Genomic DNA, 223,042 nt, shown 5'->3' with positions numbered 1-223,042 from the left:
AGGCGAATTCTACAGCGTTACTCGCTGCTGTCAACACCTCTTTTACACCGCTTTCGACCGAGAAGATCGAATCGTTAAAAGAGCCAAACAACACCACTCTTTCAACTCCTTCTGGGCTTCGATGACCTGAAGCAACTCGCTGTCGAAAACTGCATAACTCATTGTTTACCAAGGAGTTTTCCGTTTCGACTGCGCCGGAAGTGGGGCGAATTATAGACTTCCAGAATCTGCCGTCAACCCTTAATTACGCCTTTCTTGCAGAAGTTGACCTTTTAGCCATTAAACGGGGGATTCGGCGGGTTACAGGGGGTAGTCGCAACACTAATAGCAATGCACCTATAGAGGCGTAAACCGCCCACTCCTTAAGATCAGCACGCACGATCCACAACATATGCAGCAATCCAAGCCCGAGAACCACATAGGCAAGACGATGCAATTTCTTCCAGCGAGAACCCAAACGCCGCTGACTATAGCGATTTGAGGTCACCGCCAACGCCAATAAACAGAGAAACCCCAGCGTCCCGACAATAATGTACGGTCGCTTGCGCAACTCGACCCCCAACTGCGACCAATCAAAGCCGAGGATGAACGCCGTATACCCACTCAAATGCAAAACCACATAAGCGAAGCACCACAGCCCCAGTTGCCGTCGGACAGCAACCCACCCCGCCCAACCGGTAAGTCTCTGCAGAGGTGTCATGCTTAAAGTAATGAGTAGCAGGACAAGCGTCCCCAGCCCCAACCGGTCAACCAGCACCTTGCCCGGATCAGGCCCCAGCACATCCTCCCAGGCCTGATACAACCAAAGCAGCGGCAAGACCGCAACAGCTATAAAGACACCAATTCGCCAAAACGGAAATCGCATCAGTAGTTTTTCCGCAAATCGAGCCCTGTATATAGAGAGGCGACTTCATCCGAGTAGCCATTGAACATCTGCGTATCCCGCACATTGGGCTTGAACAATCCACTCGGCAAACGCCGCTCGCACGCCTGAGTCCAACGTGGATGGTCGACCGCAGGATTCACGTTCGCATAAAAACCATACTCATCCGAGGCAATGCTCTGCCAGGTGGTTTTCGGCTGCTCACTAACCAGACTGATCCGCACGATGGATTTGACGCTCTTGAAGCCGTACTTCCACGGGACCACCAAACGCAGAGGCGCGCCGTTCTGATTCGGCAACTCCCGCCCGTACATACCCACGGCAAGAATCGCCAACGGGTTCATCGCCTCATCCAGGCGTAGCCCTTCCACATAAGGCCACTCAATCAAGGCAAAACCGGAACGTTGCCCGGGCATGCTCTTGGGGTCTTCCAGGGTTTCGAAGCGAATGAATTTGGCTTTGGACGTTGGCTCAACTTCCTTGAGCAAGGCCGAGATGGGAAATCCGATCCATGGAATGACCATTGACCAGGCCTCTACACAGCGAAGACGATAGATGCGCTCCTCGAACTGATAAGGCTTCATGAAGTCTTCCAGTGCGTACCGTCCCGGCTTGCCCACCTCCCCGTCCACCACCACACTCCAAGGTTCGGTTTTCAACGCGCCGGCGTTGGCGGCAGGATCACCTTTATCGGTGCCGAACTCATAGAAGTTGTTGTAATGGGTCGCATCCTTGAATGGCGTGATCGCCTCATCCTTGACGCTGATCGCGCCCCACTTGGTAGAAGGAAGTTTTTCGACAAACCAGGAAGGCGCCTTGCCAGGCTCAACATCCGCATAACGCACAGCATCATCCGCAGCCGCCCAACGCGGCAGACTACTCACGGCCAAACCGGCCACGGCGGCACCGAGAACATTGCGACGAGATAGATAGAAGGATTCAGGCGTGACGTCCGACTCATTGCAGTCAGACGCCTTGGAGACTTTGATCAGCATGGTAACTCCGCAGCATTGGAGAACAGATGCACCAACAGACTGCGGAGTATGAGGGAAATTACATCACTCAGCGTTTTTGTGCCGACGAAGACGCAACAGGTACTGCACCGGACCAGAAGCCGCATAGGCAAGGAAAACCAGCAGCAGGATGCGCGGCGGATCACTGAACACTACGGCAAACACCAATACCACCGCGAGGATGGCCACGAAAGGTACGCGCCCTTTCAGATCCAGCTCCTTGAAGCTGTTGTACTTGATGTTGCTGACCATCAGCATGCCGGCGGCAGCGACCATCAGCGCAACCAGGAAGGACATCTTCGAACCCTGAATGCCGTAATCACTGAACGCCCAGACAATGCCTGCGACCACACCAGCAGCAGCCGGACTGGCCAGACCAATGAAGTAGCGCTTGTCCGCAGTGCCGACCTGGGTATTGAAACGCGCCAGACGCAACGCTGCACCGGCTACATAAATGAAGGCAACCATCCAGCCGACCTTACCCATGTCGCCCAAGGCCCAACCGAATGCCAACAATGCGGGCGCAACACCAAAGGCGACCATGTCGGACAGCGAGTCGTACTCGGCACCGAAGGCGCTCTGGGTATTGGTCATACGGGCAACGCGACCATCGAGGCCGTCGAGCACCATCGCGACAAAAATCGCGATCGCAGCAAAAGCAAAATACTTGCTCGCACCAATCGAATCACCGGCACTCAAGGCGCTCTGGGCGCTCATCGAGTTGATGATGGAATAAAACCCTGCGAACAGATTCGCAGTGGTAAACAGATTCGGCAGAAGATAGATACCACGATGCCGGACTTTACGACCTTCAGCGTCATGCCCTTCCTCGATGTGTTCATCGATGGGCAGCAGGCTTTCGGCGTCAGAAGCCTGGTTTGGCTCTTCGGGACGTTCGCTCATGGACATTACCTTGCAACGGGGTGGAAAGTTTGGACAGGTGTCTGGGACGACGGTTCGGCCGCAAACGATGCAGCTTTATACCAGAACCAGCCACCCAAACGAAAAAACGCGGCCTAGGCCGCGTTTTTCGTACAAGTGCGCGACTTAGTTTTTAGCTTTGTCGACGATCTTGTTGGCACCGATCCACGGCATCATGGAGCGCAGTTGCTCGCCGATGATTTCGATACCGTGAGCGGCGTTGTTACGACGCTTGGCGGTCATCGAAGGATAGCCGGTAGCGCCTTCGCTGATGAACATCTTGGCGTATTCGCCGTCCTGAATACGTTTCAGGGCGTTGCGCATGGCCTGACGGGATTCGGCGTTGATCACTTCCGGACCGGTCACGTACTCGCCGTATTCAGCGTTGTTGGAGATCGAGTAGTTCATGTTGGCGATACCGCCTTCGTACATGAGGTCAACGATCAGTTTCAGTTCGTGCAGGCATTCGAAGTAAGCCATTTCCGGCGCGTAGCCAGCTTCAACCAGAGTTTCGAAACCGGCTTTGACCAGTTCAACGGTACCGCCGCACAGAACAGCTTGTTCGCCGAACAGGTCGGTTTCAGTCTCGTCCTTGAAGGTGGTTTCGATGATGCCGGTACGACCGCCACCAACGCCAGCAGCGTAGGACAGTGCAACGTTTTTGGCGTTGCCGGAAGCATCCTGATAGATAGCGATCAGGTCAGGGATACCGCCGCCTTTGACGAACTCGGAACGCACGGTGTGGCCCGGCGCTTTCGGCGCGATCATGATCACGTCGAGGTCGGCGCGCGGAACAACCTGGTTGTAGTGGATCGCGAAGCCGTGGGAGAAGGCCAGGGTGGCGCCTTTCTTGATGTTCGGCTCGATTTCGTTCTTGTACAGAGCGGACTGGAACTCGTCCGGGGTCAGGATCATGACCAGGTCAGCAGCCGCAACAGCGGAAGCAACGTCGGTCACCTTCAGACCGTGAGCTTCGGCTTTGGCAACAGTGGCCGAACCTTTACGCAGACCAACAGTAACGTCAACGCCGGAGTCTTTCAGGTTGCACGCTTGAGCGTGGCCCTGGGAACCGTAACCGATGATGGCAACTTTCTTGCCCTGGATGATCGACAGGTCGCAGTCTTTTTCGTAATAAACTTTCATGAAATTCCCCTATATATCCAGGCCGTTCAGGCCATTCGCTAATTTGGTTTAGATGCTGAGTACTTTGTCGCCGCGGGCGATACCGGTTACGCCGCTACGGACGGTTTCCAGAATCGAGGCGGTGCCGATGGACTGAATGAAGCTGTCGAGCTTGTCGCTGGTACCGGTCAGTTGAACGGTATACACGCTAGCGCTGACATCGACGATCTGCCCACGGTAAATATCGGTAGTGCGTTTGATCTCGGCGCGCTGGGCGCCGGTGGCCTTGACCTTGACCAGCATCAGTTCGCGCTCGATGTGAGCACTCTCCGACAGGTCGACCAATTTGACCACTTCGATCAGCTTGTTCAGGTTCTTGGTGATCTGCTCGATGACTTCATCGTGGCCGACAGTGGTCAACGTCAGGCGCGACAGGGTCGGGTCTTCGGTCGGTGCCACGGTCAGGCTTTCGATGTTGTAGTTGCGCTGCGAGAACAGGCCGACTACACGAGACAGAGCACCCGGTTCGTTTTCCAGAAGCAAGGAAATAATGTGCCGCATGATTATGTACGCTCCGTCTTGCTCAGCCACATATCGCGCATGGAGCCGTCTTTGATCTGCATCGGATAGACGTGCTCGCTGGTGTCGACCGAAATGTCGAGCACCACCAGGCGATCCTTCATGGCGAACGCTTCCTCCATCTTCGACTTCAAATCTTTGGAGTCGGTGATACGCACGCCGACGTGACCATAGGCCTCTGCCAGCTTAACGAAGTCAGGCAGCGATTCCATGTAGGAGTGCGAGTGACGGCTTCCGTAACTCATGTCTTGCCACTGGCGAACCATACCCAAAACGCCGTTGTTCAGGATGACGATTTTGACCGGCAAGCCATATTGCAGACAGGTGGACAGTTCCTGAATGTTCATCTGGATACTGCCCTCACCCGTCACGCAGACGACGTCGGCATCCGGGAAGCTCAGCTTGATACCCATGGCCGCCGGAAAACCGAAGCCCATGGTGCCCAGGCCACCGGAGTTGATCCAGCGGTTCGGCTTATTGAACGTGTAGTACTGCGCCGCAAACATTTGGTGCTGGCCCACATCGGAGGCCACAAAGGCATCGCCCTTGGTGACTTCGCACAGGGTTTCGATCACGGTCTGCGGCTTGATGACGCTGCCGTCGCCCTTGTCGTACGGGAACAGGCCGCGGTCGCCACGCCACTCGTCAACTTGCTTCCACCAACTGGCAACGGACTCCTTGTTCGGGGTCTCGCCGATTTCCTTGAGGATCGCGACCATTTCGGTCAGGACACTCTCCACCGGACCGACGATAGGAACGTCTGCCTTGATGGTTTTGGAAATCGAAGCCGGGTCGATGTCGATGTGAATGATCTTGGCATTCGGGCAGAATTTGGCCGGGCCATTGATCACACGGTCATCGAAGCGCGCGCCGACTGCAAGGATCACGTCGGCATGGTGCATCGCCAGGTTAGCGGTGTAGCTGCCGTGCATGCCGAGCATGCCGATGAACTGACGGTCGGTGCCAGGGTAGGCACCCAGACCCATCAGGGTATTGGTCACTGGCAGGTTGAGCATCTTCGCCAGCTCGGTCAGCGGCGCGGAGCCGCCTCCGAGAATCACGCCGCCGCCTGCGTACATCACAGGACGCTTGGCCGCCAGGAGCATTTCTGCCGCCTTGCGGATTTGCCCGGAGTGACCGCGAACGGCCGGGCTGTAGGAACGCAGCTTGGCTTTTTTCGGGAAGACGTATTCGAACTTCTCGGCCGGGTTGGTCATGTCTTTCGGGATATCGACAACGACCGGACCAGGACGACCGGATTGCGCGAGGTAGAACGCTTTCTTCATGACTTCCGGGATTTCCGACGCGTGCTTGATCATGAAGCTGTGCTTCACGATCGGCCGGGAGATACCGATCATGTCGGTTTCCTGGAACGCATCGGTGCCCACCATGTTGCTAGGCACCTGGCCGGAAATGACCACCATCGGAATGGAGTCCATGTAGGCCGTGGCAATACCGGTGATGGCGTTGGTTGCGCCCGGGCCGGAGGTCACCAGTACCACACCGGCTTTACCGGTGGCACGGGCATAGCCGTCAGCCATATGGGTCGCAGCCTGTTCGTGACGAACCAGGATGTGGGTCACTTCCGGTTCTTTGAACAGGGCATCGTAGACATGAAGAAGAGCACCACCCGGGTACCCGTAGATATATTTGACGCCTTCGTCACGCAAAAAGCGGACGAGCATCTCACCGCCAGATAAAAGCTCCACGTTGTTCACCTCTAAAACGCCAGAATACCGCCCACATAAAAGAGGACGGGTCTTAATAGGTTTACTTCTCAGCAGAGCATGAGCGACGGTGGTCGCCGACTACGTCAGCACTGACTGAGCAAGTATTGGGATCGTCCCAAGTGTTGCGGGCCTTTCCCACCCAGCGCGAGGTAACGCGTTGCGGGTGTAACAGGTCGGCGCGGATGTGCGCCTCATGATCTGCTGAGCGGGCCTGCTTCTGGCAGTCCCTCTACAGCGGACTTTGGATTCTTCTGTTTCGTCCTCTCCAAGTCAAGTCGTCTATGTGCTTTATTGAACTAAGCACATGAGAAAGCAAGAAAAAACCGCTAAACAGCAACTGTGTTAGCTTCAATTGCGCAACCCAATACAAGGAAATGGCATGCGAACGTTTTTCCTGACCGCCAGCCTGCTGATTGGCATCAGCCCTTTGTGCATGGCCGCTCAAATCTACAAATGGGTCGACGCCCAAGGCGTCACCCACTTCGACGCCCAGCCGCCCCAAGGCCGGGAAGCCACCACCGTGGTCACGCCCTCCTCGCCTGCAAGCAACCCGCCCCCGTCGCCACGCAGCGGCACCATTGGTGATCAACAGGCTATCGACAATAAAGTTAAAAAACAGGTCACCGAGCAGCAAGCCCAGCTAAAGGTATTCTGCGAACAGGCGCGGACGAACCTGGCTCAGCTGCAGAACAATCCGCGAGTACGGGAGGATGTCGAAGGTGAGATGCGCCGCCTGACCGACCATCAGCGGCAGGAGCGCATTAGCGAAGCACAGAAACAGATTGCGGATAACTGCCAGTAGACACCTGAGCGGATTCAGCGAGAGGCGGTGATCAGTAGATCAAACTCTTTGAGCAGCACCTGCAACTGCCGGTCCTTGCCCTGGACATTACGGGCGGCGAAGACCATTTCGGCCATCTCCTGAATTCCCGAAGCGCTTGGCAAGGGCAGATCCTGCTCGAGGATCGCCTTCATTCGCGCAAGGAAGATCCATTGCAGCCACTGCTCGAAATCCAGCGTATCGACCGAGAATGGTTCGACACTGGAAAGCGCTTCGGCGGAGGGCGAGACCTCGTCCCACCAACCCTGAACCCGCAGCTCACGCTCGATCAATAGCAACTGTTCAGCAATCTTCGGAAAGCGTGCATCCATCACAGCGAAACCTTGGCCTTCTGACGGGCCAATGAGGCGCCAGCAGAATCACCCTGTTTCTCACGCGCCTGAGCGATCAATTCCCACAGACTGGCCTGAAGTGCCGGACGACCGTTGGCGAAGGTCAGGCCACGACGAGCAAACTGCTCGGCTTGTGGCGCATCGCCTTGAGCCATACGCACCTGAGCCAGACGATAAAGCACTTGCGGCTCACGCGGCGCAACCCGCTGGGCGCGCTCGAGGCTGGAGGAAGCACCGTTGAGATCACCGCTCGCCTGTTGCTGCTGAGCGGTAGTCAGCAAGGCCAGAACCGGACCATCCAATTGCTCATCGGCAGACAAGCCACCGGAGTTCGCCGAAGGAATCCCGCTCGGCGTCGACGGCATGCTGTAGCTGCCCTGATTGACCGGTGCCGACTGGACCGGCGCGGTATCGATCGGCCCCGGGGTAATCGGGCCTGGCGTGATCGGCGCAGTGCTGATCGGTGCCGACGTCACTGCGCCGCCACCTGGGACCATCACGACGACGCCGGTATCACCTTGTGGAATCGCCTGAGTCTGGGCTTGCGCAGGACGTTTAGTCGTCGTCTTACGGAAACCGCCATTCGCCGAAACTCGTTCACTGTTCGAAACGGCGCTACCGGAATCCACAACCGGAATCGACCCGCGTTGTACGGAGGAGCAACCGCTGAGCAAAGCCACGGCGGTAACCGCTGGAATCAACCACTTGTTCACTTGAAGCCCTCTTTGCTTAATTCATCCAGCCCTTGACCCAATCCATCACCGTTTCGCCGGAAACAGGGCTTTCGCCACCGCAAGCGGCACCGGGAGGCGGTTCGCTGCCGCGAATATACGGCATCTGCACGGCACCTGGGCAGTTGGCATCAGAGCCTTGTCCGGTTCGCGAATCGACCCAGGCCTGAACAATGTTGTCTGGCTGCGGCATGTCCAGCGGCAACGGATCGGCCTTGCGCATGAAACTGGTCCAGACCTGCAACGCACCGGTGGCGCCAGTGAACGGAGTCTTGCCGTTGTCATCGCGACCCAGCCAGACCACTGCCAGCAGGTCCTGACTGAAGCCGGCAAACCAGCTGTCCCGCGAATCGTTACTGGTACCGGTCTTGCCGGCCAGGGTCAGGGTTTTCGGCAACACGTTGTAAACCGAACTGCCGGTACCTTCACGCATGACCCGCTGCATGGCGCTCTGGATCAGGTAAATGGAGGCCGGATCAAAACGCTGCTGAATCTGGAACGGATAACGCTTGAGCGGTTCGCCTTCAGCGGTCAATACGCTACGGATCCCGCGCATTGGCGTATTGAAACCACCATTGGCGAGCGTCTGGTACATGGTCGCCACTTCGATCGGGGTCATTCCACCGGCCCCCAGCAACATCGACGGGAATGCCGGAAACTCTCGAGTTATGCCCAGGCGCCCCAAGGTCTTCAGGACATTCGGCACGCCCACCGCCAACCCGAGACGCGCGGTCGACAGGTTGTAGGAATGCGCCAGGCCCTGATACAGGAATACGGTGCCATGGGAACGGCGATCGTAGTTCTGCGGTTTCCAGACTTGACCGTCCGCGCCTTTGACCGAGAAGGAATCGTCCGACAGCCAACTGGTCAAGGTGTACTGGCTCGGTTTCTCAAGGGCTGTCAGATAAACCGCCGGCTTGATCAAAGAACCGATCGGTCGCACAGCATCCAGCGCACGGTTGAAGCCGGCAAAACTTGCCTGGCGACTGCCGATCATGGCCTGGACTTCACCGGTTTCCGGGTTGGTCACGACCATGGCCGCTTCAACCTCATCGGAACCCTTGCGCCCGGAGAGTCTCTTGAAGGTGTCGTTGACCGACGCCTCGGCTTTCATCTGCAGGATCGGGTCGAAACTGGTGAAAATCCGCAGGCCTTCTTCGGTCAAGTCTTCGTCGCGATAGTCTTCGCGCAGCTGACGCTTGACCAGATCGAGGAAGCCGGGGAACGAGCTGTCGGCCAGCTTGCCGCGAGTCGTCACACCCAGTGGCATTTTCTTCGCAGCAGCGACCTGATCGGTGGTGGCAACACCTTGTTGCTCAAGTACATCGAGCACGAGATTGCGCCGTTCAAGCGCCCGTTCAGGGTTGCGACGAGGGTTGTAATAGGACGGACCCTTGACCATGCCCACCAGCATCGCGACTTGATGCAGCTTCAGTTCAGACAACGGCTGCCCGAAGAAAAACTGGCTTGCCAAGCCGAAGCCGTGCACCGCGCGCTGCCCATCCTGACCGACGAACACTTCATTGAGGTAAGCCTCAAGAATTTCTCGTTTGTCGTAATGCAGCTCAAGCAACATCGCCATCATGGCTTCGGTGAGTTTACGGGTCAGGCTGCGTTCGCTGGTCAGGTAGAAGTTCTTGACCAATTGTTGCGTCAGCGTACTGCCGCCTTGGGTCATCTTGCCGCCAGAGGTGTTGACATAGATGGCCCGGGCAATCGACTTGGGCGACACGCCCCAGTGGCTGTAGAAATCCCGGTCTTCCACAGCGACCAGAGTTTCCAGCAAATACGGCGGGACCTGATCAATTTTGATCAAAATGCGATCTTCGAGATTTTTCGGGTAAATCCCGCCAATCAGTAGCGGTTCCAACCGCACCACAGAGAGTTTCGAACCGTTGGTCGCCGAAAGTTCGGCCACGTAGTCGCCAGAGAAACGCACCCGTACTGGTTGCGCTTGCTCCATGCCTTCATAGAACTGGAAGCCACGGGTATTCAAGTCGACGGTATTGCCGGTGACCGCCGCCGCGCCGGGTCCATTGCTCACGCTTTCACGTCGATAACCCAAGGCATCGAGTTCGGTCAGAAAATCGTCCTTGCTGAGCTTTTGTCCGACGAACAGCTCCAGCGGGCGCGCGTACACCTTGGCCGGAATGGTCCAGCGCTTGCCGGAGAACTTCTCCTGGACGATCGCGTCGAGGTAAACCGCGAACCCGGCCAGCACCACAAGGCCGACCAGACTGAGTTTAAGGGCCCAGCCCAGCCAGGGGCGCAGGCCCTTGGAAGGTGGTTTTTTGGGGGTGCGGGGGGATCGAGTACGAGTCATGGCGGCGGATTATACGCACTTTATTCATACTCAACAGGAGCCCTCCGAGGTTTGCGTCAGACGGACTTGCGGCCATAATGACGGCCGTGAATTTTCCCCAGACTCTGAAGGATCGCCTGTGAGCCAGTCCCTGATCGCTGCCCTGCAAAACCCGGCCCTCTACCCGCATCCCGTAGACGGGTTCCAGGTCATCGAAACCCATATTTCCTGGGTAATCCTCACTGGCCCCTTTGCTTATAAAGTGAAGAAGCCAGTGAATTTCGGCTTCCTCGACTTCACCAGCCTCGACGCCCGCGAGCATTTCTGCGCTGAAGAACTACGCCTGAACCAACGCCTGACCAACGATTTGTACCTCGAAGTGTTGCCAATCACCGGCAGCGCCGAAGCCCCACAACTGGGCGGCGATGGTCCGGTTGTCGATTACGCACTGAAGATGCGTCAATTCCCACAATGCGGGTTACTCAGCACCCTACAAGCCAACGGCGAATTGACCACTGCGCACATCGACGAGATGGCCGCGCAGATCGCCCAATTCCACCTCAGCGCACCGAAAGTGCCTGCCGAACACGAAGCCGGCACGCCGGACAGCGTGATGGCGCCGGTACGTCAGAACTTCGATCAGATCCGCCCGTTCCTCAGCGACAAGGCTGATCTGCTGCAACTGGATGCGCTGCAAGCCTGGGCCGAAAGCAGCTTCGAACGCCTCAAGCCGCTGTTCGCCCAGCGCAAGGCCGAAGGTTTCATCCGCGAATGCCACGGTGACATCCACCTGGGCAACGCCACCGTGATCGATGGCAAGGTCGTGATCTTCGACTGCATCGAGTTCAACGAACCGTTCCGCTTCACCGACGTTTATGCCGACACTGGCTTCCTGGCGATGGACCTGGAAGACCGTGGCCTGAAGAGCCTGGCGCGCCGCTTCATCAGCCAGTACCTGGAACTGACCGGCGATTACCAGGGTCTTGAGTTGCTGAACTTCTATAAAGCCTATCGCGCACTGGTTCGCGCCAAGGTCAGCCTGTTCAGCATGCCGGCCGAGGCCGACCCGGTGCAGCGCGCCACCACCCTGCGCCAGTACCGCAACTACGCCAACCTGGCGGAAAGCTACAGCACCATTCCTTCGCGCTTCATGGCCATCACCCACGGTGTTTCTGCCGTCGGCAAGAGCCACGTGGCCATGCGCCTGGTGGAAGCATTGGGCGCCATTCGCCTGCGTTCCGATGTAGAGCGCAAACGTCTGTTCGGCGAGCAAACCGTGCCAAACGACCCGCAGGCCGGCATCTATAGCGCCGACGCCAGCGCCGCCACTTACACCCGCCTGCATGAAGTTGCCGCGGTGATCCTGCGTGCTGGCTTCCCCGTGGTGATCGATGCAACGTACCTCAAGCGCGACCAGCGTGACGGCGCAGCGAAAATCGCCGAAGCCACCGGCGCGCCATTCCTGATCCTCGATTGCAATGCGCCGCAAGCGGTGATCGAGAGCTGGCTGGCCCTGCGTCAGGCAGACAAAAAGGACCCGTCCGACGCCAACCTGGCGGTTATCGAAGCCCAGCAAGCCACTCGCGAGGCCCTGACGCCTGAAGAGATTCTCTGCAGCAAACGCGTTCAGACCAATGAAAGCGGGACCCTCGACACCGTCGTTGCACAGATTCGCCAGCGCCTGCCGGGTCTGTAAGAAACTATTTCAGCCGTGAAGCCTTCGCCGGCTTCACGGCTGTCAAATAGTGGCACTATACTGGCGTCATAAAACCAACAGGTGATGTGACATGAGCCAGCCGAAACTTCTCGACACCCCGCTTTATGCGTTGCTGCACAAAGACGACATCACAGGTTTCAACAACGAGCGGCCAAAAGACGGACCTATCGACATGGTCGGTGGCGATTTCCGGGGCCTGGACCTGCGTGAATTGAACGCCGACGGCGTCGACTTTACCGATGCCTACTTCCGCTCCGCCGACTTGCGCGGCATCGACTTTCGCAACGCCTCCCTGGAAGGCGCGAGCCTTGCTCATGCACAGATCTCCGGCGCCTACTTCCCGCCAGAGCTGAGTGCTGACGAGATCCTTATGTCGATGAATTTCGGTACACGCCTGCGTTATCGCACCCGCTAATACCCGCATCGCCTCCCCGATATGACACGATCCCTGTGGGAGTGAGCTTGCTCGCGAAGGCGGTATGACATTCGACATTGATGTCGACTGACACTACGTCTTCGCGAGCAAGCTCGCTCCCACAGGGATTGCGTTGCCTGCCTCTACTGCACTCGCAGACATTTCCTCTCTCCAGACATCTGCCTCTTAGAAGCTTTTGCGTCGAAACCGACCAAACAATCACGCTTTTCCTACTGATGGCTACACTCCTGAGAAGCTCGCCCACGCACCGTTCGGCCGTCGCAAGGAGGCTTGATGAATGATGAACTGCAGCACCTGAAGAATCTTGGCAAGACGTCGGCGCAGTGGCTGCATGCCGTGGGCATCCACAGCGCCTCGGACTTGCGTCGCCTGGGGGCGGTGGATGCTTATCGGGCCGTGCGCACGCGCGGGTTTCGGGCGTCCAAAGTGTTGTTGTATGCCATCGAAGGTGCCCTGATGGATGTGCACTGGAATGATATTCCCGCCGAGCGCAAGGACGCCTTGAACAAACAGCTGGAAGCTATCTCGTCACGTCACAAGAACTGAACGGACGCAGCAGCCATGTACCTACTTGGGGAACAACCGGCTTACGCCGACGCGCTGATCAACCGACTGCAACATATTCCTGTCCGGCTGCTGGAAGGTTTGATGCCCTGCGGACCGAGCCTGGAATTTTCAGCCGTCGATGATCTGGCCGTCCTGTTACCCGGCGATCAACTGTTTGTGCTGGAAAATGGCCTGCTGCATGGGTGCGTTGACGAGCGGGCATTGTTCTATCTGCACGAGGGAGATCTGATCGGCTTGCGCCAGGGCACAGAGCTGCCGCGTTGCCGCTTTCGCAGCGATAGCCCCTTGGCACTGACGCCGTATCTGCGCTCCGAGGTTTTTCAGCATATCTATGCCGACCCGGAGCGGTCGGAGTTGTTCCTTCAATACATGGCCGGTCAGTCCGCCCTGCTGTCCGACGCACTCGCCCGCCTGAAACAACCTGAGTTTCGAAGCACCAATGGTTTTCAGCGCGTGGCCAGTGGCGAAGTGTTGATCCATCAGGGCGAAGACGCGAATCACGTATTCGTCATCATCGATGGCCATGCCGAAGCCTTTGTCGACGGGTATAAAGTCGGCGATATACCCAAGGACGAGATTTTTGGCGCCATGGCGGTGTTTACCGGCGAAAAGAGTAATGCCAGCGTGATCACCAGCGAACCCAGCACTGTCATGCTGATCCCCAAGGACCAGTTTCTCAGCCTGACCCAAAGCAATCCGAAGATCGCCCATAGCCTGATCGAGAGCATGGCCCGACGCATTGATCTGCTGAACAAGCAGATCATTCAGCTGAGCTCGCTCAACCGCACAGGCTGAAATCCAATGATTACGGGCGTTTCCAGCGAGCGGAAAGTGCATTTCAAATAATTGAGAAATCAGCGGTTGACTTGGTAATGAGAATCGCTATGATTATCACAACTGGTCGCGAGACTGGTCGATATTTGAAAAGCCCTTGGTTCGGACTCTCAGATATCTCCTCATCAGGCTAATCACGGTTATTTGACCCGGCTCTTGCCGGGTCTTTTTTTGCCTGGAGAAAAGTCGGTCGATCACTTGCCAAATTGCTTACGCATTTGCGCGCAATAATCCTGCGGTGGCGTGGCAGGCGTGTACCAGACGTAATCCGCCATGGCCGGTGTAACCTCGCTGCCCTGCTCCGCCAGCATCAGCACCACAGGCGCCTGAGGCACTCCCAGATCAAGTACATGAATCGGCACGCCGACATCCTTGCGCGCATGGTAAGCGCCGGCGAACAGCAGTGAAGGAGTGGGTGCCGCCAGCAGGCGTTCGGCCATCCGTCTGTCACGTTGCTGCTGGACCGCCAGCATTGCCGGCATCTGCGATTTCGGCAGCAGGCCACAGTGGGAGTCGCTGACTTGCTTCAGCAACTCGTCCTTCACAGAAGCTGCGTTGGAGCGCGAACCGTTCAATATCGGAGGGTTGGCGTAAACGGCGCGGACTTCAAGCATGTCCAGATTGGCAGCCAGCAGCGGGTATGGCTGGCTCAGGGCGAAACGTACGATCGGCCCGTACAGATTCCAGTCCCAGCCAGCCCGCCAGGCCAATGCACCGGGCAAATCCGCCGGTGGTGTCGAGGCGTGGCGAACGTCATCAACGCGCAGCTGTTGATCCGGCGTGAGCATTTCCAGCAGCAGACTGCCTTGAGCTCGGCGCTCACCCAGCGACTGCAATAACCACAACTGCAGTGCATGGTGATCGCGATTGTCATGTTGCTCGCCCACGATCAGCCTCGAGGGCTTTTCCAACCGTTTAACCAGTTCCTCTGCCGTGAGGGTCTGACCGCTGCGCAAGTCCCGGATCTCGCCGACAACAGGCGGCGGAGTCGAAACATGCTGACAGGCACTCAGCAACAGCAAGGCCAGCATCAAAATCCCACGCATGTTTTCACTCCATAAAAAACTCAGCGGGCGATGATCAACGGATGCCCACGCTCCGGGTGCTGCTGCACCAGCACTTCCAGCCCGAACACTGCCTTGAGTGGTTCCGGGCGCAACACCTGCTCCGGCGTATCGAGCGCCACGGGGCGCCCGCCGTCGAGCAGTAGCAGGCGATCACAATAGCGCGCAGCCAGGTTCAGATCATGCAGGATCACCAGCACCGCTGCGCCACGATTGGCGAACTCGCGTACGGCTTGCAACGTGGTGTGCTGATGAAGCGGGTCGAGCATCGACGTTGGTTCATCGAGCAACAACGTTTGCCCCGCCTCGCCCGGCCAGAGCTGCGCCAGAACCCGCGCCAGATGCACCCGCTGACGTTCGCCACCGGACAAGGCCAGATAACTGCGGCCACTCAAATGTCCGGCATCGGCAGCGTGCAATGCAGCGGCAACGATCTCGTCATCGCGGACCCGGCCGCTTTGATGCGGCAAGCGGCCCATGCCGACCACTTCTTCGACACGAAAGGCGAAGTCCAGGGTCGACACCTGCGGCAATACCGCCAAGCGCTGCGCTCGCGACGTCCCAGCCCAATCGCTCAACTCACGCTCGTCGAGCCAGACGCTGCCATGATGAGCGTGCAACTCGCCGCACAAGGCGCCGAGCAAAGTGCTTTTACCGGCTCCGTTAGGCCCCAGCACACCGAGGACTTCGCCCGGTTTGAGCTCAAGCGTGACGTCCGTCAGGACAATCTTTCGGCCGCGACGGATTTGCAGATTTTGCGTTCGCAACATCAGGCACGCCCTCTGAGCAATAAATACAGAAAGAACGGCGCACCGATGAAAGCCGTGACGATCCCGATCGGCAATTCAGCCGGCGCCAGGGCCAGTCGCGCCACCAGATCGGCAAACAACAAAAGACTGGCCCCCGCCAATACTGACGCTGGCAACAGCACACGATGATCGGGGCCCGCCAGCAATCGCACCAGATGCGGCACCACCAGACCAACAAACCCGATCATCCCCGCCGCGGCCACCGCAGCACCAACACCCAGCGCCGTGCAAAACACCAATTCGCGCTTGAGCCCTTCGACGTCGATACCCAGATGACCCGCCTCCGACTCCCCCAGCAACAACGCATTCAGGGCTTTGGCCCGGCGCGGCAGCCACAGCGCCACGCCGGCACTGATCAGCAGTAACGGCCAGAGCCGCGAATAGCTGGCGCCATTGAGGCTGCCCAGGTTCCAGAACGTCAGGGTGCGCAGCGTCGCGTCATCCGCCAGATAGGTGAACAGCCCCACGGCGGAGCCGGCCAGCGCAGTCAACGCAATACCGGCCAGCAGCATGGTCGCGACGTGGGTCTGCCCGTTGCGCCGGCCCAGTCGATACACCAATGCCGTCACGCCGAGCCCGCCGAGAAACGCGCACAGCGATAACAGATACGGCCCGAAGGATTCAGGCAGACCGCCGAACACAGATCCACCGACGATCGCAATGGCCGCGCCCAATGCCGCACCGCTTGAGACGCCGACCAGCCCCGGATCGGCCAAAGGATTACGAAACAACCCCTGCATCGCCACACCGGACAATGCCAACACCCCTCCCACGGCCAAACCCAACAAGGTTCGCGGCAAACGAATCTGCCCGAGGATCAGCTCAGCCTGCTCCAGTCCGCCGGGCGCGATCGGTACACCCACCAGCCGCAGGGCTGCACGCAAGGTGTCGAACAACGGCAAGCTTACCGGCCCAAGCGCCAACGACAGCCAGATGGCCACCACACACAGCAAGATCAGACCAATGAATAAAGCGCGGGGTTTAACCAGGACGGTCATTGACTGGCCGAACCGGGGTAGAAAGCGTCAGACAGTTTTCTCAACGCAGCGGGTAGCCGCGGCCCCAATCCCCCGACCAACAACGTCGGATCAAGCTCCATGACTCGCCCGTCCTTGGCCGCGCGGGTCGAGGACAGAATCGGGTTCTCCTTGAACAACGCCGCACGGGCCGCATCGCCGGTCAGCGCACGGTCGGCAAACACCAGCACATCGGGATCAAGACTGACCAGCGACTCGACAGAAAAGGGCTTGTAGCCAGTATGCGTGGCCAGATTGTGCCCACCGGCCTGTTGCAGTAACCAATCGGCGGCGGTGTCCTTGCCGGCGATGAGTGGTTTGTCGCCCGCGTGGCCAAGCAACAACAATACGCCCGGCGATTTTTCCTTCAACTGCGCCCGAGTGACCCGGATCCTTTGCTGATCGAGTTGCTGTTGATAAGTCTGGAACAAGTGTGAGGCCTGATCGTCAGCGCCAAGCAACTTGCCCAGACGCTGCAAATTGCCCTGCAGCGTCGACAGGTCCGGCTGGGCCGAGAACAGTTCGACCTGCACGCCTGCACTGCGAACCTGCGAAAGTACCGGTGGCGGTCCCATTTCCTCGGTGCCGACCAGTATCTGCGGGCGTAAGCTCAAAATACCCTCCGCCGACAATTGCCGCTGATACCCGATGCTTGGCAATGCCTTGAGCGATTCCGGGTGCTGGCTGGTAGTGTCGACACCCACCAGTTTCGATTCACCGCCCAGCGCGCTGATCCATTCCGATAAAGCTCCACCGGCACTGACCCAACGTTGTGGCAACTCGGCCGCTGCGGCATGGTGGCTGACGAAGAGTCCGACACAGAGCGCAGCAACGCGGGTATTCAGGCGCATAAACAGCTTCCTTTAAGGGTTTTCCCGGGCATTGAAATGACAGGCCACGTATCCTTGGCGCCTGGCATCTGTAACCGAAGGGCAAGGCGGCCATTTGATAATTGTTTGCATTTGAACGTCAAGCTTGGACATATCCAGTCACGAGCCGCAGGACTTGAGGATAGACATGAAGTTTCTTTGTGCAGGCGTTGAGCTGGCCGATGCCAGCAGTCGCGGTTTCGACATCGACGGCCAGAAGCTCTTTGCCGTACGCCGTGGCGGCCAGGTTTACGTCTACATCAATCGCTGCCCGCACCGTGGCGTGGGACTGGAATGGAAGCCTGACCAGTTTCTCGACCCCAGCAACAGCCTGATCCAGTGCGCGACCCACGGCGCACTGTTTCTGATCGAAGACGGCGAATGCGTCGCCGGCCCTTGCGCTGGTCAGTCCCTGACCACAGTCGCCTGCCGCGAAGACGAGCAAGGGATCTGGGTCAGTCTTTAGCCGTTCAGCAACACATCCAAACGCCGATCGACCACCATTTCTTCGTGGGTCATACGCACGCCATAGGCCAGCACCTCGACCCCGCATGACACCGCCTCACGCAAGGCGGCGGCGTAGGCCGAATCGATTTCTTCTGCAGGACGCACGGCGTCGATGCCGGTGAGATTGACGCAATACAACTGCACCGCACGAATTCCGTCCCGGGCCAGATGCGCCAATTCGCGCAAATGCTTGGCCCCGCGCTGGGTCACCGCATCGGGAAACGCCGCCACTGAAGAACCATCGAAGCCCAGGGTCACGCTTTTGACTTCTACGTAAGCCGGCCCGCTCGGGTAATCGAGGCGAAAATCGATGCGACTGCTCTCCTGACCGTAGGCCACTTCACGTTTCATTTCGGTAAAACCGTTCAGTTCGGTGATGACACCGGCTCGCAGTGCCTCTTCGATTAAGCCGTTGGCCCGTCCGGTGTTCGCACAAAACAAGCGTCCCTGCGAGGTTTCGCCGATTTCCCAGGTACCGGGCAACTTGCGCTTGGGGTCATTGGAACGGCTGAACCAGACCTGCCCGCCTTCGACCTGGCAATTGAGCATCGAGCCGGTGTTCGGGCAGTGAATGGTCAGCAACTCGCCGCTAACGGTTTCGATATCGGCGAGAAAACGTTTGTAACGACGAATCAAACGACCTTCTTCGAGGGGAGGATGAAAACGCATCAGCCTTGCCAGCTCTTCAAGCCGCGCGCAATCCGCTCGACCGCTTCCTGTAGGCGCGGAAGACTTTGGGTGTAGGCAAACCGCACATGGTGGCCCGCCTGATAACGACCGAAGTCCAGACCCGGAGTAATTGCCACGTGTTCGGTTTCGAGAAAATGTCGGCAGAACGCGAAGGCATCACCGCCGAACTTGCTGATATCGGCATACAAGTAGAACGCGCCTTCAGGCTCAACGGCGATACCAAAGCCCAACGCTCGCAGGGCTGGCAGCAGGAAATCCCGACGACGGCCGAATTCGGCGCGACGCTCTTCCAGAATGCTGATCGTGGCCGGTTCGAAGCAGGCCAGAGCGGCGTGCTGAGCCATGCTCGGGGCGCTGATGTAGAGATTCTGGGCGAGCTTTTCCAGCTCACCGACCGCCGCTTCCGGCGCCACCAGCCAACCGAGGCGCCAACCGGTCATCCCGAAATACTTTGAGAAGCTGTTCAGCACAAAGGCACTGTCATCGACTTCCAGCACGCTGGCCGCATCGGTGCCGTAAGTCAGTCCGTGATAGATCTCGTCTACCACCAGATGACCATGGCGTTCCTTGATCGCAGCAGACAGGCCCGCCAGCTCATCACGGGTCAGGATCGTTCCGGTCGGGTTCGCCGGCGACGCCACCAGAGCGCCGACGCTGTCGTGGTCCCAATGGCGCGCAATGAGGTCCGGCGTCAGCTGATAGCGCACGTCCGGACCGACCGGCACCAGTTGCGCTGCGCCTTCCACCAACCGCAAAAAGTGCCGGTTGCAGGGGTATCCCGGGTCCGCCAACAGCCAGTGCTTGCCCGGATCCACCAACAAGGCGCTGGCCAGCAGCAGCGCACCAGAACCGCCAGGCGTGATGAGGATTCGGTGCGGGTCGATGCTCAAACCGTAACGTTGCTGATAAAAGCCGGAAATGGCCTCACGCAACTCGGGAATGCCACGCGCGGCGGTGTAACGGGTCTTCCCCGCCGTCAGGGCGGCCTGGCCGGCCTGAATGATCGGCTCGGCGGTGGTGAAGTCTGGTTCGCCGATTTCCAGGTGGATCACGTCGTGACCAGCGGCTTGCAGTTCATTGGCCCGCGCCAGCAGCGCCATGACATGGAAAGGTTCGATCGCGCGACTGCGGGCACTGTAGGACTGAGCCATTAGCCTTCCTTCAACGGGGAAAAAAACCAATTCTACCCAAGCGCAGGAACGAGCGAGAACCTAAAGCGGTCAGACCGTTATAACTTTGGTCTCAAACGACTCAAGCGTGTGTCCCAGGTTTGACTAAAATCAATAATTGATCAGGTCTCCAGCGCCACCAGACAAGGCTTTGCAATCATTTGCAAGCACTGCGGGCCACTACCTCGACATCCGGGAGTAGCGCGGTCCGATTTGATCTGGTAAGTTCGCCCGCTTGCAGCCGCAGGGCCGGCAGGTGTCGGTGATGGAGCAATCCTGCGCAATGGATTACAAGAGTAGAGGCGGTCCATTTCATGCCCACCCAAGCAAAGCAGCAAAACCAGTCGATCAGCGGCTTCGAACCCTACAAAGAAGTAAAGGGCGAGGAATACATGGGCAAGCCCATGCGCGCTCACTTCACCAAGATCCTGAATAAGTGGAAACAGGACTTGATGCAGGAAGTCGACCGTACGGTTGATCACATGAAAGACGAAGCGGCCAACTTCCCGGACCCGGCAGACCGTGCCAGCCAGGAAGAAGAATTCAGCCTCGAGCTGCGTGCCCGCGACCGCGAGCGCAAGTTGATCAAAAAGATCGACAAGACGCTGCAGTTGATCGAAGACGAAGAATATGGCTGGTGCGAGTCCTGCGGCGTCGAAATTGGCGTCAAGCGACTGGAAGCCCGCCCTACCGCCGACATGTGCGTTGACTGCAAGACCCTGGCGGAAATCAAGGAAAAGCAAGTCGGCAAGTAATCTCGACTTGAACGAAAAACGGAGCGTGCGAACGCTCCGTTTTTGTTTCTGATGTTCGCCTCGACACGAAACCTGTGGGAGCGGGCTTGCTCGCGAATGCGATCTGACATTCAAAATTGATGGTGTTTGACCCAACGCATTCGCGAGCAAGCCCGCTCCCACAGGGTGATTGGTGCAAGCCTGGAAAGTAACGTCGCCTTTATGACCGCCCCCACCTACATCGGGCGCTTCGCCCCCACGCCCAGTGGACATCTGCATTTCGGTTCGCTGGTCGCAGCGCTGGCCTCGTACCTCGACGCGCGCTCGGTGGGTGGTCACTGGCTGATGCGCATGGAAGATCTCGATCCGCCACGGGAAGAGCCCGGCGCTCAAGCAGCGATCCTTAAAGCCCTGGAAAGCTACGGTTTCGAGTGGGATGGTGAAATGGTCCGACAGAGTGACCGGCACGATGCCTACGCCGAAGTCCTCAATCGCCTGTTCAATCATGGCCTGGCCTACGCTTGCACCTGCTCGCGCAAAACACTTGCGCCCTATCACGGGATTTATCCGGGACTGTGCCGCAACGCCGGCCACGGCACCAAAGATGCGGCGATTCGCCTGCGCGTCCCCGAGCTGGAATACCACTTCATCGACCGGGTGCAAGGCGAATACCGCCAACACCTGGGCCGGGAAGTCGGCGATTTCGTGATTCGTCGCCGCGACGGGCTCTACGCCTATCAACTGGCGGTGGTGCTGGACGACGCCTGGCAAGGCATTACCGATATCGTCCGCGGCGCCGACCTGCTCGACTCAACACCGCGCCAGCTCTACCTGCAAGAACTGCTTGGCCTGCCGCAACCGCGTTATCTGCATATCCCGCTGATTACCCAGCCCGATGGCAACAAGCTCGGCAAGTCCTATCGCTCGCCGCCGTTGACCGAAGATCAGGCAACCCCCTTGTTGCTGCGTGCATTGCGCGCACTGGGGCAGAATCCCGGTGCCGAACTGGCTTACGCCACCCCACGGGAAGTGTTGAACTGGGGCATCGCCCACTGGGATGCAGTGCTGATCCCGCGCGCACTCAACCTGCCCGAAGCACAACTACAGTGATCACACTTGCAGTGGCGCGCCCATCCGTTACCATCGCCGCACGTTTTCGGGCACGCGCATAAAAAAGAGAGGCCGGGATGTACATCTATCGCTTGGTCCTGCTCCTGGTAGTGGGGATTTATCTGTTCTCCCCGGCCATCATGGATTGGTGGATCGACGCCACTGGCGCCTGGTATCGCCCTTATCTGCTCTGGCTGATTCTGATCGTCGTGACCTTCATCCTGCAGAGCCAAAAAGATGCCGATGAGCTTTAGCCTGACCCAGATGATCCTGATCAGCGCCGCATACCTTGCGGTGCTGTTCGGCGTAGCCTGGGTCAGCGAACGGGGCATGATCCCCCGGGCGATCATTCGCCACCCGCTGACGTACACCCTGTCGCTGGGCGTTTACGCCAGTGCGTGGGCGTTTTACGGCACGGTGGGCCTGGCCTATCAATACGGCTACGGATTTTTATCCAGCTATCTGGGTGTCTCCGGCGCGTTTCTGCTGGCACCGGTGCTTTTGTATCCGATCCTGAAGATCACCCGCACGTATCAGCTGTCGTCTCTGGCCGATCTGTTCGCCTTCCGCTTCCGCAGCACCTGGGCCGGCGCACTGACCACGATTTTCATGCTGATCGGCGTGCTGCCGTTGCTGGCGTTGCAGATTCAAGCGGTGGCCGATTCCATCGGCATCCTCACCCGCGAGCCGGTGCAACATCGCGTAGCCCTGAGCTTCTGCGCACTGATTACGCTGTTCACCATCTTCTTCGGCTCCCGCCACATTGCCACCCGCGAGAAACACGAAGGCCTGGTGTTCGCGATTGCTTTCGAGTCGGTGATCAAACTGATCGCCATCGGTGGCGTTGGCCTCTATGCGCTGTATGGCGTGTTCGATGGCCCGCAACAACTGGAACTGTGGCTACTGCAAAACCAGACCGCCCTCGCCGCTTTGCACACGCCATTGCAGGAAGGCCCATGGCGCACGTTGCTGCTGGTGTTCTTCGCCTCGGCGATTGTAATGCCGCACATGTACCACATGACATTTACCGAAAACCTCAACCCGCGCTCGCTGGTCAGTGCGAGCTGGGGCTTGCCACTGTTCCTGCTGTTGATGAGCCTGGCGGTACCGCTGATTCTCTGGGCCGGACTGAAACTCGGCGCCACCACCAACCCGGAATACTTCACGCTGGGCATCGGCATCGCCGCCAATAACAAGGCCTTGGCGCTATTGGCCTATGTCGGTGGATTGTCGGCGGCCAGCGGGTTGATCATTGTCACCACCCTGGCGCTGTCCGGGATGGCGCTGAACCACTTGGTGCTACCGCTTTATCAGCCACCCGCCGAAGGCAATATCTACCGTTGGTTGAAGTGGACCCGCCGGGCGCTGATCGTCGCGATCATCATGGCCGGTTACGGTTTCTACCTGCTGCTGGGCGCGGAGCAGGATCTGGCGAATCTGGGCATTGTCGCCTTCGTCGCCACCCTGCAGTTCCTGCCGGGCGTGCTGTCGGTACTGTACTGGCCGACCGCCAACCGCCGTGGTTTCATCGCCGGTTTGCTCGCGGGGATTCTGGTGTGGCTGGTGACCATGCTGCTGCCGCTGGTCGGCAATCTGCAGGGCTTCTACATACCGCTGCTGAACATGATCTACGTGCTGGACGACACCAGTTGGCACATGGCGGCGATCGCCTCGCTGGCGGCCAACGTGCTGATGTTCACCCTGATCTCGCTGTTCACCAATGCCAGCAGCGAAGAGGCCAGCGCGGCAGAAGCCTGCGCCGTGGACAACGTACGCCGGCCGCAACGCCGCGAACTGCACGCCGCATCACCCCAGGAATTCGCCACGCAGCTTGCAAAACCCTTGGGCGCCAAGGCTGCGCAGAAAGAAGTCGAACAGGCTCTGCGTGACCTCTATCTGCCTTTCGATGAGCGGCGGCCTTACGCCTTGCGCCGATTGCGCGACCGTATCGAAGCCAACCTCTCCGGCCTGATGGGACCGAGCGTGGCTCAAGACATGGTCGAGACATTCCTGCCTTATAAGGCCGGTGGCGAAAACTACGTCACCGAAGACATCCACTTCATCGAAAGTCGCCTCGAGGATTACCACTCGCGCCTGACCGGGCTTGCCGCCGAACTCGATGCCCTGCGCCGCTATCACCGCCAGACCCTGCAGGAATTGCCGATGGGCGTCTGCTCGCTGGCCAAGGATCAGGAAATCCTCATGTGGAACAAAGCCATGGAGGAGCTGACCGGGATTGCCGCGCAGCGTGTGGTCGGTTCGCGCCTGAGCACCATTGCCGATCCATGGAAAGAGCTGTTGCAAGGCTTCATCAATCTGCCGGACGAGCATTTGCACAAACAGCACCTGGCCCTTGACGGCCAGACCCGCTGGCTGAACCTGCACAAAGCCGCGATCGATGAACCGCTCGCACCGGGTAACAGCGGCCTGGTTCTACTGGTGGAAGACCTGACCGAAACCCAGATGCTCGAAGACAAACTGGTGCACTCCGAGCGCTTGGCCAGCATCGGCCGACTCGCCGCCGGCGTGGCCCATGAAATCGGCAACCCGATCACCGGCATCGCCTGCCTGGCGCAGAACCTGCGCGAAGAGCGCGAAGAAGACAGCGAACTGAAGGAAATCAGCGGGCAGATCCTGGAGCAGACCAAACGCGTGTCGCGCATCGTTCAGTCGCTGATGAGCTTCGCCCACGCCGGCAGCCATCAGCACAGCGACGAGCCCGTCTGTCTGGCCGAAGTGGCCCAGGATGCCATCGGCTTGCTGGCCCTGAACCGACGCAATTTCGAAGTGCAGTTCTACAACCTGTGCGATCCCGATCACTGGGTCGAAGGCGACCCCCAGCGGCTTGCACAAGTACTGATCAACCTGCTCTCAAACGCCCGCGACGCCTCGCCTCCGGGCAGTGCGGTGCGGGTCAAAAGCGAAGCCGGCGAACACACGGTCGATTTGATCGTGGAGGACGAAGGCAGCGGTATTCCGAAGAACATCATGGATAGATTGTTCGAACCTTTCTTCACCACCAAGGATCCTGGCGAAGGCACCGGTCTGGGCCTTGCACTGGTCTATTCCATCGTTGAAGAGCATTATGGACAAATCACCATCGACAGCCCGGCTGATGTTCAAAGCCAACGCGGCACCCGTATCCGGGTGACCTTGCCGCGTCATGTCGAAGCGACGTCCGCTGTGAACTGAGACCGTCGAGAGTATCGAATCAATGCCGCACATTTTGATCGTCGAAGACGAAACAATTATCCGCTCCGCCTTGCGCCGCCTGCTGGAACGTAACCAGTACCAGGTCAGCGAAGCCGGTTCAGTGCAGGAAGCACAAGAACGCTTCACCATTCCCACGTTCGACCTGATCGTCAGCGACCTGCGTCTGCCTGGCGCGCCTGGCACCGAGTTGATCAAACTCGGCCAAGGCACTCCGGTGCTGATCATGACCAGCTACGCGAGCCTGCGTTCGGCGGTCGACTCGATGAAGATGGGTGCGGTGGATTACATCGCCAAGCCTTTCGATCATGACGAAATGCTTCAGGCCGTCGCGCGAATCCTGCGTGACCGTCAAGCTGTGCAAGCCAGCGGTGAACCTGCCGTCGGCAAAGCCGGCAACGGCGCCGCGAAACCGGGCGCCAGCAACAACAACGGCGAAATCGGCATTATCGGCTCCTGCCCGCCTATGCAGGATCTGTACAGCAAGATCCGCAAAGTCGCGCCAACCGACTCCAATGTCCTGATCCAGGGCGAATCCGGCACCGGTAAAGAACTGGTGGCGCGCGCCCTGCATAATTTGTCCAAACGCGCCAAGGCGCCGATGATTTCGGTGAACTGCGCGGCCATTCCGGAAAGCCTGATCGAGTCCGAACTGTTTGGCCATGAAAAAGGCGCGTTCACTGGCGCCAGCGCCGGGCGTGCCGGCCTGGTAGAAGCCGCCGACGGCGGCACCTTGTTCCTCGACGAAATCGGCGAACTGCCACTGGAAGCCCAGGCCCGCCTGCTGCGCGTGCTTCAGGAAGGTGAAATTCGTCGCGTGGGTTCGGTGCAGTCCCAGAAAGTCGATGTGCGCCTGATCGCCGCGACTCACCGGGACCTGAAGAGCCTGGCGAAAATCGGCCAGTTCCGTGAAGACTTGTATTACCGCCTTCACGTGATCGCCCTGAAACTGCCGGCCCTGCGCGAGCGCGGCGCGGACGTCAACGAAATTGCCACCGCGTTCCTGGCGCGGCAGAGCGCGCGGGTCAACCGCACCGACCTGAAGTTCGCCCCGGATGCCGAGCAGGCGATTCGTCATTACTCCTGGCCGGGTAACGTTCGGGAGCTGGAAAACGCCGTAGAACGTGCCGTCATCCTGTGCGAGAGCCCGGAGATTTCCGCTGAGCTGCTGGGGATCGACATCGAACTGAGCGATCTGGACGATGACGATTTCATCGGCCTGCCCCCACAACAGGGCAGCACCGCCGGTAACAATAGCCATGAGCCGACCGAAGACCTGTCACTGGAAGACTACTTCCAGCACTTCGTTCTCGAGCATCAGGACCACATGACCGAAACCGAGTTGGCGCGCAAACTCGGTGTCAGTCGCAAATGCCTGTGGGAACGCCGTCAGCGCCTGGGCATCCCGCGGCGCAAGACCGGGGTCGCCAGCGAAAGCTGAATGTCACCTGTCTGATGCGTGGGTAACACGTGAGTTCGTAAAGAAACTGTTACCTCAGATTTTTCACGTAACAGAAGCCGGGGCTTACGGTAACGAAGCCCCGGTTTTTTTTGGCCTCTGAAAACCTCACCAGCCGGCCTAACCCCTTGTTTTGCTGGGCCTCGAAAAAGTTGGCACGCACCCTGCTATATGTTTGGTACAAGAACAATAACAAGCAATGCACAAGACAATAAAAATAAGACGTATCGACTCACGCACAATAAAAACAAGACGGCGAGAGGCGCAGCTAACTGATTCTTTTGGAGAGGCGTTGTATTTGGGGCTTGCCCCACGACCAGGCCGAGAACAACAAAAAACTGTCACAAGACAGAGCCTGAACTGGTTGGATCGCAAGATCACTGCAACACAGCGACCAAAGCAATCCGTTTGCTCTTGGCTCCCGATTGGGAGGGCCATGAAGGAAAAACCTCATGGCGAGGGCACTCAACAAAAACAAGAAGCCCGAATCAAAAATAAAAATAGAGCACGCAACTACTTTCTTGGGGAGCTTCGGCTCCCCTTGTAGTTTCTGCCGTTTGGCCCTTGTAGCGGCACTTTGTAGCAGCTGCCGAGCAACGCGAGGCTGCGTTCGACTGCGGAGCAATCGCAATACAGGCACCCGGCTTCTTCTGACATACCGCAATCTCTGGTTTTACGACTACTGCGTAGTCGAACGCAGCCTCGCAGCTGCTACACAGAGCCAATCCGCACCATCAAGCCCCCTGCTTCAAGCGCTTGCGCAGCTTCCTACACCATCCCCCGACTAAATGCTAGAATCCCCGCCCATCATGCGGTCATTCTTCGTTTTGGCCGAACATTCCTTCAAACAGTGCATCCCATGCTGAAGAAGCTGTTCCAGTCATTCCGTTCTCCCAAGCGTCATACGCAACACATTCGCAGTACGCCTGAAGTGCTCAACAGCGGCCAACATTCGCTGCAAAAGGCCCAATTCAGTCGCTACGCGGTGAACATCGTCGAACGCCTGCAGAACGCCGGCTATCAGGCTTACCTGGTCGGCGGCTGCGTGCGTGACATGCTGCTCGGCATCACGCCAAAAGATTTCGACGTCGCCACCAGTGCCACACCTGAACAGGTGCGAGCCGAATTCCGCAACGCGCGGATCATCGGTCGTCGCTTCAAGCTGGTGCACATCCACTTTGGTCGCGAAATCATTGAAGTTGCGACCTTCCGCGCCAATCACCCGCAAAACGATGAAGAGGAAGACAGCAACCAGTCCTCGCGCAACGAGAGCGGGCGCATCCTGCGCGATAACGTCTACGGCACGCTGGAAGAAGACGCGCAACGCCGCGACTTCACCATCAACGCCTTGTATTACGATCCGGTCAGCGAGCGCATCCTCGATTACGCCAACGGCGTACATGACATCCGCAATCACCTGATCCGCCTGATCGGCGATCCGAAGCAACGCTACCAGGAAGATCCGGTACGGATGCTGCGAGCTGTGCGTTTCGCCGCCAAGCTGAATTTCGGCATCGAAAAACACAGCGCCGCGCCAATCCGTGAACTGGCGCCGATGCTGCGCGAGATTCCATCGGCCCGCCTGTTCGAAGAAGTGCTCAAGCTGTTCCTCTCCGGCCATGCCGCGGACACCTTCGAGATGCTGGTCGACCTGCATCTGTTCGATCCGTTGTTCCCGGCCAGTGCCGAGGCCCTGGAATACAACCCGACCTATACCCACACGCTGATCAGCGAAGCGTTGATCAACACCGATCTGCGGATCAAACAGAACAAACCGGTGACTCCGGCGTTCCTGTTTGCGGCCCTGCTTTGGCCTGCCCTGCCGGCCCGCGTGTTGCGCCTGCAAGAGCGTGGCATGCCGCCGATTCCAGCGATGCAGGAAGCGGCTCACGAGTTGATTGCCGAACAGTGCCAGCGCATCGCGATTCCGAAACGCTTCACCATGCCGATCCGCGAGATCTGGGACATGCAAGAGCGTCTGCCACGCCGCAGCGGCAAGCGCGCCGACCTGTTGCTGGACAACCCACGGTTCCGTGCCGGTTACGACTTCCTGCTGCTGCGCGAAAGCGCCGGCGAGCAGACCGATGGCCTGGGCGAATGGTGGACGGATTATCAGGACGCCAACGACAGCGAACGTCGCGACATGATCCGCGACCTCAGCGGCAAGGATGACGGCACCGGCGCGCCACGCAAACGTCGCCGCAGTGGTGGCGCCAAGCGCAAACGCACCGCCGGCGCACCGAGCGCCACGGGCGAGTAATCCATGGAACGCATCTACATCGGCATGGGCAGCAATCTGGCTGACCCCGCCGAACAATTGCGCAGCGCCGTCGAGGCGCTGGCGCAGTTGCCGCAGACCGAACTGATCGGGGTTTCCGGGTTTTATCAGAGCGACTCGCTGCTGCCCGGCCAACCGCGTTACACCAACGCGGTTGCCGCCCTCGACAGCACGCTCCCGCCGCTGGAGCTGCTTGATGCGCTGCAAGCCATCGAGAACGGGCAGGGCCGCGAGCGCCTTGAACGCTGGGGGCCGCGTACGCTGGATCTCGACATCGTACTGTTCGGTGATCGGCTGATCGATGAACCTCGCCTCAAGGTGCCTCACTACCATATGCAGGAACGTGCCTTCGTCCTCTATCCACTGGCCGAACTGGCGCCTGCGGATTTACGTCTGGCCGATGGTCGCAGCCTCAGCGAACTGCTCACCGCTTGCCCGTTCGTCGGCCTGGAACGCCTCCCGGCCTCCTGAGTGATCACCGCCACCAATCCTGCTGAATCGCATCAGTTACCCCGGTAACACCCCTGGCGTAACAATGCGGTAACACACGCAATTGACTTCCCGAGTTCTCCTCACGACTATAGGCGTCCCGCTGCCGCCAACACGGCGTTGAAGGGCGCAATCCAGGCCTTAAAAGCACGACAACAGACCGTGCGCCTGTATTTAACGAAGAATCACGCGCGTTACTCGCAGTAGTTTCCACAGCGCCTGAATGAGGAACTTTTCATGCCAGCCATCACCCTGACCACTCTGCAAGGTCTCAAGCAAAAAGGTGAAAAGATCACCATGCTGACCTGCTATGACGCGACCTTCGCCCACGCCTGCAATGAGGCTGGCGTCGAAGTGCTGCTGGTGGGCGACTCCCTTGGCATGGTTTTGCAAGGTCACGACAGCACCCTGCCGGTCACCACCGCTGAAATGGCTTACCACGTGGCGTCCGTCAAGCGAGGTAACACCGATGCGTTGATCCTCGCCGACCTGCCCTTCATGGCCTACGCCACCACCGAACAGGCCATGGCCAACAGCGCCCTGTTGATGCAGGCGGGTGCGCACATGGTCAAGGTTGAAGGAGCGCTGTGGCTGGCGGACTCGATCCGTCTGCTGGCCGAACGCGGTATCCCGGTGTGCGCGCACATGGGACTGACACCGCAATCGGTGAATATCCTCGGCGGTTATAAAGTGCAGGGTCGCAACGAAAACCAGGCGCGGCAGATGCGTGCCGATGCGATCGCCCTGGAACAGGCTGGTGCAGCCATGCTGTTGCTCGAGTGCGTACCGAGTGAACTGGCCGAAGAAATCACCCAGGCTGTAGGTATTCCGGTGATCGGCATTGGCGCCGGCAGCGGCACCGACGGCCAGGTACTGGTTCTGCACGATATGCTCGGCCTGTCGATCACTGGCCGGGTACCGAAGTTCGTGAAGAACTTCATGGCCGGGCAACAAAACATTCAAGCGGCGCTTGGTGCGTACGTCACTGAAGTCAAAGCGGCGACTTTCCCTGGTATCGAACACGGATTCTCTGCATGAACACCGTAAAAACCGTACGCGAATTGCGGGCCGCCGTGGCCCGTGCCCGCAGTGAAGGCAAGCGCATCGGCTTCGTGCCGACCATGGGCAACCTGCACAGCGGTCATGTGGCACTGGTGACCAAAGCCACCCAACGGGTGGATTTCGTGGTCGCGAGCATTTTCGTCAACCCGCTGCAGTTCGGCGCCGGCGAAGACCTCGACAAGTACCCGCGCACCCTCGCAGCCGATCAGGAGAAACTGCTCCAGGCCGGTTGCCACTTGCTGTTCGCGCCAACCGTTGGAGAAATGTGTCCCGACGGCATGGCCGGCCAGACCCGCGTCAGCGTTCCCCAACTCTCCGAAGGCCTCTGCGGCGCCAGCCGTCCCGGGCATTTCGAAGGTGTGGCGACGGTAGTCACCAAGCTGTTCAACATGGTCCAGCCGGACCTGGCGATCTTCGGCCAGAAAGATTTCCAGCAATTGGCGGTGATCCGCGCCCTGGTGCATGACCTGAACATGCCGATCCAGATTATCGGCGAACCGACAGTACGTGCAGCCGATGGCCTGGCGCTGTCGTCGCGCAATGGTTTCCTCAGCGAAGAACAGCGGGCCGTTGCGCCGATTGTGTATCGCAGCTTGAGCCAGATTGCCGACGCGATCAAACAGGGCGAACGGGATTTCCCGGCGTTGATGGGTGCGCAGATCAAGCAGCTTGAAGCGGCTGGTTTGCGTCCTGACTATCTGGAAATTCGCCATGCCCACACCTTGCGTCCAGCGACCCCGGAGGATCGGGATCTGGTGATTCTGGTGGCGGCGTTCCTGGGCACTACGCGGTTGATCGATAACCTGCATCTGAACCTCGACGCTACTGCCTGAACACCACAATCCCCCTGTGGGAGCGGGCTTGCTCGCGAATGCGGTGGGTCATTCAGCAAAAATGTTGACTGACCCACCGCATTCGCGAGCAAGCCCGCTCCCACATTGGGTTTTGTGGTGGCTTCCAGTCTGTATTGATGCCCCTCAAGCCTTCGGGCACAATGCCCGCCGTTCGATTTCGACCTGGGGAAACACTCATGCACGCCATCATGCTCAAAGCCAAGCTGCATCGCGCCGAAGTCACCCACGCTGTACTCGATTACGAAGGTTCTTGCGCCATCGACGGCGAATGGCTGGACCTGTCCGGCATTCGTGAGTACGAACAGATCCAGATCTACAACGTCGACAATGGTGAACGCTTCACCACCTACGCGATTCGTGGCGAAGAAGGTTCGCGCATGATCTCGGTCAACGGTGCCGCAGCGCACAAGGCCAAGGTGGGTGATCGCGTGATCATCTGCGCATACGCCCACTACAGCGAAGCCGAACTGCTCAACTTCAAGCCACGCATGCTCTACATGGCGCCGGGTAATGAACTGAGCCACACCAGCAATGCCATTCCGGTTCAGGTCGCCTGATCCGGTCTTAGCCCCTCCCCCTTCCGTTTGTCGGACCGTTCCCTGCTCGATGTATAAAAAAGTACCGGGAACGGGTCAGACAAAGTCAAGACAGATCGCAGCGCGAGGTTTACTGTATTCGCCCTGTGTCATGAAATCGTGTCGACGCAGTTGACCGGACGCCCACCCACAGCGCTCCGGGATTTTTTGTGTTCAAAAGGCCGTTCAAGTAAAAAGGAAACCCGCAGCGATGGCGTATTACCGCACCCCTCAAGACGTTACCGCTCTGCCCGCCTGGCAAGCGTTGAATGATCACCGCCAAGCCATGCAGGATTTCAGCATGCGCGAAGCCTTTAATGCCGATCCGCAGCGCTTTACCCAATTCACCCTCAGCAGCTGCGGCCTGTTTCTCGACTACTCGAAGAACCTGATCAACGCCCAAACCCGCGATCTGCTGGTGGGCCTGGCCAACGAAGTCGATCTCCAGGGTGCGATCAAGGCACTGTTCGAAGGCGAAATCGTCAACTCTTCCGAAGGTCGTCCGGCCTTGCACACCGCCCTGCGTCGTCCGGTCGGCGACAAGCTGTCGGTCAACGGCGTCAACGTGATGCCGGAAGTGCACAAGGTCCTGAACCAGATCACCGACCTCGTGGGCCGTATCCACGACGGTTTGTGGCGCGGTTACTCCGAGAAGCCGATCACTGACGTGGTGAACATCGGCATCGGGGGCTCGTTCCTCGGCCCGGAGCTGGTCTCCGAAGCGCTGCTGTCCTACGCCCAGAAGGGTGTGCGCTGCCATTACCTGGCGAACATCGACGGCAGTGAGTTCCACGAACTGACCATGAAGCTGCGTGCCGAAACCACGCTATTCATCGTTTCGTCGAAATCCTTCAACACCCTCGAAACCCTGAAAAATGCCCAGGCCGCACGCGCCTGGTACCTGGCTCAGGGTGGTTCGGAAGCCGAGCTGTATCGTCACTTCATCGCCGTATCCAGCAACAATGCAGCGGCAGTGGCATTCGGGATTCGCGAAGAAAACATCTTCCCGATGTGGGACTGGGTTGGCGGCCGTTACTCGCTGTGGTCGGCCATCGGTTTGCCGATTGCCCTCGCTATCGGCATGTCCAACTTCAAGGAACTGCTGTCCGGTGCCTACACCATGGACCAGCATTTCCAGAGCGCGCCTTTCGAACAGAACATGCCGGTGCTGCTGGCCCTGCTCGGCGTGTGGTACGGAAATTTCTGGGGCGCGCAAAGCCACGCGATCCTGCCGTACGACCACTACCTGCGTAACATCACCAAGCATTTGCAACAGCTGGACATGGAATCCAACGGCAAGAGCGTGCGCCAGGACGGCACTCCAGTGTCCACCGACACAGGCCCGGTGATCTGGGGCGGCGTCGGCTGCAACGGTCAGCATGCGTATCACCAGTTGCTGCACCAGGGCACTCAACTGATCCCGGCCGACTTCATCGTGCCGATCGTCAGCTTCAACCCGGTGTCCGACCACCACCAGTGGCTGTACGCCAACTGCCTGTCGCAAAGCCAGGCGCTGATGCTGGGCAAGACCCTTGCCGAGGCCGAAGCCGAGTTGCGCGACAAAGGCATGAGCGAAGAAGAGGTGCACAAAATCGCACCGCACAAGGTGATCCCGGGCAACCGTCCGAGCAACACCTTGGTGGTTGAGCGCATCAGCCCGCGTCGTCTCGGCGCACTGGTGGCGATGTACGAACACAAAGTCTTCGTGCAAAGCGTGATCTGGGGCATCAACGCCTTCGACCAGTGGGGCGTGGAGCTGGGTAAAGAGCTGGGCAAAGGCGTCTACAACCGCTTGGTCGGCAGCGAAGAAACCCCGGCTGACGATGCTTCAACCCAAGGCCTGATCAACTACTTCCGCGGTCGTCACCGCGGCTAACCCTGTGGGAGCGGGCTTGCTCGCGAAGACGGTTTGTCATTCAGCATTTATGTCGACTGACCGACCGCCTTCGCGAGCAAGCCCGCTCCCACATTGGTTTTGTGTCTGGCTTGAACCCTTTCGCTACTCGGCGCATCTTTATTACTTGTCGCAAAACAAGAATAAGGAACCGTCATGTTCGATATCAGCACGTTCCCCCAAGCCGATGCCGTCCGCCGGGCTGCACAATTAAGTCAAGACGACTACAAGCGCCTGTACCGCCAATCCATCGACCACCCCAGCACCTTCTGGGCCGAACAGGCCACACGCTTTCTCGACTGGAGTACGCCGTGGGATACCGTCCAGCGCTATAACCTGAAAACCGGTGAGGCGAGCTGGTTCGCCGGCGGCAAGTTAAATGTCAGTTACAACTGCATTGACCGTCACCTGGAAAAGCGCGGCGATCAAATCGCGATCATCTGGGAAGGCGACGACCCTGCCGAATCCGCGCAAATCACCTACAAAAAACTTCATCACAACGTCTGTCGCCTGGCCAACGTACTCAAAAGCCGTGGCGTGAAGAAAGGCGACCGCGTGTGCATCTACATGCCGATGATCCCCGAAGCCGCCTACGCCATGCTCGCCTGCACGCGCATTGGTGCGGTGCATTCGGTGGTGTTCGGTGGATTCTCTCCGGACTCTGTGCGTGACCGGATTCTCGATGCCGACTGCCGCACAGTGATCACCGCCGATGAAGGCGTGCGCGGCGGTAAAGTCGTGCCGCTCAAGCAGAAGGTCGACAAGGCGCTGCAAAGTTGCCCGAACGTCAGCACCGTCATCGTGGTCGAGCGCACTCAGGGCGAAGTGGACTGGGTCGAGGGCCGGGACATCTGGTATCACCAGGCACTGCGCGACGTCAGCGACGATTGCCCGCCTGAACCAATGGACGCCGAAGACCCGCTGTTTATCCTCTACACCTCCGGCAGCACCGGCAAACCCAAAGGCGTGCTGCACACCACCGGCGGCTACCTGCTGCAAGCGGCGATGACCTTCAAGTACGTGCTCGACTACCGTGACGACGAAGTCTTCTGGTGCACCGCCGATGTCGGCTGGGTCACCGGCCACAGCTACATCGTCTACGGTCCGTTGGCCAACGGCGCGACCACGCTGATCTTCGAAGGCGTGCCGAGCTACCCGAGCAGCTCACGCTTGTGGCAGGTGATCGACAAGCACCATGTGAACATTTTCTATACCGCCCCGACCGCCCTGCGCTCCCTGATGCGTGAAGGCCCCGAACCGTTGAAGGAAACTTCCCGCGCGAGCCTCAGATTACTTGGCAGTGTCGGTGAGCCCATCAACCCGGAAGCGTGGGAGTGGTACTTCAATGCTGTCGGCGAACAGCGTTGTCCGATCGTCGATACCTGGTGGCAGACCGAAACCGGCGGCATCATGCTCAGCCCGTTGGTCAGCGCTCAACGGATCAAACCCGGTTGCGCCACGCAACCGATGTTCGGCGTGCAACCGGTGTTGCTCGATGAAACGGGCAAGGAAATCAAGGGCGCCGGTAGCGGCGTGCTGGCGATCAAATCCAGCTGGCCGGCGCAGATCCGCAGCGTCTACGGCGACCCGCAACGAATGGTCGAGACCTACTTCAAGCCCTACCCCGGTTACTACTTCACCGGCGACGGTGCCCGGCGCGATGAGGATGGTGATTACTGGATCACCGGGCGCATCGACGACGTGATCAACGTCTCCGGGCACCGCATCGGCACCGCGGAAGTGGAAAGTGCGCTCGTGCTGCACGACAGCATCGCCGAAGCGGCGGTGGTCGGTTACCCCCACGACATCAAGGGCCAGGGCATCTACGCATTCGTCACCCCCATGAACGGCACCGAGCCCAATGACGAACTGAAGAAAGCATTGCTGGCCCACGTCAGCAAGGAAATCGGCAGTTTCGCCAAACCGGACCTGATCCAGTGGGCGCCGGCCTTGCCGAAAACCCGTTCGGGCAAAATCATGCGACGCATTCTGCGCAAGATCGCCTGCAACGAACTGGACAGCCTGGGCGACACCTCGACCCTGGCTGACCCGAGCGTGGTCCAGGAGTTGGTCGATAAACGCCTGAATCAGTAAGCTCATGCTTTAAACTTCCCGGCGCGGCCCGTAACGACCGCGCCTTTTTTTCGCCACTGAGCCGCCATGGAATTCATTCGAACCCGCATCGAAACCCAGATCATGAGCCTGACCGGTCTTTCTCTGGGCAAGCTCGACCTGGAAAACCCCAAGGGTGATCCCGGCCTGTTCGGCCCCGATTCGGTGAGCTGGCAAGTGCATGGCGACTTCAGCAGCATGCTGATCGGCGGCATCAGCGCCCTGATGCTGCAAGCACTGCATCCACTGGCCCTGGCCGGGGTCTGGGACCATTCGAATTTCCGCGAGGACATGCTCGGCCGACTGCGTCGCACCGGGCAGTTCATTTCCGGCACCACCTTCGGTTCGCGAAAGGACGCCGACTGGCTGATCGAGAAAGTCCGCACCATCCACCTGCAAGTGACCGGCACGGCACCGGATGGTCGGCCCTACGCCGCCAGCGATCCCGATCTGTTGACCTGGGTGCACGTGGCCGAAGTCAGCAACTTCCTCGCAGCCCATTTGCGTTACCGCAATCCGGACCTGTCCCTGGCTGATCAAGACCGTTACTACGCGGAAATCGCGCTGGTCGCCGAACGGCTCGGCGCCCGTAACGTGCCGCGTTCGCGGCAGGAAATTACCGATTACCTCGAACGAATTCGCCCACAACTGCTGTGCGACGAGCGCAGTCGCGAAGTGTTGCGACTGCTGCTGAACGCCCCCTCCCCCAGCCGATTGGCCAGACCTTTCGGCAGTTTGATGATGCAAGCCGGGATCGACCTGCTGCCGGACTGGGCCAGTGGCATGCTGGGTGTCCAACAGAGCCCGCTGCAACGCAAGCTGATCCGCGCCGGCGTCAACCGCAGCACGCCGATGCTGCGTTGGGCGGTGCGTAACGGCTCGGTGCATCGGGCCAAACGACGGATGGGGTTGCTGACCTGAGCCTTCCCTAGAAGCATCGCGGTCCCGCGCCAAGCTGTTAAACTCCCGCGCCAAATTCCCTCCTGCAAGGCGCCCAGCATGTCTTCCTTGAATCAGGCGCTGCGCGCCGCCCTCGATCGTCGTCAGGACCTGCTGGCCGAACTGCATCAGCAAGGCACCGATTGCTATCGCCTGTTCCACGGCAGCCAGGAAGGCGCCGGTGGCCTGACGATCGACCGCTACGGCCCGCAATTGCTGGTGCAAAGCTTTCACCAGTCGCTGGAACGAGATGCGCTGCTGCAGGTGCAGGACACCCTCAATCAGCACCTGGGCCTCGAAACGCTACTGGTCTACAACGATCGCTCCCGTGGCAATTCGCGCATCGACCGTGAAGACACCGTCTACCGCGCCGACGAAGCTGCCCTGCAAGACTTGATCGGTCACGAATGGGGCTTGAATTACCGGGTTCGCGGCCGCCACGCCGGCCAGGATCCGCTGCTGTTCCTCGACCTGCGCAACACGCGCGGCTGGGTCAAGCAGCACAGCAAAAACAAAAGTGTGCTGAACCTGTTCGCCTACACCTGTGGCGTCGGCTTGAGTGCTGCGGCCGGTGGCGCGAGCGAAGTCTGCAACCTCGACTTCGCCGAGGGCAACCTGGCCGTCGGCCGTGAGAACGGCCTGCTCAATCCCCACTTGCCGACCATGGACTTCATTCAGTCCGACTACTTCCCGGCCATCCGCCAATTGGCCGGTCTGCCAATCAGCCAGCGCCGCGGGCAGAAACTGCCAATCTATCAACGTCTGGAACAGCGTCAGTACGATCTGGTGCTGCTGGATCCGCCAGCCTGGGCCAAGAGCGCTTTTGGCACCGTCGACTTGCTGCGCGACTATCAGAGCCTGTTGAAGCCGGCGCTACTGACCACCGCGGACAATGGCGTGCTGATCTGCTGCAACAACCTGGCAAAAGTCAGCATGGACGACTGGCGCGAGCAAGTTTTGCGTTGTGCAGAGAAAGCCGGCCGGCCGGTGCGCGAGTGGACAGTGATGAAACCGGGCGGCGATTTTCCGTCAATGGATGAGCAGCCGCCGCTGAAAACGCTGATTCTGCAGCTCTGAGATTCGTCCGGAAAATCAGATAAATCCTATAAAGCATGGTCACTTCGGAACCGGAAACGCATGCCATACTCCAACGCACTCCGATTCAGACAGATGAAGCCGCACATGCCCAAAGGATTGATTCGCGCTATTGGCGCTCTGTTGACCGCTCTAGCCCTCTACAGCCTGCTGGGGTTTCTGATTTTGCCGGGCATCGCGTTGCGGGTTGCCAACCAACAATTGGCCAGTTACGCGACGACGCCCGCCACGATTTCGCGGATCGAACTCAACCCGTTCAGCCTTGAAGTGACCCTGTGGGGCCTGCTCATCGGCGAGCCGGGCAAGGAGCAGGTCGGCTTCGAGCGACTGTATGCCAACTTGCAAATCGACAGCCTCTGGACCAAAGCGCTGCACCTGTCCGATATCGAAATAGACAAACCCCAGACCGAAATCCTCTTCGGCAAGGACGGTAAGCTCAATCTGCTTGGCCTGTTCAAAATCCCCGCCCGTGAACCGACCCCGGCCGACCCGAACGCCAAACCGTTCCCGTTGCGCATCGAGCGGATCAAACTGGCCGGCGGTGTCGTGCACTTCCAGGATCAACGCCCCAGCGAACCCATCGAATTCCTCTACGACAAACTCGACTTCGAATTGAAAAACCTCAGTACCCTGCCTGAAGACAGTGCCGACATGACCTTGGTGGCCATCGGCCCGACAGGTGGACAGATCGACTGGACCGGCAATTTCAGCCTGATCCCGATCGCCTCCGAAGGTAAGCTGAAGATCACCAATGGCAAGATGAAATCCTTTTGGCCCTACGTGCGTGACGCGGTGCCACTGGTGCTTGAAAACGGCGTCCTCAGTCTGAGCACCGACTACAAACTCAACCTGGCCAAGGAAACCGAACTGCTGTTGAGCAACGTCGCCGTCAGCATCGCGCCGTTCGCGATCAAAGCACCAGACGGTCGACCGCTGGCGAAGCTTGGGCGGCTGGACATCAGCGAAACCACCGTAGACCTGGCCAAGCAGCAAGTGGTCGTCGGCAAGATCCGCAGCCAGAAACTGGAAACCTGGGCCGCCCTTGAAGCCGACGGCCAACTCGATTGGCAGAAACTGTTCGCCAGCCAACCGTCCAAAGCAGCCGTCAAAGCCAAGGCCGAACCGGCCAGCACCCCAGCCGCCGCCGATTCACCGAAACCCGAACCGGCGCCACCGAGCAAACCATGGCAGGTGCTGCTCAAAGACGTGCAACTGCGCGATTACCAGGTGCATCTGGCTGATCGCAAGGCGCAACCCGCCGTGGCGCTGGACGTCGGCCCGCTGAACCTGGACCTGCAGAATTTCGACAGCCTCAATGGCTCGCCTTTTAACCTCAAGCTCGATACAGGCGTGGGCAAGCAAGGCAAGCTCACGGCAGACGGTATCGTCAATCTCGCCCCGGTCAGTGCCAGGTTAAAAGTACAAACCAAGGACATCGACCTGCGCGTCGCCCAGTCCTATATCAACCCGTTCATTCGCCTGGAACTGCGCAGCGGCATGCTCGGCAGCGATCTGGCGGTCGATCTGAAAAGCACCGAGCCGCTGGCATTCAGCGTCACCGGCCGTGCTCAGGTCGATCAACTGCATACCCTCGACACCCTCAAAACCCGCGACTTCCTCAAGTGGCAGCAGTTGGTGCTTGAAGGCCTGAATTACCAGCACGGCGACAGCCTGTCGATCGACAAGGTCAACCTGTTCCAGCCTTATGCGCGCTTCATGATCAACGATGACCGCACCACCAACATCGATGACCTGTTGATCCCGCAACCGCCCGACTCAGGCGCCAAAACGACTGCAGCCAAACCTGCCGGCAAGGAAAAACCGCTGGGCATCCACATTGGTGGCATTGCCATCAACGACGGCTCGGCCAACTTCGCCGACTTCAGCCTGACCCCGAACTTCGCCACCGCCGTCCAGCAGCTCAATGGGCAAATCGGCACCATCGACAGCCGTCAGGCGAAACCGGCCAGCGTCGATATCAAAGGCAAAGTCGACCGCTATGCACCGGTCACCATCAAGGGTTCAGTCAACCCGTTCGACCCGATGGCCAGCCTCGACATCGCCACCAGTTTCAAACGTGTTGAACTGACTACGCTCACGCCCTACTCCGGCAAGTTCGCCGGTTACCGCATCCGCAAGGGCCGGCTCAATTTGGACCTGCATTACCTGATCACCAAGGGCCAGCTCAAGGCCGAAAACAAAGTGGTGGTCGAGCAGTTGCAACTGGGTGAGAAAGTCGACAGTCCGGACGCCGTGAGCCTGCCGCTGAAACTGGCCATTGCGTTGCTCAAGGACGTCGACGGCAAGATTTCCATTGAACTGCCGGTGACCGGGGACCTGAACAACCCGCAGTTCAGCATCATGCCGATTGTCTGGCAGACCTTGCGCAACCTGATCGTCAAAGCCGCTGCGGCGCCATTCAAAATGATTGGCGGACTGGTCAGTGGTGGTGGTTCGGAAGATTTGGGCACTGTGTCGTTTGCGCCGGGTTCAAGCGACCTGAGCAAGGAGGCCGAAGGTTCGCTGGTCAAACTGTCCCAGGCCCTCAAGGAACGTCCGGCCCTGCGCCTGGAAATCGAAGGCACGGCTGCCGCAAGCAGTGATGGCCCACTGATCGCCGAGCAACGTCTGGAACGGGAATACCAATACAACTACTACAAAATGCTCCAGCGCCGCGGTGACAAAGTGCCGGCGCAGGCTTCGCTGGTGCAAGTGCCGGACAACGAGAAAGGTCCGCTGCTGGAAGGGATCTACCGCACGCGCCTGAAGACGCAGCCGCCTGCCGAATGGAAGGACCTGGGCAAGGAAGAACGCACCGCGAAAATGCGTGACGGCGTGATCAAGTTCTGGAGTTCCAGCGACGTTCTCTTACGCCAGCTGGGTCAGGAACGCGCCAGCAGCATCAAGGACTATCTGGTCGACAAGGGTCAGTTGGCCGATGACCGCGTGTACTTCATCGACGCTAACCTCGGCGAAGCGCAAAGCGACGGTCGGGTGGTTACGCCGCTGCATCTGGACGCCGAGTGATGGACGCGAAATGGTTGATGTGCCTGGCTCTGGCGATGGCCGCCAGTCAGGCCTCGGCAGCCGATACCCTGCGCTGCGGCAGTCAATTGGTCAGTGTCGGGGACAGGTCCAGCGAAGTGCTGCAGAAATGCGGTGAACCGGTCAGCCGTGATCTGTTGGGCTACAAGCGCAGCGCCAACCGACGGGAAGAGTTTCAAGTCGAGGAATGGACCTACGGGCCCAACGGCGGGATGTACCAGTACCTTCGCTTTGAAGGTAATCGTTTGAAGCAGATCACCAGCAAGCGTGGTAACTGATTTCACCACAAATTACAATTCGAACACCTTCAATGTGGGAGCGGGCTTGCTCGCGAATGCGGTTGATCATTCAACATTTATGTTGGCTGACACGACGCGTTCGCGAGCAAGCCCGCTCCCACAGTTGTTTTGCGTTGCCCCAAATAGAACAAGCCCCGACACGAATGCCGGGGCCTGTAATGGCCACATCCTTATGGCCTTTCGCATGAACTCTCCAGAAGCGGCTGACGTATTGCTCGGCCCGCCTGCCGCGCCTTCTCCCAGTCCAGGCGAGAAGTCTTGCCTTACTCGGCTTTCAGGCCGTCAGCGGAAACCGCTTTGACGCCTTTGATTTTCTTGGTGATGGCCACAGCGGTGGCTTTCTGAGCGTCGGTCACCGCAACGGTGGACGACAGAGACACTACGCCTTTGTTGGTTTCGACTTTAATGTCCGTACCAGGAATGCCTTTTTCAGTCACCAGGTCGGCTTTGACTTTAGTGGTGATCCAGGTATCGGAAGTGGATTCCTTAGCCTTGGTCATTTCACCCGCCGCCAGAGTCATCGGGGCTTGGGTGGTGGTGGTCTGTGCAAATGCTGCACTGGCCATAGTCAGGGTCAGCGCGGTAGCAGTAGCGGCAGCGATAGCGAACTTCTTCATACGAGTAACTCCTGTTTTTCATAAAGTCTGCTGCATGTCTTGTCAGCAGGGTTACTGGAGATATTGCGAACGCTGTGCCAACTTTCGCTAAAGCAATAAACCGTTATAAATCAGTAGCTTATAAAAACAGAGGATTTTCGAAATCATGCAAATTGCATGACTGCGAGATTCTCTACATGCAAGTTGCGGGTTTTGTCGCAGGCCTAAGACCATGAAATGTCGGGATTTTCTTGATTATTTGAATCGGCCCCTCAAATGACGAACAAAAAAATGCCCCGCGTCGTGAATCTCGGGGCATGGGACAGATTTGGAATTGGATCAGACGCCAGGGCAACCAGTAGGCGAGTACTCTTTGAGTACTGTCGAGGCGCAAGTCCAGCCACCGGCAAGCGTGCGCGAAAGCGTGATGGTCTTGCCGAGCACCTGACCTGGTGCATTGAGGATCGCGCAGCCAATAGTGCCAACACCGGAAGAGGCGGTACCCGAGGTCGTAATCGTGCAATTGCCTGTGGTCACCTTACCGCCGATCAGAGCGAGGGTGGGGTTGGTGCCTTGATTCATAATGTCTTCGAAGGGGACCTTCAGTGCCGATATTTCAGCAAGTCCGGCGGTTACCTTAGCCCGCGCTTGATACTTCGAATACTGCGGCAACGCAACCGTCGCCAGAATCCCGATAATCGCCACCACGATCAGCAGTTCGATCAGGGTAAAACCTTTTTGAGTCTTCATAGACAAGCTCCATGCATGAGTCGAAATCTCATGATCTGAACTAGCCTCAGCACAGTCCATGCCATGCCCTTCACCCCGCGTAGGCGAGTCGTGCGAGCGACACAAAACCCTTTACCACCCCCAGAATCCGCACTATCTGACACTTTTTGTCACTTGAGAGACGCTGGTTAGGTTCCTCCGCTTGACTAGGCTATAAGTCATGAACTGTCTGCGTCCGGTATCCCAATGAATGACATCGCCCTTAGCGGTCTGGCCAAGCAATTGGTCCTGGCCGAGCTGCTCACTGACAAAAGCGCGCAACAGGCGTATCAGCAAGCCCAACGCAACAAAATCTCCCTGGTCAGTTATCTGGTGCAGAGCAAACTGGTGAAGAGCCGGCAGGTCGCCGAGATCGCGTCAGAACACTTCGGCATGACGCTGCTTGATCTCAACTGCCTGGACAAGGAAACCCAACCCAAGGGACTGGTCAGCGAGAAGCTGATTCGCCAGCACCACGCCCTGCCCCTCTGGCGACGCGGCAACAAACTGTTCGTGGGGATTTCCGACCCGACCAATCACCAGGTCATTAACGATATCCAGTTCAGCACCGGGCTCAATACCGAAGCCATTTTGGTCGAAGACGACAAACTCACTGATGCCATCGAAAAATTTTTCGACAGCCCCGGTACCGGCTTGGAAGACATGGGCGATGTCGACCTTGATGGTGTGGACATCGAGTCGATCGATGACAACAAACAGGACGCCATCGCCGGCCAGGATGCCGACGATGCACCCGTGGTGCGCTTCGTCCACAAAATGTTGCTGGATGCGATCAAGAGCGGCTCTTCCGACCTGCATTTCGAGCCCTATGAAAAAACCTACCGCGTGCGGGTGCGTACCGACGGTATTTTGCGTGAAGTCGCCAAGCCACCGATTCACCTGGCCAATCGCATCGCAGCACGGCTGAAAGTCATGGCCAGCCTCGACATCTCCGAACGGCGCCGGCCCCAGGACGGGCGGATCAAGATGCGCCTGTCCAAGAGCAAATCCATCGATTTCCGGGTCAACACCCTGCCGACCCTGTGGGGCGAGAAAGTGGTGATCCGGATCCTCGACCCGTCCAGCGCTCAAATGGGCATCGACGCCCTCGGCTATGAGCCCGATCAGAAAGACCTGTACCTGGCCGCCCTCAAGCAGCCACAAGGGATGATTCTGGTGACCGGGCCGACCGGCTCGGGCAAGACCGTGTCGCTCTACACCGGGCTGAACATTCTCAACACCGTGGACATCAACATCTCCACCGCCGAAGACCCGGTGGAGATCAACATGGAAGGCATCAACCAGGTCAACGTCAATCCCAAACAGGGAATGGACTTCGCCCAGGCGCTGCGTTCATTTCTGCGACAGGACCCGGACGTGATCATGGTCGGCGAGATCCGCGACCTCGAAACCGCCGAAATCGCTATCAAAGCCGCCCAGACCGGACACCTGGTGCTGTCGACCCTGCACACCAACAGCGCCGCCGAAACCCTGACTCGCCTGCACAACATGGGCATCCCGGGTTTCAACATTGCCACCTCGATCAGCCTGATCATTGCCCAGCGCCTGGCACGCAAGCTGTGCAGCCATTGCAAGAAGCCCATCGAGATCCCCCGGGAAGCGCTGCTCAAGGAAGGCTTCCCCGAGGAACGCATCGGCTCGTTCACGATCTATGAGCCAGTCGGTTGCGATCACTGCAACAACGGTTACAAAGGGCGAGTAGGGATTTATGAAGTGGTGAAGAATACCCCGGACCTGCAACGGCTGATCATGGCCGAAGGCAACTCACTGGAAATCGACATCCAGATGCGTAAAGACGGCTTCAACGACCTGCGGACGTCGGGCCTGCTCAAGGCCATGCAAGGCATCACCAGCCTTGAAGAAATCAACCGGGTCACCAAGGACTGAATATGGCGGTCAAAGCAGCAAAAATCAGCGTCTACGCCTGGGAAGGCACAGACCGCAAAGGCACCAGGATGACAGGCGAATTGAGCGGTCAGAATCCGGCGTTGATCAAGGCCCAATTGCGCAAGCAGGGCATCAACCCCGGCAAGGTACGCAAAAAGTCCACCTCGATTTTCAACCTGGGCAAGCGCATCAAGGCCCAGGACATTGCCCTGTTCACCCGGCAGATGGCGACCATGATGAAGGCCGGCGTACCGCTGTTGCAGTCCTTCGACATCATCGGTGAAGGCTTCGATAACCCGGCCATGCGCACACTGGTTGACGAGGTGAAACAGGAAGTCGCGGCGGGTAACAGCTTCGCCGCTTCCCTGCGCAAAAAGCCTCAGTATTTCGATGAGCTCTACTGCAACCTGGTCGATGCCGGCGAGCAGGCCGGTGCCCTCGATACCTTGTTGGAGAGAGTGGCAACCTATAAGGAAAAGAGCGAAAGCCTCAAGGCCAAAATCAAGAAAGCCATGACCTACCCACTGGCGGTGGTGTTTGTCGCGATCATTGTGACCGGGATTCTGCTGATTAAAGTGGTGCCGCAGTTCGAATCGGTATTCAAAGGGTTTGGCGCCGAATTGCCAGCCTTCACGGTGATGGTCATCGGCCTGTCGGAATTCATGCAGGACTGGTGGTGGGTGATGCTCGGCGTGCTGATCGCGACCATCTTCGGTGTGCGCCACGCGTTTAAAACGTCGCAAGCCTTTCGGGACCGAATGGACACCTGGTTGCTGAAACTGCCGCTGATTGGCACGCTGATGTACAAGTCCGCCGTGGCCCGTTACGCCCGCACGCTGTCGACTACCTTTGCGGCAGGTGTGCCACTGGTGGAAGCCCTGGATTCGGTGGCCGGCGCTACCGGCAACATCGTGTTCAAGCGCGCGGTGCTGCGCATCAAGCAGGAGGTATCCACTGGCATGCAACTGAACTTCTCCATGCGCGCCTCCGGTATCTTTCCGAATATGGCGATCCAGATGACCGCCATTGGCGAAGAGTCCGGCGCACTGGACGATATGCTCGACAAGGTCGCGAGCTTCTATGAGGACGAAGTGGACAACATGGTCGATAACCTCACCAGCCTGATGGAGCCGTTCATCATGGTGGTGCTGGGTGTTATCGTCGGTGGCCTGGTGGTTGCGATGTACCTGCCCATCTTCCAACTCGGCTCAGCGATCTGACATGCCCTTGAACGACATTCTGACCCTCCACCCGTTGACCTTCGTGATCGCAGCGATGTTGGTCGGCCTGCTGATTGGCAGCTTTCTCAACGTGGTGGTCTGGCGCCTGCCAAAAATGCTTGACCGCGAATGGCGTGAGGACGCTCGTGACGTATTGGGCTTGCCAGGTGAAACACCGCTGCCGACCTTCAACCTGATGCTGCCCCATTCCCAGTGCCCACATTGCGGCCATCGAATCCGTGCCTGGGAAAACATTCCGGTACTCAGTTATCTGTTTTTACGGGGTCGATGCTCGAACTGCACGACAGCCATCAGCAAACGCTACCCGCTGACCGAACTGGCCTGCGGCCTGCTCTCGGCGTTCATTGCCTGGCATTTCGGTTTCGGCTGGCAGGCCTGCATGGCGCTGGTCCTGAGCTGGGGGTTGCTGACAATGAGCCTGATCGACGCCGAGCACCAACTGCTGCCGGATGCGCTGGTGCTGCCGCTGATATGGCTGGGGCTGATCGTCAGCAGCTTCGGGCTCTTCGCGTCCTTGCATGAAGCATTGTGGGGCGCGGTGGCCGGCTATATGGCGTTGTGGTCGGTGTTCTGGCTGTTCAAGCTGATCACCGGCAAGGACGGCATGGGCCACGGTGATTTCAAGCTGTTAGCGATGTTCGGCGCCTGGGGCGGCTGGCAGGTCCTGCCACTGACCATCCTGTTATCGTCGATGGTGGGCGCGGTTGTCGGCGTGATTTTGCTGCGTTTGCGCCACGCGAAAACCTCCACGCCGATCCCCTTCGGACCCTTTCTGGCAATTGCCGGCTGGATTGCCTTGCTCTGGGGTGGTCAAATAACCGACTTCTATTGGCAGTTTGTCGGTTTGAAATGAATACCCCTGTGGAAAAACCCTGGATTCTCGGTCTGACCGGCGGCATCGGCAGCGGCAAAAGCGCGGCTGCCCAGCACTTCATCGACCTGGGCGTGCACGTGGTGGACGCTGATCATGCGGCGCGTTGGGTGGTGGAACCGGGGCGCCCGGCGCTGGCCAGTATCGCCGAACACTTCGGCCCCGGCGTATTGCAAGCCGACGGACAGCTGGATCGCGCGGCGTTGCGCAAACTGATCTTCGAAGTACCGGAGGAACGCCGCTGGCTCGAAGCGTTGCTGCATCCGCTGATCGCCAACGAAATCGCCGATCATCTGGCCAAGGCACAATCGCCTTACGCGATTCTGGTTTCGCCGCTGCTGATCGAGTCCGGGCAGTACGCCATGACCCAACGGGTTCTGGTGATCGATGCCCCGGAACAACTACAGATCGAGCGCACCCTGCAGCGTGACCAGACCAGCGAGCAACAGGTCCAGGCGATCCTCAAGGCCCAGTCCAGCCGACAGGACCGCGTGAGCCACGCCGACGATGTGGTGGTCAATGACCGCGACCTCGCCTGGCTGCACAGCGAGGTCGAACGCCTGCATCACTTTTACCTTACTTTGCGTGGAGGCCAGTCATGAGCCAGACCCCAACCGTCAATTGCCCAACCTGTGGCGCCCCTGTCGAATGGGTCGCCAGCAACATCAACCGGCCGTTCTGCTCGGATCGCTGCAAATTGATCGACCTCGGGGCATGGGCCTCGGAAGAACACAAGATTCCGGTCAGCCCGGATGCTGAAGACGACCTGTTCAGCGAAGACTTCGAGCCGCGTCACTGATCTTCAAGGCCGCATAAAACCGTAGTCCTGGCTGTCATCGAGGTTTTCCGCAAGAAAGCGCAACTCATCGGCCAGGTCTTCGGCGCTGCGCACCGCCTTGCTCTGTTGCACCACTGCACTGAGCAAGGCGCGCAGGCTCAACCCCGGATCAAACCCCACTTCCTGCGCCCCATCCAGACTCTGACGCAACTCCTGCCTTGCCCATTCATAGACACTCATTTCGATGCTCCTCAAGGTTTTCCAGAGCATGGATTCGTGAACGATTTTTGCCTTTGATGTGGATCAAGATTTTGGATCGTCGTCTTTCCAGGGTGCCGAAAGGTAGCGCGTGCGATTGAACGTCTCCAGCCACTCGGGGCAAAACACCACCAGCGCGCTGACCACCATGCCGTTGATGAATGCTTCCGGGAAAATCAGCAGCCACAGATAACCGACAAAATCTTCCAGCCAATACGGCATGGCAAAACGTTCGTCGAACCACAGCAACCACAGCGCCAGCAGCAGGCACAGCAACGCCGACAGCGCTGCAGCAAAGAAACCGGACACGAAGATATACACAAAGGGATTACGCGGCTGCTTTCGCTCCACCAGGATGGCGCAGCATTCGGTGACCAACACCGGCAGCAGAATCAGCAACGCCCCGTTGACCCCCATCGCCGCCAGATCTTGCCGGCCGAGCAGCACTAATCCCGCTTGCGCGACCAACCCGCCGACAATCGCCAGCGGCCAGTCGAGCAACAGGGTCACGGCGGTCATGCCGATAAAGTGGTAGGACACGCCGGTGTCGAAGTCTTGTCGCACCAGCCAGAGCATGAACAACGCGAACACCGTGCCGAACAACAGATGCTGGCGGCGACTGTCGCTGAACAGTTCGACCCACGGTGCTCGACAGACTGCCCAGATCATCACCGGCACGTAAATCAGCCAACCCACTGTGAGGCTTTGCGATGACAGCAGTTCGGCACCGATCATGGGCGAACCTTCTCCGGCGCCTGGGGCCATATAAGCGCAAGACTGAACAACAATACTGTTCTATATTTCACGCTTTTCTCCCCTAGTGACTGCCCTTAGTTTACACCGGCGATTCTGACTGCCCGTGTCGTACTTCTACACTGACCTGCTGGGGTTCGGGGGGAAAGGAAGAAGTTACACAAATTTACGAGTCAGAATAAAAAGCCGATCGCTACGGCGCGACGCTAACAAGACAGGCGTTATTTATGTCCTTTGCGGTACTGCGGCTTATCGGTTTCATCCTGGGTACTTTTCTGATCACGTTGGCCGTGAGCATGGCGATACCAATGCTCACACTAGTGATCTATGAACGCAAAGAAGATATGTCGGCGTTTCTTTGGGCGAGCCTGATCACATTGGTGTTCGGGCTTCTGTTGATTAACAAGGGGCGCCCTGATAACGCTCAATTGCGTCCCCGCGACATGTATATGCTGACGACCGCCAGTTGGGTAATCGTCTGTATGTTCGCCGCGTTACCCATGGTTCTTATCCAGAACATGAGCTACACCGACGCGTTTTTTGAAACGATGTCCGGCATCACCACCACGGGATCGACCATTCTGACGGGGCTCGACACTGCTTCTGTGGGATTGCTGATCTGGCGATCAATGCTGCACTGGCTGGGCGGAATCGGCTTCATCGGTATGGCCGTGGCCATTCTGCCGCTATTGCGAGTCGGGGGGATGCGGCTGTTTCAGACCGAATCATCCGATTGGTCGGAGAAAGTCACACCACGCTCCCACGTCGCCGCCAAATATATTCTGGGGCTGTATATCGGCCTTACTGGTCTCTCCACGCTAGCCTTATGGATGGCAGGGATGACGCCGTTCGAAGCAGTCAACCATGCGATGTCGTTGATTTCCACGGGAGGATTTTCCACCTCCGATGCTTCTCTGGCGCACTGGACGCAACCGACCATTCATTGGGTGGCGGTGGTTATCATGATTCTGGGCAGCCTGCCTTTTACGCTGTACGTGAGCCTGTTGCGCGGAAATCGACGGGCCTTGCTCAAAGATCACCAGGTACGCGGGTTCATTGGCTTTTTACTCATTACCTGGCTGCTGCTCGGTAGCTGGTTGTGCTTGCATAGCGAGTACGGCTGGTGGGAGGCGGTTCGGATCGTGGCGGTCAACGTGACCTCGGTGGTCACGACGACGGGCGTCGCGCTGGGGGATTACACGTTATGGGGCAGTTTCTCCGTGTTGCTGTTCTTTTATCTGACCTTTGTCGGCGGCTGCTCCGGCTCCACCGCCGGCGGTCTTAAAATCTTCCGTTTTCAAGTAGCTGGCGCACTGCTGATGAGCAGTCTGAAACAATTAATCCACCCTCGAGCCGTTATCCGGAAACAATACAACAATCACCCCATCGACGAAGATATCGCCCGCTCGCTTCTGACGTTCTCATTCTTTTTCACCATCACCATCGGGGCGATCGCCATGGGGTTGGCCCTCATCGGCCTGGACTGGACGACCGCATTGAGTGGCGCGGCCACTGCCGTCTGTAACGTGGGGCCAGGCCTTGGTTCGATTATTGGCCCGGCAGGTAACTTCTCGACACTCCCCGATGCCGCTAAATGGCTGCTGACCGTTGGCATGCTGCTGGGAAGGCTGGAAATCCTCACTGTTCTAGTGCTGTTCATACCGGTTTTCTGGAAATACTAGTCCCAGCGAACAATGGTGATTTATTGCCTAGACTCCTCTTGTCCACCGTGCCAACGCGTTTCAGACATGAACGGCACGAAACTAAAACAAGGGGAATATCTAAATGCTCAAATCATTGTGGAACGCAATCGTCTGCGCACTTGCGCTGGGCGCGTCGAGCCTGGCACTGGCGGCTGATCCAATCGTTATCAAGTTTTCCCATGTAGTTGCCGAACAAACGCCTAAAGGCCAAGGCGCCCTGCTGTTCAAAAAAATTGTCGAAGAACGTCTGCCGGGCAAAGTCACGGTAGAGGTTTATCCAAACTCTTCGCTGTTTGGTGATGGCAAGGAAATGGAGGCGCTGCTGTCAGGCGATGTGCAGATCATTGCGCCGTCGCTGGCCAAGTTCGAACAATACACACCCAAGTTGCAGTTATTCGATCTGCCGTTCCTGTTCGACAATATTTCAGCAGTCGACCGCTTCCAGCGAAGCCCTGAAGGTCAGGGACTTCTCAAGGCCATGGAAAGCAAGAACATCACCGGCCTTGCCTATTGGCATAACGGCATGAAGCAGCTGTCCGCCAACAAGGCGCTGCGTGAACCGGGCGATGCCCGCGGTTTGAAATTCCGCGTACAGGCCTCGGCCGTACTCGAAGAGCAATTCAAGGCGGTACGCGCCAACCCTCGCAAGATGAGCTTCGCCGAGGTGTATCAGGGCTTGCAGACTGGCGTCGTCAATGGTGCGGAAAACCCTTACTCGAACATCTACAGCCAGAAAATGCACGAAGTGCAGAAGTTCATCACTGAATCCGACCATGGCTTGCTCGACTACATGCTGATCACCAACACCAAGTTCTGGACTGGCCTGCCACCGGATATAAAAACCGAACTGGACAAGATCATCGTCGAGGTCACCACTCAGGTGAACAAAGATGCAGAGAAACTGAACCAGGATGCCAAACAGAACATCATCAACGCCAAAACCACTGAAATCATCACGCTGACCCCAGAGCAACGTGGCGAGTGGCGCGAAGCAATGAAACCGGTCTGGAAGAAGTTTGAAGGTGATATCGGTGCCGACCTGATCAGTGCCGCCGAAGCTGCCAACCAGGCTCAGTAATCTGCCGGCGGGCGCCACCCGAAAGGGCGGCCCCTGTTTCATAGTCGTCACTCGATCGGGAGATGCCACCCATGAATGCCTTACGGCGCATTTGGGATCACTTCGAAGAAGGTTTTATCGTCTTCCTGCTGGCGGCAATGACGCTGGTAACGTTCGTTTACGTAATCCTTAACAACCTCTACACCGTTTTCTACAGCCTCGCCGAGCATTGGCAAGGCGCCAGTGAACCCTTGTTCGCTATTGGCGACAGCGTCATGGGGATGGCTCAGGCCATGACGTGGAGCATATCCCTGACCAAAGCCTTGTTCGCCTGGTTGATCTTTTTTGGTTTGTCCTATGGCGTGCGCACGGCTGGGCATATCGGTGTCGATGCGTTGGTGAAGCTGGCCAGCAAACCGGTTCAGCGGATTATTGGCGTCATTGCCTGCCTCTGCAGTCTGGCCTATGCGGGCCTGCTCAGCGTCGCCAGTTTCGAATGGATTCAGACGTTGTTCATCGCCGGTATCGGCGCCGAGGATCTCGGTCGTTACGGCATCATGCAATGGCACATCGGGCTGATCGTACCCGTGGGTTTTGCCCTGGTGTTCATCCGCTTTGCCGAAATTCTGGTGCGTATTCTGCAAAACCGTCAAACCGGCCTGGGCCTGGCCGATGAGGCCGCGGAGGCGATGAAACTGACCGAACATAAGGATGACAAGAAATGACCATTTTGTTCCTCTTCCTTGCCTTGTTCGTGCTGATGCTTATCGGCGTACCGATCGCCATTTCCCTTGGCCTGGCCGGTTCGCTGACGATCATCTTTTTCAGCCCTGACTCCGTGCGTTCACTGGCCATCAAGCTGTTCGAAACATCCGAGCACTACACGTTGCTGGCCATCCCGTTCTTTCTGTTGGCCGGGGCCTTCATGACCACGGGCGGCGTGGCGCGACGCTTGATTGACTTTGCCAACGCTTGCGTTGGCCATATCCGCGGCGGCCTGGCCATTGCAGCCGTACTGGCGTGCATGCTGTTCGCCGCGCTGTCCGGCTCAAGCCCCGCAACGGTAGCCGCCGTGGGCTCCATCGCCATCGCGGGGATGGTCCGCTCCGGTTATCCACAGGCGTTCGGTGCCGGTATTGTGTGCAATGCCGGCACGCTGGGCATTCTTATTCCTCCTTCCATCGTGATGGTGGTGTATGCCGCGGCAACAGAAACATCGGTCGGCAAGCTGTTTATGGCCGGGGTGGTGCCAGGCCTCCTGCTCGGTACGGTGCTGATGGTGGCCATCTACATCGTCGCCGTCAGGAAAAACCTACCCTCCATGCCACGAGCGACCGTTCGTGAATGGTTGAGTGCGGCACGCAAGGCCATTTGGGGCCTGTTGCTCATGGTCATCATCCTCGGCGGCATCTACACCGGGATGTTCACGCCGACCGAGGCGGCGGCCGTGGCGGCGGTCTACGCGGCATTCGTTGCGCTGTTCGTCTACAAGGACATGACATTTCGTGAAACACCCAGGGTACTGCTGGAATCCGCCAAGCTGAGCATCATGCTGATGTTTATCATCGCCAATGCCATGCTCTTCGCCCATGTACTGACCACCGAGCAACTACCCCAACAAATCACCGCCTGGGTCATCGGCGCGGGCCTGACACCGGTAACATTCTTGCTCGTGGTGAACATCGTGTTGTTGGTGGCTGGCGCGTTCATGGAACCCTCGGCAATCATCCTGATCCTGGCGCCGATCATGTTCCCGATCGCCATGAAGTTGGGAATCGATCCGATTCATTTGGGGATCATCATGGTGGTGAACCTGGAGATCGGTTTGATTACGCCGCCCGTAGGTCTGAACCTGTTCGTCACCTCGGCGGTGACTGGCATGTCACTGACCGCCACCATCCGTGCAGCAATGCCATGGCTGATTCTGTTGATTCTGTTCCTGATATTGATCACCTACGTACCGTGGATTTCGCTGGTGCTGCCGAACTGGCTGGGGATGACGTAACCGGGATGAGCAGCTCCGGGCCGTCAGGCCCAATGCCGTGGATCGTTCATCACCGCCTCGTGTTCAGCGAATAGCTTGGGTAATTCGGCCTTGAGAAAATCCACCCAGGTCCGGACCTTGGCATCGAGAAAACGCCGCGACGGGTACACCGCATACACATTGCGTTCACGAGGGCGCCAGGCCGGCAGCAAGCGCAACAAGGTGCCATCGCTCAAGGGGCGCGTCGCGGTATAGAACGGAATCAGACTGATCCCCATGCCGGATTCCGACGCCTTGACCATCGACTCGGCGACGTTGCATTGAAAGGTCCTGGCCGGGCTGACGGTATACTCGCCCTCTTCGTCCCGGAACACCCATTCATCGCTGTACAACGGGTCGAGCATGCGCAGGCACTGATGATCGTTCAGCGCCATCGGTGTGTGCGGCACGCCATGCCGTTGCAGGTAGTGCGGGGAGGCGCAGGGCACGCTGTAAATCTGTCCGATCGCGTGGGCGACCAATTGCGAATCGGCCAGTTCATGGGCAATCGAAATCACCACATCGTGCCCTTCCTCCAGTGGATCGGGATTACGCTGCGACAGCGTCAGCTCGAACACCACATCGGGGTAAAGCTCGCTGTAACGGGCGATCAATGGCGTGATCAATACGCCCAGGCCATTCATGCTGTGAACCCGAAGCCGTCCACTCGGTTTGAGATGGGCGCCACGGGCCTCTGCCGTTGCCACCTCCATTTCTTCGAGTATTTGCCGACTGCGCACCAAAAAGCGTTCACCGGCCTCGGTCAGGCTCAATCGCCGCGTGGTGCGTTGCAGCAAGCGCGCTTGCACATGCTGCTCCAGATCGGCCACCAGTCGCGACACTTGCGCGGTCGACAGGTCCAGCGCATCGGCGGCGGCGGTAAAACTTGCGCAGTCCACCACACGGACGAACACCCGCAAGTTATTGAGCAGATCCATAAGCCCTCCAGGGGCGGTGACTGTTACGTTTCATGTAAGTTTGCATCAGGCGCGGGCCCCTTTATCGGTCGTGGGCAAAGACTAGAATTCAGGTATCGGAATCAACACGGAGCACGGAAAAATGAAAACCCTGATCAGCCTGTTTCTGACCGTTGTCGCCACCTCGGCCATGGCCGCCGGCAACGAACCTGCCGCTACCTCGTACAACCCGGCACAGCGGCTGGACATCTCCGAAGTGGTTTCAGTGTCGAACACCGCGACCGCCTGCGGGGTTGTGCCTGCGACCATGGAGTATGTCGATCATCAAGGCCAGACTCATCGCGTGACGTACGAGGTCATGGGTGATTGCACGAGCAACCTGTAATCACTGGCACTGCACGACTCACACGATCATTCGTTTCGCCTGCAAGGCCAGATCATGCAGGCCGGCCAGGCGCGCCATGATGCGTTCGACCACCTCGACCCTGGCAACCGCACCGCTTTGCAGTTCGCCCATCGAGTGCAGGGCCACTCCGGCCTTTTCCAGGCCCAGACGTGTAGAGCCGGACAACTGCTGAAGACCTTGGCGTGCCTGTTCAGCGGACTGTTCCAGCCCCGTAGCGATTTGCCGGATCTGCGCACTGGAGTCCGCCGCCTGACGCGAGAGATTGCGCACCTCATCGGCCACAACCGCAAACCCTCGGCCATGGCTGCCTGCCCTCGCCGCCTCAATGGCTGCGTTCAACGCCAACAGGTTGGTCTGACGGGAAATGTCCTGGATGCTGCCGACAATCGCGCCGATGCGCATCGACTGACGGCCGAGCTCGTCGAACACTTGATCCAGACGCTGCATGTAGAGGTTCAGATCTTCCAGCACACTGGCCGAAGCCTGCATGCTCAGCGCACTCGCCTTCACCCGTTCACCTGCCGTACGCGCCAGTTGATTGGCAAAGCGCATGTCTTCCTCGGTTTGCAGCACGGACTCGGTCAATTGTTCCAGGGTGACCTGCAAGCCGATTTTGTGCGATGGCTGTTCTTTTTCAAGGTTCATAGCAGCGTCCATGTGTAACTGAGGATCAGGCGGTTTTCGTCGATATCACTGCGGTAGTTGGAGCGAGCCATCGCGTTGCGCACGCGGATCCCAAGGCCTTTGAGACTGCCGCTCTGCAGCACATAGCCGAGGTCAAGATCACGCTCGCGGTCCTTGCCCTCGAACCCTTTGCCGGTATCGACATTGTTGCCGGTGATGTAGCGCACGGTACTGGTCAGCCCCGGCACACCGAGGGCGGAGAAATCGTAGTCGTAACGCGCCTGCCAGGAGCGCTCATCGGTGTAGGCGAACTCGTAGGTCGGCACCTCGTTACCCAGAGGGCTGATGTTGGCAAACACTCGCGGGAAGGCGCTGTCGCCGAACATGCCCTGATAGCCGACATAAAACGTGTGGCCTCCGCGCTTGGCCGACAGCAAGGAGAAAAACGCCTGGTTGTCGATATTGCCCAGCAGCTTTTTGCCGTCTTCGCGCGAATCGTAATAGCCAAGGTTCGCGCCCAAGGTCCAGTTGCCCAACGGCTCGCTGTGCTTGAGGCCGAGAAAACGCTGGTTGTAGATATCTTCCAGTTGCCCGAACCAGGCGCTGACCGAGCTGCGTTTATCATTGAAGGAGTAATCGGCGCCGGCAAAGTTGAAACCATCACTGCTGACCTGACGCTGCGGTACATGACCGAGCATGGCTTGCATCTTTTCGTCGCCGGCCTCGTTGCGCAGGCTGGTGGAACTCAAGTGGCCACCTTGTAAGGTCAGGCCATTGATCTCGTTTGAGCTGATGCTCGCACCCTGATAGCTGGGCGGCAGCAAACGGATATCGCTGAAGGCCAGCACCGGCAGGTTGGGTTGCAGCTCACCCACCTTCAGTTCGGTTTTGGAGACGCGCACCTTCAACGCGCCTTCCAGACGGCTGTAATCATTCGCCGCGCGCCCATCACCCTGCACCGGCAGCAAACCGGTATTGACTCGGTGCGGGCTGCTGTCGAGTTTGAGGCCGAGCAGGCCAATGACATCCACACCAAAACCGACGGGGCCTTGGGTGTAACCGGATTTGACGTTGAGGATGAAGCCCTGCGCCCACTCTTCAGCCTTCGACTGTTGGTTAGCCCCGACGATGTCGGAGAAGTCCCGGCTGAAATAGTAGTTGCGTGCTTGCAAGGTGGCCGTGGTGTCTTCAATGAAGCCACTCTCGGCCGCCATCGCACCGGCGGAGAAACTCGAGACGACCGCCATGGACAACACTGAACCGGTTGTTGGAAGAATCTGTTTCATTGTTTTATCTCTTATTTTTATTGATCGACAGGTTGAAGTGCTTCAGCCGCAGCGGATTCGCGGCGGGGAACGGGACGACGGGCGTTTAACAACACGTGGGTGACCATGCCGAAAATCAGCCCCCAAAAAGCGGCGGACAAACCCAACAACGACATGCCCGACGCGGTGGTCAGAAAGGTCACCAGCGCGGCTTCGCGATCACTCGGCACGGCCATTGCGCCAGCCAACGCCCCGGCAATCGCAGCAAACAGCGCCAGCCCGGCCAGGGCTGAGATCAGTTCTTTGGGGAACGCCGAAAACAGTGAAACCAGGGTGGCGCCGAAGATCCCCAGCACCAGGTAACACAGCCCGCCCACAACGCCGGCCACATAGCGTTTGCCGGGATCTTCATGGGCCTCGCGCCCGGTACAAATGGCCGCGGTGATGGCTGCCAGGTTCAGCCCATGGCAACCAAACGGCGCCAACAGCACCGTGCCCACCGCACTGCTGGCGATGATCGGGCCGGCCGGTGTTGCGTAACCGCTGGCGCGCAGCACCGCCATGCCGGGAACGAACTGGCCGGTTAGCGCCACCATCACCAGCGGCAAGGCGATATTCAGGGTCGCGCTCAGGCTGAACGCGGGCGTGATCCACACCGGCGTGGCCAATCCGATCACCAACGCCTCGCTGTGCAAATCACCGGCGAGAAAAGCCATCGAGCAGCCCACCAGCAGCACCATCAACACCGCATACCGCGGCATCAGCCGTTTGCAGATCAGGTACGTGACGAACATCGCCAGCACCAGCAGCGGCTTGCCCTGTAACGAGACGAATAAGCCGGTGCCGAAGCTGAACAGAATCCCCGCCAGCATCGCTGCCGCAATGGCCGCCGGCAGTTTGCTGATGATCCGGTCAAACGCTCCCGACACCCCGACCAGAAAAATAATCAGGCTGCTGACCATATAAGCACCCACCGCCTCCGGCAGGGAGATCCCCGGCAATAGCGCCACCAGCAACGCCGAGCCCGGCGCCGACCACGCGATGATCACCGGGACGCGGTAACGCAGGCTCAGACCAATGCCGAGCACGGCGCTGCCGATGGAAATCGCCCAGACCCACGACGACAGCACTTCCCGCGAGAGGTGTGCGGTCTCGGCGGCCTGAAAGATGATCACCAACGGGCCTGCGTAGGAAATCACCGTGGCGATAAATCCGGCGACTGCCGCCGACAGGGAAAAGTCCCGGGCTAACGCTCTCATGAAACGTCGCCAACAGCCCCGTCGGGCGAACCGTGGCGCAGGCCCGACAGCGCTTGTTTAGCACTGCGCCGACTGCTGATGGCGAACACGGTCATGGCAATCGCGGCCACCGCACCGGGCAAAGCAAAGGCCATGAAGTTCAGTTGCAGCGGCAGGCTGATCCCGAGTAACGCACCGCCCAGCAGCGGTCCGACGATGGCACCGTTGCGCCCGATGCCCGAGGCCCAGCCCAAACCGGTGGAGCGAATGGTCATGGAGTAGAACTGCGCGGCGCAGGCGTACAACAGGATCTGCGAGCCGATGGTGGTGGCGCCGGCGATGGCGATCAGCAAGTACAACAGCGGCATCGGGCTGTTGAATCCCAGCAAGGTGATCGACACGGCAGCCACGGCGAAGAACACCGCCAACACCCGCGGCAGGTTGAGTTTGTCTCCCAGCACACCGCCACCGACCGCGCCGAAAATGGCACCGAAGTTGAGCACCAGCAGGAACGACAGACTCGACCCCAGGCTGTAACCGGCGTTGGCCATCAGTTTCGGCAGCCAGGAACTCAAGGCGTAGACCATCAGCAAGCAGCAGAAAAACGCCAGCCACAACATCAGCGTGCGCAGCGCACGACCTTCGCGAAACAGTTGCAACACCGGGGTGCCGGTGCCCTTCACTTCGCTCATATGCAGCTGATCGCTGGTCTGTGCGACGTAAGTCGGGTCAATCCGTTCCAGGATATTGCGCGCCTCTTCATTGCGCCCCTGGCGCAGCATGAAACCCACCGACTCGGGCAGGAAGTACATGATCAACGGCAACAACAGCAACGGCAGCACCGCCACGTAAAACACCGATTGCCAGCCAAAACTCGGGATCAGCACGATACCGAGCCCCGCCGAGAGCATGCCGCCCACCGAATAGCCGCTGAACATGATCGCCACCAGCGTGCTGCGGATTTTCTTCGGCGCATACTCGTTCATCAGCGCCACAACGTTGGGCATCACACCGCCAATGCCCAGGCCAGCAATGAACCGGCAGAGGCCAAACTCGGTGGGGTTGCGGGCAAAACCATTGAGCACGGTAAAACCACTGAACAGCATCACGCAGATCGTGATGGCTTTTTTGCGGCCGATCTTGTCCGACAGCGGGCCGAAGAACAGCGCGCCGAACATCATCCCGAATAGCGCATAACTGCCCAGTGCGCCCGCTTGCAAGGGACTGAGCCCCCACTCTTTCATCAGTATCGGCAGCACCACGCCGTAGATCACCAAATCGTAACCGTCGAAAATGACGATCAGGGCACACCAGAACAGCACCATCCAGTGGAAGCGGTTGAATCGTGCGTTGTCGATAACCTCATGTACGTTGATCTTGCGCATGGCATCTATCTCTTGTTGTTGTTTTTAGAGCGTCGGTAAAGCGGCTTACGTCCGTACAGCCGAGGGTAGAGAGGTCGGGCACGAGGAAATATCCGCTTTGCGCAGATTGCTATCCGTTTTGTGCAATGCCCTGAACCGGGCGCTGAATGAGGATTGTGGCGGGAGGGGCGCGATGAAGATCGGGCAGACTTTGACCCTCTCCGACAAATTGTCTTTTTTGCGATCACATTTGAACGCTAAGCTTGGGCTTATGGATGACTCAGATTATTTACGCCTGCTGACCATCGCGGCCGAGCAAGCCAACGCGTTCCTGTCCAATGCCCGCAAATGGGAGCGTGAGCGTTGGGTCTGTCAGCGCCTGCTGCAAGGCCTGAACATTCCCTATCGCGCCGACGAATTCGCCCCGGCCGGGGAGCCACCGGACGTGCTGTTTCGTGACGCCAGTTTCGAAGTGTTTTTCGTGCTCGATGAAGGCCGACGCCTCAACGACGAATGGCGCGATGAGCTGCAACGCCGGCGCAGCGCGTTTTCCCTGAGTTCGCTGGTGCGCCGCGAGGCCAAGCCCCGGCGCATTCCGGCCAATGAATTCTTGCTGAGGCTGGCGCCGACCTTGCGCAAAAAAGCCCACAACTACAAAGAACGCGGGATGGACCTGGGCGAACTGGACATCATTGCCTTCGCCAGCCTCAAGCGCGAAGTGCTGGACCTCAACAGCCATTTCCCGCCGCCCACCGAATACTTGCGCCAGGGCTGGCGCTCGTTGTCGCTGGTCGGCCCGACCTTCGCCCGTGTGCTGTTCGCGCACCCGGATGCGCCGGACTTCCTGCGCAGCAACCTGGGTCGCAGCATTGTTTTCGACGTCGGGATCAGCCTGTGAGTCCATTGCAAGAGCTAATTGCCGAAGTGCCGCAAACGGGTCGTGTTCGCTGGATCGGCGTGCGGCCGCAGTCACGTTCTCAGATGATCGAACTCGATGCCGTGGAGGCGCGGCTTGAAGCCGGTTTGACCGGTGATCACGCCCGTCCCGGCGTACGCAATGCGCGGCAAGTAACGCTGATGCAATGGGAGCATCTGGCGGTGATCAATTCACTGATGGGCCGCCCGGCGGATCAACCGGTGTCAGCGCATGATTTGCGGCGCAACATCGTCGTCAGCGGCATCAATCTCTTCAGTCTCAAGGGTCGGCGCTTCAGGATTGGCCAGGCGATTTTCGAAACCACCGGCTGGTGCCAACCCTGCGCCCGCCTCGAGAACAACCTAGGCCCCGGGACGTTTCAGGCCGTTCGCGGACATGGCGGAATTACCGCACGGGTGTTACAAAGTGGAATCATTCGCCTGGACGATACGGTGAGCGTCGAGCCTGTACCGGACAGCGGCTATGCTCCGTTCAACGTTCGTTAAATCAGCCTGTAGCTTCTACACATTCAGCAACGTCTACCTGACGAGGCCTTTATGACCAGCCGCCTGAACCCCGACGACCAGAAGCATGTCGAAGAGTATCTGCAACTGTCCCAGCACCAAGTCGAGCGCCGGCCTTTCCGGCCGTGGATGCTCCTGGTGGTGGTGTTGGCAGTGACCATTGGTTTAGGCCTGTTGAGCCGACTTATCAGTTACCTGACGCTATGAGCAGCATCGCGCTCGCTCGGGTAATCGCACCGATTTCTTTTAGCCTTGCGAGATATCCCCATGACTCATCGTATTGTTATCGTTGGCGGCGGCGCCGGCGGTCTGGAGTTGGCTACCCGTCTGGGTAAGACTCTGGGCAAGCGCGGCACGGCCAGTGTGATGCTGGTCGACGCGAACCTGACCCACATCTGGAAACCGCTGTTGCACGAAGTGGCGGCAGGTTCCCTGAACTCGTCCGAAGACGAACTCAACTATGTTGCCCAGGCAAAATGGAACCACTTCGAGTTCCAGCTGGGGCGCATGAGCGGGCTTGATAGCGCACAGAAGAAAATCCAGCTGGCCGCCACCTACGACGAAGCCGGCATTGAACTGGTCCCGGCGCGCGAAGTGGGTTATGACTCGCTGGTGATCGCGGTCGGCAGCACCACCAACGATTTCGGGACTCAGGGCGCGGCGCAACACTGCCTGTTCCTCGACACCCGCAAACAGGCCGAGCGCTTTCACCAGCAATTGCTCAACCACTACCTGCGCGCCCATGCCGGGCAAACCGACAAGGTCGAGCAGATCAGCGTCGCCATCGTCGGTGCCGGTGCGACGGGCGTTGAGCTGGCCGCCGAATTGCACAATGCTGCGCATGAATTGGCCGCCTACGGTCTTGACCGGATCAAACCGGAAAACATGCACATCACGCTGATCGAAGCCGGGCCACGGGTGCTGCCAGCGTTGCCGGAACGTATCGGCGGGCCTGTGCATAAAACCCTGGAGAAACTCGGGGTCAACGTCATGACCAATGCCGCCGTCAGTGAAGTGACGGCCGACAGCCTGATTACCGCCGATGGCAAAGTCATCAACGCCAGCCTGAAAGTCTGGGCGGCCGGGATTCGTGCACCGGGTTTCCTCAAGGACATCGATGGCCTGGAGACAAACCGGATCAATCAGCTGCAAGTGCTGCCGACCCTGCAAACCACCCGCGACGAGAACATCTTCGCCTTCGGTGACTGCGCGGCCTGCCCGCAGCCGGGCACCGATCGCAATGTACCGCCACGCGCCCAGGCTGCGCATCAGCAAGCTTCGTTGCTGGCCAAATCGCTGAAACTGCGGATCGAAGGCAAACCTCTGCCTGCGTACAAATACACCGACTACGGCTCGCTGATCTCGCTGTCGCGTTTTTCGGCTGTGGGTAACTTGATGGGCAACCTCACCGGCAGCGTGATGTTGGAAGGCTGGCTGGCGCGGATGTTTTACGTGTCGCTGTATCGCATGCACCAGATGGCGCTGTATGGCGCGTTTCGTACGGCGATGCTGATGCTGGGCAGCAAGATCGGGCGCGGGACTGAGCCGCGGCTGAAGCTGCACTGATACAAAAACCTGTGGGAGCGAGCTTGCTCGCGATGGCGGCGTGTCAGGCGACATTGATGTCGACTGTACGGACGCTATCGCGAGCAAGCTCGCTCCCACATTTGTTAGCCAGTGCCTTGCAGATCTGTGTCTCACTGTATCTCCCCCCGCAGTTTCACCCCTTCGCTTACAAACTCCCCCCTTACGCGACACAGTAGCGATACACCACGCCCGCTAAATGGCCACACCCGAGCAAGGCACCCCGCCAGCTACGGTTATCGCCGCACTTACGTGGCGTCCTTTATCGAACGGTTGTGTCGTGCAACCCAGGAGTATTGAGATGTCCCGTACCACCAAAAACACTATCGGTTTGCTCGGCGCTGTTTTGGCCGGTGGCATGATGTTGTCCGGGGCTGATTTCGCCTCGCAACCTCTAACTCAGGGCTACCTGCTGGCCTCGGCCGAACAGGTCGTGAAGACTCCTGAAGGTAAATGTGGCGAAGGCAAGTGTGGTGATGCGTCGATGGCAAAAACCGACAAGGATGGCAATGGCAAGGTTTCCCGTGCGGAATTCCTGAAAGTCGCGCCAAAGTCCAATTTCGACTAGATCGACAAGATCGACACCAACCATGACGGCTTCATCGACGAACAGGAGGCTTTCGATAGCGTGAAAGCCAACTACGAAGCCAATGGCAAGAAAATGCCAAAAGGTTTGTTCGAGCACCTGAAAGACCAAGACGGCGCCTAAACGTCCGACAACCAGGCCCCCGCTTCTCCACCGAGAAGCGGGGCTTTTTATCGTCTGGCGGATTTACACCTGGAAGCGTTGCACCATGGTCTGCAAGGAGTTGGCCAGCTGTGAAAGCTCATGGCTGGACGCGCTGGTCTGATCCGCCCCGGCAGCGGAACGCACCGACAAGTCGCGGATGTTCACCAGGTTGCGGTCGACCTCACGTGCCACCTGCGCTTGTTCTTCGGCAGCGCTGGCGATTACCAGATTGCGCTCGTGGATCTGATGAACCGACGCGGTGATGGTCTGCAACGCCTCCCCTGCACGCTCGGCCAGGGCCAATGTGCTGGCTGCACGGATTGAGCTGGCCTGCATGGAGTCCAGCGCCTGAGTTGAGCCGTTGCGCATGCCCTGAACCATCTGCTCGATTTCTTGAGTCGATTGCTGCGTGCGATAGGCCAAAGCGCGAACTTCGTCGGCAACCACCGCGAAACCTCGACCGCTTTCCCCGGCGCGCGCCGCTTCAATGGCTGCGTTAAGGGCCAGCAAGTTGGTTTGCTCGGCAATCGCACGAATTACATCCAGTACCTTGCCAATATCCTGAGACTGGTTGGCCAGGGACTGCACCAGTTCGCCCGTGATCTGCACATCGCCGGCAAGAGCGCCGATGGCCGTGACTGTTTCGCTGACCCGCTCCTGGCCGGCGTGCGCGGACTCACTGGATTGGCGCGTGGCGTCGGAGGTCGACACCGCGTTGCGAGCGACCTCCTCCACGGCGGTGGTCATTTCGGTGACAGCCGTCGCGGCTTGTTCGATCTCATTGTTCTGCTGTTGCAGGTTCTGCGTGCTGTCGAGGGTGACCGCACTCAACTCGTCAGCCGCTGTCGCCAATTGCGCGGCCGAGCCGCTGATACCTTGCAAGGTTTCGCGCAGGTTGCGCTGCATGGTCGCCAACGCCTTGAGCAAGCGACTCACTTCATCGTTGCCATGGGTTTCGATGGGGCGCGTCAGGTCGCCTCGTGCCACGTTTTCCGCGGCATGCAACGCTTCGCTCAACGGTTTGACGATGCTGCGGGTCAGCAGCATGGCCAGGCCGACAGTGGCCAACGCCGCCAATGCGATGAACAGGCTGACGATCATTCGCGATGTTTCGTAATGCGCTGCAGATTTCTGGCTCTCGGCGGCGACTTGTTTGGCGAACAGATCCGCCAGGTCAGTGAGCTGCTTGCCGGAACCATCGACCACGGTTTTCATGTCGATCAGCAGCAGTTTGGTCAATTCGTCGCGGCGCCCTTGTTCGGCCAGGGAGAACGATTGAGCAATGCCGGAACGATAAGCCGCGAAGGTGGTTTTGAACTGGTCATACAAGGCCTTGCCTTCTGCGGTATTGACCAACTTGTCATAAGCCGCAATCTTTTCGCTCAACTCTTTGTCGCGGGTGTCCATTTGGCCGCGGTAGACAGGGATGTTCTTCGGGTCCTGATCCAGGGCCATGCGCAGGGAAATGGTACGGATGCGCAGCATGATTTCGCGGATCTCGTCACCGCCGCGAATGCTCGGCAGCCATTGTTTCTCCACCGCCACCTCGCTGTCGCGAATGCTCGACATCTGCCCCAGGGCGAATATGCCGAGCAAAGCGACCAGTACGGCAATCAGGGCAAACCCCAAGGCTGCCCGAGGAGCGATATTTAACTGACGAAGCACCATAACGAACGCCCTTTTCTTGTAGTGGCTTAGATAAGGGGCGTTGTTTCGGCAGTACCCCGTCGCCTCGTTATCGGCAAGTTGTACGATGACTGAAGTGTTATTTCTCGAAGACAAAAAATCGAAGACAAAAAAAATCCCCGTATCTTTCGATACGAGGATTTTTAATATGGTCGGGGTAAGGGGATTCGAACTCCTGACATCCTGCTCCCAAAGCAGGCGCGCTACCGGACTGCGCTATACCCCGGTAATAAAAAGGCGACCTTTAAAAAGTCGCCTTCTTCGATCAGGGCTTTTGGCCTCTGATCTTAAGATCCGATCCCAGTGTTAACTGGTTTCAAAAATGGTGGGTCGTGTGGGATTCGAACCTACGACCAATTGGTTAAAAGCCAACTGCTCTACCAACTGAGCTAACGACCCAAAAATGGTCGGGGTAAGGGGATTCGAACTCCTGACATCCTGCTCCCAAAGCAGGCGCGCTACCGGACTGCGCTATACCCCGGTTTGAAATTGGCTCCGTGACCAGGACTCGAACCTGGGACCCAATGATTAACAGTCATTTGCTCTACCGACTGAGCTATCACGGAACTACATATTTCAATTTACAACAGTGAAGCTTGCTTCACCTCTTCGACCCGTTCGCATCGCTGCGTTCGTGTGCCTGAGGCGCGCTATTCTACAATCTTAAGCACCTCTGTCAACCCCCTAAATTGCTTTCAAGTTAATGATTTGCAACTTATTTCAGATTCCTGCTTGGGGAGCCGGAACCCTTCAGGGCGACTTACTGCGGGGCGCACTTTACAAGCCTTTTCCTTTCAGTTCAACAGCCTGGAGAAAAAAAGGCCTCGCAATGCGAGGCCTCACAGGTTTTGCTGCCGCCGTGGATCAGACGAAGACGATTTCGTCGTTTTCCACGACACCCTTGGCGGTATCGCCCGGCATGAAACGACCGGACAAAATCAGCTGCGCCAGCGGGTTCTCGATCCAGCGCTGGATGGCTCGTTTGAGCGGCCGTGCGCCGTAAACCGGGTCGTAACCCACCGCGATCAGCTTATCCATGGCCTCAGGACTGAGATCAAGCTTCAGCTCGCGCTCGGTCAGGCGACTGCGCAGACGACCTAACTGGATCTCGGTAATCCCCGCGATCTGATCCCGAGCCAACGGCTCGAAGATCACCACTTCATCGACCCGGTTGATGAACTCCGGCCGGAAGTGTGTGGAAATCGCATCCATCACCGCCGCACGCTGCGCCTCACGATCACCGACCAATTCCTGGATCTGCACCGAGCCCAAGTTGGAGGTCATGACAATCACGGTATTTTTGAAATCCACCGTGCGACCATGACTGTCGGTCAGTCGGCCATCTTCCAGCACTTGCAGCAAAATGTTGAAGACGTCCGGGTGGGCCTTCTCGACCTCGTCCAGGAGGATCACCGAATAAGGCTTGCGACGCACCGCCTCGGTCAGGTAACCGCCCTCTTCATAGCCTACGTAGCCTGGTGGCGCGCCGATCAGACGAGCCACGGAATGTTTCTCCATGAACTCGGACATGTCGATCCGCACCATCGCCTCTTCCGTATCAAAGAGGAACTCGGCCAACGCCTTGCACAGCTCGGTTTTACCGACACCGGTCGGGCCGAGGAACATGAACGAACCGCTCGGGCGATTCGGATCGGACAAACCGGCGCGGGACCGCCGCACGGCGTTGGAAACGGCAATCACCGCTTCGTCCTGGCCGATCACACGTTGGTGCAACAGGCTTTCCATCTTCATCAGCTTGTCGCGCTCGCCCTCGAGCATTTTCGACACCGGAATGCCGGTCCACTTCGAAACGACTTCAGCGATCTCTTCTTCGGTCACCTTGCTACGCAGTAACTGGTTTTCAGTTTTGCCATGCTGGTCGACCATTTGCAGGCTGCGCTCCAGGTCCGGGATGATCCCGTACTGCAACTCGGCCATGCGGTTCAAGTCGCCTTTGCGGCGGGCAGCTTCCAGTTCCTGACGGGACTGTTCGATTTTCTGCTGGATCTGCGCAGAACCCTGAACTTCGGCTTTTTCCGCGTTCCAGATTTCCTCCAGGTCCGAGTACTCGCGTTCGAGGCGGACGATTTCTTCCTGGAGTTTTTCCAGACGTTTTATCGCGGCTTCGTCGCTTTCTTTCTTCAGCGCCTGGGATTCCACCTTCAGCTGAATCAGACGACGCTCCAGACGGTCCAGCACTTCTGGCTTGGAGTCGATCTCCATGCGGATGCGGCTAGCCGCTTCGTCGATCAGGTCGATGGCTTTGTCCGGCAGCTGACGGTCCGTGATGTAGCGATGACTGAGCTTGGCCGCGGCGATGATCGCGCCGTCGGTGATCGCCACTTTGTGGTGAACCTCGTAGCGCTCTTTCAGGCCACGCAGAATCGCGATGGTGTCTTCTTCGCTCGGCTCGTCCACCAGCACTTTCTGGAAGCGCCGTTCGAGGGCTGCGTCCTTCTCTATATATTGGCGGTACTCGTTGAGCGTGGTCGCGCCGACGCAGTGCAGTTCACCACGGGCCAACGCAGGTTTGAGCATGTTTCCCGCGTCCATCGAGCCTTCGCCTTTACCGGCGCCGACCATGGTGTGCAGTTCGTCGATGAACAGAATGATCTGCCCTTCCTGCTTCGACAGTTCGTTGAGCAGGGATTTGAGGCGCTCTTCGAACTCGCCACGGTACTTGGCACCGGCAATCAGCGACCCCATGTCCAGGGACAGCAGGCGTTTGCCTTTCAGTCCATCCGGGACTTCGCCGTTGATGATGCGCTGGGCCAGGCCTTCGGCGATGGCGGTTTTACCCACGCCAGGCTCACCGATCAGCACCGGGTTGTTCTTGGTGCGGCGTTGCAGTACCTGAATGGTCCGGCGAATTTCGTCGTCACGGCCGATCACCGGATCGAGCTTGCCTTCTTCGGCACGCTTGGTCAGGTCGACGGTGTATTTATCCAGCGCCTGGCGCGACTCTTCGTGGTTGGCGTCATTGACGGCCTCACCACCGCGCAGGTTGTTGATCGCGTTTTCCAGGGCTTTCTTGCTAACCCCCTGACCGAGCAACAATTTGCCGAGCTTGCTGTTCTCGTCCATGGCGGCGAGCAACACCAGCTCGCTGGAAATGAACTGGTCGCCTTTCTGCTGGGCCAGACGATCGGCCTGATTCAGCAGGCGCGCCAAATCCTGCGACATGTTGACGTCGCCGGTCGGGTTCTGGATTTTTGGTAGTTGGTCGAGCTCTTTGGTCAGCTCTTTACGCAGGCTGTTAACGTCGAAGCCAACCTGCATCAACAGGGGTTTGATCGAACCACCCTGCTGTTCAAGCATGGCTTGCATCAAGTGCGCCGGTTCAATGCCCGGATGATCGAGGCCGACGGCCAAGGATTGGGCGTCGGACAAGGCTAACTGCAACTTGCTGGTTAAACGGTCTATACGCATGGGTCACCTTCCTTTTGAGCAGGCCGGACCTATAAAACATCCTGAATGAAGAAACCTGCCAGATACCGTTATAGATGCGGTCGATTCTGGGAGTTTCAAGCGTCGCTCAGTTGATGCAGATCAGAGAAGTCTAGCGTTCGAGCCAAATGAGGGAGGCAAACCGACCGGTGCGTGGACTGCGGCGGTAAGAAAAGAAGCGTGGATCGGTCACGGTACAGAAACCGCCACCATAAACAGCGGTGACACCGCGAGCGGCCAGGCGCAAACGCGCCAGCTCGTAGATGTCAGCCATGAATTTTCCAGCATTGGCACTCGGCACAAAGGCTTTGGCGGCTTCGGGGAATTGCTCGACGAAGGTTTCGCGCACTTCAGGGCCGACTTCAAAGGCTTGCGGACCAATGGCCGGACCGAGCCAGACCAACACTTCTTCTGGCGGCACGGCCAGACTGTCGAGGGTTGCTTCCAGCACACCCGCCGCCAACCCGCGCCATCCGGCATGAGTCGCCGCTACGCGAGTACCGGCACGGTCACAGAATAGCGCCGGCAGGCAATCCGCGGTCATCGCCGTGCAGGCAATACCGGGCGTTGCCGTCCAGCTGGCATCGGCAGTGGCCACCAGGCTTGGGTCTGCGTGGGCCACGGCAATGCCGTGAACCTGCTTTAACCAGGCCGGTTGAATCGAGAAATGATCGGTGAGGCGACGGCGGTTTTCGACAACAGCTTCGGGGCTGTCATCGACGTGATCGCCGAGGTTGAGGCTGTCGAACGGCGCCAGACTGACGCCGCCCGCACGGGTGGTCACGCAGGCTTTCACCCCGGCAGGCGCAGGCCAGTCGGGAATCAGCCAGTCACTCATCCGATGAACGCCTCGCGGTCTTGCTTGAGCAGCGTCAGCAACCAGACGAAATCGTCCGGCAGTGGCGATTCCCAGCTCATGCGTTTACCGGTGGTCGGGTGATCCAGCTCCAGGAACCGCGCATGCAGCGCCTGACGCGGGAACGCCTTTAACGATTCGATCATGGTCACACTGGCTGCCGGCGGAATGCGGAAACGACCGCCGTAGGCAGGATCTCCGACCAACGGGAAGTTGATGTGAGCCATATGCACACGAATCTGGTGCGTACGACCGGTTTCCAGCTTCACCCGCACGTGAGTGTGAGAGCGGAAACGCTCGAGCACGCGGTAATGACTGACGGCCTGCTTGCCACCTTCCATCACGGCCATGCGCTGGCGTTGCTGACCGTGACGACCGATCGGCGCGTTGATCTTGCCGCCGGCAGTTACCACACCGATCACGATGCACTCGTAGATCCGGCTTACGCTGCGGCTCTGCAATTGCGTGACAAGCTGTGTCTGCGCCTGAATGGTCTTGGCCACCACCATCAGACCGGTGGTGTCCTTGTCCAGGCGATGCACGATACCGGCGCGGGGCACATTGATGATGTCCGGCACGTGGTGCAACAAGGCGTTGAGCAAGGTGCCATCAGCGTGACCGGCGGCAGGATGCACCACCAGACCCGCGGGTTTGTTGATCACCAGGATGTCGTCGTCTTCATAGACGATATCCAGCTCGATGTCCTGAGCGATCCATTCGCCCTGAGCTTCCTGCTCGGCAGTGAGTTCAAGAATGGCACCACCATGAACGATGTCTCGCGGGCGGATAACCGCCCCATCCACAGTCAGGCGGCCGTCTTTGATCCAGGCGGAAAGGCGCGAGCGCGAGTGCTCAGCGAATAATTGTGCGGCGACTTGATCGAGGCGTTGGCCGCCCAATTCGGACGGCACCTCTGCGCGAAGTTCAATTTTATCGGACATGCTCAGACTAGGCGTCGGCACAGCCTTTGGTTTCGGCTGCGCGCTTGTGGTTAAATACGGCGTCTTTTGCCCCGAGGCTATTCAACGGGGCGCTCATCATAACAGGACGGCCCCGCCCAAGACAGCGGCCGTCATAGGGACGCAAGCCGCCATGCAAGTGAAACACCTGCTGCTGATCGCCATCCTCGCATTGACCGCTGCTTGCTCATCGAAGGAAGTCGTAGACGAAAACCTGAGCGAGGTCGAGCTGTACCAGCAGGCTCAGCACGATCTGGACAACAATAGCTACACCGCCGCCACAGCCAAGCTGAAGGCGCTGGAGTCGCGTTATCCGTTCGGTCGCTACGCCGATCAGGCTCAACTCGAGCTCATCTACGCCAACTACAAGAACACCGAGCCTGAAGCTGCGAAGTCCGCCGCCGAGCGCTTCATTCGCCTGCACCCGCAGCACCCGAACGTGGATTACGCGTATTACCTCAAGGGCCTGACTTCTTTCGACCAGGACGTCGGCCTGTTGTCGCGCTTCCTGCCGTTGGACATGACCAAGCGTGACCCGGGTGCTGCTCGCGACTCCTACAACGAGTTCGCCCAGCTGACCAGCCGCTTCCCCAACAGCCGCTACTCGCCGGACGCCAAGCAGCGCATGATCTACCTGCGCAACCTGCTGGCGGCCTACGAGATTCACGTTGCCGACTACTACCTGACCCGTCAGGCCTATGTCGCCGCCGCGAACCGTGGTCGCTACGTGGTGGAAAACTTCCAGGAAACCCCTTCGGTCGGTGACGGCCTGGCGGTGATGACAGAGGCCTACCAGCGTCTGCACCTGGACGAACTGGCCAACACCAGCCTCGAAACCCTGAAACTCAACTACCCGAACCACCCAAGCCTGGTGGACGGTCAGTTCGTGCCTTCGGTGGCCGAAGCCGACAACCGTTCGTGGTTGAGCAAGGCCACCCTGGGCCTGATCGAATCCCGTCCACCGCTGCCGCCGGGCGAAACCCGCGCCAACCAGGACGTGCAGAAACAGTTCCAGGACGCCAAAGACGCGATTCCGAACGATCTCAAGCCTAAAGACAAAAATGGCGACGTGATCGAAGAAGAGCAACACGAGTCCGAAGCCAATAACAGCGACCGCTCGTGGTTCAGCTACATGACCTTCGGCGTGTTTGACTGACACATCGGGTTGTACAAAAAGGAGCCTTTCGAGGCTCCTTTTTTATGGGCTCGATTATTACGCTGTGCGCTGCTCATGTCCTTGGCTAAACTGGCTCATCACTCGTCAAATAGCAGCTCATCATGCTTCGTTTACTGTTCTGGATCGCCCTGATTGCCGCTGCAGTATGGTTCTGGCGCAAGTTCAAGGGCCAGGCTTCTGTGCCCAAGTCCTCTGCCGAGCTGGAAGCGGCCCCCATGGTCCGCTGCGCCCATTGCGGCGTACACCTGCCACGCGACCGCGCGCTGAGCCTTCAACAACAGTGGTATTGCAGCCAGGCTCATCTTGAGCAAGGCCCGGGCTCCAGTGATCGCTGAGACCTCCAGTCCCGGCAGCAAACAGGCCCAGCGACTGCTGCGCCTCTATCACCTTTACCGTTTGAGCATCGGCATCACCCTGGTGCTGTTGATCTCCAGCAACATGGACAACCAGCTGCTGACGTTCAGCAATGACGACCTGCTGCGCAGTGGCAGCTGGTTTTACCTGGTGCTGAATATCCTGCTGGTGGTATTCCTCGGGAACACCCGGCGCCCGGCTCAACTGTTCAGCCTGGCGCTGACCGACGTCCTGCTGCTGTGCGGTCTGTTCTACGCCGCCGGCGGTGTGGCCAGCGCCATCGGCAACTTGCTGATCGTATCGGTAGCCATCAGTAACACCTTGTTGCGAGGGCGCATCGGCCTGCTGATTGCCGCCGTTGGCGCGCTCGGCATCGTCGGGCTGAGCTTCCTCCTGAGTTTCAACCATCCCGCCACCCCCAACGATTATCTGCAAGTCGGCACGCTCGGCGCTTTGTGTTTTGCTGCGGCATTGCTGGTGCAAGGGCTGATCCGACGTCTGGAGGTCAGCGAAAACCTCGCCGAACAACGGGCCAGCGAAGTCGTCGGCCTCGAAGCGCTCAACGCACTGATCCTGCAACGCATGCGTACCGGCATCCTGGTACTCGACGACAAGCGGCGGGTTCAACTGGCCAACCACAGCGCCTTGAACCTGTTAGGCATGGAAAATCTTGCAGGCCAGCTGATCGACGACTACTTACCCAGCCTGGTCGAACGCCTGCAACTGTGGCTCAACAATCCGACGCTGCGCCCCCAGAGCCTGAAAGTCGCCAGTAGTGGTCTGGAGCTGCAACCGAGCTTCATTGCCCTCGACCAAAGCCCACACCATCAGACCCTGGTCTTTCTCGAAGACCTCGCGCAAATCGCTCAACAAGCCCAGCAATTGAAGCTCGCCGCCCTCGGTCGCCTGACCGCCGGTATCGCCCATGAAATCCGCAATCCACTGGGCGCCGTTAGTCATGCCGCGCAGCTATTGCAAGAATCAGAGGAACTGAACCGCGCGGATCGACGTCTGACACAGATTATTCAAGACCACTCTCAGCGAATGAATCGGGTAATCGAAAACGTCCTGCAACTGTCCCGCCGCCAGCAAACCGTAGCGCAACGGCTTGATCTGAAGCCGTGGCTGGAGCAATACGTCAACGAAACCCGCGAGGGGGCGACCGAGCATCAGCAGATTCATCTGCGCATCGGCTCAGGAGACTTCAAAACCCTGATGGATCCAGACCAACTGACCCAGATTCTCGACAATCTGTTGCGTAACGCCTGGCGCCATAGCGCCTTGAATCACGACGTGGCGCAGGTCTGGCTCGAGTTGTTCGTCGACCCGGACAGCCAGCTGCCGGTCCTCGAGATTCTGGACAACGGCCCCGGTGTGGCACCGGAGCATCATGTTCACCTGTTTGAACCGTTCTTCACCACCAGCACCCAAGGCACGGGACTGGGGCTTTATCTGTCCCGTGAGCTGTGCGAAAGCAACCAGGCCCGCCTAGACTTCAAACCACGCCAAGACGGCGGCTGCTTTCGCATCACCTTTGCTCACGGACGGAAACAAAGTTGAACATGAGCCCACGGCAAAAAGTCCTGATCGTCGACGACGAACCGGATATCCGCGAACTCCTGGAAATCACCCTGGGCCGGATGAAACTCGACACCTTCAGTGCCCGCAACCTCGGCGAAGCTCAGGCCCTGCTGTCGCGAGAGACGTTCGATTTGTGCCTCACCGACATGCGCTTGCCTGACGGCACCGGCCTTGAGCTGGTGCAACACATCCAGCAACGCCACCCAAACGTACCCGTGGCAATGATCACCGCTTATGGCAGCCTGGAAACGGCGATCAACGCCCTCAAGGCCGGCGCCTTCGACTTCCTGACCAAACCGGTGGACCTCACACGCCTGCGGGAACTGGTCAGCAGCGCGCTTCGTTTACCTGCGCCGGGCGGCACCGGCGTCGCCATCGATCGCCGGCTGCTGGGTGATTCACCGCCAATGCGCGCCTTGCGCAAACACATCGACAAACTGGCCCGCAGCCAGGCGCCGGTGTACATCAGCGGCGAATCCGGCAGCGGCAAGGAGTTGGTCGCGCGACTGATCCATGAACAAGGACCGCGCGCCAGCCAACCCTTTATCCCGGTCAATTGCGGGGCGATTCCGTCCGAATTGATGGAGAGCGAATTTTTCGGTCATCGCAAAGGTAGCTTCAGCGGTGCCATCGAAGACAAACCCGGACTGTTCCAGGCGGCCCATGGCGGCACCCTGTTCCTCGACGAAGTGGCTGATTTGCCGCTGGCGATGCAGGTCAAGCTGCTACGGGCGATACAGGAAAAAGCCGTTCGCGGTGTCGGGGAACAGCAGGAAACCGTGGTCGATGTGCGTATTCTTTGCGCCACCCACAAAGACCTCGACGCCGAAGTCGCTGCCGAACGTTTTCGCCAGGATTTGTATTACCGGTTGAACGTGATCGAACTACGGGTGCCGCCCTTGCGCGAACGCCGTGACGACATCGAATCCCTCGCCAGCCACGTGCTCAAACGCTTGGCCATCAACACTGGCCAACCCGCCGCAAAACTCCACCCCCAAGCCCTCGACGCGCTGAAAAGCTATCGCTTCCCCGGCAATGTACGGGAACTGGAGAACATGCTCGAACGGGCGCAAACGCTGTGCGAAAACAAACAAATTGAAGCCAGCGACCTGCGACTGGCCGAAGGCAACTGCAACCCGGAAGGCGGTGTGCCGGACCTGACGCAGATCGACAACCTGGAAGTCTACCTGGAAAACGTCGAACGCAACCTTATCCTCCAGGCACTGGAAGAAACCCGCTGGAACCGCACGGCGGCGGCTCAGCGGTTGAATCTTTCATTCAGGTCGATGCGCTACAGGCTCAAGAAACTGGGGCTCGATTGAGTCTCAGATCCGTCCAGCCGGTGTATACGGCGCCGGATCAATGATCGGCTCACGCCCCAGCATCACATCCGCAAACAACTGACACGACGCCGGCGCCAGCACCAAGCCATTACGGTAATGCCCGCAATTGAGCCAAAGTCCTTCGAACCCTGGCACCCGACCGATGTAGGGAATGCCTTCCGGCGAACCCGGTCGCAACCCGGCCCAGTGCCCTACGACCTCGGCATCCGCCAGCGCTGGAATCATCGCCACCGCCGACGCCTTCAGACTCTCCAGGGCAGATTCGGTCGGCGTCTTGTCGAAGCCTTCATGCTCCAGCGTACTGCCAATCAGAATGTGCCCGTCACGCCGAGGAATCGCATAACGCCCCTTGGCCAGAACCATGCTCGGCAGGAAATCCGCTGCGCATTTGTAGAGAATCATCTGCCCTTTCACCGGCTCGACCGGCAAGTCCAGGCCCAGGCTTTTGAGTAAATCACCGCTCCAGGCGCCCGCAGTCAGAACCACCTGATCGCCATGAATCGCTCCCGCCGAGGTCTGCACCCCGACCACAGTAGCGCCTTCACGGATAAACCCGCTGACTTCACACTGCTCATGAATCGTCACGTTCGGCAGCGCCAGCAACGCAGCCTTGAGGGACTTCACCAGCCGCGGATTACGCACATTGGCCACATCGGCCATGTAGATCGCCCGAGAAAAACCGCTCCCCAACACCGGCACCGCGTCGTGAGCCGACGAGATATCCACAGCCCGCAACGGACGGTTTTCCCGCTCGGCCCAGACCAGCGCCTCGGCCTCATCATCCAGGTCCAGCCAGTACAACCCGGTGGTATGCACCTCAGGATCGACACCGGTGGCTGCAAACAGTCGCTCACCCAGCTGTGGATAAAAATCCTGGGACCAATGCGCCAACGCGGTGACCGCCGGGCTGTAGCGCCACGGGTAGAGTGGCGAAACGATACCGCCACCCGCCCAGGAAGACTCCTGACCGACGTTCGAGCGGTCCAGCAGCACAACACTTTGCACTTCTGACGCGAGATTGAACGCTGTCAGCAGGCCAATCACGCCGCCACCGACAATCACCACTTGCTGTTGCCTGGTCATGTTCTGATCCAACCGTTAAATAGACAGAAGGCGCAAAAGGCGCCTGCAAAAGGAACTCAGCGGCCCCAGCAATCCTTGGTCGTGGCCGTCGCGTTGTCCATGCTTCTGACGCCAGTGTTGGTGATGGTGAAATCACCGCACTTGTCGGTCTCCATAGCTTTGCCAGCCTTACGAACTGCCGTCAGCAGGAAGGTCTGATCAGTCAGGGTCTGGGTAATGGTGTAAAAGTCATTGCCAGCACTCAGGCCTGCAACGCCGGTGTAGACATTGCTCTTCGAATAGAAACGCTCGAGGATCTGTGCCTGCTCGGAGAGCAGCCCGGCCACCTCCGTTCGACGGCCTTTTTTCACGTACTCGGTGAGGCTCGGGTAGCCAATGGTGATGACGATCCCGATGATCGCAATCACGATCATGATTTCGATCAGGGTAAAACCTCGGTTGGATCTGCGCATGCCTCAACTCTCACTTACTGTATTTGTCGCCACATGATGCGACGGCTGCCGCCGCTGCCGGGCTTTTCCACCAGGGAGCTGATGCCACCGCTGGAGTCGTTCACAATCTTGCGGGACGCATTGTTGACGATCGCGTTCAGTGTCGGAATACCACCGGTGAAAATCACCCCGCTGGATATCGAATCCTTGCTGTCGACCAGCCCATCGCCATTGCTGTCGAGCACTGCGTAATTGAGCATCTTACCGCTGAATGCATCCAGTTCGACCAGTTTGCCGGTACCGAAACTGGCGCAAGGATCGGTGGTGTCCACGCTGGCCGTGGTGAACACGATCCGGCCGGCCACCAGACTGGCCTGATTGATCACCCGCTCACCGGTTAGCACGTTGTTGTACACCAGCGGCAGGTACCAGCCTTTTTTCGCCGGATAGGTCACGTCGTTCTGGCTGGTGGTGATGAATTGCCCACTGCTACCGGAGAACACACCGGTCACCGTCTGAGCCTGCAAACTGGACGTTGTGATTTGCCCGGAGCCACCTTCCGCATCCCACACGGCATAGAACGCTTGAAGGTCTTTGTTGATCTTGTCGGCAGTCTCATTGAATTTACCGGTGCCGAAAAACACTTCCTTCCCTCCCAACGAATTGTCCGCCAGCAATGGTTGCGCGGTAATCGGCTGGGTGACGCCACCTGCGGTGGTAAACAGCGGTTTGCGGGAAAATGCCAGATCCCACGACTCCGGGGCCGTGGCACTCAAATCAAACTTCCACAGCCTCCCCTTCAAGTCGCCGCCATAAGCGGCCTGCACCACATTCTGCGAGTTGACCCTGAGCTTCACCGACGACAGGCCGTTGGTCGTCTCGGCGCCGTCGACCACTATCTTCTTAATCAGCGTGCCGTCGCGAATGTCGACCACGTACAACGCTGCCACACCTGAGTTGCTGCCATAACCGTTGGAGATGAATGCCGCCCATCGACCGTCGGACAAGCGTGCCACTTCCGGTCGTGCGTAGGCATAACCCAGATCATTGAAAACGTTCGCCGTATTTGCTGTGGCCGGTGCGCTGATCTCCCACAACGCCTTCGTTACGTTACCGGCCGATGCGTCGAACAGTTGCAGCGCATAGAAGGTCCGACCTCCCGCCCCTGTCCCGCCCAACGCAAGGGTTTTCCAGGCACTGTTGAGCTGGGCATCGAACACACCCACCTGGCCGTCCACCAGAAACTTGTGGCTCACCCCGTTTATGTAAGCGGGGTCGGCGATGTAGCGCAGCGACGACAACACACTGGACGGCATAAAAGCGTAACGCCGTGTGCCATTGGATGTGTTGATGACGTTTACAAAGCCGTCGTTGGCGTTCACCACGAGGCTGGGGTTCATGCTTGCCGCTTTGGTTGCCAGATACGTGCTGTAAGTGGTGTCACCTGACAGATCGGACGCGGTTTTATCCGTGGGCGATGCCAGGGCCAACGGCGAATTGATGATGTCGCCAAGCAGCACACTGCGCACTTTCAGGCCGGCCTTGTTGGTGCCCTTGCTCCACTCCACCAGATCGCTGCCGGTGATGCCGGTGGGCAAACCCTGGTTAAGGGAAGTTTGCTGGACAGGGGAAAAACTGGCGTAGGCCAGCGTCACGGCCGCATTGGTCAGTGTGTTCCAGGATTGATAGGTCGACGCCGTGGCACCGGGCACGATGGCGGTATCGGTTGTCCACAACACCGAGGCGGTGTTGACCGTTCCAGCGGAGGTAAATCCGTAGGACTTGATCGTGCCGCGCCAATCCTTAGGATCGTAACTGGTCTGAAAGTAACTCGAACCGCTGGCCAGGGTAGTCCCGCTGGTGACGCCACTGCCACCGGAGCCGGCCTTGGAGGTGATGTCGCTCAGGGCCGAAGACAGTGCGCTGTTGAGCCCGGCGCCTTCAGTCGCCTGGTAGTACTTGCCGTGCCCGTAGGTCGCGGCGTCCGCCAGCATTTGGTTTGCTGCGGTAAAACCTACGGTGTAGGTATTCATGTTCTGCCTGGGAAAATCCAGGGCGTCCCAGCTTTTGCCCGCGGCATCGGTCCCCGTGGCGCGCATGTCGATGTCGAAGGCGAACTTCGCGATGTCATCCAGATACAGGGTATCGCCATCGTCGTCACCGCCAAGCGGGTTCTCGCCATCGTTGTTGATACCGTCCCAATTGGGAAGCCTGGGACCGCCCTGGGCAATAGCTTGTGGATCGTTAGTCGGAAAGGTCCGGTCATAGGTTGGAAGGCCATCGGTAATCACCACCCCATAGTTTTTCTGGCAACGATACTGGATCGGACTGGTGTAGGTGGTGGGCTTCGAGTTGTTGTACGGCGCCATGCCACGGAAATAGCGGGTGATCTCGTAATAGGCTTCAGCCAGTGGCGTATTGGCCTCCGCGCTCAGTTCGTCGATTCCGGCGATCAATGCGTTGTAGTTGGTATCAGCCTGAGCCTGAGTCACGGTGCCGCTTAGAGCCGACAAATCACTGACCGAGCGGGCGATGTAACCGCCGTCATTCTTATGGTTTCCGACAGCCAGGTTGAACGTCGCAAGGCCTATACGCAGCGAGCGATTACTGGCCACCAATGCCTTGGAAACGTTGCGCGCCACATTCATCCGGTAATCATTAGGGATCGAGCCATCGGTGAAATCCCGGTCGGAATTGTTGGCCAGGCTTATCAGATACGACAAGTATTTCGCCGAATAGCGAGTGTCCTCACCCCCTACCGGATCGGGAAGCTTCAGACAGAGTGAATCCAGACCGAGGAAACTGTTGTTATAAAAACCGTACCATCCTTTCGAACAGGTTCCCCGAGTCAAACTCGACAAGGAAATATTGCTATCGCTCATGTCAAGTTCCCGCCCTTTCAAGCACGAACCATTCGAGAGGCAAATAGTCACCGGAGTGCCCGCGATTGTCGGGTCGAAGCCTGCCGCCCAGATAATGCTGTTCATACTCCCCGAATCGTCGATCAACAACATCACATTCGGCGCGACGGCTGCAGCGCTCAATAGCGGAGAATCCGACGGCGTGAAGGCATACGCCGGCGCTGAGAGATAAAACCCCGATATCACGCCGCAAACCAGGCGCCACAGCCGTTCAGTACTTCGCATAGATACTCTCCACCACACTGCGCGAATTGCCCGCGATGCCCACGGCGGTCACCCGGTACAGCGTTGTCGAGGTATTGCTCGGAACATTCACGGCGGTCAGGGTGGTGCCGATGTTCTGCACCCCGTAAAAACCGCTGCCGGAGGCGATCCAGGTCACCCCCGAGGTGGAATTGAAGCCGGCGCCGGTGATTGTCGACGACTCGGCCGGTGGCGCGCATTGGGTAGTACCGCTGCAGACCGGCAACGAAAAAGTATCCAGTTGCACCGCGCTTTCACCCACGCGCAACGCCGATTCAGCGCCCTGGAACGACTGATTGCGCAAGGTCACACTGGCAGCCATTTTTTCCTGCAGGGTGGCGTTTTGCATCGATGAAAGGCCGATCAGTGTCAGCAACAGAAGAAACACCAGGCTGACCAGCAGCGCCATGCCACGCTGGGCGTGAGGGGTCACGGGAGAAATACTCATCGGCCCTCCCCTCATGGCAATCGGTTGCGCAGCGCGGCAACCACGTTGAAGGTTTGATTGCCTACCCGGTTGTTCGGGTCGGTGAGGGTCAACGTCAGGCGAACACTACGGATGCGCGCCGGATCAGAGGGGTTGCTGCTGTAACTGGAGGCGGCCACATCAGTGGCGGAACTGGCGAGGCCGAAGCTCACGTTGAAGGCACTGACGTTGTTCACCAGCACCGCCTGAGCCGGCGTGCCGGTGCCGACACCCATCAGCAGTTGATTGTTGCTGAAGCTGTAGATCAAGCGCCGGATCGGAAACGCCAGCTCGCCCGACGCTGGAACACGGACGCCGGTGTAGGCCGTTGCGTTGTTCCGACAATCGGAAACCACCGTCCAGGTCGGTACCCCGCCACCGCCGCCGACATCCGCAGTGACCAAAGTCAGTTTGAGGTTGGCGTTGTCCCAACTGATCGGCATTGTCTGGCTGGCTTTGAAGTCACCCGCCGAGCTTGAGTCGGTGACCGCCCCCAGACATCCGAACATGCCGACCATGCGAATTTCCTGAATCATCTTGCTCAGCACGAACCGCGCATCTTCCTGCATCGCGGCAGCGGCGTTCTGGCTGACATAGGTGTTCTTGGCTGCGATGAAAATCTGTGCCACGCCCAGGACCACGACCAAACTCAATGCCAGGGCGATCAGTAACTCGATCAGGCCGAAACCTCTGCTGGACCGGTTCATGGCGTCGACACCGGATCGACGGTGGCGCGACTGGTCAGGACGAAACTACGGCGTGAATTGGCAGTGTTGGCGGCCCGCGAGTCATCCCAGGTGATGGTGATGGTGTACACCCGCTGATTGAGCGTAACGCTACCGGTGGCAGTGGCACCGCCAAAATTAACGATGTTGGTGGTGAAGTCGTAGAGGTCCTGATCCCGGGCGACGCTCAGGTTGCCCGAGGTCGGAGGCGCGACGGTGTAGTCGGCACCAGAGTTGGCGCGAATGCGGTCCATCATGTCGTAGGCGATAAAACTCGCCTGGCTGGTCATCCGCGCGCTGTCAGTGTACTTCAGCGCATTGAGCTGAATCGCTGCCGCCCCCAACAGCCCCACGCTCAGAATCAACAACGCAACCAAGACTTCGATCAGCGTCATGCCCTCCTGTGCACGTTTGCTCCATCCCCTCATCCGCAGCTTCCACCCAATAGAATTCGTCCGTTCAAACACACATTCAGCGTTCTGTTTTGCGCTCCCTGTACGTAGTTGATCACCACCGCCGTGGACGGTGCCGACAACCCGCCAAGGTTATTGAAATCGATGGTGGTCACTCCTGAGGTTAGCGTCAGAGTAGCCCCGCTGCTCATCGCTGGAACAACCCGCAATACATTGGCCAATTTGCCAGTACCGTCATAAACCGAGAGCTCCCCGGTCCAGACGCCTCCCTCCGTCGTCGGGCGAAGCCGGGTGGTGATGCCCCGGTCGATCGCCTCAAGTCGGGCGAAATTCAAACCACGTTGCAGATCACCGATTTCGGTGTCGGCCTTGGTGATTTGCACCGAACGGGTAAACGCCGGTACGGCCAGCGTGATCAGGATCAGAAGCACCGCGAGCGCGATCAGCAACTCGATCAGCGTGAAACCTTTTGTACGATGATCCATCGGTGCCCTCCGTTGCCGTCGGCTATACCTGCTTCTACACGCTAGAACATTCGACCGGCACGTGTTCGGTTGTTTTGCCATTACTCGCGCAGGGATCGCGCGGGCCGCAGCACTCCAGGGAGGGAGATGACATGCATCAGCGAGGTTTCAGCCTGATCGAACTGCTCATGGGACTGACAATTGTCGGGATTGTTCTGCTATTGGTCAGTCCGGCGTTTGCAGCACTGACTGAATCGAACCATCGCGAGCAGGTGGCAGAGTCGCTTATCAGCGGTATACGCAACGCCAGAACCGTTGCCATCACATGCAATCAGAGCGTCGTGATTCACGCCATCAACGGCGACTGGAGTCAGGGCTGGCGGATCATTCTGGATATCAGTGGTAAAGGGGCGGAGGACAACAGCAATCCGCTGCTGGTTGAGCGCGCGAGTGGCACTCGAGTACCGATTGTCGGCAATTGGCCGGTCAGGCGATACATACGTTTCAACAGTATTGGCGAGCCACAGATGCCCGGACGGGCCTTTCAAGCGGGGACACTTCACATTTGCGCAGCTCGCGAACCGGTCACTCAGCTCCAGGTGGTGCTGGCCGCGACCGGCCGCGTCAGCCTGCGCAGCCATAAGGCTGAGCAGGCGCTGTGCCCAGGGGGCAAAAGCGTTAAAGCAGGGAGCGGACGCGCAACTCTTTAGGCATGGAGAAGGTGATGTTCTCCTCGCGACCGGCCAGTTCATCGGCGCCGGTAGCGCCCCACGCCTGCAATTGCTGGATCACGCCACGCACCAGGACTTCCGGTGCGGAGGCGCCAGCGGTGATGCCGATTCGCTCGACACCGTCGAACCAGCTCTTTTGCAGGTCTTCGGCGCCGTCGATCAGGTAGGCAGGGGTGGCCATGCGCTCGGCCAGTTCACGCAAGCGATTGGAGTTGGAGCTGTTCGGGCTGCCGACCACCAAGACCACGTCGCATTCGTCGGCCAGTTGCTTGACCGCATCCTGACGGTTTTGCGTGGCGTAGCAGATGTCGTCCTTGCGCGGGCCACCGATCGCCGGGAAGCGCGTACGCAGGGCGTCGATGACGCGGCTGGTATCGTCCATGGACAGGGTGGTCTGGGTCACGAACGCCAGTTTTTCAGGGTTGTTCACCTGCAAGGCGGCGACGTCTTTCTCGTCTTCGACCAGATAGATCGCGCCACCATTGCTGCCATCGTACTGGCCCATGGTGCCTTCGACTTCCGGATGACCGGCGTGGCCGATGAGGATGCATTCACGGCCGTCGCGGCTGTAGCGTGCAACTTCGATGTGTACCTTGGTCACCAGGGGACAGGTAGCGTCGAACACCTTCAGGCCACGACCGGCGGCTTCGGTGCGCACGGCCTGGGAAACACCGTGGGCACTGAAGATCACGATGACGTCGTCCGGCACCTGATCCAGTTCTTCGACGAAAATCGCCCCGCGAGCACGCAGGTCTTCGACGACGAATTTGTTGTGGACCACTTCGTGGCGCACGTAGATCGGCGGCCCGAAGACTTCCAGGGCGCGGTTGACGATTTCGATCGCCCGGTCCACTCCGGCGCAGAAGCCACGGGGGTTGGCGAGTTTGATTTGCATGCTGTGCCTCGTGTCTTGCGCGCAGAAAGAATGCTGACCCCGCCCGACCAGAGTCGGGCGAAGGTTTTACAGCGCTATGACGTTGATGATCTCGACGTCAAAGGTCAATGTCTTGCCGGCCAACGGGTGGTTGAAGTCGATGGTCACTTGCTCGTCATCGAATGTCTTCACCACGCCGGGCAACTCAGTATTGGCCGCATCGTTGAAGATCACCAGCAAGCCAGGCGACAGCTCCATGTCCTTGAACTGCGAGCGCGGGATGATCTGTACGTTCTGCGGGTTGGGTTGGCCAAAGGCGTTTTCCGGCTGAATCGTCAGCGTACGCTTGTCGCCAGCCTTGAAGCCGAACAGCGCTGCTTCGAACCCTGGCAACAGGTTGCCATCACCGACCTTGAAGGTCGCCGGGGCTTTTTCGAACGTGCTGTCGACGGTGTCGCCGTTCTCCAGGCGTAGTGCAAAGTGCAAAGTGACTTCCGTGTTCTGGCGGATTCGTTGCTCAGCCAATACCTGTTCAGTCATGAACGGCTTCTCCGGTTTTTTTGCTTTTGAACATGTCCAGCGCAAGCATTACGGCACCGACAGTGATTGCACTGTCGGCAAAGTTGAACGCCGGGAAATACCAGCGGTTCTGCCAATGCACCAGAATGAAATCGATCACATGGCCCAGGGCAATGCGGTCATACAGATTGCCGAGCGCGCCACCCAGCACCAGCGCCAAAGCGACGGCCAGCCAGGTTTCGTTGCGCCCCAGACGCTTGAGCCACACTACCAGCACCGCACTGACCACGACCGCGATCAGGGCGAACAGCCAGCGCTGCCAGCCGGAGCTGTCGGCCAGGAAGCTGAACGCTGCGCCCGTGTTGTAGGCCAGGGTCCAGCTGAACAAATCGGGGATCACCACGATTTGCTGATACATCTCGAGCTTGCCTTCGAAGTAAAACTTGCTGGCCTGGTCAATGACCAGGACCAGCAAACTCAACCAGAGCCAGCTCAGCCGTCCGAAACGGCTAGCCGCATTAGGCATAGTGACGAACCTCGCCAGCGCCGCTGATATTGTCGACGCAACGACCGCAGATTTCCGGATGCTCCGGGTTCACACCGACGTCTTCACGGCAGTGCCAGCAACGGGCGCACTTGGCGTGGCTCGACTTGACCACTTGCAGTTTCAAACCGCTGACTTCGGTGACCACGGCATCGGCCGGCGCCTGAACGAACGGTGCAACGGTAGCGGTCGAGGTGATCAGTACGAAGCGCAGTTCGTTGCTCAGCTTGGCCAGGTCGGCGCTCAGCGCTTCTTCGGCGAACAGCGTCACTTCGGCTTGCAGGTTGCCACCGACGGCCTTGGCCGCGCGCTGGATTTCCATTTCCTTGTTGACCGCGACCTTCACCGCCATGATCCGCTCCCAGTAGGCGCGGTCCAGCTCGACGCCTTCCGGCAGTTCGGTCAGGCCTTCGTACCAGGTGTTGAGCATCACCGATTCGTTACGCTCGCCCGGCAAGTATTCCCACAGTTCGTCGGCGGTGAATGCCAGGATCGGCGCGATCCAGCGCACCAGCGCTTCGGAGATGTGGTACAGCGCGGTCTGCGCCGAACGGCGCGCCTTGCTGTTGGCGCCAGTGGTGTACTGACGGTCCTTGATGATGTCGAGGTAAAAACCGCCCAGTTCCTGCACGCAGAAGTTGTGGATTTTGGAGTAGACGTTCCAGAAGCGGTATTCACTGTAGTGCTCTTGCAGCTCGCGTTGCAGCAGCAGGGTGCGGTCCACGGCCCAACGGTCCAGCGCCAGCATTTCTTCGGCCGGCAGGATGTCGGTGGCCGGGTTGAAGCCGGTCAGGTTGGAGAGCAGGAAGCGTGCGGTGTTACGGATACGCCGGTAAGCGTCCGCACTGCGCTGCAGGATCTGCTCGGAAACCGCCATTTCACCCGAGTAATCGGTGGAAGCAACCCACAGACGCATGATGTCGGCGCCCAGGGTATCGTTGACCTTTTGCGGCGCGATCACGTTGCCCAGGGACTTGGACATCTTGCGACCGGACTCATCGACGGTGAAGCCGTGAGTCAGCAGCTCGCGGTATGGCGCGTGGTTGTCGATGGCGCAACCGGTCAGCAACGACGAGTGGAACCAGCCACGGTGTTGGTCCGAACCTTCCAGGTACAGGTCGGCACGTGGACCGGTTTCGTGGCCCATCGGGTGCGAACCGCGCAGAACGTGCCAGTGCGTGGTGCCCGAATCGAACCAGACATCGAGGGTGTCGCTGATCTTGTCGTATTGCGGCGCTTCGTCACCGAGCAACTCGGCGGCGTCCATCTTGAACCAGGCTTCGATGCCTTCGACTTCGACGCGCTTGGCGACTTCTTCCATCAGCTCGGCGGTGCGTGGGTGCAGCTCGCCGCTTTCCTTGTTCAGGAAGAACGGGATCGGCACGCCCCAGTTACGCTGACGGGAGATGCACCAGTCCGGACGGTTGGCGATCATCGAGTGCAGGCGCGCCTGGCCCCAGGCCGGAACGAACTTGGTCTCCTCGATGGCTTTGATCGCGCGCTTGCGCAGGGTGTCGCCGGTCACAGGTTCTTTGTCCATGCCGATGAACCACTGCGCGGTGGCGCGGTAGATCAGCGGGGTCTTGTGACGCCAGCAGTGCATGTAGCTGTGTTCGATGATGCTGGTGTGCAGCAGCGCACCCACCTCGGTCAACTTGTCGACGATAGCCGGGTTGGCTTTCCAGATGAACTGGCCGCCGAAGAACTCCAGCGACGGTACGTAAACGCCGTTGCTTTGTACGGGATTGATGATGTCGTCGTTGACCATGCCGTATTTCTTGCAGGTCACGAAGTCGTCCACGCCGTAGGCTGGCGAGGAGTGAACCACACCGGTGCCAGCGCCCAGTTCGACGTAGTCGGCCAGGTAAACCGGCGACAGACGATCGTAGAACGGGTGACGGAAGTTGATCAGTTCCAGTTCTTTACCGGTGGTGGTCGCGATGACCGAACCTTCCAGGCTGTAACGCGCCAGGCACGACTCGACCAGCTCTTCAGCCAGCACCAGCAGTTTGTCGCCGACGTCGACCAGGGCGTAGTTGAATTCCGGGTGAACGTTCAACGCCTGGTTGGCCGGGATGGTCCACGGGGTGGTGGTCCAGATCACGATCGAAGCGGGTTTGCCCAGCGACGGCAGACCGAAAGCGGCAGCCAACTTGGCTTCGTCGGCAATCGGGAACGCCACGTCGATGGTCGAGGACTTTTTGTTCTCGTACTCGACTTCTGCTTCAGCCAAAGCCGAACCGCAGTCGAAGCACCAGTTCACAGGCTTGAGGCCCTTGAACACGAAACCGCCCTTGACGATTTCGGCCAAGGCGCGGATTTCACCGGCCTCGTTTTTGAAATCCATGGTCTTGTACGGGTTGGCAAAATCGCCCAACACGCCCAGACGGATGAATTCGGACTTCTGGCCTTCGATCTGCTCGGTGGCGTAGGCACGGCACAGTTCGCGGGTCTTGTCCGCACCCAGGTTCTTGCCGTGGGTCACTTCGACTTTGTGCTCGATCGGCAGACCGTGGCAGTCCCAGCCCGGAACATAAGGCGCATCGAAACCCGACAGGGTTTTCGAGCGGATGATCATGTCCTTGAGAATCTTGTTCAGCGCATGACCGATGTGAATCGTGCCGTTGGCGTACGGAGGACCGTCGTGAAGTACGAACTTCGGACGATCCTTGCCAATTTCGCGCAACTTACCGTACAGGCCAATGCTGTCCCAGCGCTGCAGAATCTGCGGTTCGCGCTGAGGCAGGCCGGCCTTCATTGGGAAGGCGGTGTCCGGAAGGTTTAGCGTGGCTTTATAGTCGGTCATTTAAGGCTCTTCATTAGCGATTGGCGCTAGGTGCGACAGGGCACGGGCGGCGGCAACATCCGCATTGATCGCCGTCTTAAGCGCCTCCAGAGAGGCGAAACGCTGCTCTTCACGCAGCTTGTGGTGGAAAACCACCGTCAAACGCCGGTCATACAGATCGCCGGCAAAATCTAAAAGATGCACTTCGAGGTGGGCTTTGCCATCCCCTTGGACCGTTGGCCGCACGCCGATATTGGCGACGCCTGGCCAGGTCTTGCCGTCGATGTCCACGTTGACCAGGTAAACCCCGGTCAGCGGCACGCGACGACGCTTGAGTTGTATGTTGGCCGTAGGCGTACCCAATTGGCGCGCCAGCTTCTGGCCATGCAGGACCCGCCCGGCAATCCGGAACGGACGACCGAGCAGTCGCTCGGCCAGGGCAAAATCGGCAGCGGCCAGGGCATTGCGGACCTGGGTGCTGCTGACGCGAATACCGTCCAGTTCCACGGTCTGCGCCGCTTCCACGGTAAAACCCTGAAGGACGCCAGCCTGTTGCAGGAAATCGAAATCCCCTACCCGGTCACAGCCGAAACGGAAGTCGTCACCGACCTCCAGATGCTGAACCCCGAGGCCGTCCACCAGAATGGTGTCGACGAATTCGCTGGCGCTGAGCTTGCTCAGGCGCTGGTTGAAGGCCAGACACAGGACCCGGTCGACACCTTCCTCAGCCAGCAGCTGCAGTTTGTCCCGTAGCCGGGCCAGACGGGCCGGTGCCGTGTCAGGGGCGAAGAATTCTCGCGGCTGCGGCTCAAATATCACCACGCAGCTGGGCACGCCCAACTCGAGCGCACGCTCACGGAGCCTCGCCAGGATAGCCTGGTGGCCACGGTGAACACCGTCAAAGTTGCCAATAGTGGCGACACAGCCCCGATGCTGGGGGCGCAGGTTGTGGAGGCCTCGAACCAGCTGCATAACGCGCTTCTTGCTCATAAAGTGGTCGATTATAACCACACCCGGCGGCCGACGACAGGCAACACCGTAACCCAAAGTGATCGAGCCGACAAAACTGCCGGCTCGCCCGTGTTTATTGAGGTCGCGACCTCAGCTCAGCGCTTTGCGATTGAAGTCGCGCAAACGGAAGCCCATCAACAGCAACATGCCGAAATAAGCCACCACTCCGGCAACGACCAATGCGCCCAGACGCAGAAACCGCTCCAGCATATGCCCTTGATCCCAGGCTGGCATGAAATGCATTCCGACCAGTAACACAGCAGACATCACCAACACTGCAATCACTAGCTTGAAACCGAACTTCGCCCAACCCGGTTGTGGCTCATACATCTGCTGCTTGCGCAGCTGATAGAACAGCAGACCGGCGTTAATGCACGCGCCGATGCTGATGGCCAGCGCCAGACCGGCGTGGGCCAACGGGCCGATCAACACCAGGTTGAACAACTGCGTAACGATCAGGGTGAAAATCGCGATTTTTACCGGCGTGCGGATGTTTTGTTGCGCATAAAAGCCCGGCGCCAGCACTTTAATCACGATAATCCCGAGCAAACCGACCGAATAAGCGATCAGCGCCCGTTGGGTCATGGAGGCGTCAAACGCGCTGAACTGGCCGTACTGGAATAAGGAAACCGTCAGCGGCTCGGCGAGAATCCCCAGTGCCAGGGAGCACGGCAACACCAGCATGAAGCACAGGCGCAGGCCCCAATCGAGGATCCGGGAATATTCCTGGCGATCCTTGCTGGCGTAGGTCTTGGCCAGGGTCGGCAAAAGAATCGTGCCCAGCGCCACGCCCAGCACACCGGACGGTAATTCCATCAAACGGTCGGCGTAGTACATCCATGACACGGATCCGGCGACCAGGAACGAGGCGAAAATGGTATTGATGATCAGCGAAATCTGGCTCACGGACACGCCGAGAATCGCTGGAAGCATTTGCTTCATGACCCGCCAGACGCCGCTGTCACGCAGGTTCAGTCGTGGCAACACCAGTAGGCCGATCTTCTTCAGGTGCGGCAACTGATAGAGCAATTGCGCCAAGCCGCCCACCAGTACTGCCCAGCCCAACGCCATGACCGGCGGATCGAAATACGGCGTCAGAAACAACGAAAAGATGATCATGCTGACATTGAGCAGGGTCGGCACGAAGGCCGGCACCGAGAAACGGTTATAGGTATTGAGGATCGCCCCGGCCAATGAAGACAGGGAGATCAGCAATATATAAGGAAAGGTCACGCGCAACAGGCGGGCCGTCAGCTCGAATTTTTCCGGCGTATCGGTGAAACCCGGCGCAGTCACCCAGATGACCCACGGCGCGGCGATCATGCCCAAAGCGGTGACCAACGCCAGCACCAGCGTCAGCAGGCCCGAGACGTAGGCAATGAAGGTTCGCGTCGCCTCCTCGCCCTTCTGGCTTTTATATTCAGCAAGAATCGGCACAAATGCCTGGGAAAATGCCCCCTCGGCGAAGATACGCCGCAGCAAATTGGGCAGTTTGAAGGCGATAAAGAAGGCGTCAGTCGCCATCCCGGCGCCAAATGTGCGCGCAATGAGAGTGTCACGAACGAACCCCAGAATCCGGGAAAGCATCGTGATAGAGCTGACGGCGGCCAACGATTTGAGCAGATTCATTGAAAGAGTTTGTGCCTGTCGATAAACAGCAGGCGAACAAAGCGCCTACTTATGCGATACTCCGCGCCGCAGCAGCACAGAGCCAAAGCTCGCGAGTTTACAGGTCAAGCGCCGGAAATAAATATCCCGCCTCTTTATACCTACCACTTAGCGGAACGTCTCAACCGCCCTTGACAAGACATCAACTCATCGGCATGATTCGCGGCCTATTTTGTTTGCTATTTCCTAAAAAGTCTTTCGAGGAGCTCGACGGTGGCCAACACACCTTCCGCCAAAAAACGTGCAAAACAGGCTGAGAAGCGTCGCAGCCACAACGCCAGCCTGCGTTCCATGGTTCGTACCTACATCAAGAATGTAGTTAAGGCCATCGACGCAAAAGACGCTGAAAAAGCTCAAGCTGCTTACGTTCTGGCTGTGCCAGTTATCGACCGTATGGCCGATAAAGGCATCATCCACAAGAACAAGGCTGCTCGTCATAAGAGCCGCCTGAACGGTCACGTCAAGGCTCTGAACCTTGCTGTTGCCGCATAAGCGATAAGCTTGTTAAAAAACCGACCCCAGGGTCGGTTTTTTATTGCCTGCGATTTAGTAAACCCAGCGCAAAAAAAATGGGAAGGGGCAGCCCCTTCCCATACTTTTGATCTTCTTTAGCTTACTGAGCCTGCGCCCATGGCAAAATCGGAATCGCCGTCACCGCATTCTGCGGACTACCTTCGATCACACGATCGCTATAGACCAGGTACACCAGCGTATTGCGCTTCTTGTCGAGGAATCGCACTACTTGCATGGTCTTGAACACCAGCGACGTGCGCTCCTTGAACACCTCGTCACCATCCTTCAACTCGCCTTTGAAGCTGATCGGCCCGACCTGACGACAAGCGATAGACGCTTCCGCGCGATCTTCAGCCAACCCCAAACCACCCTTCACGCCACCCGTCTTGGCTCGCGAGAGGTAGCAGGTCACGCCCTCAACCTTTGGATCATCAAACGCTTCGACGACGATGCGGTCGTTCGGGCCGACAAACTTGAACACCGTCGACACCTGACCAATCTCCTCGGCCGAGGCCAACAGCGGCATCGCCAACAGCAGACCCAACAATCCTTTTGCCACGCGCATTCAGGTATTCCTTCAGACCAGGATCAGGTTATCGCGGTGAACCAGTTCCGGCTCCGCCATGTAACCCAACAGACCGACAATCGCCTCAGACGACTGACCGATGATTTTTTGTGCTTCCAGCGCGCTGTAGTTGGCCAGGCCCCGGGCGATTTCGCGACCGTCCGGCGCCACGCAAACCACCATCTCGCCACGACGGAAGCTGCCCTGGACCAGCTTGACCCCCACCGGCAGCAAACTTTTGTTGCCTTTGGACAGCGCCGTCACCGCACCGGCATCCAGCACAAGCGTGCCGCGGGTTTGCAGGTGCCCGGCCAGCCATTGCTTGCGCGCCGCCAACAGGCCGCGCTCAGGCGACAGCAAGGTGCCAATGCGCTCGCCCGCCTTGAGGCGATCCAGCACGCGCTCAATACGCCCGCCAACGATGATGGTATGCGCACCGGAACGAGCCGCTAGCCGCGCAGCACGCAATTTGGTCTGCATGCCACCACGACCCAGCGCACCACCGGTACCGCCCGCCACCGCATCCAGCGCCGGATCATCGGCGCGCGCTTCGTAAATCAGGTTGGCGTCAGGGTTATTGCGCGGATCGGCGTCGAACATGCCATCGCGATCCGTGAGAATCACCAACAGATCAGCCTCGACCAGGTTGGCCACCAGCGCCGCGAGCGTGTCGTTGTCGCCGAAACGTATTTCATCGGTAACCACGGTGTCGTTCTCGTTGATCACCGGAATTACCTTCAGCTCAACCAGCGCGCGCAAGGTGCTGCGGGCATTCAGGTAGCGCTTGCGGTCGGACAAGTCGTCGTGGGTCAGGAGAATCTGTGCGGTATGCCGGCCATGCTCGGCAAAGCTCGACTCCCAGGCCTGCACCAACCCCATCTGACCGATGGCGGCAGCGGCCTGCAACTCGTGCATCGCACTGGGTCGTACGGTCCAGCCCAAGCGGCTCATGCCGGCCGCCACGGCCCCGGAGGACACCAGCACCAGCTCGACGCCAGCCTCATGCAAAGCCACCATCTGCTCGACCCAAACACCCATTGCCGCGCGATCCAGGCCCTTGCCGTCCGCCGTCAGCAAAGCGCTGCCGATCTTCACGACCCAACGCTGCGCACCTGTCACCTTGCTCCGCATCATCTTCAACCTTAGCTTGAGGACAGCGCGACCTGGCACTGCCCGTGACGTTAATCGTGGCTATTCGTGACCAACGATCGATTTCCAGATACTAAAACGCCGCTCGATTGAGCGGCGCTTAAGTTTACTGCAACGAATCAGTCACGCACGTAAATGATTTCCGGACCGTCTTCGTCATCCACATCTTCTTCGTCCCAATCATCATCGCCGATGTCGTGGACCGACTTCACGCCGCTACGGCGCAGGGCACGCTGATCATCCAGAGCCTGCAGCTGAGCACGGGCTTCGTCTTCGATGCGCTGATCGAGTTCGGCCAACTCTTCTTTGTAAACCGGGTCGTTAGCCAGGCGATCAGCACGGTCTTCCATGTAACGCATGATGTCGTGGCAAAGACGCTCGGTGCCCAGCTTGGAGATGGCCGAGATCACGTAGACCGGACCAGTCCACTCCAGACGCTCAACGATCTCCTTGACGCGAGCGTCGTGCTCTTCTTCGAGGATCTGGTCGCACTTGTTCAGCACCAACCAACGATCACGCTCGGCCAGGGACGGGCTGAACTTGGTCAGCTCGCTGACGATCACTTCCGCAGCATCCGGGGCGCTGGCGTCATCCAGCGGCGCCATGTCCACGAGGTGCAGCAGCAGACGCGTACGCGACAAGTGCTTGAGGAAGCGAATCCCCAGGCCCGCACCATCGGAAGCACCTTCGATCAGACCCGGAATGTCCGCGACCACGAAGCTTTTCCAGCGATCGACACTGACCACACCCAGGTTCGGCACCAGCGTGGTGAACGGGTAGTCGGCGACTTTCGGCTTGGCGGCCGACACCGAGCGAATGAAGGTACTTTTGCCAGCGTTCGGCAAGCCCAGCAGGCCGACGTCAGCCAACACTTTCATTTCCAGCTTCAGATCACGCGCCTCACCCGGCTTGCCCGGAGTGGTCTGACGCGGAGCACGGTTGGTACTGGACTTGAATCGGGTGTTACCCAGACCGTGCCAGCCGCCGTGAGCAACCAACAAACGCTGACCGGCCTTGGTCAGGTCGCCAATCACTTCCTGAGTAGCAGAGTCGATGACAGTAGTACCGACCGGAACACGCAGGACCAGCTCTTCACCTTTCTTACCGGTGCAGTCAGTGCTGCCGCCGTTGGAACCACGCTCGGCATCAAAGTGCCGGGTGTAACGGTAGTCCACCAGGGTGTTGAGGTTTTCGTCGGCGATCATGTAGACCGAGCCGCCATCACCACCGTCACCACCGTTCGGACCACCATTTTCAATGAACTTCTCGCGACGGAAGCTCATGCAACCGTTGCCGCCGTCACCGGCCTTTACTCGAATCGATACTTCATCAACAAACTTCATAACAAAACGCCTCTCGTCATACGGACGAGCCGAAAAACACTAAGACATAAGACTCTTGCAAAAATGAGCGCAGCGACCTCAAGCAACGACCGAAAATCCAGCTGCTTTCGCCCATCACAAACAGCTTTGCAAGAGACTCACCCCACAAACGAAAAAGCCCCGTCGCGAGACAGGGCTTTTCCAGCAACTACGTAATTATGCCGCGACGACTGCAGTCTTCGGGACAATGCTCACGTAACGGCGGTTGAAAGCGCCTTTTACTTCAAACTTGATCACGCCGTCGATTTTAGCGAACAGAGTGTGATCTTTACCCATGCCAACACCGTAACCGGCGTGGAATTGGGTGCCGCGCTGACGCACGATGATGTTGCCCGGAATGATAACCTGGCCGCCATACATCTTCACGCCAAGGCGTTTGGCTTCTGAGTCGCGACCGTTACGGGTACTACCACCAGCTTTTTTGTGTGCCATGAGTCAATTCTCCTAGTGAGGAATTAGGCTGAAATTAAGCCTGAATACCGGTGATTTTGATCTCGGTGTACCACTGGCGGTGGCCCATACGCTTCATGTGGTGCTTACGACGACGGAACTTGATGATGCGGACTTTATCGTGACGACCTTGGGAGATCACTTCAGCCACAACGGTAGCGCCAGCAACAACTGGAGCGCCGATGTTCACGTCATCGCCATTGGCGACCAACAGAACGCGATCAAAAGTAACGGATTCGCCGGTAGCGATTTCCAGTTTTTCGATCTTCAGGTATTCACCTGGGGCGACCTTGTATTGCTTGCCACCAGTAACAATTACTGCGTACGACATGGTATTTCTCCGATAATCCTGCTCACCCAGCTCTTTATAAGAAGAGGTATTGGCTGGCATGGCTGCATTGGGCTGGAAGGCCTGTTTGCAATTGCGTAAGGCAGGTGCTGCCCAGGAAGTTCAGGGTGCGCGATTGTACGCAAGCTGCCGGGGCGACGCAAGAGGCCGTCCATCGTACCTTGACACCCGCCGACGTGGGTCCTAGCATGCCGCGCAACCCTTCTGGAGCAACTGTCGCTGATGCAACCCCAAGCTTTCTACCGCGCGGTGGCGGACGATTTTAGCGCCGTCGACGGCATCATCAAGAAGCAGCTGACTTCCCGAGTGCCGCTGGTATCGAAAATCGGCGATTACATTACCTCGGCTGGCGGTAAACGCCTGCGTCCTTTATTAGTGTTGCTGTGTGGCAAGGCCCTGGGCCGCGAAGGCGATGACCTGCGCCTGCTGGCCGCGACCATCGAGTTCCTGCACACCGCGACCCTGCTGCATGACGACGTGGTCGACATGTCCGGCATGCGCCGTGGCCGCTCCACCGCCAACGCCATGTGGGGCAACGCCCCTAGCGTGCTGGTGGGCGACTTCCTGTATTCGCGGTCCTTCGAAATGATGGTCGAACTGGGCTCCATGCCGGTGATGAAAATCCTTTCGCAAGCCACGCGCATCATCGCCGAAGGCGAAGTGTTGCAGCTGTCCAAGGTTCGTGACGCCAGCACCACCGAAGAAACCTACATGGAAGTCATCCGCGGCAAGACCGCGATGCTCTTCGAAGCGTCGACCCACAGTGCTGCAGCGCTCTGCGAAGCGACATCGGAACAGACAGAAGCCCTGCGTACGTTTGGTGATCACCTGGGTGTGGCTTTCCAACTGGTCGACGACTTGCTGGACTACAAAGGCGACGCCGAAACCCTGGGCAAGAACGTCGGTGATGATCTGGCTGAAGGCAAACCGACCCTGCCGCTGATCTACACCATGCGCGAAGGCACGCCGGAGCAGGCTGCACTGGTGCGCAAGGCAATCCAGAAAGGCGGCATCGAAGACCTGGAAAGCATCCGCGAAGCCGTGGAAGCCTCAGGTTCGCTGAATTACACCGCACAACTGGCCCGTGACTACGTCGCCCGTGCGATCAAGTGCCTCGATGCGCTGCCTGCCAGCGAATACCGCGATGCATTGGTCGAATTGAGCGAATTTGCGGTCGCCCGCACGCACTGATTTTTACAGCAAGATCAAAAGATCGCAGCCTGCGGCGGCTCCTACGGGGCTGCGATCTTTCGCTGTCACCCCTCCTCCACCTAAAAACCCTATACAATGTGCGACTTTTAGCGATCCTGAATCCAAGGAACTTTAGTGAGCACGTTGCCACCCTGCCCAAAATGCAATTCCGAATACACCTACGAAGACGGCGCCCAGTTGATCTGCCCTGAGTGCGCCCACGAGTGGTCTGCCAGCGGCGAAGCCGAAGCAGTGTCCGATGACACCGTGAAAAAGGATTCGGTCGGCAACGTCCTGCAGGACGGCGACACCATCACCGTGATCAAGGACCTCAAGGTCAAAGGCACGTCGCTGGTGGTCAAGGTCGGCACCAAGGTCAAGAACATCCGCCTGTGCGATGGTGATCACGACATCGACTGCAAGATCGACGGCATCGGCCCGATGAAGCTCAAATCCGAGTTCGTCAGAAAAGTCTGAGCCTGCTGTATTCCATCCCGCGTCCTGCGTGGGATGGTGCCTCACCCTCCCCCGCTTCGCCCAACATCCCTCGCAATAGCCAAACGCCAGCCGTTTTGACCTTACGCAGCGTTTACCCTTAAAAAAACACAAACTGCCAATAGCTCCTTGCTATTTGATGAATAAGAATTATTCTCATTGAAATCCATCAATGGAGATGAGACCCATGACTTATTTGATCGACGCCTGGCTGGACCGCCCACACCCTTACCTCAGGATCCTGCATCGGGAAACAGGGGAAGTCTGTGCGGTGCTTGAAGAGGAAGCCTTGAACGAGCTGCAGGATCAGGGTGATCTGGACGTCAACGGCTTGAGTTCCAGCGAGCCGTTGGTGCTCAAGGAACTGGTGCGCAATCTGTTTCTGTTCTGCTATGCCCGGGCATTGCGCCCGACAAGCGAACTGCACCACAAGATCGAAATATGAAAAACGCTGAAAAACCCTGTAGGCAAAGCGCCTACAGGGTTACGGTCTTACAGAACGTCGAGCAGTTCGACGTCGAATACCAGTACGCTGTGCGGCGGAATGCTGCCAACGCCTTGAGCGCCGTAAGCCAGCTCGCTCGGCACGTACAGACGCCATTTGCTGCCGGCGTTCATCAGTTGCAGGGCTTCGGTCCAGCCAGCGATCACGCCGCCAACCGGGAATTCTGCAGGCTGACCACGATCGTAGGAGCTGTCGAACACAGTACCGTCGATCAGGGTGCCGTGATAGTGAGTACGTACTTGATCTTCACGGGTTGGCTTGGCGCCTTCACCCTGAGTCAGCACTTCGAATTGCAGGCCGGAAGCCAGGGTGGTGATGCCATCACGCTTGGCGTTTTCAGCCAGGAATGCCAGGCCTTCGCCAGCAGCGGCTTCAGCTTTGGCAGCAGCTTCAGCTTGCATGATTTCGCGAATGACCTTGAAGCTCGCGGACATTTCTTCCTGACCCACACGGCTTTCCTTGCCGGCGAAAGCGTCGGTCAGGCCTGCCAGGATCGCGTCCAGGCTAACGCCCGGTGGCGGATTGTCGCGCAGTTGATCGCCCAGCTGACGGCCAATACCGTAGCTGACGCGGGTTTCGTCGGTGGACAGATTTACTTCGGACATGACACTGCTCCGCTGTGCGGACGGCCCTGGAACTTGCCGTGCATGCACAGCGCATCCCGGAGCGCCCGGAACCAAAAGGGCGAGCAGACTAGCACAGATGCCGTCGCGCTGATGAGAGTGCGTCAGCCCTACAAGGCTCAACGGAAGGCGATCGGCACCTTCAGATTTTCCCCGGCACTGGCACCGAGTCCGCACATTTCGTCATGAACCGAGGTATGCACAAGGTTGAACGGCAAGCTGGGAAAGGCATGAAGTACTTCACGCGCATGCTCGACCGAACGAAGATGAAACATCTGGCCGTGGTTATCACTCAGCGGATACGCCGCGCCATGCATCCGCGCTTCCAACAAGTAGATCCCGCCTTCCATCGAGATCAGGTTGAGCTCATCGACCTTCCCGGCGATGGCATAAGCATTCAACTCTTTCAGGTCCATAAACGCACCTCACGCAATGGCGAGCCAAGATCCTTACAGGCATAGGCCTCGGCGCATCAAAGTACAAGCCAGAAACGACACCGCCCGTCTGTTTCGCAACAGACGGGCGGTTTGGTACAGCGATAAAAGGCGATCAGTGCTTGGTCAGCTTATCCAGATAACCCATGGCAAACGCCGAAATCACGAAGGTCATGTGGATGATCACGTACCACTTCAAATGCTCGGGATCGACGTTCTTGGCGTCCATGAAAATCCGCAGCAGGTGGATGGACGAAATGGCCACGATGGAAGCGGCCACCTTCATCTTCAATGAAGAGGAATCCATGGTGCCCAGCCAGTTGAGCTTTTCCTTGTCGTCGTCGATGTCCAGTTGGGAAACGAAGTTCTCGTAACCGGAAATCATCACCATCACCAGCAAACCGCCCACCAGCGCCATATCGATCAGCGAGAGCAGCACCAGAATCAGATCCGACTCGGCCATCGAGAACACGTTAGGGATGACGTGGAAGACTTCCTGGAAGAATTTCAGCGCCAGGGCCAGTAGCCCAAGGGACAGACCGAAGTAGATCGGCGCCAGCAGCCAGCGACTGGCGTACATTGCATTTTCGATAAAGCGTTCCATTAAATCTCACACAAGGCCTGGAAATTGCCGCGAGTATATCAGCCACCCGTTACACCCAGAAACCGTCGGGAAATCCGCAACCTGCGCGTGTGTGACAAGGTTTTTCTGCTAGTGTCCAAAGTATTGACAGCTCAGCGACATCGGACAGGAAGACGGGAAATGGATGTGCGATTGCCTTTAACGAGCGCCGGCATTTGCCTGGCCTTGCTGATGAGCGCCTGCTCACCCAGCGATGAGAAGCGCCAGGTCAGCCTTGAGGAAAAGACTGCGCAGTTCGAGAAGTCTCTGGATGCGATTCAGGACCCAAAACTCAAGGAAGCCGTGGCTGAACTCGGCGGCTCACTGTTGTTGCTCGAGCGTGCGCAACTCAAGCTCGACAGCAAACCGGTGGAAACAGAATATGGCGAAGACGCCCTCGCCGTCCTCAAGCACTATCCGACGCCCCAGGCCTTGGTCGACACGTACATCAACGGTCTGTTCGTGCTGCACAAGGACTCCAGTTCCGACTACCTGACCGATCTGCAACCGGTGTTCCCTTTCAACTTCAACATTCCGGCCGCGTTTCTCTTTCCCCATGGCCTTGAATGGCAATCGGTAACCTTGAGCAACAAACGCGTCATCCCGTTTCAGCCGGAATGGTCGGAAACCGATCCGGGCATTCAGCTCAGTCCGTCGAGCTCCAACCTGACCAACCCCGATGATTTGACGGTGACCTACCCCTTCATCGATGGCCTGGACGTGGACAAAAAGAACCAGCCACAACCGGTGAGTCTGCAAGGCAAGGTGGAAGTCATCGCGCCGCGCCGGCTCTACAGCTTCGACCTGACGAAAAAGGACGTTGGCCAGACTCGCACCAATGACAACCTCAGCGTCACCCTGCTGAACCTTGCAAACAACTACGCCGAAATCGAATTCAACAACAGCGCGCCACTGGCCCCCGAGGTCAGCGAAACACCGTTGAACCCGCTGATCGTCCAGGCCAAGGACAGCACCGGGCAATTTCTCTCGCGCTCAGGCTCGATCAACGAGACCTCCGCACAAATAGCCTTTTATCAAAAGCAACTGGCAAAATTGCAACAGCAGAAAGCCTGGAGCGAGAGCTTCGAAAAACAGATCGATGAAGAGCAGCGCGCCTTTGAGAAGCAACAGAGCCGCCATTATTCCAAGGTGTACTTCAACGGGCCGATCGAAACTCTTGAGGTCAGCGTACTGGACTTTTCAACCGCCACAGTGACCCGCAAGGACCTGAACCTGCCGGTACTTCGCTTCGACCCACACACCACGCAAAAGACCATACAGCCACTGACGCTGCCGGTGGTGGTGTACGACGACCAGGCCCCGATGTGGCTCAAGGGCGCCACACTTGGCGAGGAACAACTGAAAAAGAGCGTCAGCATCAGTCAGTCGGTCGAAGACCCCAGTGCTGCGCGTATCGAGTTCGATCACCCCAAAAGCTTCAATGATGAGCTGCTTGGCACCTCCTTCAGCCCCGGTGACAGCCCGGTCAGTTTCTTTACCGAGGACGGTAACGGCAAACGCGATGAGCCGATCGAATTGCCGCCTGAGGCTTACCAGGTCGATCCCCTGCGCGGCACTATCACCTACGACTTGAACCTGTTTCCAGAAACCCCCGCTTACGCGGTGGGCTCCATGCCGCTGTTTCTCGCCACCGTCGAAAAGAAAACCATCGACGCCCACCAGTTGCCCAAAGGGCTGGTGCTCAAAGGCAATGCGCTGGTGGTTGATCTGAAGCAGTTTCCCGCCCAGGACTGGCGTTTCTTCGCCAAGGACGACAGCGGCAATTATCTGAAGGAGATTCTGGCGGTCAGCCACGATGCGAGCGCAGAAGGCCCGGCATTATTGGGCGTGCATTATTTCTACGGACAGCCTGCCCGTCTGGAAACCTATCAACGAACCGATCTCTCCACCGTGCAATATGGTTTCGAGGTCAAACTCGACAAGGCAGACACGTCCAACCTTGCTCAATAGCCTGTTCAGTGCTCGGGCCGAAACTCAAAACCTCCAGAGTTGCGGCAGCGGCCACCATTGATTTCCCGCAGCTGAGCTTGCAGGTGCAGGCACCAGATTTGCGGATCATCGGCCAGCTCATAGCCGTGCAGGGTGAGACTTTCAACAATGGTGTCGAGGATCGACTCAGCCACAAAGGGGCCATGAAACGGGCCCTGGGCTTTGATGGCAGAAGGTTGTTCGCCGGCCATTCCGGCGGCGAAGAGCAAGGTCCACATGCCCGTATCCCCCGCCAATGGGCGGATGGCACACTCGATACGGGTCACAAGGCCCAGGCATTGACGGGTGAGGCAGAGGTTGCGCGACATGGCGGCGACCCTCGGTAGATCCGGTATTCAGCCCCCACGGGAGGGCTGTCTCGATCCAGTGATTACTGTCGATATCCTTGACCTGAGAATAGAGGAAAAGTCTGACTAGCACGTCAAGTGAGACCAGAAGGCGCCGAATGGTCATTGTGTGAATATTGACGCCAGACTGATGGCACTGATCGTCCCCACGCTCTGTGGGAACGATCACCGTTTTAGGCGGGCTTTGTCTCCACCAAGGCTTCCTGCGCCAACTCTTTCTCGGCTTCCTTGAGGTCTTCTTCGCTGATCATTTCAGCGATGACCCGCAAGCGTTCCACCACCCGCGCGTTAACGCTACCTTCAGGGAACTGGCCATCGGCGTCCGGCGCACCGGCCGGCTCGCCGACCAACAGGCTCAAGGCTTCATCAGCCTGGCGCACGGCGTAGACGTGGAACTGCCCCGCGCGCACCGCCGTCAGCACTTTCTCGTCGAGCATCAGCGTGGCAACGTTGGCGTGGGGAATGATTGCTCCCTGTTCACCCGTCAGCCCGCGGGCTTCGCAGAGTCGGAAGAAGCCTTCGATCTTCTCGTTGACCCCACCCACCGCCTGCACTTCACCGAACTGGTTGATCGAACCGGTGATCGCAAAGCACTGCTTGAGCGGGGTTTTCGACAGCGCCGAAATCAGCGTGCAAGCCTCGCCCAGTGACGCACTATCACCATCGACGTAACCGTAAGATTGCTCCAGGGCGATACTGGCGGAAATCGCCAGCGGGAATTCCTGGGCGTATCGGCTGCCCAAATACCCCGTGAGGATCATCACGCCTTTGGAGTGAATCGGCTGGCCAAGATTGACCTCGCGCTCGATGTCGACGATGCCGCTACCGCCCGGATACACCGTGGCGGAAATCCGCGCCGGCACACCGAACGCCGAGTCGCCAACCTCCAGCACTGTCAGCCCATTGCATTTGCCCACCGCCGCGCCGTCCGTGTCGATCAGGATGATCCCGGCCAGCATGTCATCGAGAATCCGCGCCGAGACGCGCCCGGTACGCGTGGCCTTGGCCTTGAGCGCACGTTCAATGTGCCCGGCGTCGGTCATTTCGTCACTGGCCAGTTGGCGAATGAAATCCGCCTCGCTGACCAGTTGGAACAAATCACCGATCCGCGCCGACAAACGCCCCTGGTGCTCAGCCAGGCGAGCACTGTAAGTCGCCAGACGCGCCACCGCATCAGCGGTCAGCGGCGCCATGCCTTCTTCGGAAGTGCGGGTCTTGAGCAACTGGGCGAACTGCTCCAGGCTTTCGTCGACCATCGGGATGTCTTCGTCGAAGTCCACCAGGACGCGGAACATCTCCTGGAAGTCCGGATCGAGGTCCTGCAGCGTGTAGTAGAGCTGCCTGGCGCCAATGATGACGACTTTGACCTGCAGCGGAATGTGCTGCGGTGTCAGGGTTACGGTGGCGAAACGGCCCATCTCGCCCAGCGGCGATTCCATTTTCAATTTGCGCGATTGCAGCGCGCGTTTGAGCGCATCCCACACGAATGGCTCGCTGAGCATTTTTTCCGCTTCAAGAATCAAGAAGCCGCCGTTGGCGCGGTGCAGCGCACCCGGACGCAACTGTCGATACGTGGTGTAGAGCGCGCCCTGATCGGTGGTGTACTCGATGCGGCCGAACAGGTTTTCGTAAGTCGGGTGCGGCTCGAAGACCACTGGCGCACCGCCGCTGAACGGATGACCGACTACCAGGCTCGGCGCGTATTGCTCTTCCAGCAGCTTGCGGGCGATGGCGTCCGTCTTGCTGTCGTCCACCAGTTGCTCGACCACGGTCTTGAGCAGATATACCTGCATTGCTTGCAGGTAACCGCAAACGCCGGCGTTTTCCGCATACTTTTCCGACAGCGGCGCGAGCAAGGGTTGCAAGGCCAGGGTAATGGTTTCTTCGTTGAGCTGGCGCAGTTGATTGCTCGACTCACGCTTCCACTGCGGCAGGCTGGCGAGCTCTTCGTTCAGCCGCTCTTCCAGCCACGAAATATCGTCATGAAAACGCTCGCGATCGGCTTCCGGCAACTGGGCAAATTCGGCCTCGTCCACGGCCTTGCCTTCGCTCATCGGCGTGAAGGCGATATTGGTGCTGTCGCGGTACAGCGCAACGTCCTTCTCCAGCGCCAGGCGCTCGATCACATCCAGCGCCTTGTCGTAACGCTGGTTGAAGGCGCGGTCGATGGCGCTTTTCTTCTGCTGGTAGGACGGGTGCTCGAACACGGCAGGAAAAGTCGCCAGCAGGTTGTCGATCAAGCCGTTGATGTCATCGATAAAGGCACCGGCGGTGCCAGAGGGCAATTCCAGGGTGCGAGGTTCGCGAGGATCATCGAAATTGTTGACGTAGACCCAGTCCGCCGGGGTCTGCAGGCGTTTGCCTTCGGCTTTCAGGTAGCGTTTGACGAAAGAAAACCGGCCGGTGCCGGGCTCGCCCATGACGAATACGTTGTAACCGGGGCGTGGCATTGCCACACCGAACTGCAAGGCTTCGACCGCACGTTCCTGGCCAAGCACACCGCGGAAGGGCTCCAAATCATTGGTGGTAGAGAAGCTGAACTGTTCAGCGGAAAACGGACGGGTCAGCGCTTCGGGCGCTAGACGCAAGCTGGCAGCAACAGGATCAGGCATCGGGCTTCCTTACATCAGGCGGGGCAGATAGCGGCATTCTGGCGCTGCCCATACCTCACTTGCAAGGCGCGCCTCTAGCCAAAGCATAGACAAAGCGGCATCCCTAAGCGGGGCGGGCCTAAATCAATGTTTTCAACGAATGTTTTGCAAAAAATCACGGAACCCTCGGAACGTGCCTAAACTCCAAACTGCGCGGCTGGAACAATAACCGGCCCACTGGCGCCAGATCGGGCCAGACCCCTGTCCATTGGTATGCACATAAAGAGAACAAAGCTATGAAACGGATTCTTCTCGGTACTCTCTTCACCGCTGTATCCATCAACGCCATGGCTCAGGCGCCAGGCGGCCCGGATTGCGGTTGGGGCAACATGCTGTTCGAAGGCCAGCGTGGCACCCCGGCTCACTTCCTGGCATCCACCACAAACGGCACTTCCGGCAACGCAACCTTCGGTATGACCTCCGGTACCAACGGTTGCGCGACTAATGCGTCGCTGACCTATGGCGGCAAATCCTGGATTGCCATGAATGGCATGATGAACGAGCTGTCTGAAGACATGGCTAAAGGTCAGGGCGAAGCGCTGACCACTTACGCTGTGGTACTGGGCGTGGCACCGGAAGACCGTGCGCATTTCGCCGCCGTCACTCATGAGCACTTTCAGCAGATCTTCAGCAAGGCTGACGTGACCGCTGACGACGTGCATACCAACACCCTGGCCGTTCTGAAGAGCGATCCGCGTCTGGCCAAGTACGCCACTCAAGCTTAAGCTCGACCCGCCCGCTCCTTTCGGGGAGCGGGTTTTATTTTTTGAACCTGGCCCTTTTGGCCTGCCCCTTTGGGTCTTTGTTTCTTTCGACTTAAGTTGCCCACTATGCTCAAACGCCTTGCCTGGCTGGCGCTCTGTGTCTGCGCCCCGCTGTCTGCCACGCCCAAAATCGACAATCAACGTTTGCAGCAATTGGCCAATGAACCCTTCTGGATTTCCTTGGGCCACTACGAAACCGCCAAACTCGGTGGCTGGCGCAGCTATGTCAGCGACAAGAAATTCTTCCTCGCCGCCGACGGCAATGAACATCCTGACCGCGAGCTGGCGGCGACCGTGCAAGCGCTGTACGCCCCGGCCAGTGCTGGCGAAAAACATGCACAATGCGTCTACCCGGCCCGCACCCGCTGGCTCAAGGCACAGCTCAACCTGACCGATCTGCCGACGCTTCCCTGCACTGAATTCAAGCAATGGTTCAAGGATGTTTCGCCCCACAGTGCGGTGATGATTTTCCCGGCTGCGTATCTGAACAGTCCGTCATCGATGTTCGGCCACACGTTGCTGCGCATCGACCAGGCCAATGTGCAGAGCGATCAAACCGCCCTGCTCAGTTATGCGATCAACTTCGGCGCGTACATCGAAGGCTCGGACAACAGCATCCTGTATGCCTGGAAAGGCTTGATGGGCGGCTATCCTGGTCTGTTTGCCCTGGTGCCTTATCAGGAAAAACTTTCGGAGTACCGCAGTCTCGAGAACCGCGATCTTTGGGAATACCGCCTGAACCTGACCCAGGCAGAAACCGAGCGCATGGTCGAGCACGTCTGGGAGCTGAAGCAGATCCAGTTCGACTATTTTTTCTTCGACGAAAACTGCTCTTATCGCCTGCTGGAATTGCTGCAAGTCGCCCGCCCGAGCCTGCGATTGACCGAACAGTTCCCGCTGACCGCAATTCCTACCGACACCGTCAAAGCGGTGAAAGAAGCCGGACTGGTGGAATCCATTCAGTATCGACCGTCTCGCGAACGTGAACTGCTGAGCCGCGCCGAGCCGTTGACCAATGAAGAACAGGAGTGGGTGCTGAAAGTCAGCGCCGATCAGAAGCAGTTGCAGGAACCGGCGTTCAAGGCTCAACCCAAGGATCGTCAGGCGTTGATCATCGACGCCGCCTATCGCCTGGAGCGCTACCGCGCCAACGGCCAGGAGCGTGATCAGCAACGGGCGCAGCGCAGCTTCGAACTTCTGCGGGCGATCAACCAGAACCCGGCACCGGAACTGGGCATTCCGCAACCCGGCCTGCCTGAGGATGGCCATGAATCGCGCACCTGGCAGGCCGGTATCGGCACTCGAGGCGACAAGGCATTTGGCGAGTATGGCTTGCGCATGGCTTATCACGACCTCAACGACAACGCCGAGAGCTTCCCCCTCGGCGCGCAGATTGAAATCCTGCAAATGAAACTGCGCCAGTACGAAGGCAATCGCTGGCAGTTGCAGCAATTTGACCTGGCGACCATCCGCTCCCTGACCCCGCGCAATGAATTGCTGCAACCACTCTCGTGGCAAGTCACCGGTGGCCTGGAGCGCGTGCCGGGCAAGCATGACGACGAAACCCTGGTCAGCCACGTCAATGGCGGGGGCGGCGGGACCTGGCAACTGGGCGACGACATGCTTGGCTTTGCTTTGGGCACCGTGCGCGTTGAGCACAACAACGACTTTGCCGGCTTCATCGCGCCGGCGGCAGGTTTCAACAGCGGCGTGCTGTGGAAAAACCCGCTGGGCAACTTTAGCCTGGAGGCCAAGGGCGATTTCTTCACCAATGGCGAAGTGCGCCGTAGCGTGAGTCTGAACCAGCAGTGGGAATTGTCGCGCAACCTGGGTTTACGCCTGAGTGCCCAGGGCGAATTCAGCCACCTGGCTTCGCCCGAGAACGAAGTGATGCTTGAGGTGAAGTGGTATCACTATTGATCTTTGATCTTTCTTTCACATGCCGCTCACGAATCCACTCCTAGACTTCTCCTATAGGCCGTTGACGGCCTGGGAGTCTGAGATGTGGCGTTGCGTGGGTGTGGTGGGTTTGCTGATGTTGATCGCGGGTTGCCAGACGACCCACGAGGATCTGATCGCCAAGGGTTATCCACCGGCATTCGCCGATGGCTTCGATGACGGTTGCAGCAGTGGCCGGCAAGCGGCGGGGGCAATCACCGGAGAGTTTCGTAAAAACGTTCCGCGTTACCTCAAGGACAAGCAGTACGCCGAGGGCTGGAGCGATGGCTTCCGTCAGTGTCAGGCGATGCGCGAAAGCGAGGACCGTGAGGATTATCGCAGCCACCATTGGGACGAGCGCGAAAAGGCCTGGCAGCAGCAGAAGGATCAGGACGCCGCTCGTGCTTTGCGCTCGCAATAAGTCGCTGACAGATATCTGTCGAAACTAAAAGCCTGCGACCATGGCCCAAACCCTATAACGGGAGACAACCATGAGTCGCGCCTTCGTCAATGAAGATAACGCCGCCGCGCAAGCCGATCAGCCCGTCGAACGGCAAGTCAGTGCGCAGCCCAATTACGTCACGCCCGCCGGCCTTGCGCAGCTTCAGGCGAAAGTCGCCGAGGTGCAAAACCTGCTCAATGAACAGAGTGCCAAAGGTGAACTGGCCGACAAGCAGCGCCAGGCTGACCTTGAGCGTGACTGGCGGTATTTCAATCAACGATTGCAAAGCGCTCAGTTAGTCGTCCCGGCCTCTTCGACTGACAAAGTACAGATTGGCGCCTGGGTGACGTTTGCCGATGAACAGGGCAACGAGCAGCGTGTGCAATTGGTGGGCGAGGATCAGGCGGATGCTGCCAGTGGGTTGATCAACTGGGGTTCGCCGTTGGGTCGGGCGCTACTCGGGGCGCGGGTCGGGGATGAAGTGCTTTGGAAGCGGCCGGCGGGGGATTTGGTGATTGAGGTTTTAAGCGTAGAAGTCGGGTGATTTTGAGGCCGTCTTCGCCGCGGTTTAGCTGAATAACACCCATAAAAAAACGGAGCCCGAAGGCTCCGTTCTTTCATGCAACCAACCTGAAATCAGGCCAGTTTCTTGTGCCGTACACGATGCGGCTGAGTCGCGGCTTCGCCCAGGCGTTTGCGGCGATCGGCTTCGTACTCGGAGTAGTTGCCTTCGAAGAACACCGCTTGCGAGTCGTCTTCGTACGCCAGGATGTGAGTCGCGACGCGGTCAAGGAACCACCGATCGTGAGAGATCACAATGGCAGCGCCCGGGAAGTCCAGCAGGGCTTCTTCCAGGGAACGCAGGGTTTCAACGTCGAGGTCGTTGGACGGTTCGTCGAGCAGCAGGACGTTGCCGCCCTCTTTCAGGGTCAGGGCCAGGTGCAAGCGACCGCGCTCACCACCAGACAGGTCCTTGACGAACTTCTGCTGATCGCCGCCCTTGAAGTTGAAGCGACCGACGTAGGTGCGCGACGGGATCTCGTAGTTGCCGATGCGGATCTGGTCGGAACCCTCGGAGATCTGCTGGAACACCGTCTTGCTGCCGTCCAGGTCTTCGCGGCTCTGATCGACGCACGCCAGTTGCACGGTTTCGCCGACTTCGATGCTGCCCGAATCAGGTGTTTCCTTGCCCATCAGCATGCGGAACAGGGTCGATTTACCCGCGCCGTTACCGCCGATCACGCCAACGATGGCGCCTTTAGGCATGGAGAACGACAGGTTGTCGATCAGCACGCGATCGCCATAACCCTTGGAAACGTTCTTGAATTCGATGACCTTGTCGCCCAGGCGTGGACCGGCCGGAATGTAGATCTCGTTGGTTTCGCTACGCTTCTGGAATTCCTGCGATTGCATTTCTTCGAAGCGTTGCAGACGAGCCTTGGATTTGGACTGGCGGGCCTTGGCGCCTTTGCGCACCCACTCCAGTTCTTCCTTCATGGCTTTTTCGTGGGCCGACTGCTGCTTGGATTCGGCAGCCAGACGATCGGACTTGGCTTCGAGCCAACCCGAATAGTTGCCCTCGTACGGGATACCGGCGCCACGGTCGAGCTCGAGGATCCAGCCGGCAACGTTGTCCAGGAAGTAACGGTCGTGCGTGATCGCGACCACGGTGCCCGGGAAATCGTGCAGGAAGTGCTCCAGCCAGGCGACGGAATCGGCGTCCAGGTGGTTGGTTGGTTCGTCGAGCAGCAGCATGTCGGGGGCGGACAGCAGCAGGCGGCACAGGGCCACACGACGCTTCTCACCACCGGACAGGAATTCGACCTTGGCATCCCAGGCCGGCAGACGCAGCGCATCGGCGGCGACTTCCAGTTGGCGATCCAGGTTGTGGCCGTCACTGGCTTGCAGGATGGCTTCGAGCTTGGCTTGTTCAGCGGCCAGTTTGTCGAAGTCGGCATCTTCATCAGCGTAAGCCGCGTAGACCTCGTCCAGGCGAGCCTGGGCGTTCTTGATCACGCTGACCGCTTCCTCAACCACTTCACGCACGGTCTTGGTCGGGTCCAGGATCGGTTCTTGCGGCAGGTAGCCGATGTTCAGGTCCGGCATCGGACGGGCTTCGCCGTCGAACTCGGTGTCGACGCCCGCCATGATTTTCAACAGCGTGGATTTACCCGAACCGTTAAGGCCGAGTACGCCAATCTTGGCGCCCGGGAAGAACGACAGCGAAATGTTTTTCAGGATTTCCCGCTTCGGCGGAACAACTTTACCCAGCCGATGCATGGTGAATACGTATTGAGCCATGGAGAACCTAGGGTCAGTGAACGATGAATGATTGGGGCGCGGGCGATGCCCGGCCAGGCCGTGCGCGTCGGCCGATTGATGGGTATCAATGCGTGCGCGCTGAAAAAGCCAAATTCTAAGAGCTGGAACGCTCCCGCGTAACCGGCAAAGCTACCTTAATGACGAGAGGCAGTCCAGCCGAGCGGGACTGGCACTTTGCCACAACTCAGGGCATGCTAGCCGCCCTCCGGGCGTCCGGCTTATAGTGCACGTCGCGCCAGTCCAGCCAAACCGCAGGATTACAGTTTGTCTAATGTCTCTCCCCCTTCTTCCGTGAGCGCACTCAATCCTGCGACCGGCTCACCCCTGCGTGGCTCCTTGAAGGGCGCGCTGGCGGCGCTCGTTCTGTTGCTGCTCGCGCTGCTGTTCTGGCAGTTGCTGGATCAACTGCGCGAAACCCAGAAAAACCAGCGTCAGTACACCATCGACTACACCGCCGATCTGGCCTCGCAAGTCAGCTTGAATATGGCGCTCAACGCCCAGATTGCCCTCAACCTGCTACCGATCGTCGAACAACCGCAAAGCGCCGACGAACAGCAGGCGCTGTTTCGCAAACTGCAAAAGTCCTTGCCCGACCTGCGCAGCCTCGCGTTACTCAGCCCCTCCGGCAAAGTCCTCAACGACAGCGCCGACGACAGTGAGGATGCCGACTACCTGAGCGAACTGATCCGGCGCAGTCACGCCCAGGCCCATTATTTCAGTAATGCCAATGACGGCTCGGTGGTACATCTTCTGCTGCATCAAGCCAGCGGTAGCACCCGTGGCTACTGGGCTCTGCGCCTGAAACCGACATTCTTCTCGTCGCTGACCAAACCAAACGAAGCGGGTATCCGCCCGCTGTGGCTGGTGGAAAACCGCTTCAATCACCAAGTTATCAGTCGCGATGAGTCACTACCCTTGGCCAAGCCCGGTGAACTGACCGAGGACGATGTTGCCAACAGCGTGTTGACAGTGCCCCTGAGCAGCAGCGACTGGCAACTGCGCGGGTTGTTCGACCGGCAACGGGTGACCGAACAGCTGCTGCCGGCCTTCATCGGCAAATGCCTTCTGGGCCTGGCCTTCTCCCTGCTGCCGTGCATCGCCCTGCTGAACATGCGCCGTCGCCAGCGCCAGGTGCACGAAGGCCGCCGACGCTACCAGGATATTTTCGAAGGCACCGGCGTTGCCTTGTGTGTACTCGACGTGTCCGGGCTCAAAAGCTTCTTCGACAAGGCTCAGCTGCACAGCAGCGAACAACTGAAGGCCTGGCTCGATACACCGGAACAACGCCAGCAACTTCTGCAGGAACTGCGCATCACCGAGGTCAACCTGGTCGCCCTGCAACTGCTCAACGTCAACGCTTGCGATCAAGCCTGGAAACTGCTGATCGACGGCAACCCGCAGGACGGCACTGCCATCGGCGATCAAGTGCTCGACGCGGTGCTCAACCAGCAAAAACAGCTTGAACTGGAAATCAAACTGCAGGACGCCAATGGCCGCGACCAGCACTTGTGGCTGGTCCTGCGTCTGCCGGAAGACGTGGACGACTATAAAGCGGTGATCTTGAGCATCACCGACATCACCAGCCGCAAGCTCGTCGAACTGTCGCTGCTGGAGCGCGAAGGATTCTGGTCCGACGTGGTACGCACCGTGCCGGATCATCTGTACGTGCAGGACGTGATCAGCCAGCGAATGATTTTCAGCAACCACCACCTCGGCCAGACGCTGGGTTACAACCGTACCGAACTGCACCAGATGGGCGAGTATTTCTGGGAAATTCTGCTGCACCCCGAAGATGCCGACTTCTACCACCGCTCGCGCCAAACCCAGCGCCAGGCCGGTTACAGACAATTGATGCAATGCCAGCTGCGCTTCCGCCACCGAGACGGTAAATGGCGGCGCTTCGACATCCGCGAACAGGCGCTGGCGCGGGACAAGCACGATCAGGTCACGCGGATCATCGGCGTGGCCAAGGACATCACCGATCAGATCGAGGCCAGTGAGTCCCTGCGCGACAGCGAGCAGCGTTACCGGATGCTCGCCGAAAGCATCAGCGACGTGATTTTCTCGACCGACAGCAAGATGGCGCTCAACTACGTCAGCCCGTCGGTGCAAGCCGTGCTCGGCTACGACGCCGACTGGATTTTCCAGAATGGCTGGCAATCGACCATCGCCAACCCGCAACAGCTGACCGGCATTTACAACCTGATGGACCGGGTGAGCAAGGCGCTGAACAAGCCCGACCAACTGGCGCTGTTGCGCAGTCAGGTACAAACCCAACTGTTTTTGTTCGACTGCCTGCGGGCCGACGGGCGCAAGATCCCCATCGAACTGCGGCTGGTGCTGGTCTGGGACGAACACGGTGCATTCGAAGGCGTGCTGGGCGTCGGTCGCGACATCAGCCAGCAACGTCGGGCCGAAAAAGACCTGCGCATGGCCGCGACCGTATTTGAGCACTCGACTTCTGCGATCCTGATCACCGACCCGGCTGGCTACATCGTCCAGGCCAACGAAGCCTTCAGCCGTGTCAGCGGTTATGCGGTTGAGCAGGTACTCGACCAGTTGCCGAACATGCTGACCGTCGACGAACAGCAGGAAACGCATCTGCGTTATGTGCTCAAGCAGTTGCATCAGCACAGCACGTGGGAAGGCGAAGTCTGGCTCAAACGACGCAATGGCGAGCATTACCCGGCCTGGGTCGGGATCACGGCGGTGCTGGATGACGAAGGCGATCTGGCCAGCTACGTGTGCTTCTTCAGCGACATCAGCGAACGCAAGGCCAGTGAGCAGCGGATTCACCGCCTCGCCTACTACGACGCCCTGACCCACTTGCCCAACCGCACGCTGTTCCAGGATCGCCTGCACACGGCGCTGCAATCGGCCGAACGGCAGAAGTCCTGGGTAGTGCTGATGTTCCTCGACCTGGACCGTTTCAAACCAATCAACGACTCCCTGGGCCACGCCGCCGGCGATCGCATGCTCAAGGAAATGGCCACGCGCCTGCTCGGCTGTGTCGATGATGACGACACCGTGGCGCGCATGGGTGGCGATGAATTCACCTTGCTGCTGCAACCGCGGGCCAACCGTGAAATCGCCTTGAACCGGGCGATTCATGTGGCCGAACAGATTCTCGCCAGTCTGGTGAAACCGTTCGTGCTTGAAGGCCGCGAGTTCTTCGTCACAGCCAGTATCGGCATCGCCCTGAGCCCTCAGGACGGTAACGAACTCAGCCAGCTGATGAAAAACGCCGACACCGCGATGTATCACGCCAAGGAGCGCGGCAAGAACAACTTCCAGTTCTATCAGGCCGACATGAATGCCAGCGCCCTGGAGCGTCTGGGCCTGGAAAGCGACTTGCGTCATGCCTTGGAGCAAGACGAATTTGTGCTGTATTACCAACCGCAGTTCAGCGGTGATGGCAAACGCCTGACTGGCGCCGAAGCCTTGCTGCGCTGGCGCCATCCGCGACGCGGGCTGGTGCCGCCGGGAGACTTCATTCCGGTGCTCGAAGAGCTCGGTCTGGTGGTGGATGTCGGCGACTGGGTGATCAGCGAGGCCTGTCGTCAGCTCAAGACCTGGCATCAGGCCAAGGTCCGGGTACCCAAGGTGTCGGTGAACATTTCGGCCCGACAATTCTCCGACGGCCAACTCGGGACGCGGATCGCCACCATCCTCAAGGAAACAGGCCTGCCGCCGGCGTGCCTGGAGCTGGAATTGACCGAAAGCATCCTGATGCGCGAAGTCAGCGAAGCGATGCAGATACTCGCCGGGCTGAAAAATCTCGGCCTGAGCATCGCGGTCGACGACTTCGGCACCGGTTACTCATCGCTCAACTACCTCAAGCAGTTCCCGATCGACGTGCTAAAAATCGACCGCACCTTCGTCGATGGCCTGCCGTCGGGTGAGCAGGATGCGCAGATTGCCCGCGCGATCATCGCCATGGCCCACAGCCTCAATCTGGCGGTGATCGCCGAGGGCGTGGAAACCCACGAGCAACTCGACTTCCTGCGTGAACATGGTTGCGACGAGGTTCAGGGGTATCTATTCGGCCGTCCGATGCCGGCGAACCGGTTTGAAGCGCAGTTCAGCAATGATGCGTTGTTCATGTTCGACTGAGACTTTGTAGTGATGCAGGCGGCCTCTTCGCGAGCAAGCCCGCTCCCACAGGGGAACGCATTTCAAATGTGGGAGCGGGCTTGCTCGCGAAGAGGCCCTTCCAGGCGCCACATATCTGGTCATGAAGCCCACTTGTCTGCGACATGATGTCCTTTCATATGCCATCTAAAACCCATTGGGTTAGAATGCCCCCCTTTTCTGCCCCGATCCTTGAGGACCGCCATGTTCAGCCGTGATTTGACTATTGCCAAGTACGACGCCGATCTCTTTGCCGCCATGGAGCAAGAAGCTCAGCGCCAGGAAGAGCATATTGAGCTGATCGCTTCGGAAAACTACACCAGCCCTGCGGTGATGGAAGCTCAAGGCTCGGTACTGACCAACAAGTACGCCGAAGGCTACCCGGGCAAGCGCTACTACGGTGGTTGCGAGTTCGTCGACGTAGTCGAGCAACTGGCCATCGACCGTGCAAAAGAACTGTTCGGCGCTGATTACGCCAACGTTCAGCCGCACGCCGGTTCGCAAGCCAACAGCGCCGTTTACCTGGCTCTGCTGCAAGCGGGCGACACCATCCTGGGCATGAGCCTGGCGCACGGCGGTCACCTGACCCACGGTGCCAGCGTTTCCTCCTCCGGCAAGCTGTACAACGCCGTTCAATACGGCATCGACGGCAACGGCCTGATCGACTACGACGAAGTCGAGCGTCTGGCGGTTGAGCACAAGCCGAAAATGATCGTGGCCGGTTTCTCTGCCTACTCGCAGATCCTCGACTTCCCGCGTTTCCGCGAAATCGCTGACAAGGTTGGCGCTTACCTGTTCGTCGACATGGCCCACGTGGCCGGTCTGGTCGCCGCTGGCGTCTACCCGAACCCGGTGCCTTTCGCTGACGTCGTGACCACCACCACGCACAAGACCCTGCGCGGTCCACGTGGCGGCCTGATCCTGGCTCGCGCCAACGCCGACATCGAGAAGAAACTGAACTCCGCAGTATTCCCGGGCGCCCAGGGTGGCCCACTGGAGCACGTGATCGCCGCCAAAGCGATCTGCTTCAAGGAAGCGCTGCAGCCTGAGTTCAAGACTTACCAGCAACAAGTGGTGAAGAACGCCAAGGCCATGGCCGGCGTGTTCATCGAGCGCGGTTTCGACGTGGTCTCGGGCGGTACTGAAAACCACCTGTTCCTGCTGTCGCTGATCAAGCAGGAAATCTCCGGTAAAGACGCCGACGCCGCTCTGGGCAAAGCATTCATCACTGTGAACAAGAACTCCGTGCCAAACGATCCACGCTCCCCGTTCGTCACCTCCGGTCTGCGCTTCGGTACTCCGGCTGTGACCACTCGTGGCTTCAAGGAAGCAGAGTGCAAAGAACTGGCCGGCTGGATCTGCGACATCCTGGCGGACCTGAACAACGAAGCGGTGATCGATGCCGTTCGTGAGAAGGTCAAGGCCATCTGCAAGAAGCTGCCGGTATACGGCGCTTAATCAGCCCGCTAAACCGCAGCAATGAAAAAACCGGCCAGTGATGGCCGGTTTTTTTTCGCCCGCGATTTTGTCAAACAGCGAAAAGGCTCAAGGTCGGGGCATTGCGCTCAACTGGTAAGACCGGTCATGCCAATTACTCAAAATTTGCTTGCGATCACGCAAAAACAGCGCCTAGACTGCGCCTGCACTGGACATACCGGTAAGACCACAATAATTAAGTCCTGAATCTGATGCGCGAAGCGCACGGCAGCCAGGACACCGACCAGGATTCCTCCCATGCTCAGATGGTGCTCGCGTTCAATCTTCCTCCAAGTGGTTCTCGGACTGGTGCTCGGCATCGTCTGCGGGCTGACCCTTCCTGAATACTCCGCCCAGCTCAAACCGCTCGGCGATGGCTTCATCAAACTGATCAAGATGCTCATCGGTCTGATCGTGTTCTGCGTGGTGGTCAGCGGCATCAGCGGTGCCGGCGACCTGAAGAAAGTCGGACGCATCGGCCTGAAATCGGTGATCTATTTCGAAGTGCTGACCACCATCGCGTTGGTGATCGGCCTGGTGTTCGCCTTCAGCACCGGCATCGGCAGCGGCGCGAACATTCATCTGGAACAGCTCTCCGCTGCCGACATGGGCGACATCGCCCAGCGCGGTCAGCACATGCACACCACCACGCAGTTCCTGATGGACCTGATCCCGACCTCGGTAATCGGCGCCTTCGCGGAGAACAACATTCTGCAAGTCCTGCTGTTTTCGGTGCTGTTCGGCAGTGCGCTGAACCTGGTGGGCGAAGCAGCGTCGGGTATTTCCCGGCTGATCAATGAGCTGAGCCACGTGATCTTCCGCATCATGGGCATGATCGTGCGCCTGGCGCCGATCGGCGTGTTCGGCGCCATCGCTTTCACCACCAGCAAATATGGCCTGGACTCGCTGCAACACCTGGGCAGCCTAGTCGGCCTGTTTTACCTGACCTGTGTGGCGTTTGTGTCGCTGATTCTCGGCCTGGTGATGCGTCTGTCCGGCTTGCGGATGTGGCCATTGCTCAAGTACCTGCGCGAAGAGTTGCTAATCGTCATGGGCACCGCTTCTTCCGACGCCGTGCTTCCACAAATCATGCGCAAGCTTGAGCATCTGGGCATCGGCAGTTCGACGGTCGGGTTGGTCATTCCTACCGGTTACTCGTTCAACCTGGACGGTTTCTCGATCTACCTGACCCTCGCCATCGTGTTCATCGCCAATGCCACCGGCACGCCGCTGGCCATGACCGACCTGCTGACGATTCTGCTGGTGTCGTTGATCACCTCCAAAGGTGCCCACGGGATTCCCGGCTCGGCCCTGGTGATTCTCGCGGCGACACTGACGGCGATCCCGGCGATTCCGGTGGTCGGCCTGGTGCTGGTGTTGGCAGTGGACTGGTTCATGGGCATTGGCCGGGCGCTGACCAACCTGATCGGCAACTGCGTCGCCACCGTGGCCATCGCGCGCTGGGAAAAGGACATCGATATCCAACGGGCGAACAAAGTACTTTCTGGCCAGGTGGGTTATACCTTCCAGCCGAGAAAGCCTGTCGGCCCTGCACATCAGCAGGAATTCTGAATAATCGCCGTGCCTGCCCACGGGCAGGCACGGTCATCAATCGTTTTGGATGCTCATGGAGCGAACAGTGATCACCTCGTCGACCGTTGTGAATTCAGTAGTAGAAAAACTCCGGGCCGCTTTGGCCCGTGGTCAGTGGCGCTCCGGCGAGATGCTGCCGGGGCAGCGTGAGCTGGCCGAACAACTGGGCATCAGTCGCCCGAGCCTGCGTGAAGCCGTCATCGTGCTGGAAACCCTCGGGCTGGTGCGTTCAATGCCGGGTAAAGGCGTGGTGGTGCTGGAGGCCAATCTCAGCGACAGCCAACGCCACGACAGCGCAGTCGCCGGTGCGAGCCTGGAAGACGTGCTGCAACTGCGCTACACCCTTGAACCGTTCATTGTCGGCCTGGTGGCGCAGTCGATCAGCAGCAAGGAAGTCGGGCAACTGCGCCTGACCCTGATGGACATGCGCGAAGCATTGGAAGCCAACGACAGTGAAGCCGGCGTGAACGCCTACATCGCCTTCCACGAAGAGCTGTTCACGCTGACGTCGAACCCGATTTTCCAGAGCGTGGTGCAACAGACCAGCAACGCCCTCAAGCAAAGCGCCGACGTGCTGCGCAACTCCCCGGAACATTTGGCTGAGCGCCTTGAGGAAAACGAGGCCGTGGTGCGGGCGATCCGCAGCAAAAACAGCGCCCAGGCCAGCGCCGAAATGCGTCGGCACATCCTTCGGGAAGGCCAGCGGATGGGCATCGAATTGAATATTCCGGATGACAACCTCGTCAGTTGAGTCCGCTTCGAACTGGAGACAAGCCATGAACAGCTTCGCCTCACCGCAAACACCCACTGCCCTGCCCTTCCCGCACCGGGAGGATGATCTCTATTCGCAGATCTTCGACGCTATTCTCGAACAGCGCATTGATGCGGCCAGTCGCTTTACTGAAGAAAGCCTGGCGCAGATGTTCAACGCTCGACGCAGTGACGTTCGCGGCGTACTGACGCGACTGTCCCATCAGCAGATCATCGTACTTCGGGTCAACCATCGTCCGCGCGTCGCCGCGCTCGATAGCGAACAGACCCGGCAAACACTGCATGCACGGCGGCTGACCGAAATCACCTTGGTGCGGTTGGCCTGTCAGCGACCATGTCCGCAAGACTTGAAACACCTGCGTGCCTTGATCGACAGCGAGCGCCTGTGTGCAGAGCGTGGCCCGGCGATTCGGTTATCGGGGGATTTCCACTTGCACTTGGCTGAAATGGCGGGGAATGCCCCGTTGGCGTATTTTCTTGGCAGTTTGGTACCGCTGATATCGTTAGCGATTGCGCAGTTTGATGCGCTGGTGGAGGGTTATTGCGTGTGGCAGGTGCACCAAGGAATTCTGGAGGCTGTGGAGCGTGGGGATGCCAAGAAGGCCGAGACATTGCTAAACCAGCACCTGGATTTTCTTGAAGAGACTTTACTGAACGCAGGACCGGTTCTGAGCCAGAATCGTGCTGCAGTTTAGATCGCCTTCGCGAGCAAGCCCGCTCCCACATTTGAAATGCATTTCCCTGTGGGAGCGGCGGTGCGACGATTCGACTTGCTCGCGAAAGCGCACTCAAGTGCACTGATAATCTCTGACTTTATTCAGCCGCCACCCGTGCAAACCCCTCACGGATTTTCTCTTCCGGCAAATCATCGGCAATGAACACGATCACGCTTTCGCGCGTGTCATCGTCTGCCCATTCGGTGTCCCAATCGAATCCGTATAACTTCAACACGCCCTGAAACACCATGCGCCGCGGCTCGCCAAGGATGTTCAACACGCCTTTGTAGCGCAGCAATTGCTTGCCATGGTCTTCCAGCAGTTCGTTCATGAACTCGCTGAGCTTGTCGATATCCAACGGCTTGTCCGTGCGCAGCACCAGGCTGGAAATGCGGTCGATGGACGGCGCTTTGCTCACTGGGCGCAGGCTGACGCCACCACCCAGGTCGGCATTGAGATTGAAACCGCGCACGTCGAGCAATTCGGCCAGGTCAATCTTGCCGTGCTCGACCACACGGATCGGTGCGCGACGGTTGATCCGGGTCAGGCGCTCGCTCAGCGCGGCAAAGGTCGCATCGTCCACCAGATCGCGCTTGCTCACCAGTAACCGGTCGGCGAAACCGATCTGCGCCTGAGCGATGGTTTGAGTCAGGTGAGTGTCAGCGTGCGCCGCATCGACCAGGGTGATGATGCCGTCGAGGATGTAGCGTTCGCACAGCTCTTCATCGATGAAAAAGGTTTGGGCCACAGGTGCCGGGTCGGCCAGGCCGGTGCATTCGATCACCAGACGGTCGAAGGCGATTTCGCCGCTGTCCAGGCGCTCGAGCAGCAGGTACAAAGCCTTGGTCAGGTCGGTGTGGATGGTGCAGCAAACGCAGCCGTTGGACAGCGTCATCACTTGCACCGGTTCGTCGCCCAACAGTTGGGTGTCGATACCGGCGTCACTGAATTCGTTCTCGATCACGGCGATTTTCAGGCCGTGTTCGGCTTTGAGCAGGTGGCGCAACAGCGTTGTCTTGCCCGCGCCGAGGAAGCCGCTGAGGATCGTGACTGGGATGGGAGAGGACAAACTGGAGTCTCCTGTTTCACAAAATTAGAAAGCAACACAAAACAAATGTGGGAGCGGCGGTGCGGCGATCCGACTTGCTCGCGAAAGCGGTGTGTCATTCAACGTTAATGTCGACTGACACGACCTCTTCGCGAGCAAGCCCGCTCCCACAGGGATTGCATCAGCCAGGCTGTTGCATCAACAGCACTTCGGCCCACCCTTGCCACCGTAACGAGCCTCCTGGCGTTCCCGGAAGAACATTTCGTAGGTCATCACCGGTTTGTCCGGGTGCTTGGTTTGCATATGCTCGACGTAATTGTCGTAGTCGGGCATCCCGACCATCAGGCGCGCAGCCTGACCGAGGTACTTACCGAGGCGACTCAGGTCATTGAACATGCTGCAATCCTCGATTACGCATCCGGCAGCGCCTGGAATGGCGCTTCTTTATCCGTACGTTCTTTGCTGCCCCAGGCGGAAATACCGACCTTGAGCGCATAGAACAGGATACTGAATACCACGAACAGGAAGAGCGCCGTCAGCGTTGCGTTGGTGTAGGCGTTGAAAATCACGTGCTGCATCTGCGTGATGTCCTTGGCCGGGGCGAGGATCTGACCGTTGGCCAGGGCATCGCTGTACTTCTTGGCCAGCGACAGGAAGCCGATCGCCGGGTTGGCGTCGAACAGCTTGATGAAACCGGCGGTGGTGGTGCAGATCAGCAACCACACCGCTGGCAGCATGGTGACCCAGACGTAGCGTTGGCGTTTCATTTTGATCAGCACAACGGTACCGAGCATCAGCGCGATACCGGCGAGCATCTGGTTGGAGATACCGAACAACGGCCACAAGGTGTTGATGCCACCCAGCGGATCGATCACGCCCTGGTACAGCAACCAACCCCACATCGCCACGCAACCGGCGGTTGCGATCAGGTTGGCGGTCCAGGATTCGGTACGCTTCAGCGCTGGAACGAAGGAACCCAGCAAGTCCTGCAGCATGAAACGGCCGGCACGGGTACCGGCGTCGACGGCGGTCAGGATGAACAGCGCTTCGAACAGGATCGCGAAGTGGTACCAGAACGCCATGGTGTTTTCACCCGGCAGGACACTGTGCAGGATCTGCGCGATACCAACCGCCAGGGTCGGCGCGCCGCCCGCACGGGCCAGGACGGTGGTTTCACCGATGTCCTTGGCCACCGCTTGCAGCGCTTCCGGGGTGATTGCAAAGCCCCAGCTGCTGACGGTTTGTGCCACGGCCACTACGTCACCGCCGACGATCGCCGCCGGGCTGTTCATGGCGAAATACACGCCTGGCTCGATCACCGAAGCAGCAACCATGGCCATGATGGCCACGAAGGATTCCATCAGCATGCCGCCGTAACCGATGTAACGGGCATGGCTTTCGTTAGCCAACAGTTTCGGTGTGGTCCCGGAAGCGATCAGCGCATGGAACCCGGACACTGCACCGCAGGCAATGGTGATGAACAGGAACGGGAACAGACCGCCCTTCCACACCGGGCCAGTACCGTCGATGAACTGGGTCAGCGCCGGCATTTTCAGCTCAGGCATGGTGATCAGAATGCCGATCGCCAACGCCACGATGGTGCCGATTTTCAGGAACGTCGACAGGTAGTCACGCGGCGCCAGAATCAGCCAGACCGGTAACGAGGCGGCCACGAAACCGTAACCGACCAGCATCCACGTAATCTGCACGCCAGTGAAGCTGAACGCCTTGGCCCAGACCGGATCAGCGGCAATCTGCCCGCCGAGCCAGATCGAACCCAGCAGCAACAGCACACCGACGATGGAGATTTCGCCGATGCGGCCCGGACGGATGTAGCGCATGTAGATGCCCATGAACATCGCGATCGGGATAGTCGCCATCACCGTGAAAATACCCCACGGGCTTTCAGCCAGGGCCTTGACCACGATCAGCGCCAGCACCGCGAGGATGATGATCATGATCAGGAAGCAGCCAAACAGCGCGATGGTCCCGGGGATGCGGCCCATTTCTTCACGGACCATGTCGCCCAGGGAACGACCGTTGCGGCGGGTGGACATGAACAGAACCATGAAGTCCTGAACGGCACCGGCCAGCACCACGCCGGCAATCAGCCACAGCGTACCGGGCAGGTAACCCATCTGCGCCGCCAGGACCGGACCGACCAGCGGTCCCGCGCCAGCGATGGCGGCGAAGTGGTGGCCGAAGAGGATGTGTTTGTTGGTCGGCACGTAGTCCAGACCGTCATTGTTGAGCACAGCGGGGGTGGCCCGTCGCGGGTCGAGTTGCATCACGTTGTTAGCGATGAACAGACTGTAGTAACGATACGCAACCAGATAGATGGCGACTGCTGCGACTACGATCCAGAGGGCATTGATCGCTTCGCCGCGGCGCAGGGCCACGACACCTAACGCGCATGCTCCCAGGATTGCCAGCAGCAGCCAGGGTAAGTGGCGTAGCAGGCTATTATTATTTTTCATTTTATGATTCCAGCCAGGGTGGACAAGAAAGACAGCCATCCCGAGTTTAGCGCTAACGGCCGCAAAGGCCATCCCCCGACATGGGTTGAGCCATCACTTTGCTGGCAGCCTTTGACAATGCGGGTCTATAGTCAGCGAACATCTACGAGGATTGCGCCATGAGCGAGCACCCTGCCGATCGCCGCCGCTTCAAACGTATTGCGTTCGATGCCCGAACCGAGCTGAGTCAGGGGGAATTCATCTGGCCGGTGAAGTTGATCGACCTGTCCCTTAAGGGACTGTTGATCGAAAAGCCCGAACCGTGGCTGGGGAATCGGGAGTGGCATTTCCTGGTCGATATTCATCTCAACGAGGACGTCGAGATCAAGATGGATGTGATGTTGACCCACGATGACCATGGCCAGCTCGGTTTTGTCTGCAAACACATTAGCCTGGAATCCATCGAGCGTTTGCGGCGGTTGATCGAACTCAACCTGGGCGACCCCGAGGAACTGGAGCGCGAGCTGGGAGCGCTGATCGAAGTCTGATGACTGGCACCATTTCAATGTGGGAGCGGGCTTGCTCGCGAAGGCGGTGTGTCAGACGACATCATTACTGAATGTCAGTCCGACTTCGCGAGCAAGCCCGCTCCCACAAGGAATGCATTTCACCCTGTTGCTATTCGAACAACGCGTCCAGCGCCTGTTCCAGACGCGTTACGGCAATAATCTGCAACCCCGGCGGCGCTTCTTTAGGCGCATTGCCCTTAGGCACGATGGCGCGTTTGAAGCCGTGCTTGGCGGCTTCTTTCAAGCGTTCCTGGCCGCTCGGCACCGGGCGTACTTCGCCGGAAAGCCCGACCTCGCCGAACACCAGCAGATCGTGGGGCAGTGGCCGGTTGCGCAAACTGGACATGACCGCCGCCATCAGCGCCAGATCGGAGGCCGTTTCCAACACCTTCACCCCGCCAACCACATTGAGAAACACATCCTGATCGTGGGTCGGAATGCCGCCGTGACGGTGCAGCACCGCCAACAACATCGCCAGTCGATTCTGATCCAGACCCAGCGTTACCCGACGCGGATTGGCCAGGTGACTGTCGTCCACCAACGCCTGGACTTCCACCAGCATCGGCCGCGTCCCTTCCCACGTCGCCATGACCACACTGCCCGGCACTTCTTCCTGCGCACGGGTGAGAAAAATCGCCGAAGGGTTGGAGACTTCTTTCAGCCCCTTGTCGGTCATACCGAACACGCCCAGTTCGTTGACGGCGCCGAAACGGTTCTTCACCGCTCGCAGCAAACGCAAGCGCCCATCGGATTCGCCTTCGAAATACAGAACCGTGTCGACCATGTGCTCCAGCACTCGCGGCCCCGCCAATGCACCTTCTTTCGTCACGTGACCGACCAGAAAAATGGCCGTGCCGCTCTGCTTGGCATAGCGCACCAGCAATGCAGCGCTTTCCCTGACCTGGGACACGCCGCCCGGCGCCGATTGCAGCTGCTCGGTGAAAATCGTCTGAATCGAGTCGATCACCATCACCTTGGGTTTTTCCTGCCGGGCGGTGGCGATGATGGTTTCGATGCAGGTTTCGGTCATCACCCGCAGTTGATCCTGAGGCAAGCCGAGACGGCGGGCGCGCATGGCGACTTGCTGCTGGGATTCTTCGCCGGTGACGTACAGCGCCGGCATGACTTTGGCGAGGTTGCACAAGGTTTGCAGCAGAATGGTCGATTTGCCGATGCCCGGATCACCGCCGATCAGCACCACCGAACCATCCACCAGGCCGCCACCCAACACCCGATCGAGCTCGCTGGACGCTGTGGAAAAACGCGGGATTTCTTCGACGCTGACTTCGGCCAGGGTCCTGATCTGCGCCTGTTGACCGGTCCAGCCGGTGCGACCGCTGGGGGCTGCGGCGCCACCGCTCTCCACCATGGTTTCGGTCAGGGTGTTCCAGGCCCCGCACTCACCGCACTGCCCAGCCCACTTGGGAAAGGTTGAGCCGCACTCGGTGCAGCCGTACATGCGCTTGGCCTTGGCCATCTGAACTCCCGGCAAAAAACGCGATGATAGCTCAGCTGGTGCGGATCAGCGCGGCGAAGTTACCCAACGGACCTTAGGTAGCAACTTGTTCAGACCCTGAAATATAATCACTGTATGACTAACAATAAAAATTTGTACAACTTCCCGCCCCAACATACCCAATCAAATACTAGTCTTGCCAAATGAAACAAAATCGAAACCTGTACAAGTCTTAGCCATTTAAAACCCGAACGTACAACCCAACTATTAAGCCAACCTTATAATATGAACAACCAAGCCAATGGCAATATAGTGGCCATCTGAAATTCAGCACAGGTAGTTTGTTTGAGGCGCGAGTCTTTATACCCTGCAAACCATTAATATAAAAACTTCATGTGCCGCACATTGCCTTGCATCAACCCAGTACGACTGCCCCTACTTTCTATAGTTTTATCCAGCACCTCCCTCCACTCGGCAGAGGCGAGTGATCGACGGATAAAATGTTCAGCGGGCGCGCTGAAGGCCTTAGTCCAAAGCGGCTATCCCGAGCAGAGTGATGGCAATTTCAAACTTTCTACCGCTGAGAAGGTCATTAGCCGGCAAGCTCTGTAAGCAGGTGTTTCGAGCAGGCTGCATCATGCTGATTTACACTGCGTACACCAACCTCATCTGTAACAAGGAAATAACCTATGGGCGTGATAACTGAGTTCAAGGCCTTCGCGGTCAAAGGTAATGTGGTCGACATGGCCGTCGGTATCATCATCGGCGCCGCCTTCGGCAAGATCGTTTCATCGTTTGTCGGCGACGTGGTGATGCCACCCATTGGCCTGCTGATCGGGGGGGTGGACTTCAGTGACCTGGCCGTCACGCTCAAAGCAGCCAACGGCGATATCCCGGCGGTAGTGCTGGCGTATGGCAAATTCATCCAGAGCCTGATTGACTTCATCATCGTCGCCTTCGCGATCTTCATGGGCGTCAAAGCCATCAACCGCCTGAAACGCGAAGAGGCCGTTGCGCCAACGCTGCCGCCGGTTCCGACCAAGGAAGAAGAGCTGCTGGAAGAGATCCGCGATCTGCTCAAGGCTCAGAACAATCGGCCCTCAACAGGTCAGTAAAACAAGCAACGGCGCCCTTGAGACGCCGTTTTTTTTACCAGTAGTTTTCCACCGCCACTTGCCCGGGTCGTCGACTGAGGCTCAAGTGCATGTGGCGCTGTTTGAGCAATTTGCGCGTGTCATCGATCATCTGCGGATTGCCGCAGAGCATGACCCTTGAGTGCTCGGCCGTCAGCGCCAGGCCTGCCGCCCGCTCCAGCTCGCCATTTTCGATCAGCGCAGTGATCCGGCCGCTCAGAGCGCCATGATGCTGCTCGCGCGTGACTGTGGTGATGAACTGCAGCTTGTGCGCAAACTCCGCTAAATAGTCGCGCTGGGCCAACCCGCTGACGAGGTCCTGATAAGCCAGCTCCCGGGCTTCGCGAACACTGTAGACCAGGATGATTCGTTCGAATTTCTCCCAGATCTCGAAATCCTGCAGGATCGACAGAAACGGCGCCAAGCCGGTGCCTGTGGATAACAACCAGAGATCACGGCCGTCGACAAAGCGATCCAGCGTCAGGTAACCAAAGGCCTGACGCTCGACCAGCAGCGTATCGCCGACTCCCAGCCGACTCAGCTCACTGGTGAACTCCCCGTCTGGCACCACAATGGAAAAGAATTCGAGGAACTCGTCATAGGGCGACGACACCATGGAATAGGCCCGCCATACGGTGCTGCCGTCAGCCTTGATAACGCCCAGCCGGGCGAATTGCCCTGCACGAAAACGAAACCCCGGATCCCGGGTGGTCCGCAGGGTGAACAGACTCGGGGTCAGCGACTGGACGTCGAGCAAGGTCTGGCGAGTGAATTTTTCTGCACTGGCGGTCATGGGGTGCTCCATTCAACAGATAGCCACAGTGTCCCGCAAAGCGGAGGGCTTAAACACCGGTGATTTGTAGTGGCTTTAGTCAGGGACTCATTCGCATTAATTTCATAGTACGATTTAACATTAACCACCCAGTTAACACACAAATCCAAAGCTGATTACTGTACGCACGACATTTCGTTGTCTATACCAGTACTCCCTAAACGTTAGAACCAGATACTTGTTTAAAAATCGTAAACAAAACCAAAAATTCTCACACGAACATAGGAAACATCCTACACTCGGCTCGTGCCAGATATTGGATCCAAAAAAAACCCACCAAGTAACATCACACCGGGAGAGACACAATGGAGAGGTGGAAGGAATCACAACTCAGCCAATTATCGCGGGCAACGGAGATTGATATTGCCTACCGGATTTCACTGGGTTTCGCGAAAAATATAGGCTTTAAATTTTTCGCCTTTTCAACAACATACCCAACAAAAACTGACCACTTCAATACAGTCCAGCTCAACAACTACCCTACGGACTGGAACATTGAATATGAACAAAAAAATTTCGCCGCGATGGATCCAGTAGTAGCCCACTGCAATCACTCCAGATTGCCTGTCCTTTGGAGCGAAGAACTTTTTTCCAAGACCCCATGGTTGTGGGACGCGCTTGAGAAACAAGGATTGCAGCACGGCTGGTCGCAATCGGTCCATGATGAGGACAGTGGTGTTTGCAGCATTTTGAGCCTGGCCAGAAGCCATTGCCCGATCACTGCGTTTGAACTGTATGAAAATCTCGGCTTTTCAGTGTTCATCGGGCGCCATCTGCATGCGTTGGTCACACAAACTCTGCCGAGGAAATCGACGAAGCCACCCGTGCCGCATTTGTCTCCCCGCGAGATCGACGTATTGAAACTGGCGGCTGACGGCAAGACTGCGTATGAGAGTGCCAGAATCCTTAACCTCAGCGCACGCACGGTCAATTTTCATGTGCAGAGCGCGATTCTGAAACTGGGGGTCAATAACAAGATTTCAGCAGTCATCGCCGCCACCAAGGACGGTTTTCTAAGTAGCAGCGTGATGCGTTGAGCCGAAAAACCTGCAAGTAATCCAAAAGAAAAAAACGTACCATTTGCGGTCCTTCTTGAGTGATGACGTGTGAACCTTCACGACGCAGTACACTCGGACGGTCTCGCCCGCTACAACGCCCTTGGGCCGCGGGACACCTGTTGATGACCCGTTGATTACCCAGAGCCCCGCCTCATGCCCTTGCTCGAAACACCCTTTGCCCGACTCGACCTGATCCGCCAGCCAGAACAGCAGAACGAACCGCTGCAGGCGTTTGATGCCGCAGACGAATACCTGCTCACCCATCTGGCTGACCAACAGCCCTCGGCCGACACTCGGGTTTTGGTGCTCAACGACAGCTTTGGCGCATTGGCCGCCAGCCTTGTGGGCAAGGTTCAAGTGACCAGCAGCGGTGACTCGTTCCTGGCCTTTGAGGGACTGGAAAAAAATCTGATCCGTAACGGCCAGGCATTTGATGCGGTACCAAGCGTACCTGCCAGTGAAGCCTTTTCAGGCCCCTTTGACCGGGTACTGATCCGGGTCCCGAAAACCCTCGCCTTGCTGGAAGAACAACTGATTCGTTTGCAGGGTCAACTGGCGCCGGGGGCTCAGGTGATTGCTGCGGCGATGATCAAGCATTTGCCCCGCGCCGCAGGCGATCTGCTGGAACGCTACATCGGACCGGTGCAAGCCTCGTTGGCGGTGAAGAAAGCTCGGCTATTGATCGCGACCGCTGAAGTCAAAGCACCCGTCGTGTCCCCCTACCCGACCCGTTATCGACTCGACGCCCCTGAGATCGAACTGCTCAATCACGCCAATGTGTTCTGCCGCGAAGGGCTGGATATCGGCACGCGAGCGTTTTTGCCGCACCTGCCAAAGAACCTCGGCTCAGCGCGTGTAGCCGACTTGGGTTGTGGCAACGGGGTTTTGGCCATCGCCAGCGCCCTGCAAAACCCCGAGGCCCACTACACGCTCGTGGACGAGTCGTTCATGGCCGTGCAATCGGCAGCCGAAAACTGGCGCGCGGCGCTGGGTGACCGGGACGTGGTTGTACTTGCCGGCGATGGTTTGGCGGGTCAGGAACCTCAGTCTCTGGATGTCGTACTGTGCAACCCACCGTTTCACCAACAACAAGTCGTCGGCGACTTCCTGGCCTGGCGCATGTTCCAGCAGGCCCGAGAGGCGCTGGTGGTGGGCGGCGCGTTGTACATCGTCGGCAATCGTCATCTGGGGTATCACAGCAAGCTCGCGCGGTTGTTCCGCGGCGTCGAGCAAGTGGCGGCCACACCTAAATTCGTGATCCTTAAAGCCCGCAAATAATCCCCAAAAAAACCCTCCATCACAGGAGGGTTGTAAATCCGTGCCGCAAGGCAACGGGATGTGATCTGGTGCAAAAAATCAGTGGGTCGTCAGGCCCGCGGCATTCATGAACATGCGCATCAGGCTGGCCACGATGAACAGCGCCACAACGCTGCCGGTCCAGATCATCGCCAGCCAGCCGAGTCGCTGCCAGAGCGGCTTTTTCTCTGCTGCTTCGATTTCCTGCAAGGAATGTTTACCCGCCATCATCGCAATCTCCTCTGGAAAAATGGCGCAGGTATCAGCCCTGCGCCACTGTCGCGCGTTCTAGTGATAGCCATCTTCGTGGGTGACCTTGCCGCGGAACACGTAGTAGCTCCAGAAGGTGTAACCCAGGATGAACGGGATGATGAACAACGTGCCCACCAGCATGAAGCCCTGACTTTGCGGCGGTGCGGCGGCGTCCCAGATCGAGATCGACGGCGGCACGATGTTCGGCCACAGGCTGATACCCAAACCGCTGTAGCCGAGGAAGATCAGCACCAGCGTCAGCAGGAATGGCGTGTAGTTCGCATTGCGAGCCACCGCGCGGATCAGACCGTACATGGTCACCAGCACCAGAATCGGCACCGGCAGGAACCAGAACAGGTTCGGCAGGGTGAACCAGCGAGCGGCAATCTCGGCGTGGGCCAGCGGGGTCCAGATGCTGACGATACCGATCACTGCCAACACCACGAAAGCCAGTGGCCGAGCCAGGTCATGCATCTGCTCCTGCAACTTGCCTTCGGTCTTCATGATCAGCCAGGTGCAACCGAGCAGCGCATAAGCCACCACCAGCGCCACACCGCAGAACAGGGTGAACGGCGTCAACCAGTCCAGTGAGCCACCGGCAAATTGGCGATTGACCACCGGCAACCCATCAATGAACGCACCCAACGCAACGCCCTGGAAAAAGGTCGCGGCGACCGAGCCACCGATGAACGCCTTGTCCCAGAGATGGCGCTTGTCGTCCTTGGCTTTGAAGCGGAACTCGAAGGCCACGCCGCGGAAAATCAGCCCAATCAGCATAAAAATCAGCGGCAGGTACAACGCCGAGAGCACCACCGAATAGGCCAGCGGGAAGGCACCGAACAACGCCGCGCCGCCCAGTACCAGCCAGGTTTCGTTACCGTCCCAGACCGGCGCGACGGTATTCATCATGACGTCACGGTCGGTCTTGCCCGGAATGAACGGGAAGAGAATCCCGATCCCCAAATCGAAACCGTCCATGACCACGTACATCATGATGCCGAAGATGATGATCACGGCCCAGATCAGCGGAAGATCGATACCCATGAGTCAAATCTCCTTGGTCAGGCTGGGGCTGTGATCGCCGTCACCGTTGTCATCGGCGGCGGACAGCGGACGGGCCGGCGTGCGTTTCTGGCCGGGACCACCGTCGTTGGTTTCCTTGCCTTCGTCGATCTTCGGCCCTTTGCGCACCAGGCGCATCATGTAGCCCAGACCGGCACCGAACAGCGCGAAATAGACCACGACGAACATGATCAACGTGATGCTCATTTGCATGAAGCTGTGATTGGAGGACGCATCCGCCGTGCGCATCAGGCCATAGACGACCCACGGCTGACGGCCGATTTCAGTGGTGAACCAGCCGGCGAGGATCGCGATCAGGCCGGATGGCCCCATCCACAACGCCAGGTACAGGAACGGCCGTGAGGTATAGAGCTTGTCGCGCTTACGCAGCCACAGACTCCACAAACCGGTGAAGATCATCAGGAAGCCGAGCCCGACCATGATCCGGAACGACCAGAACACGATGGTCGAATTCGGCCGGTCTTCAGGCGGAAATTCCTTGAGCGCCGGGACCTGTTTGTCCAGCGAGTGCGTGAGGATCAGGCTGCCCAGGTACGGAATCTCTACCGCGAACTTGGTCTTCTCGGCTTTCATGTCCGGCCAGCCGAACAGGATCAGCGGGGTCGGTTCATCACCGACGTTTTCCCAGTGGCCTTCAATCGCGGCGATTTTCGCCGGCTGATGCTCAAGCGTATTCAGCCCGTGGAAGTCACCGATGACCGCCTGAATCGGCGCCACGATCAAGGCCATCCACATGGCCATCGAGAGCATGGTGCGGATCGCCGGGTTGTCCTTGCCGCGCAGCAAATGCCAGGCCGCCGAGGAACCGACGAAGAAGGCAGTCGCGACGAACGCTGCCGTCGCCATGTGCATCAGGCGGTACGGGAACGACGGGTTGAAGATTACTGCCAGCCAGTCCACCGGAATGACCTGACCATTGACGATTTCGTAGCCTTGCGGGGTCTGCATCCAGCTGTTGGAAGCGAGAATCCAGAAGGTCGATATCAGCGTGCCGATGGCGACCATGACCGTGGCGAAGAAGTGCAGATTGCGCCCGACCTTGTTCCAGCCGAACAGCATGACACCGAGGAAACCGGCTTCGAGGAAGAAAGCGGTGAGTACTTCGTACGTCAGCAGCGGCCCGGTCACGGAGCCGGCGAAGTCCGAGAAGCGGCTCCAGTTGGTGCCGAACTGATAGGCCATGACCAGCCCGGAGACCACGCCCATGCCGAAGTTGACCGCAAAGATCTTCGACCAGAAGTGGTACAGATCGCGGTACGTGTCGTTATGGGTTTTCAGCCACAGGCCTTCGAGCACCGCAAGGTAACTCGCCAGGCCAATGGTGATGGCGGGAAATAGAATGTGAAACGAAATGGTGAACGCAAACTGCATCCGGGCGAGATCAAGTGCCTCCAAACCGAACATAAGTCTTCCTCTGTCAGGTAATACCGGCTGAAGGCTTGTGGCCTACACCCACTGTCCCCACGGATATGGAGTGTGGCGAATTTGAATTCGTTCTTTTTTTACAAACATCACAACGTAGGGAGTCTGGCCAACTGGCCTCCGGATCATTTCCACGGACGGTCTTGATCTGGATCAAGCAACGTTAAAAGAGTAGTCCCATTTTTGACGATGGACGGTGTGGTCTTTTGCCGCGTGACAGGTTGCCTCACTGATGCGAGCCAGGCATATCGGTGTCTAGCTAACGAAATTTCCCAGCCCTGCAACTTTTGGTTACAGCTTGGTGATAATCTCGACTCTGCCCTCGCTCAAGACCTGCCCTCAGATGCCCAGCCAACCGCTCTTGCTGTTACGTCATCACCGCCCATTTATCGCGTTCTGGCTGGCTCGGGTGTTTACCGCCAGCGGTTTTCAGATGCTCACGGTGGCCATTGGCTGGAACCTCTACCAACTGACCGGCAATGTGCTCGACCTAGGCTTGGTCGGTCTGGTGGAATTCGCCCCGCGAGTGCTGTTCATGCTGCACACCGGGCATGTCGCGGACCGTTATGACCGGCGCAAGGTCGCGGCGATCTGTCAGTCCCTGCAAGCGTTGATCGCCCTGTCGCTGGCCATCGGTAGCGCGACCGACAATGTCACCCGGGAGATGATCTTCATCCTCGCGTTCCTGCTCGGTGCCGCCCGCTCCTTCGAAATGCCGACCACTCAGGCCTTGTTGCCGAGCATCGTGCCCAGCGCACTGTTCCCCCGCGCCGTCGCCGCCGCCCAATCGGCGCAACAATCAGCAACTATCGTTGCCCCGGCCCTCGGTGGGTTGCTTTACGCCTTCGGCAGCGTCTGGGTCTATGGCCCGACGGTGATCCTCTACATCATCGCCTGCCTGCTGATGCTCAACCTGCCTGCACGGCAGACACCGCTGAACAAGGGCAAGGCGACGCTGGATTCGTTGCTGGCGGGCATCCGCTTCATCCGTAGTCGTCCGGACATTCTCGGGGCGATTTCTCTGGATCTGTTTGCCGTCCTGCTCGGTGGCGCGACGGCGTTGCTGCCGGTGTTCGCCAAGGACATCCTGCTGATCGGCCCTTGGGGCCTGGGCCTGCTGCGTTCGGCGCCGGCAGTCGGTGCGCTGCTGATGTCGCTGTACCTGGCGAGATTTGCCGTAGAACGCAAAGTCGGACGGGTCATGTTCACTGCTGTGGGTGTATTCGGCGTCGCGACCATTGCGTTCGGCCTGTCGACCTCGTTCTGGTTTTCCCTGGCGGTGTTGGTGGTGTTGGGCGCAGCGGACATGATCAGCATGGTGATCCGCGCCTCCTTCGTGCAATTGGAAACCCCGGATGAAATGCGCGGCCGGGTCAGTGCCGTGAACGGTTTGTTCATCGGTGCTTCGAACCAGTTGGGCGAGTTTGAATCCGGCTTGACCGCCCACTGGTTCGGCACTGTGCCGGCCGTGGTCATGGGAGGTATTGGCACGTTGGTGGTGACCGGGGCGTGGATCAAGTTGTTCCCGACCCTGGCTAGCCGCGACCGCATGCATGTGCCGGTGGAAGAAGTGAAGGCCTGAAGCAGTTGCCGATCACACTTTTGCCGAGCAGGTGCAATACATAGATAGTGCATCAGGTGTAATGTATCGCCTTACACTTGTCCCATGATCAAATCCTTTCAGCACAAAGGCCTTCGTGGCTTCTATGAAACAGGTTCGACTCGAGGGATCCGCGCAGACCATGCGAAGCGTTTGTCTCGAATGCTTCAGTTCATGGACCGCGCAGCGCTACCTGGCGACCTGGACCTTCCGGGATGGCGATTACACCCACTCAAGGGAGAGTTGACCGAATATTGGTCACTGAGCGTCTCAGGGAACTGGCGAGTTATTTTTCGTTTTATCGGTTCAGACATCGAACTGGTCGATTATCTGGACTATCACTGATCAGGAGGCAGGACATGCCCATGCACAACCCGCCACACCCTGGCGAAACCCTTTTGATGGATGTATTGCCTGAACTTGGCATCAGCGTCACAGAACTGGCCCGGCACCTGCGATTTGCGCGCCCGCATCTATCACGAGTGCTGCATGGCCACGCGCCGATCAGCCCTGATTTGGCGGTACGCCTGGAGCGGGCTGGAATTGGTAAGGCCAGAATGTGGCTAGGTGTTCAGACCGACTACGATCTTTGGCAAGCGGAACAACGTGAGCAACCGATCATCGAACCCATTGCCGTCCACGCCTGATACTCGCTAAACCACCAACTCCCCCGCCACCGACGCTCGCCTGGCTTTGCCGCAGAGTTGTTCCACCAGCGTCAGAGCGAATTGCAACGCCGCCCCTGAACCTTGGGCAGTGATGCAGTTGCCATCGACCACCACCGGTTGATCGACGAAGTTGCAGCCCAACAGTTGATGGCTGGCCGATGGCAGGCAGGTCATGCGCCGCTGACGCAGTACGCCAAAGGCTTGCAGCGCCAGCGCCGGGGCCTCGGCGATGCCGGCGAACAGGCGCCCTGCCGCTGCCTGATCCTTGATCAATTGTTGCAGGGGTTGATGGGCTGCCAGATGTTGCGCCCCCACGGCACCGCCGGGCAGGACGATCAGGTCGAACGGCTGGGCCAGCACGTCTACCAGCATCGCATCGGTCGTCACTCGGGTGCCGCGCACGCAGGTGAGCATGCGCCGTCCCTCGATGCTGGCCACCACCACTTCAACCTTGGCACGGCGCAGCACATCGATCAGGGTCACTGATTGCAGGTCATCGATGCCCTCGGCGAGGGTAATCAGAGCTCTAAAGGTCATGGGCGCAGTCCACTGGATGATCTTTAAAGCGTAGTCAGCTTTCCTGCCCCTTGTTCGAGCCCGTCGTTACTTGATGTAAAGCTGCGTCGATAGCGTATTGCCAGGCGCGTTGATGGAGGTGTTGCTGAAGGTGAACGTGCCTTCCTGTTGACCCGCCAGATCGAAGACGTACAGATAGCCGACGGTTTTTTTCCCAACGGTGCACTCAGTCAGGTTGCCATTATCAAAAGCACAGATCGGGGTCCGGGTGCCATTCACCTCAAAACCATCCAACGCGACATGCGCTGCACGTCCGTAGCCCACTTCCAACACGTAGACCTTGATGTTCGGTCCGCTGTGATTGCAGCGAGTTTGCTCTTGCCCCTGCGCAATGTCTTCAAAGCCACAGCCCGGCGACTCGACCTTGAGTACCTTCAGCTGACTCAACGGCGCCGCCGATGCAGCCGAGGCGGTGTGTGCCCCCAGGAACAAGGCGATCGCCATTGCGAGTACGGCAATCAGACGTTTATTCATGCAATACATAAGTCCCCCCCCAAAATCAGCGCGCAGTATGGCGCACTTGGCTTTACCGCAAAACATCGACGACGATCGCAGCCATAAGCAGCCATAGCCCCACGCGGCTGGTATGATGCGCGGCTTTTTCCGACCCACAGAAAATTACCAGGCGCCAGCAGCGGTCTGTGCTTTGCTGTTGAGGTCGATACATTCACGGCGCCTGGCGCGCCACGGGGAGCAGACATGCTGGAAAGGCTGTTTCAACTCAAGGCACACAACACCAACGTGCGGACCGAGATTCTGGCGGGCGTCACGACCTTTTTGGCCATGGCCTACATTCTGTTCGTCAACCCGAGCATCCTCGGTGAGACCGGCATGGACAAGGGCGCGGTGTTCGTCGCCACGTGTCTGGCGGCCGCCATCGGCTCCACGGTGATGGGCCTGATCGCCAACTACCCGATCGCTCTCGCGCCGGGCATGGGCCTGAACGCCTTCTTTACCTACACCGTGGTCCTGCACATGGGCCACACCTGGCAAGTAGCGCTGGGGGCGGTGTTCATCTCGGCGGTGCTGTTCTTCCTGCTGTCGATCTTCCGCATCCGCGAATGGATCATCAACAGCATCCCGTTGCCACTGCGTTCGGCGATTGCCGCCGGTATCGGCCTGTTCCTGGCCCTGATCGCCCTGCATAACGCGGGCATCGTGGTGAGTAACCCGGCCACCATGGTCGGCCTCGGCGATTTGAAACAACCGGCCCCGATCCTCGCAACCCTCGGCTTTGCCCTGATCGTGGCGCTTGAAGCACTGAAAGTGCGCGGCGCGGTACTGATCGGCATTCTGGCAGTGACCATCGTTTCGATCGCGATGGGTTTCACCCCGTTCGGCGGCGTGATGTCGATGCCACCGTCCCTGGCCCCGACCTTCCTGCAACTGGACATCAAGGGCGCCCTGGACATCGGGCTGGTCAGCGTGATTTTCGCCTTCCTGTTCGTCGATCTGTTCGACAACTCCGGCACCCTGATCGGCGTCGCCAAGCGCGCTGGCCTGATGGGCAAGGACGGCCACATGCCGAAAATGGGGCGCGCCCTGATCGCCGACAGTACCGCGGCCATGGCCGGTTCGTTGCTGGGCACCTCGACCACCACCAGCTACATCGAATCCGCAGCCGGCGTGAGTGCCGGTGGCCGCACCGGCCTGACCGCCGTTGTCGTGGCGATTCTGTTCCTGTTGGCGCTGTTTTTTTCGCCATTGGCGGCCAGCATTCCAGCCTTTGCTACCGCGCCTGCACTGCTGTTCGTCGCGGTACTGATGACATCCGGCCTGGCCGAAATAGACTGGGACGACATCACCGTCGCCGCACCGGTCGTGGTCACTGCTCTGGCCATGCCGTTCACTTATTCCATCGCCAACGGCATCGCCTTCGGTTTCATCTCCTGGACCGCGATCAAGTTGCTGTCCGGCCGCGGCCGTGAGCTGAACCCGGCACTGGTGATCCTGTCGATTCTGTTCGTGATCAAGTTGGGTTGGTTCAACGCATGACTTTTGATTCCAAGGCTTACGCCGTTCAGCTCGAAGAGAAGGTCACGCGCCTGCGTGACCTGTTGGCCCCGTTCGGTGCGCCAGAACCTGCGGTATTCGACTCGCCGCTGAAAAACTTCCGCCTGCGCGCCGAATTCCGCTTGTGGCGCGAAGCCGGTGAGCGTCACTACGCGATGTTTTCCCAGGAAGACAAGCGCACGCCGATCCTGATCGAAGAATTCCCGATCGCCAGCCTGCGTATCAATCAGTTGATGCCGCAGCTGAAGGCAGCGTGGCAAGCCAGTGCGGCCCTGAGCCACAAGCTGTTCCAGGTGGAGTTCCTGACCACCCTGGCCGGCGATGCGATGATCACGCTGTGCTATCACCGCCCGCTGGACGAGCACTGGCACGCGGCAGCGTCGAAACTGGCAGTCGACCTGAACGTCAGCGTCATCGGCCGCTCCAAAGGCAAACGCGAAGTGATCGGTCACGATTACGTGGTCGAGCAGATGGACGTCGGTGGCCGCACCTTCAGCTATCGCCAGCCGGAAGGCGCGTTCACCCAGCCCAACGGCACCGTGAACCAGAAGATGCTCAACTGGGCTTACGACTCACTCGGTGATCGCTCCGACGATTTGCTGGAGCTGTATTGCGGAAACGGCAACTTCACCTTGCCGCTCGCGACGCGCGTGCGCAAAGTGCTGGCCACCGAAATCAGCAAGGCGTCGGTCAACGCCGCGTTGAGCAATCTCAGCGAAAACGCTGTGGATAACGTCACCCTGGTGCGCTTGTCCGCCGAGGAGCTGACCGAAGCCCTGAACGAAGTTCGTCCGTTCCGTCGTCTGCACGGTATCGATCTGAAGAGCTACGAGTTCGGTAGCGTCTTCGTCGATCCGCCTCGCGCCGGCATGGACCCGGACACCTGCGAGCTGACCCGTCGCTTCGATAACATCCTCTACATCTCATGCAACCCGGAAACCCTGGCGGCCAACATCGCCCAGTTGCACGACACACATCGCATCACCCGATGCGCAATGTTCGACCAGTTCCCGTGGACCCACCACATGGAATCCGGGGTGTTGTTGACCCGCCGGTAATTGCTGGCGCCAGATACAAATCAGCCGTCATCACGACGGCTTTTTTGTGCGTGCTTAAAGGGTGATATCTGTCTTGCGCGGACGCCCGCCCTTACGGCCATTCGCCCGCGCAGCCTCGGCTTTGGCGGCGCTGCTTTGGCGACCATTACGCGAGGCGATGACCGACGCGGCCATATCCATCAGCGGCTTGCTGGCCGAAACCATCCCGGCGATGGAAACCTGCAGATCCTTGCCCTCATGGCAAAGGGCTGTCCCGGAAAAGCCGACTTTCAGGTCTGCGAAATCCTCGACGTCGAAATCATCGAACTCCGGATAGTGCTGCACGGGCAACAGCACGCCACTGCCATCAATGAAATTGACCGCCAGGCACGGTTCCACAAAGGTCACCGAAGTCGCCCGCAGACCGCCTTTGTGGCGCACTTGGCCACGCTGGACGGCTTCATCCAGCACGGCTTCGGTTACGGGCCGATCCACCAACATTTTTGCTGTTATCGTTTTCATAGTTCGATCTCCACGCCCTCCGGAACGCCCATCAGCGCCAGTAGGGTCTTGTTCGTCTCGGGCTCATAGCAAGCCGAGCCAATCATGCAGGTCGTACTGGCGACCCTTTTTACCACCACGACTTCGCTGGTTTGCCAGTCCCATATCTGATGATCGAGGCAGACCGTGTGCAGCTTGTCCCACCAGATACACCGAGCGCGGCGCAAATGAGCGGGTTGTCCGAGCGCGTGACGCAACCCTTCCAGCACCGTCACAGGTGGCCTGCGAGAATGAGGAACCACGTCCCACAGCTCGACACTGTTGTGCCAGAAGCTGAATTTGAAGCGCGCACTCCAGGTTCCGGCATCCACATGTGCATGCGGCGGGCAGTGCTCATCGCGCAACATGATCACCATTGAAAACCCTTTGTAGCTGAATAATCTCATGCTAACCCATCCGTTAGGTTAATGAGCCCGAAGACCCGACATTCCCTGGAAAATCCGATAACTGGCGCTGAGCACTCGCTCAGTCATCCGTCATTGAGCCTAGCGTTCAAGCCTTCATAAGGGCGGCGGAATGACGGCGCAAATTGGTAAGCAATCCTTTCACCGCGTCCACAAAAATGGTGGTGAAATCGGCACGGATCAAGTAATGCACCGCTTTGACAATTTCATCTACAGTGGCGAAATTCAGTCCTTCATTTGATCCACGGTGTAATCAATCATGCAGCGACAATTCGACGATCTTCAGCTGGGCAGCATCGAACTGTTTTGTCTGGCAGCCGAAGCCGGTAGCTTTACCGCCGCCGCGCTGGTGGCTGGCGTGACGCCGGCAGCCGTGAGCCGCTCGGTGTCGCGCATGGAAGAACGCCTGGGCGTGCGGTTGTTCGCCCGCACCACCCGCAGCGTCAAACTGACCGACAGTGGTCGGCGGTATTACGAGGAATGTCGCCAGGCGCTGGCGCAACTGGTCGAGGCCCAGCGTGAGGTCATGGGTCAGCAGCAACAGCCTTCCGGCACCTTGCGCATCAGCATTCCCACTACCTATGCCCATCACCGGATTTTGCCGTTGTTGCCGGCTTTTCGGGCACGCTTTCCGGCGGTGAAGGTCGAGTCGCACATCAGCAATCGCAACATCGATTTCGTCGGTGAAGGTTATGACATGGCGATCCGCGTGCGGGCGATTCCGGATTCCGGCCTGATCGCCCGACAGTTGGAAGACGCCGCGCTGGTGATGATTGCCAGTCCTGACTACCTCAAGCACGCGGGCATTCCACAAACGCTGGATGATCTTAAACAGCACGAGTGCATCCAGTACGAATTGCCCAGCAGCGGTCGGCGAATTGCCTGGCTGTTCAACGACAATGGCGTGCACCGGGAGATTCTGGCCGAAGGCAATCTCAGTTGTTCCGACGATGTGCTGGGCGGCGTGACCCTGGCCAAACATGGCGCGGGACTGTTCCAGACCTACCGCTTCATCGTCGAAAACGAATTGGCCGATGGTTCGCTGGTGGAAGTGCTCAAGCCGTATGGCGGACGCTCGCGGCCGTTCACCCTGCTCTACCCGCAAACTCGTCATATGCCTCTGCGTTTGAGGGCGTTCATCGATTTTCTGGTGGAGCATCTGCCCTGCTGAAAAGCCGAAACCGTCCGACCGTTGCGCCGGGATTTTCATCAATCCGGCTGCCTGGACCCACACCTCGGTCGCGATCCGCGATGCGTTGGTCGCCAGCGAATTGCCGGTGATCGAAGTCCACCTGTCCAACGTTCATGCCCGCGAGCCCTTCCGCCACCACTCTTTTGTGTCGGCCATCGCACGGCGGTGATGGCCGGACTGATCGGCGCCGGCATCCAGGCTTCTCGCACCCCGGCGCTGCACGAGCATGAAGGGCTGAACGGATGTGGCGAGGGGGCAAGCCCCTCACCCCACATCAGGCCTGCAAATACCGCAAAACCGACTCGCAAATCATCTCTCGATGACGCTGCTTGATGCTTTCGTCCGGCAAGTCGACCTGAAAGATCTCACCGAAAGTATGGCGGTTCGACACGCGATAGAAGCAAAACGAGCTGATCAACAGATGCACATCCAACGGCTCGAGCCCCGCGCGGAACACGCCCTCCTCGGCACCGCGGCCCAAAATCTCGCCCAGTGAATCGAGGATGGTGTTGTTCATCGCCTTGATCGCATCGGAACGCTTCACGTATTCAGCATTGTGAATGTTCTCGATGCTGACGATACGCACAAAGTCGACGTTGCGATCATGGTGGTCGAAAGTGAATTCCACCAGCCGCCGAATCGCGTCCACCGGCGCCAGTTCGGTCAGGTGCAGACGGTTCTCGGTGCTGCGAATATCACCGTAAAGTTTCTCCAGCACCTCGACGTAGAGCTGTTCCTTACTGCCGAAGTAGTAATAGATCATGCGTTTTGAGGTGTGGATGCGCTCGGCAATCGCATCGACGCGAGCGCCGGAAAGCCCCTGCTGGACGAACTCGACAATCGCCTCTTGAAGGATGTTCTCGCGGGTCTTTTCCGGGTTGTTTTTGCGACTCTTGCGCGGCTCGACGATCGGCTCGTCGGGCGCTGCGGAGAGTTCTGAACTTATCGTCATTGCGGGCTCACGGCCATCACTGCACAGGTTGGCGATTATGGGCCGCGCCGCACAGTGAAGGAAGCCGCGCAGCAGCGGTTTGTGCCCGTGTTTACGATTTCCCTACAACTTTGCTTGACGTACGGCACCGCTTCGAGACGTGGCCATGGCCGACAGCGCGCGAGGCGAGGCGAGGCCATCGTAGTCATTGAGCGGGATATCCAGCAGCGAAACGCCCGCCTCCTTGGCCTGGCTGACGTGGGCATGTGCGCGGCCATCGGCAGGCCTGATTCCAGGCCTGCCCTGCTTCTCTCACTGCCGACTCTGCTGCCAGGCTGCTGCCAACCCGCTGCAACAAATCACCGCGATCCCGACCACCGTGGTCAGGGTCGGCGTGTGAGAAAACAGCAACCAGCCCAGCAAACCGGCAAAGACAATCTGGCAATAACCGAACGGCGCCAACAATGCAGGGGCTGCGTGGCGAAAGGCTTGCGTCAGAAACAGGTGAGCCGTCATCCCGCAGGCGCCCAGCGCCACCATCATGAATCCATGGCCCAGGCTGGGGACTTGCCAGAAGAATGGCACCAGCGCACTCATCACCAGGGTGTTGCACAGCCCAGCGAAGAAGTTGCTGGTGGTCGGGCTATCGATATTGCTGAGCTTGCGGGTGAGCAATTGATAGAAGCAGAAAAACAGCGCCGAGCAGAGCGGCAGCAACACCGCCGGGGTAAAGAGTTCTCCGCCCGGATGGACGATGATCAACACGCCGATGAATCCGCAAATCACCGCAATCCACTGGCCACGCGTGACATGCTCGCGCAGCAGTGGCACCGACAGCGCAGTCACCAGAACCGGCGCAAGAAAGTTGACCGCCGTGGCTTCGGCCAAAGGGATGTACTGCAAGCCGGTGGTGAAAAACAGACTGGTGCCCAACAGGCACAACGCCCGCAACAGCTGAAGGAACGGCCGTTTGGTTCGCAGGACACCCAGCCCGGATTGCGGCAGGAAAATCCCGGCCATCAGTAAGGTGTGAACCAGATAACGAGCCCAGACCACCATGACGATCGGGTAGAACCCTGAGAGGTATTTCGAAAAGGCGTCGTGGCTGGAAAACAGAAAGGTCGCAACGACGATCAGCAGAATCCCTTTGAAGGGTTGGTTCACGCCAGAGAGCGGAGTGCTGACGGTCATGTGGTTTTCCTTGTGCTTCGCGAGTTCAAATAATTTAGAACCCGGTTCCAGATTCTCACATAGCCACACAGTAAAAGTGGGCGAACAACGCACACGATTTACAGAGCAAGGATTTACTGCCGTTAGTTAAACATCTCAGAAGCCAGACTTGCTGCTGACAACTCTTCGGTAACTTTCAACAACAGTGGCGCCAACTCATGTAGTCGAGCCCCCGGCATCCGCGCGCTTGGGCCAGCAATACTCAATACGCCGATTACCCGCCCATCACTTGGGTGCCGCACCACTGCCGCAATCGCTGAAGTGCCCACAGCCGAACTTTCCTCGACCCAGGCATAGCCCTGCTCCCGCGCCAGCCGCAGCCGTTCCAGCAATTCAATGTTGGAACGCGGAGCGTTCGGCCCGAGGTCTTTGGGCCGTTCACCACCCTGGCGCTCTACCAGCGACAAGGCTTCAGCATCGCTCATGCACGCCAACCAGGCATGGCCTGATGCGGTATAAAACAATGGCGCGTCGCGGCCCATGTCCGGGTCGTAACGCAACCCCGAACGGGCGCCCTGGGATTTGGCAATCCAGATCTGCCGTTCACCTTCGATAATGCCTAGACGCACCAGTTCTCCGGTTTCATGGGCCAGACGATCAAGCACCGGCTGCACGATATCGGCGCCGCTGCTCGACAGATAGCGGAACCCCATTGCCACCAGTTTGGTCGACAAGTGATAGCGCAAATTCTCTGGATTCTGCCGCACGTAGCCCAGGCGAATCAGCTCGGCGAGTAAGCGGTGAGTCGCGCTTTTTGGAATGTCGAGTTGCTCTGCCAATGCCTGCATCTGCAGCCCGCGGGGGTCACTGGTGAGGCTTTCCAGCACACTGAAAACACGTTCGATCTGACTGCCGGCCATGGGAGGGTCCACACTAAATTTTCCAGATTCTAAAAGACAAACCAAGTAATGCGAAATCTGGAACCCGCAGTCCGGCAACCGTGCTCGACAAATAATTTCCGATACAGGCCGTCGCCTGCCCGATAAAAACCCGTCGCCTGAAGGAATTAGATGGGTTGTCCGTGTTCAATACGAGTCTGGAGTATTCCCGGCAACCCACCACAGGTTGCCGGGAAGGCTCCTGCGCGCAACAAAAGATGGACGACCGGACTGGCGCCGCTCCCACTCAGCAGCAACACTCATCCCCACGGACAATCAGAGGGTTCCCACATGCTATGGAAAAAAGGCCGACGCAGCGACAACGTGGTCGATGCCCGTGGTGATGATTCTGGCGGCGGCGGTGGTGGGATGCGCTTCGGTGGCGGCAAGGGCCTGAGCCTGACGGCAATTATCTTGATCGTCGGGATCGGCTGGATCACCGGCCAGGACCCGATGCAAATCCTCGGGCAACTGACCGGGCAAGTGAGCGAGCAATCGGCACCGGCCCCGACTCAAACCCGCAAGGCACCGCCGGCCACTGATGAAGGAGCCGAGTTCGTGCGCTCGATCCTCGGCGATACCGAAGACACTTGGGGTCAGATTTTCCAGCAGGCGGGTCGTCAATATAAGAACCCGACCCTGGTGCTGTTCAGCAACCGCATCAATTCGGCCTGTGGCCTGGCGACATCGGCGACCGGCCCGTTCTATTGCCCGGAGGACCAGAAGGTCTACCTGGACATGAGTTTCTTCCAGGAAATGTCCCAACGTTTTTCCGCTGCTGGCGACTTCGCTCAGGCCTACGTGATCGCTCACGAAGTCGGACACCATGTGCAGACCTTGCTCGGCGTTTCGGCGAAAATTCAGACCGCCCGCCAACAGGGCCGGCAGATGGAAGGCGACAGTGGTTTGCTGGTGCGCCAGGAACTGCAGGCCGATTGCCTGGCCGGAGTCTGGGCCAATAATGCGCAGAAACGGCTGAACTGGCTGGAACCCGGTGACATCGAAGAAGCCTTGAACGCCGCCAATGCCATCGGCGATGACCGCTTGCAACAGCAAGGTCAGGGTCGCGTGGTGCCGGATTCGTTTACTCATGGTACGTCGGCGCAAAGGGTGCGCTGGTTCAAAACCGGATTTGCGCAAGGCCAGGTCGGCCAGTGCGATACCTTTGCAGCGAAAAACCTATAAATGAATAAGTGGCTGTTAGCTCTACTGATCACCTGCGCAAGCGCCCAGGCTGCCGAGCATGCGGTCAAGGAGGTCAGCCCCGGACGCCTGCTGCTGACTGCAGGTGAAATCGCGGTGGGCATCGGCCCGGCCCCGAAAAAAATCGAACGCGTGCTGATCATCATCCATGGTCGATTGCGCAATGCCGACACCTATCGCCAGAGCGCCGAGCGCGCGGCCGAACAGGCCGGGCAAAGCGCGACCACCTTGGTGCTCGCCCCGCAATTTCTCAATGAAACCGACATCGCGGCCCATCCCGTGGCTGACAGCGTATTGCGCTGGCAGGGTAATGACTGGATGGCGGGCGGTTTATCCACCGCTCCGTTTTCCCTGAGCTCCTACGCGGCGCTCGACGAAATCATCGCCCGAATCGGCGATCGAAAACAGTTTCCGGACGTGAAGCAAATTGTCATCGCCGGTCACTCCGGTGGCGCTCAGGTGGTGCAGCGATACGCGTTGCTGGGCCACGATCAGCCCGCGCTCAAGGCGGCCGACATACAGGTGCGTTACGTCATTGCCAACCCGTCGTCTTATGCGTACTTCGATGAGCGACGGCCGGCGGCGTTCAGCCATGCCGGTTGCCCGAATTTCAATCGCTGGAAGTACGGGCTGACGGATTTACCCGCCTATGCCGAAGGGCAACCCGCCAAGCAGTTGGAGGAAAACTACGTCAAACGCGATGTCGTTTATCTACTCGGGCTGAAGGACAGCGACCCGAAGCAGCCGGCGCTGGATAAAAGCTGTGAGGCCCAAGCTCAGGGAGCCAATCGATTGGCTCGCGGGCGTAATTATTTTGCTTATCTGAAGCGGCTGCATCCTCAGGGTTTGAATCAGCAGCTAATTGAAGTGCCAGGGGTCGGACATGACGGGGATGGGATGCTGACTTCGCCTGAGGGGCAGAAGGCGTTGTTCGGTCAGTGAGTTTTTATGGTGGCTGGCAGGGCCCCTTCGCGAGCAAGTCGAATCGTCGCACCGCCGCTCCCACATTCGATCTGCGTCGGATGCAAATTTTGCATTTCATGGAGATAAAGTGTGGGAGCGGGCTTGCTCGCGAAAGCGTTCGAACAGGCAGCCAATCTCTCAAGCCGAAAGCATCTGCCGCAACACCACACAATCCGCCGCATGCCAATCCGTTAACTCAGGCCAGGGATTATCCGGCAGGTTCACCAACACCGTCCGCGTCCCTGCCGCCCGACCGCAATCCAGATCAAAGCGGTAGTCACCGACCATCACCATCTCACTGGCCGGGACATTCCAGGCATTGGCCAACTTCAGCAAACCACCGGGATGCGGTTTTGGCGGTGCTTCATCACGGCCCAGCACATCTTCCACCGCGAAGCAGTCGGCCAGGCCGATCGCTTCCAGCGTCACGTGCGCCAGTTCGCGAGCATTGCGCGTAAGAATGCCCAGGCGATAACCGCGCCCGGCCAGCTCACGCACCAACTCTACCGCGCCCGGAGCCGCTTTCGAACCGAGCGCCAGGTCCCGTTCGTGTTCCAGCAACCACGCATGTTTGGCGGCGGCTTCATCGGCCGGCAGCGCGGCGAGGTGGGTCAGGATGTCGTCTTCGGCTGGAATGGCCAACGCCACGCGGATCGCCGCGAAGTCATGCACGGCCACCGTCAGGGTGCCGTCCATGTCGAACACCCAGTGCCGCACCTCGGCCAGGCTCATGCCCAATCCTTGCGGTGGCGAATCAGGCCTTCCTGCGTGACCGAAGCCACCAATTGCCCGGCGCGGTTGAACACGCTGCCGCGGGAGAAGCCGCGCGAGTTGCCCGCCCAAGGACTGTCCATCGCATACAGCAACCAATCATCGGCCCGTAGATCCTGATGGAACCACAGCGCGTGATCGAGACTGGCAACCTGCATGTCTTTCTGCCAGACCGATTTGCCATGGGGCTGCATCGACGTGGTCAACAAACCGAAGTCCGAGGCGTACGCCAGCAAGTATTTATGCAGTGCCGGAGAATCGGCCAAGGCCCCGTCGGCGCGAAACCAGACGTATTTGATCGGATCGGACGGTTGCGGGTTGTAGGGATCTTTCTCGGTGATCGGTCGGAATTCAATCGGTTTCGGGCACAGCAGCTTTTCGCGCATGTGCTCGGGAATCAGGTGCGCCCGCTGCTGAGCAAGTTCCAGCTCTGACGGCAGGTTTTCCGGGCCGACTACGGTGGGCATCTCGGACTGATGCTGGAAGCCTTCTTCGTCGTACTGGAACGACGCACTGCAAGTGAAAATCGGATTGCCCTTCTGGATCGCCGTCACCCGGCGCGTGCTGAAACTGCCACCGTCGCGTACCCGATCAACCTGATAAACCACGGGCAGCGCGGAATCGCCGGGACGCAGGAAATAACCGTGCATCGAATGCACGTGGCGCGCCTCTTCGACCGTCTGACTGGCCGCCGACAGGGACTGACCGATCACCTGACCGCCGAACAGCTGACGAAAACCCAGGTCCTGGCTGCGGCCACGGAACAGGTTTTCTTCGATTGGTTCCAGGGTCAGCAGGTCAACCAGATCATCCAACACTTGGCTCATTCAGACTCTCCTCACACAACGCATGCCGCGCAGTCTTGGCTGCGACGGTCGATTCAATTTCTGGCCAGGGCCCATGGGAGCCATTGTAAACGTCCGTGCCGGCTTATCCATGCAAGGTTTGCAGCCATTGTTCACGGGTGATGCGGTACAGCGCATGGTGACGCAGGGGATGATCGGCCGCGAGCATCGGGTGGTCGAAATCATCGGCTGAATCATGATGCATGCCGATGGCCTGCATGACTTTCTGCGACGGCATGTTGGTTTCGGTGGTGAAGGACACGACTTCTTTCAGCGCCAACCGGTCAAACCCGCAGCGCAGAACGGTCCACGCCGCCTCACTGGCGTAGCCAAGGCCCCAGTGCTCACGGGCCAGGCGCCAGCCGATCTCGGTGGCCGGGGTAAAACGCGCGTCGAAGCCGACCTCTGCGAGCCCGGTAAAACCGATAAATGCCCCGGTGTCCTTGCGCTCCAGCGCCCAGAGACCGAAGCCATGTTCGGCAAAATGGCCGCGAATCCGTCCGATAAGCGAAGCACTTTCCAGACGACTTAAAGGCGCCGGAAAATATCGCATCACCTGTGAATCGGCGCACATCGCCGCAAACTCCGGTAAATCCTCATCGCGCCACTGCCGCAACAGCAGTCGCGCGCTCTCGAGTTCCAGTATCGGTTCCATCGTGCCCCCCCGTTCCCATGCCGCAAGTCTACATCGCTGGTAGGATCCTTCACTCATTCCTACCTACCGTCCTGTATAAATCAGCCATGCCCCTGCCCCTGATCTACCACGAAGACTACAGTCCCGAGTTCCCGGCGGATCACCGCTTCCCCATGGACAAGTTTCGCCTGCTGCGCGATCACCTGGTGGACAGCGGACTGACCCGGGACGCTGACCTGCTGCGCCCCGACCTCTGCCCACCAGAGATTCTCGCGCTCGCACATGACCCTGCGTATATCGAACGCTACATGGGCGGCGAGTTGTCCCGCGAAGACCAGCGGCGCCTCGGCCTGCCGTGGAGCGAAGCCCTGGCCCGGCGCACAGTACGTGCGGTTGGCGGCTCGCTGCTGGCGGCCGAGCAGGCGCTGGAACATGGTTTGGCCTGTCACTTGGCCGGCGGCACCCATCACGCGCATTACGACCATCCTGCCGGGTTCTGCATCTTCAATGACCTGGCGGTGATCAGTCATTTCCTGCTGGAAAGCGGCCGTGTGAACCGGGTGCTGATCTTCGACTGCGATGTGCATCAGGGCGACGGGACAGCACGGATTCTGCACAACACCCCGGAAGCGGTGACCGTTTCCCTGCACTGCGAGAAGAACTTTCCTGCACGCAAAGCCGAAAGTGACTGGGACATTCCACTGCCCAAGGGCATGGGCGATGCCGATTACCTGAAGGTGGTGGACGATGCGCTCAATTATTTGCTGCCGCTCTACCAACCTGACCTGGTGTTGTACGACGCCGGTGTCGATGTGCATAAAGATGACGCGCTCGGCTACCTGAAACTGACAGACGAAGGCGTTGCCGCTAGGGATGAAAGCGTGATGCGTCATTGCCTGGGCCGGGATATTCCGGTGGTCGGGGTGATCGGCGGCGGCTACAGCAAGGACCGCAAGGCGTTGGCGCGCCGTCATGGAATCCTCCATCACAGTGCGCAACGGGTCTGGCAGTCATCAGGTTGTCATTGAGGTGTGAGTCTTTACCCACAATGCCTGTGGAACTGCCTGTGGATAACCTGAGTGAAAGGTCCTACAGGCCATGCTGCATATAGCCTGTAAAAGGGTGGTTGTTTTTTAACCAGCCATTTGAAACGACACAGTTCCAATGTGGGAGCGGGCTTGCTCGCGAAAGCGGTATCAGTCGACATCAATGTTGCATGTTAAATCGCTTTCGCGAGCAAGCCCGCTCCCACATAGATCTGTGCTGGTAGAATGCGCGGCTTATTCCGCCATACCGCAGCGCTTCCCATGACCCAATCTTCCGTCACTCACTCCCCCCACGTCGCCATCATCGGCGGCGGCCCCGCCGGGTTGATGGCGGCCGAAGTGCTGAGCCAGGCCGGGATTAAGGTCGACCTGTACGACGGCATGCCTTCGGTGGGGCGAAAATTCCTGCTGGCCGGTGTGGGTGGCATGAACATCACCCATTCCGAAGCCTACCCGGCATTTCTCTCACGCTACGCCGAACGCGCGCCGCAGATTGCGCCACTGTTGCGCGGTTTCGGGGCCGAAGCCTTGTGCCAATGGATTCATGACTTGGGCATCGAAACCTTTGTCGGCAGCTCCGGGCGAGTCTTTCCTACAGACATGAAAGCCGCCCCCCTGTTGCGCGCCTGGCTCAAACGTCTGCGAGACAGCGGCGTCGTTATCCACACCCGTCACCGCTGGCTCGGCTGGGATGAAACCGGTGGATTACGTATCGACAGCCCCGAGGGCGAAAAAACCGTCAAATCTGACGCAACCTTGCTGGCCCTCGGCGGCGGCAGCTGGTCGCGCCTCGGCTCGGACGGCGCCTGGATGCTGCCACTGGAACAACACGGCGTAGGACTCGCGCCGCTGCAACCGAGTAATTGCGGCTTCGATGTGCAGGCCTGGAGCGAGTTGATGGTCAGCAAATTCGCCGGCGCACCGCTGAAAAACATCGCCATTGGCCTCAATGACGACGTGCCGCGGCTCGGGGAATGTGTGATCACGGCAACCGGGATTGAAGGCAGTTTGATCTACGCCTTGTCGGCGCCGATCCGCGAAGCCATCAATCAGCACGCCTCGGCGACCATTCACCTGGACCTGTTGCCGGGCAAGCCTGTGGATAAGGTTCAGGCTGCGCTGAGCAAACCACGCGGTTCACGCTCAATGTCGAAGCACCTGCACAGTCAGCTCGGCATTGATGGCGTGAAAGCGGCGTTGCTGCGCGAACTCACTCCGGCCGAAAGCTTCGCTGATCCGGCGCTGCTGGCCAAAGCGATCAAGGCGCTTCCACTGTCACTGGTGAAAACCCGCCCACTGGACGAGGCCATCAGCAGCGCCGGTGGTGTGATGTTCGAAGCGATGGATGAGCGTTTGATGCTCAAGCAACTGCCTGGCGTCTTCTGCGCGGGGGAAATGCTCGATTGGGAAGCGCCGACGGGTGGCTATCTGCTGACCACGTGTTTCGCCAGTGGGCGCGCGGCGGGGTTGGGGATGGTGGAGTGGTTGAAGCGCAAGGACTGAGGACTGAGGCGCGGCCATCGCGAGCAAGTCGGATCGCCGCACCGCCGCTCCCACATTCGACCGAGTTCTTCCAGAAAGAATGCAGTTAATGTGGGAGCGGCGGTGCGGCGATCCGACTTGCTCGCGAAGGCGGCCTAACAGACGTCGCGTGTTTTCAAGGCTTCTTCTTACGCGGCCCGGTATTAAACACCGGCACCTTGCGCACAGGCTTGATCGAAGGCTCCGGCGCCGAAGCATCCCCACTCTCAACCCATTTACCCAGATTGCGTTTACCGCCACTGGAGGTCTTCGGCTTCTTCGGTTTTTTCGGCTTCTTGACGACCTGACCGCTGGCATCGGTATCCGGCACCCGGTGCTCAGGCTCGAAGTCATGTTCCATCTGACGAGGCAATGTCTGACGGGTCAACGTCTCGATGGCCGACAGCAGATTCACTTCATCGGCGCAGACCAGCGAAATCGCCTGCCCGGATGCACCCGCGCGTCCGGTACGACCGATCCGGTGGATGTAGTCCTCAGCCACGATCGGCAGGTCGAAGTTGACCACCAATGGCAAATCTTCGATATCCAGACCACGGGCCGCAACGTCGGTGGCCACAAGAATCTGCACTTCACTGGCCTTGAAACGGTCCAGTGCACGCTGGCGGGTTGCCTGAGGTTTGTCGCCGTGGATGCCGTCGGCATTGATGCCCAGGCCCTGAAGCTTTTCCACCAGTGCGTCTACGCCGTTGCGGGTCTTGGCGAACACCAGCACCTGCTTCCACTTACCCTTGCGCAGCAAATGGATGAACAGTTCCGGCTTGCGCTTCTTGTCGACCGTCACCACCCATTGCTTGACGGTGTTGGCGGCCACGTTGCGCGGGCTGACTTCGATGCTCAGTGGATCGTTGAGCATTTGTCCGGCCAGCAAGCGGATTGCGTCGGAGAAGGTCGCGGAGAACAACAGCGTCTGACGTTGCTTAGGCAGCACGCGGTAGATATTCCCCAGTTCCTCGGAGAAACCCAGATCAAGCATGCGATCGGCTTCGTCCAGAATCAGGGTTTGCAGCTGATTGAACTTGAGGGCCTTCTGGCGATACAGGTCGAGCAAACGACCCGGCGTCGCCACCAGCACGTCAACACCCTTGCGCAGCTTCATCATTTGCGGGTTGATGCTGACGCCGCCGTACACCGCGTAAGTGCTCAACGGCAGGTTCTCGGCGTACTGACGCACGGCTTCGTGAACCTGTTCGGCCAATTCGCGGGTCGGCACCAGGATCAGTGCGCGCACCGAGTTAGACGCCACTTTCGGCCCTTCCATGGCCAGCAATTGCAGGAGCGGCAGCGCGAAGCCGGCGGTCTTGCCAGTCCCGGTCTGGGCGGCGGCCATCAGGTCACGACCGGCCAGCACCGCCGGAATGGCTTGCGCCTGAACCGGCGTCGGGGTCTGGTAGCCGAGCGTCTCTAGAGAGCGCAGCAAGGGTTCGATCAGGCCAAGGGTGGCGAAAGTCATGGGATTACCGTAGGAAAATTCAGCGCGGGTTTTTCAAAACAAGTGTGCAAAACAAGATGCAATGGCGCGCAGTTTACCCTAATTCACGCTCGATTCTGTCTGCACCACGGCAGCAGGTCGTTCCGGAGCTCGGCGCCACTGCGGCAATCCGATCAACACCACGGCGCTGATGATCACCGCCATGGCCAATGCTTCCTCGATACCGATGGTCTCGCCGACAAACACGATCCCCAGCAACACCGCCACCGCCGGGTTGACGTAGGCATAACTGGTGGCCGCCGCCGGCCGCACGTTTTTCAACAGATACATATAAGCGTTGAAAGCGATGATCGAGCCGAAGAAAGTCAGGTAGGCCAGGGCCGCCCAGCCTTCGATCGGCGGCATGGCTTCCAGATGCTCACCACTCAGCGCACTGCCGATCAGCAGCGCTACACCGCCGACCAACATTTCTACGGCACTGGCCATCGCGCCTTGGGGCAGCGGCAAGTGTTTGCTCCACACCGAACCGAATGCCCAGGAAGCTGCCGCGAATATCAGCAATGCGGCGCCCAACGGACTCGATTGCAGGTTGGAACCGAGGTTGAGCATGGCAATGCCGATCAGCCCGAGCACAATCCCGGCCCATTCGAGACGGGTATTACGCGCGCCCCAGAAATATCCGCAGAGCAAGGTAAACAGCGGCACCGTCGCCACCGCCAACGCAGCCACACCCGAGGCGACACCCATGTGCTCGGCCACGCTTACCCCGCCGTTACCGCACGCCAGCAGCAAAATCCCGATGATCCCGGCGGCTTTCCACTGCGCCCAGGTCGGTGCCGGCGCCCCGCGCCAACGCAGGAACGCGTACATCAACGTCCCGGCGATCACGAAGCGGATACCGGCGAGCAACAACGGCGGCCAGTACTCCACGCCGATGCGAATCACCAGGTAAGTCGAGCCCCAAATCACGTACAACGCGAAAAAGGCAGCGATCAACGGTAAGGGAAAACGACGTAAGCCAGGCATGGGGCAGCTCGTAGGCAAGACAAGTGAACAGCTATTCTAGAAAGGCCAGCGGCGTAAAATAAGTTACAAAACCTGTTTATAGCGCCGGTACACTTTTCAAAACACGGAGATCATCGCTATAAACCGTGTTTTCGAAAGTCAGTCATTTTTCAGGAGTCCGACGATGGACAAATACGACCGCATGCTCCTCAGCGCCCTGTTGGAAAACGGTCGTGCGTCCTACGCCGACCTGGCGCGCAAGGTCAACCTGTCCGCCCCCGCCGTGGCTGAGCGCGTGGCCAAACTGGAAGCCTGCGGGGTGATCACCGGTTACCAGGCGAAAGTCGACATGGCCAAGCTTGGCTTGCCGATCCAGTGCGTGATCGAACTGCGTTTGAACCAGCACGGTAATCAGAAGGCCTACGACGACCTGATCAAAATCCCGCAACTGACCGAGTGCCACCGGGTGACGGGCGATCCGTGCGTGATCATGCAAGCGGCCGTGGGTTCGATGCCGGAGCTGGAAGCGTTGATCAACCGGATCGCCAAATTCGGGTTCAGCAAGACGTCGATTGTGTTGTCGAGCGCGATAGAGAAGCGTGTGCCGTTGGGGCAGTTGGAGGGGAGTGAGAAGACGATCTAATGGTGCCGAAGATCCAAAGTGGGAGCGGGCTTGCTCGCGAAGGCGGTGTGTCAGTCAACATCAATGCTGAATGATAAATCGCTTTCGCGAGCAAGCCCGCTCCCACAGGGGATTTGCGGTGTGTCAGTTAAAACCCGCGATGGCGCTTCAGATGTTCATTGATCTTCGCCGCCGGCACTTTCTGCAAGCTGACGAGCAGATCATGCGACAACTCCCGCAACCCATGCTTCTGCCGCAACTCCTGGGCCAAATGCGCCGTCAGATTGGCCGCCAGCGATCCGTTAAACGCCTCTGTAACTTGCAGACAACACACCAGGCATATCCCGCAGGCGAACCCAAGATTCTTTCCGCCAATGCAGCAGCCGCAGCGTTCCGCCCGCCCACTCCATCGCCCGCATATGCGGCGCCTGAGTCGAAACGGGCCCCGCCTCCTCCCGCAACATCGGCACCACATGGTGGGTCAACCAACGTCGCAAATGGCGGTTTTCCGGGCAGTAGTGATAAACCAGCATCGCGTATACGCCGGACTCACTCAGCATCAATGTCTCTTGCGAATCTTCGCCATCAGCCAAACACAACATCCGCCGCTGATCCGCATCGAGCTTGATCGCTTGTCTGCCGTTTATGTCCACACCCATTAACCGGCCTATATCACGGGCACAGAACCAGGGTTCCGCGTGCAGTAAAAGTGCGCGCAGTTGGATGTGGTGACGGATGAATGTTTTGGGGGCGAAATAAGCTGCGCATGCAGCTGTTTGCGGTAATGAGGACTGATCTAAATCTTCAGGGGGATTGGGGGTAACTTTGATCATGGCGAATCTCCTGAGAAAGTGGGAGCTGCCAGCATCACTTGCAGATGATGGGTGGCAGCTATGCGCGGGTCTGCAAGACCGAGTAGGAGACCACCCCGGCAGACCCGAAGGTCTCCCGCACACAGCTACCATAAATCGATGGTCGCTCATTAAAGCGACGCGATTATAGGTGCGCCGGTGGTCTCATAACAAACTGTCGGCGGGCTTGCAGACCCGGTCGCTGAATTGGCAGCGACGCTGGAGAGGTTATCGATGCCACAGGTACGGGGCAAGACGGACAAATTCCTAATATTGGGTAGGAGCGATCGTCACATCAGAGTCATCGTTAAACACCCTATAAACCTGCATCGCGAGCGCGTGCCGTCGGGGGATGTGAAAGGAAAAATGGTTCTTCTGTAGGAGCTGTCAGGGTGTTCGGGGGTGCGGTGTTTTCAGAGCCCGCGATGGCGCTTCAGGTGCTCATTGATCTTCGCCGCCGGCACTTTCTGCAGGCTGACCAGCAGATCATGGGACAACTCGCGCAACCCATGCTTCTGCCGCAGTTCCTGTGCCAGGTGCGCGGTCAGATTGGCCGCCATCTCGGCATCGGCCATGGCCCGGTGAGCTTTACCGGTGTGGGGCAGGTTGGCGAACGTGGTAAGCGTGCCGAGTTTGTGGTTCGGCGCGGCGGGCATCAAACGGCGGGCGAGGAGCAGCGAACAGGCGAAGTTCTGCAAGCGTGTGCGTTTGATCCGCCCCAGCTCAAAGTCCCAGAACTTCTGGTCGAACGCGGCGTTGTGGGCCAGCAGCGGTGTGATGCCGACGAATTCGTTGACCTCATTCATCACCTGCTCCGCCGAGGGCGCGGTGCGCAGCATGGCGTTGCTGATGCCAGTGAGTTGTTCGATGAAGGCCGGGACGCGCACGCCGGCATTCATCAGGCTTTGGTAACGCTCGACGATGCGCCCCTGTTCAAGGATCACCACGGCAATTTCCGTGGCCCGGCAGCTGCTGCTCGGGGAGATCCCGGTGGTTTCAAAGTCGATGACTGCTATGCGTTCCAAACCTGTTTCAACTCCAAAAAAAATCAATTCTTGAGCAGCAACGCGCCTTCGATCGGCACGTAGCGGCTGGCGGCGCGGATCAGCGAGTTGGCCGTCAGGCCCGGCACGCCGTAAGCCACTGCTTGCACCCCGTGCTTGGTGATGATGCGCTCCAGCAGCATGTCGAAATCACCGTCACCGGAGGCCAGCACCACTTCGTCGACATGATCGGCGGCGTCCATGATGTCGAGGGTGATGCCCACGTCCCAGTCGCCCTTGGCCGAGCCATCGCTGCGCTGGATGTAGGGCTTGAGCTTTACGATGAAACCGAGGTTGCGCAGGATCTGCTGGAATTGCTGTTGTTTGCTGTCGCCACGATCAATGGCGTAGGCATAGGCCTCGACGATCTCGCCCTGTTTGCTGATATCAGCCCACAGCGCGGCATAGTTGAAATGGCAACCATAGGCCTGACGCACGGTGTAATAGAGGTTTTGGACATCGGCGAACACTGCGATTTTTTTCACCGGTCATCCTCGTTGGCGCGCCGGAGCGCGGGCAGGATCAGGCACCAGGCCCGAAAAGTTGCCCAGTATGCCAGCCTGAAGGATTGTTCCGCGAATAATCGGTCCGGAGCGCCATAGCGCTCCGGACGAATGGCGTATCAGACGAAGGAATCGTCGTCGCCGCCGAAGAACGATGAGCTGTCATCGCTGTAGTCGGCGTCGGTAAAGCCGCCCTGATCATTGGCGTTGTCAGCTACGCGCTGATCCTCGCCCCAGCCCTTGTCACCGCTCTGATCGTTGACCTGCGCCGGTTCTTCCTTGATCACTTCAACCACTTCCGGCTGCTGATTGTGATGGAACAGGCTGCTGATGCCTTGCGCCAGCATCACACCACCAGCCACCCCGGCGGCGGTTTTCAGCGCCCCCCCGAGGAAACTGCTGCCGGCCGGCTGTTGCGGGGCGTAATTCTGCTGAGGCGGTGCTGCACCGAAGTTCTGTTGTGGCGGCTGCGAGTTGAACGACGGCCGCGCCGGTTCACGCCAGCCGCCACCGCTCGATGCGGGAGGGCTTTGGGTGGGTGTCGGCTGCGGATCACGGGAGCTGCCGCCGAAGATGCTCGACAGAAAACCACCGCTGCTCGGGGCCGGTGCAGCCGTCTGAGCCTTGGCCGATTGCAGTTCGGCCTGCAACTGCTGGACTTGTTGGGCGAGCTGTTTGTTCTGTTCATCGAGGCTTTTGATGGCGGCCTCTTGCACCAGAATCGCCTGGGTCATGAAATAGCCCGCCGCGGGCTGGCGAGTCAGGTGTTCCTTGATCCGCGCCTCGGCCTGGGCGTCGCGCGGGGCTGAATCCGTTTCGGCCTGTTGCAGCCGGGAAAACAGTCCATCGATCAGGGTTTGTTCTTCGCTGTTCATGGCGACCTCGTAGATTGCCGGGAATATCGTCGCCCTTATCCACTGTGGATAAGGTGCCCATCCGTAATGGAGGCTGATACAGGATGTTTCAATGGTCTTTACCGAACGTTTACGTTTGCGCCCCAAAGCGCTTCATCGGTTAAAGTGGGCCACTGCTTTCAACCTGCGATACCGACTGATGAATTCGTTCGATGTACTGCGTGACTCACTATATTTCTTCAAGCGCAATCTGGGCCAGATCGTGCGGCTGTGCCTGCCGCTGGTGATCTTTGAGGCGCTGTTGCAACAAGTGGTCGACCACTCCACCGAGCCGGACAGCTTTCCCGGCATCAGTGTGATAGTCGGCTTGCTGGTTTATCCGTTGTACACCGCCGCGCTGATCCTGTTTCTCGATGCCCGCAGCCGCGGCGAATCACCGCGCAATCGCGACCTGCTGGCGATGTCCGCGACCCTGTGGCCACGCTTCGCGCTGCTTACCGCGCTCAATACCTTGCTGATCCTGATCGGCCTGTCGCTGTATTTCCTGCCGGGCATCTGGCTAATGGTGACCCTGGCATTTGGCGAGTACCTGCTGGTGCTGCGCGGCTTCGCACCGCTGGCGGCGATGAAGGAAAGCCTGCGCCTGACCCGCGGCAACTTCCTGCGCATTCTGGTGTGCATTCTCTGTGTGATGGGCCCGTTGTGGGTGCTCAAGGGCGCAACCCTGGCGGTCTATCCCGAACCGCAGAACCCGGTGATTTCCCTGCTGATCGACAGCGCCCACAGCTTCCTGCAACTGTTCGTCAGCGTGGTGCTGTTCCGTTTGTTCATGCTGATTGACGATGTGCCCGAGAAAGTTGACGGGCCGCTTTGACCGCTCTCCCCGTGGGCTTAAGCCCGTCTGTCGGTTATGCTCGGGCTCAACTTTTGTAACGCTATAAGCCGAGCCATGACCCGTCTACTGCGCTACACCCTGCTGGGCCTGTTGACCGTGACCGGCCTGATTGCCTTGCTGATCTACAACCTGACCTGGCGCCCCGAAGCCAAGGAAGCCCTACCGGTCAGTTGCAACGCCCAGGCACCGACGCTGGTGCCCGGTCAGGCGCTGAAGGTGATGACCTGGAACGTCCAGTACCTGGCGGGAAAACGCTACGTATTCTGGAATGACCTCGCGGCCGGCAATGACGAAAAACCCACACCCGAAGACATGGCCTTCAGCCTCGATGAAGTGGCCCGGGTGATCCGCGACGAGCAACCGGACGTCGTGCTGCTGCAGGAGCTCGATGACGGCGCCAAGGCCAGCGATTACCAAAACCAGTTCAAGCTGCTTCAGGAACGAGTCGCGGACCTGTATCCGTGCAGCACTCACGCCTTCGACTGGAAAGCTGATTTCGTGCCTGAGCCGCACATTTTCGGCAGCGTCGGCCGGCAACTGGCCACCCTCAGCCGCTACCAGATCGAACATGCCGAACGCCTGCAATTGCCGGTCGGACCGGCCAACTTCATCACCCGCCAGTTCAAACCGAAAAATGCCTTGTTGGTCACGTACCTGCCGTTGAGCGACGGCGGTCAGATAGCGGTGCTCAACACCCATCTGGACCGCGTCATCCAGCCTGACGAAACGCTGCAATCTCAGGTAACGGCGGTCACAAAAGTCCTCGACAAGCTCGAAAGCCGCGGCACGCCTTGGTTGATCGGTGGGGACTTCAACCTGTTACCGCTGGGGCAATATCGACGCCTGCCCGACGAGCAACGCACGCCCTACTCCACCGACAGCGCGCTGCATGTGCTGTGGGACAAATACCCGATGATCCCGACCAACAACGAAGCCAGCGGCATCGACCGGGCGCGGTGGTTGACCCATTACCCGAACGATCCTGGCTTGAACGGCCCGGACCGGACTGTCGACTACCTGTTCTACAGTCCGCGGATCAAACGGGTCGAGGCGACGGTGAGGCAGCACGATACCTTGCGGATATCCGATCACTTGCCGATGGTCGCCCGTTTCCTTTTACCCGCCAACTAACGATGCAAAACCTGTGGGAGCGGGCTTGCTCGCGAAAGCGGTGGGTCAGCCGACATCAATGTTGAACGATAAATCGCCTTCGCGAGCAAGCCCGCTCCCACAGAGATTGCGCATAACTGGCTTCCGTATCAATGCTCCTCCTCCAGCTCATCGTGCAATAGCCCGAAGATCTCGCGCTTCATGTCGATGAACGAGCGCTCCATGACCATGTCCAGAGTCCGTGGGCGTTCAATCGGCACGTCCAGAATCTGCTTGATCCGACCCGGCCGCGCGCCCATCACGTAGACCCGGTCGCCCAGCAGAATCGCCTCGTCGATATCGTGGGTCACGAACAACACGGTCTTCTTGCTGTTGCCCCAGACCCGCAATAACAGCTGCTGCATTTGCAGACGCGTCTGGCTGTCGAGCGCGCCGAAGGGCTCGTCCATCAGCAGGATTTGCGGGTCGTTGGCCAGCGCCCTAGCAATGGCGACGCGCTGCATCATGCCGCCGGACAGCTGCTTGGCGTAGTTGTCGGCGAACCCGGTCAGGCCGACTTCGTTGACGTAGTAGTCGACAATTTCCTTGCGCTGAGCGGCGGCCATGCCGCGACGTTTGAGGCCGAACTCAACGTTCTGCCGCACCGTCAGCCACGGGAACAGCGTATAGCTCTGGAACACCATGCCGCGATCAGCACCCGGCCCTTGAACTTGCTGACCACCGACGTAGATCTCGCCTTCCGTGGGCTCATTCAATCCGGCAGTGAGGTACAGCAAACTCGACTTGCCGCAACCCGAAGGCCCGACCAACACGGCGAATTGCTGATCCGGCACTTCGAACGACACCTGATCCAGCGCGGTGAACACTCCACCATCGGGCTTTTGATAGCGAAGACTGACCTTGTCCACTTGCAGCCGTGGCGCGGCGTGCACCGGGGCGGCCTGTGGCGTGACGAAACGAGGGTTGACGGCGCTTACTGAGCCCATGCGGCGATCCTCAGACGGAGAAAACGGAACAGTTGATCGGTGACCAGGCCCAACAGACCGATGATCGCGATTGCCAGGAAAATCACATCCACCTGAAAGCCGCGCATGGCTTTAAGGCTCAAGTAACCCAGACCGCTGGAGGCCGCGACCAGCTCGGCGACCACCAGGTAAGTCCAGGCCCAGCCCATGGTCACGCGCAAAGTGTCCAGCACACCCGGCAACGACGCCGGGGCGATCACATGCAGCACCGCATCGCGGCGGGTCGAACCCAGGGTGTAAGACGCGTTGATCAGGTCCTTGGAGATGCCTTTGGACACGTCCGCGATCATCACCAGTTGCTGGAAAAACACGCCGAAGATGATCACCGAGACCCGCTGTTCCAGACCGATGCCAATCCACAAAATGAACAGCGGCACGAACGACGTCACCGGCAGGTAGCGGATGAAATTGACCATCGGCTCAAGGAACGCCTGGACGATACGGAAGCTGCCCATCAGCAACCCCAACGGCACCGCCACCAGCGACGACACGATGAAACCGACCATCACCACTTCGAGGCTGGCCCACACATGCCGGCCGAGCGTGCCGTCGCGGCTCAGGCGCACGGCGGCCTCGACCACCGCGCCCGGTGTCGGCAGGAACATGCCCGGCACCACGCCACCGTAAGACAAACCGGCCCACAGGCCGACCAACAACACCCAGGCCAGACCGCTCGCGCTCCAAATCACCGACACCGGCAAACCGGTCTTGGGCGTGATGCAGCGGCTCAGCCATGAATTGCGCTTGAACATGCGGACCTCCTAGAGCGGGCTGACGAAGCGGTTGTCGATCAGGTCGTCATTGCTGACGTTGTAGGGTTTGCCCTGCAATTCGCTGGCGGTCTCGTTGGCCAGTTTGATCAGCGGTTCGCTGTCACCCGGTTTGCCCGGCGAGCCAAGAAGTTTTTCGCTCATGGCCTGATCGTAGAAACGCACGCCTTGCGCGGCTGCGGCCAATTCCTTCGGATCGGCGAGGTAACCGCCAACGCCTTTGGCCATGATTTTGTAGGCTTCTTGCGGATGGTCCTTGGTGTACTGGACCGCCTTGTACAGACCGGCCACCAACGCCTTGACGTCTTCCGGCTGCTTCTCGATGACCGTGCAGTTGAGCGCGACCACGTCGACAATCACTCCCGGAGTGCTGCTGCTGTCGATCAGCACCTTGCCTTGTTGCTTGCTGCGAACCATCGACAGGTGCGGTTCCCACGTCACCGCGGCAGGCACGCGACCGGCGATGAACGCGGTGGCGGCGTCGTCAGCCGTCATGTTCTGCACGGTGATATCGCTCATGGTCATGCCGTGTTTTTTCAGCAGGTACGACAGCCAGAACTGCGAGGTCGAACCTTCGTTCACCGCCACGGCTTTGCCCTTCAGCTCCTGCAAACTCTTGACGTCCTTGCCGACCAAAACACCGTCGCCACCATGGCTGTCATCCAATGCAGCTACAGCCTTGAAGCAGAATTGCGGGCGGTACTTGAGCACCTCGTCGATAGTCGACGCCGAGCCCGACAATTCGCCCGAGGCTTGCGCGGCCATGTACATCGAAGCCTCTTCGACGACTGGCAATTCGACGGTCAAACCGTTTTCCTTGAAGTAGCCCAGATCCTGAGCCAAGTAGAGCGTGCCGTAACCGACCCACGTGGTGTGGCCGATAGAGAGGGTGCCGGCCTGGGCGCTGGTGGCAACCGTCGCGGCGATGGCGGTGACCGCCAGTGGATGAGTGATGCAGTTCAGCAAGGACTTGATCATGGAGCACTCCCAAAGCTGTTGATTTAGTTTTGTCATGGGCAGTACGGCCAGCGGCCATGGAGAAGAGCTGCCACCTGAGGTCTCTGATGGACCTTTCGGCGAGCAGCGTCTGGCTGACTGGCGAAGTCGATGTTGGCCCAAGGCCGGGATTAGGAAAATTAGGAAATATGTCGAGGCGAGCGATGAAAAAACTGGGTAGCGCGCACTGCGAAAGGGCGCTGTGGGCGGGGGTGCCCGAGGTGGGTGCAAACAGTGAAAGGTGTGTTGAATGAACTATCGCATTCGCGAGCAAGCCCGCTCCCACATTTGATCAGTGTCGTGCACAAACTCTGTGACCGACATAGATCAACTGTGGGAGCGGGCTTGCTCGCGAAGAGGTCTGGAAGAGCGCTACAAGATCAGAGCCGACCGTATTCCTGCGCAGTACGATCGACCGCTTTCAAGGTTTTGCCAATCAGTTCATCAACCTCTTCCCGACTGGCAATCAACGCCGGCGCCATGATCATCCGCCCCAGTGTCGAACGAATAATCACCCCCTCTTCAAAGCCAATCGTGCGGCAACGCCAGGCAATGTCATTCTCGTTGGCAAAACGCTTGCGACTGGTTTTGTCCTCAGCCAATTGCAACGCCGCCACCATGCCGACACCCTGAATATCGCCCACCAACGGGTGATTGCCGAACACCTCGCGCAAGCACTGTTGCAGGTACGGCCCGATGTCATCCTTGACCCGCGCCACCACTCCTTCATCGCGCAACGCCGTGAGGTTGGCAATCGCCACCGCGGCTGCCACCGGGTGCCCGGAGTAAGTCAAACCGTGGGCAAACACCCCGCCCTGTTCCACCAGCACCTGAGCCATTTTCTTCGACAGAATCAGTCCACCCATTGGGATGTAACCGGAGGTCAAACCCTTGGCGATGGACAACGTGTCCGGCTCGAAACCGAAGTACTCGTGGGCGAACCATTCGCCAGTGCGACCGAAGCCGCCGATCACTTCGTCGGCGCACAACAGCACATCGTACTTGCGGCAGATTCGCTGAATTTCCGGCCAGTAACTCTCTGGTGGAAAGATCATCCCGCCGGCCCCCTGGAACGGTTCGGCGATAAACCCTGCGACCTTGTCCGCGCCGAGTTCGAGAATCTTCGCTTCCAATTGCTGCGCCGCCCGCAGGCCAAATTCGGCCGGGGTCAGATTGCCTTCGTGGGCGAAAAAATACGGTTCATCGATGTGTTCGATGTCTGGCAGCATGCCGCCCATTTCGTGCATGAACTTCATACCACCGAGCGCCGTCGCCGCCAGGGTCGAGCCGTGGTAACCGTTCCAGCGACCGATCATGATTTTCTTCTCGGGCTTGCCGAGAATCGTCCAGTAACGCCGTACGGTGCGGATCAGCACCTCGTTGGCCTCGGAGCCGGAGTTGGTGTAGATCGCGTGGCTGTAATGCCCCGGCAACAGGCTGAACAGCAGCTCCGAGAGCTCGATCACCTGCGGGTGGGTGGTGTGGAAAAACATGTTGTAGTACGGCAACTGCTCCAGCTGCCGGGTCGCGGCGGCGGCCAGGTCCTTGCGGCCATAACCGAGGTTGGTGCACCACAGCCCGGACATGCCGTCGAGGTAACGCCGACCATCGTTGTCCCACAGGTGCAGACGCTCGCCACGGACCATCACTCGGGGCCCTTCATCGTTGAGCACTTTTTGATCGACGAATGCGTGGATGTGGTGCGCAGCGTCGGCGGCCTGGTAGTCGCGGGTTTCACGTGGTGTGGTCATCGCCAGTTCTCCGTTTTGTTATTAGCGGCTGTTATGAACGCAGCTGAAACCAGGTGGTCTTCAACTGGGTGTATTTATCGAATGAATGCAGCGACAGGTCGCGGCCGAAACCGGATTGTTTGCCGCCACCGAACGGTACGGTTACGTCCAGCGCATCGACGCTGTTGACCGACACCGTGCCTGCTCGCAATTGCCGCGCCACGCGGTGGGCGCGATTGAGGTCGTCGGTCCACAGCGACGCGGCCAAACCGTAGACACTGTCGTTGGCCAGTTGCAAGGCATGGGCCTCATCATCGAACGCCGTGACCGCCAGCACCGGGCCGAACACTTCATCGCGAAACAGCGGCATGTCCGGGCTCACGCCGGTGAAGATCGTCGGCTGAATGAAGTTGTCGGAGCCATTGAAGATCGACTGCCGACCACCACACACCTTGGTCGCGCCTTGGCGCTCGGCCTGCTGGATGAACTTCATGATGCGTGCCGTCTGGCGGCTGTCGACAATCGCCCCGGCGCGACTCGACGGGTCCAGTGGATCACCCGGTTGCCAGCATTCGGCGTGCGCCTTGAGGCGCTCGACGAACTCGTCATGAATCGAACGCTCCACCAGCAACCGCGAGTTGGCCGAGCAGACTTCACCCTGATTGAAGAAGATCCCGAACGCAGCTTTCTGCGCCGCCAGATCCAGATCCTGACAATCGGCGAACACCAGATTGGCGCTCTTGCCGCCGCACTCCAGCCACACCTGTTTCAGGTTCGATTGCGCGGAGTACTGCATGAAGTATTTGCCGACTTCGGTGGAGCCGGTGAAAACCAGGCAATCGACGTCCGGGTGCAAACCGAGGGCTTTGCCGGTCTGCTCGCCGAGCCCCGGCAACACGTTCAACACGCCTGCTGGCAGGCCAGCTTCCAGCGCCAACTCGGCCAGACGCAGGGCGGAAAACGGTGACTGCTCGGCGGGTTTGAGGATCACCGAATTGCCCGCCGCCAGTGCCGGTGCGAGTTTCCAGGCGGCCATGTCCAGCGGGAAATTCCATGGCACCACGGCAGCAACCACGCCCAGCGCTTCGCGGGTGATGGTCGCCAGTACGTTCTGCGCGCTGGGGGCGATCTGGTCGTAGAGTTTATCGAGGCTTTCGGCGTACCAGCGAAACACCCCGGCGGCGCCTGGCACGTCGATGTTGTAGGCGTCCATCACCGGTTTGCCCATGTTCAGCGAGTCGAGTAGCGCCAGTTCTTCGCGGTGGGTCATGATCAGATCGGCCAGGCGCAACAGCACTTGCTTGCGTTCATTCGGCGAACGGGCCGACCAGGTGCCGGCCTCGAACACGTGCCGCGCATTGCGCACCGCGGCGTCTACGTCTTCTTCGCCGCACGCGGCCACGTTGGCCAGGCACTGGCCGTTGGCAGGGTTGATTGCGGCGAAGGTCTGCCCCGACTGCGCCGCACGGGGTTTGCCGTCGATCACGGCCTGATCGGGAAACCGCAGCGCAGCGACTTTGTTTTGCCAGAATGCAAGCTCGAACACGTTCAGATGCTCCAAGGGCTTTTCTTGTGATTGGATGGTGGCCCAGGCCTGTGTCCAGGAAAAATAGTAAAAATGTCTTCGCAGACCATGAAAAAACTGGGCAGCCAATCTCCCCGGTGACGCGGTATGTGGTTATTGTTCAGGCATAACAACACCGTCGTCAGAACGAACGCAGGCGGCGCGCAATTTGCCTGGATGTCGAGATCATCCACCCCGAGGTTTGCCGTGGCTGCCTACAACTTGCGTCAACTGAAATACTTCATCACCACGGTCGAATGCGGCAGCGTCGCCGAGGCCTCGCGCAAGCTATACATCGCGCAGCCGGCGATCTCCACAGCGATCAAAGGCCTGGAAGACAGCTTCGGCGTGCAACTGCTGATCCGTCACCACGCTCAGGGCGTGTCATTAACCCCCAGCGGCGCGCGCTTCTATCGCAAGGCCCAGGAACTGCTGCGCATGGCTAAGGAGTTCGAACAGAACGCCCTCGCTGACAACGACGTGGTGGCCGGGCAAATCGATATCGGTTGCTTTGAAACGGTCGCGCCGCTGTACCTGCCGCAGTTGATTGCCGGGTTTTCGGCGCTGTATCCGGGGGTGAAAATCCGTATCCGCGACGGCGAACAGCAAGAGCTGGTACAAGGCCTGACCTCGGGCACCTTCGACCTGGCGATCCTGTATGAACACGACCTCGACGCCACCATCCAGACCGAACCCTTGATGCCGGCGCAGCGACCTTATGCGTTGCTGCCGGCGGATCATCGCTTTGCCCAGCTCAAGCAAGTGTCGCTGCGCGATCTGTGCCTGGAGCCGATGATTCTGCTGGACGTGCAACCGAGCCGGACCTACTTCGTCAGCCTGTTCGAAGAGTTGGGACTGACGCCGAACATTGCCTTCAGCTCACCGTCGATCGAGATGGTTCGGGGAATGGTCGGGCAAGGGTTCGGTTTCTCGATCCTGGTCACCCGGCCGCACTCGGAATGCACCTATGACGGCCAGAAAGTGGTGTGCGTGGACATCGTCGAAGACATCACCGGCTCAGGGCTGGTGGCGGCGTGGCTCAAGCGCGGGCAACTGACCAAACCGGCGCAGCTGTTTGCGGATTATTGTCGGGAGCAGTTGACCGCGAAGGCCGCCTCTTGAACATCTTCAGCTTTTACGGGGTTTGATCCGCGCGGTCGCCTCGGCCACCAGCGGGTCATCCGGCCAATAATGTTTCGGGTAGCGCCCTTTCAAATCCTTCTTCACCTCGGCATACGTGCTGCGCCAGAAGTTCGCCAGGTCCTGGGTCACCTGCACTGGTCGTCGCGCCGGGGACAGCAGATGCAGTTTGACCACTTGACGACCACCGGCAATGCGCGGGGTTTCCGCCAGGCCGAACAACTCCTGCAACCGCACCGCCAGAATCGGCGGCTGCTCGCTGTAATCCAGACGAATCGACGAACCCGACGGCACGCTCAAATGATGCGGCGCCAGTTCATCGAGCCGTTGCGGCAGCGGCCACGGCAACAGGTTATGGACGATGCTCGACAGGTCCAGATTGGCGAAGTGACTGAGCCGCGAAACTTTGCCCAGATACGGCATCAGCCAATGTTCGAGGCTTTTGAGCAGGGCGGCGTCGCTGACAACCGGCCATTCACTTTCACCCTTACTGCCGAGATCCAACTGGCGCAGCAACGCCACTCGCGCTTGCCACTGACGCAGCTCTGGCGTCCATGGCAACAGTTCCAGACCTTTGCGCCGCACCAGATTCACCAACGCCTGACTGCGCGCAGTTTCGTCGAGTCCGGTCAACGGCTCGCGACTGAGGATCAACTCGCCAACCTTGCGCTGACGCTCGGCGCGCAACACACCTTCACGCTCATCCCATTCCAGTTGATCGACGCAGCGCACCTGCTCGGCCAGCACTGAATCGAACAGCGCCGGATCGAAATCCGCCGCCAGGTAAATGCGTTCTTCACGCTGGCCCTGACGACTGCCGAGATCGGCGATCACCAGCCACGGTTGCTTCATCAAACTGTCGGCTTCGGCGAACAGCGCAGCGCGACCGTTGGCCAGGCGATACTCCGCGCCACCGGCACGACGTTGCTGAGCGACCCGATCCGGATAAGCCAGTGCCAGCAAAGCACCGAGCCAGCGCGGATGATCCGGATCGTCGACCGGTTCCGACGCCTTGCCCCGCAGGTAACCGCGATACTGCCGCGCCAGTTGCCGGGCTCGTTGCACGCCACCCTGAGCGCCACGTGCGGCGCGTTCTTCGCCGGACAACAGCACCAATCGGCTGTGCAGATCCGCCCCGGCGCCACGCAAAATATCTCGCTCGCCGAGCAAGGCCGCGACATCGCAGGCCATGTTGGCCAAGCCGAGGGCCTGACCGCGCAACAGCAAATGCGCGATACGTGGGTGCGCCGGCAGTTCGGCCATGGCCTGACCGTGGCGGGTCAGCGCTTCGCCGTCCAATGCGCCCAAGCGATCAAGCAAGTCCTGAGCCTGTGCATAAGCGGCCGCGGGCGGCACGTCGAGCCACACTAATTGCCCCGGTGTCACGCCCCAGCGGCCGAGCTGCAAAGCAAGTCCGGCAAGGTCCGCCGAGAGGATTTCCGCACTGGCGTAGGCCGCCAGTTGCTCGTGCTGATCCTGCGACCACAAGCGATAACACACACCCGGTTCCAACCGCCCTGCCCGCCCCGCGCGCTGAGTGGCGCTGGCTTTGGAAATACGCTGAGTATCGAGGCGGGCCATGCCGCTACCCGGGTCGAAACGCGGCACTCGCGCCAACCCGGCATCGATCACCACGCGCACGCCGTTGATGGTCAGGCTGGTCTCGGCGATGTTGGTCGCCAGCACCACTTTGCGTTTGCCGGTGGGGGCCGGATCGATCGCGGCGCGTTGGGCGGCGAGGTCCAGTTCACCGTGCAACGGGCAGAGTAGAACCTGCGTGCTATCGCTCAGTGCATCGGCGAGTTGCTGATGCACCCTACGGATCTCCGCTTGCCCCGGCAGAAACACCAGCACGCTGCCGGTTTCATCATTCAAGGCTTCAAGAATGGTCTGCACCAGGCGCGGTTCGATGAATTCACCGGGCTGGAACGGCCGGCCCCAGCGCATCGCCACCGGGTACATGCGGCCTTCGCTGCGCAGGATCGGCGCGTCATCGAGCAACCCGGCCAGGCGTTCACCTTCCAGCGTTGCCGACATCAACAGGATTTTCAGCGGTTGATCGTCACGAAACAGCTCGCGGCCATTCAGACTCAAGGCCAGCGCCAGATCGGCGTCGAGACTGCGCTCATGGAATTCGTCGAAAATCAGCAGGCCAACACCTTCGAGCGCCGGGTCGTCCTGCAAACGCCGGGTGAGAATGCCTTCGGTGACCACTTCAATGCGGGTGTTGGGGCCGACTTTGCTGTCGAGACGAATGCGATAGCCGACGGTTTCGCCGACCTTTTCACCCAGCTCACTGGCCAGACGCTCCGCTGCCGCGCGCGCGGCCAACCGCCGCGGTTCGAGCATCAGAATGGTCTGCCCGGCCAACCAGGGCTCGTTGAGCAAGGCCAGTGGCACGCGGGTGGTTTTACCGGCGCCGGGCGGTGCTTCGAGCACGGCTTCGTGGCGTGTAGCCAAGGCTTCACGCAGGGCGGGTAAAACTTCATCAATCGGCAAAGAAATCATGCTGGCTCCCCAGGGCGTGCCCACAGTAAATTGCGAGTCGCGTTGAAGCTGTGGGCGTGCCAGGCAAGGCGCGGGACGCCGGTAAGGGTCGTTTCCTTACCAAGTCTCGCAACGCAGCATGGCGCGTCCACAGCTTCAGCCCGGAGGGCCGAACCCCGATAACATCCATCAGCCGTTACGCGTTGTCGATCTGGAAAAAACAACATCAATCCTCAACTATTCCAGTAGGGGTGAGACGCGGCCGTAATTTACTGTGGGCACGCCCTGCCGCGGCGAGTATAACGGCGAACTGCCTAGCGTTCGTCGTGGTCCTAATTCATATAGACGCCCCTTCGTTTTCCAGATGACTCAGGAGATTTCATATGCGTGTTCCCTTTCGCTTGATTGGCGGTGTATTGGTCGCGACGTTGCTGACCCAGGTGACCGCTTGCGGATCGATTTTCTACCCTGACCGTCGCGGTCAGATCGACGGCAAGATCGACCCGGCCATCGCCGCGCTCGATGCCGTGGGCCTGCTGTTCTACATCATTCCCGGCCTGATCGCGTTTGCCGTGGACTTCGCCACCGGCGCGATTTACTTCGAGCCAGGCAAGACCGCCCAGGTGGCCCCGGAAAAACTCAAGGAAGCCATCGGCGCCGACGGCAAGGTCGATAACCACAAGTTGCAGACTATTCTCGAAACCGAACTGGGCCGCAGTTTCCCACTGGATGACCCACGCCTGATCCAGCACAAGGGCAGCGCTCAGCAACTGGCCATGTTCGGCCTGCAACCTGCCGCGTAATCCGTGCACTTAAAGGAATAGCCGCACTTATGATCTCCAGCTCCGAACATGCACGCCTGCTGCGGCTGGCGACCCGTGCCTCGGTGGCGGTGGCGTGCACGCTGATCGTCGCCAAAGCCATTGCCTGGTGGTTGAGCGGTTCAGTGAGCATGCTCGCCGGGTTGACCGACTCGACCCTCGACGGCGTCACCTCGCTGCTCAACCTGCTCGCGGTGCATTACGCCTTGCGCCCGGCCGACGATGATCACCGTTACGGCCATGGCAAGGCCGAGTCGCTGGCGGGCATGGCTCAGGCGTTGTTCATTGGTGGCAGTGCGGTGCTGATTGCCTTGCAGGCGATTGATCGACTGAAACACCCGGAGCCGGTGGGGGCGCCGTGGATCAGTATCGGGGTGATTGTGTTTTCCCTGGCGCTGACCCTGGCCCTGCTGATGTTGCAACATCGGGTCGTCAAGGCGACCGGCTCCAACGCCGTGCGCGCCGACTCTCTGCATTACCGCTCGGACCTGCTGCTCAACGGCAGCATTCTGGTGGCGCTGGTGCTCGCCGGGTTCGGTTGGCATCAAGTCGACCCTTGGTTCGGCTTGGGGATTGCCGCCTACATTCTCTGGAGCGCGATTCATATCGCCCGGGAAAGTTTTACGGTGCTGATGGATGAAGAACTGCCGTCGGACGTCAGCCAGCACATGCTCGAACTGGCCTGCAGCGTACCGGGAGTCTTGGGGGCGCACGACCTGCGCACGCGGATTTCCGGCAACCAGTGGTTCGTGCAGTTGCACCTGGAATTGCCGGGGGACTTGACCCTGTCAGTCGCTCACGGCATCAGCGACCAAGCCGCCGATGCGATTCACGCGGCTTATCCGCGAGCCGAAGTGCTGGTGCACGCCGACCCGCAGGAAGTGGTACCGGCAGGCAGGGCTCAGAAAGAAACCTGATAACCGCGACTGCTCAGACAATTGCCCTGAGCCTGTCGGTAGGCTTGCACCACCGACGGGTCTGGCTGGTAGGTAGCCGTTCGCGGATCGAAGCCACTCTGCTGCACCGCGTATTGATAGCACTCGTAACCGTCCTGATTGACCTGCTCTGGCGACTGACCGTTGGCCGGATACGCCACCACGTCATAACCATTGCTGACCGGTTGCGGCTGCGGTTGCAAGGGCGGCTCGACCACGACGTAATCCTGAGTGCTTTCCTGATAGGCGTAATAAGAACCGGCCGCCAGGAACAACAGCGCACCGCCGATCCACACTTCACGCGCGTAATCGGGCAAGTAGCTGACGCGAATCCCGCGTGGCGGCTGCACCACCACGTAGCGCGGGCCTTGTGGGCGATACCAATAGCCGCCGGAGTAGAAGTAATCCTGACCGCGATATGGCACGCGGTAATCACGGTCGGGGAAGCGATCGATCACATGACCGGGGCGAAACTGCGGGCCGGCGCCCCAGCCATTGCCATGCCCATCCGGGCGACCAGACCAGCGATAGTCATCGGGACGCGGACCGTTGTTCTGCCAGTGCTGGTTGTTATCGTAGCGCCGCGGCACGTCCTGGTAGTAACCACGCTGCGGCTGCTGGGTCTGGCGCACGGTGTCGGGCCGGCCCTGAATCGGCAGGTCGTTGGCCGGTAGTTGCGGCGGCGGAGGTGGTGGTCGAACCGGACTGTTGTAGTCGTGCGGCTGACGGTTCTGCTGATTCTGGCCGTTGTGCTCGAACTGGCGACTGTTGTCGCCACGAATGATGTCGTTATTCTGCGCACGCGGCTGGTTATTGCCGCCGTGGCCCTGATTGTTTTCCTGATGGCCATCCGAGCCGCGTTGCCCGCCATCGGGGCCACGGTTTTGCGGCTCATCGGCCAGCGATTGCGCAGTGACACTGATACACAGCAAACCAACACCGGCCAAACGCCAGATGCGCGACTTCATGCTTTTCCTCACTGCGGGTTAGGGCCTGTACGTAAGACTGGGAAAGCACAGGCCGGTTCTGCAACAGGTTATCAGTCGCGCAACTTATTTATTGAGGGCAGTCGGCAAATTCCGGGCAAAAGAAAAGGGAGACCCGTCGGCCTCCCTTTGAGAACTTCGTCCGTGCTCGACGCTTTTGACGTCGGCTCACCTCACGCCGTCTTCTGGACAGTGTGTAGCTCGGGGGCCGGCTCATCCCCGGTGGGGGTGGCGACCGCAGCTGGCCTGATTGGGCGAGCCGCACTGGACTGTTTGTCCGAGCAGTGATTCTGGTGATAAGAATAGGCTCGCGGCGCCGGCAGAGGATTGCGAAGATTGCTCAAATAAACATCACTTGCGCAATTTTTAACCCTGGATAGATAATCCACCGCAATAGTTATGACAAAGGCCTGATTGATGAGCAAACTCGACCGATACGACCTGAGCATTTTGGCGGAATTGCAGCGTGACGCGCGCATCTCCAACCAGGAGCTGGCCGAACGCATCGGCCTGTCCCCCTCGCCATGCTCGCGGCGGGTCAAGCAGCTGGAAGATGACGGTTACATCTCCCGCCAGGTGGCCCTGCTGGATCGCAAGATGCTCGGTTTGAGCCTGACGGCTTACGTGTTGATCGGTATGGACCGTCATACACCAGAGCGGTTCGAGAACTTCGAAGCGGCGATTCGTACGTTGCCGCAAGTGCTGGAATGCAGCCTGGTGACCGGGATGGATGCCGACTATCAGCTCAAGGTCGTCGTACCGGATATGGACCATTATCAGAAATTGCTGCTAGGGCATCTGACCCGGATTGAAGGGGTGACGAGTGTGCGGTCGAGTTTTGTGCTTAATCAGGTGCTTAACAGTACTGAGTTGCCCTTAACCCATCTACGCAGCTGAGATCCGCTTCTGTAGGAGCGGGCCAGGCGACGAATGACTGCGACACACTGCCGCAGGTCAATGCTCCGCCAATCCGCCGTGGCGTATACTCCAGCGCCTTTTAGCCGCGCCCGCGCTGGAGATGTTCGATGGATCCTGCAGTACTCGAAGAGTGGATGATGACCGGACTGGTCAGCATTCTGATCATTTTCATGGGTTTCATCGTCTGGGATCTGGCGAAGAAGTCCAAGGCCGGACGCTTTGGCTCGTTCATCCTGTTCTTCGTACTCGGCCTGGGCGTCGCCGCGTTCGTGATCAAAAGCGTGGTCATCGGCCTGATCGAATCCGGCACGCTATAAACGCGCCGGCACTTCCTTCCACTGGCCCTGATCGAGCCCTTCGATCGACCAGTCGCCGATTCTGACCCGTACCAGACGCAACGTCGGCAAGCCGACCGCCGCGGTCATGCGCCGTACCTGACGGTTGCGCCCTTCACGAATCACCAGTTCCAGCCAACTGGTCGGCACACTTTTGCGAAAGCGTACGGGCGGATTGCGTGGCCACAGTTCAGGTTCTTCAAGCTGCCGCGCATCAGCGGGTAGCGTCATGCCATCGTTCAGCTCGACGCCATCGCGCAATCGCTGCAATTGCTCGGCACTCGGCTCGCCTTCCACCTGCACCCAATACGTCTTCGCCAGTTTGTGTTTCGGGTCGGCGATCCGAGCCTGAAGCTGGCCATCGTTGGTCAGTAGCAGCAAACCTTCACTGTCGCGGTCCAGCCGTCCTGCCGGGTAAATCCCGGGAATCTCGATGTAATCCTTGAGCGTCGCCCGCCCTTCTCCATCGCTGAATTGCGTCAGCACATCGAACGGCTTGTTGAACAGAATCAGCTTCGGCTCGGCCGGCGGCGCTTTGGCGACACGGCGCGGTGCTTGGGACGTTGGCACAGGCTTCACGCCGGGACGGCGGGAAACGGGAGGTTGAGGACGGGACATGGGAAAAGGAACATCTAGCGGTCAGGGCTGCTAATGCTAGTGCCCTGACCGCTAAATAACCATGAGAACAATCAGCGGAACGGCGGCTCGTCGAAGCTGCGCAGTTTGCGCGAGTGCAGCGAGTTGAGTTCGGTGCGCAACAGATCCACCGCCTCGATGCCGATCTTCAAGTGCTGGCTGACCGCGCGCTCATAGAAAGCGTTGGCCGAACCCGGCAGTTTGATTTCGCTGTGCAACGGTTTGTCCGAAACACAAAGCAATGTGCCGTACGGAACCCGCAAGCGATAACCTTGCGCCGCGATGGTACCGCTTTCCATGTCAACCGCCACGGCGCGAGACAGGTTGATCAGCGGACGCTCCTGAGCCCAGCGCAACTCCCAGTTACGGTCGTCGTAGGTCAGTACGGTGCCGGTGCGCAGGCGTTTTTTCAGTTCGTCGCCCTTCTCACCGGTGATATTGGCCGCCGCTTGCTGCAACGCCATTTGCACTTCGGCCAGGGCCGGAATCGGAATATTCGGCGGCACGACCCGATCGAGAATCCCGTCGCGGCGCATGTAAGCGTGCGCCAGCACGTAATCGCCAATCGTCTGCGACTGACGCAAACCGCCACAGTGGCCGATCATCAGCCAGCAATGCGGACGCAGCACTGCCAGGTGGTCGGTGATGTTCTTGGCGTTGGACGGGCCGACGCCGATGTTCACCAGGGTCACGCCGTGGCCGTCAGTGGCGATCAGGTGATAGGCCGGCATCTGATAGCGGTGCCAAACCACACCCGCGGCAATCGCCGAGGCTTCGCCGTGGTCCATGCTCTTTTCGATGATCACGTTGCCCGGCAAGACCATGCGCACGAAGCGCGGATCGCTGCGCAACTGTTCCAGGCCATGGACGATGAACTGGTCAACGTAGCGGTGGTAGTTGGTCAGCAGAATCCATGGCTGCACATGGCGCCAGTCGCTGCCGGTGTAATGCACCAGCCTGCGCAGGGAGAAATCCACCCGCGCGGCGTCGAACAAGGCCAACGGCAGCGGGTCGGTGTTTTCCCAGTCATACAAACCATCGGCGATCCCGTCGGTGGCAGCGGACAGGTCGGTACTCGGGAACACCCGCGCCAGCGTGGCAGCGGTGACGCCGGAACCGGCCAGCTCATCGCCCTGCTCGACCACGTACGGATAAGGAATGTTTTGCTGGCTGATGCCGACTTCCACCGTGACGGTGAAGTCGTGCATCAACGGCACCAGTTGTTCCAGCAGGTACTTACGGAACGCCGCTGGATGGGTGACGGTGACGCTGTAGGTCCCCGGCAATTGAACCTTGGCATAGGCGCGTGTGGTCTGTGGGACTTCGCCCTGGCAAAGGTAGGTCAGACGCAGCTCGGGATAACGAAACATCGCACGCTGTTCGGCGTCCGGTTCGACTCGATCCTTGAGGTAACGCTTGAGCGCCTGGTTCAGCGCGGTGGTTGCACGATTGTGCAAGAGCGCAAGCCGGTCAACGGCTTGCTCGGCGGTTTGAACGACAATAAAAGCTTCGGTCACGATCAGCATCCTGTGTTCTGACTTGCAGACCTGCATCTTGCCTGCAAGTCAGCACGATCAGAAGCCCTGTGGTGTCGTGCGGGCGACAATCGCTTCCACATCCAGCCCACGTGGCAACGCGCCATACACTCGGCCGGCGGAACCCAAGCGGCTCGCAATGAACGCGTCACTGACGGCGCTGTTACCGGCTTCCAGCAACAGCTTGGCCTGAAGGCCCAAGGCGATGTCTTCGGTGAGCTGGCGGGCGCGGTATTGAATATCGCTGGTGTCCTTGAAGGCCGCCCGCAATTGGCTGATGTGTGCGGCCAGACGTTTGTCGCCATGACCATCGCCCAATTCGCTGAACAATACGTCGAGCACACCCGGTTCCTTCGACAACGCTCGCAAAACGTCGAGGCATTGCACGTTGCCGGAACCTTCCCACGTCGAATTGACCGGTGCCTCACGGTACAACCGCGGCAAGATGCTGTCTTCGACATAACCGGCGCCGCCCATGCATTCGGCGGCTTCGTTGATCATTCCGGGCGCGCGTTTGCAGATCCAGTACTTGCCCACCGCCGTGACCAGCCGAGCGAATTTGGCTTCCTGCTCGTCATCCAGATGATCCAGCGCCCGGCCCATGCGCAGGCTCAAGGCCAGGGCGGCTTCGCTTTCCAGGGCCAGGTCGGCCAGTACGTTCTGCATCAAGGGTTGTTCGCTGAGCAATTTGCCGCCGACCTTGCGGTGGGCGCAGTGATGGCTGGCCTGGGTCAGGGCCTGGCGCATCAACGAACTGGAGCCGACCATGCAATCGAAGCGGGTCATGGCGACCATTTCGATGATGGTCGGAACGCCCCGCCCCTCCTCGCCGACCATCCATGCCAGCGCACCACGGAACTCCACTTCGCTGGAAGCGTTGGAGCAATTGCCGAGTTTGTTCTTCAGGCGCTGTATGTAGAACTGATTGCGCGTGTCGTCCGGGCGATGGCGCGGCAGCAGGAAACAGGTCAACCCCTTGTCAGTCTGGGCCAAGGTGAGGAAGGCATCGCACATCGGCGCCGAACAGAACCATTTGTGGCCCACCAGTTCATACGCCTGGCCCGGACCACTGGCACCGACCGGAAAAGCCTTGGTGGTGTTGGCCCGCACGTCGGTGCCGCCCTGCTTCTCGGTCATCGCCATGCCGATGGTGACCCCGGCCTTGTGGGCCATGCCGACGTTGCGCGGATCGTATTCGGTAGAGAGGATTTTCGGCAGCCATTGCTCCGCGAGATCCGCTTGCAGGCGCATCGCCGGGACGCTGGCAAAGGTCATGGTCAGCGGACAACCACTACCGGCCTCGGCCTGGCTGTGCAGGTAGGTCATGGAAGCGCGGGCGACGTGGGCGCCGGACTGCGGATGCGCCCAGGGCAATGAGGTCAAACCGTGTTCGACCGCCGTGCGCATCAGTTCGTGATAGGCCGGGTGAAATTCCACCAGGTCGATGCGATGGCCGTAACGGTCATGACTGCTGAAAACCGGCTTGTTCTGATTGGCCAGGAACCCCGCTTCCATCAGCGGCCCGCCGGCCAGTGCGCCGTAAGCGTCGATCCGCGACTCGGCCCATCCAGCCCCGAAACGCCGCGACCACTCCTGCAACGGCAGGTCGATGCGATACAGGTTGGCGCCGTCCAGCGACGGTGGCTGGTTGGTGACTTCGTGGGTTTCGGCGAACTGATGCAGGTTCATGACGGGGCTCCTTTGGTCAGCCAAGGGACTTCAGTTAAGCACCGCCCCCCGGCCGAACAAAGTGTCATATCTGCCTAACTGTCGGCGCTTTCGCCTTGCTTTGGACACAGCACCCGGCGATAGAGCGCTGCCTGCAGGTCCTCGAATTTCACCGGTTTGCTCAGGTAATCGATCAAGGCACCGGTCGGGCAGCGTTCCCGATCAATGCTCAAGACAATCACGAATACCGGTAGTTCGGCGCAGCCCGGCAACGCGCGGATCTGGCAACAGAGGGACGCGCCACCCAGAGATGGAGGCTGGCAATCGAGCAATACCGCATCGAAGGTTTCGCGCTGCAAGTGATCGATCGCGGCAGCCCCGTTGTCGGCGGTGCGCACCCGGAAGCCCAGCTTGAGCAACATGCCACGCATCACCAACTGATTGATGCTGTTATCATCAACCAGCAGGACGGTGCAGTCCTGAGGCAGTCGCAGGCGAGGAAATTCCCGGGGCATCAAGGGCACTGACCGCCGCTCCACCACGGGCAGTTCGAACTCGACATCGAGCTGGAAGCGGCTGCCACGACCAGGCTCGGAGCGGTGGGTCAGTTTTCCACCGAGCAATTCGACCAGTTGCCGACAGATCGCCAGGCCAACGCCCAGACCGCCGTACTCCCGGGTCATCGAGCCGTCGAGCTGGAAGAACCGCTGATACAGGGTCGCCTCCCCCAGATCGGTGAAGCCGATGCCGGTGTCGATCACCGCAAAGGACAACGCCAGTCGGTCGGGCGCCACGGGTTTACCCGTCACCCGCAGCGCCAGTCCGCCGATCCGAGTGAACTTGATCGCGTTATCCAGCAGGCATTCCAGGCATTGCGCCAACTTGGCGCTGTCGCCGTGCAAGCGATCCGGCAGCCCCGGCGTGACCTCGACTTTGAAGTCCAGCGACTTGCTCAACGCGTTGCCCTCGAACTGCAGGCGCAAAGCCTCGACCACGCCGCGCAAACTGAAAACGGCCGGATAGGTCTTGAGCTTGCCGGCCTGCAACTCGGTCAGGGTGAGGATGCCGTTGACCATGCGCATCATGTCTCGCGCGGAACCGGCGGCCGTTTGCTGATATTGCTCCAGCTCCGGGTCCATCTCGACCGTCTGCATCAGTTCCAGCGAACCGATCACACCGTTCATGGGCGTGCGCAGTTCGTGGGTCAGGGTGGCGAGGAATTCGTCTTTGAGCTTGTTACTGCGAGCCAGTTGCTGGTTCAGCACTTCAAGCGTTTGACCGGCATCGAACAGGGTCTGTGCCTGTTGCTCGCGCATGGCGTTAATGCGATCGGCCAGCGCCAGGGACAGCAGCGCCACTTCAATCGCCGAGCCGATCTGGCTGGAATACATGGTCAGGAACACGTTCGGCAGGTAACCCAGCACCATCAGGGTGTTGACGATGCCGCCGAGTAAAAACGCCGACCAGGCGATGATGAAATAACGCGCCACTCGCAGGCCACGCAGCCAGGCAAAAATCCCTGCGGCAAAAATCACTACGGTGAAGGTCAGTGCCAGCGCCGTCGCCAGGCGCAGGGCCAAGGCGTAACTGGTCATCAACGACAATCCGACCACCACCGCGCCAAACGCAATCAACGCCAACAGCAAGCGGTCGAGCCAACGACTGTGGGTCGCCGTCTGCAAGAAGCCGCGCGCGAACTGGCTGCCGAACAGGCCTGCGCAACCGATGAAAAACGGCGTCGCTGCGTTGGCCCACCAGGGATTGTTCGGCCAGAAATACTCCACGGCCGCGCCGTTCACTGACAGCTGATACAAACCGAACGAGGCGATATAGAAGATGTAATAGAGGTAGCTGGTATCGCGCACGCTGAGATAGATGAACAGGTTGTACACCAGCATCCCCAGCAACACGCCGTAGATCACCCCCAGCACATAGAGTCGGATCGGTTGCTCTTCCAGGTAGGCAGTGCTCGACCATAGGGTGACCGGCGCCTGGATCGACCCTTCACTCTGCAGGCGCAGGTACAGGGTTTGCGCTTGATCAGGGGTGAGGTTCAGATCGAACAGGTAGTTGTTCTGGCGGATCTCGCGACTGTCGAACGGCAAGGCATCGCCCGTCTGGCGTGCCAGTTGATAACCACCCGCCGTATCGGGCAAATAGAGATCAAGGTGATCAAGGGGCGGATAGGCCAGTTCCAGCAACCAGGTGCGTTGCACCGCGGGGTTGTTCGGGCGGTAATGCAGGTCGATTTTCAGCCAGAACACCGAACGAGAGTAACCGGCGTTGAGAGTGGCTTTGTCGTGGGGTTTGAAGTTTCCGGCCGCGGCTTGTGCACGGACATCGGCGATGGTCGCCTGACCGCTCGCGTCTTCGAACACTTGCAGGGTTCGGCCCAGGGGAAGGCTTTGAGTGAATTCGTCGAATTCGACTGCACTCGCCATGAGGGGCAAGCACAACAGCAACATCAGCAAATAGCGCATTTAAGCCCCAGCGTGGCCTGTCCGGTTATCTCAGGAAGCCCCTCATTCCTTTTGAGTAGACGTAAAACCGGTATTACCTGTTATTGGTTTGGATCCACTCTAGCATAGCCGTTGGTGGCCATTGAACACCATTGAAATTTTTCCTACAAAGGCTCTAGCACGGGCGTTCCAGCTACATGTGTTGGGCTAGAGCTGTTTCGCCGGTCAGTTTGTGACAACGCCCCACTCCGTGTAGCAGCTGCCGAAGGCTGCGTTCGGCTGCGCAGCAGTCGTGAAATCAGGCACAACGGTGTTTCAGGTAAATTGTGGATGCCGGTTTGACGACTGCTGCGCAGCCGAACGCAGCCTTCGGCAGCTGCTACATGGACCGTCATGACTCGTCGGTCGACTGGTGGTAAGCTCGCGCACCATGAATATCTACAGCTCTCGCCCCGTTGTCCTCTGTCTCTCCGGCCACGACCCAAGTGGTGGCGCCGGCTTGCAGGCAGATATCGAAGCCCTGCTCGCTCAGGGTTGTCATGCGGCCCCGGCCGTCACCGCCCTGACCGTGCAAGACACGGTCAACGTCACGGACTTCCGCGTCCTCGACCGCGAGTGGGTGTTGGCTCAGGCCAATGCCGTGCTCAACGATTCCGAAGTCGCTGCCGTCAAACTGGGCATGCTCGGTTCCCTGGAAATGGTCGACACCGTAGTCGAACTGCTCTCGGCGCACCCGCATTTGCCGGTGGTCTGCGACCCGGTGCTGCGCGCCGGTGGCGGCGGACGCCTGGGCAAGGACGAAGTCGGCTACGCCATGCGCGAACGCCTGCTGCCTCTGTCGATCATCGCCACCCCAAACCTTCCCGAAGCCCGCATCCTCGCCGAACTGCCCGAAGGCACCGCGGACGAGTGCGCTGAAAAACTCCTGCCATTCGTCAAACACCTGCTGATCACTGGCGGCCATGGCGATGAACACGAAATCCACAATCGCCTGTATAGCCGCGACGGTCACCGCGAAACCTTCACCTGCCAGCGCTTGCCCGGCAGTTATCACGGCTCCGGTTGCACGCTGGCCAGTGCCCTCGCCGGTCGTCTGGCCCTCGGTGAAAATCTCGCCAGTGCCGTGCAGACCGCGCTTAACTACACGTGGCGCACCCTGCGTGATGCGGAGCAGTTGGGCAAAGGCCAGTTCGTGCCGCGCCGCCTGCCGCTGGATTTCTGTTCGTAACTGTCCATGCGTAAAGCAAAAAGGATTGCCCGATGAAGCTACGTGGCCTGTACGCCATTACCGATAGCCAACTGCTGGCAGGTAAATTTCTTTCGTACGTGGAGGCGGCGCTGGAAGGCGGCGTCACCCTGCTGCAATACCGCGACAAGAGCAGCGACGAGGCCCGCCGCCTGCGCGAGGCCGAAGCCTTGCGCGATCTGTGTGAACGCTACAAGACCCAGTTGATCATCAACGACGATGCCGAACTCGCTGCACGCCTGAACGTCGGCGTGCACCTGGGCCAGACCGATGGCCCGCTGATGCCGGTTCGGGCACTGCTCGGTCGCCAGGCGATCATCGGCTCGACCTGCCACGCGCAACTCGAACTCGCCGAGCAAGCGGCCAAGGAAGGCGCCAGTTACGTCGCTTTCGGTCGTTTCTTCAACTCCAACACCAAACCCGGCGCACCGACTTGCAGCCTCGAATTGCTCGACCAGGCCCGCAGCAAACTGCACCTGCCGATCTGCGCGATTGGCGGCATCACCTTGGAAAACGCCGAGCCCCTGGTGGCCCACGGGGTCGATCTGCTGGCGGTGGTCCATGGCCTGTTTGGCGCCGAGAGCACGACTGAAGTGACACGCCGCGCCCGCGCATTTAACGAATTGCTTCATATTTAAAAAGCTAGTCTGACTTTGAGAACCAAATCATGTCTCGTTCCGAAACGCTGTTTGCCAATGCCCAGAAACACATTCCCGGTGGCGTGAACTCGCCTGTTCGCGCATTCAAAAGCGTTGGTGGCACGCCGTTGTTCTTCAAACACGCGGAAGGCGCCTACGTCACCGACGAAGACAACAAGCGTTATGTGGATTACGTCGGTTCCTGGGGGCCGATGATTCTCGGCCACAGCCACCCGGACGTGCTGGACGCCGTGCGCAAACAGCTTGAGCACGGATTGTCCTACGGCGCGCCGACCGAGATGGAAACCCAGATGGCGGATCTGGTCTGCTCGATCGTGCCGTCGATGGAAATGGTGCGCATGGTCAGCTCCGGCACCGAAGCAACCATGAGTGCGATCCGTCTGGCCCGTGGTTTCACCGGCCGCGACAGCATCATCAAGTTCGAAGGCTGCTACCACGGTCACTCCGACAGTCTGCTGGTCAAGGCCGGCTCCGGCGCCCTGACCCAAGGCGTGCCGAGCTCGGCCGGTGTGCCGGCGGCCTTCGCCAAACACACCCTGACCCTGCCGTTCAACGACATCGACGCCGTAGAAACCATGCTCGCCGAAGTCGGCCAGGACGTGGCGTGCATCATCGTCGAGCCAGTGGCCGGCAACATGAACTGCGTGCCACCGGCGCCGGGCTTCCTCGAAGGCCTGCGGAATCTGTGCGACAAGCACGGCGTGGTGCTGATCTTCGACGAAGTGATGACCGGTTTCCGTGTCGCCCTTGGCGGTGCACAAGCCCACTACGGCGTGACACCTGACCTGACCACCTTCGGCAAAATCATCGGTGGCGGCATGCCGGTTGGCTGCTTCGGCGGCAAGCGCGAAATCATGTCGCACATCGCGCCACTGGGCCCGGTCTATCAGGCGGGCACCTTGTCGGGTAACCCGCTGGCCATGGCTGCCGGCCTGACGACCCTGCGCCTGATCAGCCGCCCGGGTTTCCACGCAGAGTTGACTGACTACACCAGCCGCCTGCTCGATGGCCTGCAACAACGCGCCGATGCCGCGGGCATTCCGTTCGTGACTACACAGGCCGGCGGCATGTTCGGTCTGTACTTCAGCGGCGCCGACGACATCGTGACCTTCGATGACGTGATGGCCAGCGACGCCGCCCTGTTCGGGCGCTTCTTCCACCTGATGCTCGAAGGCGGCGTGTACCTGGCGCCGAGCGCCTTCGAAGCCGGCTTCACCTCGATCGCCCACGGCGAAACCGAGCTGAAACTGACGCTGGATGCCGCCGAGCGCGCATTTGCTGCATTGAAATAACGCTGTGCCGCTGACGTTGGCGGTTGCCAGCGTCAGCTTTCACCTGTATTTCCGCCCTTATTCCTACGCTTCTGCTCAAAATCCCCAGCAAAGTGGGCGATATATTCCCCGCGCAGCAGAAAAACGAGTAAAGACTTTGTAAGGTTGGCCCTGCTTATTTCATAATGCGCGCTTATTGGATCCCTCGACGGGTCCGCGCGCCCTTCAGAGGTAAGTCGATTCCCATGAACCGCACCGGCCGCGCCCTTGCATTGGGCTGCCTGTTGCTCCTTCAGCCCCTGCTCGCGCTCGCACAAGCGGGCGGCAACTCGTTGTTAATCCCAGCGATGGGTCGTTGCACCCTCAATACTCAGCCGCAAGACCTGGCACAGGCGCTCGCCGCCTGCCAGAAAGCGTCGGATGAAGGGGATGCGCAAGCGCAATACGAGTTGGGTGAGTTCTACTACGACGGCAAAAATACGCCGCGCGACCTCAAAAAAGCCCTGAGCTACTTCGAAAAGGCCTCGTTGCAAGGCCATGCTCAGGCGCAATTCAAACTCGGCTCCATGTTCTTCCACGGCGAAGGCGTACCGGCCAATAACGTTCAGGCGTATATCGTGCTGAAAATGGCTGCGGTCAATGGCGCTGAAGAAGCATTGGACACCGCCGACGAAGTCGCCGAGAAAATGCCCCGCGAAGAACTGGAAGTAGCTACCCAGGTACTGGGGCAAATCTTCCGCAAGTACCTGATGGAATTGCAGAGCGCCGATGGGCGTACGCCGTTTTCGCCACTGCCTTGAATTCTGCTTCGATCTTTCTGCCCCCTTCGCGAGCAAGCCCCACATTTGATCTGCGTCGTACACAAATCAAATGCGCGGGCTTGCTCGCGAAGGGGGCAACTCGGTCTTGAGGCTTACTTCTCAGGCATCGGCATCGGAAACGGCATGACATTGCCGACCGCGCCGCGGGCTTCGCTGATTTTTGGCGTGCCGAGGCGCTCGACCTCGTCGATCCGCACGATCGAATGCATCGGCACAAAGCTGCGCACAACGCCTTCGAACTGAGCCTTGAGCTTCTCTTCGCTCGGATCGACGACCACTTGCGTGCGCTCGCCAAAGACGAACTCTTCCACTTCCAGGAAGCCCCACAGATCACTTTGATAGATCTGCTTGGCATACATTTCGTACACCTGGCCCTGATTGAGGAAAATCACCTTGTAGATTGGAGCTTCACGTTTGGTCATGGTGGGCGAGCAACACATCGGGGATAAAAATGAGGGCGCGAACTATAGCATAGCCTCCGGACGCACAGCGGTAGGAACCTTGGGTCATGTTCCCTATAATGCGCGGTTCTTTGAATCACGTGATGACTCTGTCCATGGCCAAGAAGCTTTACATCGAAACCCACGGTTGCCAGATGAACGAGTACGACAGCTCGCGCATGGTCGATCTGCTGGGCGAACATCAGGCCCTGGAAGTCACCGCTCGCGCTGAAGATGCCGACGTGATCCTGCTCAATACCTGCTCGATCCGCGAACGCGCCCAGGACCGGGTGTATTCCCAACTCGGTCGCTGGCGCGAACTGAAACTGGCAAACCCGGACATGGTCATCGCCGTTGGCGGTTGCGTGGCCAGCCAGGAAGGCGCTGCAATTCGCGACCGCGCCCCTTACGTGGACGTGGTCTTCGGTCCGCAGACCCTGCACCGCCTGCCGGAAATGATCGACGCCGCCCGCGCTACCAAGCTGCCGCAAGTCGACGTCTCGTTTCCGGAAATCGAAAAATTCGACCACTTGCCCGAGCCGCGTATCGATGGCCCAAGCGCTTTTGTGTCGGTGATGGAAGGTTGCAGCAAGTACTGCACCTTCTGCGTGGTGCCTTACACCCGTGGTGAAGAAGTCAGCCGCCCCTTCGATGACGTGATCGCCGAGATCATCCACCTGGCCGAAAACGGCGTGCGCGAAGTGACCTTGCTGGGGCAGAACGTCAATGGCTATCGCGGGACCACGCATGACGGTCGTTTGGCTGACCTGGCCGAACTGATCCGCGTCGTCGCCGCCGTCGATGGCATCGACCGCATCCGCTACACCACCTCACACCCGCTGGAGTTCTCCGACAGCCTGATCCAGGCACACGCCGACGTGCCGGAACTGGTCAAACACCTGCACTTGCCGGTGCAATCGGGCTCGGACCGAATCCTGGCGGCGATGAAGCGCAACCACACCGCGCTGGAATACAAATCCAAACTGCGCAAGCTACGTGCTGCCGTGCCGGGGATCTGCATCAGCTCGGACTTCATCGTCGGCTTCCCGGGCGAGACCGAAAAAGACTTCCAACAGACCATGAAGCTGATCGAAGACGTCGGTTTCGACTTCTCCTACTCGTTCGTCTATAGCCAGCGTCCGGGTACTCCAGCTGCCGATCTGGCCGACGAAACGCCGGAAGAGCTGAAAAAAGAACGCCTGAACGCCCTGCAACATCGCCTGAACCAGCAAGGTTTCGAGATCAGCCGACAAATGGTCGGTTCGATCCAGCGGATCCTGGTGACCGATTATTCGAAAAAAGACCCCGGCGAACTGCAAGGCCGGACCGAGAATAACCGTATCGTCAATTTCCGCTGCGACAATCCGACCTTGATTGGTCAGTTCGCCGATGTGCACATTGATGCTGCTCAGCCGCACTCGCTACGCGGCTCGCTGATCCAATAACAACTCATTACCCTGTGGGAGCGAGCTTGCTCGCGATGGCGCCAGCTCAGACAACTTAAATGTTGAATGCCAGACCGTCATCGCGAGCAAGCTCGCTCCCAAAGGGGAAGGTGTTCAACATTGGTCTGTATAAGAGCTTTCGCACCCAGGCCACTGGCGTTATCCTTGATTGCATCTTAATTGCCCCAGGGCGGCTAAATACGACCTTGAACGCACCCATAGAACCACATCGTTTTATCCTCGAGCCTTTTGAAGCTCGCCGCTTCGCCAATCTGTGCGGGCAATTCGACGAGCATCTGCGCTTGATCGAACAGCGCCTGACCATCGAGATCCGCAATCGCGGAAACCAGTTCGAACTGATCGGCGAGCCAAAGCACACCACCTCCGCGGAAAACCTCCTGCGCCGCCTGTACCGGGAAACCAAGGGTACCGAGCTGTCGCCGGACATGGTTCACCTGTTCCTGCAGGAATCGGCCGTCGAAGAGCTGGACAACGTCTCCCCCTCCGAACCTTCCGTCGCCCTGCGCACCAAAAAAGGCATGATTCGCCCTCGCGGCTTGAATCAGTTGCGCTATGTGAAGGAAATCCTCGGTAACGACATCAATTTCGGCATCGGCCCGGCCGGTACCGGCAAGACTTATCTGGCTGTTGCCTGCGCAGTAGACGCGCTGGAACGCGAGCAGATTCGCCGCATCCTGCTGGTGCGTCCGGCGGTTGAAGCGGGCGAAAAGCTCGGCTTCCTGCCCGGTGACTTGTCGCAGAAGATCGACCCGTACCTGCGCCCGCTCTACGATGCACTCTACGAAATGCTCGGCTTCGAACACGTCGCCAAGCTGATCGAGCGTCAGGTGATCGAAGTTGCGCCGCTGGCCTACATGCGCGGTCGCACCTTGAACAACAGCTTCATCATCCTCGACGAAAGCCAGAACACGACCGTCGAGCAAATGAAGATGTTCCTGACCCGAATCGGCTTCGGCTCCACAGCAGTCATCACCGGTGACATCACCCAGGTCGACCTGCCGAAGGGCACCAAGTCCGGGCTGCACCATGTGATCGAAGTGCTCAAAGATGTGCCGGGCATCAGCTTCACCCATTTCAAGCCAAAAGACGTTGTGCGCCATCCATTGGTGCAGCGCATCGTCGAAGCCTATGAGCGCTTCGAGAATCGCGTGGCCGATGAAGCCCCGAAGGATAGCCGCCGCGATGCTTGAGCTTGATCTGCAACTGGCTACCGAAGCGCCTGCCCCAAGCGAAGCCGAGTTCCGCCAATGGTGCGAACTGGCTCTGCGCCAGCGCACAGCCGACTCCGAAATGACCATCCGTTTGGTAGATGAAGCCGAAGGTCGCGAGCTGAACCACACCTGGCGGCAAAAGGATTACGCCACTAACGTCTTGTCGTTTCCTGCCGATGTGCCCGACGAGTTTCTCGACATCCCGCTGCTGGGCGATCTGGTGATCTGCGTGGCGGTGGTCGAGCGCGAAGCAGCCGAACAAGGCAAGGCACTCAAGGCCCATTGGGCTCATCTGGTCATTCACGGCTGCTTGCATCTGTTGGGTTACGACCATATAGATGACGATGAAGCCGAAGAAATGGAAGCACTGGAACGAACGTTGCTTGCAGAGTTGGGCTATCCCGACCCGTATGCGGACGACGAAACAGACACATCCCCTATCGTTACAACAAAGGATTCAGAGTAATCGCTATGAGCGAAGATCGATCGAGCAACGGGCAAAAGTCATGGTTGGGTAAGCTCACCCAGGCTTTTGCCCACGAGCCGAAGAACCGCCAGGAGCTGCTGGAGCTGCTGCGCGATGCACACCAAAACAAGTTGCTGGACAGCGAAGCGCTGGCCATCGTCGAAGGCGCCATCCAGGTTGCTGACCTGCAAGTACGGGACATCATGGTCCCGCGATCGCAGATGATCAGCATCAAGGCGACCCAGATACCCCGCGAGTTCCTGCCTTCCGTGGTCGACTCGGCCCACTCCCGCTACCCGGTGATCGGCGAAAGCCACGATGACGTGATGGGCGTGTTGCTGGCCAAGGACTTGCTGCCGTTGATCCTCAAGGAGAATGGCGACAGCTTCAACATCAAGGACCTGCTGCGCCCGGCCACGTTCGTGCCCGAGTCCAAGCGTCTGAATGTGCTGCTGCGCGAGTTCCGCGCCAACCACAATCACATGGCTATCGTCATTGACGAATACGGCGGTGTGGCCGGCCTGGTGACCATCGAAGACGTGCTGGAACAGATCGTCGGCGACATCGAAGACGAGCATGACGTCGAAGAAGACAGCTACATCAAGCCGCTGCCCAGCGGTGATTTCCTGATCAAGGCCCTGACGCCGATCGAGAACTTCAACGAGTTCTTCGACAGCCAATTCTCCGATGACGAATTCGACACTGTCGGCGGTCTGGTGATGAGCGCGTTCGGGCACTTGCCAAAACGCAACGAAATCACTGAAATCGGCCCTTATCGCTTCCGCATCCTGAACGCCGACAGCCGTCGGATTCACCTGCTGCGCCTGACACCCATTGCCCGTTAAGGATTGACATGCTCCGCGTAACCCGCCCCGGCTGGCCCGGTAACCTGCTGGCCGTGGCGGCCGGCGCACTCACCACCCTGGCCCTGGCGCCGTTCGATATCTGGCCGTTGGCGTTGCTGGCGGTCGGTTTCTTCTATGCCGGCTTACGCGAGCTGAACCCACGTCAGGCCCTGGGCCGTGGCTGGTGTTTCGGTTTCGGCCTGTTTGGCGCTGGCACCAGTTGGATCTACTACAGCATTCACCACTTCGGCGGCGCTTCGGTGCTGCTGGCCGGCTTCCTGATGCTGATCTTCACGGCGGCGATTGCCTGGTTCTTCGCCCTGCCCGCCTGGATCTGGGCGCGCTGGTTGCGCCGTAACGAAGCGCCGTTGGCCGACGCCCTGGCGTTTGCGGCGTTGTGGGTCGGTCAGGAAGCCTTTCGCGGCTGGTTCCTGACCGGTTTCCCGTGGCTTTATTCCGGCTACAGCCAGCTCGACGGCCCGCTGGCCGGGCTCGCGCCAGTGGGCGGAATGTGGCTGATTTCCTTCACCCTGGCCCTGACGGCCGCGCTGATCTACAACGCGTTGCGCCTGGCGCGTACGGGTCGCAAAGGTTTCATCGCCGCAGGCGCGCTGCTGTTGGTCGGCCCTTGGGTGGCCGGCATGGCGCTCAAGGAACACGCCTGGACAACCCCGGCGGGTGATCCGCTGAGTGTCGCGGCGATTCAGGGCAACATTGAACAGAGCATGAAGTGGGACCCGGCGCAGCTCAATGCGCAGTTGGCGTTGTACCGTGACATGAGCTTGAGCTCGAAACGGGTCGACTTGCTGATCTGGCCGGAAACGGCCATCCCGGTGCTCAAGGAGTCCGCCGAGGGCTACCTGAACATGATGGGAAGCTTCGCTGCAGAGCGTAAGTCCGCGCTGATTACCGGCGTGCCGATTCGCGAGGAAGTCCATCACCAGAAGCGTTTCTACAACGGCATCACCGTCGTGGGCGAAGGCGATGGCACTTACCTCAAACAGAAGCTGGTGCCGTTTGGCGAATACGTGCCGTTGCAGGACGTGCTGCGCGGGCTGATCGCTTTCTTCGATCTGCCGATGTCGGATTTTGCCCGCGGCCCCGCCGATCAGGCCATGCTGCAAGCGAAGGGTTATCAGATTGCGCCGTTCATCTGCTACGAAGTGGTTTACCCGGAATTCGCCGCCAGCCTTGCGGCGCGTAGCGATCTGCTGCTGACCATCAGCAATGACACCTGGTTCGGCACATCCATCGGCCCGCTGCAACACTTGCAGATGGCGCAAATGCGCGCGCTGGAAGCCGGTCGCTGGATGATCCGCGCCACCAACAACGGCGTGACCGGTTTGATCAACCCGTTCGGCCAGATCACTGTCCAGATCCCGCAGTTCGAGCGTGGCATTTTGTACGGTGAAGTGGTGCCCATGCACAACCTGACGCCTTATCTGGAATGGCGTTCGTGGCCGCTGATCATTGTTTGCGTGTTGCTGTTTGGTTGGGCGTTGATCGCAAGTCGGATGGCCAAGACTGTCTAAATGATCGTTCCCACGTCGAGGCGTCGAACCGTCCGCGTGGGAACGACCGAACTTCAGCGGTAAAAAAGTGAATACCCCACCTGCCCCACCGCCTCATTCAACAACTGCCCGCTCTGCCAGATCGACTTGAATTCCGGCATCCAGCCCCCCAGTGGCCGGGCGTTGTCCACGCCTAAAAACCCCACCGGCGCCGGCACCACTTCAAGTCCTGCCTTTTTGAAACTCCAGACCGCTCGCGGCATGTGCCAGGCCTGAGTCACGACGACCACGCGCTTGATCCCTTCCGGCAACAACACTTGCGCGCTGAACTGCGCGTTCTCCCAAGTCGTGCGACTGCGCCCTTCTTCCCAGCGCACTGCCATGCCGAAATCGTCACGCAACGAGTCCGCCATCAACTTCGCTTCGGTCGGCGGGGTGCCGTAATGCAGGCCTCCACTGGTTAGAATCGGCAAACCGGAAGCCTTGGCCAGCCGCGCCGCATAGCGCTCGCGTTCCAGGCCCACGCCCGTTGGCTGATCAGCGCCCCATGCGAGATCGCCCCGCTCACGCCCCGAACCAAGCACCACGATCGCATCGGCACGCTGACTCAGCGTTGCCCAACCGTCGCGGGCCAGCGGCGCTTCACGTTCCAGCGCCTTGGCGCCCCACTGCACCACCACCGGCAAGCTCATCAGCCAGAAGCCTCCCACGCCCAACGTAAAGCACAACCCGGCGAGGCGCGGTCTTGAGCGGCGCAACCACCAGGCAAGCAGCAACAGCAGCAACAGAATGCCGGGCGGCAACAGGAGTTGTTTAACGAAATATCGAAAAGGCATCGAGCATCTCCAAAAAGATGCCCGAAGCCTAAGTGGGTTGACGCAATGCGACAACAAATACGGAAGGACTATGCTTCACAAATACATCAGACATTACTTCCAGTGTCCTTACTTGACTTGCAAAGACCGGACCTTTACCGCGTCCCTGCCGGGAACCTTGTCCTTGAGCCAGATGATCTTGGCCGAACGTGGTGCGTCGAGTTGCTTCACTGCTTCTGACAAGCATCCGTGTGTCTCACGTTCACTGCGATCGAGATACGCCTTGACCAGTGCAAACTCTGCGGGGCTCAAGCCACGCAATTCCAGTTCCAGTGGACGTTCATCGCGTAACCGGTCAGCGGTTTTTGCCGCGTCCAGGGCCATTCCCAGACGATCGATCAGTCTTTCGTACAGCTCCGGTTTTGTAACTTTTCGCCGTGACTCAACCATCCCTCACCTCATTGAAGATAAGACTCACTCCCCATTTAGAGCTTAGCTTCCATGAACAAACCGGCTAAGTGCTGCGACCAACGGCCCTCGCAGCGGTTTTTGGGCGACCCGCAGCAGTAATCAGGGTTTCCCTCGGTAGAGTGCGGTCATGTATGCTACGGCGCTTCCTGTAACTCCACTTCCAGCTCGTTTGGGCAGCGAAACGCCGATTTGGCGCGATCACCGTCCAGCGTTGCATTGAAGAGGATTAGGCCACCCCTATTCAGTTCAAAAGTAGCCATGCACGAACAATATCAGCCCCGTGAAATCGAAGCCGCCGCCCAGTCGTTCTGGGACGAGCAAAAGTCCTTTGAAGTCAGTGAACAGCCAGGCAAGGAGACTTTCTACTGCCTGTCGATGTTTCCTTACCCCAGCGGCAAGCTACACATGGGGCACGTGCGCAACTACACCATCGGCGACGTGATCTCCCGCTACCAGCGCATGCAAGGCAAGAACGTCCTGCAACCCATGGGCTGGGATGCCTTCGGCATGCCGGCGGAAAACGCCGCGATGAAGAACAACGTAGCGCCCGCCAAGTGGACCTACGAAAACATCGCCTACATGAAAAACCAGCTGCGAAGCCTGGGCCTCGCGGTGGACTGGTCCCGCGAAGTCACCACCTGCAAGCCTGATTACTACCGTTGGGAACAATGGCTGTTCACTCGCCTGTTCGAAAAAGGCGTGATTTACAAAAAAAACGGCACCGTGAACTGGGACCCGGTCGATCAGACCGTTCTGGCCAACGAACAGGTGATCGACGGTCGCGGCTGGCGTTCCGGCGCGCTGATCGAAAAGCGCGAAATTCCGATGTACTACTTCAAGATCACCGCTTACGCGGATGAGCTGCTGGAGAGCCTCGACGAACTGACTGGCTGGCCTGAACAGGTCAAGACCATGCAGCGCAACTGGATCGGCAAATCCCGCGGCATGGAAGTGCAGTTCCCGTACAACGTCGATTCCATCGGCGAAAGCGGCGTACTGAAAGTCTTCACTACCCGTCCGGATACCCTGATGGGCGCGACCTACGTTGCTGTAGCCGCCGAACACCATCTGGCGACCCTTGCCGCGCAGAACAACCCTGAGCTGCAAGCGTTCATCGCTGAATGCAAGGGCGGCAGCGTCGCCGAAGCCGACGTCGCCACTCAAGAGAAAAAAGGCCTGCGTACTTCGCTGTTCGTCGAGCATCCGCTGACCGGTGAGAAACTCCCGGTGTGGGTCGCCAACTATGTGCTGATGCACTACGGCGACGGCGCAGTGATGGCGGTTCCGGCTCACGACGAACGTGATTTCGAATTCGCCACCAAATACAACCTGCCGATCAAGTCGGTAGTGCGCACCAGCTCCGGCGACACCAACCCGTCGCCATGGCAAGACGCTTATGGCGAACACGGCACGCTGATCAATTCCGGCGAGTTTGACGGCCTCGACTTCGCGGGCGCTTTCGACGCCATCGAAGTCGCGCTGATCAAGAAGAACCTCGGCGCCTCGCGCACCCAGTTCCGTCTGCGCGACTGGGGCATCAGCCGTCAGCGCTACTGGGGCTGCCCGATCCCGATCATCCACTGCAACACCTGCGGTGATGTGCCGGTCCCGGAAGATCAATTGCCCGTGGTACTGCCGGAAGACGTCGTGCCGGATGGCGCCGGTTCGCCATTGGCGCGCATGCCTGAGTTCTACGAGTGCAGCTGCCCGAAATGCGGCGCACCGGCCAAGCGTGAAACCGACACCATGGACACCTTCGTCGAGTCCTCGTGGTACTACGCCCGTTACGCCTCCCCGCACTATGAAGGCGGCCTGGTGGAAAAAGCGGCGGCCGACCACTGGCTGCCGGTTGATCAGTACATTGGCGGTATCGAACACGCCATTCTTCACCTGCTGTACGCGCGCTTCTTCCACAAGCTGATGCGCGACGAAGGCCTGGTGAGCTCTAACGAGCCGTTCAAGAACCTGCTGACCCAGGGCATGGTGATCGCCGAGACTTACTATCGTCGCGAAGCCAATGGCGCTTACACCTGGTTCAACCCGGCGGATGTCGAACTCGAACGCGACAGCAAAGCCAAGGTAATTAGCGCCAAGCTGATCGCGGACGGCCTGCCGGTGGAAATCGGCGGCACCGAGAAGATGGCCAAGTCAAAGAACAACGGCGTTGACCCACAGTCGATGATCGATCAGTTCGGCGCAGACACCTGCCGCCTGTTCATGATGTTCGCCTCGCCACCTGACATGAGCGCCGAATGGTCCGACTCCGGCGTCGAGGGTTCGCACCGTTTCCTCAAACGCGTCTGGCGCCTGGCTCAAGCGCACGTTACTCAGGGCCTGCCGGGCAAACTGGACGTCGCCGGCCTGAATGACGAGCAGAAAGCCATTCGCCGTTCGATCCACCAGGCCATCAAGCAGGCCAGCCACGACGTCGGCCAGAACCACAAATTCAACACCGCCATCGCCCAGGTGATGACGCTGATGAACGTGCTGGAAAAAGCCCCGCAAGGCACCGAACAGGATCGCGCGCTGGTTCACGAAGGTCTGGAAACCGTGGTCCTGCTGCTGGCGCCAATCACTCCGCACATCAGCCATGAGCTGTGGCATCGCCTGGGTCACGCCGATCCGGTGATCGACGCCGCTTGGCCGGTGCTGGACGAAAGCGCGTTGGTGCAGGACAGCCTGCAACTGGTCATCCAGGTCAACGGCAAGCTGCGCGGCCACATCGAAATGCCCGCCAGCGCCAGCCGCGAAGAAGTCGAAGCCGCCGCACGGGCCAACGAGAACGTGCTGCGCTTTGTCGACGGTCTGACCATTCGTAAAGTGATCGTAGTGCCCGGGAAACTGGTCAATATCGTCGCCAGCTAATTGGATCAGGCGCCAGGTCATGCCTGGCGCCGAGTAAAACCTTTCGGGCCGTAAGATCGGCCCACATGGTTTCAAGGGGAGCAACAAGATGATCAAACGCAATTTGCTGGTGATGGGCCTTGCGGTCCTGTTGAGCGCCTGCGGTTTCCAGCTGCGCGGCACCGGCACCAATGAACTGGCGATCAAGGAACTCGACCTGAGTGCCCGTAACGCCTACGGCGAAACCGTGACTCAACTGCGCCAGGTACTCGAAAGCAGCGGCGTCAAGGTTTACAGCGGCGCCCCCTACAAACTGGTGCTGACCGATGAGCAGGAAAGCCAGCGCATCCTCAGCTACGCAGGTGCCGGTCGCACTGGCGAGTATCAGGTGACTACAGTGCTGAACTACGATATCCGTGGTGGGCGCGACCTGTCGCTGCTGAGCGACAAGCTCGAAGTGCAGAAGGTCTTCATGCACGACGGCAACAACCTGGTGGGTTCCGACCAGGAAGGCAACGACGCCCGCAAGGAAACCCGTCGTGAACTGGTTCAACGGATGATGCTGCGCCTGCAACAGCTCACGCCAACCCAGCTGGATCAGCTGCAACAGACTGCCGAAGCCCGTGCCAAGGCTGAAGCCGCGGCCCTGGAAGCAGCGCAGAAGGCTGAAGCGAACACTCCGCGTCAGTCGCCAATCCAACTGCCGCAGCAGTAAGACTTACGGGGCGCTCAGGCGCCCCGTTCGCCCTCGCCTATGAAACTCGCCCCCGCCCAACTCGCCAAACACCTGCAAGGTGCCCTCGCGCCGGTCTACATCATCAGTGGCGATGACCCACTGCTGTGTCAGGAGGCCGCCGACGCCATTCGTGCCGCCGCCCGCCAACAGGGATTCGACGAGCGCCAGGTCTTCGCCGCCGACGCCAGTTTCGACTGGGGAACGTTGCTGCAAGCCGGCGCGAGCATGTCGCTGTTCGCCGAAAAGCGCCTGCTGGAACTGCGTCTGCCGTCCGGCAAACCCGGTGACAAAGGCGCTGCCGCGTTTATCGAGTACTGTTCACGGCCCGCCGAAGACACGGTGCTGCTGATCAGCCTCCCGAAACTCGATGGCAGTGCGCAGAAAACCAAGTGGGGCAAGGCGCTGGTCGAAGGTCAGCAGACTCAGTTCGTGCAAATCTGGCCGATAGAGGCCAACCAGTTGCCGAGCTGGATCCGTCAACGGTTGTCCCAGGCCGGGCTTTCCGCCAGCCAGGACGCCGTCGAACTGATCGCCGCACGGGTCGAAGGCAACCTGCTGGCGGCTGCCCAGGAAATCGAAAAGCTCAAACTGATGGCCGAAGGTGGTCAGATCACCGTCGAAACCGTGCAAGCGGCGGTGGCCGACAGTGCGCGCTTTGATGTCTTTGGCCTGACCGATGCGATTCTCAATGGTGAAGCAGCTCATGCCCTGCGCATGCTCGAAGGGCTGCGCGGTGAAGGCGTCGAACCGCCAGTGATTCTGTGGGCGCTGGCCCGGGAGCTGCGCCTGCTGGCCAACCTGTCACTGCAGTACAGCCAGGGCGTGCCACTGGACAAAGCCTTCAGCTCTGCCCGACCGCCGGTCTGGGACAAACGCAAACCGCTGATGAGCAAAGCCTTGCAACGCTACTCGGCGCAACGCTGGGCACAGCTATTGCTGGAAGCTCAGCGCATCGACGCACAGATCAAAGGCCAGGCGGCCGGTTCACCGTGGATGAGTTTGAGTCGGTTGTCGTTGTTGATGGCCGGGCAGAGATTGTCTTTGCCCGCTGAATAAGATCAAAAGATCCTGCTTTCCTACACAACACACATCCAACTGCCCTATAGACAGATCCCCAACTTCGGCAGATTATTTCCCCCCGCAAAACCCACTCAATCGAGAGATCCGATCATGAGCAAAAAGCCATCCAAAAATGGCCCGAACAAGGCCAAATCCATCATCGCCCAGCCTCTGTTCCGCAGCCGTCAGGAACCAGCCGGCAAGGGCAAAGGCAGCTACCGCCGCGAAGCCTTCCAGTCTAATAGCTGGGAGGCTTCTTACTTTCTGGCGGCCTGAAAGGCAAGCGCTCGCTCAACATGTTAAGGTCTGCACCTGATTCGTACTCCCTGGACCCGTGCATGCCCCTTTGTATTTCCCGTCGTTGGCCCCTGCGCCAACTGATCGCTGCCTCCAGCCTCATTTTGCTTGTTGCCTGCGCGGAAAAACCCACCGCAGCCGACGCCAAGCCGCTTCAGACCCTTCCCGTCGCGACAGCTCCTGCGGTCATTCCGCCCGTGGTTCCGACCGGTGAAAACCTCGACATCCAGCCCACCCAGACCTTCGCCGAATGGCAGGCGGGTTTCCGCAAGGACGCTCTGGCCGCCGGTATCCGCGCCGACCTGTTCGACCGCGCCTTCGCCAATGTCAGCTTCGACGCCAGCGTGATTCGTGCTGATCGCAGCCAACCAGAGTTCTCCCGCCCGGTATGGGAATACCTCGACGGCGCCCTTTCGCCGCTGCGGGTACGCAAAGGTCAGACGCTGGTCAGCCAGTACGCCGACATCCTGCAAAGCATCGAACAGCGCTATGGCGTCGATCGTCAGGCACTGGTCTCGGTGTGGGGCATGGAAAGTAACTTCGGGCAGTTCCAGGGCAACAAGTCGGTGATTAATTCCCTGGCGACCCTGGCCTACGAAGGCCGGCGTCCCGGCTTTGCCCACGCGCAACTGATCGCCGCCCTGCAGATCCTGCAACAGGGTGATATCGAGCCTGAGAAAATGCTTGGCTCCTGGGCCGGCGCCATGGGCCAGACCCAGTTCATCCCGACCACCTATAACACCCACGCAGTGGACTTCGATGGCGACGGCCGCCGCGACATATGGGGCAGCCCGGCCGACGCGCTGGCCTCGACGGCGCACTACCTGCAAAGCTCGGGCTGGCAGAAAGGCCAGCCGTGGGGCTTTGAAGTGCAGCTGCCGGGCAGTTTCAACTACGTCCTGGCCGATGGCACGATTCGCAAGAGCGTCGCTGAATGGCTGCAACTGGGCGTCACCCTGCCCAATGGCGGCCAGGTTCCGGCAGGCTCCGAAAACCTGTCAGCCGCCCTGCTGCTGCCGGCCGGTTACCGTGGCCCGGCGTTCCTGGTCCTCGACAACTTCCGCGCGATCCTCAAGTACAACAACTCGTCGTCTTACGCCCTGGCCGTAAGCCTGTTGTCCGAGCGTTTCAACGGCACCGGCCTGATCAACGGCACGTGGCCGAAAGATGATTTGCCGCTGAGCCGTACCGAGCGGATCGAACTGCAAAGCTTGCTGAGCGCGCAGAACTATGACGCAGGCAACGCCGACGGCATTATCGGCGCCAACACCCGCAAGGCGATCCGCAGCGCCCAGCAGTCGTTTGGCTGGCCGGCGGATGGGTATCCGACGCACAAGTTGCTCGAAGGACTGCGTAACCGATAGTCAGCCGTATGGCGGATGCCGCCTTCGCGAGCAAACCCGCTCCCACATTGGCACCGCGTATCCCCTGTGGGAGCGGGCTTGCTCGCGAAGACTGACTAATAAGCAACCACTATCTAGCGCCTGACGACCACATCCTGCTCCAACACCAATTCCTTGCTCCCCGCATCCAGCCTCACCAGCGCGCCCATCGGCAACGTCAGGTTCGGATCGCAATGCCCGCTGCGCCAACCGGACAACACCGGTATCCGCAAAGGCGCAAAGGTCTGCTTGAGCAAGCGCTCCAGAGAAACCGTACCAACCCCCGCCACATCCCCCACCAGAACCCCACGCAGCTTCTTCAGTTTGCCGGCCAGGCGCAGATGGGTCAGCAGCCGGTCGATGCGATACAGCGGCTCGTTGATGTCCTCGATGAACAGGATGACGCTCTCGGCATCCATCTCATACGGCGTGCCCATGGTCGCGGCGATTATCGACAGATTGCCTCCCAGCAAGCGCCCGTGAGCGATACCAGGCTCGATTGTGGTCAACGGGTAGGCCACCGGATGCGGCAGCACGCTCCCAGCCTTCACCTGTCCTCTGAGCATGTTGAAGAACGAAGACTCGGTAGGTTTTTGCTTGTCACCTAGCAGGTCGGCGTTGAGCATCGGGCCATGAAAGGTCACGAAGCCCGCATAACGGCTGATCGCCAAGTGCAGCGCGGTGATGTCGCTGTAGCCGATGAACGGCTTGGCATTGTTGCGCAGCAGCTCAAAGTCGATGCGATCGAGCAACCGCGGCGTACCGTAACCCCCACGCAAGCAAATGATGGCGTCGACCTCACTGTCGGCGAACGCTGCGTGCAGGTCATTGAGCCGTACATCATCACTGCCGGCCAGGTAATCATCCTTCTCGTACACGCCGGGGAAAACCCGCAGTGAATATCCGCGAGCGCGCATCCAGCCGATTGCCTTATCGGTATCCAGCGCTGCGGGACCGGCAGGCGCGATGACGCCAATCAGACCTTCCGACGGCAAGGCCGGAACGGGTGCGTGAGGACAGAGTGTGTGAGTCGGTCGAACGGTCATCCATGAATCTCCCTGCGTGAAAGCGTCAAGCACACAGTAGTCAGGAACGGGGACAAACAGAAGAGGGTCAGTTGCGCCGCGCATTGCAGGAAAAGCCTCTGCTGGACGTAGGCAAGGCAAAAAAACGCCCGCAAGGCCTGAAAAGCCGTGCGGGCGTTTTTAAGTCACCGGCAAATCACAAAGACGACATCAACTCGGCTTTTACCAGCTTCGCTTGCTCGTCGGCATGGTACGACGAGCGCACCAACGGGCCGGAAGCGACGTTCTTGAAGCCCATCTTGTAGCCTTCCTCGGCAAACCAGGCGAACACGTCCGGGTGCACGAAACGCTGGACCGGCAAGTGGCTGCGGGACGGTTGCAGGTACTGGCCCAGGGTCAGCATGTCGATGTCGTGTTCGCGCATGCGCTTCATGACTTCGATCACTTCTTCGTCAGTCTCGCCAAGACCCAGCATCAGGCCGGACTTGGTCGGAATGTGCGGCATCATCTGCTTGAAGCGTTGCAGCAGGGTCAGCGACCACTGGTAATCCGAACCCGGACGCGCAGCCTTGTACAGGCGCGGCACGGTTTCCAGGTTGTGGTTGAACACATCCGGCGGCTCGGCAGCGGTGATTTCCAGCGCAACGTCCATACGGCCACGGTAGTCCGGGACCAGGGTTTCGAGCTGAACGTTCGGCGACAGTTTGCGGATCTCGCGGATGCAATCGGCAAAGTGCTGGGCACCGCCATCACGCAGGTCGTCGCGGTCAACCGAGGTGATCACCACGTACTTGAGTTTCAGGTCAGCGATGGCGATGGCCAGGCTTTCCGGCTCGTTGACGTCCAGTGGCTTCGGCCGACCGTGTCCAACGTCGCAGAACGGGCAGCGACGGGTGCAGATGTCGCCCATGATCATGAAGGTCGCGGTGCCGCCCGAGAAACATTCGCCCAGGTTCGGGCAGGACGCCTCTTCGCAGACACTGTGCAGCTTGTGTTTGCGCAGCAGGGCCTTGATGCGGTCGACTTCCGGGGAAACCGGGATACGCACGCGAATCCAGTCAGGTTTCTTCGGCAGTTCGGTGGTCGGAATGATCTTCACCGGGATACGTGCAACCTTCTCGGCGCCGCGCAGCTTCACGCCGGCTTCAACCTTGGCACGCGGGGCCGGACGCTCGGTGACATCCAGCGTCGGGATCATGGTTTGCACTGCATCAGTAGTCATATCAGTCGATTCCGCCCGTTAGGGTCGTCTGCTCAGCATAGTCGAGGTGTTTGACGAGCTGCGCGCGCAGCCGGGCACTTACCTCGGCAAATTCAATCGATCCTGCGTGATCGCGCAGCTGGGTCATCGCCAGCCCGGCGTAGCCGCAGGGATTAATCCGTCGAAACGGTTCCAGGTCCATGTCCACGTTCAGGGCCAGGCCATGAAAGGAGCAACCGTGGCGGATCCGCAGACCCAGAGAAGCGATTTTCGCCCCATTGACGTAGACACCCGGAGCATCAGGCTTGGCCACTGCGGTCACGCCGTAGCTGGCCAGCAACTCGATCAGGCATTGTTCCATTCGGCTGACCAGGTCACGCACGCCGAAGCCCAGCTTGCGCACATCGAGCAACAGGTACGCCACCAATTGGCCGGGACCGTGATAAGTCACTTGACCACCGCGATCAACCTTTACTACCGGAATATCTCCCGGGAGTAGCAAGTGCTCAGCCTTGCCGGCCTGCCCCTGGGTGAACACCGGCGGATGCTCGACCAGCCAGATCTCGTCCGCGGCATCGCTGCCGCGCTCGTTGGTAAAGCGTTGCATGGCATGCCAGACCGGCTCGTAAGCCATCTGGCCGAGCTCGCGAAAGCCCAGCGTGCCAGACATCACAGCACCATGTGCACGAAACCGGTAGCCCGCAACTCGCTGTTGATGTCGTACAGCTGTTCTTGACCGGTGGCGATGATGTGCAGCTGAATGGTCGTGTACTTGCCGTTGGTACTCTGGCGCTCGGCCAGGGTCTTGTGGTCAACGGTCGCGTGTTTCTCAAGGATCGCGATGATCTTGTCCTTGAAGCCCACGCCGGTATCGCCGATCACCTTGATAGGGTAATCCGCGCAGGGGAATTCGATCTTTGGCGCCTTTACTTCGTTGTCTGTCATGGCGTAACGGCCTCGTAAGCCGTGGCAACGGACATGGCCCCGTTCCAGATTGGAACAGGGCCATGCAAGTCCACACTAATTCAGTTGAACAAGCCGTAGAAGAATAGACGGATGCTATCCCACATGCGACGGAAGATACCACCCTCCTCGACAGCGTCCAGGGCGATCAGGTCGGCGCTGTGCACCACTTTGTCGTCCAGTTTCACTTCGACTTTACCGATTACGTCGCCCTTGGCGATTGGCGCAACCAGTTGCGGGTTCATGGTCATGCTGGCAGCGAGCTTTTTCAGCTGGCCTTTTGGCAGGGTCATGGTCAGGTCTTCAGCCAGGCCGGCCTTGACTTGATTGGTGGTGCCTTTCCAGACAGGAGCCTGAGCCAGCTCAGCGCCTTTCTGATAGAACGTCTGGGTTTCGAAGAAGCGGAAACCGTAGGTCAACAGCTTCTGGGTTTCGGAGGCGCGAGCCACTTCGCTGCTGGTGCCGAACACCACGGCAATCAGGCGCATGCCATCACGTACAGCCGAAGACACCATGCAGTAGCCGGCTTCGTCGGTGTGGCCGGTTTTCAGACCGTCAACCGTCTTGTCGCGCCACAGCAGCAGGTTACGGTTAGGTTGCTTGATGCCGTTCCAGAAGAACTCTTTCTGCGAGTAGATCGCGTAGTGAGCCGGGTCTTCGTGGATGATCGCGCGAGCCAGCACCGCCATGTCGTGAGCCGACGAGTAGTGCTCAGGGTTCGGCAGACCGGTCGGGTTCATGAAGTGGCTATTGGTCATGCCCAGATCGGCCACGGTTTTGTTCATCATGTCAGCGAAGGCGTCTTCGCTGCCGGCGATGTGCTCGGAGAGCGCAACACTGGCGTCGTTGCCCGACTGAATGATGATGCCGTGCAGCAGGTCGCTGACCGTGACTTGCGAGCCGACCTTGATGAACATCCGCGAACCGCCGGTACGCCAGGCGTTTTCGCTGACGGTCACCGGATCGTTTTCGCCGATCTGGCCACGACGGATTTCCAGGGTCGCGATGTACGCGGTCATCAGCTTGGTCAGGCTGGCCGGCGGCAGACGCTGGTCACCATTGTTCTCTACCAGCACGTTGCCGCTGCTGGCGTCCATGAGTACGTAGGCTTTGGCGGCCAGTTGCGGTGGCGACGGCATCATCTCGACCGCGAAAGCGGCAGGCGAGAGGAGCAGCGGGACTAGCAGGCACAGGCGTTTGGCAAAGGTGGTGATGTTCATCCGTCTCTCGAAATCGCTAATGGAAACTGCCCAAGGGCAAAACTAATCAGACAGCTTTCTAACGAGCTGTCGCGTGTTCAGTTGTTCACTCAGAACCCTTGCCGGGCTTTTGTTCTTCAACGAGCCAACAACCAGGTCCACCCCCCAAACCGCAAGCGAACCGTCAATCAAGTACTACGTATTACTCGGCAGTGACCACGCTCGGCGAACCGAGATTGGCCAGTCGCACGCTGTTCTGCACTTGCTGGATTTCACCCGGCGAGCCGATCGGCCCCAGGCGCACCCGGTGCAGGGTCTGTTGATTGCGCACGATCGAGCTGATGAACACCGGAGCGCTCACCATCCCGCTGAGCTTCGATCTCAGGAGTTCTGCAGCGTCCGGGTTGGCGAACGCGCCCACCTGCAGATACTGGCCAGAGGCTGGTACAGAAGCGTTTTTTTTTGCATCAAGCTGAACAGGCACTACGGCCGCGGCGTGTTGCTGCGGCGGTGGTGTCCATTGCTCGACAGTCCCCGCAGAGGCGGTAATTGTCGGCGCGGCATTTTGCGCTACTTGCGGCTCGTTGAGCATCAAAGGCGCCGGACGGCCTTTGGCTGCCCACCATTGCTGCGGGTCGATGCCTTCGACCTTGACCCGTGCCGTGCCGGTTTCGGCATAACCGAGCTTCTTGGCGGCGGCGTAGGACAAGTCGATGATCCGGTCCGAGTAGAACGGCCCGCGGTCGTTGACCCGCAATATCACGGTCTTGTTGTTGTCCAGGTTGGTCACCCGAACGTAACTCGGCAGTGGCAATGTCTTGTGGGCGGCACTCATGCCGTACAGGTCGTATACCTCCCCGTTGGCGGTGTTCTGTCCATGAAACTTGGTGCCATACCAGGACGCCGTGCCCGAGGCGACGTAGGTCTTGGATTCTTGTAGCGGGAAGTAGGTCTTGCCCAGCACGGTGTACGGGTTGGCTTTATAAGGGCCGCTGTGCAGGGTCGGCGTGGCATCCGGGATGCGCGATACATCGACGTCCCACCACGGCGCGCCATCTTTGTGCGCACGGTTGATGTCCAGGCCTGGCGCTGCGCGCACGGCGGTGGAAGACTTTTGGGTCGGCGCACGGCTCGTCGAACAACTGGCGACCAGCACCGCCAACGCGGCGAATGCCATCAGCTTCAGGGGTTTATTCATAGGCAATGCCCGCATTACTTGACGCCCCGTGCTTGGACCAGCTGTTCAGACAGTTGATGTACGGCCATGGCGTACATCACGCTGCGGTTATAACGCGTGATTGCGTAAAAATTCGTCAGGCCCATCCAATATTCGGGGCCATTGTCACCTTCCAGGCGGAAAGCCGTGACCGGCATATCATCGCGCAGCGCATCATGACTTGACCACCCCAGCGCCCGCAACTCCCCGACGGTTTTAGTCGGTTCGATGCCCGTGGTCAAACCTTCGTCCACCTGATCGCCACGCACATCGGCGCGGCTGACCACCGGTTCGCCGGCGACCCAGCCGTGACGCTTGAAATAACTGGCGACGCTGCCAATGGCATCGTCCGGATTGGTCCAGATATTAATGTGGCCGTCACCGTCAAAATCCACCGCATAGGCGCGAAAGCTGCTCGGCATGAACTGCGGCAAGCCCATGGCGCCGGCGTACGAGCCTTTGAGGGTCAGCGGATCGACCTGCTCTTCCCGGGCCAGCAACAGGAACTCACGCAATTCCTTGCGGAAAAATTCGGCACGGGGAGGATAGTCGAAACCCAGGGTCGACAAGGCGTCGATTACCCGAAAATTGCCGGTATTACGGCCGAAAAAGGTCTCAACGCCGATGATCGAAACAATAACCTGCGCCGGCACGCCGTATTCCTGCTCGGCACGGGCCAGTACCGCCTCGTGCTGACGCCAGAAGTCCACACCACGGGCGATGCGCGCGTCGGTGATGAACATCGGGCGATACTCGTTCCACTGCTTGACCCGCTCGGCCGGTTTCGAGATCGCGTCCAGAATCGACTGCTTGCGCTCGGCTTCGCGGAACACGCTCATCAGCTGTTCACCGGCAAAACCGTAGTCGCGGGTCATTTCACCGACGAATTCGGCCACCTGCGGTGAGCCTTCGTAATCGCCGGCCAACGCTTCCTGCGCTGTGCCAAGGATGCTTACCAGGCCGACCCATGGCGCATATCGAGTCGCCCAGCCACGCATTACTTGCATTGAAATCTTCACCTTATTCAAACCTGAGCGATCCACTTACGATGGGTATGGATCGACATCAAAACCCCAAACGCTGACAGCAGCGTCACCAGCGAAGTTCCTCCGTAGCTAATGAACGGCAACGGCACCCCCACAACCGGCAACAGGCCACTGACCATACCGATGTTGACGAAAACGTAAACAAAAAACGTCATGGTCAGGCTGCCCGCGAGCAATTTCCCGAACAATGTCTGGGCCTGAGCGGTAATCACCAGTCCGCGACCGATCAACAGCAGGTAAATCAGCAGCAGTGCGCAGATACCCACCAGGCCGAATTCTTCGCCCATGACCGCAATAATGAAGTCGGTGTGGCTTTCCGGCAGGAAGTCCAGGTGCGACTGGGTGCCGAGCAACCAGCCCTTGCCGAACACACCGCCGGAACCGATGGCTGCTTTCGATTGAATGATGTTCCAGCCAGTGCCCAACGGATCGCTTTCCGGATCGAGGAAGGTCAGGATTCGCTGTTTCTGGTAGTCGTGCATGATGAAGAACCACATCGCGACGGCCACCGGCACGGCGGCGGCGATTACGCTGATGATCCAGCGCCAGCGCAAGCCGCCCATGAACAACACGAAAGCGCCACCGGCGAGGATTAGCAGCGAAGTGCCAAGATCGGGCTGACGCACGATCAGGATAAACGGCAAGCCGATCAGAAACAGACTGACACCCACATGCTTGAGCTGCGGCGGCAAGGTGCGCTTGGACAGATACCAGGCGATGGTCGCCGGCATCAGGATCTTCATGAACTCCGAGGGCTGGAAGCGGATCACCCCGGGAATGTTGATCCAGCGTGTGGCGCCCATGGCGTTGTGGCCCATGACATCCACCACCACCAGCAACAGCACGCCGAGGACATAACCGACTGGCACCCAACGGGCCATGAAGCGCGGCTCGAATTGGGCGATGACGATCATCGACACCAGGCCGATTCCGAACGAGGTGGCCTGCTTGGCCAGCAGATCCCAGCTCTTGCCGCTGGCCGAATACAGCACGAACAGGCTGCCGGCAGCGAGGGTCAGCAGCAGGATCAGCAACGGGCCATCAATGTGCATGCGTTGCAACAGCGTCGCGCGGCGACGCATCACATCCTCGCTGGAGAGGATGCGATCGAAATTACTCTTCACGGGCCGTAGCCTCCGCACTGATAGGGCTGGCGTATTCGGCCTTCAACCGACCGTCCTGGTCCAGAAGCCAGGCGTCCATGATTTGACGCACCATGGGCGCTGCGACGCCGGAGCCGGACTCGCCGTTCTCGACCATCACCGACACCACGATTTGCGGGTTGTCGGCTGGTGCGAAGCCGACGAACAAGGCGTGGTCGCGATGGCGCTCCTGAACCTTGGAGCGGTCGTACTTCTCGCCCTGCTTGATCGCGACGACCTGGGCTGTACCACTTTTGCCGGCAATCCGGTATTGAGCGCCAATCGATGCCTTGCGCGCGGTACCACGGGCACCGTGCATTACCTGCTGCATGCCGTGGTTGACCTTGGTCCAGTCGGACGGGTCGCGCAGAATGATGTCCGGCATCGGGTTTTCATCCTTCGGTCGCTCGCCTTCGACGGTCTTGGCCAGGTGCGGACGGTTCCAGACACCCTTGTTCGCGACCAGCGCCGTGGCCTGGGCCAGTTGCAATGGCGTTGATTGCATGTAGCCCTGACCAATCCCCAGAATCAGCGTTTCGCCCGGGAACCAGGCCTGGCGCCGGGTTGCACGCTTCCACTCACGTGTAGGCATCAGCCCCGGCGACTCTTCGAACATGTCCAGCGATACCTTCTGGCCGATGCCGAACTTGCTCAAGTACGCCGACAAGCGATCGATTCCCAGTTTGTGGGCCAGGTCGTAGAAGTAGGTGTCGTTGGACCGCATGATCGCCGTGTCCAGATCGACGTAGCCGTCACCGGTACGGTTCCAGTTACGGTATTTGTGATCGTAGCTGGGCAACTGGTAATAGCCGGGGTCATACACCCGAGTCGATGCGTTGACCACGCCCGAATCAAGACCGGCAATCGCTACCGCCGGTTTGATGGTCGAGCCCGGCGGGTACAGACCACGCAACACGCGGTTGAACAGTGGCCGGTCGATGGAATCGCGCAGCTCGGCATAGGCCTTGAAGCTGATGCCGGTAACGAACAGATTCGGGTCAAAACTCGGCTGACTGACCATCGCCAGGACTTCGCCGGTTTTCGGGTCCAGCGCCACCACTGCGCCACGGCGACCGCCGAGTGCAGCTTCGGCCGCTTCCTGCAATTTGATGTCCAGGCTCAGGACGATGTCCTTGCCGGAAATCGGTTCGGTACGTTTGAGTACCCGCAGCACGCGGCCACGGGCGTTGGTCTCGACTTCTTCGTAACCGACCTGACCGTGCAATTCCGGCTCGTAGAAGCGCTCGATGCCGGTCTTGCCAATTTGATGGGTGCCGCTGTAACTCACCGGGTCCAGAGACTTGAGCTCTTTCTCGTTGATCCGCCCCATATATCCCACCGAGTGCGCAAAGTGCGCGCCCTGCGGATAGTGACGAACCAGCTGCGCGACCACTTCCACGCCCGGCAGACGGAACTGGTTCACCGCGATGCGGGCGATCTGTTCTTCGGTCAGCTCGAACAGGATCGGCACCGGCTCGAACGGCCGACGCCCCTGACGCATGCGCTTCTCGAAGATCACCCGATCCTCGGGCGTCAGCTCCAGCACTTCGACAATGACGTCGAGCACTTGCTGCCAGTCGCCGGAACGCTCGCGGGTCATGCTCAGGCTGAAGCTGGGCCGGTTATCCGCCACCACCACGCCATTGCGGTCGAAAATCAGCCCGCGCGTTGGCGGAATCGGCTGCACATGGACGCGGTTGTTTTCCGACAGGGTCGAGTGGTACTCGTACTGAATCACCTGGAGGAAATACAGACGCGCGATCAGCACACAGATCAGCGACACCACCGCAATTGCCCCGAACACGACGCGGCCACGCACCAGACGGGCGTCTTTTTCGTGGTCCTTGATGCGGATCGGCTGGGGCATGAGGGCAGAACTACTTGTGGTAAGGGTGGCCGGACAGGACTGTCCAGGCACGATACAGCTGTTCGCCGATCAGGATTCGCACCAGCGGGTGCGGCAACGTCAACGGCGAGAGCGACCAGCGCTGATCGGCCCGGGCACAGACTTCCGGCGCCAGCCCTTCGGGGCCGCCGACCATGAAATTCACCGTGCGCGAGTCCAGCCGCCAGCGATCGAGCTCGACCGCCAGCTGCTCGGTGCTCCAGGGCTTGCCGTGGACTTCGAGGGTCACAACGCGCTCGTTCGGCCCGACCTTGGCCAGCATGGCTTCGCCTTCCTGACGGATGAAGCGCGCCACGTCGGCGTTCTTGCCACGGGTGTTGAGCGGTATTTCCACCAGTTCCAGCGCCAGCTCGGACGGAAGACGCTTGGCATATTCATGCCAGCCTTCTTCCACCCACTTGGGCATGCGTGAACCGACGGCGATCAGTCGCAGTCGCACAGCGGTCCCTTATTGCTGGTCTTTGTTGAGCTTGACGAAGTGCTCATGGGTGTTTTCCGGGCTGTGGTGAGCCGCGTTCAGAGCACGGCTCTGTTCTGCACCGGACCACAGACGCTCCAGGTCGTAAAACTGACGAGCCGAAGCGGTCATCATGTGCACGATGACGTCATCCATATCCAGCAGGACCCAGTCGCTGTCGCCCTTGCCTTCTTCACCCAACGGCTTGACGCCCAGGGCTTTGACCGCTTCGCGGACCTTGTCCAGCATCGCGCCGATCTGACGGTTCGAAGTACCGGTCGCGATGATCATGAAGTCAGTGATGCTCTGCTTTTCACGAACGTCGATGACCTGGATATCCTGGCCCTTCACGTCTTCCAGGGCCGCTACGGCAACCTTGACCAGCTCTTCGCCGCGCAGCTCAGGGCCGGTTGGAACCTCTACTGGCAGCGGGGCGCTCTTGAACGTGCCTTTGCGCTTTACTTTAGTTACGTCTTTGTTCGTCATATAAAACTCGTTTTGCTCGTATGTTCGGGCGCTTCGTTACACGTGATCACGTGCCTTGAAGCGCTCCCTTTTTCAGTTCGACGCACGGTAGAGACCGTGCGCATCGATGTAGGCCAGGACCGCGTCGGGCACCAGGAAACGTACCGACTTACCGCTGGCCAGCAGTTGACGGATCTGGGTGGCGGATACCGCGAGCGGCGTCTGCCAGACGAATGCAATCTGTCCGCTCGGCCCTTTGAGGGCCAGCGGGTCGCTCACCGAGCGTGCCGCCAACAGATTGCGCAAGGCATCCGGCGGTTCGCTGTCGGCATCCGGGCGTTGCAGCACCAGGATGTGGCAATGCTGGAGCAACTCTTCCCAGCGGTGCCAAGTGGGCAGGCCGCAAAATGCGTCCCAGCCCAAAAGTAGAAAAACCTGGTCTTCAGCGGCCAGTTCAGCGCGCATCAGTTCCAGGGTGTCGATGGTGTAGGACGGTTTGTCCCGCTGCAGTTCGCGGGCGTCCACCACCAACGGCGCCACACCGGCCACCGCGCACTCGACCATCGCCAGACGGTCTTTCGCCGATACCTGCGGCGTACCGCGATGAGGCGGTCTGGCACTGGGTGTCAGACGCAGCTCATCGAGCGCCAGCGATTCGGCGACTTCCAGCGCACTGCGCAAATGGCCGATGTGCACCGGGTCGAAGGTCCCGCCCAGCATACCGATGCGTCGAGGCGCAGGCTCACTGGCGGTGTCCGGGGCTGACAGGCCGAGGTCGCCCAAGTCAGTCCGACGCCTGGCCGCGCAACTGGCCATCCCCGACCACGATGTACTTCTCGCAGGTCAGACCTTCGAGGCCCACCGGGCCGCGGGCGTGCAGCTTATCAGTAGAAATGCCAATCTCGGCACCCAATCCGTATTCAAAGCCATCGGCGAAGCACGTCGGGGTGTTGATCATGACCGACGATGAATCGACTTCCGCGACGAAACGCCGGGTGTCAGCAAGGTTTTCGCTGACGATCGAATCGGTGTGATGGGAGCCGTACTTATTAATGTGATCGATGGCCTGGTCCAGCCCGTCAACCACACGGATCGAGAGAATCGGCGCCAGGTACTCGGTGTTCCAGTCTTCTTCGCTAGCGGCAACAGCCTCGATGATCGCCCGGGTGCGTTCGCAACCGCGCAGCTCGACGCCTTTTTCGCGGAGCTGTGCAGCCATCGATGGCAGGAAATCCTTGGCGACCGATTGGTCCACCAGCAGGGTTTCCATCGCACCGCAGATGCCATATCGGTAAGTCTTGGCGTTGAACGCGATGCGCTGGGCTTTCGGCAGGTTGGCGTGAGCACTGACGTAAACGTGACAGATGCCGTCCAGATGCTTGATCACCGGCACGCGGGCATCACGGCTAACACGTTCGATCAGGCCACGGCCGCCGCGGGGCACGATAACGTCGACGTATTCAGGCATGGTGATCAGTGCGCCAACGGCGGCGCGATCGGTGGTTTCGACCACTTGCACCACGGCGGCAGGCAAATCGGCTTCGGCCAGACCGCGCTGGATGCAGGCGGCAATGGCACGATTGGAATGAATCGCCTCGGAGCCGCCGCGCAGGATGGTCGCGTTGCCGGACTTCAGGCACAGGCTGGCAGCATCGATGGTCACGTTCGGCCGGGATTCGTAGATGATCCCGATCACGCCCAACGGCACGCGCATCTTGCCGACCTGAATACCCGACGGGCGAAAGCTCATGTCGCGGATCGCGCCGACCGGGTCCGGCAGAGCCGCTACCTGACGCAAACCGACGATCATGCCGTCGATGCGTTCCGGGGTCAGCGCCAGACGCTCAAGCAATGCAGGTTCAAGACCATTGGCACGGCCAGCGGCCAAATCCAGTTCATTGGCAGCCGTCAGCTCGGCGCGTGCGGCGTCCAACGCATTGGCAGCAGCCTGCAAGGCGCGGTTTTTCTGCGCGGTGCTGGCACGGCCGATGACGCGAGAAGCTTCGCGGGCAGCGCGACCCAAGCGGGTCATGTAGTCAAGAACGGACTCAGTCATTGTCTGCTGTGGTCTTGGCAAAGAGGAAAGCGGCAGATTATAGCTGTCACGTCTCCCGACTAACAGCGGTGACGGGCGGATGGTCGAAATGGAGGGCAATTTGCCGACGTTCAGCCGTGATTAAGCTGCAAATTGTTATCATCGCGACTCAATCAGCCCTGATAAACGCCGTTCATCATGACCAACCTGACTGTTCGCACGTCCGCGACGAGCCTGCCCAAGGGGCTCGAGGATGCATTTTTCGACAGAGACGCCCAAACGCTGGCGCGGGATTTACTCGGCAAAGTCATCCGTCACCGGGTCGGCGACCTGTGGCTCAGCGCCCGGATTATCGAGACCGAAGCCTATTACTGCGAAGAAAAAGGCAGCCACGCCTCCCTCGGCTACACAGAAAAACGTAAGGCTTTGTTTCTGGATGGCGGCCACATCTATATGTATTACGCCCGTGGCGGCGACTCCCTGAACTTCAGCGCCCAGGGGCCGGGCAATGCTGTGCTGATCAAATCCGCCTATCCGTGGGTCGATGACTTGAGCGGGCCGGCGAGCCTGGCGCAGATGCTGTTGAACAATCCCGACGCCCAGGGCCGCCCTCGCCCCTCGCAAGAGCTTTGCGCCGGACAGACTTTGCTTTGCAAGGCGCTGGGCCTGAAGGTGCCGGTCTGGGACGCCAAGCGCTTCGACCATGAAGTGCTGCTGGTGGAAGATGTCGGCCCGGCGCCCGTTCACATCATACAAACCACGCGTTTGGGCATTCCCCATGGGCGCGATGAGCATTTGATGTACCGCTTCGTCGATGCGGCTTACGCGCCGTATTGCACGCGCAACCCCTTGCGGCGGGGGCAAGTCGAAGGTCGCGATTATTTTTTGCTGTGAGTACAACCCCTGCGGGGGTCAATTAATAAGAGGGAGTTGTTTTTATGGGCCCATGGCTCGATAGCGTGACCAGTTGGTTGACGGTCAACCCGCAATGGCTGGCCGCGGCGGTGTTCATAGTGGCCTGCGTGGAATGCCTGGCGATTGCCGGGCTGATCGTGCCCGGCACGGTGCTGCTGTTTGCCGTGGCGGTACTGGCCGGCAGCGGCGCGCTGTCGCTGGGCGAAACGCTGTTGCTGGGGTTTCTCGGCGGCGTGCTGGGCGACATCATTTCGTACTTCCTCGGGCGACATTTCCATCAGAACATCCGGCGCCTGCCAGGGTTGCGCCATCATCCGGAATGGATCGCCGGGGCCGAGGCGTATTTCCAGCGCTACGGCATCGCCAGCCTGCTGGTCGGGCGCTTCATCGGCCCGCTGCGGCCGATGTTGCCGATGGTCGCGGGGATGTTCGACATGCCCTTCCCGCGCTTCGCAGCCGTCAGCCTGCTGGCCGCCGCTGGCTGGAGCGTCGCATACCTGCTGCCCGGCTGGGCCACCGGGGCGGCAATTCGCTTGCCGTTGCCAGAGGGTTTCTGGCCTGAGGCCGGCATCGTCGCCGGCAGCATCGCCGTCATGGTGGGCTTGAGCATCACCAGCAGCATGCGCCGTCATCGCAAAGCGACGATGCTGATTACTGGAATGAGCTTCCTGATTTTGGCGGGACTGTTTATCGGCTACCCGTACCTGACCGCCCTCGATCAGGGCGTGATGACCCTGGTGCAGGAACAACGCAGCCCGCTGCTCGATGAAGTGGCGGTCACGTTCACGCTGATCGGCGAATTCCGCAACATGCTGGTGTTCAGCGCCCTCCTGACGGGTTTGCTGTTGCTCACCCGACAATGGCGCCAGGCGATTTTCGCCGGTAGCACCCTGCTGTGCACCGCGCTGGGCAACACCGTGACCAAACACTTTTTCGCCCGTGTACGCCCGGAAGTGTTGAGCGATCCTCTGACCAGCTACAGCATGCCCAGCGGCCACGCCTCGGGTTCTTTTGCGCTGTTTCTGACGCTGGCCGTGCTGGCCGGCCGCGGACAACCGCCGCGCATGCGCCTGACCTGGCTGCTATTGGGTTGCTTGCCGGCACTGGCGATTGCCCTGTCGCGGGTGTACCTCGGCGCGCACTGGCCAACAGATGTGCTGGCCGGCGCGATGCTGGCAGCGTGCGTGTGTGCGGCGAGCTTGTGGCTGAATCAGCGCCCGGCGCCGCTAAACGCCATGCCACCGAAGGTCTGGTGGCTGGTGTTGCCGGCGCTGGTGGCGCTGTTCGGTTTCTTTGCGTTGCGGCATTTGCCGAATGCGATGTTGCGGTATGCGTATTAAAGATGCCGATAAAACGCGCCATTCATTGCACGAATGAATGGCGCGAATTCATTCTTCCACCCCAGTGGGCTTATCAATAATCTTGAGTACGAAAGTGGCAGGCGCACCATTAAAAGCAGGATGCCCCGTAACATTCGGATCTACATTTTTGAAATGTATCTTCCCTTCCTTCTCGGCACGATATAAAGCTTTTTTATTTGTCTCGCTCACAAGACGCACATAAGAAGGGCCAGGGGCAAGATCTGCTAGTCCGACTTTTGACACAACATCCTTACTGATCGAAAAATAATCGGACGGAGCGTTATCACTCACGGACAAATGATGCGTACCGCCTTCTATTCTCAACCGCCATCCTTCATAAATGCCCCGCAGAACGGCGGTGACAACATAGTTTTCACCGTGCGGAACAAATTTCAGTAACAAGGGCTTGTCATCTTCATGATCGGCCAACGTAACAAAACTCGAGCCGCCAATGTCGGCCAGGGCGACTTCGACATCCAACTGCTCGCGCCTGGTGATCCGTGGGTCTCGCAGCCGTAGCTTCAGACGCTGTTGATTGAGCACCAAGGGCAGACCATTGAGGTAAAGATTAGCTGTAAATGCTTTGTTATTATCCAGAGACATAAAACCACCTGCATTTTATCAAACTCGATATTATTTAATGCCCGCCCATTCAGCCGGGAACTCTGAAAACAAGAAAATCGACGAAATATAAAAAGACGGCCTAAGCTACCGCAGCCACGGGCACATCTTTAACAGGAGGTTTTACGCGTTTGCGCTTACGGCGCTCAAGCACCATCAAGTCAGCATAAACGCCCGCAGCGCCTATCACCTTATCGACGTTATGATCGACCGCTGCATGTTTCAAAATATACTTGCCAGCAATATCGTCCCAGAACGCCCCTTCATCTTCATAAACAATCATAATTCCATCCTTATCATTAATCAGGCCACCCACTCCTTGTGGGCAACTTGAAATTAAGACAAAGACAAAATCAAAACAATGCTGGCAGACAAACCAAGTTAATACAAAGTACAACTAAGCAAATAACTCCCCCTGCAACTCATCCAGCAGCGCCTGAATCGCATCCAGTCGCTGCTGCGGATCATCGAGTTGCAGCAGGTCGATCTTGTCCACTTCGGCAAACGGCAGCAGGTACGCCAATTGATTGGCCAGCGACTGTTGCCCCGTCGCCTCGGTGCCCATGTTCAACGCTTCGACCATCGGGTGTTCGGCCAAGGCTTTGAGCAGTGCAACCAGGTCGGCGTCCTCGTCCTGCAGCGGTTGCTCAGGTTCGTCCTCCAGCCACTCGACCTCGGCGACAGTCAGCTGATCGCGCTGAATCTCGGTGCGCAGCACGTGGAAACGCCGTCCGCCCTGCACCCGAATGCCCAGCAAGCCATTGTCCTGCTGTTTGAAATCAGTGATCAGCGCCTCGCATCCGACCAGCGCGTAACCCAACGGGGCAATGCCGACTTCTTCGCCGTCGAGGATGCACACCACGCCGAAGCCGCCGCCCTGTTTCATGCAGCGACTGATCATGTCCAGGTAGCGCGCCTCGAAGATCTGCAAATCGAGGATACAGCCAGGAAACAACACCGTGTTCAGCGGAAAAAGCGGCAAGCTCATAGACATTTCCTTACACCACCATCGACACCGCCAACGGCAGGAAAACTGCCGTGGCCACGCCCATCAGACTCATCGCCAGCGCCGCGAAGGCGCCGCATTCTTCACTTTCCTGCATCGCCACCGCCGTGCCGACCGCGTGCGCCGTCATACCCAGCGCCATGCCACGCGCCTCAGGGCTGTGCACTCCCAGCCTGGTCAAAAGGCTCGGCCCGAAGATCGCCCCGATCACCCCGGTGATCAATACGAACACTGCCGCCAGCGCCGCAACGCCACCGATCTGCTCTGCCACCAGCATGGCAATCGGCGACGTCACCGACTTCGGCGCCATGGTCATCAGGATCATGTGTTCGGCACCAAACGACCAGCCCAGCAATACACCCATGCCGGTGGCGACGACGCCACCTATCACCAGCGTAGTAAATATCGGCCAGAACAACTGCCGAATGCGTCGCAGATTGAGGTACAGCGGTACAGCCAGCGCCACGGTCGCCGGCCCGAGCAGGATGCTGAGAATCTCGGTGCTCTTGCGGTACTCGGCATAGGTCAGGCCGCAACCCACCAGTACGCCAATCACCAGCAGCATCGAGACCAGCACCGGTTGCAGAAAGATCCAGCGGGTTTTCTCGAACGCCGCCAGCACCAACTGATAAGCCCCCAGCGTAATACCGATACCGAACAACGGATGATGAATCACCGATGCCCAGGCGCCGTGCCCGTCGAAGATCATTGGCCATCCTCACGATGAGCGTGACGCTTGACCATGCGCTGCATCAGCACGCCAGCGAAGGCCAGGGACAGCAACAGTGACAACACCAGCGCGCCGACGATGGCCCAAAAATCTGCGGCAATGTCTTTGGCATAAACCATCACACCCACGGCTGGCGGCACCAGCAATAACGGCAGGTAACGCAGCAGACTGCTGGCCGCGAGGCTCAGCGGTTCGCCGACCTGGCCACGGCTGATCAGGAACACCAGCAGCAACAGCAGGCCGACAATCGGTCCCGGCAGCACCGGTAAAAACAAGTGGTTGATGGCTGTGCCCAACAATTGGAACAGCACCAGCCAGGTCAGGCCACGTAACAACATCCGTCATCTCCCGCAAATTCGCGCTCGGCATTATAAGCACGTCAACGCTATAGACCGGCATTCGCCAAAATCATGGTCAGTTGACCGGAGCCATTTGCCATGTTGATCTAAAGTGGTAATCCGGGAGGTCAAATCCCCCCACCTCAAAACTATAAAAGCGATGAACCCAAGGAGAGTCTCAATGCCCTATGTTCCAGTTGCAGAGCTCAAAGATTATGTCGGCAAGGAACTCGGACGTTCCGAATGGCTCACCATCGATCAGGAGCGCATCAACCTGTTCGCCGAAGCCACTGGGGACTATCAGTTCATCCACGTCGACCCGGTCAAAGCCGCGCAAACGCCATTTGGCAGCACCATTGCACACGGTTTCCTGTCGCTGTCGCTGATCCCCAAACTGATGGAAGACATCCTGATCCTCCCTGAAGGGGCGAAGATGGTGGTCAACTACGGCTTGGATACCGTGCGTTTCATCCAGCCAGTGAAGGTCAATTCCAGGGTACGACTCAAGGTCGACATGAACGAAGTCATCGAGAAGAAACCCGGCCAATGGCTGCTCAAGGCCACCGCCACGCTTGAGATCGAAGGCTCGGACAAACCGGCCTACATCGCCGAGCCACTGTCTCTCTGCTTCGTGTAACCCATCCCGGATGCGAAGCAGCTCACGCTGTTTCGCGCCCTCTCCTGTTTTCCCGGCTATATAAGGTCATAGAGCTGCGGCATACTCGGTCGCCTAATTGCCCGGATCCCGCTATGCGCCCACTTGCACTCCTCGCTCTGACCCTATTGCTCACCGCTTGCGGCGACGGCGAATCGCTGTTGCCCCCCGACGCCCGGTTGCCGGACGGCGGACGCTATCGCGGTGAACTGGTCAACGGATTGCTGCAAGGCCAGGGCCGTATCGATTACCCGAACGGCAGCTGGTACGCCGGCGACTTCGACAAGGGCCAATGGCATGGCCAGGGCGAATGGCACGGCAGCAACGGCGAAGTCTATCGCGGGGGATTCAATCTAGGGCTGTTCGACGGCAAGGGCACACTGACCACCAGCGGCAGCAGCTTCACCGGCAGTTTCAAAGCCGGTCGACGGGACGGTGAAGGCACCCTCAAAGAAAACGGTATGACCTACCGCGGTGAATTCAAGGCCGATCAATATTCAGGGCTCGGTCGTCTCGAACTCGGAGACGGCAGCTCGTATCAGGGCCAGTTCGCTCACGGCAAACCCAACGGCGAAGGCCAACGGGGCGACGCCAGCGGCAATCAGTTCACCGGGCATTTCGTCGACGGTCAGCTTGAAGGCAACGGGACTTTCAACAGCGCCGATGGCGATATCTATGTCGGCGGCTTCAAGAACAACCAACTGCACGGCAAGGGCCGCTACGAGAACGCCGACGGTGATGTCTGGCTCGGTCAATTCAAGGAAGGATCGCTGAACGGCAAGGGCGAGTTGATCGGCGCCGACGGCAGCCATTACATCGGTCAGTTCAGTGACTGGCGCTTTTCCGGCCAAGGTCGATTGAACCTGTCCGACGGCAGCTTCTACATTGGTCAATTCGACGGTGACAGTTACTCGGGGCACGGCACCCTGGTGCTGACTGACGGCACAGTGCAAAGCGGTACGTGGATTAATGGCCAGCGTGTTCGCGATGCCAATGGCAAGCTGCTGCCCGATAGCCTGGAACTCGGTTTGCTGGCCCAGGGCCGTTTGCTCGACGATGCACTCTCCAACGTGCCGGCTTCGACCCCGGCAGTCGAGTTGTACACCCTGACACTGGGCGGTGACGGCAAGCAAAGCGTGTTCCTGCGCGAATCCGATTACGTCAGCAATATGCTCAGCAGCCGCTTTGGTGCGTTTGGCCAGATCCGTCTGGTGAACCATCGCGACCACCTTGTCGACCGGCCGATGGCCACCCGGGAAAACCTGCGCCGCGCCGCCGCCACCCTGGCCGAACGCAGTGGCCCGGAAGACTTGATCTTCATTTACATGACCAGCCACGGCACCAGCGAACACGAACTGGTGCTCGACCAGCCGCGCATGGAACTGTCCGATCTACCGGCCGACGAACTCGCCGCGGTTCTCGCACCGCTGAAAAACCGCGACAAGATCATCGTGATTTCATCCTGCTACTCCGGTGGCTTCATTCCGGCGCTCAAGGATGAACGCACCCTGATCATGACCGCCTCGCGCGCTGACCGCGTGTCCTTCGGCTGCTCGGAAGAAGCCAACTTCACCTACTTCGGCGATGCGCTGTTCGCCCAGGCACTGAACCAGACCGACGACCTGGAGCAAGCCTTCAAACTGGCCAAGGCCACCGTCGCCGAGCGCGAACTGGCGGACAGCTTCGAAGCCTCTGAACCGCAGATCTGGGCGCCGAAAACCGTTCTCTCTCACTGGCAGCTGTTACGCAAGCAGCAGGCACGAAAGGCGTTGCAAAGTGTCTCTATCAGCAGCAAGGACGCAAAGAGCAACTAAGCTGAATAGTATCAAGGGGGAAACACTATGTACTTGACGCCTCAGCACGTATTGCTTGCCGGAGCTACCGGCTTGACCGGTGAACATTTACTTGATCGCCTGCTCAATGAGCCCACGATCTCAAGAGTATTGGCGCCCTCACGCCGGCCATTGGCCGAGCATCCCCATCTGGAAAACCCGGTCGGCGACCCGGCGGTGTTTCTGCCGCAACTGAGCGGTCGCGTCGACATCGCCTACTGCTGCCTCGGCACCACCATCAAACAGGCCGGCTCGGAGCAGGCGTTTCGCGCGGTGGACCTGGACATGGTGGTGGCGTTCGCCAAACGTGCACGGGAGATGGGCGCACGGCACCTGATCGTGATCAGTGCCCTGGGGGCCGATCGGAGGTCGTCTATTTTCTACAATCGGGTCAAAGGCGAGATGGAATATGCATTGCGCGCACAGGACTGGCCGCAACTGACCATTTGTCGACCTTCGCTGCTGCTGGGCGAGCGCATGGAACCGCGTATGGCTGAGCAATTCGTCGGGCCCTTGTCCCGCTTGATCCCGGGCAAATACCGCGGCATCGAAGCCTGCCAACTGGCCCGCGCCATGTGGCGACTGGCGCTGGAAGAGCAGGATGGGGTGCGGATTGTGGAGTCGGATGAGTTGCGCAAGTTAGGCAAGTAATCTTCATCGTCTGGCTTGCTCGCGAAGGGCACGACTCCGATTCGTAGCCGAACGCTACAACCCGCCCGTCGCCTGAAAACTTACCCCGATCACCGTAAGCACCGACAGCGGCAACAGCAGCGTGTCGAGCAACGCACTGGCCGGCAGGTCGATGCCCGGATAGCTCGGGGCTTCGGCGCCGAAGTGGTCCATGGCGCAGCAACCGCCGTTCATGGCATACAAATCCAGACGCGTCCCCGAATACACCACCGGCGCTCCGGGCTTGGCGGCATCAAGCGTTCGCGCCGTGGCGCAGCCAGCCAATTGCAGCGCCAGCACAATTGCCAATAGCTTATTCATCGCTGGTCAGATGGTGTTCGCCCCAACGCGGCAGCATGTCCTGGGGAATGTTCAGCAGATTGAGAATTCGCGCCACGACAAAATCGATCAAGTCGTCGATGGTTTGCGGCTGATGATAAAAGCCTGGCGACGCCGGCAAAATCGTCACGCCCATGTTCGACAACTTGAGCATGTTCTCCAGATGGATGCTCGAATACGGCGCCTCACGCGGCACCAGAATCAGCTGACGACGCTCCTTCAAGGTGACGTCGGCGGCACGCTCGATCAGGTTGTTGCAAGCCCCCGTCGCAATAGCGGACAAGGTCCCGGTGGAACACGGCACCACCACCATCGCCGCCGGCGCGCCGGAGCCCGAGGCGACCGGCGACATCCAGTCTTCCTTGCCGTACACCCGAATTTGCCCGGCGGCAGCGCCAGTGTATTCGGTGAGGAAGGCCTGCATCATCTGGGTTTTCGGCGGCAACGTCACGTCAGTCTCGGTGGCCATCACCAGTTGCGCAGCCTTGGAGATCAGGAAGTGCACCTCGCGGTCTTCGCGAATCAGGCAGTCAAGCAGGCGCAAACCATATTGGGCGCCCGAAGCGCCGGTCATCGCCAGCGTGATGCGCTCCGGGCCGTTGTTCATTGCAGCGCCTCGGCGAGTTTGGAGTGCAGGCCGCCGAAGCCGCCATTGCTCATGATCACCACGTGAGTGCCGGGCTGGGCCTGGCTCTTCACACGCTCGATGATACCTTCCAGCGAATCGCTGACGATCGACGGCACCGTACACAATGCAGCAGTCGCCCCCAGATCCCAACCGAGGTTGGCCGGCGCATACCAGATCACCTGATCGGCATCGACCACGCTTTCCGGCAAGCCGTCGCGGTGAGCACCGAGCTTCATGGAGTTGGAGCGCGGCTCGATGATCGCAATCAACGGGGCATCGCCGATGCGCTTGCGCAGACCGTCGAGGGTCGTCGCAATAGCCGTCGGATGGTGAGCGAAGTCGTCATAGATGGTAATGCCACGGACCTCCGCGACTTTCTCCATCCGGCGCTTGACGCTTTTGAATGCGCTCAGCGCAGCGATGCCCATGGACGGCACAACACCGACGTGGCGCGCCGCAGCCAACGTGGCCAGGGCGTTGGCGACGTTGTGCTGACCGGTCATGTCCCACTCGACCACACCTTGGGCAACACCTTCGAACATCACTTCAAACTTCGAACCGTCTTCGCTGAGCAGCTTGACCTGCCACTGACCGCCGGCACCGGTGGTTTGCACCGGCGTCCAGCAGCCCATCTCGATCACACGCTGCAACGCAGGCTCGGTGGTCGGATGGATCACCAGGCCTTCGCTCGGGATGGTCCGCACCAAATGGTGGAATTGCCGCTCGATGGCTGGCAGATCGGGGAAGATGTCGGCGTGATCGTATTCCAGGTTGTTCAGGATCGCCGTGCGCGGGCGGTAGTGAACGAACTTGGAGCGCTTGTCGAAGAACGCGCTGTCGTACTCGTCGGCTTCGATCACGAAGAACGGTGTACCACCCAAGCGAGCGGACACCGAGAAGTTTTGCGGCACACCGCCGATCAGGAAACCCGGGCTCATGCCCGCGTGTTCCAACACCCAGGCGAGCATGCTGCTGGTGGTGGTTTTGCCGTGGGTACCGGCGACGGCCAGCACCCATCGACCTTGCAGCACGTGATCCGCCAGCCATTGCGGGCCGGAGACGTACGGCAAGCCTTTGTTCAGCACGTATTCGACAGCCGGGTTGCCGCGGGACATGGCATTGCCGATCACCACCAGATCCGGTGCCGGATCGAGCTGCGCCGGGTCATAGCCTTGGGTCAACTCAATACCCTGAGCCTCCAGCTGAGTGCTCATCGGCGGATAGACGTTGGCATCGGAGCCCGTCACGTGATGGCCCAGCTCTTTGGCCAGAACCGCCATCGAACCCATGAAAGTGCCGCAGATACCAAGAATGTGAATGTGCATTAGTCGACCTCGTAAAACATGGCCGCAGGTTAGCGTAGGGTGGGGGAAATCGCACCTTGTGTTTAGACTGGCCGACGATGACTTCCCATTATGCTACTCGACATTCAGAATCGGCCCACGCTGTGCGACAGCGTAGTACGGCAAGGTTTTCCTTGATAATACGGCCCTTACCTCCTGGATGACTGCTCGGAAACTGCTCATGAATAACAAGACGTCTCAACTCAGCATCACGCCTGGCTCAAGCACGAAAAAACTGTCCGCCGGGCAGCGGAAATTCAACGGACTTGTCAAAAAAATCGAAAAACAGCGCCAGACGCTCCTGGCATGGGAAACCGCCACCCCTTTATATATTGAACGCTGGCGCGAGGAGTTCATTCCTCAGTTCCACACATTTAGTCAACGCTCGCTTGAGCTTGTGCAGGTTCTGGATGAACTCAGCGAACGGATCAAACTCTCGAAAACCGATCGCCACACGTTGATTCAGGAGATTTGCGCCCAGACCTTGTCGTTGATCGATAGCGGCAACTACACCGATGAAGATAAAGCCACCTTGAAAGCGCTGTACAACAAGCACAGCGGTCGTGACTTCGATGCCGACGCGAGTGAAGACGACGAGTTATTGAAACAGGGATTGCAAGAGATATTCGGCGTTGATCTGGGCGACGATATCGACACGTTATCTGCTGAGGAAATTGCGCAAAAAATGCACGAGCGCCTGTGGGCCGAGCAAACGGCGCAGCAGCAGCAAAGCACCGGCAAAAAAACCGCAAGCCATCTGCGCCAGGAAGCAGACGCCGCCCAAGCCAGTCAATCTGTGCGCGAGATTTATCGCAAGCTGGCCAGTGCCCTGCACCCCGACCGAGAAACAGACCCCGAGGAGCGCGAACGCAAAACCGTGCTGATGCAACGAGTCAACCACGCCTATGGCGAACGGAACCTGCTTGATCTGCTGCAACTGCAATTGGAAATCGAGCACATCAGCGCAGACACCCTTGATGCACTTCCCGCTGATCGGCTTAAACATTACAACCAGGTATTGTCCGAGCAACTCGGAAAGCTGCAAGACGAAGTGTTCGAAAAGGAGCTGGCGTTCAAACAGCAATTCCAGCTCGATCCGTTCGATGAGGTGACACCCAAAAACCTGGCTGGCAAGTACCAATATCAGCTCGACATGCTAATTAACGACACAGAAGAGCTGAACGGCCTGCGCGAAGAACTGAAGGACCCCAAAATTTTGAAAGCCTGGCTCAAGGAGCAAAGGGAGTTTCAGAAGTATCAGAAGGCTATGGACGCCATGGACCTTGAAACGGACCTGTTCGATGAGTTCCCGGATACGTTTTTCCGCTGAATATCGGTCATTGGGCTTGACTCAACTTCACACTTCTTAACGAGCAATCCCATGCTTGCGCAACTTTCTATAAAGGGTGTTGCGACTGACGCCCAGTTGCTCGGCGGTGTGCGTCATGTGCCAGCGCTGTTCCTCCAGGGCATTAAGCAGCGCCAGCCGCTCGGCATCCTCCAGCGGATGCTCCGACGGCTGTTCAGGGGCCGCGACCGGTAGCGGCCGAGCCTGACGAATCATCGTCGGCAAATCCTCAAGGCCAATCCGTCCGCCATCGCACAACGCCGCCAACGTGCGCAGCACATTACGCAACTGCCGCACGTTCCCCGGCCAGACGAAGGCCAGCAACGCCTGGCGTGCCGGACCGTCGATCAATACGGTTTCCCCGCCCGCTTCTTCGGCCAGCAAAAAGTCGAGCAACTGAGACTTGTCACTGCGATCACGCAACGCCGGCAGTGCAACTTCCAGCCCGTTGAGCCGGTAATACAAATCTTCGCGGAAGCTGCCGTCCTGCACCCGCTCCAGCAGATTGCGGTGAGTGGCGCTGATGATCCGCACATTGACCGACTCCGGTTCGCCGCCGATCGGCACCACCTGACGATCTTCCAGCACCCTTAAAAGCCGGGTCTGCAAGGCCAGGGGCATGTCGCCGATCTCATCGAGGAACAAGGTCCCGCCATCGGCCTGCTGCAACTTGCCGCGCATGCCTTCCTTGCGCGCGCCAGTAAAGCTGCCGCCGCGATAACCAAACAGTTCGCTCTCGATCAGGCTTTCGGGGATGGCTGCGCAGTTGAGGGCAACGAAAGCTTTTTCTGCTCGCTGGCTGGCCTGATGGACGGCTTTGGCAAACGCTTCTTTGCCGGATCCGGTTTCGCCGTTGATCAGTAGCGGTACGTCCCGCTCGAACACGCGCAAGGATTTGCGGAAGGCTTCCTGCAACCCCACGTCGCCCAGACAAATGCCCGACAAGCGCGAAGATTCGGCGATCACCGGGCTTTGCACCACTGGCACAGGAATGCTGCGTGGTTGCCCGCGCAACACCGCAAACAGACTCCGCCCGTCGCGCGTGCGCAACGGCCAGCTGGCGCTGGCATTGACGCTGGCGCGGCCGAGCAATTCATCCAGCGAGCAATCGAAAAACGCCTCCACCGGCTTGCCCAGCAGCCCACCGCGAATATGCCCCAGCAGGTTCAGCGCACTTTGGTTGACCGCGCTGATCCGCCCCTCCCCGTCAAACGCCAGTAACCCTTCGCTGAACAGCCCGACGGATTCGGCCTGAAGGTGAAAACGCAGCAACCACTGATTGTCGAAATAGCGCAGGAAATAGCAGCTCTCGATCATCTTCGCCGAAAGATTGACCAGGGCCATGGTGTGGAATTGACTCTGACGCGAGACCTCGTGGCGCGCCGAGGACACATCGAGCACCGCCAGCAGTTCGCCGTGTGGGTCGAACACCGGGCTCGCCGAGCAGGTCAGGCCGGTGTGACGGCCGCGAAAATGCTCGTCCTGATGGATGGTCAGTGACTGACGCTCCACCAGACAGGTGCCGATGCCGTTGGTACCTTCGCAGGCTTCGCTCCAGTCAGCCCCGAGCCAGAGACCAGCGCGTTCAAAAATCTTCCGCTCGGCAGGCGCGGTGACGCAATTGAGGATCACGCCGCGGGCGTCGGTCAACAAGACCGCATGGCCGGCGCCGGAGAGTTGCTGATGAAGGCTGGTCATTTCGCTGCCGGCGATGTGCAGCACCTGCTGCAAGCGCTCGCGGCTTTCCAGGACGCGGCCATGTTCCAGCACTGTCGGTGCCATAGCCAGGGCCGGGTCGAGGTGATAGTCCTCAAGACAGCGCAGCCAGGAACGGGCAATCGACGGATCGCTGCCGGGGCCGTGCAGGTGGGATTTTCCCTGAGTGACGGTCAGGACCTGCTGGGCATGGCGACTCAAATGGTTGTCGTGCATTTCTTATTGTTCTCCCCGGGGCTCGGCGACCCGTGCTTGAGGTGACGCCCAGCATCCTCCTGCCATCGGCGCATTGCAATGCTGGCGAGACCGACCCGTCACACGCTGTGCCAAAAGCGGCACAAAGTGTCACGGGGACCGTACCGAAAGCGTCACAGGCAGCGTCCGCCGGTCCGACAAAAACTGCGTAAGGCCTTGATTTGCCTGACCTGCAAGGCAATGGCCCGACCTTTGCTCTACGCTTATAACAAGCGCACAAGCGCGCTCTCTTATAAGTACAAAAGCCAAGGAGAAATCACCATGCGTTACGCTCACCCCGGTACTGAAGGCGCTATCGTTTCGTTCAAGAGCAAATACGGTAACTACATCGGCGGCGAGTTCGTCGCGCCTGTTAAAGGTCAGTACTTCACCAATACCTCGCCAGTAAATGGCCAACCGATTGCCGAATTCCCGCGCTCCACGGCCGAAGACATCGAAAAAGCCCTGGACGCTGCCCACGCGGCCGCCGATGCCTGGGGCGCCACGTCCGCCCAGGCTCGCTCGCTGGTGCTGCTGAAAATCGCCGACCGCATCGAACAGAACCTCGAAGTCCTGGCGATCACCGAATCCTGGGACAACGGCAAAGCCGTGCGTGAAACCCTCAACGCCGACATCCCGCTGGCAGCCGACCATTTCCGCTACTTCGCCGGTTGCATCCGCGCCCAGGAAGGCAGCGCCGCCGAGATCGACGGCAACACCGTGGCCTATCACATCCATGAACCATTGGGCGTGGTCGGTCAGATCATCCCGTGGAACTTCCCGATCCTGATGGCCGCCTGGAAACTCGCCCCGGCCCTGGCCGCCGGCAACTGCGTGGTGCTCAAGCCTGCCGAGCAAACGCCGCTGGGCATTACCGTGCTGATGGAACTGATCGGCGACCTGCTGCCGCCGGGCGTGCTGAACGTGGTGCAAGGCTTCGGCAAAGAAGCCGGCGAAGCACTGGCCACCAGCAAACGCATCGCCAAGATTGCCTTCACCGGTTCGACCCCGGTCGGCTCGCACATCATGAAATGCGCCGCCGAAAACATCATTCCGTCCACCGTGGAGCTGGGTGGCAAGTCGCCGAACATCTTCTTCGCCGACATCATGCAAGCCGAAGAGACCTTCATCGAAAAAGCCGCCGAAGGCCTGGTGCTGGCGTTCTTCAACCAGGGCGAAGTCTGCACCTGCCCTTCCCGCGCATTGGTGCAAGAGTCGATCTACGACGACTTCATGAAAGTCGTGATGAAAAAAGTCCTGTCGATCAAACGTGGCGACCCGCTGGACACCGACACCATGGTCGGCGCCCAGGCGTCCGAGCAGCAATTCGACAAAATCCTTTCGTACCTGGAAATCGCCAAGGGCGAAGGCGCCGAGCTGCTGACCGGCGGCAAAGTGGAAAAACTCGAGGGCAGCCTGGCGACCGGGTATTACATCCAGCCGACCCTGCTCAAGGGTACCAACAAAATGCGTGTGTTCCAGGAAGAAATCTTTGGCCCGGTGGTGAGCATCACCACGTTCAAGGACGAAGCCGAAGCCCTGGCCATCGCCAACGACACCGAGTTCGGCCTGGGTGCCGGCCTCTGGACCCGCGACATCAACCGCGCCTATCGCATGGGCCGTGCCATCAAGGCCGGTCGTGTGTGGACCAACTGCTACCACCTGTACCCGGCGCATGCCGCGTTCGGCGGCTACAAAAAATCCGGCGTCGGTCGTGAAACCCACAAAATGATGCTCGATCACTATCAGCAGACCAAAAACCTGCTGGTGAGCTACGACATTAATCCGTTGGGCTTCTTCTAAAAAGCGTGGGCGGGACAGGTATTCCTGTGTCGCCCTTCACATAGCTTTCGCGAGCAAGCCCGCTCCCACAGTGGACTTGTGTCGACCCATTCCAGTGGACTCACACAACCCCCCTGTGGGAGCGGGCTTGCTCGCGAAGGCGTCCTCACCGACAACACCGAACATCGCCCTGCCGCTCTGGCACGGGCTTTGCGTGCCCGTTCTGCACGAAAACGTCGCACCTGAAAGTCCAACAGATCAAACAATAAAAAAGACAGCGAGGACTTATGACTTCTACTACACAGCTCAAACCCACACTCGGCACCCTGCATTTATGGGGAATTGCCGTCGGCCTGGTGATTTCCGGCGAGTATTTCGGCTGGAGTTATGGCTGGGGCACCGCAGGGACCCTGGGTTTCCTCGTCACCGCACTGATGGTGGCGACGATGTACACCTGTTTCATCTTTAGCTTCACCGAATTGACTACCGCGATTCCCCACGCGGGCGGGCCGTTTGCCTACAGTCGGCGGGCCTTTGGTGAGAAAGGCGGACTGATCGCCGGCATCGCCACCCTCATCGAATTCGTCTTTGCGCCCCCGGCGATTGCCATGGCCATCGGCGCCTACCTCAACGTGCAATACCCGGAACTGGACCCCAAGATCGCCGCCGTTGGCGCCTATTTTGTGTTCATGAGCCTCAATATTCTCGGCGTCAGCATCGCCGCCACTTTCGAACTGGTGGTCACCGTGCTGGCGGTTGCCGAGTTACTGGTGTTCATGGGCGTCGTTGCGCCGGGCTTCAGCTTCAGTAATTTCGCGCTTAACGGCTGGTCGGGCGCCAACGAGTTCACCATGGGCTCGATCCCTGGCATCTTTGCGGCGATCCCCTTTGCGATCTGGTTTTTCCTTGCGATTGAAGGCGCGGCGATGGCGGCCGAAGAAGCCAAGGACCCGAAGCGCACGATTCCCAAGGCTTACGTCAGTGGCATTCTGACCTTGGTGTTCCTGGCCATCGGCGTGATGGTGATGGCGGGCGGCGTTGGCGACTGGCGTCAACTGTCGAACATCAACGATCCGTTGCCTCAGGCAATGAAAGCCGTGGTCGGCAACAATTCGAGCTGGATGCACATGCTGGTGTGGATTGGCCTGTTCGGGCTAGTAGCAAGCTTTCACGGGATCATTCTTGGCTACTCGCGGCAGTTCTTCGCCCTGGCTCGCGCCGGTTATCTGCCTCGTTCGCTGGCCAAGCTCTCGCGCTTTCAGACTCCGCACCGGGCGATCCTGGCTGGCGGCGTGATCGGCATCGCAGCAATCTACAGCGACGGCCTGGTCAACCTGCAAGGCATGACCCTGACGGCAGCGATGATCACCATGTCGGTATTCGGTGCCATCGTGATGTACATCATCAGTATGCTGAGCCTGTTCAAACTGCGTAAAACCGAGCCGAACCTTGAACGCACCTTCCGCGCGCCGGGTTATCCGATCGTGCCGGGTATTGCGCTGTTTCTGGCGGTGGTGTGCCTGGTGGCGATGGCCTGGTTCAACACACTGATCGGGTGTGTGTTCCTCGGGTTTATGGCTGTCGGTTACTTGTATTTCCAATTGACCGCCAAGCAGCGCTTCGATGCGCCGGCTGACGCGATGCTCGAAGGCGTCTGAGTTGCACCGGCGCCGGGCCTGTTGCCCGGCGCCTGCCATATTGAAGTGCACGCAGATCCAGTGTGGGAGCGGGCTTGCTCGCGAAGGCGGTGTGTCATCCGACACATGTACTGGATGACACACCG

At 59.2% G+C, this 223,042-nt stretch carries 211 protein-coding genes, 4 tRNA genes and 5 pseudogenes; 102 read left to right on the top strand and 118 right to left on the bottom strand.

The window, feature by feature from the left end; translation table 11 throughout:
- Positions 1–244 precede the first annotated feature (244 nt).
- The 6 genes from msrQ to FQ187_RS02120 form a co-directional block, all read right to left on the bottom strand.
- The gene (gene msrQ, locus FQ187_RS02145; RefSeq protein ID WP_149628228.1) at positions 245–865 is read right to left on the bottom strand and encodes a protein-methionine-sulfoxide reductase heme-binding subunit MsrQ; all 621 of its coding nucleotides are present in this window, start codon (positions 863–865) and stop codon (positions 245–247) included.
- Positions 865–1,878, bottom strand: a complete 1,014-nt coding sequence (msrP, locus tag FQ187_RS02140; RefSeq protein ID WP_149628227.1) for a protein-methionine-sulfoxide reductase catalytic subunit MsrP — start codon at positions 1,876–1,878, stop codon at positions 865–867. Before msrP ends, msrQ begins: the two co-directional genes overlap by 1 nt.
- Positions 1,879–1,941: 63 nt before the next feature.
- Complete coding sequence (pssA, locus tag FQ187_RS02135; RefSeq protein WP_056746100.1) at positions 1,942–2,799, bottom strand: CDP-diacylglycerol--serine O-phosphatidyltransferase; 858 nt, start codon at positions 2,797–2,799, stop codon at positions 1,942–1,944.
- Positions 2,800–2,943: 144 nt separating this feature from the next.
- A complete protein-coding gene (ilvC, locus tag FQ187_RS02130) occupies positions 2,944–3,960 on the bottom strand; it encodes a ketol-acid reductoisomerase (protein WP_007948647.1) in 1,017 nt (338 codons plus the stop codon).
- 48 nt (positions 3,961–4,008) lie between these two features.
- Positions 4,009–4,500 carry an acetolactate synthase small subunit gene (gene ilvN / locus FQ187_RS02125; protein ID WP_003176102.1) on the bottom strand — a complete coding sequence of 164 codons (492 nt, stop codon included), beginning with the start codon at positions 4,498–4,500 and terminating at the stop codon, positions 4,009–4,011.
- 2 nt (positions 4,501–4,502) lie between these two features.
- Positions 4,503–6,227 carry an acetolactate synthase 3 large subunit gene (locus FQ187_RS02120; RefSeq protein WP_149628226.1) on the bottom strand — a complete coding sequence of 575 codons (1,725 nt, stop codon included), beginning with the start codon at positions 6,225–6,227 and terminating at the stop codon, positions 4,503–4,505.
- Between the two features lie 400 nt (positions 6,228–6,627).
- Between FQ187_RS02120 and FQ187_RS02115 the strand changes: the two genes are divergently transcribed.
- Entirely contained in the window at positions 6,628–7,050 is a 423-nt protein-coding gene (locus FQ187_RS02115) for a DUF4124 domain-containing protein (RefSeq protein ID WP_149628225.1), read from the top strand.
- 14 nt (positions 7,051–7,064) lie between these two features.
- Here FQ187_RS02115 and FQ187_RS02110 read toward each other — a convergent pair whose 3' ends face one another.
- The 3 genes from FQ187_RS02110 to mrcB are packed head-to-tail and all read right to left on the bottom strand — an operon-like array spanning position 7,065 to position 10,475.
- Entirely contained in the window at positions 7,065–7,400 is a 336-nt protein-coding gene (locus FQ187_RS02110) for a YqcC family protein (protein ID WP_149628224.1), read from the bottom strand.
- Positions 7,400–8,134, bottom strand: a complete 735-nt coding sequence (locus tag FQ187_RS02105; RefSeq protein ID WP_149628223.1) for a M48 family metallopeptidase — start codon at positions 8,132–8,134, stop codon at positions 7,400–7,402. The genes FQ187_RS02110 and FQ187_RS02105 overlap by 1 nt, the downstream gene beginning before the upstream one ends.
- Before the next feature lie 16 nt (positions 8,135–8,150).
- A complete protein-coding gene (gene mrcB, locus FQ187_RS02100) occupies positions 8,151–10,475 on the bottom strand; it encodes a penicillin-binding protein 1B (RefSeq protein ID WP_149628222.1) in 2,325 nt (774 codons plus the stop codon).
- Positions 10,476–10,593: 118 nt separating this feature from the next.
- Between mrcB and FQ187_RS02095 the strand changes: the two genes are divergently transcribed.
- From FQ187_RS02095 to FQ187_RS02075, 4 genes are all read left to right on the top strand, one after another.
- Complete coding sequence (locus FQ187_RS02095) at positions 10,594–12,150, top strand: bifunctional aminoglycoside phosphotransferase/ATP-binding protein (RefSeq protein WP_149628221.1); 1,557 nt, start codon at positions 10,594–10,596, stop codon at positions 12,148–12,150.
- 91 nt (positions 12,151–12,241) lie between these two features.
- Positions 12,242–12,586, top strand: a complete 345-nt coding sequence (locus FQ187_RS02090) for a pentapeptide repeat-containing protein (RefSeq protein ID WP_008015079.1) — start codon at positions 12,242–12,244, stop codon at positions 12,584–12,586.
- 294 nt (positions 12,587–12,880) lie between these two features.
- Positions 12,881–13,153 carry a TfoX/Sxy family protein gene (locus FQ187_RS02080; protein ID WP_003228231.1) on the top strand — a complete coding sequence of 91 codons (273 nt, stop codon included), beginning with the start codon at positions 12,881–12,883 and terminating at the stop codon, positions 13,151–13,153.
- 15 nt (positions 13,154–13,168) lie between these two features.
- A complete protein-coding gene (locus FQ187_RS02075) occupies positions 13,169–13,969 on the top strand; it encodes a Crp/Fnr family transcriptional regulator (RefSeq protein WP_149628219.1) in 801 nt (266 codons plus the stop codon).
- Between the two features lie 233 nt (positions 13,970–14,202).
- On the opposite strand, the gene FQ187_RS02070 is transcribed toward FQ187_RS02075, so the two are convergent.
- From FQ187_RS02070 to FQ187_RS02055, 4 genes are read right to left on the bottom strand one after another with little or no spacing between them, the layout of a single operon-like run.
- Entirely contained in the window at positions 14,203–15,054 is an 852-nt protein-coding gene (locus FQ187_RS02070; protein WP_149628218.1) for a ChaN family lipoprotein, read from the bottom strand.
- Positions 15,055–15,074: 20 nt separating this feature from the next.
- On the bottom strand, positions 15,075–15,842 hold the full coding sequence (locus FQ187_RS02065; RefSeq protein ID WP_149628217.1) for a heme ABC transporter ATP-binding protein: 768 nt from the start codon (positions 15,840–15,842) through the stop codon (positions 15,075–15,077).
- Positions 15,842–16,825, bottom strand: a complete 984-nt coding sequence (locus FQ187_RS02060) for an iron ABC transporter permease (protein ID WP_178122662.1) — start codon at positions 16,823–16,825, stop codon at positions 15,842–15,844. The genes FQ187_RS02065 and FQ187_RS02060 overlap by 1 nt, the downstream gene beginning before the upstream one ends.
- Positions 16,826–16,875: 50 nt before the next feature.
- Complete coding sequence (locus FQ187_RS02055; protein ID WP_149628215.1) at positions 16,876–17,748, bottom strand: hemin ABC transporter substrate-binding protein; 873 nt, start codon at positions 17,746–17,748, stop codon at positions 16,876–16,878.
- Positions 17,749–17,914: 166 nt separating this feature from the next.
- On the opposite strand from FQ187_RS02055, the gene FQ187_RS02050 reads away from it, so the two are divergent.
- Entirely contained in the window at positions 17,915–18,232 is a 318-nt protein-coding gene (locus tag FQ187_RS02050) for a Rieske (2Fe-2S) protein (protein WP_008153288.1), read from the top strand.
- Here FQ187_RS02050 and sfsA read toward each other — a convergent pair.
- Together sfsA and FQ187_RS02040 are read right to left on the bottom strand one after the other, a co-directional pair.
- The gene (sfsA, locus tag FQ187_RS02045; protein ID WP_149628214.1) at positions 18,229–18,942 is read right to left on the bottom strand and encodes a DNA/RNA nuclease SfsA; all 714 of its coding nucleotides are present in this window, start codon (positions 18,940–18,942) and stop codon (positions 18,229–18,231) included. The genes FQ187_RS02050 and sfsA overlap by 4 nt on opposite strands.
- Positions 18,942–20,114, bottom strand: coding sequence for a pyridoxal phosphate-dependent aminotransferase (locus FQ187_RS02040; protein ID WP_149628213.1), 1,173 nt, complete (start codon positions 20,112–20,114; stop codon positions 18,942–18,944). Before FQ187_RS02040 ends, sfsA begins: the two co-directional genes overlap by 1 nt.
- Positions 20,115–20,446: 332 nt before the next feature.
- Between FQ187_RS02040 and dksA the strand changes: the two genes are divergently transcribed.
- From dksA to FQ187_RS01945, 16 genes are all read left to right on the top strand, one after another.
- Positions 20,447–20,887 carry an RNA polymerase-binding protein DksA gene (gene dksA / locus FQ187_RS02035; protein WP_007902025.1) on the top strand — a complete coding sequence of 147 codons (441 nt, stop codon included), beginning with the start codon at positions 20,447–20,449 and terminating at the stop codon, positions 20,885–20,887.
- A gap of 201 nt (positions 20,888–21,088) precedes the next feature.
- Entirely contained in the window at positions 21,089–21,976 is an 888-nt protein-coding gene (gene gluQRS / locus FQ187_RS02025; protein ID WP_149628211.1) for a tRNA glutamyl-Q(34) synthetase GluQRS, read from the top strand.
- Positions 21,977–22,053: 77 nt separating this feature from the next.
- A complete protein-coding gene (locus FQ187_RS02020) occupies positions 22,054–22,230 on the top strand; it encodes a hypothetical protein (RefSeq protein WP_003176118.1) in 177 nt (58 codons plus the stop codon).
- A complete protein-coding gene (locus tag FQ187_RS02015; RefSeq protein WP_162247459.1) occupies positions 22,214–25,168 on the top strand; it encodes a sensor histidine kinase in 2,955 nt (984 codons plus the stop codon). Before FQ187_RS02020 ends, FQ187_RS02015 begins: the two co-directional genes overlap by 17 nt.
- A gap of 22 nt (positions 25,169–25,190) precedes the next feature.
- Positions 25,191–26,627: a sigma-54 dependent transcriptional regulator gene (locus FQ187_RS02010; RefSeq protein WP_149628210.1), complete on the top strand. Its 1,437-nt coding sequence runs from the start codon at positions 25,191–25,193 to the stop codon at positions 26,625–26,627.
- Positions 26,628–27,504: 877 nt separating this feature from the next.
- Entirely contained in the window at positions 27,505–28,905 is a 1,401-nt protein-coding gene (locus FQ187_RS02000; protein ID WP_149628232.1) for a polynucleotide adenylyltransferase PcnB, read from the top strand.
- A gap of 3 nt (positions 28,906–28,908) precedes the next feature.
- Positions 28,909–29,394, top strand: coding sequence for a 2-amino-4-hydroxy-6-hydroxymethyldihydropteridine diphosphokinase (gene folK / locus FQ187_RS01995; protein ID WP_149628209.1), 486 nt, complete (start codon positions 28,909–28,911; stop codon positions 29,392–29,394).
- A gap of 255 nt (positions 29,395–29,649) precedes the next feature.
- Positions 29,650–30,450 carry a 3-methyl-2-oxobutanoate hydroxymethyltransferase gene (gene panB, locus FQ187_RS01990; RefSeq protein WP_149628208.1) on the top strand — a complete coding sequence of 267 codons (801 nt, stop codon included), beginning with the start codon at positions 29,650–29,652 and terminating at the stop codon, positions 30,448–30,450.
- Positions 30,447–31,307 (top strand): pantoate--beta-alanine ligase, encoded by an 861-nt coding sequence (panC, locus tag FQ187_RS01985; RefSeq protein ID WP_149628207.1) that lies wholly within the window; start codon positions 30,447–30,449, stop codon positions 31,305–31,307. Before panB ends, panC begins: the two co-directional genes overlap by 4 nt.
- 197 nt (positions 31,308–31,504) lie before the next feature.
- Positions 31,505–31,885: an aspartate 1-decarboxylase gene (panD, locus tag FQ187_RS01975; RefSeq protein WP_003228271.1), complete on the top strand. Its 381-nt coding sequence runs from the start codon at positions 31,505–31,507 to the stop codon at positions 31,883–31,885.
- 229 nt (positions 31,886–32,114) lie between these two features.
- The gene (gene pgi / locus FQ187_RS01970) at positions 32,115–33,779 is read left to right on the top strand and encodes a glucose-6-phosphate isomerase (protein ID WP_149628206.1); all 1,665 of its coding nucleotides are present in this window, start codon (positions 32,115–32,117) and stop codon (positions 33,777–33,779) included.
- A gap of 174 nt (positions 33,780–33,953) precedes the next feature.
- Entirely contained in the window at positions 33,954–35,891 is a 1,938-nt protein-coding gene (gene acs, locus FQ187_RS01965) for an acetate--CoA ligase (RefSeq protein ID WP_149628205.1), read from the top strand.
- Between the two features lie 66 nt (positions 35,892–35,957).
- Positions 35,958–36,830, top strand: coding sequence for an oxygenase MpaB family protein (locus FQ187_RS01960; protein WP_149628204.1), 873 nt, complete (start codon positions 35,958–35,960; stop codon positions 36,828–36,830).
- Positions 36,831–36,908: 78 nt separating this feature from the next.
- On the top strand, positions 36,909–37,925 hold the full coding sequence (locus FQ187_RS01955) for a class I SAM-dependent rRNA methyltransferase (protein ID WP_149628203.1): 1,017 nt from the start codon (positions 36,909–36,911) through the stop codon (positions 37,923–37,925).
- Between the two features lie 93 nt (positions 37,926–38,018).
- Positions 38,019–40,970, top strand: coding sequence for a DUF748 domain-containing protein (locus tag FQ187_RS01950; protein WP_149628202.1), 2,952 nt, complete (start codon positions 38,019–38,021; stop codon positions 40,968–40,970).
- Entirely contained in the window at positions 40,970–41,266 is a 297-nt protein-coding gene (locus tag FQ187_RS01945; RefSeq protein ID WP_149628201.1) for a DUF2845 domain-containing protein, read from the top strand. The genes FQ187_RS01950 and FQ187_RS01945 overlap by 1 nt, the downstream gene beginning before the upstream one ends.
- A 284-nt stretch (positions 41,267–41,550) precedes the next feature.
- On the opposite strand, the gene FQ187_RS01940 is transcribed toward FQ187_RS01945, so the two are convergent.
- Positions 41,551–41,904: a BON domain-containing protein gene (locus FQ187_RS01940; protein ID WP_149628200.1), complete on the bottom strand. Its 354-nt coding sequence runs from the start codon at positions 41,902–41,904 to the stop codon at positions 41,551–41,553.
- Positions 41,905–42,222: 318 nt separating this feature from the next.
- Positions 42,223–42,633, bottom strand: a complete 411-nt coding sequence (locus FQ187_RS01935) for a pilin (RefSeq protein WP_149628199.1) — start codon at positions 42,631–42,633, stop codon at positions 42,223–42,225.
- A 225-nt stretch (positions 42,634–42,858) separates the two neighbouring features.
- On the opposite strand from FQ187_RS01935, the gene pilB reads away from it, so the two are divergent.
- Genes pilB through yacG form a run of 5 tightly spaced genes read left to right on the top strand, consistent with a single transcriptional unit; the run spans position 42,859 to position 47,470 of the window.
- The gene (pilB, locus tag FQ187_RS01930; RefSeq protein WP_149628198.1) at positions 42,859–44,559 is read left to right on the top strand and encodes a type IV-A pilus assembly ATPase PilB; all 1,701 of its coding nucleotides are present in this window, start codon (positions 42,859–42,861) and stop codon (positions 44,557–44,559) included.
- Between the two features lie 2 nt (positions 44,560–44,561).
- Positions 44,562–45,779 (top strand): type II secretion system F family protein, encoded by a 1,218-nt coding sequence (locus FQ187_RS01925; RefSeq protein ID WP_149628197.1) that lies wholly within the window; start codon positions 44,562–44,564, stop codon positions 45,777–45,779.
- A 1-nt stretch (position 45,780) separates the two neighbouring features.
- On the top strand, positions 45,781–46,653 hold the full coding sequence (locus FQ187_RS01920) for an A24 family peptidase (protein WP_149628196.1): 873 nt from the start codon (positions 45,781–45,783) through the stop codon (positions 46,651–46,653).
- Complete coding sequence (coaE, locus tag FQ187_RS01915; protein WP_149628195.1) at positions 46,650–47,273, top strand: dephospho-CoA kinase; 624 nt, start codon at positions 46,650–46,652, stop codon at positions 47,271–47,273. Before FQ187_RS01920 ends, coaE begins: the two co-directional genes overlap by 4 nt.
- Positions 47,270–47,470: a DNA gyrase inhibitor YacG gene (gene yacG / locus FQ187_RS01910; protein ID WP_149628194.1), complete on the top strand. Its 201-nt coding sequence runs from the start codon at positions 47,270–47,272 to the stop codon at positions 47,468–47,470. The genes coaE and yacG overlap by 4 nt, the downstream gene beginning before the upstream one ends.
- Positions 47,471–47,473: 3 nt before the next feature.
- Here the strand turns inward: yacG and FQ187_RS01905 are convergent, their stop codons facing one another.
- Together FQ187_RS01905 and FQ187_RS01900 are read right to left on the bottom strand one after the other, a co-directional pair.
- On the bottom strand, positions 47,474–47,689 hold the full coding sequence (locus tag FQ187_RS01905) for a hypothetical protein (protein ID WP_033054332.1): 216 nt from the start codon (positions 47,687–47,689) through the stop codon (positions 47,474–47,476).
- Between the two features lie 63 nt (positions 47,690–47,752).
- Positions 47,753–48,442, bottom strand: a complete 690-nt coding sequence (locus FQ187_RS01900; protein ID WP_149628193.1) for an energy-coupling factor ABC transporter permease — start codon at positions 48,440–48,442, stop codon at positions 47,753–47,755.
- A gap of 245 nt (positions 48,443–48,687) precedes the next feature.
- Here FQ187_RS01900 and FQ187_RS01895 point away from each other — a divergent pair, with 245 nt between their 5' ends.
- The 4 genes from FQ187_RS01895 to dctM all read left to right on the top strand — a co-directional run bounded on the left by FQ187_RS01895 (position 48,688) and on the right by dctM (position 53,225).
- On the top strand, positions 48,688–50,142 hold the full coding sequence (locus tag FQ187_RS01895; protein WP_149628192.1) for a TrkH family potassium uptake protein: 1,455 nt from the start codon (positions 48,688–48,690) through the stop codon (positions 50,140–50,142).
- A 103-nt stretch (positions 50,143–50,245) separates the two neighbouring features.
- A complete protein-coding gene (gene dctP / locus FQ187_RS01890) occupies positions 50,246–51,241 on the top strand; it encodes a C4-dicarboxylate TRAP substrate-binding protein DctP (protein ID WP_149628191.1) in 996 nt (331 codons plus the stop codon).
- 71 nt (positions 51,242–51,312) lie between these two features.
- Positions 51,313–51,945 carry a TRAP transporter small permease gene (locus tag FQ187_RS01885; RefSeq protein WP_149628190.1) on the top strand — a complete coding sequence of 211 codons (633 nt, stop codon included), beginning with the start codon at positions 51,313–51,315 and terminating at the stop codon, positions 51,943–51,945.
- Positions 51,942–53,225 (top strand): C4-dicarboxylate TRAP transporter large permease protein DctM, encoded by a 1,284-nt coding sequence (gene dctM, locus FQ187_RS01880; RefSeq protein WP_149628189.1) that lies wholly within the window; start codon positions 51,942–51,944, stop codon positions 53,223–53,225. Before FQ187_RS01885 ends, dctM begins: the two co-directional genes overlap by 4 nt.
- Before the next feature lie 23 nt (positions 53,226–53,248).
- On the opposite strand, the gene FQ187_RS01875 is transcribed toward dctM, so the two are convergent.
- Positions 53,249–54,181 carry a LysR family transcriptional regulator gene (locus FQ187_RS01875; RefSeq protein WP_149628188.1) on the bottom strand — a complete coding sequence of 311 codons (933 nt, stop codon included), beginning with the start codon at positions 54,179–54,181 and terminating at the stop codon, positions 53,249–53,251.
- A gap of 121 nt (positions 54,182–54,302) precedes the next feature.
- Here FQ187_RS01875 and FQ187_RS01870 point away from each other — a divergent pair, with 121 nt between their 5' ends.
- Positions 54,303–54,545, top strand: coding sequence for a DUF2790 domain-containing protein (locus FQ187_RS01870; protein WP_149628187.1), 243 nt, complete (start codon positions 54,303–54,305; stop codon positions 54,543–54,545).
- An 18-nt stretch (positions 54,546–54,563) separates the two neighbouring features.
- Here FQ187_RS01870 and FQ187_RS01865 read toward each other — a convergent pair whose 3' ends face one another.
- The 4 genes from FQ187_RS01865 to FQ187_RS01850 all read right to left on the bottom strand — a co-directional run bounded on the left by FQ187_RS01865 (position 54,564) and on the right by FQ187_RS01850 (position 59,078).
- Entirely contained in the window at positions 54,564–55,013 is a 450-nt protein-coding gene (locus FQ187_RS01865; protein WP_371925496.1) for a methyl-accepting chemotaxis protein, read from the bottom strand.
- Positions 55,014–55,207: 194 nt separating this feature from the next.
- Positions 55,208–56,476 carry an OprD family porin gene (locus tag FQ187_RS01860; RefSeq protein WP_149628185.1) on the bottom strand — a complete coding sequence of 423 codons (1,269 nt, stop codon included), beginning with the start codon at positions 56,474–56,476 and terminating at the stop codon, positions 55,208–55,210.
- 17 nt (positions 56,477–56,493) lie between these two features.
- Positions 56,494–57,714 (bottom strand): benzoate/H(+) symporter BenE family transporter, encoded by a 1,221-nt coding sequence (locus FQ187_RS01855; protein ID WP_149628184.1) that lies wholly within the window; start codon positions 57,712–57,714, stop codon positions 56,494–56,496.
- Positions 57,711–59,078 (bottom strand): aromatic acid/H+ symport family MFS transporter, encoded by a 1,368-nt coding sequence (locus tag FQ187_RS01850; RefSeq protein ID WP_149628183.1) that lies wholly within the window; start codon positions 59,076–59,078, stop codon positions 57,711–57,713. The genes FQ187_RS01855 and FQ187_RS01850 overlap by 4 nt, the downstream gene beginning before the upstream one ends.
- A 250-nt stretch (positions 59,079–59,328) precedes the next feature.
- Between FQ187_RS01850 and FQ187_RS01845 the strand changes: the two genes are divergently transcribed.
- The 5 genes and pseudogenes from FQ187_RS01845 (at position 59,329) to FQ187_RS01825 (ending at position 62,790) form a co-directional block, all read left to right on the top strand.
- Positions 59,329–59,955: a DUF1780 domain-containing protein gene (locus FQ187_RS01845; RefSeq protein ID WP_008154887.1), complete on the top strand. Its 627-nt coding sequence runs from the start codon at positions 59,329–59,331 to the stop codon at positions 59,953–59,955.
- Positions 59,952–60,479: an MOSC domain-containing protein gene (locus FQ187_RS01840; RefSeq protein ID WP_149628182.1), complete on the top strand. Its 528-nt coding sequence runs from the start codon at positions 59,952–59,954 to the stop codon at positions 60,477–60,479. The genes FQ187_RS01845 and FQ187_RS01840 overlap by 4 nt, the downstream gene beginning before the upstream one ends.
- Before the next feature lie 51 nt (positions 60,480–60,530).
- Complete coding sequence (locus FQ187_RS01835) at positions 60,531–60,704, top strand: DUF3094 domain-containing protein (protein ID WP_008154890.1); 174 nt, start codon at positions 60,531–60,533, stop codon at positions 60,702–60,704.
- Positions 60,705–60,764: 60 nt separating this feature from the next.
- The gene (locus FQ187_RS01830) at positions 60,765–62,063 is read left to right on the top strand and encodes an NAD(P)/FAD-dependent oxidoreductase (RefSeq protein WP_149628181.1); all 1,299 of its coding nucleotides are present in this window, start codon (positions 60,765–60,767) and stop codon (positions 62,061–62,063) included.
- A gap of 319 nt (positions 62,064–62,382) precedes the next feature.
- Positions 62,383–62,790: pseudogene (locus FQ187_RS01825) on the top strand (EF-hand domain-containing protein).
- Positions 62,791–62,853: 63 nt separating this feature from the next.
- Here FQ187_RS01825 and FQ187_RS30800 read toward each other — a convergent pair.
- From FQ187_RS30800 to rluD, 9 genes and pseudogenes are all read right to left on the bottom strand, one after another.
- Entirely contained in the window at positions 62,854–63,717 is an 864-nt protein-coding gene (locus tag FQ187_RS30800; protein ID WP_371925495.1) for a methyl-accepting chemotaxis protein, read from the bottom strand.
- Positions 63,709–64,479, bottom strand: a pseudogene (locus tag FQ187_RS30795) (MCP four helix bundle domain-containing protein); the annotation flags it as partial. The gene FQ187_RS30800 and the pseudogene FQ187_RS30795, both read right to left, overlap by 9 nt.
- A gap of 167 nt (positions 64,480–64,646) precedes the next feature.
- Positions 64,647–64,723: transfer RNA gene (locus FQ187_RS01815), tRNA-Pro, on the bottom strand.
- Positions 64,724–64,820: 97 nt separating this feature from the next.
- Positions 64,821–64,896: transfer RNA gene (locus FQ187_RS01810), tRNA-Lys, on the bottom strand.
- A gap of 5 nt (positions 64,897–64,901) precedes the next feature.
- A tRNA-Pro gene (locus tag FQ187_RS01805) sits at positions 64,902–64,978 on the bottom strand.
- Positions 64,979–64,987: 9 nt separating this feature from the next.
- Positions 64,988–65,063, bottom strand: a tRNA-Asn gene (locus FQ187_RS01800).
- Between the two features lie 298 nt (positions 65,064–65,361).
- Complete coding sequence (gene clpB / locus FQ187_RS01795) at positions 65,362–67,926, bottom strand: ATP-dependent chaperone ClpB (protein WP_095130594.1); 2,565 nt, start codon at positions 67,924–67,926, stop codon at positions 65,362–65,364.
- Between the two features lie 130 nt (positions 67,927–68,056).
- Positions 68,057–68,782, bottom strand: coding sequence for a peptidoglycan editing factor PgeF (gene pgeF / locus FQ187_RS01790; RefSeq protein ID WP_149628179.1), 726 nt, complete (start codon positions 68,780–68,782; stop codon positions 68,057–68,059).
- The gene (rluD, locus tag FQ187_RS01785) at positions 68,779–69,741 is read right to left on the bottom strand and encodes a 23S rRNA pseudouridine(1911/1915/1917) synthase RluD (protein ID WP_046048807.1); all 963 of its coding nucleotides are present in this window, start codon (positions 69,739–69,741) and stop codon (positions 68,779–68,781) included. The genes pgeF and rluD overlap by 4 nt, the downstream gene beginning before the upstream one ends.
- Before the next feature lie 151 nt (positions 69,742–69,892).
- Between rluD and FQ187_RS01780 the strand changes: the two genes are divergently transcribed.
- The 4 genes from FQ187_RS01780 (at position 69,893) to FQ187_RS01765 (ending at position 74,193) form a co-directional block, all read left to right on the top strand.
- Positions 69,893–70,915: an outer membrane protein assembly factor BamD gene (locus FQ187_RS01780; RefSeq protein WP_149628178.1), complete on the top strand. Its 1,023-nt coding sequence runs from the start codon at positions 69,893–69,895 to the stop codon at positions 70,913–70,915.
- A 122-nt stretch (positions 70,916–71,037) separates the two neighbouring features.
- Positions 71,038–71,271, top strand: coding sequence for a PP0621 family protein (locus tag FQ187_RS01775; RefSeq protein ID WP_008154904.1), 234 nt, complete (start codon positions 71,038–71,040; stop codon positions 71,269–71,271).
- The gene (locus FQ187_RS01770; RefSeq protein ID WP_149628177.1) at positions 71,261–72,850 is read left to right on the top strand and encodes a PAS domain-containing sensor histidine kinase; all 1,590 of its coding nucleotides are present in this window, start codon (positions 71,261–71,263) and stop codon (positions 72,848–72,850) included. The genes FQ187_RS01775 and FQ187_RS01770 overlap by 11 nt, the downstream gene beginning before the upstream one ends.
- Before the next feature lie 2 nt (positions 72,851–72,852).
- A complete protein-coding gene (locus FQ187_RS01765; protein ID WP_149628176.1) occupies positions 72,853–74,193 on the top strand; it encodes a sigma-54 dependent transcriptional regulator in 1,341 nt (446 codons plus the stop codon).
- 3 nt (positions 74,194–74,196) lie between these two features.
- Here the strand turns inward: FQ187_RS01765 and thiO are convergent, their stop codons facing one another.
- Genes thiO through FQ187_RS01730 form a run of 7 tightly spaced genes read right to left on the bottom strand, consistent with a single transcriptional unit; the run spans position 74,197 to position 80,981 of the window.
- Positions 74,197–75,297, bottom strand: coding sequence for a glycine oxidase ThiO (gene thiO / locus FQ187_RS01760; protein WP_149628175.1), 1,101 nt, complete (start codon positions 75,295–75,297; stop codon positions 74,197–74,199).
- 56 nt (positions 75,298–75,353) lie between these two features.
- Complete coding sequence (locus FQ187_RS01755; protein WP_149628174.1) at positions 75,354–75,749, bottom strand: type IV pilin protein; 396 nt, start codon at positions 75,747–75,749, stop codon at positions 75,354–75,356.
- A 14-nt stretch (positions 75,750–75,763) separates the two neighbouring features.
- The gene (locus tag FQ187_RS01750) at positions 75,764–78,874 is read right to left on the bottom strand and encodes a pilus assembly protein (protein WP_149628173.1); all 3,111 of its coding nucleotides are present in this window, start codon (positions 78,872–78,874) and stop codon (positions 75,764–75,766) included.
- Complete coding sequence (locus tag FQ187_RS01745; RefSeq protein WP_134422334.1) at positions 78,861–79,340, bottom strand: PilX N-terminal domain-containing pilus assembly protein; 480 nt, start codon at positions 79,338–79,340, stop codon at positions 78,861–78,863. Before FQ187_RS01745 ends, FQ187_RS01750 begins: the two co-directional genes overlap by 14 nt.
- Before the next feature lie 11 nt (positions 79,341–79,351).
- Positions 79,352–80,065, bottom strand: a complete 714-nt coding sequence (locus tag FQ187_RS01740) for a PilW family protein (RefSeq protein ID WP_149628172.1) — start codon at positions 80,063–80,065, stop codon at positions 79,352–79,354.
- Entirely contained in the window at positions 80,062–80,511 is a 450-nt protein-coding gene (pilV, locus tag FQ187_RS01735) for a type IV pilus modification protein PilV (protein WP_149628171.1), read from the bottom strand. Before pilV ends, FQ187_RS01740 begins: the two co-directional genes overlap by 4 nt.
- Positions 80,508–80,981, bottom strand: a complete 474-nt coding sequence (locus FQ187_RS01730) for a GspH/FimT family protein (protein WP_149628170.1) — start codon at positions 80,979–80,981, stop codon at positions 80,508–80,510. Before FQ187_RS01730 ends, pilV begins: the two co-directional genes overlap by 4 nt.
- 131 nt (positions 80,982–81,112) lie before the next feature.
- On the opposite strand from FQ187_RS01730, the gene FQ187_RS01725 reads away from it, so the two are divergent.
- Positions 81,113–81,670, top strand: coding sequence for a GspH/FimT family pseudopilin (locus FQ187_RS01725; RefSeq protein ID WP_149628231.1), 558 nt, complete (start codon positions 81,113–81,115; stop codon positions 81,668–81,670).
- On the opposite strand, the gene ispH is transcribed toward FQ187_RS01725, so the two are convergent.
- The 6 genes from ispH to murJ all read right to left on the bottom strand — a co-directional run bounded on the left by ispH (position 81,639) and on the right by murJ (position 89,053).
- A complete protein-coding gene (gene ispH, locus FQ187_RS01720) occupies positions 81,639–82,586 on the bottom strand; it encodes a 4-hydroxy-3-methylbut-2-enyl diphosphate reductase (protein WP_033054296.1) in 948 nt (315 codons plus the stop codon). The two genes, FQ187_RS01725 and ispH, sit on opposite strands and share 32 nt — an antisense overlap.
- Positions 82,587–82,652: 66 nt before the next feature.
- Complete coding sequence (fkpB, locus tag FQ187_RS01715) at positions 82,653–83,090, bottom strand: FKBP-type peptidyl-prolyl cis-trans isomerase (RefSeq protein WP_178122661.1); 438 nt, start codon at positions 83,088–83,090, stop codon at positions 82,653–82,655.
- A gap of 7 nt (positions 83,091–83,097) precedes the next feature.
- Positions 83,098–83,610 carry a signal peptidase II gene (gene lspA, locus FQ187_RS01710; RefSeq protein ID WP_149628168.1) on the bottom strand — a complete coding sequence of 171 codons (513 nt, stop codon included), beginning with the start codon at positions 83,608–83,610 and terminating at the stop codon, positions 83,098–83,100.
- Positions 83,603–86,434, bottom strand: coding sequence for an isoleucine--tRNA ligase (ileS, locus tag FQ187_RS01705; RefSeq protein WP_149628167.1), 2,832 nt, complete (start codon positions 86,432–86,434; stop codon positions 83,603–83,605). Before ileS ends, lspA begins: the two co-directional genes overlap by 8 nt.
- Positions 86,435–87,385 carry a bifunctional riboflavin kinase/FAD synthetase gene (ribF, locus tag FQ187_RS01700; RefSeq protein ID WP_056742826.1) on the bottom strand — a complete coding sequence of 317 codons (951 nt, stop codon included), beginning with the start codon at positions 87,383–87,385 and terminating at the stop codon, positions 86,435–86,437.
- A gap of 129 nt (positions 87,386–87,514) precedes the next feature.
- Complete coding sequence (murJ, locus tag FQ187_RS01695; RefSeq protein WP_149628166.1) at positions 87,515–89,053, bottom strand: murein biosynthesis integral membrane protein MurJ; 1,539 nt, start codon at positions 89,051–89,053, stop codon at positions 87,515–87,517.
- 252 nt (positions 89,054–89,305) lie between these two features.
- Between murJ and rpsT the strand changes: the two genes are divergently transcribed.
- Positions 89,306–89,584, top strand: coding sequence for a 30S ribosomal protein S20 (gene rpsT / locus FQ187_RS01685; protein ID WP_008154937.1), 279 nt, complete (start codon positions 89,306–89,308; stop codon positions 89,582–89,584).
- Between the two features lie 121 nt (positions 89,585–89,705).
- Here rpsT and FQ187_RS01680 read toward each other — a convergent pair whose 3' ends face one another.
- The 5 genes from FQ187_RS01680 to rplU form a co-directional block, all read right to left on the bottom strand.
- Positions 89,706–90,170, bottom strand: coding sequence for a CreA family protein (locus tag FQ187_RS01680; protein ID WP_033054290.1), 465 nt, complete (start codon positions 90,168–90,170; stop codon positions 89,706–89,708).
- A gap of 12 nt (positions 90,171–90,182) precedes the next feature.
- Positions 90,183–91,301, bottom strand: coding sequence for a glutamate 5-kinase (proB, locus tag FQ187_RS01675; RefSeq protein WP_123514526.1), 1,119 nt, complete (start codon positions 91,299–91,301; stop codon positions 90,183–90,185).
- Between the two features lie 137 nt (positions 91,302–91,438).
- Positions 91,439–92,662, bottom strand: a complete 1,224-nt coding sequence (gene cgtA, locus FQ187_RS01670) for an Obg family GTPase CgtA (protein ID WP_149628165.1) — start codon at positions 92,660–92,662, stop codon at positions 91,439–91,441.
- 195 nt (positions 92,663–92,857) lie between these two features.
- Entirely contained in the window at positions 92,858–93,133 is a 276-nt protein-coding gene (gene rpmA / locus FQ187_RS01665) for a 50S ribosomal protein L27 (RefSeq protein WP_046048788.1), read from the bottom strand.
- Between the two features lie 34 nt (positions 93,134–93,167).
- Entirely contained in the window at positions 93,168–93,482 is a 315-nt protein-coding gene (rplU, locus tag FQ187_RS01660; RefSeq protein ID WP_003176051.1) for a 50S ribosomal protein L21, read from the bottom strand.
- Between the two features lie 240 nt (positions 93,483–93,722).
- Between rplU and FQ187_RS01655 the strand changes: the two genes are divergently transcribed.
- The 3 genes from FQ187_RS01655 to FQ187_RS01645 all read left to right on the top strand — a co-directional run bounded on the left by FQ187_RS01655 (position 93,723) and on the right by FQ187_RS01645 (position 95,631).
- Positions 93,723–94,691 (top strand): polyprenyl synthetase family protein, encoded by a 969-nt coding sequence (locus FQ187_RS01655; protein WP_149628164.1) that lies wholly within the window; start codon positions 93,723–93,725, stop codon positions 94,689–94,691.
- A gap of 135 nt (positions 94,692–94,826) precedes the next feature.
- The gene (locus tag FQ187_RS01650; RefSeq protein WP_008154270.1) at positions 94,827–95,168 is read left to right on the top strand and encodes a zinc ribbon domain-containing protein YjdM; all 342 of its coding nucleotides are present in this window, start codon (positions 94,827–94,829) and stop codon (positions 95,166–95,168) included.
- Positions 95,169–95,373: 205 nt separating this feature from the next.
- The gene (locus FQ187_RS01645) at positions 95,374–95,631 is read left to right on the top strand and encodes a hypothetical protein (RefSeq protein WP_149628163.1); all 258 of its coding nucleotides are present in this window, start codon (positions 95,374–95,376) and stop codon (positions 95,629–95,631) included.
- Positions 95,632–95,678: 47 nt separating this feature from the next.
- On the opposite strand, the gene FQ187_RS01640 is transcribed toward FQ187_RS01645, so the two are convergent.
- From FQ187_RS01640 to FQ187_RS01630, 3 genes are all read right to left on the bottom strand, one after another.
- Positions 95,679–96,296 carry an FKBP-type peptidyl-prolyl cis-trans isomerase gene (locus FQ187_RS01640; RefSeq protein WP_046048787.1) on the bottom strand — a complete coding sequence of 206 codons (618 nt, stop codon included), beginning with the start codon at positions 96,294–96,296 and terminating at the stop codon, positions 95,679–95,681.
- Between the two features lie 137 nt (positions 96,297–96,433).
- Complete coding sequence (locus FQ187_RS01635) at positions 96,434–96,730, bottom strand: DUF6482 family protein (protein ID WP_149628162.1); 297 nt, start codon at positions 96,728–96,730, stop codon at positions 96,434–96,436.
- Between the two features lie 133 nt (positions 96,731–96,863).
- On the bottom strand, positions 96,864–97,352 hold the full coding sequence (locus tag FQ187_RS01630) for a TIGR00645 family protein (RefSeq protein ID WP_033054284.1): 489 nt from the start codon (positions 97,350–97,352) through the stop codon (positions 96,864–96,866).
- Between the two features lie 159 nt (positions 97,353–97,511).
- Between FQ187_RS01630 and FQ187_RS01625 the strand changes: the two genes are divergently transcribed.
- Complete coding sequence (locus tag FQ187_RS01625) at positions 97,512–99,341, top strand: hypothetical protein (protein WP_149628161.1); 1,830 nt, start codon at positions 97,512–97,514, stop codon at positions 99,339–99,341.
- A 5-nt stretch (positions 99,342–99,346) separates the two neighbouring features.
- On the opposite strand, the gene FQ187_RS01620 is transcribed toward FQ187_RS01625, so the two are convergent.
- Both FQ187_RS01620 and FQ187_RS01615 read right to left on the bottom strand, forming a co-directional pair.
- The gene (locus FQ187_RS01620; RefSeq protein ID WP_074871047.1) at positions 99,347–99,688 is read right to left on the bottom strand and encodes a hypothetical protein; all 342 of its coding nucleotides are present in this window, start codon (positions 99,686–99,688) and stop codon (positions 99,347–99,349) included.
- Positions 99,689–99,900: 212 nt separating this feature from the next.
- Positions 99,901–102,339 carry a Lon protease family protein gene (locus tag FQ187_RS01615; RefSeq protein ID WP_149628160.1) on the bottom strand — a complete coding sequence of 813 codons (2,439 nt, stop codon included), beginning with the start codon at positions 102,337–102,339 and terminating at the stop codon, positions 99,901–99,903.
- Between the two features lie 275 nt (positions 102,340–102,614).
- On the opposite strand from FQ187_RS01615, the gene FQ187_RS01610 reads away from it, so the two are divergent.
- The 4 genes from FQ187_RS01610 (at position 102,615) to FQ187_RS01595 (ending at position 106,066) form a co-directional block, all read left to right on the top strand.
- Entirely contained in the window at positions 102,615–103,103 is a 489-nt protein-coding gene (locus FQ187_RS01610; protein WP_046048781.1) for a DUF3015 domain-containing protein, read from the top strand.
- Between the two features lie 105 nt (positions 103,104–103,208).
- Positions 103,209–105,062: a DUF4105 domain-containing protein gene (locus FQ187_RS01605; protein ID WP_149628159.1), complete on the top strand. Its 1,854-nt coding sequence runs from the start codon at positions 103,209–103,211 to the stop codon at positions 105,060–105,062.
- Between the two features lie 82 nt (positions 105,063–105,144).
- Positions 105,145–105,501, top strand: coding sequence for a hypothetical protein (locus FQ187_RS01600; protein WP_149628158.1), 357 nt, complete (start codon positions 105,145–105,147; stop codon positions 105,499–105,501).
- A gap of 70 nt (positions 105,502–105,571) precedes the next feature.
- On the top strand, positions 105,572–106,066 hold the full coding sequence (locus tag FQ187_RS01595; protein ID WP_149628157.1) for a GreA/GreB family elongation factor: 495 nt from the start codon (positions 105,572–105,574) through the stop codon (positions 106,064–106,066).
- A gap of 92 nt (positions 106,067–106,158) precedes the next feature.
- On the opposite strand, the gene ettA is transcribed toward FQ187_RS01595, so the two are convergent.
- Positions 106,159–107,823 carry an energy-dependent translational throttle protein EttA gene (ettA, locus tag FQ187_RS01590; RefSeq protein WP_149628156.1) on the bottom strand — a complete coding sequence of 555 codons (1,665 nt, stop codon included), beginning with the start codon at positions 107,821–107,823 and terminating at the stop codon, positions 106,159–106,161.
- 285 nt (positions 107,824–108,108) lie between these two features.
- Between ettA and FQ187_RS01585 the strand changes: the two genes are divergently transcribed.
- The 5 genes from FQ187_RS01585 to FQ187_RS01565 all read left to right on the top strand — a co-directional run bounded on the left by FQ187_RS01585 (position 108,109) and on the right by FQ187_RS01565 (position 116,510).
- On the top strand, positions 108,109–111,957 hold the full coding sequence (locus FQ187_RS01585) for a bifunctional diguanylate cyclase/phosphodiesterase (protein ID WP_149628155.1): 3,849 nt from the start codon (positions 108,109–108,111) through the stop codon (positions 111,955–111,957).
- 222 nt (positions 111,958–112,179) lie between these two features.
- Positions 112,180–113,433 (top strand): serine hydroxymethyltransferase, encoded by a 1,254-nt coding sequence (glyA, locus tag FQ187_RS01580; RefSeq protein ID WP_123367763.1) that lies wholly within the window; start codon positions 112,180–112,182, stop codon positions 113,431–113,433.
- 276 nt (positions 113,434–113,709) lie between these two features.
- A complete protein-coding gene (locus FQ187_RS01575) occupies positions 113,710–115,023 on the top strand; it encodes a C4-dicarboxylate transporter DctA (RefSeq protein WP_149628154.1) in 1,314 nt (437 codons plus the stop codon).
- A 67-nt stretch (positions 115,024–115,090) separates the two neighbouring features.
- Positions 115,091–115,795 (top strand): FadR/GntR family transcriptional regulator, encoded by a 705-nt coding sequence (locus FQ187_RS01570; protein WP_149628153.1) that lies wholly within the window; start codon positions 115,091–115,093, stop codon positions 115,793–115,795.
- 25 nt (positions 115,796–115,820) lie between these two features.
- Positions 115,821–116,510, top strand: coding sequence for a GntR family transcriptional regulator (locus FQ187_RS01565; RefSeq protein ID WP_149628152.1), 690 nt, complete (start codon positions 115,821–115,823; stop codon positions 116,508–116,510).
- Positions 116,511–116,628: 118 nt separating this feature from the next.
- On the opposite strand, the gene yjiA is transcribed toward FQ187_RS01565, so the two are convergent.
- The 3 genes from yjiA to FQ187_RS01545 all read right to left on the bottom strand — a co-directional run bounded on the left by yjiA (position 116,629) and on the right by FQ187_RS01545 (position 120,056).
- Complete coding sequence (yjiA, locus tag FQ187_RS01560) at positions 116,629–117,600, bottom strand: GTPase (protein ID WP_149628151.1); 972 nt, start codon at positions 117,598–117,600, stop codon at positions 116,629–116,631.
- A gap of 177 nt (positions 117,601–117,777) precedes the next feature.
- The gene (locus FQ187_RS01550; RefSeq protein ID WP_008154232.1) at positions 117,778–117,975 is read right to left on the bottom strand and encodes a YbdD/YjiX family protein; all 198 of its coding nucleotides are present in this window, start codon (positions 117,973–117,975) and stop codon (positions 117,778–117,780) included.
- Positions 117,976–117,989: 14 nt separating this feature from the next.
- Positions 117,990–120,056 (bottom strand): carbon starvation CstA family protein, encoded by a 2,067-nt coding sequence (locus tag FQ187_RS01545; protein WP_149628150.1) that lies wholly within the window; start codon positions 120,054–120,056, stop codon positions 117,990–117,992.
- Positions 120,057–120,214: 158 nt separating this feature from the next.
- Between FQ187_RS01545 and FQ187_RS01540 the strand changes: the two genes are divergently transcribed.
- Positions 120,215–120,583, top strand: coding sequence for a PilZ domain-containing protein (locus FQ187_RS01540; RefSeq protein ID WP_149628149.1), 369 nt, complete (start codon positions 120,215–120,217; stop codon positions 120,581–120,583).
- 130 nt (positions 120,584–120,713) lie between these two features.
- Here the strand turns inward: FQ187_RS01540 and radA are convergent, their stop codons facing one another.
- On the bottom strand, positions 120,714–122,081 hold the full coding sequence (gene radA, locus FQ187_RS01530; protein ID WP_033054257.1) for a DNA repair protein RadA: 1,368 nt from the start codon (positions 122,079–122,081) through the stop codon (positions 120,714–120,716).
- 668 nt (positions 122,082–122,749) lie between these two features.
- Between radA and mscL the strand changes: the two genes are divergently transcribed.
- Positions 122,750–123,175 carry a large-conductance mechanosensitive channel protein MscL gene (gene mscL, locus FQ187_RS01525; RefSeq protein ID WP_149628148.1) on the top strand — a complete coding sequence of 142 codons (426 nt, stop codon included), beginning with the start codon at positions 122,750–122,752 and terminating at the stop codon, positions 123,173–123,175.
- A gap of 34 nt (positions 123,176–123,209) precedes the next feature.
- Here the strand turns inward: mscL and FQ187_RS01520 are convergent, their stop codons facing one another.
- The gene (locus FQ187_RS01520; protein WP_149628147.1) at positions 123,210–123,986 is read right to left on the bottom strand and encodes a ferredoxin--NADP reductase; all 777 of its coding nucleotides are present in this window, start codon (positions 123,984–123,986) and stop codon (positions 123,210–123,212) included.
- A gap of 344 nt (positions 123,987–124,330) precedes the next feature.
- On the opposite strand from FQ187_RS01520, the gene FQ187_RS01515 reads away from it, so the two are divergent.
- Positions 124,331–125,062 carry a LuxR family transcriptional regulator gene (locus tag FQ187_RS01515; RefSeq protein WP_149628146.1) on the top strand — a complete coding sequence of 244 codons (732 nt, stop codon included), beginning with the start codon at positions 124,331–124,333 and terminating at the stop codon, positions 125,060–125,062.
- 174 nt (positions 125,063–125,236) lie between these two features.
- Positions 125,237–126,361, top strand: a complete 1,125-nt coding sequence (locus tag FQ187_RS01510) for a methyltransferase (RefSeq protein ID WP_149628145.1) — start codon at positions 125,237–125,239, stop codon at positions 126,359–126,361.
- Positions 126,362–126,439: 78 nt separating this feature from the next.
- Here the strand turns inward: FQ187_RS01510 and FQ187_RS01505 are convergent, their stop codons facing one another.
- Genes FQ187_RS01505 through FQ187_RS01495 form a run of 3 tightly spaced genes read right to left on the bottom strand, consistent with a single transcriptional unit; the run spans position 126,440 to position 129,118 of the window.
- Positions 126,440–126,607, bottom strand: a complete 168-nt coding sequence (locus FQ187_RS01505; protein WP_074880353.1) for a DUF2474 domain-containing protein — start codon at positions 126,605–126,607, stop codon at positions 126,440–126,442.
- Positions 126,608–126,667: 60 nt separating this feature from the next.
- Positions 126,668–127,675: a cytochrome d ubiquinol oxidase subunit II gene (gene cydB, locus FQ187_RS01500; protein ID WP_149628144.1), complete on the bottom strand. Its 1,008-nt coding sequence runs from the start codon at positions 127,673–127,675 to the stop codon at positions 126,668–126,670.
- A gap of 3 nt (positions 127,676–127,678) precedes the next feature.
- Entirely contained in the window at positions 127,679–129,118 is a 1,440-nt protein-coding gene (locus tag FQ187_RS01495; RefSeq protein ID WP_149628143.1) for a cytochrome ubiquinol oxidase subunit I, read from the bottom strand.
- A gap of 361 nt (positions 129,119–129,479) precedes the next feature.
- On the opposite strand from FQ187_RS01495, the gene FQ187_RS01490 reads away from it, so the two are divergent.
- From FQ187_RS01490 to FQ187_RS01480, 3 genes are all read left to right on the top strand, one after another.
- Complete coding sequence (locus FQ187_RS01490) at positions 129,480–130,718, top strand: MFS transporter (protein WP_149628142.1); 1,239 nt, start codon at positions 129,480–129,482, stop codon at positions 130,716–130,718.
- Between the two features lie 84 nt (positions 130,719–130,802).
- Positions 130,803–131,081 (top strand): type II toxin-antitoxin system RelE/ParE family toxin, encoded by a 279-nt coding sequence (locus FQ187_RS01485; RefSeq protein WP_149628141.1) that lies wholly within the window; start codon positions 130,803–130,805, stop codon positions 131,079–131,081.
- A gap of 14 nt (positions 131,082–131,095) precedes the next feature.
- Positions 131,096–131,383 carry a HigA family addiction module antitoxin gene (locus FQ187_RS01480; RefSeq protein WP_134422380.1) on the top strand — a complete coding sequence of 96 codons (288 nt, stop codon included), beginning with the start codon at positions 131,096–131,098 and terminating at the stop codon, positions 131,381–131,383.
- Between the two features lie 6 nt (positions 131,384–131,389).
- Here FQ187_RS01480 and FQ187_RS01475 read toward each other — a convergent pair whose 3' ends face one another.
- Complete coding sequence (locus FQ187_RS01475; protein ID WP_149628140.1) at positions 131,390–131,941, bottom strand: DJ-1 family glyoxalase III; 552 nt, start codon at positions 131,939–131,941, stop codon at positions 131,390–131,392.
- 66 nt (positions 131,942–132,007) lie between these two features.
- Complete coding sequence (locus FQ187_RS01470; protein WP_149628230.1) at positions 132,008–132,463, bottom strand: DUF4879 domain-containing protein; 456 nt, start codon at positions 132,461–132,463, stop codon at positions 132,008–132,010.
- Positions 132,464–132,679: 216 nt separating this feature from the next.
- Between FQ187_RS01470 and FQ187_RS01465 the strand changes: the two genes are divergently transcribed.
- Both FQ187_RS01465 and trmA read left to right on the top strand, forming a co-directional pair.
- Positions 132,680–133,975, top strand: a complete 1,296-nt coding sequence (locus FQ187_RS01465) for an NCS2 family permease (protein ID WP_149628139.1) — start codon at positions 132,680–132,682, stop codon at positions 133,973–133,975.
- On the top strand, positions 133,972–135,051 hold the full coding sequence (trmA, locus tag FQ187_RS01460; RefSeq protein WP_149628138.1) for a tRNA (uridine(54)-C5)-methyltransferase TrmA: 1,080 nt from the start codon (positions 133,972–133,974) through the stop codon (positions 135,049–135,051). The genes FQ187_RS01465 and trmA overlap by 4 nt, the downstream gene beginning before the upstream one ends.
- Before the next feature lie 54 nt (positions 135,052–135,105).
- Here the strand turns inward: trmA and FQ187_RS01455 are convergent, their stop codons facing one another.
- Both FQ187_RS01455 and FQ187_RS01450 read right to left on the bottom strand, forming a co-directional pair.
- Entirely contained in the window at positions 135,106–135,552 is a 447-nt protein-coding gene (locus tag FQ187_RS01455; RefSeq protein ID WP_149628137.1) for a DUF2442 domain-containing protein, read from the bottom strand.
- Positions 135,549–135,977, bottom strand: a complete 429-nt coding sequence (locus tag FQ187_RS01450; protein ID WP_149628136.1) for a DUF4160 domain-containing protein — start codon at positions 135,975–135,977, stop codon at positions 135,549–135,551. The genes FQ187_RS01455 and FQ187_RS01450 overlap by 4 nt, the downstream gene beginning before the upstream one ends.
- A gap of 277 nt (positions 135,978–136,254) precedes the next feature.
- Between FQ187_RS01450 and FQ187_RS01445 the strand changes: the two genes are divergently transcribed.
- From FQ187_RS01445 to FQ187_RS30215, 3 genes and pseudogenes are all read left to right on the top strand, one after another.
- Positions 136,255–137,166 carry a LysR family transcriptional regulator gene (locus FQ187_RS01445; protein ID WP_149628135.1) on the top strand — a complete coding sequence of 304 codons (912 nt, stop codon included), beginning with the start codon at positions 136,255–136,257 and terminating at the stop codon, positions 137,164–137,166.
- A gap of 19 nt (positions 137,167–137,185) precedes the next feature.
- Positions 137,186–137,347 (top strand): annotated as a pseudogene (locus FQ187_RS01440) (type II 3-dehydroquinate dehydratase); the annotation flags it as partial.
- Between the two features lie 8 nt (positions 137,348–137,355).
- Positions 137,356–137,421, top strand: a pseudogene (locus tag FQ187_RS30215) (hypothetical protein); the annotation flags it as partial.
- Between the two features lie 40 nt (positions 137,422–137,461).
- On the opposite strand, the gene FQ187_RS01435 reads toward FQ187_RS30215, so the two are convergent.
- From FQ187_RS01435 to FQ187_RS01425, 3 genes are all read right to left on the bottom strand, one after another.
- Positions 137,462–138,139, bottom strand: coding sequence for a TetR/AcrR family transcriptional regulator (locus FQ187_RS01435; RefSeq protein WP_149628134.1), 678 nt, complete (start codon positions 138,137–138,139; stop codon positions 137,462–137,464).
- 291 nt (positions 138,140–138,430) lie between these two features.
- Positions 138,431–139,309 (bottom strand): DMT family transporter, encoded by an 879-nt coding sequence (locus FQ187_RS01430; protein ID WP_149628133.1) that lies wholly within the window; start codon positions 139,307–139,309, stop codon positions 138,431–138,433.
- Between the two features lie 122 nt (positions 139,310–139,431).
- Positions 139,432–140,208, bottom strand: a complete 777-nt coding sequence (locus FQ187_RS01425) for an IclR family transcriptional regulator (protein ID WP_149628132.1) — start codon at positions 140,206–140,208, stop codon at positions 139,432–139,434.
- 309 nt (positions 140,209–140,517) lie between these two features.
- On the opposite strand from FQ187_RS01425, the gene FQ187_RS01420 reads away from it, so the two are divergent.
- Together FQ187_RS01420 and FQ187_RS01415 are read left to right on the top strand one after the other, a co-directional pair.
- Positions 140,518–141,411, top strand: coding sequence for a neutral zinc metallopeptidase (locus tag FQ187_RS01420; RefSeq protein WP_149628131.1), 894 nt, complete (start codon positions 140,518–140,520; stop codon positions 141,409–141,411).
- Positions 141,412–142,371, top strand: coding sequence for an alpha/beta fold hydrolase (locus tag FQ187_RS01415; RefSeq protein WP_149628130.1), 960 nt, complete (start codon positions 141,412–141,414; stop codon positions 142,369–142,371).
- Positions 142,372–142,530: 159 nt separating this feature from the next.
- Here FQ187_RS01415 and FQ187_RS01410 read toward each other — a convergent pair whose 3' ends face one another.
- The 3 genes from FQ187_RS01410 to FQ187_RS01400 form a co-directional block, all read right to left on the bottom strand.
- Positions 142,531–143,124 carry an HAD family hydrolase gene (locus FQ187_RS01410; protein WP_149628129.1) on the bottom strand — a complete coding sequence of 198 codons (594 nt, stop codon included), beginning with the start codon at positions 143,122–143,124 and terminating at the stop codon, positions 142,531–142,533.
- Positions 143,121–143,990, bottom strand: coding sequence for an acyl-CoA thioesterase II (gene tesB, locus FQ187_RS01405; protein ID WP_129441008.1), 870 nt, complete (start codon positions 143,988–143,990; stop codon positions 143,121–143,123). Before tesB ends, FQ187_RS01410 begins: the two co-directional genes overlap by 4 nt.
- 103 nt (positions 143,991–144,093) lie before the next feature.
- Positions 144,094–144,663, bottom strand: a complete 570-nt coding sequence (locus FQ187_RS01400) for a GNAT family N-acetyltransferase (RefSeq protein ID WP_149628128.1) — start codon at positions 144,661–144,663, stop codon at positions 144,094–144,096.
- 86 nt (positions 144,664–144,749) lie between these two features.
- Between FQ187_RS01400 and FQ187_RS01395 the strand changes: the two genes are divergently transcribed.
- On the top strand, positions 144,750–145,670 hold the full coding sequence (locus FQ187_RS01395) for a histone deacetylase (RefSeq protein ID WP_033054220.1): 921 nt from the start codon (positions 144,750–144,752) through the stop codon (positions 145,668–145,670).
- 279 nt (positions 145,671–145,949) lie between these two features.
- Positions 145,950–147,191, top strand: a complete 1,242-nt coding sequence (locus FQ187_RS01390; protein WP_178122658.1) for a TIGR03862 family flavoprotein — start codon at positions 145,950–145,952, stop codon at positions 147,189–147,191.
- A gap of 154 nt (positions 147,192–147,345) precedes the next feature.
- On the opposite strand, the gene FQ187_RS01385 is transcribed toward FQ187_RS01390, so the two are convergent.
- Both FQ187_RS01385 and yedA read right to left on the bottom strand, forming a co-directional pair.
- Positions 147,346–148,680: a DEAD/DEAH box helicase gene (locus FQ187_RS01385; RefSeq protein WP_129441001.1), complete on the bottom strand. Its 1,335-nt coding sequence runs from the start codon at positions 148,678–148,680 to the stop codon at positions 147,346–147,348.
- A gap of 78 nt (positions 148,681–148,758) precedes the next feature.
- On the bottom strand, positions 148,759–149,685 hold the full coding sequence (gene yedA, locus FQ187_RS01380; RefSeq protein ID WP_149628126.1) for a drug/metabolite exporter YedA: 927 nt from the start codon (positions 149,683–149,685) through the stop codon (positions 148,759–148,761).
- Positions 149,686–149,848: 163 nt separating this feature from the next.
- Here yedA and FQ187_RS01375 point away from each other — a divergent pair, with 163 nt between their 5' ends.
- Positions 149,849–150,307, top strand: coding sequence for an Lrp/AsnC family transcriptional regulator (locus FQ187_RS01375; protein WP_149628125.1), 459 nt, complete (start codon positions 149,849–149,851; stop codon positions 150,305–150,307).
- Positions 150,308–150,434: 127 nt separating this feature from the next.
- On the opposite strand, the pseudogene FQ187_RS01370 reads toward FQ187_RS01375, so the two are convergent.
- From FQ187_RS01370 to FQ187_RS01350, 5 genes and pseudogenes are all read right to left on the bottom strand, one after another.
- Positions 150,435–150,590, bottom strand: a pseudogene (locus FQ187_RS01370) (3'-5' exonuclease); the annotation flags it as partial.
- Positions 150,589–151,119, bottom strand: a complete 531-nt coding sequence (locus FQ187_RS01365; protein WP_149628124.1) for a Bro-N domain-containing protein — start codon at positions 151,117–151,119, stop codon at positions 150,589–150,591. The pseudogene FQ187_RS01370 and the gene FQ187_RS01365, both read right to left, overlap by 2 nt.
- 431 nt (positions 151,120–151,550) lie before the next feature.
- Positions 151,551–152,162, bottom strand: a complete 612-nt coding sequence (locus FQ187_RS01360; protein WP_149628123.1) for a PolC-type DNA polymerase III — start codon at positions 152,160–152,162, stop codon at positions 151,551–151,553.
- Between the two features lie 23 nt (positions 152,163–152,185).
- Positions 152,186–152,665, bottom strand: a complete 480-nt coding sequence (locus tag FQ187_RS01355) for an NYN domain-containing protein (RefSeq protein ID WP_010467410.1) — start codon at positions 152,663–152,665, stop codon at positions 152,186–152,188.
- A 137-nt stretch (positions 152,666–152,802) separates the two neighbouring features.
- A complete protein-coding gene (locus FQ187_RS01350; protein ID WP_149628122.1) occupies positions 152,803–153,558 on the bottom strand; it encodes a DUF2076 domain-containing protein in 756 nt (251 codons plus the stop codon).
- Positions 153,559–153,736: 178 nt separating this feature from the next.
- Between FQ187_RS01350 and FQ187_RS01345 the strand changes: the two genes are divergently transcribed.
- Complete coding sequence (locus tag FQ187_RS01345) at positions 153,737–154,411, top strand: YciC family protein (protein ID WP_149628121.1); 675 nt, start codon at positions 153,737–153,739, stop codon at positions 154,409–154,411.
- 75 nt (positions 154,412–154,486) lie between these two features.
- Entirely contained in the window at positions 154,487–155,563 is a 1,077-nt protein-coding gene (locus FQ187_RS01340; RefSeq protein WP_149628120.1) for an endonuclease/exonuclease/phosphatase family protein, read from the top strand.
- A gap of 128 nt (positions 155,564–155,691) precedes the next feature.
- On the opposite strand, the gene FQ187_RS01335 is transcribed toward FQ187_RS01340, so the two are convergent.
- The 5 genes from FQ187_RS01335 to FQ187_RS01315 all read right to left on the bottom strand — a co-directional run bounded on the left by FQ187_RS01335 (position 155,692) and on the right by FQ187_RS01315 (position 161,609).
- Positions 155,692–156,528 carry an ABC transporter ATP-binding protein gene (locus tag FQ187_RS01335; RefSeq protein WP_149628119.1) on the bottom strand — a complete coding sequence of 279 codons (837 nt, stop codon included), beginning with the start codon at positions 156,526–156,528 and terminating at the stop codon, positions 155,692–155,694.
- A complete protein-coding gene (locus tag FQ187_RS01330) occupies positions 156,516–157,319 on the bottom strand; it encodes an ABC transporter permease (protein WP_149628118.1) in 804 nt (267 codons plus the stop codon). Before FQ187_RS01330 ends, FQ187_RS01335 begins: the two co-directional genes overlap by 13 nt.
- Positions 157,320–157,328: 9 nt before the next feature.
- Entirely contained in the window at positions 157,329–158,315 is a 987-nt protein-coding gene (locus FQ187_RS01325; protein ID WP_149628117.1) for an ABC transporter substrate-binding protein, read from the bottom strand.
- A 398-nt stretch (positions 158,316–158,713) separates the two neighbouring features.
- On the bottom strand, positions 158,714–160,084 hold the full coding sequence (locus FQ187_RS01320) for an aspartate aminotransferase family protein (protein WP_149628116.1): 1,371 nt from the start codon (positions 160,082–160,084) through the stop codon (positions 158,714–158,716).
- 31 nt (positions 160,085–160,115) lie between these two features.
- Positions 160,116–161,609, bottom strand: coding sequence for an aldehyde dehydrogenase (locus FQ187_RS01315; protein ID WP_149628115.1), 1,494 nt, complete (start codon positions 161,607–161,609; stop codon positions 160,116–160,118).
- Between the two features lie 225 nt (positions 161,610–161,834).
- Between FQ187_RS01315 and FQ187_RS01310 the strand changes: the two genes are divergently transcribed.
- Complete coding sequence (locus FQ187_RS01310; RefSeq protein WP_046048823.1) at positions 161,835–162,749, top strand: LysR substrate-binding domain-containing protein; 915 nt, start codon at positions 161,835–161,837, stop codon at positions 162,747–162,749.
- 6 nt (positions 162,750–162,755) lie between these two features.
- Here the strand turns inward: FQ187_RS01310 and hrpB are convergent, their stop codons facing one another.
- The gene (hrpB, locus tag FQ187_RS01305; protein WP_149628114.1) at positions 162,756–165,275 is read right to left on the bottom strand and encodes an ATP-dependent helicase HrpB; all 2,520 of its coding nucleotides are present in this window, start codon (positions 165,273–165,275) and stop codon (positions 162,756–162,758) included.
- A 362-nt stretch (positions 165,276–165,637) separates the two neighbouring features.
- Between hrpB and FQ187_RS01300 the strand changes: the two genes are divergently transcribed.
- Positions 165,638–166,057, top strand: coding sequence for a hypothetical protein (locus tag FQ187_RS01300; RefSeq protein ID WP_046056587.1), 420 nt, complete (start codon positions 165,638–165,640; stop codon positions 166,055–166,057).
- Positions 166,058–166,086: 29 nt separating this feature from the next.
- Positions 166,087–166,992 (top strand): cation diffusion facilitator family transporter, encoded by a 906-nt coding sequence (locus FQ187_RS01295; RefSeq protein WP_149628113.1) that lies wholly within the window; start codon positions 166,087–166,089, stop codon positions 166,990–166,992.
- Here FQ187_RS01295 and FQ187_RS01290 read toward each other — a convergent pair.
- Positions 166,977–167,978: a DUF6515 family protein gene (locus FQ187_RS01290; protein ID WP_149628112.1), complete on the bottom strand. Its 1,002-nt coding sequence runs from the start codon at positions 167,976–167,978 to the stop codon at positions 166,977–166,979. The two genes, FQ187_RS01295 and FQ187_RS01290, sit on opposite strands and share 16 nt — an antisense overlap.
- A 435-nt stretch (positions 167,979–168,413) precedes the next feature.
- On the opposite strand from FQ187_RS01290, the gene FQ187_RS01285 reads away from it, so the two are divergent.
- A complete protein-coding gene (locus FQ187_RS01285) occupies positions 168,414–168,893 on the top strand; it encodes an Lrp/AsnC family transcriptional regulator (RefSeq protein WP_007937367.1) in 480 nt (159 codons plus the stop codon).
- A 128-nt stretch (positions 168,894–169,021) separates the two neighbouring features.
- Positions 169,022–169,231, top strand: a complete 210-nt coding sequence (locus tag FQ187_RS01280; protein ID WP_007894445.1) for a DUF2788 domain-containing protein — start codon at positions 169,022–169,024, stop codon at positions 169,229–169,231.
- Here the strand turns inward: FQ187_RS01280 and FQ187_RS01275 are convergent.
- From FQ187_RS01275 to FQ187_RS01260, 4 genes are all read right to left on the bottom strand, one after another.
- Positions 169,226–169,867, bottom strand: coding sequence for a pseudouridine synthase (locus FQ187_RS01275; protein WP_149628111.1), 642 nt, complete (start codon positions 169,865–169,867; stop codon positions 169,226–169,228). The genes FQ187_RS01280 and FQ187_RS01275 overlap by 6 nt on opposite strands.
- A gap of 71 nt (positions 169,868–169,938) precedes the next feature.
- Complete coding sequence (gene amn, locus FQ187_RS01270; RefSeq protein ID WP_178122657.1) at positions 169,939–171,438, bottom strand: AMP nucleosidase; 1,500 nt, start codon at positions 171,436–171,438, stop codon at positions 169,939–169,941.
- Positions 171,439–171,459: 21 nt separating this feature from the next.
- A complete protein-coding gene (locus tag FQ187_RS01265) occupies positions 171,460–173,109 on the bottom strand; it encodes an acyl-CoA dehydrogenase family protein (protein ID WP_149628110.1) in 1,650 nt (549 codons plus the stop codon).
- Positions 173,110–173,183: 74 nt separating this feature from the next.
- Complete coding sequence (locus FQ187_RS01260; RefSeq protein ID WP_149628109.1) at positions 173,184–175,568, bottom strand: hybrid sensor histidine kinase/response regulator; 2,385 nt, start codon at positions 175,566–175,568, stop codon at positions 173,184–173,186.
- Positions 175,569–175,977: 409 nt separating this feature from the next.
- Here FQ187_RS01260 and FQ187_RS01255 point away from each other — a divergent pair, with 409 nt between their 5' ends.
- The 4 genes from FQ187_RS01255 (at position 175,978) to FQ187_RS01240 (ending at position 179,523) form a co-directional block, all read left to right on the top strand.
- Positions 175,978–176,775 (top strand): hydroxymethylpyrimidine/phosphomethylpyrimidine kinase, encoded by a 798-nt coding sequence (locus tag FQ187_RS01255; protein ID WP_033054181.1) that lies wholly within the window; start codon positions 175,978–175,980, stop codon positions 176,773–176,775.
- 32 nt (positions 176,776–176,807) lie between these two features.
- Entirely contained in the window at positions 176,808–177,431 is a 624-nt protein-coding gene (thiE, locus tag FQ187_RS01250) for a thiamine phosphate synthase (protein WP_149628108.1), read from the top strand.
- Between the two features lie 29 nt (positions 177,432–177,460).
- Positions 177,461–178,744, top strand: a complete 1,284-nt coding sequence (hemL, locus tag FQ187_RS01245; RefSeq protein WP_149628107.1) for a glutamate-1-semialdehyde 2,1-aminomutase — start codon at positions 177,461–177,463, stop codon at positions 178,742–178,744.
- Positions 178,745–178,968: 224 nt separating this feature from the next.
- Positions 178,969–179,523 carry a tetratricopeptide repeat protein gene (locus tag FQ187_RS01240; protein ID WP_149628106.1) on the top strand — a complete coding sequence of 185 codons (555 nt, stop codon included), beginning with the start codon at positions 178,969–178,971 and terminating at the stop codon, positions 179,521–179,523.
- 113 nt (positions 179,524–179,636) lie between these two features.
- Here FQ187_RS01240 and FQ187_RS01235 read toward each other — a convergent pair whose 3' ends face one another.
- Positions 179,637–179,966, bottom strand: coding sequence for a DUF1820 family protein (locus FQ187_RS01235; protein ID WP_007894425.1), 330 nt, complete (start codon positions 179,964–179,966; stop codon positions 179,637–179,639).
- 134 nt (positions 179,967–180,100) lie between these two features.
- On the opposite strand from FQ187_RS01235, the gene miaB reads away from it, so the two are divergent.
- The 5 genes from miaB to lnt all read left to right on the top strand — a co-directional run bounded on the left by miaB (position 180,101) and on the right by lnt (position 185,504).
- Complete coding sequence (gene miaB, locus FQ187_RS01230; protein WP_178122656.1) at positions 180,101–181,429, top strand: tRNA (N6-isopentenyl adenosine(37)-C2)-methylthiotransferase MiaB; 1,329 nt, start codon at positions 180,101–180,103, stop codon at positions 181,427–181,429.
- A gap of 206 nt (positions 181,430–181,635) precedes the next feature.
- Entirely contained in the window at positions 181,636–182,640 is a 1,005-nt protein-coding gene (locus FQ187_RS01225; RefSeq protein WP_149628104.1) for a PhoH family protein, read from the top strand.
- Complete coding sequence (ybeY, locus tag FQ187_RS01220; protein ID WP_149628103.1) at positions 182,633–183,127, top strand: rRNA maturation RNase YbeY; 495 nt, start codon at positions 182,633–182,635, stop codon at positions 183,125–183,127. The genes FQ187_RS01225 and ybeY overlap by 8 nt, the downstream gene beginning before the upstream one ends.
- 5 nt (positions 183,128–183,132) lie before the next feature.
- On the top strand, positions 183,133–183,972 hold the full coding sequence (locus FQ187_RS01215; RefSeq protein ID WP_149628102.1) for an HlyC/CorC family transporter: 840 nt from the start codon (positions 183,133–183,135) through the stop codon (positions 183,970–183,972).
- Positions 183,973–183,980: 8 nt separating this feature from the next.
- Entirely contained in the window at positions 183,981–185,504 is a 1,524-nt protein-coding gene (gene lnt, locus FQ187_RS01210; protein WP_149628101.1) for an apolipoprotein N-acyltransferase, read from the top strand.
- Between the two features lie 53 nt (positions 185,505–185,557).
- Here the strand turns inward: lnt and FQ187_RS01205 are convergent, their stop codons facing one another.
- A complete protein-coding gene (locus tag FQ187_RS01205; protein WP_149628100.1) occupies positions 185,558–186,319 on the bottom strand; it encodes a YdcF family protein in 762 nt (253 codons plus the stop codon).
- 108 nt (positions 186,320–186,427) lie between these two features.
- A complete protein-coding gene (locus FQ187_RS01200; RefSeq protein ID WP_149628099.1) occupies positions 186,428–186,748 on the bottom strand; it encodes a hypothetical protein in 321 nt (106 codons plus the stop codon).
- Positions 186,749–187,027: 279 nt separating this feature from the next.
- On the opposite strand from FQ187_RS01200, the gene leuS reads away from it, so the two are divergent.
- The 5 genes from leuS (at position 187,028) to FQ187_RS01175 (ending at position 193,069) form a co-directional block, all read left to right on the top strand.
- Positions 187,028–189,634, top strand: coding sequence for a leucine--tRNA ligase (leuS, locus tag FQ187_RS01195; RefSeq protein ID WP_149628098.1), 2,607 nt, complete (start codon positions 187,028–187,030; stop codon positions 189,632–189,634).
- A gap of 88 nt (positions 189,635–189,722) precedes the next feature.
- On the top strand, positions 189,723–190,328 hold the full coding sequence (gene lptE / locus FQ187_RS01190) for an LPS assembly lipoprotein LptE (protein WP_149628097.1): 606 nt from the start codon (positions 189,723–189,725) through the stop codon (positions 190,326–190,328).
- 39 nt (positions 190,329–190,367) lie between these two features.
- Positions 190,368–191,405, top strand: a complete 1,038-nt coding sequence (gene holA / locus FQ187_RS01185; protein WP_008152842.1) for a DNA polymerase III subunit delta — start codon at positions 190,368–190,370, stop codon at positions 191,403–191,405.
- Between the two features lie 114 nt (positions 191,406–191,519).
- On the top strand, positions 191,520–191,684 hold the full coding sequence (gene arfA / locus FQ187_RS01180) for an alternative ribosome rescue factor ArfA (RefSeq protein ID WP_008152840.1): 165 nt from the start codon (positions 191,520–191,522) through the stop codon (positions 191,682–191,684).
- Positions 191,685–191,746: 62 nt separating this feature from the next.
- Positions 191,747–193,069: a lytic murein transglycosylase gene (locus tag FQ187_RS01175; RefSeq protein ID WP_149628096.1), complete on the top strand. Its 1,323-nt coding sequence runs from the start codon at positions 191,747–191,749 to the stop codon at positions 193,067–193,069.
- Between the two features lie 113 nt (positions 193,070–193,182).
- Here FQ187_RS01175 and FQ187_RS01170 read toward each other — a convergent pair whose 3' ends face one another.
- From FQ187_RS01170 to FQ187_RS01110, 13 genes are all read right to left on the bottom strand, one after another.
- Positions 193,183–194,133 carry an LD-carboxypeptidase gene (locus tag FQ187_RS01170; protein WP_149628095.1) on the bottom strand — a complete coding sequence of 317 codons (951 nt, stop codon included), beginning with the start codon at positions 194,131–194,133 and terminating at the stop codon, positions 193,183–193,185.
- A gap of 175 nt (positions 194,134–194,308) precedes the next feature.
- Positions 194,309–195,334 (bottom strand): lipoyl synthase, encoded by a 1,026-nt coding sequence (gene lipA, locus FQ187_RS01165; RefSeq protein WP_131063091.1) that lies wholly within the window; start codon positions 195,332–195,334, stop codon positions 194,309–194,311.
- Position 195,335: 1 nt separating this feature from the next.
- Positions 195,336–195,983: a lipoyl(octanoyl) transferase LipB gene (gene lipB, locus FQ187_RS01160; RefSeq protein WP_149628094.1), complete on the bottom strand. Its 648-nt coding sequence runs from the start codon at positions 195,981–195,983 to the stop codon at positions 195,336–195,338.
- On the bottom strand, positions 195,983–196,258 hold the full coding sequence (locus tag FQ187_RS01155) for a DUF493 domain-containing protein (protein ID WP_129440902.1): 276 nt from the start codon (positions 196,256–196,258) through the stop codon (positions 195,983–195,985). Before FQ187_RS01155 ends, lipB begins: the two co-directional genes overlap by 1 nt.
- Before the next feature lie 80 nt (positions 196,259–196,338).
- Complete coding sequence (locus FQ187_RS01150; RefSeq protein WP_149628093.1) at positions 196,339–197,496, bottom strand: D-alanyl-D-alanine carboxypeptidase family protein; 1,158 nt, start codon at positions 197,494–197,496, stop codon at positions 196,339–196,341.
- 181 nt (positions 197,497–197,677) lie between these two features.
- A complete protein-coding gene (locus tag FQ187_RS01145; protein ID WP_149628092.1) occupies positions 197,678–198,688 on the bottom strand; it encodes a septal ring lytic transglycosylase RlpA family protein in 1,011 nt (336 codons plus the stop codon).
- Positions 198,688–199,698, bottom strand: coding sequence for a lytic murein transglycosylase B (gene mltB, locus FQ187_RS01140; protein ID WP_149628091.1), 1,011 nt, complete (start codon positions 199,696–199,698; stop codon positions 198,688–198,690). The genes FQ187_RS01145 and mltB overlap by 1 nt, the downstream gene beginning before the upstream one ends.
- A 17-nt stretch (positions 199,699–199,715) precedes the next feature.
- The gene (gene rodA, locus FQ187_RS01135; RefSeq protein WP_046055582.1) at positions 199,716–200,819 is read right to left on the bottom strand and encodes a rod shape-determining protein RodA; all 1,104 of its coding nucleotides are present in this window, start codon (positions 200,817–200,819) and stop codon (positions 199,716–199,718) included.
- Positions 200,820–200,850: 31 nt separating this feature from the next.
- Positions 200,851–202,746, bottom strand: a complete 1,896-nt coding sequence (gene mrdA, locus FQ187_RS01130) for a penicillin-binding protein 2 (RefSeq protein ID WP_149628090.1) — start codon at positions 202,744–202,746, stop codon at positions 200,851–200,853.
- 10 nt (positions 202,747–202,756) lie between these two features.
- Positions 202,757–203,224, bottom strand: coding sequence for a 23S rRNA (pseudouridine(1915)-N(3))-methyltransferase RlmH (rlmH, locus tag FQ187_RS01125; RefSeq protein WP_007937439.1), 468 nt, complete (start codon positions 203,222–203,224; stop codon positions 202,757–202,759).
- 9 nt (positions 203,225–203,233) lie between these two features.
- The gene (gene rsfS / locus FQ187_RS01120; RefSeq protein WP_033054148.1) at positions 203,234–203,728 is read right to left on the bottom strand and encodes a ribosome silencing factor; all 495 of its coding nucleotides are present in this window, start codon (positions 203,726–203,728) and stop codon (positions 203,234–203,236) included.
- Between the two features lie 72 nt (positions 203,729–203,800).
- On the bottom strand, positions 203,801–204,490 hold the full coding sequence (gene nadD, locus FQ187_RS01115) for a nicotinate-nucleotide adenylyltransferase (RefSeq protein WP_256667260.1): 690 nt from the start codon (positions 204,488–204,490) through the stop codon (positions 203,801–203,803).
- A 1-nt stretch (position 204,491) separates the two neighbouring features.
- On the bottom strand, positions 204,492–205,763 hold the full coding sequence (locus FQ187_RS01110) for a glutamate-5-semialdehyde dehydrogenase (RefSeq protein ID WP_149628088.1): 1,272 nt from the start codon (positions 205,761–205,763) through the stop codon (positions 204,492–204,494).
- 177 nt (positions 205,764–205,940) lie between these two features.
- Here FQ187_RS01110 and FQ187_RS01105 point away from each other — a divergent pair, with 177 nt between their 5' ends.
- Together FQ187_RS01105 and FQ187_RS01100 are read left to right on the top strand one after the other, a co-directional pair.
- Positions 205,941–206,636: a DNA-3-methyladenine glycosylase gene (locus FQ187_RS01105; protein ID WP_149628087.1), complete on the top strand. Its 696-nt coding sequence runs from the start codon at positions 205,941–205,943 to the stop codon at positions 206,634–206,636.
- 44 nt (positions 206,637–206,680) lie between these two features.
- Positions 206,681–207,997 carry a bifunctional DedA family/phosphatase PAP2 family protein gene (locus tag FQ187_RS01100; protein ID WP_149628086.1) on the top strand — a complete coding sequence of 439 codons (1,317 nt, stop codon included), beginning with the start codon at positions 206,681–206,683 and terminating at the stop codon, positions 207,995–207,997.
- Positions 207,998–208,045: 48 nt separating this feature from the next.
- Here FQ187_RS01100 and FQ187_RS01095 read toward each other — a convergent pair whose 3' ends face one another.
- From FQ187_RS01095 to FQ187_RS01075, 5 genes are all read right to left on the bottom strand, one after another.
- Positions 208,046–208,621: a hypothetical protein gene (locus FQ187_RS01095; protein ID WP_149628085.1), complete on the bottom strand. Its 576-nt coding sequence runs from the start codon at positions 208,619–208,621 to the stop codon at positions 208,046–208,048.
- 100 nt (positions 208,622–208,721) lie between these two features.
- Positions 208,722–209,036: a hypothetical protein gene (locus FQ187_RS30210; protein ID WP_256667259.1), complete on the bottom strand. Its 315-nt coding sequence runs from the start codon at positions 209,034–209,036 to the stop codon at positions 208,722–208,724.
- Positions 209,037–209,627 (bottom strand): LON peptidase substrate-binding domain-containing protein, encoded by a 591-nt coding sequence (locus FQ187_RS01085; RefSeq protein WP_149628084.1) that lies wholly within the window; start codon positions 209,625–209,627, stop codon positions 209,037–209,039.
- Between the two features lie 10 nt (positions 209,628–209,637).
- Complete coding sequence (locus tag FQ187_RS01080; protein ID WP_149628083.1) at positions 209,638–210,354, bottom strand: LrgB family protein; 717 nt, start codon at positions 210,352–210,354, stop codon at positions 209,638–209,640.
- On the bottom strand, positions 210,351–210,713 hold the full coding sequence (locus tag FQ187_RS01075; RefSeq protein WP_046048699.1) for a CidA/LrgA family protein: 363 nt from the start codon (positions 210,711–210,713) through the stop codon (positions 210,351–210,353). Before FQ187_RS01075 ends, FQ187_RS01080 begins: the two co-directional genes overlap by 4 nt.
- A 181-nt stretch (positions 210,714–210,894) precedes the next feature.
- Here FQ187_RS01075 and FQ187_RS01070 point away from each other — a divergent pair, with 181 nt between their 5' ends.
- From FQ187_RS01070 to FQ187_RS01060, 3 genes are all read left to right on the top strand, one after another.
- A complete protein-coding gene (locus FQ187_RS01070; RefSeq protein ID WP_123367685.1) occupies positions 210,895–211,350 on the top strand; it encodes a MaoC family dehydratase in 456 nt (151 codons plus the stop codon).
- 113 nt (positions 211,351–211,463) lie between these two features.
- Positions 211,464–213,182, top strand: coding sequence for a C13 family peptidase (locus tag FQ187_RS01065; protein ID WP_149628082.1), 1,719 nt, complete (start codon positions 211,464–211,466; stop codon positions 213,180–213,182).
- 27 nt (positions 213,183–213,209) lie between these two features.
- Positions 213,210–213,851 carry an oxidoreductase gene (locus tag FQ187_RS01060; RefSeq protein ID WP_129440872.1) on the top strand — a complete coding sequence of 214 codons (642 nt, stop codon included), beginning with the start codon at positions 213,210–213,212 and terminating at the stop codon, positions 213,849–213,851.
- Between the two features lie 54 nt (positions 213,852–213,905).
- Here FQ187_RS01060 and FQ187_RS01055 read toward each other — a convergent pair whose 3' ends face one another.
- Genes FQ187_RS01055 through mpl form a run of 3 tightly spaced genes read right to left on the bottom strand, consistent with a single transcriptional unit; the run spans position 213,906 to position 216,161 of the window.
- Positions 213,906–214,190: a YceK/YidQ family lipoprotein gene (locus FQ187_RS01055; protein WP_129440870.1), complete on the bottom strand. Its 285-nt coding sequence runs from the start codon at positions 214,188–214,190 to the stop codon at positions 213,906–213,908.
- The gene (gene ubiX, locus FQ187_RS01050; protein ID WP_008152788.1) at positions 214,183–214,815 is read right to left on the bottom strand and encodes a flavin prenyltransferase UbiX; all 633 of its coding nucleotides are present in this window, start codon (positions 214,813–214,815) and stop codon (positions 214,183–214,185) included. Before ubiX ends, FQ187_RS01055 begins: the two co-directional genes overlap by 8 nt.
- A complete protein-coding gene (mpl, locus tag FQ187_RS01045) occupies positions 214,812–216,161 on the bottom strand; it encodes a UDP-N-acetylmuramate:L-alanyl-gamma-D-glutamyl-meso-diaminopimelate ligase (RefSeq protein WP_149628081.1) in 1,350 nt (449 codons plus the stop codon). The genes ubiX and mpl overlap by 4 nt, the downstream gene beginning before the upstream one ends.
- A 199-nt stretch (positions 216,162–216,360) precedes the next feature.
- On the opposite strand from mpl, the gene FQ187_RS01040 reads away from it, so the two are divergent.
- Positions 216,361–217,509: a J domain-containing protein gene (locus FQ187_RS01040; RefSeq protein WP_149628080.1), complete on the top strand. Its 1,149-nt coding sequence runs from the start codon at positions 216,361–216,363 to the stop codon at positions 217,507–217,509.
- Positions 217,510–217,545: 36 nt separating this feature from the next.
- Here the strand turns inward: FQ187_RS01040 and FQ187_RS01035 are convergent, their stop codons facing one another.
- The gene (locus FQ187_RS01035; protein ID WP_149628079.1) at positions 217,546–219,459 is read right to left on the bottom strand and encodes a sigma-54-dependent Fis family transcriptional regulator; all 1,914 of its coding nucleotides are present in this window, start codon (positions 219,457–219,459) and stop codon (positions 217,546–217,548) included.
- 300 nt (positions 219,460–219,759) lie between these two features.
- Here FQ187_RS01035 and FQ187_RS01030 point away from each other — a divergent pair, with 300 nt between their 5' ends.
- Positions 219,760–221,280, top strand: coding sequence for an aldehyde dehydrogenase family protein (locus FQ187_RS01030; RefSeq protein ID WP_038981365.1), 1,521 nt, complete (start codon positions 219,760–219,762; stop codon positions 221,278–221,280).
- Positions 221,281–221,546: 266 nt separating this feature from the next.
- The gene (gene eat / locus FQ187_RS01025; protein WP_149628078.1) at positions 221,547–222,917 is read left to right on the top strand and encodes an ethanolamine permease; all 1,371 of its coding nucleotides are present in this window, start codon (positions 221,547–221,549) and stop codon (positions 222,915–222,917) included.
- The last annotated feature ends 125 nt before the right edge of the window (positions 222,918–223,042 follow it).

It is taken from the genome of Pseudomonas sp. ANT_J28, assembly GCF_008370005.1.
Lineage (GTDB): Bacteria > Pseudomonadota > Gammaproteobacteria > Pseudomonadales > Pseudomonadaceae > Aquipseudomonas > Aquipseudomonas frigoris.
Note: the sequence above shows the minus strand (reverse complement) of the source record. Positions and strands in the feature narration are given on the sequence as shown.

Bases quoted from the DNA above. Each gene is read 5' to 3' on its own strand.
- ileS (WP_149628167.1), bottom strand. From the start codon at position 86,434: ATGACCGACTATAAAGCCACGCTAAACCTTCCGGACACCGCCTTCCCA.
- acs (WP_149628205.1), top strand. From the start codon at position 33,954: ATGTTCGATATCAGCACGTTCCCCCAAGCCGATGCCGTCCGCCGGGCT.
- lipA (WP_131063091.1), bottom strand. From the start codon at position 195,334: ATGACTACTGATGCAGTGCAAACCATGATCCCGACGCTGGATGTCACC.
- FQ187_RS02010 (WP_149628210.1), top strand. From the start codon at position 25,191: ATGCCGCACATTTTGATCGTCGAAGACGAAACAATTATCCGCTCCGCC.
- folK (WP_149628209.1), top strand. From the start codon at position 28,909: ATGGAACGCATCTACATCGGCATGGGCAGCAATCTGGCTGACCCCGCC.
- FQ187_RS01575 (WP_149628154.1), top strand. From the start codon at position 113,710: ATGCTCAGATGGTGCTCGCGTTCAATCTTCCTCCAAGTGGTTCTCGGA.
- FQ187_RS01860 (WP_149628185.1), bottom strand. From the start codon at position 56,476: ATGAAACAGATTCTTCCAACAACCGGTTCAGTGTTGTCCATGGCGGTC.
- FQ187_RS01740 (WP_149628172.1), bottom strand. From the start codon at position 80,065: ATGAACCGGTCCAGCAGAGGTTTCGGCCTGATCGAGTTACTGATCGCC.
- FQ187_RS01830 (WP_149628181.1), top strand. From the start codon at position 60,765: ATGACTCATCGTATTGTTATCGTTGGCGGCGGCGCCGGCGGTCTGGAG.
- cydB (WP_149628144.1), bottom strand. From the start codon at position 127,675: ATGGGTATCGATCTTCCGCTGATCTGGGCCGTGATCATCATCTTCGGC.
- lipB (WP_149628094.1), bottom strand. From the start codon at position 195,983: ATGTCTGGCACGCTGGGCTTTCGCGAGCTCGGCCAGATGGCTTACGAG.
- lptE (WP_149628097.1), top strand. From the start codon at position 189,723: ATGATCAAACGCAATTTGCTGGTGATGGGCCTTGCGGTCCTGTTGAGC.
- FQ187_RS01775 (WP_008154904.1), top strand. From the start codon at position 71,038: ATGCTTCGTTTACTGTTCTGGATCGCCCTGATTGCCGCTGCAGTATGG.
- FQ187_RS01905 (WP_033054332.1), bottom strand. From the start codon at position 47,689: ATGAGTGTCTATGAATGGGCAAGGCAGGAGTTGCGTCAGAGTCTGGAT.
- FQ187_RS01515 (WP_149628146.1), top strand. From the start codon at position 124,331: ATGGAGAGGTGGAAGGAATCACAACTCAGCCAATTATCGCGGGCAACG.
- FQ187_RS01495 (WP_149628143.1), bottom strand. From the start codon at position 129,118: ATGTTCGGTTTGGAGGCACTTGATCTCGCCCGGATGCAGTTTGCGTTC.
- FQ187_RS01855 (WP_149628184.1), bottom strand. From the start codon at position 57,714: ATGAGAGCGTTAGCCCGGGACTTTTCCCTGTCGGCGGCAGTCGCCGGA.
- FQ187_RS01095 (WP_149628085.1), bottom strand. From the start codon at position 208,621: ATGTCTCTGGATAATAACAAAGCATTTACAGCTAATCTTTACCTCAAT.
- FQ187_RS01550 (WP_008154232.1), bottom strand. From the start codon at position 117,975: ATGTTCAATGACCTGAGTCGCCTCGGTAAGTACCTCGGTCAGGCTGCG.
- FQ187_RS01490 (WP_149628142.1), top strand. From the start codon at position 129,480: ATGCCCAGCCAACCGCTCTTGCTGTTACGTCATCACCGCCCATTTATC.
- FQ187_RS01610 (WP_046048781.1), top strand. From the start codon at position 102,615: ATGAAACGGATTCTTCTCGGTACTCTCTTCACCGCTGTATCCATCAAC.
- FQ187_RS01605 (WP_149628159.1), top strand. From the start codon at position 103,209: ATGCTCAAACGCCTTGCCTGGCTGGCGCTCTGTGTCTGCGCCCCGCTG.
- FQ187_RS02020 (WP_003176118.1), top strand. From the start codon at position 22,054: ATGTACATCTATCGCTTGGTCCTGCTCCTGGTAGTGGGGATTTATCTG.
- pgeF (WP_149628179.1), bottom strand. From the start codon at position 68,782: ATGAGTGACTGGCTGATTCCCGACTGGCCTGCGCCTGCCGGGGTGAAA.
- msrP (WP_149628227.1), bottom strand. From the start codon at position 1,878: ATGCTGATCAAAGTCTCCAAGGCGTCTGACTGCAATGAGTCGGACGTC.
- FQ187_RS02110 (WP_149628224.1), bottom strand. From the start codon at position 7,400: ATGGATGCACGCTTTCCGAAGATTGCTGAACAGTTGCTATTGATCGAG.
- FQ187_RS01545 (WP_149628150.1), bottom strand. From the start codon at position 120,056: ATGAAAAATAATAATAGCCTGCTACGCCACTTACCCTGGCTGCTGCTG.
- FQ187_RS01345 (WP_149628121.1), top strand. From the start codon at position 153,737: ATGAATTCGTTCGATGTACTGCGTGACTCACTATATTTCTTCAAGCGC.
- FQ187_RS01085 (WP_149628084.1), bottom strand. From the start codon at position 209,627: ATGAGCTTGCCGCTTTTTCCGCTGAACACGGTGTTGTTTCCTGGCTGT.
- pgi (WP_149628206.1), top strand. From the start codon at position 32,115: ATGGCGTATTACCGCACCCCTCAAGACGTTACCGCTCTGCCCGCCTGG.
- FQ187_RS01635 (WP_149628162.1), bottom strand. From the start codon at position 96,730: ATGGACCTGAAAGAGTTGAATGCTTATGCCATCGCCGGGAAGGTCGAT.
- tesB (WP_129441008.1), bottom strand. From the start codon at position 143,990: ATGAGCCAAGTGTTGGATGATCTGGTTGACCTGCTGACCCTGGAACCA.
- ybeY (WP_149628103.1), top strand. From the start codon at position 182,633: ATGCTTGAGCTTGATCTGCAACTGGCTACCGAAGCGCCTGCCCCAAGC.
- FQ187_RS01925 (WP_149628197.1), top strand. From the start codon at position 44,562: ATGGCGGTCAAAGCAGCAAAAATCAGCGTCTACGCCTGGGAAGGCACA.
- FQ187_RS01205 (WP_149628100.1), bottom strand. From the start codon at position 186,319: ATGCCTTTTCGATATTTCGTTAAACAACTCCTGTTGCCGCCCGGCATT.
- FQ187_RS01935 (WP_149628199.1), bottom strand. From the start codon at position 42,633: ATGAAGACTCAAAAAGGTTTTACCCTGATCGAACTGCTGATCGTGGTG.
- FQ187_RS01395 (WP_033054220.1), top strand. From the start codon at position 144,750: ATGCCCCTGCCCCTGATCTACCACGAAGACTACAGTCCCGAGTTCCCG.
- eat (WP_149628078.1), top strand. From the start codon at position 221,547: ATGACTTCTACTACACAGCTCAAACCCACACTCGGCACCCTGCATTTA.
- FQ187_RS01150 (WP_149628093.1), bottom strand. From the start codon at position 197,496: ATGAACATCACCACCTTTGCCAAACGCCTGTGCCTGCTAGTCCCGCTG.
- amn (WP_178122657.1), bottom strand. From the start codon at position 171,438: ATGCAGGTCTGCAAGTCAGAACACAGGATGCTGATCGTGACCGAAGCT.
- FQ187_RS01110 (WP_149628088.1), bottom strand. From the start codon at position 205,763: ATGACTGAGTCCGTTCTTGACTACATGACCCGCTTGGGTCGCGCTGCC.
- FQ187_RS02070 (WP_149628218.1), bottom strand. From the start codon at position 15,054: ATGCGTGGGATTTTGATGCTGGCCTTGCTGTTGCTGAGTGCCTGTCAG.
- FQ187_RS01725 (WP_149628231.1), top strand. From the start codon at position 81,113: ATGCATCAGCGAGGTTTCAGCCTGATCGAACTGCTCATGGGACTGACA.
- FQ187_RS01385 (WP_129441001.1), bottom strand. From the start codon at position 148,680: ATGACTTTCGCCACCCTTGGCCTGATCGAACCCTTGCTGCGCTCTCTA.
- FQ187_RS01365 (WP_149628124.1), bottom strand. From the start codon at position 151,119: ATGATCAAAGTTACCCCCAATCCCCCTGAAGATTTAGATCAGTCCTCA.
- ettA (WP_149628156.1), bottom strand. From the start codon at position 107,823: ATGGCTCAATACGTATTCACCATGCATCGGCTGGGTAAAGTTGTTCCG.
- FQ187_RS01070 (WP_123367685.1), top strand. From the start codon at position 210,895: ATGCCCTATGTTCCAGTTGCAGAGCTCAAAGATTATGTCGGCAAGGAA.
- FQ187_RS01730 (WP_149628170.1), bottom strand. From the start codon at position 80,981: ATGGATCATCGTACAAAAGGTTTCACGCTGATCGAGTTGCTGATCGCG.
- FQ187_RS01645 (WP_149628163.1), top strand. From the start codon at position 95,374: ATGACTTATTTGATCGACGCCTGGCTGGACCGCCCACACCCTTACCTC.
- FQ187_RS01400 (WP_149628128.1), bottom strand. From the start codon at position 144,663: ATGGAACCGATACTGGAACTCGAGAGCGCGCGACTGCTGTTGCGGCAG.
- rpmA (WP_046048788.1), bottom strand. From the start codon at position 93,133: ATGGCACACAAAAAAGCTGGTGGTAGTACCCGTAACGGTCGCGACTCA.
- FQ187_RS01100 (WP_149628086.1), top strand. From the start codon at position 206,681: ATGGGCCCATGGCTCGATAGCGTGACCAGTTGGTTGACGGTCAACCCG.
- FQ187_RS01920 (WP_149628196.1), top strand. From the start codon at position 45,781: ATGCCCTTGAACGACATTCTGACCCTCCACCCGTTGACCTTCGTGATC.
- FQ187_RS01565 (WP_149628152.1), top strand. From the start codon at position 115,821: ATGAACAGCTTCGCCTCACCGCAAACACCCACTGCCCTGCCCTTCCCG.
- FQ187_RS01480 (WP_134422380.1), top strand. From the start codon at position 131,096: ATGCCCATGCACAACCCGCCACACCCTGGCGAAACCCTTTTGATGGAT.
- gluQRS (WP_149628211.1), top strand. From the start codon at position 21,089: ATGACCGCCCCCACCTACATCGGGCGCTTCGCCCCCACGCCCAGTGGA.
- FQ187_RS02040 (WP_149628213.1), bottom strand. From the start codon at position 20,114: ATGGCTCAGTCCTACAGTGCCCGCAGTCGCGCGATCGAACCTTTCCAT.
- rluD (WP_046048807.1), bottom strand. From the start codon at position 69,741: ATGTCCGATAAAATTGAACTTCGCGCAGAGGTGCCGTCCGAATTGGGC.
- FQ187_RS01200 (WP_149628099.1), bottom strand. From the start codon at position 186,748: ATGGTTGAGTCACGGCGAAAAGTTACAAAACCGGAGCTGTACGAAAGA.
- panC (WP_149628207.1), top strand. From the start codon at position 30,447: ATGAACACCGTAAAAACCGTACGCGAATTGCGGGCCGCCGTGGCCCGT.
- panB (WP_149628208.1), top strand. From the start codon at position 29,650: ATGCCAGCCATCACCCTGACCACTCTGCAAGGTCTCAAGCAAAAAGGT.
- FQ187_RS01945 (WP_149628201.1), top strand. From the start codon at position 40,970: ATGGACGCGAAATGGTTGATGTGCCTGGCTCTGGCGATGGCCGCCAGT.
- FQ187_RS01375 (WP_149628125.1), top strand. From the start codon at position 149,849: ATGGACAAATACGACCGCATGCTCCTCAGCGCCCTGTTGGAAAACGGT.
- FQ187_RS01040 (WP_149628080.1), top strand. From the start codon at position 216,361: ATGAATAACAAGACGTCTCAACTCAGCATCACGCCTGGCTCAAGCACG.
- FQ187_RS01465 (WP_149628139.1), top strand. From the start codon at position 132,680: ATGCTGGAAAGGCTGTTTCAACTCAAGGCACACAACACCAACGTGCGG.
- FQ187_RS01105 (WP_149628087.1), top strand. From the start codon at position 205,941: ATGACCAACCTGACTGTTCGCACGTCCGCGACGAGCCTGCCCAAGGGG.
- FQ187_RS01155 (WP_129440902.1), bottom strand. From the start codon at position 196,258: ATGACAGACAACGAAGTAAAGGCGCCAAAGATCGAATTCCCCTGCGCG.
- FQ187_RS01875 (WP_149628188.1), bottom strand. From the start codon at position 54,181: ATGGATCTGCTCAATAACTTGCGGGTGTTCGTCCGTGTGGTGGACTGC.
- cgtA (WP_149628165.1), bottom strand. From the start codon at position 92,662: ATGAAGTTTGTTGATGAAGTATCGATTCGAGTAAAGGCCGGTGACGGC.
- FQ187_RS01280 (WP_007894445.1), top strand. From the start codon at position 169,022: ATGGATCCTGCAGTACTCGAAGAGTGGATGATGACCGGACTGGTCAGC.
- dctP (WP_149628191.1), top strand. From the start codon at position 50,246: ATGCTCAAATCATTGTGGAACGCAATCGTCTGCGCACTTGCGCTGGGC.
- mpl (WP_149628081.1), bottom strand. From the start codon at position 216,161: ATGCACATTCACATTCTTGGTATCTGCGGCACTTTCATGGGTTCGATG.
- hrpB (WP_149628114.1), bottom strand. From the start codon at position 165,275: ATGATTTCTTTGCCGATTGATGAAGTTTTACCCGCCCTGCGTGAAGCC.
- FQ187_RS01455 (WP_149628137.1), bottom strand. From the start codon at position 135,552: ATGAAAACGATAACAGCAAAAATGTTGGTGGATCGGCCCGTAACCGAA.
- FQ187_RS01030 (WP_038981365.1), top strand. From the start codon at position 219,760: ATGCGTTACGCTCACCCCGGTACTGAAGGCGCTATCGTTTCGTTCAAG.
- FQ187_RS01350 (WP_149628122.1), bottom strand. From the start codon at position 153,558: ATGAACAGCGAAGAACAAACCCTGATCGATGGACTGTTTTCCCGGCTG.
- pilB (WP_149628198.1), top strand. From the start codon at position 42,859: ATGAATGACATCGCCCTTAGCGGTCTGGCCAAGCAATTGGTCCTGGCC.
- FQ187_RS01505 (WP_074880353.1), bottom strand. From the start codon at position 126,607: ATGGCGGGTAAACATTCCTTGCAGGAAATCGAAGCAGCAGAGAAAAAG.
- FQ187_RS01630 (WP_033054284.1), bottom strand. From the start codon at position 97,352: ATGGAACGCTTTATCGAAAATGCAATGTACGCCAGTCGCTGGCTGCTG.
- FQ187_RS01175 (WP_149628096.1), top strand. From the start codon at position 191,747: ATGCCCCTTTGTATTTCCCGTCGTTGGCCCCTGCGCCAACTGATCGCT.
- FQ187_RS01035 (WP_149628079.1), bottom strand. From the start codon at position 219,459: ATGCACGACAACCATTTGAGTCGCCATGCCCAGCAGGTCCTGACCGTC.
- pssA (WP_056746100.1), bottom strand. From the start codon at position 2,799: ATGAGCGAACGTCCCGAAGAGCCAAACCAGGCTTCTGACGCCGAAAGC.
- mrdA (WP_149628090.1), bottom strand. From the start codon at position 202,746: ATGCCCCAGCCGATCCGCATCAAGGACCACGAAAAAGACGCCCGTCTG.
- FQ187_RS02065 (WP_149628217.1), bottom strand. From the start codon at position 15,842: ATGTTGCGAACGCAAAATCTGCAAATCCGTCGCGGCCGAAAGATTGTC.
- mltB (WP_149628091.1), bottom strand. From the start codon at position 199,698: ATGCAAGTAATGCGTGGCTGGGCGACTCGATATGCGCCATGGGTCGGC.
- FQ187_RS01275 (WP_149628111.1), bottom strand. From the start codon at position 169,867: ATGTCCCGTCCTCAACCTCCCGTTTCCCGCCGTCCCGGCGTGAAGCCT.
- FQ187_RS01060 (WP_129440872.1), top strand. From the start codon at position 213,210: ATGTACTTGACGCCTCAGCACGTATTGCTTGCCGGAGCTACCGGCTTG.
- FQ187_RS01340 (WP_149628120.1), top strand. From the start codon at position 154,487: ATGACCCGTCTACTGCGCTACACCCTGCTGGGCCTGTTGACCGTGACC.
- glyA (WP_123367763.1), top strand. From the start codon at position 112,180: ATGTTCAGCCGTGATTTGACTATTGCCAAGTACGACGCCGATCTCTTT.
- rsfS (WP_033054148.1), bottom strand. From the start codon at position 203,728: ATGACGAACAAAGACGTAACTAAAGTAAAGCGCAAAGGCACGTTCAAG.
- FQ187_RS01235 (WP_007894425.1), bottom strand. From the start codon at position 179,966: ATGACCAAACGTGAAGCTCCAATCTACAAGGTGATTTTCCTCAATCAG.
- FQ187_RS01870 (WP_149628187.1), top strand. From the start codon at position 54,303: ATGAAAACCCTGATCAGCCTGTTTCTGACCGTTGTCGCCACCTCGGCC.
- proB (WP_123514526.1), bottom strand. From the start codon at position 91,301: ATGCGGAGCAAGGTGACAGGTGCGCAGCGTTGGGTCGTGAAGATCGGC.
- FQ187_RS02115 (WP_149628225.1), top strand. From the start codon at position 6,628: ATGCGAACGTTTTTCCTGACCGCCAGCCTGCTGATTGGCATCAGCCCT.
- FQ187_RS01255 (WP_033054181.1), top strand. From the start codon at position 175,978: ATGAATATCTACAGCTCTCGCCCCGTTGTCCTCTGTCTCTCCGGCCAC.
- FQ187_RS02055 (WP_149628215.1), bottom strand. From the start codon at position 17,748: ATGCGCCTGAATACCCGCGTTGCTGCGCTCTGTGTCGGACTCTTCGTC.
- FQ187_RS02050 (WP_008153288.1), top strand. From the start codon at position 17,915: ATGAAGTTTCTTTGTGCAGGCGTTGAGCTGGCCGATGCCAGCAGTCGC.
- FQ187_RS01620 (WP_074871047.1), bottom strand. From the start codon at position 99,688: ATGTCGCGCAACCTCTGCCTCACCCGTCAATGCCTGGGCCTTGTGACC.
- FQ187_RS01955 (WP_149628203.1), top strand. From the start codon at position 36,909: ATGTCTTCCTTGAATCAGGCGCTGCGCGCCGCCCTCGATCGTCGTCAG.
- thiE (WP_149628108.1), top strand. From the start codon at position 176,808: ATGAAGCTACGTGGCCTGTACGCCATTACCGATAGCCAACTGCTGGCA.
- FQ187_RS01445 (WP_149628135.1), top strand. From the start codon at position 136,255: ATGCAGCGACAATTCGACGATCTTCAGCTGGGCAGCATCGAACTGTTT.
- radA (WP_033054257.1), bottom strand. From the start codon at position 122,081: ATGGCCAAGGCCAAGCGCATGTACGGCTGCACCGAGTGCGGCTCAACC.
- leuS (WP_149628098.1), top strand. From the start codon at position 187,028: ATGCACGAACAATATCAGCCCCGTGAAATCGAAGCCGCCGCCCAGTCG.
- mscL (WP_149628148.1), top strand. From the start codon at position 122,750: ATGGGCGTGATAACTGAGTTCAAGGCCTTCGCGGTCAAAGGTAATGTG.
- FQ187_RS01145 (WP_149628092.1), bottom strand. From the start codon at position 198,688: ATGCGGGCATTGCCTATGAATAAACCCCTGAAGCTGATGGCATTCGCC.
- FQ187_RS01615 (WP_149628160.1), bottom strand. From the start codon at position 102,339: ATGCCTGATCCTGTTGCTGCCAGCTTGCGTCTAGCGCCCGAAGCGCTG.
- FQ187_RS01950 (WP_149628202.1), top strand. From the start codon at position 38,019: ATGAAGCCGCACATGCCCAAAGGATTGATTCGCGCTATTGGCGCTCTG.
- ilvC (WP_007948647.1), bottom strand. From the start codon at position 3,960: ATGAAAGTTTATTACGAAAAAGACTGCGACCTGTCGATCATCCAGGGC.
- FQ187_RS01335 (WP_149628119.1), bottom strand. From the start codon at position 156,528: ATGGGCTCAGTAAGCGCCGTCAACCCTCGTTTCGTCACGCCACAGGCC.
- FQ187_RS01850 (WP_149628183.1), bottom strand. From the start codon at position 59,078: ATGCGCAAGATCAACGTACATGAGGTTATCGACAACGCACGATTCAAC.
- FQ187_RS01295 (WP_149628113.1), top strand. From the start codon at position 166,087: ATGATCTCCAGCTCCGAACATGCACGCCTGCTGCGGCTGGCGACCCGT.
- msrQ (WP_149628228.1), bottom strand. From the start codon at position 865: ATGCGATTTCCGTTTTGGCGAATTGGTGTCTTTATAGCTGTTGCGGTC.
- dctM (WP_149628189.1), top strand. From the start codon at position 51,942: ATGACCATTTTGTTCCTCTTCCTTGCCTTGTTCGTGCTGATGCTTATC.
- FQ187_RS01600 (WP_149628158.1), top strand. From the start codon at position 105,145: ATGTGGCGTTGCGTGGGTGTGGTGGGTTTGCTGATGTTGATCGCGGGT.
- FQ187_RS01330 (WP_149628118.1), bottom strand. From the start codon at position 157,319: ATGTTCAAGCGCAATTCATGGCTGAGCCGCTGCATCACGCCCAAGACC.
- FQ187_RS01265 (WP_149628110.1), bottom strand. From the start codon at position 173,109: ATGAACCTGCATCAGTTCGCCGAAACCCACGAAGTCACCAACCAGCCA.
- FQ187_RS01885 (WP_149628190.1), top strand. From the start codon at position 51,313: ATGAATGCCTTACGGCGCATTTGGGATCACTTCGAAGAAGGTTTTATC.
- FQ187_RS01240 (WP_149628106.1), top strand. From the start codon at position 178,969: ATGAACCGCACCGGCCGCGCCCTTGCATTGGGCTGCCTGTTGCTCCTT.
- FQ187_RS01215 (WP_149628102.1), top strand. From the start codon at position 183,133: ATGAGCGAAGATCGATCGAGCAACGGGCAAAAGTCATGGTTGGGTAAG.
- holA (WP_008152842.1), top strand. From the start codon at position 190,368: ATGAAACTCGCCCCCGCCCAACTCGCCAAACACCTGCAAGGTGCCCTC.
- FQ187_RS01415 (WP_149628130.1), top strand. From the start codon at position 141,412: ATGAATAAGTGGCTGTTAGCTCTACTGATCACCTGCGCAAGCGCCCAG.
- clpB (WP_095130594.1), bottom strand. From the start codon at position 67,926: ATGCGTATAGACCGTTTAACCAGCAAGTTGCAGTTAGCCTTGTCCGAC.
- FQ187_RS01285 (WP_007937367.1), top strand. From the start codon at position 168,414: ATGAGCAAACTCGACCGATACGACCTGAGCATTTTGGCGGAATTGCAG.
- FQ187_RS01300 (WP_046056587.1), top strand. From the start codon at position 165,638: ATGCGTGTTCCCTTTCGCTTGATTGGCGGTGTATTGGTCGCGACGTTG.
- FQ187_RS01260 (WP_149628109.1), bottom strand. From the start codon at position 175,568: ATGCGCTATTTGCTGATGTTGCTGTTGTGCTTGCCCCTCATGGCGAGT.
- yacG (WP_149628194.1), top strand. From the start codon at position 47,270: ATGAGCCAGACCCCAACCGTCAATTGCCCAACCTGTGGCGCCCCTGTC.
- murJ (WP_149628166.1), bottom strand. From the start codon at position 89,053: ATGAATCTGCTCAAATCGTTGGCCGCCGTCAGCTCTATCACGATGCTT.
- FQ187_RS01080 (WP_149628083.1), bottom strand. From the start codon at position 210,354: ATGATCTTCGACGGGCACGGCGCCTGGGCATCGGTGATTCATCATCCG.
- FQ187_RS02080 (WP_003228231.1), top strand. From the start codon at position 12,881: ATGAATGATGAACTGCAGCACCTGAAGAATCTTGGCAAGACGTCGGCG.
- panD (WP_003228271.1), top strand. From the start codon at position 31,505: ATGCACGCCATCATGCTCAAAGCCAAGCTGCATCGCGCCGAAGTCACC.
- FQ187_RS01055 (WP_129440870.1), bottom strand. From the start codon at position 214,190: ATGAATAAGCTATTGGCAATTGTGCTGGCGCTGCAATTGGCTGGCTGC.
- FQ187_RS01940 (WP_149628200.1), bottom strand. From the start codon at position 41,904: ATGAAGAAGTTCGCTATCGCTGCCGCTACTGCTACCGCGCTGACCCTG.
- FQ187_RS02015 (WP_162247459.1), top strand. From the start codon at position 22,214: ATGCCGATGAGCTTTAGCCTGACCCAGATGATCCTGATCAGCGCCGCA.
- FQ187_RS01170 (WP_149628095.1), bottom strand. From the start codon at position 194,133: ATGACCGTTCGACCGACTCACACACTCTGTCCTCACGCACCCGTTCCG.
- FQ187_RS01325 (WP_149628117.1), bottom strand. From the start codon at position 158,315: ATGATCAAGTCCTTGCTGAACTGCATCACTCATCCACTGGCGGTCACC.
- FQ187_RS01895 (WP_149628192.1), top strand. From the start codon at position 48,688: ATGTCCTTTGCGGTACTGCGGCTTATCGGTTTCATCCTGGGTACTTTT.
- pilV (WP_149628171.1), bottom strand. From the start codon at position 80,511: ATGAGGGGATGGAGCAAACGTGCACAGGAGGGCATGACGCTGATCGAA.
- FQ187_RS01960 (WP_149628204.1), top strand. From the start codon at position 35,958: ATGGAATTCATTCGAACCCGCATCGAAACCCAGATCATGAGCCTGACC.
- FQ187_RS01595 (WP_149628157.1), top strand. From the start codon at position 105,572: ATGAGTCGCGCCTTCGTCAATGAAGATAACGCCGCCGCGCAAGCCGAT.
- FQ187_RS01420 (WP_149628131.1), top strand. From the start codon at position 140,518: ATGCTATGGAAAAAAGGCCGACGCAGCGACAACGTGGTCGATGCCCGT.
- FQ187_RS01900 (WP_149628193.1), bottom strand. From the start codon at position 48,442: ATGATCGGTGCCGAACTGCTGTCATCGCAAAGCCTCACAGTGGGTTGG.
- FQ187_RS01640 (WP_046048787.1), bottom strand. From the start codon at position 96,296: ATGTCCGAAGTAAATCTGTCCACCGACGAAACCCGCGTCAGCTACGGT.
- hemL (WP_149628107.1), top strand. From the start codon at position 177,461: ATGTCTCGTTCCGAAACGCTGTTTGCCAATGCCCAGAAACACATTCCC.
- FQ187_RS01475 (WP_149628140.1), bottom strand. From the start codon at position 131,941: ATGACCTTTAGAGCTCTGATTACCCTCGCCGAGGGCATCGATGACCTG.
- FQ187_RS01625 (WP_149628161.1), top strand. From the start codon at position 97,512: ATGGATGTGCGATTGCCTTTAACGAGCGCCGGCATTTGCCTGGCCTTG.
- FQ187_RS02000 (WP_149628232.1), top strand. From the start codon at position 27,505: ATGCTGAAGAAGCTGTTCCAGTCATTCCGTTCTCCCAAGCGTCATACG.
- FQ187_RS01680 (WP_033054290.1), bottom strand. From the start codon at position 90,170: ATGCGCGTGGCAAAAGGATTGTTGGGTCTGCTGTTGGCGATGCCGCTG.
- FQ187_RS01485 (WP_149628141.1), top strand. From the start codon at position 130,803: ATGATCAAATCCTTTCAGCACAAAGGCCTTCGTGGCTTCTATGAAACA.
- FQ187_RS01520 (WP_149628147.1), bottom strand. From the start codon at position 123,986: ATGACCGCCAGTGCAGAAAAATTCACTCGCCAGACCTTGCTCGACGTC.
- FQ187_RS01470 (WP_149628230.1), bottom strand. From the start codon at position 132,463: ATGTATTGCATGAATAAACGTCTGATTGCCGTACTCGCAATGGCGATC.
- FQ187_RS01865 (WP_371925496.1), bottom strand. From the start codon at position 55,013: ATGCAGCGTCTGGATCAAGTGTTCGACGAGCTCGGCCGTCAGTCGATG.
- FQ187_RS01075 (WP_046048699.1), bottom strand. From the start codon at position 210,713: ATGTTGTTACGTGGCCTGACCTGGCTGGTGCTGTTCCAATTGTTGGGC.
- FQ187_RS01065 (WP_149628082.1), top strand. From the start codon at position 211,464: ATGCGCCCACTTGCACTCCTCGCTCTGACCCTATTGCTCACCGCTTGC.
- FQ187_RS01320 (WP_149628116.1), bottom strand. From the start codon at position 160,084: ATGACCACACCACGTGAAACCCGCGACTACCAGGCCGCCGACGCTGCG.
- FQ187_RS01835 (WP_008154890.1), top strand. From the start codon at position 60,531: ATGACCAGCCGCCTGAACCCCGACGACCAGAAGCATGTCGAAGAGTAT.
- FQ187_RS01745 (WP_134422334.1), bottom strand. From the start codon at position 79,340: ATGAGTATTTCTCCCGTGACCCCTCACGCCCAGCGTGGCATGGCGCTG.
- FQ187_RS01765 (WP_149628176.1), top strand. From the start codon at position 72,853: ATGAGCCCACGGCAAAAAGTCCTGATCGTCGACGACGAACCGGATATC.
- ribF (WP_056742826.1), bottom strand. From the start codon at position 87,385: ATGCAGCTGGTTCGAGGCCTCCACAACCTGCGCCCCCAGCATCGGGGC.
- FQ187_RS01655 (WP_149628164.1), top strand. From the start codon at position 93,723: ATGCAACCCCAAGCTTTCTACCGCGCGGTGGCGGACGATTTTAGCGCC.
- FQ187_RS01425 (WP_149628132.1), bottom strand. From the start codon at position 140,208: ATGGCCGGCAGTCAGATCGAACGTGTTTTCAGTGTGCTGGAAAGCCTC.
- FQ187_RS01780 (WP_149628178.1), top strand. From the start codon at position 69,893: ATGCAAGTGAAACACCTGCTGCTGATCGCCATCCTCGCATTGACCGCT.
- coaE (WP_149628195.1), top strand. From the start codon at position 46,650: ATGAATACCCCTGTGGAAAAACCCTGGATTCTCGGTCTGACCGGCGGC.
- arfA (WP_008152840.1), top strand. From the start codon at position 191,520: ATGAGCAAAAAGCCATCCAAAAATGGCCCGAACAAGGCCAAATCCATC.
- yedA (WP_149628126.1), bottom strand. From the start codon at position 149,685: ATGCCTGGCTTACGTCGTTTTCCCTTACCGTTGATCGCTGCCTTTTTC.
- trmA (WP_149628138.1), top strand. From the start codon at position 133,972: ATGACTTTTGATTCCAAGGCTTACGCCGTTCAGCTCGAAGAGAAGGTC.
- rplU (WP_003176051.1), bottom strand. From the start codon at position 93,482: ATGTCGTACGCAGTAATTGTTACTGGTGGCAAGCAATACAAGGTCGCC.
- FQ187_RS01430 (WP_149628133.1), bottom strand. From the start codon at position 139,309: ATGACCGTCAGCACTCCGCTCTCTGGCGTGAACCAACCCTTCAAAGGG.
- FQ187_RS30800 (WP_371925495.1), bottom strand. From the start codon at position 63,717: ATGCAGCGCAACCTGCGCGAAACCTTGCAAGGTATCAGCGGCTCGGCC.
- ispH (WP_033054296.1), bottom strand. From the start codon at position 82,586: ATGCAAATCAAACTCGCCAACCCCCGTGGCTTCTGCGCCGGAGTGGAC.
- FQ187_RS02090 (WP_008015079.1), top strand. From the start codon at position 12,242: ATGAGCCAGCCGAAACTTCTCGACACCCCGCTTTATGCGTTGCTGCAC.
- mrcB (WP_149628222.1), bottom strand. From the start codon at position 10,475: ATGACTCGTACTCGATCCCCCCGCACCCCCAAAAAACCACCTTCCAAG.
- dksA (WP_007902025.1), top strand. From the start codon at position 20,447: ATGCCCACCCAAGCAAAGCAGCAAAACCAGTCGATCAGCGGCTTCGAA.
- FQ187_RS01750 (WP_149628173.1), bottom strand. From the start codon at position 78,874: ATGCGAAGTACTGAACGGCTGTGGCGCCTGGTTTGCGGCGTGATATCG.
- thiO (WP_149628175.1), bottom strand. From the start codon at position 75,297: ATGACCAGGCAACAGCAAGTGGTGATTGTCGGTGGCGGCGTGATTGGC.
- FQ187_RS01290 (WP_149628112.1), bottom strand. From the start codon at position 167,978: ATGAAGTCGCGCATCTGGCGTTTGGCCGGTGTTGGTTTGCTGTGTATC.
- FQ187_RS01755 (WP_149628174.1), bottom strand. From the start codon at position 75,749: ATGCGCAGATCCAACCGAGGTTTTACCCTGATCGAAATCATGATCGTG.
- rodA (WP_046055582.1), bottom strand. From the start codon at position 200,819: ATGCGTCGCCGCGCGACGCTGTTGCAACGCATGCACATTGATGGCCCG.
- FQ187_RS01390 (WP_178122658.1), top strand. From the start codon at position 145,950: ATGACCCAATCTTCCGTCACTCACTCCCCCCACGTCGCCATCATCGGC.
- FQ187_RS01540 (WP_149628149.1), top strand. From the start codon at position 120,215: ATGAGCGAGCACCCTGCCGATCGCCGCCGCTTCAAACGTATTGCGTTC.
- ubiX (WP_008152788.1), bottom strand. From the start codon at position 214,815: ATGAACAACGGCCCGGAGCGCATCACGCTGGCGATGACCGGCGCTTCG.
- lnt (WP_149628101.1), top strand. From the start codon at position 183,981: ATGCTCCGCGTAACCCGCCCCGGCTGGCCCGGTAACCTGCTGGCCGTG.
- lspA (WP_149628168.1), bottom strand. From the start codon at position 83,610: ATGCCTAATGCGGCTAGCCGTTTCGGACGGCTGAGCTGGCTCTGGTTG.
- FQ187_RS01450 (WP_149628136.1), bottom strand. From the start codon at position 135,977: ATGAGATTATTCAGCTACAAAGGGTTTTCAATGGTGATCATGTTGCGC.
- FQ187_RS01510 (WP_149628145.1), top strand. From the start codon at position 125,237: ATGCCCTTGCTCGAAACACCCTTTGCCCGACTCGACCTGATCCGCCAG.
- ilvN (WP_003176102.1), bottom strand. From the start codon at position 4,500: ATGCGGCACATTATTTCCTTGCTTCTGGAAAACGAACCGGGTGCTCTG.
- FQ187_RS02075 (WP_149628219.1), top strand. From the start codon at position 13,169: ATGTACCTACTTGGGGAACAACCGGCTTACGCCGACGCGCTGATCAAC.
- FQ187_RS01845 (WP_008154887.1), top strand. From the start codon at position 59,329: ATGGATGACTCAGATTATTTACGCCTGCTGACCATCGCGGCCGAGCAA.
- miaB (WP_178122656.1), top strand. From the start codon at position 180,101: ATGGCCAAGAAGCTTTACATCGAAACCCACGGTTGCCAGATGAACGAG.
- FQ187_RS01410 (WP_149628129.1), bottom strand. From the start codon at position 143,124: ATGAGCCTGGCCGAGGTGCGGCACTGGGTGTTCGACATGGACGGCACC.
- FQ187_RS01435 (WP_149628134.1), bottom strand. From the start codon at position 138,139: ATGACGATAAGTTCAGAACTCTCCGCAGCGCCCGACGAGCCGATCGTC.
- sfsA (WP_149628214.1), bottom strand. From the start codon at position 18,942: ATGCGTTTTCATCCTCCCCTCGAAGAAGGTCGTTTGATTCGTCGTTAC.